Source organism: Streptomyces sp. CB02366, from assembly GCF_001905905.1.
In the GTDB taxonomy this organism is placed as follows: domain Bacteria; phylum Actinomycetota; class Actinomycetes; order Streptomycetales; family Streptomycetaceae; genus Streptomyces.
Genome location: NZ_LIVT01000009.1, coordinates 1 through 229,745, shown reverse-complemented (window position 1 = coordinate 229,745; position 229,745 = coordinate 1). Strand labels below are relative to the sequence as shown.

The following is a 229,745-nucleotide window of genomic DNA, read 5'->3' as shown; positions in this document are numbered from 1 at the left end:
GGCCAGGCCCCGTTCGCGTACGAACCGTTTGACGGCCACCGCCTTCAACGGACCGGCGCCCGGGCGCAGGATCACGTAGGCGCAGACGCGTTCGCCCAGATACGGGTCGGGCTCGGCCACCACGTTGGCGTCGTGCACGGCCGGGTGGGCGAGGATGTGGTTCTCGACCTCCTCGGCGGCGACCTTCTCGCCGCCCCGGTTGATCTGGTCCTTGGCGCGCCCCTCGACCACGATGTGCCCGGACGGGGTGGTCCGCACGATGTCGCCCGTGCGGTAGAAGCCGTCCGCGGTGAAGGAGCGGGCGTTGTGCTCCGGGGCGTTCCAGTAGCCCCGGATGGTGTACGGGCCCCGGGTCAGCAGATGGCCCGTCCCGCCCGGGGCCACCGGCCGGTCCTCGTCGTCGACGACCAGGATCTCGTCGTCGGGCGAGATGGGCCGTCCCTGCGTGGTGACGATCGTCTCCACCGGGTCGTCCAGCCGGGTGTAGTTGACCAGCCCCTCGGCCATGCCGAAGACCTGCTGGAGAGTGCAGCCGAGAGCGGGACGTACCCGGCGGGCCGCCTCCTCGCTGAACTTGGCGCCGCCCACCAGCAGGACGTCCAGGCTGCTGAGGTCGTGCGCGGCGCCGGGCGCGGCCTCGGTCCACAGCAGGGCCAGCGGCGGCACGAGACCGGTGATGGTGACGCCCTCGCGCTCGATCAGCGGGAACGCCACCTCCGGGGAGGGGGCAGGGCACAGCACCACACGGCCCCCGGCGTACAGCGCGCCGAGCGAACCGGGGGAGGAGAGGGGGAAGTTGTGGGCGGCGGGGAGTACGCACAGGTAGACGCTGTTCTCGTCGACCGCGCAGATCTCGTTGGACCCCCGCAGCGAGTAGATGTAGTCGTCGTGGGTGCGCGGGATCAGTTTCGGCACGCCGGTGCTGCCGCCGGACAGCTGGAGGAAGGCCAGATCGTCCGGGCGCGGCCCGCCGTGGCCGACCGGTTCCCCGACGACCTCCGACAGCGCCTCGAACCCGCCCGGGTCCCCCTGGGCGACGAACACATGGCGCAGCGTCCTCACGTCGGCACGGGCCTTCGACGCCAGCGTGCGGTAGTCGAAGCCGCCGTGCTCGGCCGCGATGACGTACGCCACCGCCCCGGTGAACTCGCAGAAATAGGTGATCTCGCTCTCGCGGTGCGCCGGCAGCGCGAAGACCGGCAGGGCGCCGATCCGGAACAGGGCGAAGACCACCTCGAAGAACTCGGCGATGTTGGGGAGTTGCACCACCACCCTGTCGCCCTTGACGATGCCCCGGGAGAGGAGGCCCGCCGCCAGCCGGTCGGCACGCCGGTCGAGATCGGCGTAGGTCCACCGGCTTCCCGCCACCGGATCGACGATCGCGACCCGGTCCGGGTGGGCCCCGGCGCGCTGCCGCAGCATCTCCCCGAAGGTCTCGCCGCGCCACCAGCCGGCCGCCCGGTACTTCTCCGCGAACTCGGCGGGCCAGGTCGGCGCCGCTTCCGTGCTCACAGCTCGGCTCCCACGGCGGTCAGGAAGGTGCGGAACTTGGCCGCGGTCTCGGCGGTCTCCGCCTCGGGTTCGGACGCGGCGACGACGCCCGCCCCGGCGTAGAGCCGCAGCGTGCGCTCCTCGGCGTCGGCGCAGCGGATCGTCACGACCCACTCGCCGTCGCCGTCGGCGCCGCCCCAGCCGACCATGCCGGTGAAGAACCCGCGGTCGAACGGCTCGGTCTCCGCGATCACCTGGCGGGCCGTCGGCGTCGGCGTCCCGCAGACGGCGGGCGTCGGGTGCAGTGCGCAGGCCAGCTCCAGCGCCGAGGCGTCGGGGGAGGCGAGGGTGCCGGTGACCGTGGTGGACAGGTGCCACATGGTGGCGGTGCGGATGAGCGTCGGACGGGGCGGGACGGTCAACTCCGTGCAGTACGGGGCGAGCGCCTGGTGGACGGCGTCCACGACGACGGCGTGCTCGTGGAGGTCCTTGACGGACTCCAGGAGCGTGGCCGCCCGGCGTACGTCCTCGGCGAGGTCGGCGCTGCGCGGGGTCGAGCCGGCGAGCGGATTGGCGACGACCCGCGATCCGCGGCGGGAGACGAGCAGTTCGGGGCTGGCGCCGATGAGGGTGCGCCCGGGGCCGGTCGGCAGGGCGAAGGTGTAGCCGGCGGGATCGCGGCGGGCCAGGCGCTGGAGCATCGCGGGCAGGTCGAGCGGGGAGCCGGAGGTGAGTTCGAGGGTGCGCGCCAGGACGACCTTGCTGAACTCGCCGCGCCACATGCGTTCGACGGCGGAGGCGACGCCCTTGCCGTAGACCTCCGGCTCGGGCACCTGCCGTATCCGCCATTCCCCGGCGGCGGGGGCGCTCGCGGGCAGTGCGATGAGCGGGTCGGAGGCGAGCGGCGGTGCGGTGCGCACCGAATCCGGGACGCTCAGGGCGGCCGGGGCGGCGTGGTCGAAGGGGACGGCGCCCATGACCACCGGGGACTCCTGCCCGGCGGCGACCGCCGCGGCGAGCGTGGCGTCGACCCGGGCGGACAAGGGTCTGCCGTCGTACGGGACGTCGCGTCCCGGTCCCCGTGCGAGCAGGGTGCGTCCGGGGGTGGCGAGAAAACGGTCGCCCGGGGTGTAGGCGTCCAGCAGTGACGTGGCCGCTCCTACGGCCGGGTGGGCCTGATCGGCCGGGTCGGTGTGCGTGGCGACCTGGGGTGCCGTCGACACGGGGACTCCATTCTCGATGGTCCCGTCAGCGGGTGCGGGGGCTGGATGGGAGGTGAAGGCGGGCGGGGAGGGGAGAGGTGCGGACGGGCGGTCAGCGCAGGGTGGCGCCGCCGTCGACGTACAGCTCCTGCATGGTGATGTGGCGGGCGCGGTCCGAGGCGAGGAACGCCACCGCCTCCGCGATGTCCCGGGGCCCGGCGATCCGGCCGAGCGGAATGCCGGTGCGGTACGTCGTGGGATCTCCCTCAACGACGCGCCGTGCGGCGTCCGGACCGGTCCACAGCGCGCGTTGCATCGGCGTGTCGGTGGAGCCGGGCGCGACGACGTTGCAGCGGACGCCGCTGCGGGCGAGTTCGAGCCCCAGGCATTTGGTGAACATGGCGGCGGCCGCTTTGGACGCCGCGTAGGCGGCCATGCCGGTACGGGGGATCCCGGCGGCGTTGGAACCGACGGTGACGACCGCCCCCGAGCCCCGGGCGGCCATGAGCGGCGCCACGGCCTGGGAGACGTGGTAGACGCCGGTCGTGTTCACCGCGAAGGTGTCCGCCCAGTCCTGGGCGGGGAGTTCGGCCGCCGATCCGGTGCGCAGGATGCCCGCCACGTTCACCAGGACGTCGACCGGGCCCAGTCGGCGCTCCACCCGGGCCACGGTGCTCTCCACCGAGCTGCGGTCGGTGACGTCCATCACGCAGGGGGTCAGGCCGCCGGTCGAACGCTCGCCCTCGGGCAGTTCCGCCTGGGTCAGGGCCCACTGGGAGGCCCGCGCCTCCAGGCCGGGCAGGGCCCGGTCGGTGGCGGCCACCCGCGCGCCGAGGGTGGCGAGCAGATCGGCGACCGCGGCGCCGATGCCTTGCGCGGCACCGGTGACCAGAGCAGTGCGGCCGGTGAACTCGCCGCTTCTGCCCGGTATGTGCTCAGGCATGAGCAACCTCCTCCGGTTGTTAGGTAAGGGTAACCTAAACTGAATCGACCGCCGACGGGTCATCGGGTCGTCGATCGTTACTTAGGCTAGCCTCACCTTATGCAAACGCCGCGCACGGGGACCACGGCCTCGGCTCCCGAACCCGACTCGCCGACCGTTCAGTTGGACGGGTCCGAAGCCGACCCGTCGGCAAAGGCCCTGCCCGCCGACCGCCAAGGGGCCCCCCGCGGAGACGGAAAGGGGGTGCCGCCGGGAGGCGGCCGCACCCCCGGCCGGCCCTCGGGCGGCCTCCTCGGCCCGTCGTCCGGCCACCGGCCCGCCCCCGGGGAGCCCGCCTCCCACCGCCCCCGCCCCGCGGCGGACTCGCGGCGGCGGACCGTGGCGGCCGCCGTCGTCGGACTGGCCCTGGCCGCCCTGGTGCTGACCGCCCTCTCCCTCTCGATCGGCGCGGGTGAAGTCGGTCCCGGTGGCGTCCTGGACTACCTGCTCGGCCGGGACGGGGCGCGCGACGACGCCCGGCTCTCCCTCGTCGTCGGCGATCTGCGCCTGCCGCGCACCGTCACCGCGCTCCTCGTCGGGGCCGCCCTCGGCGTCGCCGGATGCCTGCTCCAGGCGGTCACCCGCAACCCGTTGGCCGAGACCGGGCTCCTCGGGGTCAACGCGGGCGCCTCGCTCGGCGTCGTCGCGGGCATCGCACTCCTCGGATTCGATTCCGGTTACGCCTACCTCGTCTGCGCTTTCGTCGGCGCGGTGGTCGCCAGCGGCCTGGTCCTCCTCATCTCCGGCCGACGCGGGGGCGGTTCACCCATGCGCCTGGTCCTCGCCGGAGCGGCGCTCGGCGCCACCTTCGGGGGGCTCACCAGCGTCATCATCGTCAACTCCGCCGAGACCTACGACAGATTCCGCTTCTGGGTCCTCGGCTCCCTCGCCGGGGTCGAGGGCTTCGGTGAACTCGGCCGTCTGGCCCCCGTCCTCGCCCTCGGGTTCCTCATCGCCCTCCTGGTCGCCCGCCCGCTCTCCGCCCTGGCACTCGGGGACGACCTGGCCCGCGGCCTCGGCCACCGGCCCCCCGTCATCCGCACCGTCGTCGCCGTCGGCGTCACCCTCCTGACGGCCGCCGCCGTCGCGCTCGCCGGACCCGTCTCCTTCCTCGGCCTGCTCGCCGGATTCCTCGCCCGCGCCCTCGCCGGCACCCGGCTGGCCGCCCGCATCCTGCTCGCCGGGCTCATCGGAGCCTGCGTCCTCACCGTCTCCGACATCGCCGCCCGGGTGGTCTCCCGACCCTTCGAGGCGCCGGTCTCCGTCATCGTCGCCCTCATCGGCGCGCCCGTCCTCATCGCCATCGTCCGGTCCCGGCAGCTGGCCTCGATGGGCATGACCGAACCCGCCACCGAGGAACGCGCCCCCGACCGCCCTCGCCGCCTCCGGATCACCCTGCCGCGCCCCGCCCGCCGCACCCCCGAGGCCACACCCCCCCGGGCCGCCCCGGCCGCCACCCTCGTACTGCGCCGCGGCCCCCTCTCCCTCCTCGTCACCCGGCGCGCCGCCCTCGCCGCCCTCGCCCTCGTCGGCGCTCTCGTCCTCGCCGTGGTCCTCTCCGCGTACGCGGGCCAAAGCGGCATGGGCGTCGGCCGCACCTTCCGCGCGGTGTTCGGCCAGGGCGACCGCTTCGACGTCCTGCTCGTCCAGAAGTTCCGCCTCGGCCGCATCGTCGCCGGACTCACCGCCGGTGCGGCCCTCGGGCTGGCCGGATGCCTCACCCAGACCCTGGCCCGCAACCGCCTCGCCACCCCCGAACTCCTCGGCGTCAACGACGGGGCCACCGCCGCCGTCCTGCTCTCCGTCACCCTCAGCGCCACCGGCTCCTTCGGCGCCTGGTGGGCCGGACCGATCGGCGCGCTCGTCGCCGTGGTCGTGGTCACCACCGTCTCCGGCGGCCTCGGCCAACGCGGCTACCGCGTCCTCGTCGTCGGCCTCGCCATGTCCGCGCTGGCCTCCGCGATCACCCAGGTCGTCCTGTCCCGCCGCTCCCTCTCCTCCGCGGGCTCCCTGTACGTGTGGACCTCGGGCAGCCTCAACGGCCGCAGTTACTCCGTCGCGGTGCCCGTCCTCATCGGCCTCGCGGTCCTCGTCCCGGCCACTCTCGCCGTCGCCCGCCACCTGAGCGTCCTGCGCTTCGACGACGCGACCGCCTCCTCACTCGGCTCCGTGCCCGGCCGCGTCCGCACCCTCTCCCTGCTCCTGGCCGTCGCCCTCGCGGGCCTCGCCGTCGGCATCTGCGGCCCCGTCGGCTTCGTCGCACTCGCCTCCCCGGTCATCGCCTCCCGGCTCGCCGGGCCCCTGCGCGTTCCGCTCGTCGGCTCGATGCTCACCGGAGCCGTCCTCGTCGTCGTCGCCGACACCCTCGGCCGCATCGTCCTGGACGGCGCCGAACTCCCCGTCGGCATCGTCACCACCGTCCTCGGCGGCCCCTTCCTGCTCTGGGTGCTGCTCGGCCGCTCCGCCGCCACCCGGGTGTAGCGGCCCCCGCCCCCGTACAGAACAGCGAGACACCCATGACCTCCACGCCGCCCCGCCACACCCCGCCGCCCCCTCCCGCGCCCCTCGCCGCGGGAGAGGCCGGACCGGAGGCGACCGCCGTGCGAAGCCCTCTGCTGCGCACGCTCCTCGCGGACGTCCGCGAGGACGGACCCGACGCGGAGGAGGCGTTCTGGCGCCACGCCGCCGAGACCGGCACCCCGCTCGTCGAACCCGACCCCGAGGGCGACCCCGGCCACCGGCTCGTCACCTTCGTCCGCCGCGAGGACCCCGAGCAGCCCGCCACCCACGTCCTGGCCCTGGTCCACACGGTCACCGACAAGGACCGGCACGCGGGCGACCTCGCTCCGCACCTGATGGAACGCGTCGAGGGCACCGGCGTCTGGGCGATCAGCCACCGGCTGCGCGCCGACCACCGCGCCTCGTACCAGTTCCACGCCACCGACGGCAGTCGCGAGGACGCCCTGCGCGCCGACCGGGCCGCCTGGCTCCAGGTCCTCGACCGGGCCGAACCCGACCCGCTCAACACCCGGGCGCCGCTGCCCTCCCGGGACGGCCGCAACCCCGCCTCCGTACTCGAACTGCCCGACGCCCCACCGCAGTCACGCATCCGGCGGCGCGAGGGCACGGCCCGGGGGCGGACGCTCGACGCCGAGGTCGACGGGCGCCGGATCACCGTCCACCTGCCGCCCGGCCACCACCGGGGCGGCGGCCCGTACGCGCTGGCCGTGCTCCTCGACGGGGAGATGTGGGGACCGGTCCTCGGCGTCGGGGACATCCTCGACAACCTGCACGCCGACGGGGAGCTGCCGCCCACCGTCGCGGTCCTGGTCGACACCATGGGCCGGCGCATGGAGGACCTCGCGTGCAGCGCCCCGTTCGTCGACTGGCTCGCCGACACCCTGCTGCCCTGGGCCGAGCAGGAGTACGGAGCGGGGGCGGAGGCCGCCCGCACGGTGATCGCGGGGCAGAGCGCGGGGGGCCTCACCGCCGCGTTCGCCGCCTTCCGGCGCCCCGACCGCTTCGGCCGCGCCCTCTCCCAGTCGGGCTCCTTCTGGTGGCCCGACGACGAACGCGCCGGTGAATGGCTCACCGGGCAGTACGCCCGGGCCGAACGCAGGCCGGTCGCCCTCCGGTTGGAGGTCGGCCTCCAGGAGTGGATGCTCCTCGCGGAGAACCGCAGGCTCCGCAACGTGCTGCGCGCCCGCGGCTACGACGTCCGCTACCGGGAGTTCAACGGCGGCCACGACTACGCCTGCTGGCGCGGCGGTCTGGCCGACGGCCTGGCGGACCTGCTCGGCGGCGACTGAACCCCCGCCGCACCCCTCCCGCGTCTCCCGACCACGCAGGAAAAAAGGGGGGCGGGGCGGCATCCTCCCTGGACGTCGCCCCGCCCCCCTTTCCCGCTCGCCTCAGCCCTTGACGGCAGGCGCCTCGTGCGCCGCCAGACCATCGTCCGGCGGCGCCGGCGCCTCCTTCTCCTCCTCCTCGAACGGCGGTGGCTGCGGAGCCTCGCGCGGCAGCCGCAGCGCGATCAGCGCCCCGACCGCCACGAGCCCCGCCGTCACCCAGACCGCCGTACGGTACGGGCCGGGGTCGGCGGCCTCCGTCACGTGGCCGCCCCCGATCACCGTCGCACAGGCGGCGATCCCGAGCGCCCCGCCCAGGGTGCGGACGATCTGGAACAGGCCCATCGCCCGGCCCATGTCGGCCGGCCCGATCGACTCGAACCCGGCGATCTGCACGGTCAGCACCGCCGTCCCCAGCACCAGGCCGATCAGGAACATCAGCGCGCGCACGCTCCACGCGTTCTCCGCCACACCGGGCACGGCGAGCGCCCCGAAGACCGCCGCCGCGACCAGGAGCGCCGGCACGGTCAGCAGCCGGGGGCCGAGCCGAGGCAGCAACCGGTCCACCACCTGCGATGCCAGCATCAGCCCGACCGCCTCCGGGAAGACGCTCAGCCCGGCGTCCAGCGCCGACGCCCCCAGGCTCGCCTGGTAGAGCAGCGGGAAGACGAACAGCACGCCCATCAGCCCGGCCGCGGTCACCCCGGCCAGCGCGGAGGCCGACCCGTAGACCCGGTCGGCGAGCAGCCGCAGCCCCAGCAGCGGCGTCCTCGCCCGCACCTGGTGCAGGACCGCGGCCACCAGCAGGACGGACCCCAGCACCGCGCTGAGCGCGACGGCGGGCCGGGTCCAGCCCTGCGAGGGGCCGAAACCGAGCGCGTACGTCAGCAGCCCCAACGCCGGAGTGGCCAACCAGAAGCCCACCGTGTCGAACTTCCCCTCGGGGCCCTCCACGTGCTCCCGCAGGCCGAGGACGCCCAGCAGCACCGCCGCCGCGCCGATCGGCACGTTCACGAAGAACAGCCAGTGCCAGGAGAGGTGTTCGGTCAGCAGCCCGCCCAGCGGCGGACCCAGCGCCGGCATCAGCGCCGTCGGCACGATCAGCACCTTCGCCAGCTTCATCCGCTCGTGCGGCGGGAACGCCCGGAACAGCAGCGTCATCCCGACCGGTGTCAACAACCCGCCGGCCAGGCCCTGTACGGCCCGTGCGACCACGAGCGTGGTGAGGTCGGGGGCCAGGCCGCAGACCGCCGAGGCGAGCGTGAAGGCGGCCAGCGCGCCGAGGAAGACCCGCTTCGTCCCGAACCGGTCGCCCAGCCACCCCGCCACCGGCAGCCCCACCGCGAGCGCGACCAGGAAGGCCGTCTCCACGGTGTTCGCCGCCGACAGCGGACGGCCGAAGTCGCCCGCGATGGTGTACAGCGCCGGGTTCACGATCGTCGAGTCCAGGCCGTTCATGCACATCGCGGCCGTGTAGACGAGGACGACCGCGACCCGGGGGCGTACCCGCGGCCGGATCAGGAGCCCGCTCACCGCGCGGGGGCGGCGACGGGGCCGGACCAGTGCGCGGAGATCCAGTCCAGCGCCTGCTGCCGGGCGGCCGGGCCGTGCGCCGTGGACCAGCCCTCGGGCACGGCGGCGAACAGCGGCCACAGCGAATACCGGCCCTCCGCGTTGGTCAGCACCAGGAACTCCCCGTCCGCGTCGAAGGGGTTGGGGGACGCGTCGCTCATCGGTGTCACTTCTCCAGCTCGGTCAGTCGGTCGGCGACCACGCGCGCGATGTGCGCGATCGGCTCGGGCAGGGTCATGTCCTTGTGGGAGCAGGCGACGTCCGTGTTGTCGATGCGCCCGCTCACGTAGGGGGTCCAGGTCTCGGGCGTCAGGGTGGCGTCGATGGTGTCCACCGTGGCCCGGAAGAACAGCACATCGCCCCGGAACACCCGGTGGTCGTAGGCCCGTACGAGATCGTTGGTGTTGAGGTACACCTCGCCGAGCGCCTCGATCTTCGCGGCGGAGAGCGCGGCCAGCGGGGAACCCTCGCGGCGCAGCACCCCCACCACGTTCGCCGTGTTCAGCTCCTCGTCCCCGAGGCTGTCGGGGCCGTAACCGCCCATGGTGAGCAGCGATTCGAGGGCTTCGGCACGGTCGGGCACCGGCAGCCCCCGGAACCCCTCGGCGGGATAGGCGTCGAGGATCGCCAGCAACTCGACCTCCTGGCCCGCCTCCTGGAGCACGGCCGCGATCGCGTGCGCGATGATGCCGCCGGTCGACCAGCCCAGCAGCCGGTACGGCCCCTCCGGCTGGACCTCGCGGATCCGGGACGCGTAGTGCGCGGCCAGCTCCTCCAGTGTGGCGGGCAGCGGCTCGTCCGCGGTCGCCTCCCCGACGCCCTGCGCTTGGAGCCCGTAGATCGGCACATCGGCCGGCAGATGTCGGATCAGACCGGCGTAGCACCAGCTCAGGCCGCCCGCCGGGTGCACGCAGTGGACCGGGGCGCGGTCGCCGGGGCGGGCGGGCCGCAACGGCAGCAGCACGTCGAGCGGGTCCTCCTCGCGCGAGACGTCCAGCGCGGCGTCCAGGGCCGCGGGCGTCGGCGCCTGGAACACCGTGCCGATCGACACCTCGACCCCGAACGCCGACCCGATCCGCCCGGCCAGCCGCACCGCGAGCAGCGAATGGCCGCCCAGGTCGAAGAAGTTGTCCTCCACCCCGACGGACGGCAGCCCCAGCACCTCCGCGAAGACCGAACAGAGCCGCTCCTCGCGGACCGTGCGCGGCGCGCGGCCCCCGGCGGTCGCCGGAACACCCGGCACGGGCAGCGCCTTGCGGTCCAACTTGCCGTTGCCGGTCAGCGGCAGCCGGTCCAGCACCACCACCGCCGAGGGGACCATGTGCGCCGGAAGCGTGGCGGCGGCGTGCCCGCGCAGAGCGGCCGGGACCGGCTCGGCGCCGGGCGACGGGACGACGTAGCCCACCAGCCGCTTGTCGCCCGGCACGTCCTCGCGGACCACGACCGCCACATCCGCGACCTCCGGGCAGGAGGCCAGCACCGCCTCGATCTCGCCGAGTTCGATACGGAACCCGCGGACCTTCACCTGCTGGTCGCCCCGCCCGAAGTACTCCAGGACCCCGTCCGCTCGCCGCCGGGCCAGATCGCCCGAGCGGTACATCCGGCTCCCGCTCTCCCCGAAGAGGTGCGCGAACGGGTCGGCCACGAAGCGCCCCGCCGTCAGGTCCGGGCGGCCCAGATAGCCGAGGGCCACCCCTTCCCCCGCGACGTACATCTCGCCGGTCACCCCCGGCGGCGTCGGCCGCAGCCGGTCGTCGAGGACGTAGACCCGCAGGTCCGGGATGTTGACGCCGATGGTGCTGGAGGTCGCGGAGGCCGCCGTCGCCCGGTCCAGCGCCAGATACGAGACGTGGACCGTGGTCTCCGTGATGCCGTACATGTTGACCAGGGTCGGCGCGTTCTCGCGGTGACGCGTGTACCAGTCCGTGAGCCGCCCGAGCTCCAGCGCCTCCCCGCCGAACACCACGTACCGCAGAGCCAGTTCGTGCCCCGGGGCCTCCCGGTCGGCGGCGGCCAGCTGGTAGAAGGCGGAGGGCGTCTGGTTGAGGACGGTCACCTTCTCGTCCGCCAGCAGCCGCAGGAAGGCGTGCGGATCACGGCTGGTCGCATGCGGGACGACGACGACCCGGCCGCCGTACAGCAGCGCGCCCCACAGCTCCCACACCGAGAAGTCGAACGCGTAGGAGTGGAACAGCGTCCACACGTCGTCCGGCCCGAACGAGAACCAGTGCTCGGTCGCCGTCAGCAGCCGCGTCACGTTGTGCTGGGTGACCACGACGCCCTTGGGGCGCCCGGTGGATCCCGAGGTGTAGATGACGTACGCCGGGTCCTGCGGGGTCAGCGGCCGGGTGCGGTCCGCCTGGCCGAGGGGGCCGTCGGGGAAGGCGGCCGCCTCGTCCGCCGTGACCAGCGGCAGGTCGTGCGCGGGCAGCCGCCCCGCCGTCGCCGTGTCGGTGATCAGCGCCGCCGGACGGGCGTCCTCCAGCATGTACGCGAGCCGGTCCGCCGGGTAGTCCGGGTCCATGGGGAGGTACGCGGCCCCCGCCAGGGACACCGCGAGCAGCCCGGCTACCAGGTCCGTGGAGCGCGGCAGCGCGAGCGCCACGATCGAATTGGGGCCGATGCCCCTGGACGCCAGCAGCCGTGCCAACGACTGGGCCCGCGAGGACAGTTCGGCGTACGTGAGCGACTCGTCCCCGCAGCTGACCGCCGTCCGCTCCGGGTGGCGGCGCGCGGCGGCACCGTAGACCTCGGCCAGGGTGAGCGGCGCCGGACGGTCGTCGAGGACGCCGTTCGCCCCGACCAGGGCACGGTGGACCTCGTCGTCCCCGAGGACCGGGAGCAGGCCGACGGGCGTCCCGGGCCGCTCGGCCGCCGCGGTGAGCAGCCGGGCCAGCCGGTCCGCCAGGGCCTGGGCGGTCGAGCGGTCGAAGAGATCGGTGCGGAACTCCAGGAAGCCGCCGATCCCGCCGCCGGGCAGTTCACCCGCGTTGAGGGTCAGGTCGAACTTGGCGGTGCCGGACGGTACGGCGGTCAGCCGCGCGGTGGTGTCCGGGCCGAGGGCGACGGGCTCGTCCGCGATCGACTGCCAGGCCAGCATCACCTGGAACAGCGGGTGCCGGGCCAGCGAGCGCGGCGGGTTGAGCGCCTCGACGAGGTGGTCGAAAGGCAGCGCGTCGTGCTCGTACGCGGCGAGCGTGGTGGCGCGCACCCGGTCCAGCAGATCACCGAAGGCGGGGTCGCCGGAGGTGTCGGTGCGCAGCACCACGGTGTTGGTGAAGAAGCCGACGAGCCCGGCCGTGGCGTCGTCGTCGCGGCCCGCCACGGGGGTGCCGAGGGGGATGTCGGCGCCGCAGCCGTGCCGGGTCAGCAGGGCGGCGAGCCCGGCCTGCACGGTCATGAACACGGTCGCCCCGTGCGCCCGCGCGAGCCGGCGCAGCGCCTGGTGCGTCGTGGCGTCCAGGCGGAAGGGCACGGTGTCGCCCGCCGAGGCGGCGACCGGCGGTCGGGGCCGGTCGGTGGGCAGTTCCAGCTGGTCCGGCAGTCCGGCGAGCGCCTGTCGCCAGTGGGCGAGCTGGGCCTCGGCGAGCGGGGTCGGCTCGGCCGGGGTGCCCAGGAGCGACTGGAGCCGGGCGGCGTGGTCCGCGTACTGGCCGGCCAGCGGCGTGAACTCCGGTACGCGGCCCTCGGCGCGGGCGGTGTAGGCGGTGGCCAGGTCCCGGGTCAGGGGAGTGGTGGAGGCCCCGTCGCCCGCGATGTGGTGCAGCAGCAGGAGGACGGTGTGGTGGTGGGGGGACTCGCTGAACAGGACCGTGCGCAGCGGCGGCTCGGTGGCGAGGTCGAAGCAGTACCGCACGGCCTCGGTGAGGTCGTCGCCGGGCTCCGCCAGGTGCAGCACCGGGCGGGCGGCCGGGTCGTCGGCGGGGAGTACGCGCTGGCGGGGGACGTCGTCGGGCGTGCCGCCGCCGGTTTCGCCCTCGGCGCCGGAGGGGGCGTCCTCCGCCGGCGCACAGACCGTGCGCAGTGTCTCGTGACGCTCCACCAGGTCGTGCAGGGCGAGCTGGAGCGCGTCACGGTCGAGCGGGCCGGTGACGCTCAGCACGAGCGGGATGTTGTAGGTGGGGCTGGGGCCTTCGAGCCGGTGGAGGAACCACAGCCGCTGCTGGGCCGGGGAGAGGGGCAGGGGGCCGGTGCGCGGGACGGGGGAGAGCGGGACGGGGGTAAGGGCCGCGCCAGCGCGGGCGCGGACCAGCGCGGCCAGGGCGCCGGGCGTGGTGTGCCGGAAGACGTCCGCGATGCCCATCGGCACCCCGAAGTGCTCCCGGACACGGGCGGCCAGCCGGGCGGCGAGCAGCGAGTGCCCGCCGAGGTCGAGGAAGCCCGCGTCGGCGGCCGGCGGTTCGGCGGTACCGAGCACGTCGGCGAAGAGCCCGCGCACGATCTCGGTGTGCGGCCCGGCGTCCGCGTCCTTCGGGCCGGAGCCGGCGGGGGAGAGCGGTCCGGGGTCGGGCAGGGCGCGGTGGTCGAGCTTGTCGTTGACGGTACGGGGCAGGGCGTCCAGGAGCGTCACGGTCGCGGGGACCATGTGCTCGGGCAGGGCCGCGGCCAGGTGGTCGCGGAGTGCGGCGGGGGTGGGCGCGTCCGGGGCGGGGCCCGCTCCTTCGGAGCCGGTGCTCCTGGCCCCTGCCGGGACCGCGTAGGCCAGCAGCCGCTTGCCGTGACCGGTGTCGCGGGCGATGACGGCGGCCGCCGCGACCCGGGGATGGGAGGCCAGCCGGGCCCGGATCTCCCCGAGCTCGATGCGGAAGCCCCGGATCTTGACCTGGTCGTCGCCGCGCCCGAGGAATTCCAGGGTGTGGTCCTCGCGCCGGCGCACCAGGTCCCCGGTGCGGTACATCCGGCCCCCGGCGTCCCCGTGGAGTGCGCCGAAGGGGTCCGCGACGAACCGCTCGGCCGTCAGGTCGGGGCGGCCCAGGTAGCCGAGGGCCAGGCAGGCCCCCGCGACGTACAGCTCACCCGTCGCTCCGGCGGGCACGGGCCGCAGGGAGGAGTCCAGGACGTAGACGCGCGAGCCGCGCACGGGGCGGCCGTCCGGCTCGGCGGGCGAGGCGCCGGGCGTCCAGTAGTAGGCGTCGACCGTCGTCTCGGTCGGCCCGTAGAGGTTGACCGGGTGGACGGCCTCGGCCGCCGTCAGCCGCTCCCACAGGCTCGGGGGGACGGCCTCGCCGCCGACCACCAGATGGGCCGGGTGATGGCGGCCCTCGTCCAGCAGGCCCTCGGCGATGAGCGCTTCGGCGTAGGAGGGGGTGACGTCGAGGTAGTCCACCCGGTGCGCGTCGACGTACGCGGTCAGCGCGGCCGGATCCCGGTAGGCGGCGTCGTCCAGCAGATGCAGCTCGTGGCCGTGGACCATCCACAGCAGCGGATCCCAGGACGCGTCGAAGGCGAACGAGGCGCTGTGCGCGACCCGGAGGCGTTCCCGGCCGGTCCGGGCGACGGCCGGGGCGATGTGGTCCGCGCCGTGACCCGCGCAGAGGTTGGCGAGCGAGGCGTGCCCGACGAGGACGCCCTTGGGGCGGCCCGTGGAGCCGGAGGTGTGGATGAGGTAGGCGGGGTCCGCCAGGGTGGGGCCGCTCGGCAGCGGCCCGCCGGGGCAGGCGGCCAACGCGTCGATCGTGGCGGGGTCGTCGAGGCCGACGACCGGCAGCCCGTGGTCGGGCAGCGCGGCAAGCGTCGCCGCCGTGCCGATCACGCACGACGGCCGCGCGTCCTCCAGGACGGCCAGGGTGCGGGCGGCGGGGTGGCCGAGGTCGAGCGGCTGGCAGACGCGGCCCGCCTTGAGCACGGCCAGCAGGGCCACGGCCATGTCGGCGGTCCGGGGCAGCGCCAGCGCCACCGTGCCGCCGGCTTCTTCGGCCGCGCCGAGCCCGGCCAGCAGGTGGGCCAGCCGGTCGGAGGCGGCGTCCAGCTCGGCGAAGGTGAGCCGGGCCCCGGGCCGGGCGGCGCCCTCGGCGTCCGCCCCGGGCGCCGCCCCCCGGAACGTGCCCGCCACCGTGGAGCGTACGGCGACGGCGTCCGGCGTCCGGGCCGCCTGCGCGGTGAAGGAGCGGGGCAGGGTGAGCGCGGCCGCGGGCTCCGAGCGGCCGGAGGCGGCGTTCCGCATCTGCTCCTCGGTGAGGAGGTCCAGGGTGCCGATCGGCCGCTCCGGGTCGGTCAGCAGCAATTCGGCGAGGCCGTCCAGATAGCGCAGCCAGGTGGTCTCGTGGGCCGCGAGATCCGCCGGCCCGTACGCGGCGGGATCGGCGTCCAGCGTCAGCCGCAGGCCGCCGTCCGGGCCGGGGGCCGCACCGAGTGCGAGCCCTTCCACGGGGCCGGCCGCGAGGTTGCGCACGGTGCCCGCGGCCCCGGCGAAGTCCAGCGCGCCGTCGAACGGCTTGACGTTGACCAGGGGGCCGGTGAGCGGGGTCTGCGCCGACTCCAGGGCCAGGTCGCGGCGCAGGTCGGCCTGCGGATAGCGCTGGTGGCGGCGGACCTCGCGGATCTCCAGCACCACCCGGCGCAGCAGTTCGGCCGCGGTGTCCGCAGGGCGTACGGCGATCCGCAGCGGCAGCACGTTCACGGTCATGGCGGGGGTCCGCAGGGCCGCGGGCCCCCGCCGGTTGGTCAGCGGCAGGCCCAGCACCACGTCGTCGGCGCCGGTGAGCCGGTGCAGATGGCCGGCGGTCGCGGCCACCACCAGCTCGGCCCAGGTCGCCTTCGCCCTCCGCGCCGCCGAGGACAGCCGGTCCAGGGTTTCCGCGGGAAGGTCGGCGACCCGGCGGGCCGGCCCGCCCTGCGGTGCGTCGGCGGGGGCGGGGGAGCGGCGGGGCACGGCGGCGGAGGAGCCCGCCATGCGCGCGGTCCAGAACGCCCGGTCCGCCGCGTACTCCTCACCCGCCAGGTACGCGGCCTCCTGCTCGACCAGTTCGCCGAGCGGGGCGAAGCGGCCCGGGGGCGGCGGCTCCTCGGCGACCAGTGCCCGGTACACCTCCGCCACGCGCTGCCCGATGAGGGACAGGGCATAGGCGTCCACGGCTATGTGGTGCACACGCTGGTACCAGAGGTGGCGCCCCTCGCCGACCCGGATCAGCGCCTGCGTCATCAGGGCGCCGTCGGCGGCCAGGTCCACCGGCCGGGACAGGTCCTCGCGCATCCACGCCCCGGCTTCGTCCTCGGTCAACGCCAGCCGGCGCACCACGGGTTCGACGGAGGGGGCGATCCGCTGCACCGGTACGCCGTCCACCTCGCGCACGCGTACGGCGAGCGTCTCCGCCTCGGCCACCGTCCGCTCCAGCGCCGCCGCGAACAGGTCCGCGTCCAGCGGCCCGTCGATCTCGACGCAGTCCGCCGTGTTCAGCTCGGCGCCCAGCGGGGCCAGTTGGTGCGCGTAGTAGATGCCCGCCTGGGCGGTGAGGAGGGGGAGCCCCGGGGAGGGCACGCCGTCGAGGTCTGCTGCCGAAGAGCCGGCCGGGCGGTTGGGACGCTCATGCATGTGTGTGACGACTCCCCTGAAGGACAACGGACACCGGGCTGTCGAGCTCACGGCGCACACTTAGGTAAGGCTAAGTTAACCTACTTTCGACAGTGCAGGCGACCGCCCCGGAGCGGTCCCGGAGGCAAGGAGCACCCATGACCGTCCCCGCAGACCCGCGCCCCGGGAGGGGTCCTGACCAGGCGGTCGGCGACAGGTTCCGTACGCTCAGGGCCGCCGTGCGGGAGGCGGTGGACGGCCATGCCCCCGCCCTGCTGGAACTGAGCCGGCGCCTGCACGCCGAGCCCGAGACCGCCTTCGAGGAGTACCGGGCCGCCGCGCGCTGCGCCGCCCTCCTCGCCGCGCACGGCTTCGAGGTCACCGCCCCCGCCCACGGACTGGACACGGCGTTCCGCGCCACCACCGGTTCCGGGCCCGTCACCGTCGCCATCGCCTGCGAGTACGACGCCCTGCCCGGCCTCGGGCACGCCTGCGGGCACAACCTCATCGCCGCCGCCGGGGTCGGCGCGGCCCTCGGTCTCGCCCCCTTCGCGGACGAACTCGGCCTGACCGTACGGGTCATCGGCACCCCCGCCGAGGAACGGGGAGCGGGCAAGGCGCTGTTGCTGGACGCCGGGGCGTTCGACGGGGTGGACGCCGCGATGATGGTGCACCCCTGCCCCTTCGAGATGGCCGACTTCCGCTCCTTCGCGCTCGGCGCCCTGGACGTCGTCTACACCGGACGCGCCGCACACCCCAGCCTCAATCCGCACGAGGGGCGCAACGCCGCCGACGCGCTGACCGTCGCCCAGGTCGCCCTGGGTCTGCTGCGCCAGCAACTCCCGCCGCAGTGGCGGGTGCACGGCATCACCACGGCCGCCGGCACCGCGCCCAACGCGATACCCGACCGGGCCACCGCCACGTACGAGATACGGGCACTGGCCGCCGAGGACCTGCGGGAGCTGCGGCGGCGGGTCGAGGACTGCTTCCGCGCCGGGGCGCTCGCCACCGGCTGCGAAGTGGCCCTGGAGCGACCCGAGCCCGACTACCTCGACTTCCGCGGCGATCCGGAGCTGATCCGGCTCTGGACGGCCAACGCGCGGGAACTGGGCCGCGCCGAACCGGTCGAGCGCCAGCCGTTCGCCTGCACCGACATGGGCAACGTCTCGCACGTGGTGCCGTCCATCCACCCGGTGCTCGACATCAGCGCGGGGGCCTGCGGCCCGCACGAGGCCGCGTTCGCCGAGGCGGCGCTCTCCCCGGCGGCCGAACGGGCGCTGCTGGACGGGGCGGTGGGGATGGCGTGGACGGCGGCGGACTTCGCCGCCGCCAGGGGCTGAGGCGGCGCCGGGGCCCGGCCCCGTACGCGAGCGCGGCCGTGCGGCCCGGACCGGGAGCTCCCGGTCCGGGCCGCACGGCACGGGGCTTCCCCCCGAGGTCACTCGGCCGAGAGCGCCTTGACGTAGTCCTTCAGGACGACGTCCGCCGCCAGCGGTCCGCCGCGCGTGGACCACACCGAGCCGTCGACGGTCACCGCGTGGCCGTTCTTGACGGCGCCCAGCTCCTTGTAGGCGGGCTTGGACTGGACGTCCTTGAGCGCCTTCTCGCCGTCCGAGGTCAGCGTGGACATGAAGAGCCAGTCGCCGTCGATCTCGTCGATCTTCTCCAGGCTCAGCGACGGCGTGTGCGCGTTTCCGTCCTTGTTCTGGGACGCGGGCCGCTTCAGCCCCATCTCCAGGGCGACGCCGCTGGCGAACTGCTTGTTCTCCATCCAGCTCGGCCCGTCCGGGTTCCAGCGGACGATGGAGACCTCCGCGCCCTTGTTGGCCCCGAGCTTCTCACCGGCGGCCTTGGCGGCGGCCTCGTGGCCGGTGATGAACTCGTTGGCCTCGTCCAGCTTGTTGACGGCGTTGCCGACGCCCCGGAAGAACAGCTTCCAGTCGTCGGTCGGCGCCATCGTCACCAGCGTGGCCGGGGTGATCTCCCGCAGCTGCTGGAGCACCTGCTCGTCCTGCATGTCACCGGCGAGGATCAGGTCGGGCTTCGCGGCGACGACCTTGTCCATGACCGGCTGGAGCAGGTTGCCGACGACGTCGACGCCCTCGACCTTGTCGGCCAGGTAGGCCGGAGGCTTGTCCAGCCCCTGCCCGTTGGTGATGCCGACCGGCTTGATGTCCAGCGCCAGGACCGCGTCCAGGTCCTCCTGGGTCAGGGTGACGATGCGCTTCGGCTCCGCCGGGATCTCCACGGCCCTGCCGGTGGCGTCCTTGACCGTACGGGTCGCGGAGGAGGCGGATTCGGCCTTGCCGGCCCCCTTCCCGGCGGAGGCGCCCGAGTCGGAGTCCGATCCGCAGGCCGTCAGGAGCAGGGTGGCGGCCCCGAGGGCGGCGACGGCATGCGCCGCTCGCCGGGCGGCGGTGCGGGCGGGACGGCGGTGCAGGTTCATCAAGGGCTCCGGGTTCAACGGGACATGAAGCGGCGACGGCCGTACGGGCGCAGGGACGCGCCCATCGGCTCGTGAGCGAGCTAAGGTTAGCCTTACTTTAGCTGCATCGGGCGCAGTGGTGCCCGAGTCCTCCGGAAAGGCCGGTCCCCGTGGAAATCCGTGTCGAACAGCTCACCGCTGGATACGCCGGTCACACCGCCGTCGATCGGGTCGATCTGACGGTCCCCTCCGGACAGGTCGTGGCGATCGTCGGCCCCAACGGCTGCGGCAAGTCGACCCTCCTGCGCTCCATGGCCCGCCTCCACCAGCCCCGCTCCGGCACCGTCCTCGTCGGCGGCGCCGATGTCTGGCGACTGCGCCAGCGCGACGCCGCCCACCGCATCGCCCTGCTGCCCCAGGCTCCGCAGGCCCCCGAGGCGGTCACCGTCGCCGGACTCGTACGGTACGGACGCCACCCGCACCAGGGCCTGTTCCGCCAGTGGTCCCACCGGGACGAGGAGGCCGTCACCCGCGCCCTGGAGGCCACCGGCACCGCCGCGCTGGCCGGACGCCGCCTCGACCAGCTCTCCGGCGGCCAGCGCCAGCGCTGCTGGCTCGCCATGTCCCTCGCCCAGGAGACCCCCGTGGTCCTGCTCGACGAGCCCACCAGCGCCCTCGACATCGGCCACGCCGTGGAGGTCCTGGACCTGGTCCGCGAAGTGGCCGCGCAGGGCCGCACCATCGTCATGGTCGTGCACGACCTCGCCGCCGCCGCCCGGTACGCCGACACCCTGGTCGCCATGAGCGACGGCCGGATCGTCGCCTCCGGCCCGCCCCGCACGACCGTGGACGCCGCGCTGGTGCGGGAGCTGTACGGCATCGAGGCGGAGATCCTCACCGCGGCCTCCGACGGCGCCCCCGTCGTCGTGCCCAGGGTGAGCGCGCCCGCGGCCGCCCTCTGAGCCGACCGGCGCGCCCCGCACCGGCACGGACCCCGGCCGGATCACCAGGGCCTGTCGTCACACCGCCGTCGTCGCCCGGCGGGCGGCAGTTCGACGACAGGCCCTAGGGTCGAACGCATGACGACATCTCCGGCCGGCAGCGCCTTCGACTCGCTCCGCCTCGACGCCGTATCCGACCACGAGGAGCTGCGCCGGGCGTACGAGCTGCCCGGCGCTGCGGCCGTGCGCAAACAGATGACCGAACTCACCGAGCAGACCCGGCAGTTGATCCGTTGTTCCTCGCTGGTCCTGGTCTCCAGCGTGGACGCCGGGGGCAACTGCGACGTCTCACCGCGCGGCGGCCCCGCCGGTTTCGTCAGCGTCCTGGACTCGCGGACCGTGGTGATCCCGGACGCGACCGGCAACAAGCGCCTGGACACCATGCAGAACATCATCGACACCGGACGGGCCGGGCTGCTCTTCCTCATCCCCGGGCGCACCACGACCCTCAGGGTGAACGGCCGGGCCTGTGTCTCCACCCGCCCCGACCTGCTCGCGCAGCTGACCGCCGTGGGCAAGCCCCCGGCCGGAGCGCTGGTGGTCGGGATCGAGGAGGTCTATCCGCACTGCCCCAAGTCGCTCATGCGCAGCGGCGCCTGGAAGCCGGAGCAGTGGCTGCCGGCGGACGCCCAGCCGACCTCGGCAGAGGTGACGCTGGCCCAACTGAGGATGCCGGAGCTGACGATCGCCGACATCGAGCGCGTGGAGGCCGAATCGCTGAAGTACCGGTACGAGTAGCCGCGACGGCCCGCCCGGCCGGCGCGCCGGCCGTCACGTCCCGCCGGCGTGGCCCCGGCCCCGCCGGCAGGCACGAACGCCTCACGGGCGGGAGCGCGGAGGCATTCCCTAGGCTGTCCCCAGGTTCGATCAAGAAGCGGGGCAGGGTTCATGCGCATAGAACGTCATCAGGTTTCCCGGGCCGCCGTGTCGGCGGCCCGGGAGGACTTCACCGACCGGATCGGAAGCCGGGTGCGGTCCATGTCGAGGGCCGACCGGATGACCACCTACGCATGGCGGTCGATCGCGGACGAGTTCCTGGAGTATCTGGGCGCCCTCTCGGTCGAGACGCCCGACCTGGACACGCCGGAGGCCGAGGCCGTCCTCAAGGACGCCTGCGAAGCCGCGGCGGGCGCCGTCGCCTACGCGGCCTACCATCCCCACTGCGGCTTCCAGGTCTTCCTGGACTACGTCAACTTCGGCATGAGCTACGACCGGGGCGAGGACGCCCCCGCGGAGAGCGTCACGGCGGGGGAGTGGACCGACGCCCTCTGCCTGGCGGTCCTCAGGGACCGAGCCGCCCGGCACGGAGAGGCGTTCCGCTTCGCCCGGGACAAATTCGTCGAGCAGACCCGGGGCACACCGGCGGGCGAGCTCGCCACCGGCCTGATGGCCGTGGTTCTGGACGACACCGGCGACGAGGACGACTACCCGCCGAGCGCCGAGGCCAAGCTGTCCGCCCTCGACGCCGCCCTGGACCGGGTCCGCGTCCGCGCCGAGGAGACCGGCGAGCCCCTGCCGGACCGGCCGGGCGGTGCGGCACTGCACGCGTTGCGCGCCCTGGTCGCCGAGGACCGGGACGCCTTCGACGCCGCGCTGGCCGGCCTCCTGACCCGGCACGCGGCGCTGCACAGCGCCTCCGCCGCCCCCGGCAGCCTCCTCCCGCTCGTCCCCCTGGCCCTCGCCGCGCTCGCGTACCGCACCCTGGGCTGGTCCCCGGCCGTCCAGACCGACTACCTTCCGCACGCGCTGGTCACCGGCTTCGAGCCGCGGAGTCCGCGGGTGGCCGGGTTCGGCCGGAACCGGCGGCCCGACGCGGTGGCCGCGCTCGCCGCCGGCCCCCTGACGGTGGAGCGGCCGTCCTTCGGGTGGACGGTGCATCTGGAGGCCGAGGCCCTGTACGAGGAGCACGTCGCGGACCTCCTCGCCACCGGCGGCGAAGAGCCCCACGCGGTCTGGCGGCTCGGCCGGGCCATGGGCGGTCAGGAGCGCCTGTTCAAGTGGCGCTCGGGGGTGTCCGAGGGGGCGACGGACGATCAGCTCCGGAACGTTCGCCTGGCCTCGCAGATGGGGGCGGCACTGTTCCGCATCGCGCTGGCCGAGCCGGGGACCGACGTCGAGGTCGCCATCGACGGCCGCCCCCTGCGCTACCGGGCCCAGCGCGACGAGAAGGCCGGGCCGGGCCCCTGGCACACGGCCACGGCCTTCGCCCTCATCACCGGCTCACGCGAGGATCTCGCCCCTCTCGTGCTCACCGGCCCGACGTATGCCGCTCCGGACGGCTCCGCTTTCACCGCCTACCGCGAGGCCCTGCACGCCTACTTGACGGGGACGGACCCCGAAGCGGCGGCCGAGCGCGCTCTGCGCCAGGCCGAGCGGGCCAAGGAGTGGGGCTGGGCGATGCCGCCTGCCGTCCTGCTGTCCCAGCTCGTGGAAGGCGACGCCGAAAGCTTCAACCTGGCTCTGGCCGACGCGCTCGAAACCCACCGCGCCCACTACCAGGTCGCCGACCGGGCCGACGACCCGGACGCCGCCGTCAACCTCGACGCCCTCGCACTGGCCTGCCACGCCCGCCGCCGCGGCTGGGACGTCCGCGTCGACTCCGCGTACCTCCCGAAGGAGTTCCTCCGGGCCGCCGAGCCCTTCTGAGCGCGTTCCGGAGTCCTGCTGCCCCCCCGCAGGGGCGTCCGCCCCCGTACGCCGCCGAGCGGTTTCCGCCGGGTGAAGCGACCCTGCCGCCGGTCCGGAGCGGCGTGCAGACGCTCGGCGTACGCCCCACATGAGGGACACCGGATACGTACCGAGGGGCCCGTGGCGAACCACGGGCCCCTCGGCGTGCGTCCGCGTCGGCACAGCGCGCCGTCGCGTTCAGGCGGACTCGCCCCTGCCGCCCTCGGGACGCGAACCGCTCGCCGGGTCCTCGTGAGACCCGACGCCGCGGAACGCGCCCAGGATCTCCTCGGCCGCCAGCGTCGCCGTCAACGTGCCCTCCCGGACCCGCTGTTCCAGCTCCGGCGCGAGCTCGCGCACCGCCGGGTGGCTGCGCAGGCTGTCCAGCAGCTCGTCGCGGACCATGGACCAGGTCCACTCCACCTGCTGGTCACGCCGCTTGGCGGCCAGCCGCCCCGTCGAGTCCAGGAGCGCACGGTGCTGCTCCAACCGCTCCCACAGGGTGTCCAACCCGGTCGACTCGCGCGCGCTGCACGTGAGCACCGGAGGCGTCCACGCCGCGTCCGCCGGGTGCATCAGCCGGAGCGCGCCCGCCAGTTCACGCGCCGCCGAACGGGCGTCGCGCTCGTGCGGACCGTCGGCCTTGTTCACCGCGATGGCGTCCGCCAGCTCCAGGACGCCCTTCTTGATGCCCTGCAGCTGGTCACCGGTACGGGCCAGTGTCAGCAGCAGGAACGTGTCGACCATGTCGGCCACCGCCGTCTCCGACTGCCCGACGCCCACCGTCTCCACCAGCACCACGTCGTAACCCGCGGCCTCCATCACCACGATGGACTCCCGGGTCGCCTTCGCCACCCCGCCCAGCGTGCCCGCCGTGGGGGAGGGGCGCACGAAGGCGGCCGGGTCCACCGCCAGGCGTTCCATCCGGGTCTTGTCGCCCAGGATGGAACCGCCCGTACGGCTGGAGGACGGGTCGACCGCCAGCACCGCGACCCGGTGCCCGAGACCGGTGAGCATGGTGCCGAGCGCGTCGATGAACGTGGACTTGCCCACGCCCGGCACCCCGCTGATCCCGATCCGCCGGGCCGCCCCCGCGTGCGGCAGCAGCCGTTTCAGCAACTCCTGCGCCAGCACCCGGTGTTCAGCCCGCGTCGACTCGACGAGCGTGATCGCGCGCGCCACGAACGCCCGCTTCCCGTCGAGCACTCCCCGCACATAACCGTCGATATCGATCTTCGCGGCCATCCGGTCAGCGGCTCACAGCTCGTGGCCGAGCGCGGCGCCGAGCCGCGTCACCAGGTCGTGGGCCGCGTCCGGGATCACCGTCCCCGGCGGGAAGACCGAGGCGGCGCCCGCCTCGTGCAGGGCCTCGACGTCCTGCGGCGGAATCACCCCGCCCACCACGATCATGATGTCCTCGCGCCCCTCGGCGGCCAGCTCCTCGCGCAGCGCGGGAACGAGCGTGAGGTGCCCCGCCGCCAGCGAGGAGACGCCCACGATGTGCACGTCGGCCTCGACGGCCTGCCGCGCCACCTCGCCCGGCGTCTGGAACAGCGGGCCGACATCCACGTCGAAGCCCAGGTCGGCGAAGGCCGTGGCGATCACCTTCTGGCCCCGGTCGTGGCCGTCCTGGCCCATCTTGGCGACCAGGATGCGCGGCCGGCGGCCCTCCGCCTCCTCGAACGCGTCGACCAGCGCACGGGTCCGGTCCACGGAAGGGGACTCTCCTGCCTCTTTGCGGTACACACCGGAGATCGTACGGATCTGCCCGGCGTGGCGCCCGTACACCTTCTCCAGCGCGTCCGAGATCTCGCCGACCGTGGCCATCGCGCGCGCCGCCTCGACCGCCAGCGCCAGCAGGTTGCCCTCCAGGCCCGGCCCGGGGTCGCGCCCGGCGGCGGCCGTCAGCGCGCCCAGCGCCTCCTGGCACTTCGCCTCGTCGCGCTCCTCGCGCAGCCGGCGCAACTTCTCGATCTGCTGCGTGCGCACGGAGGAGTTGTCGACCTTGAGCACGTCGATCTGCTCGTCGGTCTCCACCCGGTACTTGTTCACGCCGATCACCGGCTGCCGCCCGGAGTCGATCCGCGCCTGCGTGCGCGCCGCCGCCTCCTCCACCCGGAGCTTGGGGATGCCCGCGTCGATGGCCTTCGCCATCCCGCCGGCCGCCTCGACCTCCTCGATGTGCTGCCAGGCCCGGTCCGCGAGGTCCCGCGTCAGCTTCTCCACGTACGCGCTGCCGCCCCACGGGTCGATGACCCGGCAGGTGCCCGACTCCTGCTGGAGCAGCAGCTGGGTGTTGCGGGCGATCCGGGCGGAGAAGTCGGTGGGCAGCGCCAGCGCCTCGTCCAGCGCGTTGGTGTGCAGCGACTGGGTGTGCCCCTGCGTCGCGGCCATCGCCTCCACACACGTACGCGTCACGTTGTTGAACACGTCCTGCGCGGTGAGCGACCACCCCGAAGTCTGCGAATGCGTGCGCAGGGAGAGCGACTTGGGGTTCTTCGGATCGAACTGCTTCACCAGGCGCGCCCACAGCAGCCGGGCCGCCCGCAGTTTGGCGACCTCCATGAAGAAGTTCATCCCGATCGCCCAGAAGAACGACAGACGCGGCGCGAACGCGTCGACGTCCAGGCCCGCTTCACGTCCGGCGCGCAGATACTCCACCCCGTCGGCCAGCGTGTACGCCAGCTCCAGATCGGCCGTCGCCCCGGCCTCCTGGATGTGGTAGCCGGAGATCGAGATGGAGTTGTAGCGCGGCATCTTCCGTGAGGTGAAAGCGAAGATGTCGGAGATGATCCGCATCGAGGGCGACGGCGGATAGATGTAGGTGTTGCGGACCATGAACTCCTTCAGAATGTCGTTCTGAATGGTCCCGGCCAACTTCTCGGGCGGTACGCCCTGTTCCTCGGCGGCGACGATGTACAGCGCCAGCACCGGAAGGACCGCGCCGTTCATCGTCATCGACACCGACATCCGGTCCAGCGGAATGCCGTCGAACAACTGGCGCATGTCGTAGATCGAGTCGATCGCCACCCCGGCCATGCCGACGTCGCCCGTCACCCGGGGGTGGTCGCTGTCGTAGCCCCGGTGGGTCGGCAGGTCGAAGGCGACCGACAGGCCCTTCTGCCCGGCCGCGAGGTTGCGCCGGTAGAAGGCGTTGGACTCCTCGGCCGTGGAGAAACCGGCGTACTGGCGGATCGTCCAGGGCTGGTTGACGTACATCGTCGGGTAGGGCCCGCGCAGGTACGGGGCGATGCCCGGATAGCCGTGCAGCGCGTCCAGGCCCTCCAGGTCCTCACCGGTGTAGAGCGGCTTGACCGTGATGCCCTCGGGCGTCTCCCAGAGCGGAGCCTCGGCGCCGTCGGCGGCCTTCGTCACGGCCGCCTGCCACTCCTCGGCCGAACCGGCCGGAGCGGCGGGCGCGTCGGAGGCGAGCGGAACGTCGGAGAAATCGGGAACGGAGGGCTTCCGGTCCGTGGGCGAGGTCGGCATCACGCCACTCCCATGCGGTCGAGTACGGAGGTGAGAACGGCGACCGCGTCGCAGCCCGCGAAGACGTAGGCGTCGACGTCGGCGTACTCGCCGGGCCGTCCGGCGAGGAACACCCGCGCCGCGCCCGCCGACTTCAGCGCACCGGCCGCCGCCTCCGCCTGCTCGGCGTAGAGCGCGTCGGACGAGCACAGCACGGCGATCGGCGCCCCGGAGGACTTCAGCGCCCCGGCGGCGGTGTCCGCGTCCACCGAGACCGGCTCGTGCACCGCCTCGATCCCGCCGGCCCCGAAGAGATTGACGGCGAACGAGACCCGCGCGGTGTGCGCCGCGGCCGGGCCGAGCGCGGCGACGAACACCTTCGGGCGGCTCCCGGTCGCCGCGAGGTGCGCGTCCGACCGGGCGCGCAGCGCCTCGAACGCCTCGTCCCGCCGGACCCGGGGGAGACCGCCCGGCGCCCCGGCGTACGGGTCGGGCGCGGGTTCCCGCTCCACCGCGCGCTCGCCGGGCATCGGGAACTCGCTCACCCCGGTGATCGGCTCCTTGCGACGAGCCAGCTTCGCGCTGCGCACCGCCCAGGTGGCGGCCAGCCGCTCTGCGGCCATTCCCGAGCGCAGGGCGGCGGCCAGGCCGCCAGCCCGCTCGGTCTCCTGGAAGAACTCCCAAGCCGCTGCGGCGAGTTCGGTGGTAAGCCGCTCCACGTACCAGGAACCGCCCGCCGGGTCGATGACCCGCGCCAGGTGGGACTCCTCGATGAGGATCGTCGAGGTGTTGCGGGCGATCCGCCGCGCGAACGCGTCGGGCAGGCCCAGTGCGTGGTCGAACGGCAGCACGGTCACGGACTCCGCGCCGCCCACCCCCGCGCCCAGCGTGGCCAGGGTGGTGCGCAGCATGTTCACCCACGGGTCGCGGCGCGTCATCATCACCGGCGAGGTCACCGCGTGCTGCCGCTGCGCTCCGGCGGCGGGAGCCCCGGACGCCTCGGCGACCCGCGCCCACAGTCGGCGTGCCGCGCGCAGCTTGGCGATCGTCAGGAACTGGTCGGCGGTGGCCGCGTAGCGGAACTCCAGCTGCCCGCAGGCCGCTTCCACGCTCATCCCGGCCTCGGTGAGGGCCCGCAGGTAGGCGACGCCGGCGGCCAGGGAGAGTCCCAGCTCCTCGCCGGCCGAGCCGCCCGCCTCGTGGTAGGGCAGCGCGTCCACGGCGATGGCCCGCAGCCCCGGGTACTCCGCCTCGCACCGCTGCGCCCAGCGCACGGCGGGGGCGAGGTCGGCCTCGACGCCCGTCCGGGCCTCGTGGCCGAGCGGGTCGGCGCCCAGGGTGCCGCGCACTTCGCCCTTGGCCACGCCGCGCTCGCCGTACAGCCTCAACAGCTCCGTCGCCGCGGCGTCCAGGCCGGCCGGGGCATCCAGGGCGATCGGCGCGAGATCGAGGTACACCCCCTCCAACGCCCGCGCGAGCCCGTCGACGGGGACGCCCGCCGGGCCGCCGACCGCGAGCCAGAGCGAGGTGGCCCCGTTCTCCAGGTCGCCCAGGAGCGCCTCGTTGAGCCGGACGGGGTCGGTGAGGGCGTGGCGCTGGCGCACGTCCCAGCCGCCCGCCGCGTTCCCCTCGGCTCTGCCGCCCCGGACGAAGGGGGCGAAGCCGGGGAAGCCGGTGTCCGGGGACTCGTCGTTCGCGGTGTAGAGGGGGCGGGTGGTGAGCCCGTCCTCCAAAGGGGTGGACAGGGCTTCCTCGGCGGCCGCGCCCGAGACTTCCTTACCCGACTTGCGCAGTACGCCTTCGACGAGGCTCTGCCACTGGTCGTGGGAGGGGTCGGGGAACGCGGCGGTTGGAGAGAGCCCGTCAGCAGGCTGGACCGTCATGCTCAGATGCTAGGGCAGGGCGCGGAAAGAGCAGCAGGGGCCCGGGCTGTGACCTTGCCCTCGCGGAGATGCACTTGATCCTTTACACACGGTCGCGTAACCGGTGGGACCGCCCGGTGACGGGCAACACGACGGGTCGCGACATCGGGATGAATCGGACCAGCGATGCATATTATGTGCGTAGTTTCCTGATTTGTTATGCCATCCCTGGAATGCCCGTATCCACCCCGGCGTGCCCACGGCCGCCGGGACACGGAGAGGACGCGACCGTGGCCGTCGGACCTGTGGAGTACCTCGTCATCGCCTTCCCCGGCAGCAGCTTCACCGGGTCGATCGCCCCCGCCCTCGCCCGAGCGGTGTCCTCCGGCGCCGTAGGGGCCGCCGATCTGGCTTTCGTCCACCGGCCCGGGGGCGGCGCACCGGCCCAGGTGGAACTGCGGGCGCTGGACACCGGAGGAGCGGTCCCCGTGGACGCGGACGGCGGCGACGCCGCGACGCTGAGCCCCCAGGACCTCGACCTGCTCGACGAGAGGGTGCCCGCCGGGGACGTCGCCGCGATCGTCGTCCGGGAGGACCGGTGGAGCACGGAAGCGGCCCGCGCGGTCCGCGAGGCGGGCGGCGTCCTCGTCGCGCACGAACGCCTCGGTCCCGGGACCGGTGGGGAGGGGGCCGACGGCGACGACATCATCGACCGCCTGGAGCGCCTCGCCGACCTGTGGAAGCGCGAGATCCTCAGCGACGACGAGTTCGTGGAGCAGAAGACCAGACTCCTGTCGGACTGAGCTCCTTCCGGCGCCCGGGCGGCCGGACCGCGTCTCCGGCACCGGGCCCCACCCGCGACCGACGTTGATCCTGATATGGGGAATTCCTGGATTTCCTCGGGGAAAGAGGCAGTTCATCGTGCAGACCGCCCGGACCGTTCCGGCCTCCACCGTTGTCAATCTGCGCGACCTGGGCGGCATCGCCCTGGGCCGTGACCGCCGGGTGCGCCAGAGCGTCCTCTTCCGCTCGGGCCAGTTGAGCGAACTCGACCCGGAGAACGACCGGGCGGTCTTCGCGCTCGGCGTCCGCACCGTCGTGGACCTGCGCACCGCCGACGAGCGCCGGTGGGCCCCGGACCGGCTGCCGGTCCGGTCCCGGCTCTTCGTCGCCGACGTGCTGGGCGACCACCCCGGCGTCGCGCCCGCCCGGCTGCGCTCCCTGCTCGCCGACCCGGCCGAGGCGGAACGGACGCTCGGCGGCGGCCGTGCCGAGGAGCTGTTCGCCGAGACCTACCGCAAGATGGTCCTCTCGCCCGGAGCGGCCGCCGCCTACCGGGCCTTCCTGGAGACCGCCGCCGACGCCCGCGCCCGTCCGGTGCTCTTCCACTGCACGGCGGGCAAGGACCGCACCGGCTGGGCGGCGGCCGTGCTGCTGATGGTCCTCGGAGCGCCCCGCGCCACGGTCCGGGCGGATTTCCTCGGAGTCAACCCGGCCGTACGGGCGGCGTTCGCCCCGCAGGTGGCGCAGTTCCTCGATCGCGGCGGCGACCCCGCCGTCGCCGCCGCGATCATCGAGGTCCGCCCCCGCTACCTGGACATGGCCCTCGACGCCATGGACGAGCGGTGGGGCGGCCTCGACGGCTATGTGCGCGACGGACTGGGCGTGCCCGCCCCCGTACTGGAGCGGTTGCGCGAGGACCTGGTGGTCCGCGGCTGAGACGGGCGGGCGCGCGAAGGGGCCGGTGCGGCCAGGAGTCCCCTGGCCGCACCGGCCCCTTCGTCCGCCCAGGGCCGGTCGTCACCACCGTGGTCGCCCGGCAGGCGGCAGTTCGACGACAGCGCCTCGGACCCCGGCTACAGACGTACGAGCCGTTCGGTCAGATCCCGGTAGTGCTGGAGGGCGATCCGCAGGTCCTCGGTCTCCGCCGCCGCCGGAGCGTCCTCGCCCTTCCCCGCGCGCAGCTTCCGCCCGCGTTCCCGCAGGGCGGCCTCCAGGTCCGCGACGACCTCCTCGAACGTGGCGTCGGCGTCCCGCACGGCCCGGCGCGGGTCCTCCACGAACCCGGTGACGGCCTGCTGGATGCGGGCGGCGAACGCCTCCCGCTGCTCCGGGGCGAACAGCGGGCGTCCGGCGCGCGGACCGTCCTCGACGTGGCCCCCGGGGGAGGCGGGTCCGGCTCCCGGGCCGGGAGCGGTCCGGGGGTCCGCCGCCGCGTCGTGGGCCGGGGGGACCGGTGCGGGCGCGTCCGGGGCCGGGGGGCCGGAAGCGGGCCCGGGCGCGTGGGGGGAGAGGGGGCCGGCCCCGGTCGCGGGGGCCGCGGCGGGCTTCTCCATCGGCTCCGCCGCCTTCTCCCTGCCCGTGACGGTCCTCGTGGCCGTCCCGGGCGCGGCCGGCCGCCTGACGGGCGTGCCCGTGTCGATCGGTCCGGCGCCCTCGGGGAGGCCGGAGCCGCCGGGCGGGTTCGTCCTGTCGTTCGGTGCCTGCGTCATGATGCGCGATGTCCCTTCACCAGATGTCCGTTGCCGTGTGCGCGCTGCGACCCGCCGTCCGCGAGGAGCGAGGCGAAGAGGTCGCGGGCGTCCATCAGCGCCTCGCGCATCTCCTCGGTGCCGGCCGTCCCGTTGCGCGCGGAGCGCACGCGCCGGTAGCCGTGGACGTGCGCGCCGTGGTGGACGGAGAGCGCGTCGTCCCGGTCGTCGCCCTCGGGGAAGCCGCGCTCCCGCGCCAGATCGGCCAGCAGCGTGTCGGCCTCGGCCAGCGACCGCTCCGGCGACTCGACGAACAGTTCCTGGGTGCTCGCCCAGCGGTCGGCGTAGCGTGCGCGGGCCTCCTCGGTCAGCGGTCGTTCCTCGAGGTGCCCGTGGCGCTTCACCCGGTCCTCGAGCTCCCGCTCGGCCGCCTTGGTGTCACCGCTGTGCCGGGCGACGACGCGGTCGTACTCCGGTCCGAAACGGCTGCGCAGTCCCCGGCCGCCGGCCGTGCGCCCGCGCAGCAGCAGGAACGCGGCGATGGCCGCCACGACGACCACGGCGACGATGATGATCGCTGTCGTCACGGCTACCGCCCCCAACGTTCGTCGGCCGGTACGTAGCTCTGCTGTCGCACAGTGTTCAGCCCCTCTCGGTCCGGGCCCGGCGACGGCCGCCGGGCTGCGTGCAGGAGTTCGTGTACCCCCGGATCGCTGTTCGAGGCGGCCCCGCTCCGACCCGGCCCCGTGGACGCGCTGGGTAGGGTGGAACCGACGGGGCCGGCGGTGGGTCGGAGGGATGTGCCATGACGGAGCGGAAGCCGCCCGGGGTGGGTTTCGAGTCCTGGGTCGAGCGGCAGATCAACGAGGCGGAGCAGCGCGGCGACTTCTCCCGGCTGCCGGGGTTCGGCAAGCCGATCGACGGCCTGGAGCGCCCGTACGACGAAGCCTGGTGGATCAAGCAGAAGATGCGGCGGGAGGGCGTGTCGACGCTGCCGCCCGCGCTGGCCCTGCGCAAGGAGGTGGAGGACGTCCCCGGCGCCGTCTCCGCCGCCCGCAGCGAGGCGGAGGTGCGGCGCATCCTGACCGAGGTCAACGAGAAGATCGAGCGGGCGCTGCGGATGCCTCCCCAGGGCCCGCCGCTCCGGGTGGCCCCCTTCGACGTGGAGGCGGCCGTACGCCGCTGGCGCGAGGAACGACGGCCGGCCTGAACCCGCCCGCCTCCCGGTGCCCCATACTCGCCGTATGGGATCGAGAAGGCCGGGGCGGCGAGGCGGGCGCGCTCCACGGTGCCCCGCGGTGACGGTACGCCGGGCCGCGGCGGCCGACGCCGGACGGCTGACCCGGCTGGTCCGCGCCTCACGCGCCTACGAGGGACCGTACGCGCCGATGGTCGAGGGCTACCGGGTCGGGCCGGACTACGTCGAGACGCACCGGGTCTTCGTCGCCGAGGACGACGGGACGGGCCGGGTCCTCGGCTTCTACGCGCTGGTTCTCGACCCGCCCGAGCTGGACCTGATGTTCGTCGCCGACGCGGCCCAGGGGCGCGGCATCGGCCGTCTGCTCGCCGCCCATCTGTGCCAGGAGGCCCGCGGCCAGGGGCTCACGGGCGTCCGGATCGTCTCCCACCCGCCCGCCGAGGGCTTCTACCTGAGCGTCGGCGCCGAACCCGTCGGCACGGTCCCGGCCGATCCGCCCGCGGTGCTGTGGGACCGGCCCGAACTCCTGCTCCGCGTCGGCTGAGCCCGCACCCCGCACGGCGAGGGCCCGGCCGCGATGTGCGGCCGGGCCCGTTCCGTACGGGGGGCTCCCGGCGGCGGTCAGCCGCCGTACGGGCGGGTGATCAGCTCCAGCCAGTGGCCGCCGGGGTCGGGGAAATACACGCCCCGGCCGCCGTCGTTGCGGTTGATCTCGCCGGGCAGCTTCCGCTGCGGATCGGCGTAGAACTCGATTCCCCGCGCCTTGATCCTCGCGAACGCGGCGTCGAACTCCGCTTCGGAGATGAGGAAGGCGTAGTGCTGCGGAACGATCGAATCAGCGGGGACCGTCGCGAAATCCAGGGTGACGTGGTTGGCGAGGACGACCGGGATGAACGGACCCCACGCCTCTCCGACCGTCAGATCCAGCAGATCCGCGAAGAACGCGGCGGACTCGCGGTTGTCCCGGCAATGGACGATCGTGTGGTTCAACTCGACTGACACGGTGGAATGCCTCCAAGGGCATCTCACGGGCTACCTCCACGCCTCACCCGGACGGTGACCGACGCGCGATGCCGTGCGGTGATCATAACCGCGCGGGACGGCCGGGGCGAGGGGGTGAACGGCCGCCCCACCCGGCGGGATTGGACCCCTCCCTCCGGGGCACCTGTAGTTCCGGTCGAACGGGTGTATCAATGCGCCCGGTCGTTTCGAGACGAGGAGAGCGTCGATGTCGGAGACCAGGGGCAGAGGCCGGGACGAGACCCAGGAGGAGCGGGCGGACCGGCAGTGGTCCGAACTCCTCCAGGAGCTGCGCGTCGCGCAGACCGGGGTGCAGATCCTCTTCGGCTTCCTGCTCGCGGTGGTCTTCCAGTCCCGGTTCGAGGACCTGGGCCCCGTCGACCGGGACATCTACGTGGTGACGGTGATGCTGGGCTCGGCCACCGCCGCCGCGCTCATCGGCCCCGTCTCGTACCACCGGCTCCTCACCGGCCGCCGGATGAAGCCGCAGACCGTGATCTGGGCCTCCCGGATGACCGTCCTCGGCCTGGGACTGCTCTTCTGCACGATGTGCTCGACGCTGCTGCTGATCCTGCGCGTCGCCCTGCACAACCAGCTGGCCCTCTGGCTGGTCGGCGCGATGGCCCTGTGGTTCCTGGCCTGCTGGTTCCTCTTCCCGCTCTGGGCCATCGCCAAGGGGCGGTCCGGCCCGCGCGAGAACGCCGCGGACGACGGCGCCGCCCCGTCCGCCCGCGGGCGTGGGGACGCCTGAACGGCCGTCCGCCGCTCAGGCCGGGCTGAGCACCTCGGTGACGGCGAACAGCGCGCCGTCCGGATCCCGCAGGGTGACCTCGGGGCCCGCGAAGCCGGCGCGGTCCTCGACGACGGCGCCCCCGTGCCGCTCGGCCGCGGCGACCGTCGCCGCCAGGTCCGCCACCGGGAACTGGACCTGCCAGTGCGGGCGCACCAGGGGATCGACCGCGGCCTCCACGGCCCCCGAGCTGATCCGGGCCAGCGGATGCCCCTGGCACCGCACGATGACCTCGTCGACCTCGTACGCCACGTCGCAGGCTCCCGGCCGCCCGCTCGCCCAGTCGAGGACCTCGCCGTAGAAGATCGCCGCGTCGAAGGCGTCACGGGTGCGCAGTCGCAGCCAGGCGTGCGCGTGGCCGTCCGGGGCCGGCGCCGACGCGGAGGGCGCGGTGCGCTGCCAGAGGCCGAAGGACGCCCCGTCGCGGTCCGACGCCAGCACCCCGCGCCCCTTGCCGAGCGTGAGCGGCCCCACCGCCACGGTCCCGCTGCGCTCGCGCACCCGGGAGGCGGCCACGTTGGCGTCCTCCACCGCGAAGTACGGCGTCCAGGCCACCGCGACCTGGTAGGCCGAGGAGACGGCGAAGACCCCGGCGACCGGGACCTCGTCGCGGAGGGCGACCGAGAACTCCTCCCCGAGCCGTCCCGGACGGAACGACCAGCCCAGCACCTGCCCGTAGAACAGCTGGGCGCTCTCCAGGTCCCGGGTCATCAGGGTGACCCAGCACGGTGCGGCCGGCCCGGTCAGCGGTGCCGCCGAGGAGGCCGTACGGGGGTCGCTTCCGGTCATGGTCCACTGCCTTCTTCGAGCAGCGGCGTCCTGCGCGACCGCTGCGGTCCAGCAACCAGCGTCGACCGGCGGGCCCGGTCCCGCAAACGCGGAACCCGCGCGCGGGCCGGAGCGCGGAGGGGAGAGACCCGCCGAGGCCGCCGGCCCTCATGGCTGTGGCCGCCCCGGACGGGGCGGCCACAGCCATGAGGGCCGGAACCATGAGGGGGCGCCCCGACCGGCCGAGCCGGCTCGGCCGGACCCGTCAGCCGCGCGGCTGCTCCTCGTCGGGCGGCAGCGGACCGTTGCCGTGGTCCTTCAGCTCGTACGGGGACAGCGCGTGGCCGTCCGCGGGGAACTGGTCGGAGGAGTGCGGGTCGCGCTGCTCGATGTGCGTGCGCTGCTCCGGCTTCTCCGGCTGCTCGTGGGGCTGGGGCGGCGGCGGTTCCGCGTCGTGCTTGCGCTTGGTGAGGATGAAACCGCCGATCAGCAGGGCGACGACGGCCAGCCCCACGAGGGGCAGCGCGAGCCCGAGAGCTCCTGTGCCGTCCGCGAGCGTGGCCGCCACGGGAAGCTCGGCCGCATTGACTCCATTCAGAACATCCATGTCTTGCGCATACCCCGGGAGAAGGGCATCAGTCAGCTATTCACAGCAATTCATGTTTTATGGGTATCTCAGGGGAAACGAGTTTCAGGGCCGGGGCCCGGAACAGCCCTCCTGCCCGCTCCCCTGAAGCTCCAGACCTCTTTCGGGCACTTCCCGTGTCGCAGCCGGCCGGACGCGGGATCGGCCCGGCGCGGTCCCGAAGGCCGGCAACCCAGCGGAAGGAACCACGGTGAACAGCACCCCCGAGCAGAGCGGCGAGAACCACCCGGCGGACCGGGAGGTGGTGGTATCGCTGAGCCGCTGCGAGGCGCAGGACGCGCGGACCGTGTTCGACGTGCTCACCGCGGCGTTCGCCTCCGACCACCCGATGGGCGAGACCCCCGAGCCGTCCTCGGGCCCCCGCCCGGACGTCTGGGTCACCACCGTCGACGTGTCCGAGCCCAGGTCCGACGCCGTCCCCGCCCGCCTCACCGCACCGGTCACGGTGGAGGCCCAGGGCGGCTACCGGGCCGTCGACCGGCTGCGTACCCACCTGGACGGCGCCTTCGCGGTGAGCGTCGTCGGCACGGCCGCCGGCGACCAGGAACAGGAGGTCCGGCTGCGGCTGGAGAACCGCTGACGGCTCGCACGAGGACACGACCGGTACCACGGCCGCGGGGCGGGCCCGCCCCGCGGCGAAGCGAAAGGCGCGCGTATGGACTCCCTCGCTCTCGGAGCGGACCTCGAACCCGAACCGGTCGTCGACGCACACTCCACCGTGACGTTGCGCGTCAACGGCGAGGAGACGACGCTGACCGTCGACCACCGCAGCACGCTCCTGGACACCCTGCGTGAGGACTTCGGCCTGACCGGCGCCAAGAAGGGCTGCGACCACGGCCAGTGCGGGGCCTGCACGGTCCTCGTCGACGGGCGGCGGGTCAACAGCTGCCTCCAGCTCACCGTCGCCCGGAACGGCTCCGCCGTCACCACCGTGGAAGGGCTCGCCGACGGCGAGGAGCTGCACCCCCTGCAGCGCGCCTTCGTCGAGCGGGACGCCCTCCAGTGCGGCTTCTGCACCCCGGGCCAGATCTGCTCGGCCGTGGGCATGCTCCGCGAGGCCGCCGACGGCGTGCCATCGCACGCCACCGCACCGGACACCGCCGCGAACGGGCCGGTCGCGCTGGACGCGGATGAGATCCGGGAACGGATGAGCGGCAACCTCTGCCGATGCGGGGCCTACCCCCGGATCGTCGAAGCCATCGAGGACGTGATCGCGTGAAACCGTTCGGCTATGTGCGCCCCGCCTCCACCGACGAGGCGGTCCGGCTCTGCGCCGCCGGTCCGGGCGCCCGCTTCCTGGGCGGCGGGACCAACCTGGTGGACCTGATGAAACTCGGCGTGGAGACGCCCCGGGTCCTCATCGACGTCGCCGCCCTGCCGCTGGACCGAGTGGCCCGGACGGCCGAGGGCGGCCTGCGCGTCGGCGCCACCGTCCGCAACAGCGACCTCGCCGCCCACCCCGAGGTGACCGAGCGTTATCCCGCCCTCTCCCAGGCGCTGCTCGCCGGGGCCTCCGGACAGCTCCGCAACTCCGCCACCACCGCCGGAAACCTGCTCCAGCGCACCCGCTGCCGCTATTTCCAGGACGTCTCCAAACCCTGCAACAAGCGGATCCCCGGCTCCGGCTGCCCCGCGTACGAAGGGACCAACCGGGACCTCGCGATCCTCGGGTACTCACCGGAGTGCGTGGCGACCCACCCGTCCGACATGGCCGTGGCCCTCGCCGCCCTGGACGCGACCGTGGTCCTCGTCGGGCCCGAGGGCGAACGGACCTTCCCCGTCGCCGAGTTCCACCGCCTGCCGGGGGAGAACCCGGACCAGGACACCGTGATCCGGCCCGGCGAACTGATCACCGAGGTGGTGCTCCCGCCCCCCGTGCCCGGAGCCCCGTCCCGCTACCGCAAGGCCCGCGACCGGGCCAGTTACGCCTTCGCGCTCGTCTCCGTCGCCGCCACCCTCCGGGTGGGGGCAGGACGCGTGGAGCACGCCACGCTGGCGTTCGGCGGCGTCGCCCCCCGGCCGTGGCGGGCCCGCAGGGCCGAGGCCGAGCTGCGCGGCGCCCCCGCCACCCCCGAAGCCTTCCGGCACGCCGTGATCGCGGAACTGGCCGAGGCGCGACCGCTGAGCGACAACGCCTTCAAGGTGGACCTGGCCCTCCGCCTCGCCCTCGACGTACTGGGCGAACTCACCGAGCGGCAGTCCGCGCCCACCGGCTGAACGCCCCGACCGGCCGGACGCCCCCGCCGGTCGAACGCGCCCGCCGGCTGAACGCGCCGGCCCCCGACCACCCCGAGGATCCCCCGCCATGACCACGCAAGCCCCGCAGTTCCCCGGTGCGCCCGTCGTCCGCAGAGAGGCCCGGGACAAGGTCACCGGCGCCGCCCGCTACGCGCTCGACCGCACGCCCGCCGGATGCCTGTACGGCTGGACCGTCCCGGCCACCGTCGCGGCCGGACGCGTCACCGCCGTTCGGGCCGTGGACGCCCTCGCCGTACCGGGCGTCCACTCCGTCCTCACCCACGACAACGCGCCCGCACTCCAGGAGCCCGACGACCCGATCCTCGCCGTGCTCCAGAACGACCGGGTCCCGCACCACGGGTGGCCGGTCGCCCTCGTGCTCGCCGACAGCCTCGAAGCGGCCCGGACCGGGGCCGGGGCCCTGCACATCGAGTACGAGCGCGACCCGCACGACGTCGTCCTCACCGAGGACCACCCCGGCCTCTACACACCCGACGAGGCCAACGGCGGCGAACCCGCCCTGCGGGTGCGCGGCGACGTGGAACGGGCCCTGGCGGCCTCGCGCGTCCAGGTGGACGCCACGTACCGGATGAGCCCGTTGCACAACCACCCGATGGAGCCGCACGCCGCCACCGCCGTGTGGGAGGACGGCCGCCTCACCGTCCACGACTCCAGCCAGGGAGCCACCAAGGTCCGCGAGAGCCTGGCGCAGGCGTTCGGCCTCGACCCGGACCGGATCACCGTGGTCTCCGAGCACGTCGGCGGCGGCTTCGGCTCCAAGGGCACCACCCGCCCCCAGGGGGTCCTGGCCGCGATGGCCGCCCGGCACACCGGCCGCCCCGTCAAGCTCGGCTTCCCCCGCCCCCAGCTCGCGGAGGTCGTCGGGTACCGGGCCCCCACCATCCAGCGGGTCCGGCTCGGCGCCGACCCGGACGGGACGCTCACCGCCGTCAGCCACGAGGTCGTCACCCAGACCTCCACCGTCAAGGAGTTCGTCGAACAGGCCGCCGTGCCCGCCCGCGTCATGTACGCCTCCCCGAACAGCCGCACCGGACACCGGGTGGTCGCCCTCGACGTCCCCAGCCCTTCCTGGATGCGCGCTCCGGGGGAGGCGTCGGGAATGTACGCCCTCGAATCCGCCATGGACGAACTCGCCTCCGCGCTCGGCCTGGACCCCGTGGAGCTGCGGCTGCGCAACGACCCGGAGACCGAGCCGGACAGCGGCCGCCCTTTCAGCAGCCGGGGGCTGGCCGCCTGTCTGCGCGAGGGCGCGTCACGGTTCGGCTGGCACGACCGCGACCCGCGCCCCGCCGCCCGCCGGGAAGGCCGCTGGCTCCTCGGCACGGGCGTGGCCTCCGCGACCTACCCCGTCCTCGTCTCCCCGTCCTCCGCGAGCGCCCACGCCGCGCCGGACGGCTCCCTGCGCGTCCGGGTCAACGCCACCGACATCGGCACCGGGGCGCGCACCGTGCTGGCCCAGATCGCCGCCGACGCGCTCGGCGTCGCCCCCGGCGCCGTCCGCGTCGACATCGGCTCCACCGACCTGCCCGCCGCACCCCTGGCCGGCGGCTCCTCCGGCACCGCCTCCTGGGGCTGGGCCGTCCACAAGGCCGCCGCCGACCTCGCCGCCCGCCTCGCGGAGCACACCGGCCCCCTGCCGCCCGAGGGGATCACCGTCACCGCCGACACCGAGGAGGAGGCCGGAGAGGAGTCCCCGTACGCCCGGCACGCCTTCGGCGCCCACTTCGCCGAGACGGCCGTCGACGCCGTCACCGGCGAGGTACGCGTACGCCGCCTCCTCGGCGTGTACGCCGCCGGACGCATCCTCAACGCCCGCACCGCACGCTCGCAGTTCACCGGCGGCATGGTCATGGGCATCGGCATGGCCCTCACCGAGGGCTGCGGCATCGACCCGGTCTTCGGGGACTTCACCGCCAAGGACCTCGCCGCCTACCACGTGCCCGTCTGCGCCGACACGGCCGACATCCAGGCGCACTGGATCGAGGAGGACGACCGCCACCTCAACCCGATGGGCAGCAAGGGCATCGGGGAGATCGGGATCGTCGGCACCGCCGCCGCCATCGGGAACGCGGTCCGCCACGCCACCGGCGCCCGGCTGCGGGAGCTGCCCCTCACCCCCGACACCCTACTGCCCTACCTGCTGTGACCGGAGGACCCCTCCCACCAGGCCGGACGGCCCCGCTGTTGCGCGTTCGGCGTACCGGCCCCACCCTGAGGAGTGACCCAGAAGTGACCAGTGCTCACGCTGCGCGTTCGGGGGTCGTTCGTACGACGGGGTGACGTACGACGGGGAGCACGTGGGCCTCGTGGTGAGGAGCCTCGACGATGACCGTTCCACCCGACCGGCTCTACTCGGTCGAACTGCAGGTGTCGGCAGAGCGTGTTTCCCAGGTGCGGCGGATCGTCGCCGCCCACCTGCGCCACTGGAGTCTCGACCTGCACGTCCGGCCGGTCTGCCGGGCCCTGGACGAACTCCTGACCAACGTCCACCGGCACGTCGGCGACGGCGACACCTGCGTCGTCGAACTCCGCTGGACCGGACGGCGCGTGACCGTGTCCGTGGCGGACGGCAGCGCCCGGATGCCCCGGCTGCTGCCGGCCGGCGGCGGGCTGAGCCGGGTGATGGCCCTGAGCGACAGCTGGGGCACCTGCCGGACGGCGGGCGGCAAGGTGGTCTGGTTCACCCGCTACGCCCAGGCGCCCCGGACGGCGGGACTCCTCCCGTACGCCCCGCTCCCCGGCGTCCGCACCGCCCGCCGCCTCCCCCTCGCGGCGCTCGGATAACCGGCCCGGCGGGCGGCCCGCGCACCGGCCGACGCGGAACGTGCGCCCGGGGCGCCCCGCCGGACAGGCGGGGCGCCCCTCCGCACGCATGATCCGCGTCGGCCGGGTACGCGCGGGGGAGGAACGGGCCGCGTTGCGCGCAGCCGCGCGGGGCGGCACGGTCGGAGTACCCACGCAAGGAGGCCACTGCCATGCCCATCGCGACGGTCAACCCCGCGAACGGCGAACTGATCAGGTCTTTCGACGCCCTCGGGGACGAGGAGACCGAACGCAGGATCGCCGCCGCCGCGGAGACCTTCCGCCAGTACCGCACCACCCCCTTCGAGCAGCGCGCGGCGTGGCTGAACCGGGCCGCCGACCTCCTCGACGAGGACCGCGACACCATCGCCCGCACGATGACCCTGGAGATGGGCAAGCCCGTCGCCGCGGCCCGCGCCGAGGCGGCCAAGTGCGCCAAGGCGATGCGGTGGTACGCCGCCCGGGCCGAGGGGCTGCTCGCCGACGAGCACCCGGACCCGGACGACGTGCACGACTCGGGCGCCTCCCGCGCCCTGGTCCGCTACCGGCCGCTCGGCGTCGTCCTCGCCGTGATGCCGTGGAACTTCCCGCTCTGGCAGGTGGTGCGCTTCGCCGCCCCCGCCCTGATGGCGGGCAACGTCGGACTGCTCAAGCACGCGTCGAACGTGCCGCAGACCGCGCTGTACCTGGAGGACCTCTTCCACCGGGCGGGCTTCCCCGCCGGCTGCTTCCGTACGCTGCTGATCGGCTCGGGCGCCGTCGAGGCCCTCCTGCGCGACCCCCGCGTCGCCGCCGCCACGCTCACCGGCAGCGAGCCCGCGGGCCGCTCCGTCGCCGCCACCGCGGGCGACGAGGTGAAGAAGACCGTGCTGGAACTCGGCGGCAGCGACCCGTACGTCGTGCTGCCCTCGGCCGACGTGGCGAAGGCCGCCGCCACCGCCGTCACCGCACGCGTCCAGAACAACGGGCAGTCCTGCATCGCCGCCAAGCGCTTCATCGTCCACGCCGACGTGTACGACGCGTTCGCCGAACGGTTCACCGAGGGGATGCGGGCCCTGACCGTCGGCGACCCGCTGGAGGAGGGCACCGACGTCGGGCCGCTCTCCACCGAACAGGGCCGCACCGACCTGGAGGAGCTCGTCGAGGACGCCGTCGAACGGGGCGCGCGGGTGCTGTGCGGCGGGCGCCGGCCCGACAAGCTCGGCGGCGGTCTGGAGAACGGCTGGTTCTACGAGCCCACCGTGCTCGCCGGCATCACCACCGCCATGCGCGTCCACCGCGAGGAGACCTTCGGCCCGGTCGCCACCCTCTACCGGGTCGCCGACCTCGACGAGGCGATCCACCTCGCCAACGACACCCCCTTCGGCCTCAGCTCCAACGTCTGGACCCGCGACGCGGGCGAACAGGAGCGCTGCGCCCGCGACCTGGAGGCCGGCGGGGTCTTCTTCAACGGCATGACCGCCTCCCACCCCGCCCTGCCCTTCGGCGGGATCAAGCGTTCCGGGTACGGCCGGGAGCTGGCAGGGCACGGCATCCGCGAGTTCTGCAACGTCACCACGCTCTGGTACGGGCCCGAGGCGTCCTGACGCCCGTCCCGCCGCCCGTGCCCGTCAGCCGACGAGGAGACCAGCTCCGTGAGCGACACCCCGACGCCCCCCGCCCCCTTCGCGCCCGCCCCTCTCGCCGACGACGAACTCGCCGCGCTCGACGCGCACTGGCGCGCGGCCAACTACCTCGCCGTCGGCCAGATCTACCTGATGGACAACCCCCTGCTGACCCGGCCGCTCGTCCCCGGCGACATCAAGCCGCGGCTGCTCGGCCACTGGGGCACCTCACCGGGGCTCAACCTCGTCCACACCCACCTCAACCGGGTGATCAAAGCCCGTGACCTGAGCGCCCTGTGCGTATGGGGACCGGGCCACGGAGGACCGGCCGTCCTCGCCAACTCCTGGCTGGAGGGCAGCTACACCGACACCTACCCGGACGTCGGCCGGGACGCCGAGGGCATGAAACGGCTGTTCAAGCAGTTCTCCTTCCCCGGCGGCGTGCCCAGCCACGTCGCCCCCGAGACCCCCGGCTCCATCCACGAGGGCGGCGAACTCGGCTACGCCCTCGCCCACGCCTACGGGGCCGCCTTCGACCACCCCGAGCTGGTGGTGGCCTGCGTGGTCGGCGACGGCGAGGCGGAGACCGGGCCGCTCGCCGCCTCCTGGCACGCGAACAAGTTCCTCGACCCCGTCCACGACGGCGCCGTCCTGCCCATCCTCCACCTCAACGGCTACAAGATCGCCAACCCGACGGTCCTGGCCCGCATCCCCGAGGACGAGCTGGACCGACTGCTGCGCGGCTACGGGCACGACCCGCTGTTCGTCACCGGAGACGACCCGGCCGCCGTCCACCGCGCCCTGGCCGCCGCCATGGACACCGCCCTGGACCGCATCGGGGCGTACCAGCGGGCGGCCCGTGAGGACGGCGCCGTCGAACGGCCCCGCTGGCCCATGATCGTCCTGCGCACCCCCAAGGGCTGGTCCGGGCCGAAGGAGGTCGACGGGCTCCCGGTCGAGAACACCTGGCGCTCCCACCAGGTCCCGCTCTCCGGCGTCCGCGACGACCCGGACCACCTGCGGCAGCTGGAAGCCTGGCTGCGCTCCTACCGGCCCGAAGAGCTGTTCGGCGCCGACGGGCGCCCCACGGAGCGGGTCCTCGCCTGCGTACCGGAGGGGGAGGCCCGCCTCGGCTCCACCCCGTACGCCAACGGCGGGCTGCTCCTGCGCGACCTTCCGCTGCCCGACCTCGCGGACCACGCCGTCCGCGTCGACGCCCCCGGCGCCGCCCTCCACGAGCCGACCAAGGTGCTCGGCGGCCTCCTGGAGAGCGTCATGGCCGCCACCGAGGGGCGCAGGGACTTCCGGGTGGTGGGCCCCGACGAGACCGCGTCCAACCGGCTCGACGCCCTGTACCGGGCCACCGGCAAGGCATGGCAGGCCGGCACGCTGCCGACCGACGAACACCTCGCCCACGACGGCCGGGTGATGGAGGTGCTCTCCGAACACCTCTGCCAGGGCTGGCTGGAGGGCTACCTCCTCACGGGGCGGCACGGACTCTTCTCCAGTTACGAGGCGTTCGCCCACATCGTCGACTCGATGGTCAACCAGCACATCAAATGGCTGCGCACCTCGCGCCGACTGCCCTGGCGGCGGCCCGTCGCCTCGCTCAACTACCTGCTGACCTCGCACGTCTGGCGCCAGGACCACAACGGTTTCTCGCACCAGGACCCCGGCTTCGTCGACCACATCCTCAACAAGAGCCCCGAGGTCGTCCGCGTCTACCTCCCGCCGGACGCCAACACCCTGCTCTCGGCGGCCGACCACGCGCTGCGCAGCCGGGACTACGTCAACGTGATCGTCGCAGGGAAGCAGCCCACCTTCGACTGGCTCACCCTGGACGAGGCCCGCGCCCATTGCGCACGCGGCGCCGGCGCCTGGGCGTGGGCCGGCACCGAGGACGGAAGCCGGGAGCCGGACGTGGTCCTCGCCTGCGCCGGGGACGTCCCCACCCAGGAGATCCTGGCCGCCGCCGACCTGCTGCGCCGCCGGCTGCCGGAGCTGGCCGTCCGCGTGGTCAACGTCGTCGACATCGCCCGCATGATGCCCGACACGGAGCACCCGCACGGCATGCCGGACTCCGAGTACGACGCCCTGTTCACCCGCGACCGGCCGGTCGTCTTCGCCTACCACGGCTACCCGTGGCTGATCCACCGGCTCGCCTACCGCCGCGCCGGCCACGCCCACCTCCATGTACGCGGCTACCGGGAGGAAGGCGCCACGACCACCCCGTTCGACATGGTCGTCCGCAACGACCTCGACCGCTACCGGCTGGTCATGGACGTCATCGACCGGGTGCCCGGCCTCGGCGTCCGCGCCGTCGCCCTGCGCCAGGAGATGGCGGACACCCGCACCCGCCACCACGCGTGGATCCGCGAGCACGGCACGGACCTGCCCGAGGTCGCGGAGTGGAAGTGGGGCGGCTGACGCCGGTGTTCGCCGGGCCCCCCACGGGCCGCGGGGGGCGATGCGCGATCATGGAGGGCGACCCTGCCCGGCCGGAGAGAGGCTGCCGTGAAACTGCGCTGCGCCGTCATCGAGGACTTCCAGTCCGTGGCCGCCACCGTCGTCGACTGGTCGCCCGTGACCGACGACGTCGAGGTCGTCACCTTCGCCGAGCACCTCGCCACGACGGACGAGGCGGCCGCCGCCCTCGCCGGCTTCGACATCGTGGTGACCCTCCGCGAACGAGTGCCGTTCCCGGCCGAACTGTTCGCCCGGCTGCCCCGGCTGCGGCTGCTCGTCGCCTCCGGCATGCGCAACTCCGTCATCGACTTCGACGCCGCGCGGCGGCACGGCGTCGTCGTCTGCGGCACCGCCAGCTCCTCCACCCCGCCCGTCGAACTCACCTGGGCGCTGCTGCTCGGCCTCGCCCGCGGCATCGTCCCCGAGGCCGAGGCCCTGCGCACGGGCGGGCCCTGGCAGTCCACGCTCGGGGCCGATCTGCACGGGCGCACGCTCGGCCTGCTGGGGCTCGGGAAGATCGGCGGCCGGGTGGCGCGGGTGGGCCTGGCCTTCGGCATGGAGGTGCTGGCCTGGAGCCGGAACCTGACGCGGGAGCGGGCCGACGAGGTGGGGGCGACACTCGCCTCCTCGCGGGACGAGCTGCTGGCCGCGAGCGACTTCGTCTCCGTCCACCTGGCGCTCGGCGAACGGACCCGGGGCCTGATCGGCGCGCCCGAACTCGCCCGGATGCGCCCGACCGCCTACCTGGTCAACACCTCCAGGGCGGCCATCGTCGACACGGACGCCCTCCTCGCCGCCCTGCGCGACGGAGTGATCGCCGGAGCCGCGACCGACGTGTTCGACACCGAGCCGCTCCCCGCCGACGACCCGGTGCGTACCGCGCCCGGCCTGCTGGCCACCCCGCACCTCGGCTACGTGTCGCGCGCCAACTACACGACGTACTACGGGCAGGCCGTGGAGGACATCAGGGCGTTCCTCGACGGGCAGCCGGTCCGCCGCCTGGGCTGACGCGGGGACCGGCAGGGCCTCGGCGCGCGGTCAGTAGCGCAGGGCCGCCGCGATCCGCCCGTGGGCCGCCAGCGAGTCGTCCTCGACGAAGACGACGTCGGCGCCGCCGTCCAGCGCCGTCTCGACCAGTTCGTCGACGATGTCCTCGCGGACCGCGTCCTGCGCCGTCCGCGCGGCCTCCTCGGACACCGGCTCCAGGTGCTCGTCGGTCACCCGCACGGTCGTCCGGAAGTGCTCCTCCACCGCGACCGTTCCCGCCCGGCCCTCCCGGACCGCGGCCCAGACCTCGTCGAGTCCCGCGGCGAAGGCGCGGGCGCTGCGAGCGTCGTCGAGCCGGGCCTCCACGTCGGCCGCCGCCCGTCGAGCGCCCTCGGCGAGGGCGGGCTCCAGCTCGGTGAGGACCTCGGCGGCCGAGATGTCGGGCGGCGCGCCCTTGGCCACCCGGCCCACGGCGGACGCGGAAGCCGTACCGACCTCGTCGAGCAGCGAGAGGGCGGGCGCCTGGCCCATCAGATACAGGGGACGCGGATCGTCGGCGAGGACCGTGCGCAGCTTCGCGTCCACGTCCCGGAAGAAGTTCCGGGTCTCCTCGTCGGTGAAGAGGCTCGGAGTGTCCCCGATCCGTTCCTCGCGCTGGGGGTCCGGCTGCTCCTGCGGCGCGGTCAGCGGAAAGCCCGCCCCCTCCTCGCGGTGGACGCCGTCGACCGTCCCGGTCCAGAGGGTGGCGTGGTCGGCGGCGACGGTCAGCGCCCGGAACGGCCGGGCCTGGGCCTTGGCCGCGACGAGGTTGCGGGTGAGGAAGGTGTCGCTGAGCACCACCCGTTCGGGTGCCGTGCGCGGCAACTGCCAGATCCAGTACGCGTCGGTGGTGACCAGGAGCACCAGGGAATCCAGCGCTCCACGCGGGTCCACCTCGGCCGCCGCCCGCTCCAGCCGGTCGCGGAGAGCGGCCGCGACCTCCGGGCTGACCTGCGGGTCCTCCTCGAGACGGGCTCCGGCCTCGGCCACCAGGTTCCGCAGGCGGACCGGGTCCTGGGCGTTGTCCGGGGCCGTGCGGTGCGTCGGCATGGTCAGGGACAGCACCGGGTAGGGGCGGGTCGCCCGCAGCTCCCGCAACAGGTCGGCGGTCAGGGCGTCCGTGTCCATCGTTCCCTCCCGGGACTCGAACCCGCTTCCGTGCGGAGCGGGTGGAGAGATTGCTCTGTCCCTCAATACATAGCTTTTAGTCCTAATATGGGCGAGTTGTCGCTCGGTGATGCGAGAGGAGGCACGGTGCCCGCGTTCCTGGTGAGAAAGGCGGCCGAAGCCGCGGTGGGCGCCGGGGGCGTCGAGGCGGTCCCCCGCGCCCGGCCCCGGCGGGGGGCCGTCCGATGAGCGCCGTCGACGCGGTCACCGACTCGCTCGCCGGGCTGCGCGACCGGTTCGCCGCCTTGCGGGAGGGGAAGCCGGCCGACTACATCCCCCAGCTCGCCCTCGCCGATCCGGACGCCTTCGGGCTGGCCCTGGTCAGCATGGACGGGCACCGCTACAGTGCGGGCGAGGCGGAGGCGCCCTTCACCATCCAGTCCGTGTCCAAACCGTTCGTCTACGCCCTGGCGCTCTCCGCTCTCGGCCTCGACGAGGTCGGCCGCTGGGTGGGCGCCGAGCCGAGCGGTGAGGCGTTCAACGCCATCAGCCTCGAACCCGGTACGGGGCGTCCCGCCAACGCCATGGTCAACGCCGGCGCGATCGTCACCACGGCCCTGGTCCCGGACACTCCCGGCGAACCCGCCTTCGACCGGATCCTGCGCTGCCTGGGCCGTTTCGCCGGACGCGAACTGGACGTGGACGAGGAGGTGTTCGCCTCCGAATCGGCGACCGGAGACCGCAACCGGGCGCTGGCCTACCTGATCCGCTCCACCGGTACCCTGCCCGTCGATCCGGTCCCGGCGGTCGACCGCTACTTCCGGCAGTGCGCCATCCGCGTCACCGCCCTCGACCTCGCCACGATGGCCGCGACCCTCGCCTACGGCGGGGTGAACCCCGTGACCCGTGAGCGGGTGGTCTCGGCCGAGGTCGCCGCGCGGGTCCTCGCCGTCATGGCGACCTGCGGCATGTACGACGGTTCCGGCGACTGGCTCCTGCGGGTGGGGCTGCCCGCCAAGAGCGGGGTCTCCGGCGGGCTCATCGCGGTGGGCCCGGCCCGCTTCGGGGTGGCGGCGTACAGCCCGCGGCTGGACGCCACCGGCGGTTCGGTGCGCGGCCACGCCGCACTGGAGGCGATGTCACGGCGGTACGGCCTCCACCTCATGCTCAACCCCGCGCTGCCGGGCTCCACCGTCACCCTCGTCACGACCGCCGACGACCTGCCCTCGGCCCCCTCCGGGGAGCGGGAGCGGGGCTTGCGCGAGCAGGTCGGCGTCGTGGTCGCCCAAGGGGCCATCGACTTCACGGCCGCCGAGCGCGTGCTGTACGCCCTGGACGAGTCGGGGCCGGACGGCGGCCCGGTCGTGCTCGACCTGCGCGACGTCACCTCCGTCGACTCCGTGGCGCTGGCGATGCTGCACACCGGGCTCGCCCGGCTCACCGCCGACGGGCGGTACGCGGCAGTCGTCGACCCGAAGGACCTGCTCGGTCCGATCGGCGCGGTGCGGGAGCGGACCGGCCAGGACCTGCCGCACCACGCCACCCGTGAGGACGCCGTGGAAGCCTGCGCGCGGACCCTGGCCGGGGAGGGCTGAACCCGTCACCCCCAGATGGCGCCGACCCACTCGGGGTGGTCCACGAACGGGTTCCGGTTGTGCTGGAAGCGCTCGAATATGACGTCGTTGCGGCGCTTCTCGAAGGTGTCCGGCGGGTCCTCCCGGCTCCACTGCTTCAGGACGGAGAGCCTGCCCATCTTCGGGGCGGACCCGTTGTTCACCCGGTCGTTGGGTTCGAGATCGGCGAAGGAGTCGTTCCCCTCGTACCGGACCGCCATGTAGAGGACCATGCGGGCGACGTCGCCCTTGACCTCGTCGCGCGGCTCGAAGGAGTCGCCGTCGGTGAAGTTGCCGGGCGCGTCGCCCAGTTCGCTCCCACCTTTGTCGAAGTCCTTGTTGCCGCGGGTGGAGTTGACCTGGACGTCGGTGGGCCGCAGGTGGTGCACGTCGGTGCCCGGGCCCGTGGCCGTGCCGAAGTCGCCGTGCGACTTGGCCCAGACGTGCTCCCGGTTCCACTGGCCCGGGTTGCCGCCGTTGTCGTTCTTGGACTGGGAGCGTCCGGTGTACAGCAGGATGACGTTGGAGGGGTTGGCGGGGTCCTCGTCGGTGGCCTTGAGGGCGTCCCACACCTGGCTGTAGGAGAGTTTGGTCTGGGCGCTGATGATCGTGTGCAGGGCGGTCTTGAGTTCGGCGCCGGACTTGCCGGCGGCGCCCTGGTAGTACGTGTCGTCGAGGGCTGCCGCGAGGGTGGCGGGGCGGTCGGGCGGGGTGTCCGCGGGGGCTGCGGCGGCGGTGCCCGACAGCACGGTGACGGCGGCTGCCGCGGCCATGAGTGGACGCGCGTAGAACGAGAGGCGACGGGACATGTGGGGTGTCCTCTCCGAAACGCGGACACCGCGGCGAAGCCCCTCGGGCGCGGAGGCGGACGCGCGGCGGCCGTTGCGGTAGGTGGTCAGCCGGAGCCTTCCACAGGCGCGGTGCCGCACGTGTGAACACGGTGTACCTATCATGTGCAGGTCAAGTCTGGAGGGGGAGGGGCCCGGGAAAGCGGACCGTCCCGCGCCCCTCGGAGCGGCTACGGGACGGTCGGGGCCCGGGCGACGGCTACCCGGCGGCCCACTCGCGCAGCGCCCGGACGGAGCCGAAGTCGGCCACGTTCCTGTCGAGCGGGTCGTCGGTGTACTGGTGGACGCGCCAGTCCGCCTCGATCCGGGGCTTGCCCGCGGAGACGTAGTCGGCGATCCACAGCCCGTCGCCCGCGTAGCCGGTGGTGTCGTGGCGGAGCCAGAAGGCGCGGTTGCAGTACAGCAGGACCCGGTGGCCGGGGCGCTCCTTCTTCACCGCCTTGATGAAACGGTCCTTCTCCGCGTTGCTCGCTCGCGTCCCGCCGCCGGTCTGCTCCCAGTCGACCGCGAGCAGGTCGCCCGCCTTCTCCGGGGTCTTGTCCAGGAAGTACTCGACCTGCTCCGACACGTTCCCCGGCCAGAGGAAGTGGTAGAAGCCGACGACGCACTCGGCGTCCCGGGCCCGCTTGACCTGCGCGTCCAGGCGCGGATTGACGTAGGTACGGCCTTCGGTGGACTTGATGAGGACGAAATCGATCCCGTCCGTGTCGTAGGAGGGCTGGTAGGCGCTGACGTCGACACCGTGGATCATGGGCACCGCCTCGGCGAAGGTGGGGGCTGTGGCTTCCCGGTTCTGCCCACTTCCCGCGCCTCCCATGGGCCGGTTCACTCTCCCGGGTAACGGGCGCGCCCTCCTCGGATGCGGCCGGGCCCCGGGGGAGCGAGAATTGCCGCAAGGACGAGGAGGCGGCATGAGCGAAGAGCCCGAAACCGTATCCGAGGCCCTGGCCGGACCGGACGGCGTCACGCCCGACCGGCTCCTGCACACGGGCGCGAGCGACCGGCCCAGCCCGGAGGACCTGGTACTGGCCTCCGGGCGGGACCTGACACCGGAGAACCTGGAATGGGCCCGCCGCAAACTGGCCGACGAAGGCCGCTCGGCCATCGACAAGCGACTGCCCTGACGGCCCGCGGGCCCTCGGGCCTGTCGGCGAACCGCCGACTGCCGGGCGACGGCAAGGCGACGACAGGCCCTGAGCCGCCCGGCGGGCGGGTGCGCGGAACCGTACGCCGGGGTGACGGCGGCCGAGGGGCCGGGGAGCGTGTGGGGCGCCTCCGGCCGCCTCGGCTAGCCTGAGTGCCATATGAACCGTTTGACGACTCCGCAGGGCACGTTCGACCTCGCCCGCTTCCCCGAGCACCCGCGCGACCCCTTCCGGGCGTGGGACGCCGCCGACGAATACCTGCTCCGACAGCTCACCGACCCCGATACGGGCCCGGTCGACCTCTCGGGGACCGTCGCCGTCCTGGGGGACCGGTGGGGAGCGCTCGCCACCGCCCTGGCCGCACACCGGCCCGTGCAGATCGGCGACTCCTACCTGGGCCGGCGCGCCACCCTCGCCAACCTGGCCCGCAACGGCCTCGACCAGGACGCGGTACGCCTGCTGTCCTCGCGCGACACCCCGCCCGACCGGATCGACGTCCTCCTCGTCCGGGTGCCCAAGTCCCTGGCGTTCCTGGAGGACCAGCTCCACCGCATCGCCCCCGCCGTCCACGCGGACACCGTGGTCATCGGCACCGGCATGGTCAAGGAGATCCACACCTCCACGCTCAAGCTCTTCGAGCGGATCATCGGCCCCACCCGCACCTCCCTCGCGGTGCGCAAGGCGCGGCTCGTCTTCTCCACCCCCGACCCCCGGCTGCCGCGTACGCCGAGCCCGTACCCCTACCGCTACGAACTCCCCGCCGACGTGGGCCCCGCCTCCGGGCGGACCGTCGTCAACCACGCCGGGATCTTCTGCGCCGACCGCCTCGACCTCGGCACCCGCTTCTTCCTGAAGCACCTGCCCACCCGCGGCGGGGCCGCCCGGATCGTCGACCTCGGCTGCGGCAACGGCGTCCTCGGGCTCTCCGCCGCCATCGCCGCCCCCGACGCGCACATCACGTTCGTCGACGAGTCCTACGGGGCGGTCGCCTCCGCCGAGGAGACCTTCCGGGCCGGAGCGCCCGACGGCGCGAAGGCGGACTTCCTGGTCGGCGACGGGCTCGCCGACCTGGCGCCGGGCAGCGTGGACCTGGTACTGAACAACCCGCCCTTCCACTCGCACCTCGCCACCACCGACGCGACCGCCCGCACGATGTTCACCGGCGCGCGGACCGCGCTGCGCCAGGGCGGCGAGCTGTGGGTCGTGGGCAACCGGCACCTCTCCTACCACACCCATCTGCGCCGGATCTTCGGGAACTGCACCACGGTCGCGGGCGACCCGAAGTTCGTGGTCCTGCGCGCCGTCAAGCGCTGAGTCCGTCCGGCTCTCCCGCCGACGGGCGGGGCCGCGCGCGGGCGGCGCCGAAGCGGGACCCCGGACGGGCCCACCTCGCCGGGCACCCGGGCCCCGGGGCACGCCCCCCGGCCGCCGCCGACCCCGCCCTCCCGGTCGCCCGTATGTGCGCACTGCTCGTCCACCGCCGGCACGCCGTGAGCCGGTCGGCAGCCATACTGGACGTGCCGGGGAGGGCGCGGTGCCCGTGGCGGGGGCCACGGGGAACGACGGGGGCGGGAAGCGGGAGATGGCGGAGACCAGGCTGATCCAGAGCCGCTACCGGCTGATCGAGCTGATCGGGCGTGGCGGCATGGGCGAGGTGTGGCGCGCCCTCGACGAGTCGTTGGGCCGCCAGGTCGCCGTCAAATGCCTCAAACCCGTGGGCCCCCAGCACGACCGGGCGTTCACCCGGGTACTGCGGGAGCGCTTCCGGCGCGAGGCCCGGGTCGCCGCCTCCCTCCAGCACCGGGGCGTCACCGTCGTCCATGACTTCGGCGAGGACGAGGGCATGCCCTACCTCGTCATGGAACTGCTCGACGGGCGGAACCTGAGCCAGCTCCTGGAGGAGAACGAACAGCACCCGCTGCCCGTCGAGCACGTCGTCGACATCGCGGAACAGGTCGCGGACGCCCTCGGCTACACCCACCGGCGGGGCATCGTCCACCGCGACCTCAAGCCCGCCAACATCATGCGGCTGACCGACGGCACCGTGAAGATCTGCGACTTCGGCATAGCGCGCCCGGACCACGGCATCGGCATGAGCTCCCGGCTCACCACCACCGGTCTCGCCATGGGCACCCCCCACTACATGTCGCCCGAACAGATCAGCGGCAAGGAGGTCGACCACCGCAGCGACCTCTACTCGCTGGGCTGCGTCCTGTACGAGATCGCCACCGGGGCGCCGCCGTTCGACCAGGAGGACGCCTGGGCCGTACTCGTCGGCCACCGCGACACCCCGCCGGAACCCCCGCGCACCCACCGCGCCGAACTGCCCGGCTTCTTCGACCGCGTCGTCCTCGACCTGCTCGCCAAGGCCCCCGACGAACGGCCCGCGGACGCGGGCGACCTGCGCCGCCGCATCGTCCTCGGCCGGACCGGGGGGCAGCCCGCCCTCGGGCCCGGGCCCCTCGCCCGCCCCGGCGCCGGACTGCCGCCCGTCCCGCGCGAGAAGGCCCTGCCCGCCTGGACCCGCGCCATGACCGCCGGCCGCCCGGCGACCGGCTCGACGCCCCCGCCCGCCGAGCGTCCCGACCCGGCCGCCGGGCTGACGGGGCGGTGGACCGCGGCGGCTCCCGCCGCCCCGGACACCGGCTCCTTCGTCTCCGTCTCGGCCGGACCGCCCGCCGCCGACCTCCTCGCCACGCTGGAGGGCCGGCACAGCGCGGGCATCGACCTGGGCCGCCTGGGCCGTTGGGCGGAGGCCGCCCAGGTGCACCGCGAGGTCGCCGCCCAGCGCCTCCGCCTCCTCGGCCCCGACCACCCCGACACCCTCGCCGCCCGCTACGAAGTCGCGTACACCCTGGGCAGGCTCGGCCGCTGGGCGGAGGCGCTGGAGACCTACCAGGACGTCGCCCGCATCCGCGAGACCGTCCTCGGGGCCGACCACCCCGACACCTTCGCCGCCCGCTACGAGGCGGGCATCGGCCTCGGCCGGCTCGGCCGGGACGCGGAGGCCCTGGAGGTGTACCGGTCCCTGGTCGAGGACCGCACCCGCACCGCGGGCGAGGCCGCCCCCGAGACCCTGCGCGCCCGGCACGGCCTCGGAGTCAGCCTCGGGAGACTGGGGCGCTGGGAGGAGGCGCTGGCCGAGGCGCGCGAGGTCTGCGCCCTGCGGGAGCGCACCCTGGGCCCCGACCACCCGGACACGGTGGTCAGCCGCCGGGAGGTCGCCGCCGGGCTCGGCTGGCTCGGCCGGTGGAGCGAGGCCCTGGTGACGTACCGGCAGGTGGCGGAGGCGCGCACCCGCACCCTGGGCCCCGACCACCCCCGGACGCTCGCCGCCCGCCAGGACGAGGCGCACTGCCGGGAACGGCTCGGCCAGGCGTAGGGCCTGTCGCCGATCCGCCGCCCTCCGGAGGGGCGACGGCAGTCCGACGACCGGCCCGGGGCGGCCCGCCGTCCTGACGGAGGCGAGGGGCGGGGCCCGCCCGTCCGGTACGCACATGGGCGAGCGCCGTGGAGCCGCCGCCTCTGGTCCGGAGCGCGGGCGGCGTGTTACGAAGGCGCATGCGCGCATCCCAGAGCCCCGCACCCCGGACTTCCGCCCCCCGGACCCCCGCCGGCCGGCCCGTCGCCCGAGCGGGTTCCGCACCCGGCGCGCCCTCCCGGGACCGCTACGACGCCGTGATCGTCGGCGGCGGCCACAACGGCCTGGTCGCCGCCGCCTACCTCGCCCGGGCCGGACAGTCCGTCCTGGTCCTCGAACGGCTCGGCGCCCCCGGGGGCGCGGCGGTCTCGACCCGCCCCTTCGCCGGGGTCGACGCCCGGCTCTCCCGGTACTCGTACCTGGTCTCCCTGCTGCCCGACAAGATCGTCCGGGACCTCGGCCTCGACTTCGCCGTACGCAAGCGGACCGTCTCCTCCTACACCCCCGCCGTGCGCGGCGGGCGCCCCACCGGACTCCTCGTCGCGGGCGGGGGCGCCACGCGGGAGTCCTTCGCCGCGCTGACCGGCGGCGAGCGCGAGTACGAGGCGTGGCAGCGGTTCTACGCCATGACGCGGAAGGTCGCCGAGCGGGTCTTCCCGACGCTCACCGAGCCGCTGCCCCGCCGGGAGGCGCTACGCGGGCGGATCGACGACGCCGACGCCTGGCGGGCCCTGTTCGAGGAGCCACTCGGGGTGACCGTCGAGGAGAACTTCACCGACGACCTGGTGCGCGGGGTCGTCCTCACCGACGCCCTGATCGGCACCTTCGCCGACGCCCACGACACCTCGCTGCTCCAGAACCGGTGCTTCCTCTACCACGTCATCGGCGGCGGCACCGGCGACTGGGACGTCCCCGTGGGCGGCATGGGCGCGCTCACCGGGGCGCTGGCCGACGCCGCCCGCGCGGCGGGCGCCGAGATCCGCGTACACCACGAGGCGAGGGGGATCGAGACCGACGGGAAGACCGCCGAGATCACCGTCCGCACCCCGGACGGGGAACACGCCGTCGCCGCCCGCCGCGTGCTCGTCAACGCCTCGCCGCAGGCCCTCGCCGCCCTGCTCGGCGACGCCCCGCCCGCGCCCGCCGAAGGCGCCCAGCTCAAGGCGAACATGCTGCTGACCCGGCTGCCCCGGCTCCGCGACCGGTCCGTGGACCCCCGGCAGGCGTTCGCCGGGACCTTCCACATCGCGGAAGGGTACGGGCAGTTGGCCGAGGCGTACCGGGAGGCGGCGGCCGGGCGGCTGCCCGCCGCACCGCCCTCGGAGATCTACTGCCACTCACTGACCGACCCCTCGATCCTCGGCCCCGAACTCGCCGCACGCGGCTACCAGACCCTCACCCTCTTCGGCCTGCACGCCCCCGCCCGGCTGTTCGCCGCCGACAACGACGCCGCCCGCGCCGCCCTGCTGAAGGCGACCCTCGCCCAACTGGACGCGCACCTGGAGGAGCCGATCGCCGACTGCCTGGCCCTCGACGAGCGGGGGGAGCCCTGCATCGAGGCGAAGACCCCGCTCGACCTGGAGGGGGAGCTGGGACTGCCCGGCGGCCACATCTTCCACCGCGACCTCGCCTTCCCGTACGCGGAGGAGGGCGTCGGGCGCTGGGGCGTGGAGACCGCCCACGCCAACGTGCTGCTCTGCGGGGCGGGCGCGGTGCGGGGCGGCGGCGTCAGCGGGATCCCCGGCCACAACGCCGCCATGGCGGTCCTGGAAGAGTGAGGAGCGCCCTCTGAGGCCGGTCGTCGCACTGCCGCCTGTCGGGCGGCGACGGCAGTGCGACGACCGGCCCTAACGCAGGTGCCCGCGCTCGACGGCGGCGGCGATCGCCGTGTGGCCGGAGGGGCCCGGATGCAGCCCGTCGCCGCTGTCGAACGCGGGCAGCAGCCGGGAGGGCCGGTCCGGATCGCGCAGGGCGGCGTCGACGTCGGCGACGGCGTCGAAGACCCGCCCTGTGCGCACGACCTCGTTGACCCGGCGGCGCACCGCGTCCTGCTCCGGGGTCCAGCGCCTCCACCCCTCGAACGGCGCGATCGTGGCGCCCACCACCCGCAGCCCGGCGGACCGGGCGCGCAGGGCGAGTTGGCGGTACGCGGCCACCATCCGTTCCGCGTCGCGTTCGACCGGCAGGTGGTGGAGGTCGTTGACGCCCAGGTGCACCACCACCGTGCGCAGCCCCGGCAGCGACAGCACGTCCCGGTCGAAGCGGGCCTGCGCACCCGGTCCGAAGCGGTCGTTGTCGAGCAGCAGCCGGTTGCCGCTGATCCCGAGGTTGGCGACGGCGGAGCCGGGCAGCCGGCGGGCCAACTGGTCGGGCCAGCGCAGGTCCTCGTCGTCAGGTGTGCCGGTGCCCTCGGCGATGGAGTCGCCCAGCACGGCGACCACCGGACCGCGGGCCCCGGTGGTCTCGACCCCGGTGAGAAGGAGGACGGACCGGGTCCGGACGCCGTCGACCAGGTGCCACGCGTGGGTGTTGCGGTGGAAGGAGAGCGGGCCGGTGGGGCCCGGCAGCCGTGTCTCGACGGTCAGCAGCGACCCGTCCGGAACCCGCAGCCCCGCCACCGGGTCGCTGGTGAGCGACGCGCCTGCCGCGAGCCACTCCTGCGACCGTCCGCCGAAGGTGACCGGATGCCCGTCGGCGGTCACCGGGCCCACCAGCACCGGCGCGGTTCCGAAACCGTGCGCGTACCGCAGCCGGACCTGGCCCCCCGCCGAGAGCCGCAGCCGCGCGGTGCAGAGCCCGTCGGTGAGACCGGCGGATGCCAGGGGGTCGTCCGCCGTGGGCGCGGTCTGCGCGGTGGCCCACGAGGCGGTCCAGGAAGTGCCCGGGCGCGGGGCCGCCGACGCGTCCGGGGCCGAGGCGAAGACCGCCGCGGCTCCGGCCGCCGCCGCGTACAGCAGCCCTCGCCTCGCCGGTACGGGAACGTGCCCGCCGGTCACCGGGAGGACACCCGGGCGGAGGGGGCGGTGTGCCGAACACTGCTCATGGATGTGCCTCCTGGATTCGACCACGGGACCGGCGGACCGGTCCGCCCGGGCGCGGCCCGCGCCATTCAACGGCCTCCGGATGAACCGGTGGTGACGCCGGCGCGCACCGGACGCGTCGCCATTGTGGCGGGGGCCCCGGGCGGGGCGCCGCGCCACCACGCGAGGCGCCCCGCCGCGCCGCTCAGTCGGCCGACAGGACCCAGCCCGTCGCTCCGATCCGCCCCGCGTCCCGGGGCCGTTCGGAGTCGAAGACCGTGACGGCCCCGTCGCGCACCCGGAGGGAGCCCACGTACGCGCCGCGCCCCACGTACCGCTGGTCCGTGGTGTACCGCCACCGCAGGTGGAGGCTCTCGCCGCGCCAGGCCGAGAGGTCCGCCTCCAGCCGGTGCCACACCCGCCCCGACCAGCCGCTCACCGAGCCCGTCGGGTGCGGCTGCGGATCCGGGCGGTGGCGGCCGGGGCCCCGGGCCGCGGTGGTGAACGGCACCGGCTGCCACCCCTGCCCCGTCGACACCTCCAGCACCAGGGAGTCGGATCCGGGTTCGGTGTCCCACCACAGCGCGCACTCCAGCCGGGGCCGGGAGGAGCGCGGTCGCAGGGGAGGCAGGGTGAGCGTGGCCGTGGTGGCGCTCGCCATCCCGGAGAACCAGGCCGTGCGCCCGCGTTCCGGAGCGACCGGCACGGCCCGCGCCAGCTGGTTGGCGGTCGCGACCCGCGGGGCGCTGCCGGAGCGCCAACTCCGTACAGGATGAACGGAATTGCCCAGCACGATGAGGAAGGTGTCGGTCGTCGGGTCGAGCACCAGGCTGGTGCCGGTGAACCCGGTGTGCCCCGCGCTGCGCGGGGTGGCCATCGCGCCCATGTACCAGTGCTGGTAGAGCTCGAAGCCGAGGCCGTGCTCGTCGCCCGGGAAATCGGTGTTGAAGTCGGTGAACAGCAGATCGACCGATTCCTCGGACAGGATGCGGGCGCGGCCGTAGATCCCGCCGTTGAGGAGCGTCCGGGCGAGCACCGCGAGGTCCCAGGCGCAGGAGAACACCCCGGCGTGGCCCGCGACCCCGCCCAGGCTGTAGGCGTTCTCGTCGTGCACCTCGCCCCAGACCAGTCCGCGGTCGAGCCCGGACCACGGGGGCCGGGCGTCCTCGGTCGCCGCGATCTTCGGCTTCCAGGAGGCCGGCGGGTTGTAGCGGGTGCGGCGCATCCCCAGCGGGGCGGTGATCTCGTCGCGGAGCAGGGCGTCGAGCGGGCGACCCGTGATCGTCTCCAGGATCAGCTGGAGCGAGATCAGGTTGAGGTCGGAGTAGAGGTAGGCGCTGCCCGGGGCGGTCGTGGGGACCTCTTCCCACAGCATCCGGAGCTTGCCCTCCCGGGTCGGCTCCTTGTACAGCGGGATCCAGGACCGGAACCCCGAGGTGTGGGTGAGCAGGTGACGGACGGTGATGTCCTGTTTGCCGCCGCCCGCGAAGTCCGGGAGGTACGAGGCGACCGTCGCCTCCAGCTCCAGCCTCCCGCGCTCGATCTGCTGGACCGCGAGGAGCGAGGTGAACAGTTTGGAGATCGACGCCAGATCGAAGACGGTGTCGGTGGCCATCGGGATCTGCCGGTCCGCCGGGAACTCCACCCCGGTGTCGGTCTTCTCGTCGTACGCCGCGTAGCGCACCGCCTTGCCGATGGGCCGGTGCAGCGCCACGGTGCCGCCCCGCCCGGCCAGCAGCACGGCGCCCGCGTACCAGGGGTGGGCGGGGGAGTCGGAGAGGTACGCCTCGGCATCCCTGACGAGCTGGTCCAGCGGCCCCCGGAGCAGTCCGGCGCGCGCCGCGCTGCCGTACCGGAGTGTGGGCCGGTGCGCCCCTGATGCCATGCCCGCTCCCGTGCCGGCCGGTCCCTGTGCCACCCCCGCGCCCGGCCCGCCGCGCGGGGCCGCTGCCGCCAGCGGGATCGGCGTCAGCGCGAGTGCGCCGCCCACCGCCAGTATCCCGCCGCCGAGTCTGCGGCGGGGGATGCCGCTCCCGGCGGAGGAGCCTTCGCCGTGCGTGCCCCGGCCGTCCGCCGTCCGCCCGTGGTTCCGCGTGTCCCCGGTCATCCGCAACTCCTTCCCGCGCCCGGCGTCCGACTCGCCGGGCCGCGCCCGTACGTCCGGAGCCGCGCGAAAGTAACTTCCGAGATCTGGTCGAGCAGTGAAAGTTCCTGCCGACGGAGAGATTACTGTCGGCTCCGGGTTTCCGGACGGGTCCGGAGTCGCAAAGAATCTGACGCTGCGTCAGTAGACCTTTTCCGGGCGGCACCGCTGCGGCGTCCTGCCGCCCATGAGAGGGAACCGAGCCCCCCGGCCGCGGGAGGAGCGGACCGGGGAGGGGGGGTGCGGCACGCCCCTCCCCGGAGACCGCCCCAGGGCGTGTTGCGATGAGGAGCGCCGTCCGCCCGGAGGGCGCCGAGCAGGCGGGACTTCCGGAACCCGCCCTACCGCCGCTCGTGCACCCGCACCACCCGCAGCGCGGGCGAGCGGGCGATGTCCTTCTCGCAGAACCGCGACGCCACCCAGCGCTCACCCGCGTACAACCGGGTCTGGTCGCTGTAATGCGGCGACTTCGGGTTCTCCGACTGGGAGTACGTCAGCAGCGTCCGCGCCACCGGGCAGCGGCTGTCGTCCCAGCCGACCGCCTGGATGTAGCTGGAACCCGCCGACACCTCCGTGTAACCGCCGCCCGACGGGTTCCACACCGGCTCGGTCTTGTTCCAGACGCCCAGCGACTCCGTACCGCCGCCGACCGGGAACCGCTCGCCGTCGCGTTCGACGAACTGGTGCTTCCCCAGCGGGGCGTCGAGCGCGATGCCCGCCGCCCGCAGCTCCGCCACCGCGTCCGCCAGCGCCTTGCCGAGCCTCGGCGCGGCGGTGTTCAGGCCGCGCGGGGTGCGTACCGGATCGGCCGGGTCGAACGGCGTCCGCCACAGCTCCGCGGCGGGCGCCGACGACGCCCTGCGCCAGAACCGGTCGAAGAGCAGCGCACCCCGGCTGTCGCTGTCCGTGGACCGGTCCCAGCGCCGCAGCACCCGGCAGGCGTCCGACACGTCCACCGGTGTGCCCTCCGAGCCCACGGCCGTGCCGCCGGGCAGCGCCGCACACCACGCCGCCGCGTCGGAGGCGACCAGGTCACCGGCCGGCGCCCGGTTGGCGAACTGCTGCCGTTGCAGGTCCCGCACCCCGAGGCGGCCCTCCCGCGCCATCGCCGTGACGTCCTCGATCGCGCCGCGCGTCCGCACCGACCGGGGGGTCGCGACGGTGCCGAAGACCCGCTCGTACCCCGTCAGCGGCCGGTCCGCGTTGGTCAGCCAGGCGCTGTCGTTGGAGTTCTCCACATAGGGCAGGTTCCTCAGCACGGGCATCCGGTCCGGCCCGAAGATCCCCGGCTGCACCGCGTTCCGGTCGCTGCCCGGCGCGCAGTCCTTCCGCGAACCGTCCAGCACCGCCAGGCCGGAGGCGGGATACGTCGCCCGGCCGAGCGGCGTCGAGCAGCGCTGCGCCAGCTCGTCGGTGATCCTCGGCAGCACCTGCGACTGGGCGAAGAACGAGTGTCCCGCCCGGTCCGCCGCGATCGTGTTCACCCACGGCAGCCCCTGGTTGCGGCGCAGCGAACGCTCGACGTCCGCCGTGGACCGGGCCTTCGCGAATCCCAGCCCCGTGTCGGCCATCCGCATGTTCACCGCGTTCGGGTCGTTCAGCGCGTACGCCGTGCTCGCCGTCCACGGCAACGGCAGCCCCGCGCCCAGGGAGGTGGTGACGGGGCCGTAGCGCGTCCACCACTGGGTGCGCTTCACGGGGGCGGCGTCCTTCACGGGGACGTTCACGGTCCGCCGCGTCATCCGCTCGGGCTTCCCGTCCACCAGGTAGACGGTGGGGTCGGCCGGATCGAGGGTGAGCTGATGCAGGTTCAGCGTCACACCGGTGGCCACCGTATGGCTCCACGCCACGTCCGCGTTGTGCCCGATCGAGACCGTGGTCGCGCCCAGCAGGGAGGCGCCCGCCACGTTCAGCTCGCCGGGGATCGTCTGGTGCGCCTGCCAGAAGCGCCGCCCGCCCTGCCACGGGTAGTGCGGGTTGCCGAGCAGCAGCCCGCGCCCGTTCACCGTGGTGGAGCCGTCGAAGGCGACCGCGTTGGAGCCCATGTCCGCGTTCCGCGTCGACAGCAGGCGCTTCGCCGCCGCCGCGGCTTCCTCGGGGGTGGCGCCGGCCGCCGGGGGCGCGGCGGACGGCGGCCGCGCGGCGGTGATGCCGTCGATGCCGCGCCCCTGACCGCCGAGCACGGCCAGCGCGTACCCGCGCGCCGCCACGTCCAGCGCCGTCACCGGGCGCACCCAGGACGCGCCCCGGCAGGCCGGATCGGTGATCCGGTTCTGCGCGATCCACGCGTTGTACCCGGCGGCGAACCCCCGCATCGTCTCCTTCACGTCCCGGCTCGGACCGGCGGGAGCGGGGGCCCTGAGCAGCCTCTCCACCGTGCCGCTGTCCCGGACGCCCCGGAAGTACAGGTCGCTGGAGAGGTTCGTCGCCGCCGAGGAGAGCGAGAAGTCCGTGGCGGCGTCCGGCCCGAAGTACCGCGACCGCTCGCCGCGCACGGTGAGGAAGCCGTCCGCCAGGGTGCACACCTGGTCGGCGGCCTGGGCCCAGCCGGTGCCGAAGCCGAGCTGCGCGTAGTCCTTCGCCACGATGTGCGGGATGCCGTACTCCGTGTACCGGATGACGGCGGAGAGACCGCCGCCGGACGGGCGCCGCTCCGCCCCGGTCCCGGACGCGGTGGCCGGCGGCAGCGACGCCGACACGGTGAACAGGGCGAGACCGGCTACCCCGAGCAGTCTCAGACGGTTGCGTAACGTCACGGTGTTCCTCCAGCGGTACGGGTGGCACGGCGGCCGCTCCGGACCGCCCGGACAGCCACGCGCCACTCAGCCAGGGAGCCGCGGCGGCTGTCAACCGTCTGGTCGGTATCCGGCCTCTTGACCCCGCGGGGGCCCGCCGCACAGGATCACGCCATGACAGGTGTACGCAGCAGCACCGTGGACGGCGTCCTCACCCGCAGCGCCCGGCGCACCCCCGCCCGGACCGCCGTACGGTACGCCGACCGGGCCTGGACCTACGGCTCCCTGGAGGCCGCCGTCTCCACGGCCGCAGCCGTCCTCACCGAGGAGCACGGACTGGCTTTCGGCGACCGGGTGGCCGCCTACGCGCACAACTCCGACGCCTACCTGATCGGCTTCCTCGCCTGTGCGCGGGCCGGGCTCGTCCACGTACCGGTCAACCAGAACCTCACCGGCGACGACCTCGCCTACCTCCTCGACCAGTCCGGCTCCGCCCTCGTGCTGACCGACCCGGACCTGGCCGGGCGGCTCCCCGCCGGGCTCCCGGCACGCGCGCTGCGCGACGCCCCCGGCTCACTGCTCGACGCCCTGGAGACCGAGCGGCCCTTCACCCCGAAGCGCCCGCCCGCCTCCGAGGACCTGGTGCAGCTGCTGTACACGTCCGGCACCACCGCGCTCCCCAAGGGGGCGATGATGACGCACGGGGCCCTGGTCCACGAGTACGTCAGCGCGATCACCGCGCTGTCCCTCGCCGCGACCGACCGGCCCGTGCACTCCCTGCCGCTCTACCACTCGGCCCAGATGCACGTGTTCCTGCTGCCGTACCTGGCGGTGGGAGCGGAGAACACCATCCTGGACGCCCCGGACGCCGGCCGGATCTTCGACCTCGTCGAAGCGGGCCTGGCCGACAGTCTGTTCGCCCCGCCCACCGTCTGGATCGGCCTCGCCAACCACCCGGAGTTCGCCACCCGCGACCTCGGCGGTCTGCGCAAGGCGTTCTACGGGGCCTCGATCATGCCCGTACCCGTCCTGGAAAGCCTGCGCGAGCGCCTTCCGCACCTGGCCTTCTACAACTGCTTCGGCCAGAGCGAGATCGGCCCGCTCGCCACCGTGCTCGGCCCCGACGAGCACGAGGGCCGGATGGAGTCCTGCGGCCGCCCGGTCCTCTTCGTCGAGGCGCGGGTCGTCGACGAGAAGGGGGAGGACGCTCCGGACGGAACCCCCGGCGAGGTCGTCTACCGCTCGCCCCAACTGTGCTCCGGCTACTGGGAGAAGCCCGAGGAGACGGCCGCGGCCTTCCGCGGCGGCTGGTTCCACTCCGGCGACCTCGCCGTCCGCGACGCGGAGGGCTTCCTCACCGTCGTCGACCGGGTCAAGGACGTCATCAACTCCGGCGGCGTGCTCGTCGCCTCCCGCCAGGTCGAGGACGCCCTCTACACCCACCCGGCCGTCGCGGAGGCCGCGGTCGTCGGGCTGCCCGACGACCGCTGGATCGAGGCCGTCACCGCCGTCGTCGTCCGGCGCGGCGGGACGAGCGCGGACGAGGACGAACTCATCGCCCACGCCCGCGAGAAGCTCCCCGCCTTCAAGGCGCCCAAGCGCATCGTGTTCGTGGACGCCCTCCCGCGCAACGCCAGCGGGAAGATCCTCAAGCGGCGACTGCGGGACGAGTTGGGCTGAGGCCGGGGCGGGCCGGGGGAGCCCGCCCGGCCGGGCGCCGAGGGCGACCGGGGGCGAGGACCGGCCAGGGGGCGAGGGCCGGCCGGTACGCGCCCGGCGCCGAACCCGTCCTCCTCCGGGCCCCGGGCCGACGCGGAGCGCGCCGGCCGGACCCGCGACGCCCCTATGCGCCACCGGACTCCCGCAGGTCCACGATCCGCCGGATCTTGCCCACCGAGCGCTCCAGCGACTCCGGGTCCACGATCTCGACGCTCACCGACACCCCGATGCCGTCCTTCACCGCCGCCACGATGGAGCGCGCCGCCCTCTCCCGCTCCTCGGGCGTCGCGCCGGCCCGCGCCTCCGCGAACACCGTCAGCGCGTCGAGCCGCCCGTGCCGGGTCAGCCGCAGCTGGAAGTGCGGGGCGACGGCGGGCGTACGGAGCACGATCTCCTCGATCTGGGTGGGGAAGAGGTTGACCCCGCGCAGGATCACCATGTCGTCGCTGCGACCGGTGACCTTCTCCATCCGGCGGAACGTCCGCGCCGTCCCCGGCAGCAGCCGTGTCAGGTCCCGGGTGCGGTAGCGGACCACCGGCATCGCCTCCTTGGTCAGCGAGGTGAAGACCAACTCCCCCTCCTCGCCGTCCGGCAGCACCTCGCCGGTGAACGGGTCCACCACCTCCGGGTAGAAATGGTCCTCCCAGATGTGCAGCCCGTCCTTCGTCTCCACGCACTCCTGAGCCACCCCCGGCCCCATCACCTCCGAGAGCCCGTAGATGTCCACCGCGTCGATGGCGAACCGGTCCTCGATCTCCCGGCGCATCCCCTCGGTCCACGGCTCCGCGCCGAAGATCCCGACCTCCAGGGACGTGGAGCGCGGATCGACCCCCTGCCGTTCGAACTCGTCCAGCAGCGTCAGCATGTAGGACGGCGTGACCATGATGATCTCCGGCCGGAAGTCCTGGATCAGCCGGACCTGGCGCGCGGTCATGCCCCCGGAGGCCGGGATCACCGTGCAGCCGAGCCGCTCCGCCCCGTAGTGCGCGCCCAGCCCTCCGGTGAACAGCCCGTAGCCGTACGCCACATGGACCTTGTGGCCGGGCCGCCCGCCCGCCGCCCGGATCGACCGGGCCACCACGTCGGCCCAGGTGTCCAGGTCCCGTCCGGTGTACCCCACGACCGTCGGACGTCCCGTCGTGCCGCTGGAGGCGTGGATCCTGCGCACCTCGTGCTCCGGTACGGCGAACATGCCGAAGGGGTAGTTGTCCCGCAGATCCGCCTTCACCGTGAACGGGAACCGGGCCAGGTCCGCGAGCGACCGGCAGTCCTCGGGCCGCACCCCCGCCCGGTCGAACGCCGCCCGGTAGAAGGGGACGTTGGCATAGGCGTGGTGCAGCGTGGCCCTCAGCCGGTCCAGTTGCAGGGCCTCCAGCCCGCCCCGGTCCAGCCGTTCCGCCGCGTCCAGCATGGCCGCCATCGAGACCCTTCCTTCCAGCACAGGAGACAGGTGGGGAGACAGGTCGCAGGGAGGCGACCGATCATTCGGTCGATCTTCCCGGGAGCAGTAATTCAGGCGGCCGGGGGTGCTGGCAAGAGGCGCGCGGAGTTCGCGGCCGATCAGCCCGCCGTGAACCCGGCCGCGTGGGTTCACGGGTTGCTGTTTGGATGGGAGCCATGCCGACCTTCGCCGCGTACGACACGACCCCGCTCGCCTACCGCCTGGCGGGGGAGGGGGAGCCGCTGATCTGCCTGCCCGGGGGACCGATGCGGGCGAGCGCGTACCTGGGAGACCTCGGGGGGCTCGCCGCCCGCCGGCAGCTCGTCCTGCTGGACCTGCGCGGCACTGGCGACTCCGGTGTGCCTGCGGATCCCTCGACGTACCGCTGCGACCGCCTCGTCGACGACGTGGAGGCCCTGCGCGAGCATCTCGGCCTCGACCGGATCGACGTGCTGACGCACTCCGCCGGGACGGATCTGGCCCTGCTGTACGCCGCCCGGCACCCGGAACGGCTGCGGACCCTGGCCCTCGTGGCGCCCAGCACCCGGGCGGTGGGCATCGAGGTGACAGATCAGGACCTGCGCGAGGCCGCCCGGCTGCGCAGCGGCGAACCCTGGTACCCCGAGGCCCTGGCCGCCCAGGAAGCGCTGCTCGCGGGAGGGCCCTTCGCCGAGCTGTGGCCCGCCGTCCGGCCCCTCACCTATGGCCGCTGGGACGGGGCGGCCCGCGCCCACGCCGAGGCGTCCGCCGGGCAGACCAACGCCGGGGCGCGCGAGCGCTACGCCGGGGACGGAGCCTTCGACCCCGCCGCCACCGCCGCCGCCCTGCGCGAGGTGGACGTCCCCGTCCTCGTCCTCGCCGGGGAGTACGACGGCCACCCGAACCCGGACCGGGCCGCGGAACTGGCCGCGCTCTTCCCGTGCGCCGAGGTCGCCGTCCAGCGCGGAGCCGGGCACTTCCCCTGGCTGGACGACCCCGGGGCCTTCGCCCGTACGGTGGCGGCGTTCCTCGACCCGGAGATCCGCACGGTCCAGGCGGGCGGGGTCCGGCTGGCGTACCGCGAGTGGGGCGAGGAGGGGGCCCCGCCGGTCGTCCTGCTGCACGGCCGGTCCGGCTCGTCCGCCACCTGGGCCCGGATCGCCCGGAACCTCGCCGCCGACCACCACGTGTACGCCCCCGACTTCCGCGGCCACGGGCTGAGCGACTGGCCCGGCCGCTACTCCTTCGAGACGTTCCGCGACGACCTGCACGCCTTCCTGGAGGCCCGCAGCCTGGCCGGCGCGACCGTCGTCGGACACTCCATGGGCGGAGTCGCCGCCTACCTCCTGGCCCAACGGGAGCCGGGCCTGATCGGGCGGCTGGTCATCGAGGACGCTCCGCCCCTCCTCCCGCTCGACCCGCCCCGGCCGCCCGCCGTCCGGCCCGAGGGCGACCTCGATTTCGACTGGCCCGTCGTCCCCGACACCGACGCCCAGATCAACGACCCCGACCCGGACGTCCTCGGGCGCTTCCCGGAGATCACCGTGCCCACCCTCGTCATCGGGGGCGGCCCCGCCGGCCACATCGACCAGGACCAGCTGGCGCGGATGGTCCGCGCGATCCCGGGCGCGGTTTCGGTCACCATCGACGCGGGGCACCTGGTCCACACGGACCGACCGGAGGAATTCCTCGCGGCGCTAAGGGAGTTCGGCCTCGTGGAACGGGCCGGCGGCGACATGCCCTGACCGAAGGCCGGCCCCGGCGGAGCTCGGCCCCGGTCAGCCCCGGCCCTCTGCGTCGCCACCGCCTTCGCCCACCGGTGGACGGCCTTGCCGCTGGGGTGTCGGGGGCGGTCAGGACGCTCGGCCGCGACGCCCGCGGCGGGCGAGCGCGTACCCGGGAGGCCTCGGAGGGCGGCCCGCGGGAACGGAGCCCCCGGCGGGCCCAGGAGGCGCGGCGGGCCCGCCGCCCGGCGGCCCGGGCCCGGCTCCGCGACGTGAGCCGGGACACGTACCATGGGTGGCATGTCCTTCCTCCGCCGCCGTAGTGCCGCAACACCCGCGGGCCCGGACTTCGACGTCCTGGCCATGGACCCCGGGGACTGGCCCGGCAACCTCGGCGCCGGTCTGCTCCCCGCGCCCGACGGCAGCTGCCAGGGCGTCTTCCTCCGCTACGACCTGTACGGCGGCCGGGGCCCGGCGATGATCATCGGCAACCTCCCGGAAGGCTCACCCGCCCGCGAGACCGAGGAGGGCCAGGTCCCCTTCGAGGTGGCCCAGCTGCTGCTCGCCCTGGAGAACGACGAGCCGATCGAGGTCGTCAGCTCCGAGGACGTCCCCGTCATGCAGGGCGACAACCTGCTGATCGTCCGCCGTATCAAGCTCTCCGAGAGCCGTATCTCCTGCGTGCAGTTCGATCGCAGCGACGGTGTCCTGGTGACCATCGCCAGCTGGGACCGGCCGATCACCGACGACCTGTACACCCTGCTCAAGCCGCTGCCCGCGGAGCTGTTCCAGCAGGGCTGAAACGCCCCTGCGCGAGGCCGTCCGGATCCCTCCGGGCGGCCTTCTTCCCACCCCCGGCGACCCCGCGAGGCCCGCAGCCCGCCCCCGCGGGCGGCCACGGCCCGCCGTGAGGTCGCACGGCGGGCCGTCCTCCGGCCGGCCGCGCCTCCAGGGCCCCTGCGGGGAGGCCCGGGAGGCGCGACGAAGCCCTACGGGGCGGTGCTGCCCGCCAGGGGCGCCATCAGCCGGGCCACCTGAGCCGCCGACGTGCCGAGCCCCGTGGGCCCGCCGAGATGCCACGGCGCACCGTGGACCTGGCGCAGATCCTCCTCACGGTAGCGGCGGCAGCCCCGGTGCCAGATCAAGATGCCCGCCAGCCAGTGCTCCAGCTCCCGCACATAGCCCGCCAGCGTCTCCCGCGCCTCGGCGCCCAGGCCGAAGTCGTCGTACATCACGGGCAGTTCGACCTCGGCGACGTGCCGGAACTGCCGCAGCCGCGAGTTCATCAGGTCGTGCACGATCGCCACGCCCGTCGGATAGTCCACGCCGAAGAAGTTCTGCACGACCAGGACGCCGTTGTGCACCTCGCCCTCGTACTCGATCTCCTTCTGGTACGAGAACAGGTCGTTGAGGAGGCACGCGTAGTCCGCCGCCGCGTTCTCCAGGGACCGCATGGGGCCACTGCGGTAGACCTCGTCCGGCACCCTTCTGCCGTGCCCCAGCCGGCACAGGCTCATCGTCAGGTCCGAACCGAACGTCGCCCGCCGCATCTCCACGTAGTCCACCGGGTCGGGGACGCGGTTCTGCGCCTGGTTCGCCAGCTCCCACAGCCAGCTCGCGGTCATCGTCTCGATCGCGGTGCGGAAGGTGCGCCGCGCCCCCGCGTCCATCGGGCCCGCCGTCCTGCTCCACAGATCGCCCAGACTCCGCTCCAGGGCGTTCACCGGCTCCGGCGTCCCCTCGCCGTCCAGCGGCATGAACAGCGACAGCCGCTCGTTCGCCAGCCGGGCCCCCGCCAGATCCCGGGTCCGCCCGTGCACGACCGGGAACCAGTCGTCCCCGTACGTACCCCAGGCCAGCCACCCGGAGGACAGGTCCAGCTCGTCCGGGGTCGCGTCGGGGTGGATGCCCGCCGCGCACAACGGCAGGTCGATCGCGCGGATCCGGTCCTCGTCCCAGATGTGCGAGCCCGGGACACCCGGCTGGGCCTCCAGGATGCCCATCCGCCGCGCCCAGTCGACGACCCGGACGCGCGCACCCTCCAGATGGGGGCTCAGCGTGGTGGTGAAGGGCAGGTCGAAGTCCGGGAGCAGCGAGGGGCCCACGTGCTGAAAGGGCACGTGGCTGTGGCTGCGGGCCCGCGCGGTCTCCGAGCGGAGGGTGAACCTGAGGGAGGCGGCGGACATGCCGAAGCCGGGCACGGCCTGGCCCGCGCCGCCGCCGTTCATGTAACGGCTGGAGCGCATGTGCCACTCGTGGCCGCCGGACTGCCAGTCCTGGAGCCCCTTGGCGTACGCCAGTACGGCGGCGGTCTGCGCGGCGTCCAGCCCCTTCTCGGCGCAGAGCGGGCCGAGTTCGGTCAGCGCGGTGTTCTCGAACTGCTGGAGGCGTGAGGTCAGCAGGTCGTTGACGGCCTCCGCGGCCTCCTGCGTGGAACAGCCGAGGAACTTCTCCAGCACCAGCACGCCGTTGCTGTTCTCCCCCTCGTCCTCCACCTCCCGTTGGTAGGAGAAGAGGTCGTTGCGCAGGTGCACCGCGTCGGAGAAGGCGTCCCGCAGCACCCGCAACGGCCGGGACGCGGCTACCGGCTCCGGCACCTCGGCGTTCGCCGCGTACTCCACCAGACCCGCGGACCAGGGCGCGCCGCCCACCTTGCGGCGCATCTCGATGTACTCGACGGGGTTGGCGATACGGCCCTCGTGGATGTTGGACAGCTCCCACAAGGACTCGTTGAGGAGGTTCTCCGTGGATTCCGCGAACCGGGCCCGCCAGCCGTCCGTCATCGCGGGAACCGTCCGGGCCCACAGGTCGGCGAGACCCGCCTCGACGGGGTTCTCCGGCTCGGGCGTCGCCGCCCCGCGCTCCATCGGCATGAAGGCGGGCAGCCGGTCCAGGTACCGCTTGCCGCCCTCCCGGTCGGGGGTGCGCTTGAACAGTTCCAGGAAGTGGTCGTCGAAGAAGAAGACCCACACGTACCAGTCGGTGACCAGGCTGAGCGCCTCGGCCGAGCAGTCGGGGTGGGTGTAGGCGCACAGGAGGGCGTAGTCGTGAGCCTCCAGGTCCTCCTCCTCCCAGATGCCGGACCCCTCCAGCATCCCCATGGAGCGCGCCCACTCCCGGGTGTGCGTGCGCGCCGTCTCCACATGAGGGTTGAGCCTGGCCGGATACGGGACGTAGAAGTCCGGCAGTGAGAAGGGCTGTGCCATGTGCGTCAGGCCTTTCCAGAAGCCTCCGCGCGGGGAACACGCGGACCGGTGGTGTCCGCGCAGCACTACCCCTCGGCCATACGGAGCACGCACGACGGTGATTAGTCACATCATCATGGGATCGCGTGTGCGTGCTCGGAAGGCGGTCGTGCGGGGGCCTGCCGCAGGCGGCCCCGGGGTGACTCAGTAGGCGGAGTCGACGTTGTCGATCGAGCCGTACCGGTCGGCGGCGTAGTTCGCGGCGGCCGTGATGTTGGCGACCGGGTCGGTGAGCTTCTTCGGGGTGCCCTTGACGTGGTAGGCGTCGAAGGTGGGCTGGATCACCTGGAGGAGGCCCTTGGAGGGGATGCCGTTGCGCGCGTTGATGTCCCAGTCGTTGACGGCGTTCGGGTTGCCGCTGGACTCGCGCATGATGTTGCGGTGCAACCCCTCGTAGGTGCCGGGGATGTTCTTCTTCTTCATGATGTCGAGCGACTCGCGGATCCAGCCGTCGAGGTTGTCCGCGAACTTCTTCGGCGTGATGGCCTTGCGCTCCGTGGAGCGGTTGGCGGCCTGCTTCTCGGAACGCGCCTGCTCGGCGGCGTTGCGGGCGGCGGCCTTCTTCGCGGCGGCGTCCTTCGCGGCCTTCTGCTCCGCGGCCTTCTCGGCCGCGTCCTTCGCCGTGGGGATGCCCGCCGCGGCGACCGGCTCCACGGAGACGGAGGACCGGACCGCGGAGGTCTGCGCTTCACTCGGACCGCCGGTGGCGGCTATGGCGGTGACGGAACCGGCCGCGACGAGCACGGCGGTGGCGATCTTGTGCGAGCGGGTGATGCGCAGGGTGGAGATGCGGGGCATGCGTGAGCTCTTCCTATGGGGGACGGGCTTGGCGGCCTTCGCGCCGCGTCGGCCGCAACCGGGTCGTGCGGGCCGCGTCCGCCGGTGGGCGATCGACGGCGGCTCGTACTCGGTGCCTGCCGGGATCCATGGTTAGCGGGCAGGGGCATAGGAAGCAATGACCGCCTTTACTACTCTTCATCGTGTTATGTCCAATTTATGGGCCAAAAGGGCGGTTCTTTACGCTGGTCGAGGGCCTTCGCGCCCACTACCCGCGGTCGTAGGTGACGTGGGTCTCGTGGCGGGCCTCACCCGGGGGGCGCTCCATGACGGCGCACGGTCAGCGCTCCGTCACGGAACGCACGACAGCGCGCCGCGGGATCCGGTGTGTCGGCACCGGCCCCGCAGCGCGCTGCGTCTTCACAGTGGTCTGGTCACTGCGGTCTTCGGGGGACGGGCCCCGGACCCGTCCCGTTCTTCCCGTCCCGCCCCGGCGCTCCCGCCGCCTCGTCTCAGCGGGTGCCGACGGCTGCCCGTACCGCCCGCCGTGCCATCGCGCAGTCGTCGTGGAGCCTGCGCAGCAGCAGTCGCTGCTCCTCGCCGGAGGAGAGCGCGCCGGGACGTTCGGATCCGGCGCCCGCCGAGGGGGCCTCGCGCATGGTGCGCTGGACCGCCGTCTCGTAATGACGGATCTCGCGGGTCAGCACCAGCATCAGGTTCACCAGGAACGCGTCCCGCGCCGCCGGTCCCCTGGACTGGGCGAGCTGGCTGATCTGGCGCCGGGCCGCCGGGGCGTCGCCCAGCACCGCCCACAGGGTCGCCAGGTCGTAGCCGGGGAGATACCAGCCGGCGTGCTCCCAGTCCACGAGCACGGGACCGGTCGGTGACAGCAGGATGTTGGAGAGCAGGGCGTCCCCGTGGCAGAACTGCCCCATGCCCTGCCGGCCGCTCGCGTGGGCCAGGCCGTGCAGCAGCTTCTGGAGGTCGTCGAAGTCACGGTCGGTGAACAGGCCCAGCTCGTGGTAGCGCGCGATCCGCGAGGCGTAGTCGAGCGGCGCCTCGAACACGCCGGGCGGCGGCCGCCAGGCGTTCACCCGGCTGATCGCGCCCAGCGCGGCACGGATGTCGGCCCTCGGCGGCGCCTCCGCCGGATGCCGGGTGAGGGCGGCGACCCGGCCGGGCATCCGCTCGATCACCAGCGTGCAGTTCTCCGGGTCCGCCGCGATCAGCCGGGGCGCCCGCACCGGGGGGCGGTGCCGGACGAACGCGCGGTACGCCGCTATTTCGTGCCGGAACCGCTCGGCCCACGCCGGCGAGTGGTCCAGTAAACACTTCGCCACGGCGGTGGCCCGCCCGGTCGTCCCCACGATCAGGACCGAGCGGCCGCTGCGGCGCAGCACCTGGACCGGGTTGAACTCGGGGCAGACGCGCTGCACGGAGGCGATCGCCATCCGCACCTGCGCACCCTGGGGCCCGGACAGGTCGATCCTTCCGCTGAGCGGTCCGGCGCCCGGCCCCGCGGCCCGTCGGGCCCGGCCCGGACCCTGCGCCGGTGCGCCGGCGTGAGGAGCGAGATAGGGCCCGCCGCTCCCGCCCATGGGGCGGAGCGGACGGGGCGGGGCGGACACGGAGGACGATGCTGTGTACATGGGCGATACAGATCCCTTCGCGCGCCGACAAGGTACGTGCGCCAACCCGGCCGACGGCCGGTCGGCACCCTGGGGAGTACCGAGGGCTGCCGGGCGGGGTGGCGCACTCCTACCTGACAACGGGTCACGGGTGGCAGACCATCTGGCGGACCCTGGCGAACCCTGGCGAATAGTCACGGCGCGTCTGACCAGGGGTTAGTGTCAAGTCAGCCGAGAACCTGGGGGCTTGACGTGACCGGAGAACCCAACACCCGCCTTTCTGACCTGTTCGGCCTGGCCGGCTGGTCCAAGGGCGAACTCGCGAGAATGGTGAACCGGCAGGCGGCGGCCATGGGCCACCCGCAGCTGGCCACCGACACCTCGCGCGTCAGGCGCTGGATCGACATGGGGGAGTCCCCCCGTGATCCCGTGCCCGCGGTGCTGGCGGCTCTGTTCACCGAGCGGCTCGGCCGTGTCGTGACCATCGAGGACCTCGGGTTCGGCCGACGCGGGCGTGCGGGGAAACGGCGTGACTCCGGGACGGAGAACGATCCCGATCAACTGCCGTGGGCGCCCGAGCGGACGGCAGCGGTCCTCACCGAATTCACGGGAATGGACCTCATGCTCAACCGACGCGGCTTGGTGAGTGCGGGCGCCGCGCTCACCGCCGGATCAACCATCGCCGGCCCCCTGTACGACTGGCTGCGCAACGCACCCGCTCCAGCGGCCGACGCTCCACGCGCCAACACTCCGGCGCACGCCGATCCCGCCGGTTTCGGCCGGTACGAGGCGGCGCCGGTCGGCTCCGAGGAGATCGAGGCCCTGGAGCACTCGGTCAAGGTGTTCCGCGCCTGGGACGCCTCCCGGGGCGGAGGACTCCAGCGCAAGGCGGTCGTGGGCCAGCTCAACGAGGTGGGCGGCATGCTCGCCTACCGCCACCCCGACCACCTCCAGCGCCGCCTGTGGGGCGTGGCCGCCAACCTCGCCGTCCTGGCGGGTTGGATGTCCCACGACGTGGGCCTGGAGCCCACCGCTCAGAAGTACTTCGTGATCGCCGCCCACGCGGCGCGCGAGGGCGGCGACCGGCCGCGCGCCGGAGAGGCGCTGTCCCGCGCGGCACGCCAGATGGTGCACCTGGGCCGGCCGGACGACGCGCTCGACCTGATGAAGCTCGCCACATCCGGCTCCGGCGACGAGACGCTGCCCCGGACGCAGGCGATGCTGCGCACCATCGAGGCATGGGCGCAGGCGTCGATGGGCCGCGGGCAGGCCATGCGGCGCACCCTGGGCGAGGCCGAGGAGCTGTTCACCTCGGACAAGGGCGACGTGCCCGCGCCCAGTTGGATGCAGATGTTCGACGAGGCCGATCTGCACGGCATGCAGGCGCTGGCCTTTCGCACCCTGGCCGAGCACGACCCCGGCGCCGCGGTCGTCGCCCAGCGCCACGCCAAGCAGGCGCTGGAACTGCGGGCCACCGACCGCCAGCGGTCGAAGATCTTCGACTACATCTCACTGGCCTCGGCGTGCTTCATCGCCGACGACCCCGAGCAGGCGGACCGGTACGCCCGGCTCGCGCTGGTGTCGATGGGGGAGACCTCCTCGCACCGCACCTGGGACCGGCTCCGCGAGATGTACCGCCTCACCGGCCGGTTCGCCGGACACACGGGCGTCCAGGCCCTGCGCGAGCAGATCGAGCACTCGCTGCCGCCGAGCCGGAAGAAGGCCGGGGGCGCCGAGATCTGATCCGGCGCCGCGCCGGTCCGCGTCCCCTCACACCCTGTCGCTGCCGAGCTCCTTCATGACCCCGCGCGGGCGACCAGCACGCACGCGTCGTCCAGGCGCCCGGCCCCGCCGAACACCTCGACGACGCTCCGGACGCACTCCTGTGCCGTACGGGCCCGGTCGAACCGGGAGGCGAGGGCGAGCAGCGCCTCCGGGCCCGCACCCCGGGCGCCGCGCCGTGCCAGGCCGTCGGTGTGCAGGACGAGCACGTCACCGGGGAACAACCGCACCTCGGCCTGCCCGTACGCGGCGGAGGGCGAGGCGCCGAGCAGCACACCGTCCGGCGGCGGCAGGACCCGTCCCGAACCGTGCCGGAAGAGCAGCGGCGCGGGGTCTCCGGCCTGCGCCCAGGAGAGAAGGGAGGTCCCGGCGTCGAAGCGACAGCACAGGGCGCTGCCCAGGACGGGCCGGACCGCCGTCTCCAGCACCTGGTTCAGGTGCCCCATCAGCGTGCCCGGTCCGACGCCGGCGACCGCCATACCGCGCAGAGCTCCCAGCACCATCGCCGTCGCCGAGGCGGCGGGGGCGCCGTGCCCGGTGAGGCCGCCGACGGTGAGGAGGGTGCGTCCGTCCGGGAGGTCCATCGCGTCGTACCAGTCGCCGCCGACGTGCCCGCTCGACTCGGAGGGGAGGTGGTGCGCGGCGATGTCCAGGGCGCTTCGGCCCTGCCGGGGGAGGAGCGGTGATCCGCGCCAGAGGGGAAGGACCGTTTCCCGGAGTTCCACCGCCATGCGGTGCTCGGTGCGCTCGGCGTGCTCCGCGTGCCGCACCGGGGGCCCGTCGCCGTCCACGGCCCGCCCCCTGCCCCGCAGCTCGCTGACGTCCCGCAGCACCGCCCACATCGAAGCGGTGCAGCCGTCGGCGTCGAGGACCGGCTCGCCCGTCATGTGCAGGGTGCGGGTGCGTCCGTCGGGGCGCACGATGCGGAACTCGCCGTCCATCGGCCGGCCGTCCACCAGGCAGCCGGTGACCATGGACGTCAGCAGCGGCTGGTCCTCGGGCAGCAGCACGGACGGCAGGTCGTCGAGCGAGAGGGGCGTGGACCCGGGGGGCCTGCCGAAGATCTCGTACAGCTCGTTTGACCAGGTGCACTCGTCGGTCAGGAGGTTCCACTCGGCGCTGCCCGCCCGGCTCGGCAGGGAACCGGCGCCCGGCGCGTCCGGGGCCGCCTCGGTCTCGGGCCGCGGGCCCTCGGCACCCCCCCGGGGCAGACCTGCCCTCAGCCGCTCCAGGTTCTCGTCGAGGTGGTCCAGGTGGCGCACGGCCAGCTCGCACAGGGCGCGCTGCCGGCGCCGCTGCGGATCGTCCTCGTCGAGGAGGACGGCGTCGTGCCGCACAGCGTCCACGTCCTCGCGCAGCCGGCGCGTCCGCCGGATCAGGGCGTCGACGGCGTCATGCGCGAGAAGCCGCGGGGCGGGGCGGTCCGCGAAGAGGGGGGACGGCATCTCGTACTCCGATACAGGCGCGGATGGGGGCCTGTCGTCGAACTGCCGCCTGCCGGGCGGGGACGGCAGTGTGACGACAGGCCCCAGCCGGTTCCGTCAGGTGGGCCGGTACCGACTGTGGCACAGCCCGCGACGGACCGTAAGAGATTTGGCGAGACTCGGAGCGATGTTGCTTTTGGCATATGCCAGAGGCTGGACGCGAAAGAATCCATCCGAACAGGCTTACGTTTAAAGGGAGTTGAGTGGCCGGCTGGAGGGGCGTGCGGGGCGGGAATGTGAGGCGCGATGGGCGCGTTACCTCACCAGAACGAAAACGAATCCCATTCCCATCAAGAGGGACGGGTCGTACGAGACATCGGGAGGCGCTCATGGCGCGCAGTGAGATCAGGCCCGTCGTCACTCTCCGGTCCACCGCCGGAACGGGCCGGAGCTACGCGACACGCAAGAACCGCCGCAACAACCCCGACCGGCTGGAGCTGCGCAAGTTCGACTCCGCCGCCGGGCGGCACGTCCTGTTCCGCGAGGTCCGCTGACCGCGCGGAAGATCCCTGCCCCTCGGTGTGCCACCGCCGGTCCGTCGGCCCGCGGTGAGGAAGGAACGCATCCATGAAGCCCCGCATCCACCCCGTCTCCCGCCCCGTGGTCTTCCGCGACCGCGCGGCCGGCGCCGCCTTCCTGACCCGCTCGACCGCCGACTCCGGCGAGCGTGTGATCTGGGAGGACGGCGACAGTTATCCCGTCATCGACGTGGAGACCTCTTCCGCGAGCCATCCGTTCTACACCGGTGGCCGACAGGTGCTCGACGCGGCGGGCCGCGTCGAGCGGTTCCACCGCCGCTACGGCGCGAGCGGGAAGCTCGGCGCCTGAGCGGACGAGTCCTGACCGGCGGAGAGAGCCGGAACGCGCGTGCCGTGGATCACGTCGGCCGGGTGTCCGGGAACACTCCCGGATGGTTTATCGTTCATCTATACGTGGGTGTGAGGGGGACGGTGTCCCCGGGTCTCACCTGTAGCCCAGGGGGAGGACCGCACCGCCGAAGCCCCCTGGAGCCCCCGCCGAGAGGCGGCTGGCCTTCGCACCCGTACACAAGCCGCCCCGGCTGGATTCCCCCGATCCGGCCGGGGCTTCCCCGTTCCCCTCCGGGCCGACCGCACGGCGGCGCGTCGGGAGGCCGCCGTGCGCCTGGGGGCCGGAGGCTCACACGGTCTCGTTCAGATCCTTGGCGTACAGCTCGATCGCCCGCCGGTACCGCTGGACGCCGGGGTCCTGACTGGTCGTCGCCGCCAGCTCCAGCAGCAGCCGCATCGCCTCGTGGTGCTCGCCCGTGTTGAACAGGGCCATTGCCAGGAACGTCCGCAGCGCCCCGTCGTCCGGAAACTCCTCGACGCCCCGACGCAGCGTCTCCACCGCCTGCCCGTACCGGCCGAGGACCCGGTACGTACTGCCCAGCCCCACCAGCGCCCCGCGCCGATCCTCCGCCGCGAGGCCCGGACCGCCCAGGGCCCGCTCGTAGTAGGGGACCGCCTCCGATTCCAGGCCCAGCGCGTCATGGATCCACGCCGTCCGGTAGGCCACCTCCACGTCGTCCGGGTACGTGGCGGTCAGAGCGAGCAGCCGCTCGCGCGCCTCCTCGGGCCGGCCGTCCTCGCGCAACCGGTCGGTCGCCTCCAACAGATCCCTCTTCGTGGCGGTACTCGTGTTCTCGTCCGTGCTCATGCGCATATCCTCGCAGGCGGGGGCGGACAACCGGACGAGTTTTCCGCTCCAAGGGCCGACCGGGGTGTGTTCCGGCCGGGCGGGGGCATCCGTCGGCCATGACAGCAGAGGCGAACCCCCCTGTACGCCGGGGGACATGGGTGCGGGTACTGGTACGCGGAGCCGTCCTGGTGGTGGCGCTGCTGGGAATGGTGGCGTTCTCCGTCCTGCTGGCCAAGGTGACGCTCACACCGTCGCCGGCCTCCGAGGACCTGGTCACCTCGAATCTCCGCCCCGGCCGTTCGCTGCGTCAGTACGCGGAGGACTACACCTTCCTCGCCGCGTGCAAACAGGCGGGCGGAAACCTGCTGCTGGGCGTCCCGTTCGGGCTCCTGCTGCCGTTCTTCGTGCCGCGCCGCCTGCGGATGATCCGCACCACGCTGCTGACGGCCGTCGTCATGGCCGTCGTCGAACTGATCCAGGGGGCCCTGGTCGCGGGGCGCGCCTTCGACATCGACGACGTCATCCTGAACACCGCGGGCGCGCTGCTCGGATACTTCCTCCTGGGCCGCCGGATCAGCCACCGCTACTACGTCTACACGGAGGACACGGTTGCTCCCGACACGTCGGGGGAGCCGGTGGCCGAGGCGGAGCGTCCCGCCGGCGCGGGGCCCGGGCGGGGGGCCGTCGCGAAGCCCGGCGCGGGACCGGATACCCGGCCGGCAGCCGCCCGTACCGGAACCGGACTGCGGGCACGGTTGAAGCCGGCGCCCACGGCCTCGGCGCGGGGCACGGGGATGAAGCGTCTCCTCCCCGGCCGGGGAGCCGACGGCCCGGACGGCGACGGGCGGCAGGCCCCCGCCCCGAGGAGCGCCCGCACGCTGCTCGACCGCTTCCGCCGACGCTGAGGCGGCTCCTGGGAGCGGCGGCCTTCGTCCGGCGGCCGGTCACCCCGGTCCTCGGCCGGAGGCCCCGGCCGCTGTTCGGGGCGACGGCGGCCCTCCTTTCTCCGCCGCCGCGGAGAAACGCCGGCCCAACCGGGCGAAGGCGTCCCTGAGCTCGTCCGGCCGGACGACCTCGATGGCCACGTCGAACCTGCCGAGCTCCGCGGCCAGCCCTGCCCACGACCAGGCGCCCAGAACCACCCGGCAGCGCCCCGCGCCGTACTCCTCGACGATCCCGTCGCGGACGTGGCCCGCCACCTCGCGGGCCGGGGCGTCGAGGACCACCTCGCCCTGGCAGGGCCACGCGCCGGGCTCCTCGGAGCCCTGGAAGCGGGCGGCGACGAAGGCCGCCACGTCGCCCCCGGGCGCCTCGCGCGGCGGGAAGCGGGGGCCGGTGGGGGTACGCGGATCGATCCGGTCCGCGCGAAAAGTCCGCCAGTCCTCGCGCTCCAGATCCCAGGCGACGAGATACCAGCGCCCGCCCCAGGTCACCAGATGGTGCGGCTCCACCCGCCGCACCGGGGCCGCGGCCCCGGCGGCCCCGTCGGCCGACGGGGCGTACGCGGGGGAGTAGCCGAAACGCAGCACCTCGCCCGCGTGCACCGCCGAGCTGAGGGCGAGCAGAACGCGGGGGTCGGCCTGCGGCCGGGGCGGACCGCCGGTGCGCTCCACGGCGGTGACCCGCAGGGCGTCGACCCGGTGGCGGAGCCGGGCAGGCATCACCTGCCGGACGGTGGTGAGCGCGCGGGCCGCGCCCTCCCCGATCCCCGCCCCCGTCGTGGCGGCGGTCCCCAGGGCGACCGCGAGGGCCACGGCCTGGTCGTCGTCGAACAGCAGGGGCGGCAGGCTGGCGCCCGCGTCCAGCCGGTAGCCGCCCTCGGGCCCCTTGAACGCCAAGATCGGATAGCCCAGCTCCCGCAGCCGGTCCACATCGCGCCGCACCGTGCGCGGGCTCACCTCCAGCCGTTCGGCCAGCAGCCGACCCGGCCAGTCCCGGCGCGCCTGGAGCAGGGAGAGCAGCGCCAGCAGTCGCGCGGAGGTCTTCGGCATGAGGCCAGTATGAGGCGGAGAAGAGGCCACACCCTGGCCTCTTCCCTTGCGAAGGTGGAGCCGTACCGCACGACGAGAACCACCGGAAGGACCCCGATGACCACGACCCCGCCCGCGGCCGCTCCCGCCCCCGACACCGAGCGAAGCGACCTGCTCGCCGCCCTCGCCGCCGCACGGGCCGCGCTCGTCCGCTCGGTCGAAGGGATCGACGACGGGCAGGCCGGTGAGACCCCGACGGCCAGCGCCCTGTGCCTGGGCGGCCTCCTCAAGCACGTCACGGCCGTGGAGGAGAACTGGCTGAACTTCATCACCGAGGGCCCCTCCGCGATGGACTACACCCTGCCCGAAGGCGTCACCTGGGACGACCTCATGGCCGGCACCGCCCGCGCGTTCCCGCAGTGGGCGATCGACCGGGAGAAGGAGTTCCGGATGCAGCCGGGCGAGACGGCGGCCGGGCTCCTCCAGGCGTACGAAGAGACCGCCGCCCGCACCGAGAAGGCCGTCCTCGCCGTGCCCGACCTCTCGGCGGCCCACCCGCTCCCCGAGGCGCCCTGGCACGAGCCCGGCGGCGAGTGGAGCGTACGGCGGGTACTGGCCCACGTCATCACCGAGACCGCCCAGCACGCCGGGCACGCCGACATCCTGCGCGAGACGCTCGACGGGCGGCGGGCGACCTGAGCAGGGGACAGCGGGCGAGCGGAGAGGAGACGACGCGGTGACCGTTCTCGGCGACCGGGCGCTCAACCGCGCCACCCTCGCCCGGCAACTGCTGCTCGACCGGGCCCGCCTGCCGGCCGGGGAGGCGGTGGCCCACCTGTGCGGCCTTCAGGCGCAGGAGCCGCAGGAGCCCTTCCTCGGGCTGTGGTCCCGGCTGGCCGCCTTCGAACCGGCTGCCCTCTCCGGGCTGTTGACCTCCCGGAGTGTGGTGCGCACCCATCTGATGCGCCGCACGGTCCACCTCGTCACCGCCGAGGACGCGCTCGCCTGGCGGTCCCGCCACGACGCGATGCTGCGCCAGCGCGTACTCGGGGTCTACCGGGACGAACTGAAGGGCATAGACCTCGACGGACTCGCTTCCGACGCAAGGGAGTTGACGGCGGACGGAGAGCCCCGTACGGCGGCCGAGATCGTCCGGGCGCTCGCCGGGCGATGGCCGGGTCCGGGGCCCCGCCCCCTGGGCGAGATGGTGGTCGCCGCCCTCGTCCCGATGGCACAGGCCCCGCCCCGGGGCCTGTGGCGGACGAAGGGCGGCGTGCGCAACGTCGCCCTCTCCTCCTGGCTCGGCCGTCCGGTCGACCCGCCCGCCTCCGACGGTTCCGATCCGGTCGGCCGGGCACTGGTCCGGCGCTACCTGGCCGCCTACGGGCCCGCCGCCACGGCCGACCTGCGCGCGTGGTCCGGTCTGGCCGGGCTGCCCGGTGCGGTGGCCGCGGTCCGCGACGAACTGGTCCGCTTCCGCGACGAGCGGGGCCGTGAACTGCTCGACCTGCCGGACGCGCCGCGCCCTGATCCGGACACCCCCGTCCCGGTGCGTTTTCTGCCGGCCTTCGACAACGCCATCCTCGGCTACCGGGACCGCGCGCGGATCGTCGACGACGAGCACCGCGGCCTCTCGGTCGCCGGTGAACGCGTGGTGCTGGTCGACGGCCGGGTGTCCGCCACCTGGCGGGTGTCCGAGGGTGCGGTGACGGTGGAGCCGCTGCGCCCCCTCTCCCGGGCCGACCGCGCCGCCGTCGCCGAGGAGGGGAGGGGGATGGCGTCTTTTCTCTCCGACGGCGAGAGCGACCGCGTACGGGTGGAGTCCTCGCCGCGCTGAGCACACCGGCCGCCGAAAGCCCCGTACCGGTACCGGTACGGGGCCGGGCGTCTGCCGGGCCGTACCGGAAGAGGACCATTTCGTAAGGGAGTTCGCCCGAGAGGTGGTGTGAGGCGGAGTGAAAGCGGCGGGTTCGGGTCAAACGCAGTCCATGACGTCCAGCGACGGAACCCCAGAGCCCGCGCCGCACGACGGCGAAAAACGTCACGCCCGCCCCTCCCGGAGATGGCCGAAGGTCCTCGGCGCCGGTGCGGCCGTACTGGCCCTGCTCTTCGCCGGGAGCAGGCTGAGCCTGTTCCCGGGGCTCGACGGCCTCTTCGGGGAGGAGACCCACGACCGGTCGGGCCCCGCCGTGCTCAAGTCGATCCAGGACATGAGCGCGTACGAGGCGGCCTCGGGCAACTTCCAGGTCGTCGTCGATCTGGAGAAGGACACCAGGTTCGTCCCCGACGCCCTGCGCGGCACCCGCACCCTGTTCGTGGGGGCCGGCACGGTCGACGCCTCGGTGAACCTCGGGGGGATCACCGAGGACGGCGTCGTGGTGAACGAGGACCGCACCGAAGCCGAAATCCGCCTGCCCCGCGCCGTACTGGGCAAACCGGCTCTCGACCCCGACCGTTCGTACGCGGTGTCCAAGCAGCGGGGCCTGCTGGACCGGCTGGGCGACTTCTTCTCCGACAACCCCGGCAGCGAGCAGGCGGTCAACAAGCTCGCCGCCCGCCACATAGCGGAGGCGGCGAAGGAGAGCGGGCTGACCGCCCGCGCCGAGAAGAACACCGCCGAGATGCTGAAGGGCCTGCTCGGCTCCCTCGGCTTCGACCGGGTCTCGGTCCGGTACACCGACGACCGGGGATGACCGCTCCGCACGGGCGGCCGGGCGGGGAGCGCGCGATCGCCCGTGCGGGCGCCGGGGGACGGCGGCCGACCGCACACCGCTTTTGACGCGAACGCGTCGCCGGACAGGGTCCGGGCCCCTGCTCCCGGTGGCCGGAAAACGGCACGGCGTGACACCCGTGGGTGATCGGGCGGTTACCCTACGTCAGCCGTCCTGATCGATCGTCAGTGCCCCGGGAGACCCCTGAATGAACCGCGTCAGCACCGTACTCGCCGCGCTCGGCGTCACCGCCGGACTGATCTCCGCCCCGGCGGCGAGCGCCGCACCGGCGTCCGCCCGCCCCGCGCCCGCCGCCGAACGCCACGAACCCTGCACCGGAGAGTTCCGCGACGACGCCCGCCTCGGCCCCAAGTGGCTGCCCAGCAAGCGGCTCGCGCCGGTCGGCCCGCTCCTGAAGGGCTACCAGCGCACCGGCGGCCTCACTCCGCAGGACTTCCTCAAGAAGTACTGGGAGGGCCCCGCCGACACGGGCAGCTGGAAGTACCCGCCCAACGACGGCTTCGCCGAGGTGAACGGCGAGATCGACAAGGAGCCCGTCAAGCTCCGCACCGGCCAGCGCCTGGACCGCTTCGGCTCGGAGTACGGCGGCTATCTGGCCCCGGCGGGCGACGCCTACGCCGAGCGCGCACTGCCTCCGCAGAACCTCAACACCCGGGACGCGGACACTCCGTGCGACTACCGCGTCTACAAGGTCGCCAAGCCGTTCTGGGTCTGGCAGGGCGCCATCGCCCCGTGGTTCGAGCAGCCCGGCGGCGGTCAGCAGATCAAGCTCGACGCCGTCTTCCTCGACCCGGGCGAGGGGCAGCGTCTCCATGTGAAGTGGCTGCTGGACCACGGCTACCTGACGCACGCGGGGGCGTAGCCCATGGACCGCCGGGCCCTGCACACCGCACTCGTCGAGGCGCACATCCCCGGCGGTTACTACTGGATCGAGGGCGTCCACGAGCCCGCCCCCACTCCGACGGACTTCCTCTTCGTCCGGCGGGGGCGGGGCGGGGGCTGGGAGACCGGTGCGTTCGAGCGCGGAACGTACGACGTCCTCACCCGCCATCCGGACGAGGCCGCCGCCTGCGCCCACCTGCTGAACCTCCTCGTCTGAAGCGCCCCGCTCTTTGCCGGACCGGCAAAAAACCTTGTCCGGGCGGGGCGGCGGCCGAATGATCGTGACCGGGCGGCCGGGCCTCCCGGCCCGGCCGCCCGCCGAAGCGTCACGACCGCCCGCCCCGGGGCGCCCCAGGAGGAACGATGCCCGAGCCCGTACCCGCCCCGTCCACGGACCGCGCCGGCCGGCCCTCCACCGCCCTGCCCGGCGCGACCCACCGAACGGTCGACGTCCCCGGCGGCCGCATCCACTGCGTCGAGCAGGGCGACGGCCCCCTGGTCCTGCTCGTCCACGGCTTCCCCGAGTCCTGGTACTCCTGGCGCCACCAGCTCCCCGCCCTGGCCGCCGCCGGACACCGGGCCGTCGCCATCGACGTACGCGGCTACGGGCGCTCCTCCGCCCCCGCCGCCGCCGACGCCTACCGCATGCTCGCCCACGTCGCCGACAACACCGCCGTCGTCCGCGCGCTCGGCGAGGAGACCGCCACGGTCGTCGGACACGACTGGGGCTCGCCCATCGCCGCGAACAGCGCCCTGCTCCGCCCCGACGTCTTCACCGCCGTGGGCCTCCTCGGCGTCCCCTACACGCCCCGGGGCGGCCCCCGCCCCACCGAGGGTTTCGCCGCCGTCGGCGGTGAGGAGGAGTTCTACGTCAGCTACTTCCAGACCCCCGGCCGCGCCGAGGCCGAGATCGAACCGGACGTACGCGGCTGGCTCGCCGGCTTCTACGCCGGCCTCTCCGGCGACGCCCCCGCCTCCGACGGCCACCCCGGCCTCTTCTTCGTGCCGCCGGGCGGGCGCATGGCCGACCGGTTCCCCGCCGGGAGGCTGCCGGGCTGGCTCGACGAGCGGGACCTCGACGTCTACGCGGAGGAGTTCGAGCGCACCGGCCTGAGCGGCGCGCTCAACCGCTACCGCAACGTCGACCGGGACTGGGAGGACCTCGCCGCCTGGGACGGGGCGCCCCTCACCCAGCCCTCGATCTTCATCGGCGGCGCCCTGGACGCCTCCACCGCCTGGATGTCCGAGGCCATCGCCGCCTACCCGAAGACCCTCCCCGGCCTGTCCGCCGCCCATGTCCTCGACGGCTGCGGCCACTGGATCCAGCAGGAACGCCCCGACGAGGTCAACCGCCTGCTGACCGACTGGCTGCACGGCCTGCGCCGCGGGGCGTGAGGGCGGCCTTCCGGCCTTCCCGCCGTCCCGGCGGTGTGTCGCAACCCGGCACCGCGGGCCGGCGGGGCCAAGGTGGGCGGATGAACACCGCAGCCATGCTGGCCGAAGCGTTCGACCGGATCGGGGAAGCGGTCCACGCCGCCGTCGAAGGACTCGCACCCGACGACCTCGACGCCCGCGTCGACCCGGAGGCGAACTCGATCTCCTGGCTCGTGTGGCACCTCACGCGCGTCCAGGACGACCACATCGCCGACGCCGCCGGAACCGAGCAGATCTGGCTCACCGAGGGCTGGGCCGACCGCTTCGCACTCCCGTTCGATTCGACGGCGACCGGCTACGGACAGAGCGCTGACGAGGTCGCCGCCGTCCGCGTGGAATCCGCCGGCCTCCTCCTCGGCTACTTCGACGCCGTGCAGGAGCGGACCCTGGGCTTCGTCGCGGGACTCGAGGGCCACGCGCTCGACCGCGTCGTGGACGAGAACTGGTCACCCCCGGTGACGCTGGGCGTCCGGCTGATCAGCGTCGTCGCCGAGGACCTGCAGCACGCCGGCCAGGCCGCCTACGTGCGCGGAATGCTGGAACGCGCCTGAGGGGCGGGGCTGCGGCCCGGCCCCTCGCACATCCGTGCGTAGTCCGTTCGGCGGTGCCATACTCGGAAGGAGTCAGCGGGCTGGACAGACTCGTCATCGTCCGAGAGGTGGCCGCCATGAACTGGGCATCGTGGACGACCAGCGGCGTCTATGCGGGAACCGGCGGAGTGCGCACCGAAGAGGCGGGCATCCTCAGCGGCGACCTCACGATCCATACGACCTGGTCCGACGGACAGGCGTCGGTGGCCGTGCAGTACAGCGGCTCCTCGGACTGGTTCACCCTCACCGGCAGCCCGGTGCCGTGCCCCTCCGAGGAGGAGAGCCGCTCCTTCCACCAGAGCGTGGTCGAAGCCGTCCGCTCCGGCGAGGGCGCGACGGTCCCGCCGGTCGGAGCGGAACCGGCATAGCGCCCGTCCGCTTGAACAGGTCCAGGTCGGCACAGGCCGGCCAGAGGACCGACCGCCTGCGGCACGTGTCGGCCGGCGGCAGGCCGCCGGTCCTCGACCGCGACCTCTGCAAGGCCCGCAACGTGGCCGAGCGCTGCTTCGGCCCTCTGAAGCGGTTCCGCGTGATCGCCACCCGCTTCGACGGACTGCCGCCCCCTGGGGCGGTTCGACCACGCTCCGTGGACCGGGGCTCAGCCGGTCATGAGATCCGGGCCGGTGGCGGTCGCGGCATCCGGAAGGATGGTGAAGACCTGGTCCAGACCGACGATGCTCAGGATGCGGAGGGTGTTGGCGGGGACTGCGGCCAAGGCGATGCTGCCGCCTCGCTCGACAGCCAGGTTTCTGGCTGAGATGAGGGCACTGATCCCGCTGGAGTCGCAGAAGCCCAGACCGGCCAGGTCGAGAACCAGCAGTTGCCCCGCCGCGACCGTGAGGCCGTCCAGGGAGGCGCGCAGTTCGGGCGTGGTCTCGTAGTCGAGGTCGCCGAGGATCTCCAGTACGGGACCGGTGCCGGCGTCTCGGGCAGTGATCGTGAGTGGGCTCATTTCAGGTCGTCACTCCTGGGCGCGGTGAACGGGGCGGGCACGCCGAGGGCCAGCAGCGCGGTGTCGTCGTCGAGTCCATCGCCGAAGGAGGCGAGCAGCCCTGTCAGAGCCGTGATCAGTGCTTGCGGGCCGCGCGCAGGCTGGGTGGTGGTGAAGCTGCGCAGGGCTTCGTCGCCATACAGTACGCGGTCCGGTCCGATGCGGGCCTCGGTCAGGCCGTCGGTGTACAGCAGGAGAGTATCGCCGGGGCACAGCCGGGCGCGGGCGGCGGAGAAGGCGGCCTGGGGAAGCACGCCGACGAGCATGCCGCCGGGGGTGGGGAGGTAGTCGGCACTGCCGTCGACGCGCTGGATCAGGGCGGAGGGGTGCCCTCCGGAGGCCAGGTGAACCTCGACGTGGCCGTCGGCGGGTTCGAGCACGCCGAATATGACGGTGCAGTAGCGCCCCTCGCCCCTGGAGTACCGGTCGTGCAACACCGTGTTCAGGGTGGTGAGGGCGTTGACGGGGTCGGGGTCGTGGAGGGCGGCGGCGCGCAGGGTGTAGCGGGCCAGCGAGGTGACCGCGGCGGCCTGGGGGCCCTTTCCGCAGACGTCGCCGAGGAAGAATGCCCACCGGTCGGCGTCCAGGGGGAAGAGGTCGTAGAAGTCTCCGCCCAGCAGGTCGGGGGAGGCCGTGTGGTAGTGGGAAGCTGCTTCCATACCGGGAACCGCGGGCAGTTCGGAGGGCAGCAGGCTCTGCTGGAGAACGGCGAGCGCCTCCTGAAGCCGGACGCGGTCGGCCTCGGCCTGCCGCCGCGCCTCCTCGGCCGCCCGGCGGCCACGCAGCAGTTCGGCCTCATAGGCGCGGCGGTCGCGCGCGTCGAAGACGGTGGTACGGATCAGCAGCGGCTCGCCGTCCTCGCTGGTCTTCACCTTCGAGGTGACCAGCACCGGCATCCGTCCGGCGGCTCCCTTGACGTCCAGGGCGATACCGCTGGCTTCGCCCTTCATCTGAAGCAAGGGGGCGAAGTGCGTCTCGTGGTACAGCTTGCCGCCTACGGTCAGCAGGTCGGTGAACCGCATCCGCCCCACCACCCGGGACCGTTCCATACCCAGCCACTCCAGCAGCGTGGCGTTGATCTTCGCGATGGTGCCGTCCATCAGCGTCGACAGATATCCACAGGGAGCCTGCTCGTACAGCTCCTCGGCGCTGTCCTCCAGCAACGAGGTGAACACCGCGTCGGTGGCATGGACGTCCTCTTCCTCGGCCGGATCCGGAACCTGGCCGATGCCGCACATCATCAGGCGGTTCCCACGAACTCGACGATCGCCGCGGCCGTGGCCTGCGGTGCGCTCAGCTGCGGACAGTGCCCGGTCGCTTCCAGGGTGACCAGCCGGCTGGCGGGGATGGCATCACGGACGTAGGCGCCGACTTCACGGGGGGCGATCACGTCCTGTCGGCACTCCAGGATCAGCGTCGGCGCCGTGACCGTCTTGAGGTCCCCCCGGCTGTCGGACAGGAACGTCGTGCGAGCGAAGACCCGCGCCATCTCGGGGTCGGTCGCGCAGAACGAGGCGGCCAGTTCCCGGCCGAGTTCCGGCCGGTCGTCGTTGCCCATGATGACCGGGGCCATCGCCGCCGACCAACCCAGATAGTTCGATTCCAACGACTCCAGCAGCTCGTCGATGTCCTCGGCGCTGAACCCGCCCCGGTAGCCCTCGTCGTCGATGTAGCAGGGCGAAGGAGCGACCATTACCAGCCGGGACAGCCGCTGCGGGGCCTTCGCCGTCGCGAGCGCCCCCACCATCGCGCTGACCGAGTGCCCCACGAACGTCGCGTCCCGCAGGTCCAGTTCTTCGACCACCTCCAGCACGTCCTGGACATATCCATCCAGCGAGCTGTAACGCCGCTCGTCCCAGGCCGAAGGGTCCGCCCGGCCCGAACCCACGTAGTCGAAGAGCACCACCCGGTATTTCTCCGCCAACGCGGGCACCACCAGGCGCCACATGTTCTGGTCGCAGCCGAACCCGTGAGCCAGCAGAAGTACCGGCCCGTCCATGCGACCGGTGACGGTGACGTTGTTCCTGCGACGGATGTCCATACCTGCCAGTCTCCCATTCCCCACCCCGCCCCCAGGCAGGAGCCCGGCTCCCGGCGCCCCCGCGGGTTCCTCACGGTCGGTCCGGGACCACGGGCCGGGGAGGCGTCTCACGGAGCGGCAAGGCCGGGGAACGCGAGGACGTGGTGGTACACCCCGGCCCTCGACCCCGCACGGCCATGGTGCCGGCGGGACCGGTTCATCCCGCTATGCACGGCGCACTGCAGGTGAGGGTCAGCGCCCCGGACAACCCCGCGCGCCCTACCGGTGGCCCCGGATGAGGGAAATGATGAGCGCACCGCATATGAACCAGGCGATCCGCACCCCTGTCCCTCGGCCAGGTGGGCATGCGGCAGAAGGAGTTCAGTGGTGTTGCTTCTCATCTCCCCGGACAGCGTCGAAGAAGCCCGCGATTGTGCGAAAGCCGCGGAGCACCTCGACATCGTCGACGTGAAGAAGCCCGACGAGGGCTCGCTCGGCGCCAACTTCCCGTGGGTCATCAGGGAGATCCGCGCCGCGGTACCGGCGGACAAGCCGGTGTCCGCCACCGTGGGCGACGTCCCGTACAAGCCCGGCACGGTGGCGCAGGCCGCGCTCGGCGCGGTCGTCTCCGGCGCCACGTACATCAAGGTCGGCCTCTACGGATGCACGACGCCCGAACAGGGCATCGAGGTCATGCGCGCGGTGGTCCGGGCGGTGAAGGACCATCGGCCCGACGCGCTCGTCGTCGCTTCCGGCTATGCCGACGCCCACCGCATCGGCTGCGTCAATCCGCTCGCCGTGCCCGACATCGCCGCCCGCTCAGGCGCCGACGCGGCCATGCTCGACACCGCCATCAAGGATGGAAGCCGGCTGTTCGACCACGTTCCCCCGGATGTCTGCGCCGAGTTCGTCCGGCGGGCCCACGCCTCCGGCGTGCTCGCGGCCCTCGCGGGCAGCGTCACGCAAGCCGACCTGGGTCCGCTGAACCGCATGGGCACGGATATCGTGGGGGTGCGGGGAGCGGTCTGCGAGGGCGGTGACCGCAACACCGGACGGATTCAGCCACATCTGGTGGCCGCCTTCCGGGCGGAGATGGACCGGCAGGCTCGGGAGCACGTTGCCGGCGTCCCCGCCGTGAACTGACCGCCCGTATGCCGACGCCTGAGGCCGGCAGCCTCCCCGGGGGCCGGACCGTACATTTCCCCGTCGTCGACCCGGCCACCGGGGAGACCTTCGGTGAGGCCCCCGACCAGCAGCCAGGCGAGTTGGACGGCGTGGTCGCCCGCGCCGAGTCAGCCTGGTACGGCTGGCGCGCCGACCCCGCGGCCCGCACCGCGGCGTTGCACGGCGCGGCCGACGCCGTCGAAACGGCCGGCGACGGCCTCGCCCGGTTGCTCACCCGGGAACAGGGCAAGCCCCTGGCCGAGTCGTACGCGGAGGTCGCCCGTACCGCGGCCCGCCTGCGCTACTTCGCCGACCTGGCCCCCCGGACCCGCCGGATCGACGACGGCCGGCCTGTGCACAGCGAGATCCGCTGGCGCCCCATCGGACCCGTCGCCGCGATCGTGCCGTGGAACTTCCCCCTCCAGCTCGCGGCGGCGAAATTCGCACCCGCGCTCGCGGCGGGCAACACCGTGGTCCTCAAACCGTCGCCGCTCACTCCGCTCGCCACCCGGCTGCTCGGCTCCGTCCTCGCCACCGCCCTGCCCGAGAACGTACTGACCGTAGTCACCGGCCGCGAGCCCCTCGGCGCCCGCCTCGCGTCCCACCCGGGCATCCGCCACGTCACCTTCACCGGTTCGGCGCCCACCGGCCGGGCCGTCAACGCGGCGGCGGCGGCCTCGCTCGCCCGGGTCACCCTGGAGCTGGGCGGCAACGACGCCGCCGTCCTGCTGGACGACGTCGACGTGGACCGGATCGCGGACCGGCTGTTCTGGTCGGCGTTCCGGAACTGCGGGCAGGTCTGCATGGCGGTCAAACGCGTCTACGTCCCCGCCCGGCTCCACGCCCAGGTCGTCGAAGCTCTCGCCCAGCGCGCGAAGGCCGCCGCCGTCGGGCCCGGCCTCGACCCCGAAACCCGGCTGGGACCGGTCAACAACGCCCCGCAGCTGGCCCGGGTCGAACAGCTCACGAAACAGGCCCTGGCAGGCGGCGCCCGGGCGGCGTCCGGCGGCCGCCGACTGAACGGCCCGGGATACTTCTTCGCCCCCACCATCCTCACCGACGTCCCGTCCGGCAGTCCGGTGGTGACCGAGGAACAGTTCGGACCGGTGCTGCCGGTGCTGCCCTACCGGAGCCTCGACGAAGCCGTGGACGCGGCCAACGGCACCGGCTTCGGACTGGGCGGCTCCGTATGGGGCACCGATCTCGACCGGGCCGAGGCGGTGGCCGACCGGCTCGAATGCGGCACGGCCTGGATCAACCACCATGCCGAACTGTCCCTCGCCCAGCCCTTCGCAGGCGTCAAGGACAGCGGCGTCGGCGTCGCGGGCGGACCGTGGGGGCTCTACGGCAACCTCCGGCCGTTCGTCGTCCACCGTCCCAAGGAGGCGTGACGATGAGGTTCCAGGCGGCCGTACTGCGCTCGTACGAGGACCCGTTCACCGTCGAGGAGGTGACCCTGCGGACGGAACCCGCCGCCGGCGAGATCCTGGTCGAGATCGCGGGCGCGGGGATGTGCCGGACCGATCTCGCGGTCCGGCGATCCGCCGGCCGCAGCCCGCTGCCGGCCGTCCTCGGCCACGAGGGCGCCGGGGTCGTGGTCCGGACGGGCAGCGGCCCTGACACCGCCGTCAACGTGGGTGACCACGTCGTGTTGAGCTTCGATTCCTGCGGACACTGCCGGAACTGCCGCGGCGCGGCCCCCGCCTACTGCGACTCCTTCGCCTCCCTCAACCTCTTCGGAGGACGCGAGGAGGTACCGCCGCGGCTCACCGATGCGACCGGGAAGGCTCTGGCCCCCCGTTGGTTCGGCCAGTCCTCGTTCGCCGAGTACGCGCTCGTCCCGGCCCGCAACGCCGTCCGGGTCGACCCCGCACTGCCGCTCGAACTGCTCGGGCCCCTCGGCTGCGGCTTCCTCACCGGCGCCGGAGCCGTACTGAACACCTTTGGCGCGGGCCCCGGCGACACCCTGACGGTCCTCGGCGCCGGAGCCGTGGGCCTGGCCGCGGTGATGGCGGCCACCGCCGCCGGCGTACTGACCGTGGCCGTCGACCGGCACCCCCGGCGGCTCGCCCTGGCCGAACGTTTCGGCGCGATCCCCCTGCCCGCCGCAACGGCCGCCCTGCCCGAACGGATCCGGCGGCTGACCGACGGCGGCGCGCAGTACGCCCTGGACACCACGGCCTCGGTCCCGCTCATCAACAACGCGCTCCAGGCACTGCGCCCCACGGGCAGCCTCGGCCTGGTGGCGCGCCTCCACACCGCGCTGTCGCTCGAACCGGGCACGCTCGACCGAGGCCGCGGCATCCGCCACATCTGCGAAGGGGACGCCGTCCCCGGGTTGCTGATCCCCCGGCTGACCGGGCTGTGGCAGGCCGGCCGCTTCCCCTTCGACCAACTGATTCGTACCTACCCGCTGGCCGACATCAACGAGGCCGAACGCGACTGCGACGCGGGCCGCGTGGTCAAACCCGTCCTGCTCCCCGAGCGAACAAGCCGATGAGCGCGGCATCCCCCACCTCGGACGCGTCCCGTCCGACGAGCAGACACCCCGCACTCCCCACTCTCGCCAACGGAGGACACATGACCGGCCCGGCGCCGCAGCAGACAGACCTGGACGGCGTGGACGGAGGTGTGGGCCTGACCGCCCTCCTGGTCGCCGCGGCACGGGCGATCGAGACGCACCGCCACGACAGCCTGGCCCAGGACGTCTACGCGGAACACTTCGTACGCGCCGCCCCGGCATGCGACGACTGGCCGGTACGCATGGAGCAGGTCCCGGACGGGGACGACAACCCGCTGTGGGGGCGGTTCGCCCGCTACTTCGGCCTGCGTACCAGGGTTCTCGACGACTTCCTCCTCCAGTCGGCTCGGACGCACGCCCGCCAAGTGGTCCTGCTGGGAGCCGGGTTGGACACACGCGCCTTCCGGCTGGACTGGCCGTCCGACCTGGTGGTCTTCGAGATCGACCGGGCTGGCGTGCTGGCCTTCAAGCAGCAGGTGCTCACCGGCCTGTCAGCCGCCCCGAAGGTGAAGCGCGTCCCCGTACCGGTCGACCTGCGCGAGGACTGGGGCACAGCGCTGACCGCCGCCGGTTTCGACCCGGCCGTGGCGAGCGTCTGGCTGGCCGAGGGACTGCTCTTCTACCTGCCGGGCCCCGTCGAGACGTACCTCATCGACACGGTGGACAGACTGACCACCGGCGGCAGCGCCCTGGCCTTCGAAGCCAAGCTGGAGACGGACCTGCTGGCGTACCGCGACAGCCCGATCTACACGGCGACGCGAGAGCAGATCGGCATCGATCTGCTCCACCTCTTCGAGACGGGACCACGACCCGACTCCGCGGGCGCCCTGTCGGCCAAGGGCTGGTCCACCTCGATGCATACGCCCTTCGACTTCACTCACCGCCACGGACGAGGCCCCGTCCCGCAGGCGAACGACGCGCTTGAGGGAAACCGGTGGGTGTTCGCGCACAAGCCCCGGCCATGACGTACGAACCGCTCGCGACGAGGTCCGGACAAGGCCGGGCATCCCGTACCCGGCCGGGGCTCCCCGGGATCAGGAACGACCACGTGAGCGCAGGGGGTGAGGGCGGGGCCCCGCGGCAGGCCCCGCCCGGCGGGACGCACCCGGGCCGAGGCACGAGCGGGGGCGCGTCGTAGAGGCCGCCGCCCGCGTCCGGGACGGCGGGCGGGTTCCATGATCACGAGCGACGGCGCCCCGGGACAGCCGCTCACGAGCGGTCTCAGACCCGGGCAGCCACCAGCTCGTCGCCCGGGATCCCGGCCATGTCCGGAGCGTAGTAGTCCTCGATGCCGGCGGCCCATGTAGCCACAGTGATGCGGTCCTCGGCGTCCGGACCGAAGGCGTCGAAGAGCGCGTGGATGTTCGCCTTCTCGAAGCCGATCGCCGTCATCAGCGATGCGAAGAGCGGACGCTCGATCAGACCGTCCTCGTCGGGGTCGCCGAGTGCGGCGAGCGCCTGGGCGAACTCGGCGATGGTGGGGCCGAAGCGCTGGGGATCCAGCACGAACGGACGGAACTCCTCGATGGTGATCACACCGTCGCCGTCGGCGTCCAGTTCCGTGGCCAGCACCGTCCAGTAGCGGCGGAACGCGGCCCGGATAGCGGCCTTGGCGTCGTCGTCCGATGCGGCCGCCGCCCCCAGAACGCGGTCCGTCATGAGGTCGAAGTCGTGGGAGTCGATGACTCCGTTGTCGTTGGCGTCGAAGAGGGTGAAGACCAGTTCGACTCGCTTGGCGGCCTCGGTTCGCATGTCTGCCACCTGTCTTCTGTGGCCCGGTGATCCCGGGCCGGGCTCAATGAGTGCTCCTACGTAACCCTGTCGCGGGACAGGTGTGACGGTGAGACGGTCTCCGTTACCGGAAGGAGTGAGTCCGTCGTTGATCAGTTCGGGCGATCAGCCCGCGGAGTCGACGGCCAGGCGGGGAAAGGCCCGGTATCGGGCGCCGTTCCCGCAGCGGATGAGGAAACCTGTTGGCCGGCCGCAGACGAGCTGCGAAGATGCGCCTGTTCCCTCAGGACTGCCCCGCAATTCCCGGCGGGCGCGCGACGACGGCTACGGCACCTCGCCGCGTTGTCGGAACATCCCCGTACATCCGGTATGCGGATGCCCCTCCGCCTTGCGATGCACCGCATCCGACGCCGCGCGCCGATCCACCGGGAATCGCGGGACAGCCCTTAGCCGGAGGAAATTTGTTCGTTTTCGTGTGTGCGGGGTGCGGCGCCGACTTGACCGTCCCGCTGTCCCAGGTCGCCCTCCCGGTCCACGCACGTCAGCAGTACGGGAACGGCGCCCAGCTTCCGGTGCTCATGGAGCCGGGGACGTTTGCCGTGGACCCGGACCCCTGGGGCGGGCCGTGGCGGATGTGGGCGGAGACCGATCCGGGCGAGGCCGAGGCGCGCGGCGTCTACGCACCGGTCCACGCCCTGTCCGGCGGCACGCCCGGGGCGAGTGTCATCGCGCCCGGTGATATCCGTGGAACCCGGCTGATTCCTGAGAAGCGTGGCGATGCCTGTTGTGGCCTCGACGGGGCCGATGGGCCCAACATCGCCTGTGAGGCATGCGACCTCCCCGTGGGGGCCAGAGTCGACGACTGCTCGCTCTGGCAGATGGTGCGCCTCGGCTCCGACGTCGTGCACCGCCTCCCCGTCGACGGTATCCCTCCTGCGCCCCTCTCCTGGGCGGAGCTGACGGAGCAGGGGGAGAAAACGCCCCCGTTCGAGCCGATCGCCACGTGGGGAGGACGGCTGGGGACCCATCACCACTGGTCATGGAGTCCGCAGTGGGAGGCAGCAGCCGGCCATGCGCTCGCCCACCTGTTGGTCGCCTCTCAGGGGCAGCCGGTGAAGGTCCCGGACGGCCTGGCCGCGGACGTGTTCCAACGCGCGCTCGACGCCTTGCTGCCGGCAGGCGCCCTGAAGCGGCGCGCCGTCCTGGCCGGACCGGGACGGCCCTCCCCGGACGCGGGCGTCGACATCCTCCTCGTCCCCGTCCATCCCCGGACGGGCCGGACCTGGTGCCCCGCTGACCTGGACGCAGGGGTATACCTGGTGCCCCTGCCGCGGGGGGTGTGGCTGTGGCTGGTCTCTCCCGAACCGGACTTGCCGGTTCCCGCCTCGGGCCGCATGGCCCGGGACGTCCTCCGCGACGACCCGCTCCCGCTGCTCCCCAACCGCTTGTTCCGGGTTGACCGGAAAATCTTCCACCACACCTTGGTCCGGCTGCCGGCCGTGCGCAGCCCGTGGCTGAGCACCATCCTCGAAAACCTCACGCGGAGCACCTCGGCTGGCCTCTTCTAAGGGCTGTCCCGCCATTCCCGGCGGATCGGCGCTGAACAGTCCTGATGGATGAAATCAGGGCGCCGGGGACGGGTTGCTCGTGTGATCGCGGGCGGGACGGGGCTCGTAGCACACGAGAACGGGTAGCACCGATGCACCGGTTCGGGAGGCGGCCGGTGTCCGTCAGTGAGTCGGAAAGTTCACGAGTTGCGACAGCACCGACAGTCGGCGGCAGTTGGCCGTCTTCGGGCGGACCCAGACGTGCGTACATGCACGCTGCGGTCAACCCATGAGCTGATCAGCTTGTCATTCGGTTCGGCGGGAGCGGGCCAGCCAACCGAGGGCGATGGCGATCAGGCCCACCAGCAGGGCGACGTAGGCGCCGCCCAGCCCGTTGCCGGTACCGAGACCGCCGTCGGCGGTGGCCGCGACCGAGCCGCCGACGACCACGGCGATCAGACCTGTCATGAGGGCCGTGGCGGCCCCGTTCCGCCGGACCCAGGTGGTGATGTGGCCCTGACGGGCGGGGCGGGCCAGGGCCAGGCCGCCGTTGATTGCGCCGAGGAGGCCGACCAGTGCGGCCAAGGAGGCCCCGACCCGGCCGACGCTCACGGTGTAGACGCTCGCGGCGACCGGCTGGACCGAGGGATCCGCGGCCGCCGGTCCGGCGAGCGCGAGGCCGCCGATCAAGGTGGCTCCGGCCACGGCAAGCACAGTACGGACCGACATGAGGTGCTCCTTCTTCTCACGGGAACTGGATCACCCGAGCATGTCCGCCCCGCCCGTCTCCGGTCGTCCGGCGTACGCAGACACTTCGCGCTGCCGCGGACGCGGCAGGCGCCGAGCGTGTACTGCGTACGTGGTAGTCGATCACTCGTCCCGGGGCTGGATTCGCCCACGGGCGCCTCTGGCTAGGGTGCGCACATGGGTACAGGATGGTCCGGCGTCCCGGCCGGCGTGAGGGACTGGGCGATCGCCGTCGGCGTGGCGGCGACGCTGCTCCTCACCGGCTTGTCGGAGCGCCCCTCCGGCACGGGCCTTGCCCTGCTCGGCTGCACGTTGCTGGCGGCCGGCGGCCTGGCACTCGTCCGGCGCCGTCGGACTCCCGTTCTTGTCCTGGCCGTCACCGGGCTGTGCGCGGTGGGGTACCAGGCGACCGGTTTCGATGTGCCGGCCGTGGGGTTCCTGTTCGCGGTGTACGCGGCCGTACGGGAGGGACACCGCACTGTCACCGCCGTGGCGAGCGTAGCCGTGCTGGCCACGCTCCCCTTGGCGGCCCTGGCTTCGGGCCTGCACGACACGGGCGACGCGTTCGCGCAGGCCCGGGGCGCCTTGGAGATCGCCTGGCTGGTCGCAGCCGGCGCGGCGGGCGAGGCGCTGCGGCAAGCCGAGCGGCGGGCGGACGAGGCCGAGCGCACCCGGGAGGAGGCTGCGCGACGCCGCGCCGACGAGGAGCGTCTGCGCATCGCGCGGGAGCTGCACGATTCGCTCACCCACCAGATCTCGGTCATCAAAATACAGGCCGAAGCCGCCGTCCACGTGGCCCGCAGGCGTGGCGAGCAGGTGCCGCAGGCCCTGCTCGCCATCCAGGAGGCCGGACGCGAGGCGACCCGGGAGCTGAGGGCGACCCTTCAGGCGCTGCGCGACGACGATACGACCCCGCCGCACGGCCTCGGCCACGTGACGGTATTGGTGGAACGGGCCCGCGCCCTGGGCCTGGAGGCGACGCTGACGGTCGAAGGGCAGCGGCACGATGTCCCGGCCGCCGTGGGACGGACCGCTTACCGGATCATTCAGGAGTCGCTCACCAACATCGCCCGTCACGCGGACGCCGCCACGGCGTCCGTCCGGATCGACTGCCGTCCGGACGCTCTGGTGATCCGCATCGACGACGACGGCAAGGCCACGCCGGAAACCGCCCCGACGCCCGGCGTCGGACTGCTCGGCATGGGCGAACGAGTCACCGCCCTCGGCGGCCGGCTGCGCGCCGAACCGCGGCGCGGGGGCGGCTTCACCGTTCAGGCCGAGCTTCCCGTGGACCAGACGGCATGATCCGTGTCCTGCTGGTCGACGACCAGCCACTCATCCGCAGCGGATTCCGCGCGCTTCTCGACCTCGAAGACGACATCGAGGTGGTGGCCGAGGCCGCCGACGGGCAGGAGGGCCTGGCGCTGGCCAGGGAACATCTGCCCGACGTCGCTCTTGTCGACATCCAGATGCCGGTCCTCGACGGCATCGAGACGACCCGGCGCATCGCCGCAGCCCCGAACCTGGCCGCCCTGCACGTGGTCATCCTGACCAACTACGGCCTGGACGAATACGTCTTCGCCGCGCTGTGCGCCGGCGCTGCCGGATTCCTCGTCAAGGACATCCTGCCGGAAGACTTCCTGTACGCCGTCCGCGTCGCCGCACGCGGCGACGCCCTCCTCTCACCCTCGATCACCCGCAAGCTCATCACCACGTACGTCACCCAGCCGCGGGGCACCGGCATCGGCATCGGGCTGGAAGGGCTCACCAACCGCGAACGCGAAGCCGTCGCCCTGGTCGCGCACGGCCTGTCCAACGACCAGATCGCGGACCGCATGGTGATCAGCCCGACGACCGCGAAAACCCATATCAACCGGGCCATGGCCAAGCTCCACGCCCGTGACCGCGCCCAGCTCGTCATCCTCGCCTACGAATCCGGCCTGGTAGCCCCACGCGGTTCCTGCCGAACGCCCTCGTAGGCTTCACGATCTGTGCTCGACCCTGCCTTCGAGGAGGCCGGTGAGCCACCTCGGGAGCCTGCCCGACCGATCCCGAACACCCCGCCGCGGGAACCCCGGTGCATTCCGGACGAGCGCGGTGAACCGGCGGGCGGGCCCCCAGGCCCGGCCGGGGGCCCGTGCCGCGGGCAGAGCGCGTAACGTGGCCCCACGACTTCCGATGCCCTCGTGGACGCCCTGGTCCGCAGCACCTTTCAGGTGGTGGGCGTGCTCTCCCGCGTCGGAGCCGAGCGCGACCTCATCTCTCACCCAGCTCCGGCTTCTGGGCGTACTCCGCGACCGGCGCCCGCGCATGACCGAGCTGGCGGCGTTCCTGGGCCTCGACAAGTCGACCCTGTCCGGCCTCGTCGACCGTGCCGAACGCCGTGGACTGGTGGCCAGGGACAAGAACCCGCAGGACCGCCGGGTCGTCGATGTGTTCCTCACCCCGCCGGTCTGGAGCCGGCGGAGCAGGTGTACGGCGAGGTCCACCGTGCACTGGCCCCCGCGGGGGAACGGCTCGAACCTCATGACCGCGACGGACTGGTCCGGACGCTGCACGTCGCCCTGCACCCGGACGACCAGGGCCGTCGCGGACAGCGGGCCCACCCCCGGGCCGGTCTCCTCCCGGGGTGAGCCCGCGTCTACGGTGTGCGGTGAGTCGCGGGCCCCTCGGGCCGGATCGGTCCGGCGGTGATCAGTTCCACTCGCCGGTCATCTCAGGCGGTGTGCTGGTACGGCGGGTAGGTGATGTACCCGTCGTCGCCGCCCTGGTAGAAGGTGTTCTCGTCGACGGGCGCGAGGGGCAGGCCGGTGCGCAGGCGTTCGACGAGGTCGGGGTTGGCGAGGAAGGCGCGGCCGAAGGCGATCAGGTCGGCGCCGAGTCCCAGCCAGTGGTCGGCTTCGGACTTGCCGGTCTGCTCGGCTCCGCCGGGCATGGTGGGGCTGACGATCAGGGTGCCGGGCCAGGCGTGCCTGAGCCGGAGGAGGGCGCCCTCGTCGGCGGTGCCCTCCAGGTGCACGTAGGCGAGGTCGAGGCGGGCCAGTTCGGTCAGCAGGGCGGTGTTCAGCTCGACGGCGTCGTCCTCGAACGCGTCCCAGATGCCGCCTCCGGGCGACAGGCGGATGCCGGTGCGGGTGGCGCCCACGGCCTCGACGGTGGCCGCGGCCGCCTCGACGGCGAAGCGTATGCGGTTGGCGATCGAGCCGCCGTAGCGGTCGTCGCGCAGGTTGGCGTTGGAGGAGAGGAACTGGGAGATCAGGTAGCCGTTGGCGCCGTGCAGTTCGACGCCGTCGAAGCCCGCGCCGACGGCCCGGCGGGCGGCGTGCGCATAGGAGCGGACGTGATCGGCGACCTCGTCCGTCGGCAGGGCGCGCGGTACGGGCATCGGCCGGGGGCCGCTCGGTGTGAAGACGCTGCCCGCGCCGGCCACGGCCGAGGGGCCGACCGGCTGGAGCCCCGTGGTCTCCGGATGCGAGACCCGGCCGCCGTGCATGATCTGGGCGAAGACGCGTCCGCCGTTGACGTGGACGGCCTCGGTCACCTGCCGCCAGGAGTCCCTCTGTTCGTCGGTGTGCAGACCGGGCGTCCCCGGATTGGACTGGCCGACGAGGCTGGGATGGAGGCCCTCGGTGACGATCAGGCCGGCCGTGGCGCGCTGCGCGTAGTAGGTGGCCATCGAGGGGGTCGCCAGACCGCCGACGGCGGCCCGGACACGGCTCATGGGGGCCATGACGGTCCGGTTGGGCAGCGAGAGGCCGCCGAGACGATAGCCGCTGAACAGGGACGGCATGGGGGTTCTCCTCAGGTGCATGGGTGCTCCGATTGCCGGGGCGCACACGTACGCTAGGACCTGACACCGATGTCAGATTCAAGCGAAAAGCGCCGCAGGCTCCCGTGAGGCGTGTCACAGGGGGTGTGGTGGTGCGGCGGGGGAACGGAGTCGTCCATGCGGATCGGGGAGTTGGCGGACCTCGCCGGGGTGAGCGTGCGGTCATTGCGCTATTACGAGCAGCAGGGACTGCTCACCAGTACCCGCACACCGGGCGGGCAGCGCCGTTACACCGAGCACGACGTGGACCGCGTCCACTTCATCCAGGGGCTGTACGCGGCGAACCTCTCCAGCCGCACCATCGCCGGACTCATGCCCTGCGCCGACTCGCCGAGCGTGCACAACTCCGACGCCGCGCTCGAACGGCTGGCCCACGAGCGCGAGCGGATCACCGCACAGATCGAAGAACTCCTGCGAGCCCGGTCCACCCTCGACGACATGGCCGCCGTGGCGCGGGCCCACCGCGCGTCCCTGCTGCCCGGAGCCGATCGCACCGCGGCCGCTGCTTCCCGGTGACATCGGTGCGGCAGAGGTCCTTGTCCGGCAGCCGACCGGTGCTCAGGAAGCCGACGGCCGCCCGGTCGGCGCAGGCGGAACCCCTGCCGTAGAGGTAGTGCCCGCCGTTGTCGACGCCGACGTAGGCGGAACCCCTGCCGAGCGCCTTGTGCAGCCCGACGCCGCTTTCCCAAGGAGTGGCGTGGTCCCGGCGGTTCTGCAGGATCAGGGTGTCGCGCGATCCGCCCTTCACGACCTCGACCGCCGGCTCGGCCGGCCTGTCCCAAAAGGCGCACGCCCAGATGTTCGCGGGCGTGCCCGCGGTGAGCGGCCACCTCTCGCGGTCGGCGGAGGTGCGGGCGGCGTAGCCGTCGGGGCCCTCCGGCCACGCGGCGTCGCCGCAGGTAAGGGCCATGAACATGGTGGCCTGGTTGTCCGCCGGAATCTCCGCGGACGGGGCCGGAGCGGCGAACACCTGCTGGAGGACCTGGGTGTCGGCGGCCGTGGCACTGCCGTGGGACAGGTTCTCTGCGGCCTTCCAGAAGTTGACGAGCACGGGAAGGGCGTCGTTCTCCAGAAGCAGGGCGTAGGTCATGTTGCGCAGCATCGCCCCGTCCAGCGGCGGCGATACGCCGGGAAGCCGCGCCGGGCCGCGGTCGAGCCGGTCCGCGAGGGCGAGATAGGTGCGGGTCACCTCCGCCACGTCCGTGCCCGGTTCAAGGGCGTCCGCCTGTGCCGCGGCGGCGCGGGCGGTGTCGGGGAACCGGTAGGCCATGCCCCTGCCCCAGGTGTCCGCGACCTGGCCGGCCCACACCTTGGCGGGGGCGACATTGCTCTCCAGGGCCATCCGGTCGGTGCGGTCCTGGAAGAGGGAGCGGTACACCGCGCCGAGGCAGATGCCGTAGGACCGACCCCAGGAGGAGATCTTCTTCTCGCCGAGCGCCTGGCGGATGCGGTCCATGTCGCGGGCGGTATGGGCGGTGTTGTAGTACCGCAGGTTCTCGCCCGTCTTCGCGGCGCACCGCTCGGCCACGGCCTCGGCGTGCGCCGCGTTCTTCGCGATCGAGCCGTCCGCGGCGGAACAGGGGAAGAGCCCGGGCACGCCGGGGTTCCGCTCTCGCGCTCGGCCACGCGGGAAGGACGGGGGCGCGCTCCCCGCGCACTCCGCGGCATCCCCCGTGAGAGCTACCCCGGCTGTCCATGCGCGGGTGATTCGCGAGCGCCTGCGGCCTCCTAGCGTGGTTGCCAGGTCACCGCAGGGGTGACCCACCGCAGGGGAGGCCACCATGGGCACGAAGTCCGCCGTACGACACCGCGCAGGGCCCGGCTTGGACGAGAGCGAAGAGGGGGACGGCGGCCGTTTCGGCCGGATCCTGCGCTCCCCGCTGGGCTGGATGCTGACGGGAATGGCCGGCGTCGGAGTGGTCTCGGGGCTGACGGCCACCGGGCCCGGGCCCGTACCGGTGGTGGGCGCGGCCGCCGCGGTGGCCGTGTACTGCTATGTCATGCGCCGCGTGGCCCGACGCGCGACGCCGGAGATCGCCCGCTCCGGGGCAGGCCGGGAGGTGCTGCTCGGCGGTGCGATCGGGCTGGGCTTCATCCTTGCCTCCGCCCTGCTGATCACGGCGTTCGGAGGCTATGCGTTCGTCTGGGCGGGCGACGGCCTCATGTCGGTCCTGTGGACGACGATCGCGCTCCAGATCGGCGCCGCGGTCACTGAGGAGCTGTTGTTCCGCGGTCTCGCCCTGCAGGCCCTCGAACAGCTGTGGGGCAGCCGGGCCGCCCTCGTGATCACCTCGCTGTTCTTCGGCGTCGCCCACCTGGGCGCCGAGGGCGCGAACGTGTGGAGCGGACTGGCGATCGCTCTGGAGGCGGGCGCCCTGCTCGGAGCCGCGTTCCTGTGGCGGCGTAGCATCTGGTTCGTCATCGGGCTGCACTTCGCCTGGAACACGACGGAGCAGCTGCTCGGCATCCCCGTCTCCGGGCACGCCCCCGAGGGCCTGTTCACCGTCGACGTCCACGGCTCCGCACTTCTGACCGGCGGCGACTTCGGCCTGGAGGCGTCGATCTTGCCCGTCCTCATCGGAGTGGCCCTCGCCGCCACGATGCTCGTTCGCGCCCACCGCGACGGTGACGTCAGGCCTCGTCGGCGCGCGGGTCGCTGAGACAGGCCGACTGGAGGAAACCGCGGTGATGTCCCTTCAGGAACTCCGGAGGAGCGGGAGCGTCTTGCTGCTCCGGGCGTCGCTCGGCCGGTGGCGGGAGCGGGACGCTCTCGTCAAGGACGGCGTCCTCGCCCTGACACTGACCCTGCTGGCCTTCGTACCGCCCCTCTCCCCGGTCGGGGCGCAGATCGGCGACCTGCCCGAGCGGGCGCCGAGTGTGCTGAGCGGCGGGCTGGCTCTCGCCCAGACCGCACCCCTGACCGTCCGCCGCAGGTGGCCCGCGGCTTGCCTGGCCGTCATCGCGGCCGCGTTCGCCGTGCACCAGGCTCTGGGCTTCGCCACGACGTTCGCGAGCGTCGGGTTGTACCTGGCCCTGTACTCCGTCGGCGCCCACCAGGACCGGCACCGAACCGGACTGGTCGTCGCGGCGGGTGCGGGGTACGCGGTGCTGGCCGTCGTCCTGCACCGTTCCGGCTCACCGAACGGCGTTCCGGACTACCTCGCCTTCTCCTCGGCTCTGGCAGCGGCGTGGCTCGTGGGGAGCATGGTGCGTACGCGGCGGACGGAAGAGACGAAGCGCCGGCAACTGGCCGCCGAGGTGGCCACGACCGCCGAGCGGGCGCGCATCGCCCGGGAGCTGCACGACGTGGTCACCCACCACGTGACGGCCATGGTGGTCCAGGCCGACGCGGCCCAGTACCTGCTCACGTCCGCGCCGGAACGCGCCGGCGAAGGGCTGACCGCGGTGAGCGACACCGGCCGCAGGGCGCTGCGGGAACTGAGGTACCTGCTCGGTGTCCTGGAGGCGACCGGCGAGGCGGCGCCCACGGAGCCGGCCGGCGCGGGCCGGGCCCCCGCCCTGGGCCAGGTGGGGGACCTGGTCGAGCAGGCCCGCAGGTCGGGCCAGCCGGTCGAGTTCGGCGAGCGGGGCGAGCGGCGGCCACAGGGCGTGGACGTGGAACTGGCCGCCTACCGGGTCGCGCAGGAGGCGCTCACCAATGCCACGAAGTACGCCCATGGGAAGCCGACCCGGGTCCTCCTCGGGTTCGGCGACGACCACATCGAGATCGTGGTGACCACCGACGGGCCGACTGTCGCTCCGGTTGAGCGGAAGCCGGGCGCCGACGGCGGACGGGGACTGGCCGGGCTGCGCGCACGTGTGCGGATGCTCGATGGTGAACTGACGTCCGGACCGCGGCCCGAAGGCGGGTTCGAGGTCCGTGCCACGATCCCGTCCAAGCCCTTTCAGGAGTGAACCCCTTGAGCGACACGCCGCCTGCGATCCGTGTACTCGTCTGCGACGACCAGGCGCTGGTGCGGACCGGCTATGTCACCATCTTCTCCGCCCAGCCCGACATGGAGGTCGTCGCGGAGGCCGCGAACGGCCACGAAGCGGTCGCGGCCGCGCGCCGGCTGCGGCCCGACGTGGTGGTGATGGACATCCGGATGCCGTTGCTCGACGGCATCCAGGCGACACGGCAGCTCGCCGGCCCCGACAGCGAGAACGCGCCGAAGGTGCTGGTGGTGACCACGTTCAACGTCGACGCCTACGTCTACGACGCGCTGCGCGCCGGAGCGAGCGGCTTTCTCCTCAAGGACGCGCCTCCGGCGGAGCTGGTCAACGGCATCCGTACCGTCGCACGGGGGGAGGCCCTGCTCGCGCCCGCCGTCACCCGCCACCTCATCGGCGCTTTCGCCCAGCACGTGAGGCCGGCCGACACCTCCCGGCCGGCCAGGCAGGACATCGTGCACGCGCTGACCCCCCGCGAACTGGAAGTGCTCCAGCTGATCGCCGAGGGGCTGTCCAACGCGGAGATCGCCGCCGCCATGTTCATCACGCCCGAAACCGTCAAAACCTACGTGTCGCGCATCCTGGCGAAACTCGGCCTGCGCGACCGCGTCCAGGCCGTCGTCCTCGCCTACCGGGCCGGCCTGGTCTCCGGCACACCATGACCGGCACGGCGCCGTCCACCACCGGCTCCGCCGGACAGCCGCCCGTGGTACGTACCCGACCCGGGGGCTGCGCGATACTCCATGAGTGACTACACCGATAGGCCCCGTGATCCTCTTCGATGACGACTACTACATGTACGTCCTCAAGGACCGCGCATCCGCCGAGGCGTGGTGGGAGATGCCCGACGAGTACGCCTGTGGGTTCGACGCCCTCGCCAGGCCGTTGCGCATGACGGGCGAGCCGCATCGGGTCACCCTGGAGCTCAGTGGTGAGGAACCGGCCGAGGCAGACCTGCGTCGTCTCGTCGCCGACCACTGCCGGCGGTTCCTGCGAGGGCGGACGCCGCCCGGAGGTTCCGCCCTCTCGGAGTTCATCGCCGGGCTGCCTGTCGAGGACGCGTAACGCGAATCGGTTCGTCCCGACGCCAGCGGATCAGGAAGTGAGCCTGCGGTGGCAGAGGGTGCGAAGAGGCCGAGGGAGGCCCGGGGGTTTCTCTTGTCCAGTTCAGCTCCTGCCGGAGGCAGGGCGGGGCGGGTGATCGGTGAGCCACTGCTGGAGTTCCCGGTGGCGGAACTGGTAGGCGGTACCTGACATTCGCATCAGCCCCGCGGAACAGCACCAGTTGAGGAACGCGCCCAGCCGCCATGGCAGGGCTCCTCGGGTGCAGATCAGGAAGACCGCATAGCGGCGAAGGGGAGCGGCCTTGACCAGCGTGACAGCTGATCCGACGACCAATCCCATGGCCGCACCGCAGAAGGGGGCCGGATCGATGGAGGACGGCAGGAACGCTTCTATTCCTACGATCCGCATAGAGGGGGTGAGCAGGGGCTCAACGCTGCTCAACAGGAAGATCCCGAGCAGAGCGGCTGTGAAGCCGCTCGCGATCCCGGCCATGACGGCATGAGGCATCCCCTCCGCATGACGGTGTGAGGCAAGGCCGTCCCGGTGGGCTCACCGGAGGCTCCGTCCACCAGCCCGCCCAGGACGCCGCTCACGATTCCGCCCAGACAGCCGAGCACGAGGCCGAACTGCGCCAGAGCCAACGGGTTCTGGAACGTTTCTGTGGAGAGATCGCCCGGCTCCCCCCGCACCACCGCATCCCTGGGTACCTCGAGAAGGAAAAACAGGGAGTCGATGTCTGCCCGAGCCAGAGAAACCATGTACACCGGATACAGATAAGCCAGGGCGAGCGCGCCGCCGATTCCCCACTGGAGCCCCATCAGCAGCCTCCGCCCCAGCCCGGACCGGAATCGGCGCAGGCCACCGCGGGTCTTCAGCAGCCCCCATTCAAGGTGTTTCGGCACGGGCTGCCGAGCACGTGCTGCTGCCAGACCTGCGAAGACACCGAAAACCAACGCTGTCCCCACAACCGTGAGAACAGCGACCAGCAGGTACGTGAAAAACTCCCCGCGCGCGAGAGCCACTTGGTGACGTACGGCGAAAGATACTCCGGCATCGGCAGCGGCGAGGGGCGGGACGAGGCTGGTGGGCAGAAAACGGAGCAGGGGCAGGAGGGCGATCCACGGCAGGAGGGCCGCGCTTGCGCTGAGCAGGGCGTCGACCGCCCGCACGCGGAACCGTCCGGCCAGCGGCCAGAGTTCATGGAGCACCAGGTCGGTGCCGGGGCGGGCGCCGGGCGGCCCGGACGAGCCCGACGGGACGTCGAGATGGGCCGCGAGACGGGCGAGCCAGTGGTGGACGCGGGCGGCGTCGTAGCGGCGGTGGGGGTACAGGGCGGCGGCCGCGGGGATGAAGCGGGCCAGCAGATGGGCGTCGAGGTCTTCGGGTGTGGCGTGGTGCAGAAGTTCGGCGGGGTCGCCGTCGCGGGCGTACACGGTGGCCGCGAGGCACAGCCGCCACGGGGTCGACAGCGTGGTCGCCAGCGGGCCGGCCGGATCGTCGTGCAGGGCTGTCAGGACGGGTTCCCAGCGTGCGGGCGTGCCGGTCCGGGCCCGCAGATAGGTGCGTGCGTCCAGGGTGGGGACGGCGTCGATGCCGACGCGCGCGGCGTCCATCAGCCGGGTGTGCGGTGCCAGGGCGTCGTAGTGGGCGGTACGGCAGGTCAGGACGAGAGGGCCGGCGTCACGGCCTTCCTGGTAGGCGTTGAGGGCGTCCAGCGCGGCCAGCGCACGGGGGCCATCGGGGGGAGGCGTGCCGTCCGGCCGGGTGGCGTCCATCTCGTCGAGGCCGTCGAGCACGGGAAGCACCCGGCGGTGGCGGACGAGTGCGTCGGCTCTCGCCGGATCCCAGTCGTACACGTCGACGAGCCGGCCGGCGAGCAGTTCGGCCAGGGGGACGCGGGTGTCCCACTCGGCCAACGGCACCCGCACCGGCACTGGTTCGTCCTCGCCGCGCCCTTCGAGCAGGGCCAGCATCAACTCCAGGGCCAGGACGGTCTTTCCCGCGCCCGGGGCGCCGGTGACGACCAGGCGGCGCGGGCGGGTCCGCCGGTAGTAGGCCGCCACGTCCGGGACGGTCGGCGTGCCCTCGAACAGGCGCCCCGCCTCCGCGGGCGCCGTCGCGGTGCGGGTCGGGGCCGCCTGGAGGGTGAAGGCGAGATTGATGCGCTGCGTGTCATCACCGAGCAGCTGCCGCCACTGCTTCTTCTCGGAACTCTCGACCTGTGCCGCCAGAGTGGCCGCCCAGCCGCGTGAGAGGTTCGCCAGATCGCCCTCCGGCGCCCGGCGCAGAGCCAGAACTCCGGCCAGCAGCGCCGCGATCGCCACCGGTAGCCCGAGCAGCGCGGCCGTGTCCGCGGGGTCCGGCTTCGGGGCCCCTGACACCTGCCGGACCGCGTAGGCGAGACTCGCCACCAGGAGCGCCCCGGCGCAGCCGCCCAGCCACAACCACCGACGCCGGTGTCTGCGGCCCCCGATCCCCTCCTGTGCCACGGTTCACCCGCTCCCAACGGTGAGCACCGCACCGCGCCCGGGGCTCGTCGTCCAGCAACCGGGTTCCGGAAATACATACATGACGGGACCTTACAGGGGCTCAGACCGTGGCCCAGGGGCGAGGCGGCCGCCGGATTCGGTCCGGGAGGGGGTACGTGGAGCCGGATCGTTCCGCACGGATCGTGAAAGATCGCGGAGCCGCTGGTCCCGCCGCCGAAACAGCGGCGTCCGCATCGCCCGCACGGGAGCCGAATCCGGCGAACGGGGAGCGCCGGCGGCGGGGCGTCGGACGCCCCCGGCCACGGCTGACCGGCTACCGCCGCCTCCAGCACCGCTGCGAACCCCGCGCCCCGCGCCTGCCCGGCCTCGCCGCGACCCCGGCCGCTGTGAACGACTCCTCGGGCCCACCGCACGGGGCACGGTCTCAGCGGGGCGCGAAGTTCCGTACATAGCGGCGCTGCCAGGGAGTCTCCACCGCCCGCGGGTGGTAGCCGGAGCGGACGAACGCCACCGCCTCGTCGGCCGGCACCCCGTCCAGGACGGCCAGGCAGGCCAGCGCCGTTCCGGTGCGGCCCATCCCGCCGCCGCAGGCCACCTCGACCCGTTCCCCGGCGGCCCGGCTCCACACCTCCTGGAAGGCGTCCCGGGCCGTCGCCCGGTCCGCCGGGAGCCGGAAGTCCGGCCACCGCAGCCACCGGGACTCCCAGGGGACCGGGGGCGGGGTGCGGCCCAGCAGATGGACCGCGAAGTCCGGCCCGGGGCCCGGGGGCAGCGGATGGCGCAGGCCCCTGCCCCGTACCAGCCGTCCGGAGGGGAGGGCCAGGACACCGGGGCCGGAGGCGTTCCAGAGTTCGGTCACGGGGCTCAACCTAACGGCCCCGGGCAGCGGCTGTTATGCCGTTGCCCGGGGAAGGGGGAGACCTCAGGCGGCGACGGCGACCGGGGCGTCGTCGGCAGCGGCGGCTTCCGTGCCCGACGCCGTCCGGCGCGCGCCCTTGAGCAGGACGACGAGAGCGGCCGCCACCAGCGTCCCGGCGGCGACGGCGAGCAGGTAGAGGAACGGCTCACCGATCAGCGGGACGACGAACACCCCGCCGTGCGGGGCGCGCAGGGTGGCGCCGAACGCCATCGACAGCGCCCCGGTGACCGCGCCGCCCGCCATCACCGACGGGATGACCCGCAGCGGATCGGCGGCGGCGAACGGGATCGCGCCCTCGGTGATGAACGAAGCGCCCAGCACCCAGGCCGCCCGGCCGTTCTCCCGCTCGGTCTTCGTGAACAGCCCGGCGCGCACGGTGGTGGCGAGTGCCATGGCCAGCGGCGGCACCATCCCGGCCGCCATGACCGCGGCCATCACCTTCAAACCGCCCGGCGTCGGGTCGGCGAGACCGCCGACCGCGAAGGCGTACGCCACCTTGTTCAGCGGGCCGCCCATGTCGAAGCACATCATCAGCCCGAGCACGACGCCGAGGATCACCGCGTTGGAGCCCGAGAGCCCGTTCAGCCAGTCCGTGAGGGCGTTCTGCAGCGACGCGATCGGCTTGCCGACCACGATGAACATCAGAAAGCCCACGACCGCCGACGCGATCAGCGGGATCACCAGCACCGGCATGATGCCGCGCAGCGTCGCGTGGACCGGGAGCCGCTGGATCGCCATCACCACCGCCCCGGCCAGCAGACCGGCGACCAGGCCCCCGAGGAAACCGGCGTTCACCGTGAGCGCGATGGCCCCGCCGACGAAACCGGGCACCAGGGCCGGCCGGTCCGCCATCCCGTACGCGATGTACCCGGCCAGCACCGGCACCAGGAAGCCGAAGGCCGCGGAGCCGATCTGGTTCAGCAGCGCGGCCCAGCTGTCCGCCTCGCCCCACACGAAGTGGTCGGCCACCGACGCGGCGTTCGCTGTCCCGTAGCCGCCGATGGCGAACGACAGGGCGATCAGCAGGCCGCCCGCCGCGACGAACGGCACCATGTAGCTCACGCCGGACATCAGATACGTACGGAGCCGGACGCCGAAGTGCGCGTGGTCCGCGCCGGAGCCGTCCGCGCCCCCGAAGCCCTCCCCGCCGACGGCCTCGGGGCCGGCGGCGACCTCTCCGCGCTCCGCCTTGCGGCGTGCTTCGGCGATCAGTTCGGCGGGCCGGTTGACGCCCGCCTTCACCCCGACGTCCACCAGCGGTTTGCCGCGGAAGCGGGCCTTCTCCCGGACCTCCACGTCATGAGCCCAGATCACCGCGTCCGCGCCCGCGATCACGGAGGGGTCCAACTTCTCGAACCCGGCCGACCCCTGGGTCTCCACCCTCACCTCGACCCCCTCGGCGCGGCCTGCCGCGACCAGGGACTCGGCCGCCATGTAGGTGTGCGCGATGCCGGTGGGACAGGAAGTGACGGCGACGATCCGGAAGGGCGCGCCCTCGGCCGTCCCGGCGGCTTCCGGGTCCTCGGCAGGCTCCGCTTGGTCCCGCTCGCGCCCCGGTTCCTCTTCGGCCGAGGGCGCCGGGGCCGGCTCGTCGCCGCGGATCAGCGCGGCCACCGCCGCCGGGTCCGTTCCGGCGCGCAGGGCGGCGGTGAACTCCGGGTCCATCAGCCTGCGGGCCAGTCCCGACAGGATGGTGAGGTGGTCCTCGTCGGCCCCGGCCGGGGCCGCGATCAGGAAGATCAGGTCCGCCGGACCGTCGGCCGCGCCGAAGTCGATGCCCGCCCCGCTGCGTCCGAAGGCCAGCGTCGGGGCGTTCACGTGCTCACTGCGGCAGTGCGGGATGCCGATGCCCCCGTCCAGACCGGTCGGCATCTGCGCCTCGCGGGCGGCCACGTCGGCCAGGAAGCCGTCGAGGTCGGTGACGCGGTGCGCGGCCGCCATCCGCTCGGCGAGCGACCTCGCGGCGTCGTCCTTCGTTGCTGCGGACAGATCGAGGTCGACCAGGTCCGCGGTGATCAGCTCACTCATCGCGGTACTCCTTGCTCGGGGACCGCCGTGCGGCGGTTCGGAGGGACGGGGGCGGCGACCGCGAACGGGCGGGGCCCGTACGGACGTCGCGGCGTTGCGGGAGAGGGGGACGGTGCGGTGGAGGCGGAAGGCAGGGGGGTCATGGGGCGCGTTCCGTCAACGGCCGGTCCAGCGGGACGTCGGAGGTCGTCACGACCGAGGAGAGGTCGAGATCGGCCGGGGCGGGCATGAGGCTTCCGGCGAGCTGTACCGCCGCGGCCCCATGGGCGACGGCGGAGGCCAACGCCTCCGGACCCCGCCCGCCCGCGGCGAGGAAACCGGCCAGGGAGGCGTCCCCGGCTCCGACGTTGCTGCGGACGGCGGCCACCGGCGCGGTGGCGAAACAGGCGCCCCCCGCCTCCACCAGCAGTTGTCCGTCCGCGCCCAGACTCGCCAGTACGGACCGGGCACCGCGCTCGCGCAGCTCTTCGGCGGCCTTGAGCGCGTCGCCCACGGTCGCGAGCGGCCGGCCCACCGCCTCGGCCAACTCCTGGGCGTTGGGCTTGATCACGTCCGGCCCCTGCGCCAGCGCGGCGGTGAGCGCCGCGCCGGAGGTGTCCAGCGCGATCCGCGTACCGGCCCGGTGGCTCCGCTCGACCAGTTCCGCGTACCACCGCGGCGGCAGCCCGCGCGGCAGGCTCCCGCAGCAGGCGATCCAGTCCGCGGCCGGAGCGTGGACCCGTACCGCGTCGAGGACGCCCTCCGCCTCGGCCGGACTCAGCTCGGGGCCCGCCGCGTTCACCTTGGTGAGCGTGCCGTCGGGTTCGACGAGCGTGACGTTGACCCGGGTGTTCCCCGCGATCGGCACCCCGGTGGCCTCGATGCCGAGTTCACCGAGCAGCCGGATGAGCAGCGCGCCCTCCGGACCGCCCGTCGGGGCGACCGCGACGGTACGGCGCCCGGCGGCGGCGACCGCACGGGAGACGTTGACGCCCTTGCCGCCCGGATCGACGCGGTCCGCCGTGGCGCGCAGCACGGCGCCGCGGCTCAGGCCGGGCAGTTCGTAGGTGCGGTCCAGGCTGGGGTTGGGGGTGACGGTGAGGATCATGCGCGCACCACTTCCGTGCCCCGGCTCTCGATGGAGCGGGCGTCGTCGGGGCTGAGGCCCGTGTCGGTGATGAGCAGGTCCACATCGGCGAGGTCCCCGAAGCGGGCGAAGTGCTCCTGCTCGAACTTCCCGGAGTCGGCGAGCAGCACGACCCGGCGGGCGGCCTTGATCAGGGCCCGCTTCACCGCGGCCTCGGCCAGGTCGGGGGTGGTCAGGCCGCTGCCGGGGGAGAAGCCGTTGGTGGCGAGGAAGACCACGTCGGCGTTGACCTCGGCGTACGCGCCCAGCGCCCACGCGTCGACCGCCGCGCGGGTACGGGGGCGGACCCGGCCGCCCACCAGATGCAGCGCCACGCCGGGGTGGTCGGCGAGCCGGGCGGCCACCGGCAGTGCGTGCGTCACCACGGTCAGCGCCGTCTCGACGGGGAGCGCGGCGGCGAGCCGTACGGTGGTGGTCCCGGCGTCGACGATCACATTGCCCTCGACGGGCAGCTCGGCGAGGGCGGCCCGGGCGATGCGGTCCTTCTCGTCGGCGGCGACGGCGTCGCGCTCGGCGAGGTCGGGTTCGAAGCCGAGCCGGCCGGCCGGGATCGCCCCGCCGTGGACACGGCGCAGCAGCCCCGCCCGGTCCAGGGCTTTGAGGTCGCGCCGGACGGTTTCGGCCGTCACCTGGAACTCCTCGGCGAGCGACGGTACGTCGACCCGGCCGCTCTCCTGGGCGAGGCGGAGGATCTCCTGCTGACGCTCCGGTGCGTACATGTGGGTTTGCTTCCGTTCGATGCCCGACTGTGTGGTTTCGCGCTCACGTTACGTCTGCGGCGCAGGGATGTAAACATAATCGGGCAGGAATGGGCATGAACGGAGCGAAGGGTGATGCAGGGGTGGGAAGTGGGGGGCGCGGCTGGGTGGGTGCGCACGGCTGCGAGGGGCGCACCGGTGCACGGGTGCCCCCCCCGGGGTGAGCGAGGCCCTGGCGCGTACGGCGGTGGGCCCGGTCCGGTCAGGGCGTTTCGGGGGCGTCCTCGCTCAGGGGACGGGCGAGGAGCGGCGCCCCCGGCGCCTGGTGACCGCCGCTGGCGAGCATGCGGACCTCGCCCCGGTCGCTGATCTCGGCGCGGACGATCCCCGTCTCGTCCTCGTACACCGGGAAACCGCCCGCCCCCAGTCGGTCGGTCAACCGGACGCGGACCACGTCGTCCGCGGCGCCGGACATCTGGAAGATGAGCTCGTAGCGCTCGGTGTGCACCGTGTTTCCCATGACGGCCTCCCGGCCGGACGCAAGACGATACGGCCCTGCCGCCATTGTTCCGCACCTCGGGGCTCGCCGCCCGGGGAGCGACGCCCATCGGGCGGACCGGCCCGGTCGATCGGGTGACTCCGCCCGGTAGGGCAATATGACCGGAGGCTTGGGCGGTAGTCATGCGTGCATGAGACTTGAGCCTCGACGAACGAACAGTGCCTCCTCCCGTTCCCGCACCCTCAAGGCGGTCGGCGCCCTCTCCCTGGCCGCCGCCGCGGCCGTCCTGATGACCGGATGCGGCCAGAGCTCGGACAGCTCCACGAGCGCGAGCACCTCCGAGGCCGCGAAGGTCGTCCCGCAGAAGCAGACGACGTCGCCCTCGGCCACCGCCGAGCTGACCGAGGACCAGCAGGAGCGCAAGAAGGTACTCGACGAAACGAAGGTCAGCTTCGAGGACGCCGCCGGGACAGCCGTCGGCGAGGTCGCCGGCGGCAAGCTGGTCGAGCTGGACCTGGAAGGCGTGGACGACGACGACAACGGCCAGAGCCCCAGCCCGTCCGGCTCCGGCAGCCCCACGGGCTCGGCGAGTCCCACGGGCTCGGCCGACCCCAGCGGCTCCCCGAGCCCGAACGGGAGCGGTTCGCCCAGCGCGAGCCCCGGGACCGAGGGCCCGGTCTGGGTCGCGGACGTCGCGGAGAAGGACGGCACGATCCACACCGTCCGGATCAACGCGGTCGACGGCAAGGTGATCGAAGCCCGCGTCGACACGGACCAGGACGCCGACGACAAGAAGCAGACGGCCGGCCGGCTGGCGCAGGCCACCCAGACCCCGCAGCAGGCGGCCAAGGTCGCCACCGAGAAGAAGAAGGGGACGGTCACCTCCGTCGCCCTCGACGACAACGACGGCAAGGGCGTCGTCTGGCAGGTCGACGTGGTCGGCTCCGACTGGAAGAAGACGACCTTCGACGTGGACGCCAAGAACGACACCATCGTCCGCGAGGAGACCGACAAGGACTGACCACCGCCCTGCCCGGACGAGAAGGGGCACGCCGGAAGCCCGGCGTGCCCCTTCCCCGCGCTCCCGGCACTGTGCGTGCTCGCGGGGCGGCGGACGGCCGGTCTCCCCGGGGCCCGGGCCGCCCGTGGCGGGCACCGCGCGGACCACGGCCGGCGGACAGCCGGCGGACGCAGCCCTGGGGGCACTCGGGGAGCCGAGCGCTCAGAGCGCCCGGGGGCGGTCACCGCTCAGGTCCAGGACGTACCGTCGGCCGGGGCGGTCGCCGAACATGACGTCCTCCAGCGGCTCGAACCCCGTACGCTCCAGCACCGCGCGCGAGCCCGCGTTGTCCAGTGTCGTCTCGGCGCGCAGGGACGTGAGCCCGTACTCCCGGACCGCCAGGACGCAGATCTGCCGGACCGCCCAGGTGGCCAGCCCCCGCCCCGCCGCCTTCTCCGCCATCCGGTAGCCCAACTCGGCCGAACCGTCCCGCACCTCGACGAGGTTGACGCGGCCGAGGACGCCGCCGTCCCCGTCCTCGACGACGTGGAGGTGGTGCAGTCCGGCGTCCTGTTCGGCGAGCAGGGCGCGGTGGCGTTCGGCGAACTCGGCGAAGTAGCCGTCACCCCGGTCGGGAATGGACGCGGCGAAGTAGGCGCGGTTCTCCCGTTCGAAAACGAGCAGAGCCTCGGCGTGATCGGCACGCAGGCGGTTGATGGACGTCATACCGGGATCCTAGGGCGTGTTTCGAAGGTCCCCGCCTGCTCGGCGGCGTCCGGCAGGCGGCAGTGTGACGACAGGCCCGAGGGCCGCTCCGGGCGCCCGGAGCGGCGCCGGAGCCCCTACCGCCCGCCGCGCGAGCGGACCCGCGGGCGGCGGGGACCGGAACTACCCGGGGAGCCCCCGCTCCAGCGCGTGGGCCAGGCCGCGTTCGGCGTCGTCCGCCGACGCGCGCCGGTAGGCCAGCTCGTACGCGGAGTCGCCGGCGGCCTGCCGCGCCCTCAGCTCCCACTGCTCGCGGATCGCCCCGAGCTCCGGGGTTCCCCGGTGGGGGTGGCCGATCATGCGCCAGAACGTGTGCCCCGTACCGGAGGCGCGGGCGGCGGCCACCCCGTTCCCCTGAGCGGCGATGGCCCCGGCCAGCAGATCGAGACCGAGCGCTATGCCGAGGCTGTCGTGCAACTCGTGCTTGCTCGCGAGCATCGCGCGCGCGTGGCTTTCGGCATGGCGGGGGCGGCCCTGGAGCAGGTGGATGAGGGCGAGCTGGTGATCGGCGTAGGCGCGCGCCCAGTGCTCGCCGAAGCGCAGGCTGATCCGCTGGAGCCGCATGGCCTCCTCGTACGCCTCGTCGAGCCGGCCGAGCGCGGACAGGGCGAAGAGGCGTATCACCCGGCAGCGCAACTGCGAGGGCGCGGCGGCGGGGTCGCCCGGGTGGTCGCGCAGAGCGCGGTCGCTGACGGAGTAAGCGGTGAGCGGCCGGCCCATCATGAGATAGGTGAAGCTCACGGAGTGGGTCGCCAGGAGCACCGCCTCGGGATCCCCGTCGCCCTCGGCCGAGACCCGGCACTCCTCGCCGACGCGGCCTGCCGACTCGTGGTCGCCCTGAAGGGTCAGCGTGATGCCCAGGGCCCACAGCGCCCGGGTGCGGTGCGGTCCGGTGGACAGCGGCAGGGCGAGCACCCGCTCCAGATACGAACGGGCCTGGTGCAGGTGGCCGCAGCAGCTCCAGAAGAGACCGGCGCAGCCGGCCATCTCCATCGCCATCTCCGGGTCCTCGGCCAGCAGATGGTCCAGCGCCGCGCACAGATCCGCGTGGGTGTCGGCGATCCGGTGGTACCAGGTCACCTGCGACGGCCCGAGCCAGCCCGCGTACGCCTGGACGGCGACGTGGGCGAAGTGCCGGGCGTGCCGGTCCGCGATGAGCACGTCCTCGGCCAGCTCGGTCAGCCACATCGCGCCGTACTCGCGCAGCGTGTCCAGCATCCGGTAGCCGTCCCCGGTCCGCCGCAGGACCGACTGGTCGGCCAGGCGTTCCAGCGCCGGGGCGACGGCCGCGGCGTCCAACGGCCCGCCCGCGCACACGGCCTCCGCGTCCGAGGGCGTGATGGCCCCGCGGAAGACGGAGAGACGCGCCCACAGCAGCCGCTCCAGCGGCGCGCACAGCTCGTGGCTCCAGCCGATCGTGGTGCGCAGGGCACGGTGGCGGCGGGGCCAGACGGTGTCGTCGGTGAGGTTCTCCATCCGGGAGGCCAGCCGCCCGGTGATCTCCTGAGGGCTGCTGCCGCGCAGTTGGACGCAGGCCAGCTCGACGGCGAGCGGTATGCCCTCGAGCCGCCGGCAGATCTCGGCGACGGCGGCCGCGTTCTCGGGTTCGTCGAGGGAGAGGTCCGGGACCACGGCGGCCGCACGATCCTGGAAGAGGCGGACGGCGTCGTCGCCCTCGTCCCCCGCGGAGAGCGGGGGTACCTCGACGCACAGCTCGTCGGCCGTGCCCAGCGGCTCCCGGCTGGTGGCCAGCACCGTCAATCCCGGGGCCGCTTCGAGCAGTTCGGCCACGAGCTGCGCGCAGGGCCCCACGAGCCGCTCACAGCAGTCGAGAACGAGGAGCAGGCGCCGGTCGGACAGCCATTCGGCCAGCGCGGCCACCGGTCGGCGGTGGCTGTGGTCCAGGAGGCCGACGCCGTCGCAGACCGTGGTCGCCAGCAGTTCCTCGTCGTGCAGAGGGGAGAGATCGGCCCACCAGACGCCGTCCGCGTAGCGCTCCCGGGCACGCTCGGCGATGCGCAGGGCCAACCGGCTCTTGCCGACCCCGCCGCTGCCGGTCAGCGTGACCAGCCGATGATCTCGAAGTGCCCGTTCGACGCTGACCAGTTCACTGCCGCGGCCGACGAAACTGGTTGTCACGACAGGGAGGTTGCCCATCACGGGGCCATCCTGCCTCGCCGTGGCCCACCGCCTCCGTTCATAGCGAAAAACAGTCAGAAACGGCCGACAATGAACCCTGGCCTGTCATCAACTTGCGTAAGACGACAGGTGAGGAAGAGGAACAGCGAAGCCTCGGGGGAGGGCGGTTCCGCTGGTGCGTATGGTGCCGGCCCTGTTCGTGTTCTTGGCGGCGCCCGCGGGTTCTCCGGGGCCTCAGGCGCCCCCGGCGCCGAGAACCGCGGCCAGCGACTCCAGCGACCCCACCGGATCGGGGCCGACCGGCGTGAGGACGGTGTCGGTGACGCCCGCCTCCCCCAGACCGGCGAGGCGGGCGCGGGCCTCCTCGGGGGTCCCGGCCACCGCGAGCCGCGCCACCCAGTCGTCGGGAAGGCGCCGCCCGAACTCCTCGCGGCTCGTGCTTCCGGCCCGCAGCGCCGCCAGCTCGTCGGCGAACGGGAGCGGGGCGATGTGCGGGCTCCAGTCGGGCTCGCCGATCCACTCCAGCCCCGCCCGGGCGGCGGCCAGGGCGCCGGCCCGGTCGGGGGCGACGGAGGCGATGTTGTAGGCGACCAGACGGTGGCGGCCGGCGGGGGCGATGTGCCCGAGCGCCGCCCGCGCGTACTCGGGGGAGACCGGCTCCGCGAGGACCGTCCCGTCGGCCACCTCGCCGGAGACGGCGAGGGACTTGGGGCCCCGGACGCCCGTCAGGATGTCGGGCACCACGTCGGGCAGCGCGCTCGGGTCGAGCTGTACGCCGTCGAGGCGCACGTACCGGCCGTGCCGCCGGGTGAGTTCGCCGCGCAGCAGCGCCCGCAGGGCGTCGACGTACTCGCGGAGGAGGGTGAGCGGGCTTCGGGGCCACTGGCCGACGCTGCGCATCCAGTGGGGCATGCCGTGACCCACCGCCACGTCGACCCGGCCGGGGAAGAGCTGGGCCAGGGACGCGATCTCCAGCGCCGCGAACGCCACGTTGCGGGCCCCGGCGGGCAGCAGCCCGATGCCGACCCGGATCCGGTCGGTGGAGGCCAGGACGGCGGCCGCCTGCGCGACCCCTCCACGGAAACCGAGGTCCTCGACCACCCACACCGCGTCGAACCCCAGCGCCTCGGCCCGGCGCGCGTACGGGAGGATCCGCTCGACGGGCAGGTCCCGCGGCAGCAGAACGCCCACGGTCGGTCCGGTCACGCGGGCGGCGTCGGCAGCGGGGGAACGCACAGGTGCTCTCCTTCGGTCGGCGGGCCGGGCGGCGGGTGCGATCACACCCGCCCGCCGACGCCCGTCCCACGACGATAGCGAAGCGGCGACGGCCGCCGGGAGGCGGGACACCCGCCGGACACCAGGCGCCGGGCCCTGCCCGAAAGAGGTCGTCGCGGCGGTCGGAGGGCGTGGTGCCGCCCCTGCGGCGCGGCGGCCGGAGAGGTGTTGTCGTACCCCTGCGCTACGTTGCTGGCATGACGCAATTCGTACTCGTGGCGGGGGCCTGGCTCGGCGCGTGGGCCTGGCGCGATGTGGTGCCCGACCTGCGCGCGGCCGGGCACGGAGTCCACCCGCTGACCCTGTCCGGCCTCGCGGAGAAACGGGGAGCGGCGGCGGGACAGCGGACGCACGTCCAGGACATCCTCGACGAGGTCGAACGCCTCGGCCTGCGCGAGGTGGTCCTGGTCGGGCACAGCTACTCCGGCATCCCGGTCGGCCAGGCGGCCGAACGGCTCGGCGACCGCCTCGCCCACGTCGTCTTCGTCGACTCCGACGTCCCGGTGGACGGCGAGTCCTTCGTCTCCGGCTGGCCGGCCGGCGGGGCGGGCGTGGAGGCGTCCATCGCCGCCAACGGCGGTCTCTGGCCGCCGCCCGCCCCCGCCGACTGCGCGGGCCAGGGTCTCGACGACGAACAGATCGCCCGGATGCTCGACGGGGCGACACCGCACCCCGGCGCCACCCTCACCGAACCCGCCGCGCTGACCCGCCCGCTGAGCCTGCTGCCGGCGACGTACGTCAGGTGCCTGCTCGACCAGCCCGAGCCGAGCCCCGCCGTCGCCGCGCTGCTGACGAGCGAGCGATGGGAGTCGGCCACCCTGGACACCGGGCACTGGCCGATGTTCTCGCAGCCGCGCGAACTCGCCCGGATCCTGCTCGACGCCGCGGGAAAGGGGGCCTGACGATGCCGACCTCACCCGGCCCCGAGCGGCACACGTCGCACGAAGCGGCCACGGAACACCCGGAGATCACCTACATCGGCTGCGCCCGGTGCGGGACTCTGATCGCCGGCCTCGACGGGCGTTACGCCTGTTCGGGCTGCGGATGGGTCAACGAGTGGACCGAGGGCCACCGGCCGCTGCCGGGCTCCCGGCGCCGCCGCACCTGAGCCTCCCCCCGCCTCGCGGGGCCCGCCCGTCCCCCTCTGCGGCCAGCGCACCGCACGCGCCCTCCACCGCTCCCGGACCTCCGGGGCCCGTTCCCCTTCGCCGCTCCCGCCGCCCCGGCCCGCGCCGGGGCGGCGCCGACCCATGTCCGACCACCCGGCGGCCGCCAGGCCGTAGAGGAGAGCACGCCATGTCCGACCCGCGCGACGCCGGGACCGTCCGCACCTCCCTGGCCGAGATCGCCTCGCTGCTCGCCCCCGCGCACCCCGGGGTGGCCGATGAGGTGCTCCGCGCACACGACGACCCGAACGGCTATGTGAGCGCCTTCGAGGACCGCCTGGAGGAACGGGGCATCGACGAGCCGGTGGACAACCTCCCCTGGATCGCGCTCATCGACGCGCTCGCCGCCCGCGGGCTGCTCGCGGAGTTCGACTGGAAGGAGGGCGCGGAGGAGGTCCGCGCCCAGCTGAGGGCGCTCGAATCGCGGCCTTCCCCGGACCCGTGGACGCTCTCCGAGCCCGCGGGGACGTCCCTGCCGACCTACGACTTCCTGCACGCCTGCGGCCGCCGCTACCGCGAGATCGGCGCGGCCCTGGCCGTCCTCGACATCGACTCCGACTGCTACCCGGTGGTGGGCCTGAGAGCGGCCCGTGCCGACGAGCTGACCGCGCTCGCCGGCCGGGCCGGCTTCCCCGTGGAGCACCTGGGCGCCGCCGGCCCCGGGCAGTGACGGGGTACGCCCCGCACTCCCGCCGCAGGCGGGACGGGCCGCCGTTCCACCAGGTGCGGCGGGGGTCCGCGCGCCGGAACCGAATCGCGACCGCCGCCGCCCACCACGTACACTCGCCCCCGCCTCCGCCGACCGGCGTAGGCTTCCGCACCCGACCGACGGAGAAACGAACTGTATGAGCTCCGCAGACAGCACCGAAGCACCGATCTACGCCGGACTCGTGGAGGAACAGGGCGACGTGCCCGCCGAAGTGCGCCGGGTGGCCGAGGAGGTCCTGCGCGAGGCCGGCCGCGCCATCGACTTCGGCGCCCCCAGAACGACGGCCGCGGCCCGTTAGGAGCCGTCGCGGGGATCACGGCCGGTCCTTCCCCGGCCCCGACCGGCAGGGCGCCCCTGGGGCGAGCCGGAACCCCGGTCCGCAGCCGCCCGAGGGCGGAACCGACCAGCACCGGACGATGAGCGTCCTGCGATCATCGCCACATTCTTGCGTTCGTGGCGCTCCGGTCGGCTGAGCGACCGGCGCAAGCGGAAGCGGGTGAGGCCGCGGCAGGCCGGGCGTCCGACGACGCCCGCGGCCACCGCGGCCCCCGCCCGGAACCGCCGTCGCGACCGCCCGCGGCGGCCGTGCTCCGGTGAGCGGTCCACGCAGTCGCGTGGAGAGCGCTCCCAGCCGGCCGCCGCGGGGCGCGTGCCCCCGCACGTGACCGGCCCCTCCCGCACCGGCGGACCGCCGGCCGTCGCGACCACCGCCCCCCGGTCCGTCCACCGCGTCAGCGGTCAACGGGCAGGGGCGGCCGCACGCCGGTCGGGCTCGCGCGTCGCCCCGCCGGAGCCCGGTCCGCACCCGGCGTCCCACCGCCCGGGCGTCACTGGAGGATCGCCCCCTGGCGACTGAGTATCCGCACTCAGGTCCCGCGCCCCGGCCGCCGCGACGATGAGGACACGACGGGGACGAGCCGAAAGCGGCGGCCCCGCCGCCGCCCCGCCGCCCGCGGGCGGCCCCCGCCCGCCGGACCCCCGGGAGAGCCGTGCTCAGCCGTATCGCAGCCGCCGTCGTCCCCTCGCTCGGACACCTCACGGTCACGTCCGACCACGCCACGGCCCCGGCCGCGGGCAGCATCATCGTGGCCAACCACACCTCCCTGGCCGACCCGGGCATCGTGCTCGCCGCCCTGCGCCGCCTGGGCGTCGAGCCCGTGGTCATGGCCGCCGCCGGCCTCTGGCGCGTCCCGGTCCTCGGCCGTCTCCTGGAACGCGGCGGCCATGTACCCGTGCACCGCGGCACCGACCGGGCGGCGAGCGCGCTCGACACGGCGGCGCTCGCGCTCGGGAACGGCCGCCATCTGCTGATCTACGGCGAAGGCCGGCTGCCCTGCCGCACCGACGCGGCGGAGGCTCCGCCCGAGGTCTTCCGCAGTGGACTCGCCCGCCTCGCACACGTCTCCGGAGCGCCTGTCGTACCGCTCGGCCAGGCGGGGGCCCGCCGGGTCAGCTCGGGCCCGTGCGTCAAGCAGATCTCCGGCTTCCTCACCGCCCCGGCCCGCCGCCCCCGGCTCCACGTCCACATCGGGGCCCCGCTGCGCCTGCCTGCGGAGGTCGGTGCGGCGACCGCCGCGGCCCGCGCCGCCGTCACCGCCGCCTGGCGCACCGCCGCGCACCGGATCGGCGAACCCGTGCCGCTCGCGGGCAGCGCGGAACAGCCGTGAGCCAGGGCCTCTGGCCGGGGGCTGGCGGCGGGTCCGGCCCGACCCGGGCGGGGCGGCCTTCACCCCGCAGCCTGCGCCTCCCGTGCCGCCTGCTCCAGACGCTGCCGGTACCCCTCCCACCAGGCGGCGTCCTCCGGCGGCATGTTGTCGTTGCCGGCCTGCAGCCCGACGGCCCCGTCGATGAGTTCCCGTACGACGTCGGCGTGGCCCGCGTGCCGTTGGAGGTCCGCGATCACATGGACCAGGACCTGATGCAGCGTCACCCGCGCCCGGTCTTCGGGCCACCACCGGACCCGGCCGACCGTTTCGAGCGGCAGCGCGGCGATCGTGGCGTCCGCGTGCTCGGCGACCCGGCGGTACAGGTCGAGGACGTCCTCGCGCGACTCGTCGGCCCTCGCCCACATGTCCTCGTTGGCCTCGGCATCGTCCGAGAATGCGTGCGGGGTCCCGGGGAACGGGCGGCCGAACGTCTCGCCGAAATACCCGAGCTCCACCCCCGCGGCGTGTTTGACCAGCCCGAGGAGGTTGGTCCCGGTGGGGGTGAGAGGGCGGCGGACGTCGTACTCGCCGAGCCCTTCGAGTTTCCACAGCAAGGTCTCACGGGCGGACCGCAGGTAGCGCTGGAGATCGGCCTTCGACTGCACAGAGATCATGCGGGCAGTCTGCCACCGGCCACCGGCCACTGACACGGCCCCGGGGCGCGCGACCGCCCCGTTCCGGAGCCCCGCCCGGGTGGCGGCGGCGACCTCGGCGGCGTAGGTATGGAGGCGTGCCGCCCCGGAGAGGCCGGTGACGTTCCGGAGCGCACCGGCCCCCGAACGGCCGGTGATCAACCCGCCCCGCCCGCCGGGCCGTCGCCGGGTACCGGCGGCCCACCGGAGGGGACGAGGAGACCGATCCCGATGACCGCGACAGAGCAGACCACTCCTGTGCACGGCACACCGTGCTGGGTCAGTCTCATGACCCGGGACCTGCGGGCCGCCCAGGAGTTCTACGGGGCCGTCCTCGGGTGGGCCTTCCGCTCCGGCGCCCTCGGCGAGGGGTTCTCGGTCGCCCACCTCGACGCCCTGCCCGTCGCCGGGATCGGCCAAAGCGCCCCCGGCCTGCCCACCGCCGCCTCCTGGACCCCGTACTTCGCCGTCGCGGACGCCGACGACGCCGCCGCCCGGGTCCGGGAACGGGGCGGCACCATCGCCGTCGGCCCGATCCGGCTGGGCCCCGGCCGGGGAGCGGTGGCCGCCGACCGGGAAGGGGCCGGATTCGGCTTCTGGGAGGGGCGGACCCCGCCCTGGTCGCTCGGACGCGACAACGCCCCGGCCTCCCTCGAACTGCGGACGAGCCACGCCTTCGACTCCGCGATCTTCTACGCCGAGGTGTTCGGCTGGGCGTCCCAGGAGCCCGGGGGCTGCGACGTCGGCTACGCCTGCAGGCAGGACGCCGTCGTCGTCCGCCAGGGCGGCCGCACCGTGGCCACCCTCCGCGGCGGCGGGGACGCGTCGTGCGCCGACCCCCGGCTGCACCCGCGCTGGCACGTCCGCTTCCATGTCGCGGACCTGGAAGCGGCCACCGCGGCGGCCCGCGCGGCCGGCGGATCGGCAGGCCCTCCGGAGGACGCGCCCGACGGCAGGACCGAAGTGGTGGTCACCGATCCCGAGGGCGGCATCTTCACGGTCTGCGCCCCCCCGGCGTAGCCCCGTGCCCCTCGGGCGCGCTCAGCAGGCGCGGTGCACGTACCCCGGCCGCCCGGCGGGGACGACGTCGAGATCCCGGCGCACGACGGAGACCTTCGCCCCCACGGACGCACACGCCTTCACGAAATCGCGGTCGGTGTACTCGACCACGAACACCCGGTCGTCGTACGCGGTGGCGAAGTCGCCGCACTCGTCGTACCGGCCGCACTCCTCGACGACGGCGAAGTCGAACCCGATCCCCTCCCGTCGCTCCAGCAGATCGGTGGTGTTCTTCTGGCCGATCGCCAGTCCGGCGGCGTGCGCGCGGTCGGCCAGCAGCTTCGCGAACGCCGCGTTGTGCGCCGGGGCCAGCAGCCCGCCGGACCGCTCGTAGGAGTCGAGGTTGTCCGGTTCCACCGCCTGGAAACCGGAGGCGGCGCAGCCCTCGATCCAGGCGCCCACGATCTCCGCCAGCCGGGCGCGCTTGGCCGCGGTGGAGGTGTCGAGCAGCGCCTCGCCCCACGCGTCGTCCTCGACCAGCTCGCCTTCGCCGTCGCGCAGCAGCAGGCCGGGGTGGTGCTCCGCCCACCAGTCCAGCGCGTCGGGCTGGGTCTGGAAAGCGTTGACGTAGCAGACGTTGTAGAGGCCCTCGGCCGGCTCGGCCCCGCGGTCACGGGAGACGGCTCCGACTCCGGCGGGCGGGGTGTACGCGCCGCCGAGCTGGTAGTCGAAGGGCACGTGCGCCGTGGGCGGCACGACCTCGGGCGCCGCCCCGGCCGGGGAACCCGCTGCGGAGGCGTGCGACAGGAGCAACCCCGCCCCCGCCGCGATCGCGACCGCGCACGCCAGGGCGGCGAGGGCGCCTTTGCGGCGGAACGGAGGGCGGACGGCGGGGTGGGGCATGCGTACTCCCGGACGTGGGTTTCGAACCTTTCCCCACATCATGGACGGTCGATCATGAGCGAATCGTGAGGACCGCTCCGCGGCGGCGCTCACGTCGGGAGCGAGCGGGGGCGAGGCGCAGGACGAACTCCGCTCCGCCTCCGGGACGGGCCCGGACGGTGAGCGTTCCGCGGTGCGCCTCCGCCACCCGCCGCACCAGCGAGAGGCCGATACCCGTTCCTCCGCCCGGCGAACTGAACCGCTCCGTCAGTTCCGGCAACCGTGCCGGATCCACCCCCGGGCCCCGGTCGGCCACCACCACCTCGGGCCCGCACACGGTCACCAGCAGTCCGCCCCCGTCCCGCGCATCGGAGGCGCGCCCGTGCCGCACGGCGTTGTCCAGCAGGTTCCGTACGGCGACCCGCACCAGGGCCGCGTCGGCCCCCACCACCGACTCCACCGTCCGCAGACGCGGCCGGGGCACGCTCTGCGGCAGCTCCGCGCACATCTCCTCCACGAGCTTGTCCAGCCGCAGCGGCTCCGCCCGTACGGCGTCCACGGCCGCCTCCAGCCGCCCCCGGATCAGCAGGTTCTCCACGACGTCGGCCATCCGGTCCGCCGCCCGCCGGATCCGGGGCAGATGCGCGTCGAGGACCCCCGGGGCGCCGGCCGCCATCTCCACCGAACCGCGCATTACCGCGACCGGGGTCCGCAGCTCGTGCGCCGCGTCGGCCAGCAGCCTCTCCTGCTGCTCCAACGCCTCCCAGGCCGGCCGCATGCTGCGCCCCGAGAGGACGTGGCCGCTCAGCGCGGCCAGCGCCGTCAGCGCCCCGGCCCCGGCGACCAGGGAAAGGACCAGGCTGCGGTGCTCGGCCGCCCCGTGTTCCGGGTCGCCGACCGCGACGGCCGCGCCCGCCACCTCGTCGGTGGCGTCGTGGTAGAAGGGCACGCCCAGCAGGCGCACCGGTTCCCCCGAGCGGTCGCGGGCCCCGGCTTCCACCGGCCCCTCCTCGGCCATCGCCGCCCGGGCGACCGCCGCGACCGGCGCGCCCGGGACGTCGAACTGTGCGGCACGGCCCCGGAACACGGCGCCCGGTCCCCGGCCCGGCCGCTCCTCCAGCACCAGGACCTGCGGGGTCCCCGCCGTCGCCTCGTCGTCCTGGAGGCCGTCCAGCCGGATCCGGCCGTCCTCGTAGTAGACGAGCGAGGCGGCCACGGAGGCCCGGCGGCGCATCTCCTCGTACTCGGCGTCCTGCCGCGCCCGGTCGTCGGTACGGATCACCAGCCAGGACAGGCAGGCCAGTCCGACGACGGTGATCAGGGCGTACGCGGCGGTCAGCCGCAGCTGGAGCCGGCGCAGCCGCCGCCTGGCCGGGGAGCGGGGCCGTACGGACTTCGCCATCAGGAGGCCCCCGGCCGCGCTGACAGCGAAAAGCCCTGCCCGCGCACGGTGTGCACCAGAGGGGGCGGGCCGAGCTTGCGCCGCAGGCCCGCGACGACGGCGTCCACCACATTGGACACCGGGTCGGCCATCTCGTCCCAGCAGTGCTCCAGCAGTCCGGTGCGGGTGACGACGGCCTCCCGGTGGACGAGGAGCTGCCGGAGCACGGCGTACTCCTTCGGGCTCAGGGACAGCAGCACCCCGGCGCGCCGCACCTCGTGGCGTGCCACGTCCATGACCAGGTCCGCGCAGCTCAGGAAGGAAGGCAGCCGGGCCGGCGCCCGGCGGCTCAGGGCCCGGACGCGCAGCACCAGCTCGCGCATCGCGAACGGCTTGGCCAGATAGTCGTCCGCCCCGCTCTCCAGCCCCCGAAGCCGCTCGTCCAGGGAGTCCAGGGCGGTGAGGCACAGCACGGGCACCGACCAGCCCGCCCGGCGCCCGGCCTCCAGCGGGACGAGGGTGTCGCCGTAGGGCACCATCCGGTCCAGCACCACGCAGTCGTACGCGGTGACGTGCAGCAGTACGTCGGCCTCCGGCCAGTCCGACGCGCAGTCCACGGCGAAGCCCCCGTCCCGCAGCCCGGCCGCGATCACCTCCCGCAGATCCTCGTCGTCCTCCACCAGCAGCACACGCACGGGGAGGACGCCTCCGATCCTTTGTCCGGGACAGGCCCGCGCCGGGGGGGCGGGGGAGACCCGCCATCCTAAGCGGTCCGGCTCGGCCGGCGGGGTGGAGGATGGGGTAAGGGCTCGGCCCGCTCCGGCAGGGAGAGGGGCCGGTCGGCGGAGGGGCGCCGCAGTATCCCCCACCGGTCGGTTCCGGGGTTCGGGCGACTGCTCCGGCTCGGCGCCGGGCGGTTCCCGGGACGCAGTCCATGCCGAGCGCGAGGAATTCCTCGGACGGGAAAGGAGATAAGGCAAGCGCATTTCGTGATGCCCGCGCTTTTCGGAATTTCGGTATGAGTCGCGGCTCGGCAGCCGTATTTCTCGAATGCTCATGCCGCTGCCGCCGGGATTTTCTTGCGGGCATGGGTCGCCCGCTCCTGTTCGGCCGGCTCGTCTCCTTTGCTGGACAGAGGCCTGGAGGCGGTCGTGAGGGGTGGAGGCGGGCCCCTCGAGGATAGAAAAAAAACCGCTTAGTCTGTATCTTATCAACGCACGTGCATCGCAGGAACGGCTCGCCATTCACATGACCCCTGGGGGGAGTTATGCCCGAAGCAGCAGTCTTGATCGATCCGGTGCCGGCCATGGAAGCGGAGGCCGCCGTGGCGCACCCCGTGGGGATCGACATGGTGCACCGGACCCGGCCCGAGGACGCCTTTCCGCGCGACTGGGTGCGCCTGGCGCACGACCGGTTCTCGGTGACGGCGGTCCTTCCGCACGATCACGCGTTCTTCGCCCCGGTGGACGGCGACCGGCACGACCCGCTGCTGGTCGCGGAAGTGATGCGGCAGGCGGCGATGCTCGCCTTCCACGCGGGGTACGGCGTGCCGCTGGGCCACCACTTTCTGCTGTCGGGCCTGGACTTCGCGTGCCACCAGGAGCACCTGAGGGTCGGCGGCGCCCCCGCCGAGGTCGACGTGGAGGTGTACTGCTCCGGCCTGAAGTGGCGCGGCGGGCTGCCGGTGGCGGGGCGCGTGGCGTGGACGATGCACCGTGACGGGGAGCCGGCGGCGACGGGGGTGGGGGTCACCCGCTTCACGAGCCCCGAGGTCTACCGGCGGATGCGCGGCGACGCCGCCGCCGAGAGCATATCGATACCGGCCGCGGCACCGGTCCGTGCCGCCCTGGCGGGCCGGAGCAGGACCGAGGACGTGGTGCTGTCGGGGACCGGCCGGGACGGGCTGTGGGACCTGCGGGTGGACACCCGGCACCCGACGCTGTTCCAGCGCCCCAACGACCACGTTCCCGGCATGCTGCTGCTGGAGGCGGCCCGCCAGGCGGCCTGGCTGGCGGTGGGAGACGGCGGGATCGTTCCGACGGAGGTCGTCAGCCGGTTCCACCGGTATGCCGAGTTCGGCAGCCCGTGCCGGATCGGGGCGGTGGTTCTGCCGGGAACGGCCGAGGGTACGGTGACGGTCCAGGTGACCGGGCGTCAGAACGGCGAAACGGTGTTCACCGCGGTCCTGTCCGGCTTCCGGGTCCGCGGCTGAGGGAGGGGCGCACACGTGATTCTCGTGACGGGCGCCACCGGAGCGGTGGGCCGCGAGGTCGCCGCGCGGTTGGCGGCGGCCGGGCCCGTGCGGATCCTCGCGCGCCGCCCCGAGCGGCTCGGGGCGGCCGGGGACGGGGTCGAGGTCGTCGAGGGGGCGTACGCGGACCGGGCCGCCCTCGACCGGGCGCTGCGGGGCGTCGCCTCGCTCTTCCTGGTGACGAACAGCCCCACCGAGCCCGACGACGAGCGGGTCGCCGCGGCGGCCGCCGCGGCGGGCGTGCGCCACCTGGTCAAGCTGTCCATGCTGGCGGTGGAGGAGCCCGGCGCCGCCGACTTCATCACCCGGCGCCAGCGGGAGAACGAGCGGGCGATCCGGGAATCGGGCGTCCCCTGGACCTTCGTCCGTCCCAGGACATTCATGTCCAACACCCTGTCCTGGGCGCCCGGCATCCGGTCGCGGGGCGTGGTGCGTGCCCTGCACGGCGACGCGCCGGTCGCCTGCGTCGACCCGCGCGACGTCGCCGCGGTCGCCGTCGCCGCCCTCACCGGCACGGGGCACGAGGGCAAGGCGTACGCCGTGTCGGGGCCGGAGGCGATCACCGCACGGGAGCAGACGGCCCAGCTCTCCCGGGCTCTGGGACGACCGCTGCGCTTCGAGGAGCTGGGCGTGGACGCCGCGCGGTCCGCCCTGCTGGCGAAGTACCCGCGACCCGTCGCCGAGGCGTTCCTGGAGAGCGCCGAGCGGCAGCGGGCGGGCGCCAAGGCGGCGGTCGTGCCCACGGTCCAGGAACTGACGGGCCGCCCGGCCCGGCCCTACCGCCTCTGGGCGGCCGACCACGCCGAGGCGTTCGCCGCGCGATAGGGCCGATTCGCGGGGGAGCGGGAGACGGAAGTCGCCGATGAACCGCCGGGGACCGGGGATAAGTCGGATGATGCGCGTTTTGCTTTTCTGTTCCGCTGACATCGCGCAGGACCGGTGTGGCCGGAAAGCGGCCTGGCCCCTTCGTCGCATTCCTCCGTTCCCTGGAAAACCTACCGACTAGTTGGTTGGATAACTCCATGACACCGTCCTACCGCTCCGGGGTGGAGCCCTCGACCGGTTCCGGTCCCCTTTCCGGTCCCGTATCCGACCGCTTCTCCCTGGCGGGGAGGGCCCGGTGACCAAACAGGAGCGCGCCGCCCGTACACGCCAGGCGCTGATCCGCTCCGCCGCCGCCGTCTTCGAGCGGCACGGTTACGCACAGGCGCGGCTGGTGCTGATCAGCTCGGGAGCGGGCGTCAGCACGGGAGCGCTGCACTTCCACTTCGAGAACAAGGCCGCCGTGGCGCAGGCCGTGGTGGCGGAGGCGTCCCGAGGGCTGCACGACCTGTCGGCCGCGATCCGGCACAGGACGGACAACGCCGTGCAAGCACTGGTCGACACCTCGCACGCGCTGGTGGAACGGCTGCGGGACGATCCGGTGAGCCGGGCCGGATTCCGGCTGAGCTGTGACGGGGAGAACGCCGGAGTCCCGGACCTGCGGCTGGAGTGGCACCACCGGGTACGGCGGCTGCTGGACGAGGCGGCCGCCGCCGGCACGCTCGCCGACGGCGTCTCGCGCGCGGACGCGGCGGCCGCCACCGTCGCCGTGACGACCGGATTCGAGGCGCTCGGCCGGGACGACTCCGCCTGGCTGTCCCCGCACATGCTCACCGGGTTCTGGCGGTTACTGCTGCCCCGGCTCGTCGCCGCGGAGACTCTGACGCTCATGGACCCGGCCGGCACCGGCGCGGCGGCCTCGGGGCGGGGCCCCGCCCTCGCGGTGCTCACCGGGGGCACGGCGGAGGCGGCGGGGCAGCGGACCGGGGCCGACTGACCGGCCGGCGGAGGCCCGCGACCACCCGGTGAAGACCCCCTCCCGTACCGCGCCCGGGCCCGAGAGCCGGTCCCATACCCGGGCGGCGGGCGGTTCCGCCCGGTGCTCCGAAGCCGTCCCCCGGCGCCTTTCGAGCAGGGCCGGCGCGAGGCGCGCGAACCCCCGGCCGGCGCGGCGGGAACCCGTCTTCACCGCCCGGCGTCCGGGCCCCGGCCCGTCGCGCCGAACAGATCCGCCCGGCCCGCGTCCGCTCCCCAGCTCGCCAGCAGGCGCAGGCCCTCGGCCGACTCCGAGCCCGGCTCCGCGTGGTAGGTCACCAGATGCTGCTCCTCGTCGTCGGGGAGGTTCAGCGTCTCGTACGCCAGGGTCAGATCCCCGGCGAGCGGATGCCGGACGACCTTGGTGCCGTGGCCCTTCTCCTTGACGTTGTGGGTGGCCCACAGCCGCCGGAACTCCTCGCTCTTCACCGAGAGTTCGCCCACCAGGGCCGAGAGCTCCGGATCGTCGGGGTGACAGCCCGCGTACAGCCGCAGATAGCTGACCATGTCCGACGCCTTGGAGTCCCAGTTCACGAACAGGTCCCGGTAGGCGGGGGAGAGGAACACCAGACGCGCCCAGTTGCGCTCGGCGGGCGGCAGCGCGCCCCAGTCGCCGAACACCGCCGCCGCCATCGGGTTCCAGGCGAGGATGTCCGAGCGCGCCCCGGTCACGTACGCGGGAATGCCCTCCATGCTGCCGAGGAGGTACAGCAAGCCGGTCCGCACCCGCTGCGCCCTCGCGGGACGGCGCTTCCTCCCGTGCCGCGCCGGCCGCGCCAGATGCGTCAGGTGCGCCTGCTCGGCATCCGTGAGCCGCAGCGCACGCGCGATCGCGTGCAGCACCTCCGCCGACACGTTCCGCCCGTTGCCCTGCTCCAGACGCGTGTAGTACGCCACGGAGACCCCGGCCAGCTGCGCCAGCTCCTCCCGGCGCAGCCCGGGCACCCGGCGACGGCGGCCGAACTCCGGCAGCCCCACGTCCTGCGGCCGGAGCTTGGCCCTCCGGGTCCGCAGGAACTCGCTGAGCTCGGCCCGCCGGTCCAGCGGCTCGGGGGAGGCGGCCTCCGGCTGATCGTCCATGCCTCCATTATTCCGTCGATCCGCGGTCGTACGCCGCCGAGCCTGTCCCCGTCGGTGGTAGGACCGCCGGACGTAGGCACAGCGGTGGGCTGGGCGGACGCCGTCCCGGGTGTGAGGCTCGAAGGCGTACCCACCGCACCACCCAGAGGAGAACCTCCGGCATGACCACCGTTGCCGCCTACGCCGCTCCCCGTGCCAAGGCCCCGCTGGAGCGCACCACGATCGAGCGCCGTCCGGTGGGCGAGTTCGACGTCCTGATCGACATCGAGTTCGCCGGTATCTGCCATTCCGACATCCACCAGGCCCGCGACGGCTGGGGCGAGGGCATCTTCCCGATGGTGCCTGGCCACGAGATCGCCGGGATCGTCGCCGAGACCGGGCCCGGCGTGACCAGGTTCAAGGTCGGCGACCGCGTCGGCGTCGGGTGCATGGTCGACTCCTGCGGGCGGTGCGCCGCCTGCCGGACGGGCCGCGAGCAGCACTGCGCCGAGGGGAACACCCAGACGTACAACGCGCTCGACCGCGGAGGCGAACCCACCTACGGCGGCTACTCGACGCACATCGTCGTGCGCGACGCGTTCGTCGTCTCCATCCCGGAGGGCATCGCCCTCGACGAGGCCGCGCCTCTGCTGTGCGCGGGCATCACCACGTACTCCCCGCTCAAGCGCTGGGGCGTGGGCCCGGGCAAGAAGGTCGCCGTCGTCGGTCTGGGCGGCCTCGGCCACATGGCGGTCAAGATCGCCCACACCCTCGGCGCGGAGGTCACCGTCCTCTCCCGGACGCTGCGGAAGAAGGACGACGGGCTGAAGCTGGGCGCCGACCACTACTACGCGACCGGCGATCCCGCGACCTTCGAGGAGCTGGCCGGAGCCTTCGACGTCATCCTCTCCACGGTCTCGGCCCCGCTGGACTTCGACGCCTACCTCGGTCTGCTGCGGACCGACGGAACCCTGGTCAACGTCGGCGCCCCCGAGGAGCCGGTCTCGCTCAACCTGTTCTCGCTGATCGGCGGTGACAAGGCGATCGCGGGTTCCATGATCGGCGGCATCGAGGAGACCCAGGAGATGCTGGACTTCTGTGCCGCGCACGGGCTGGGCGCGGAGATCGAGTTGATCGAGGCGAGCCAGGTCAACGAGGCGTACGAGCGGGTGCTCGCCGGCGACGTCCGCTACCGCTTCGTGATCGACGCCGCGACCATCTGAGAGGCGTCACGACCGCCCGACGGGAGCCGCGTCCGGCTGAGCCGCCCCGTACGCCGTGCCCGCGTCCGCCCCGAGCCCTCGAACCGCTCGGGGCGGAGGCGTGCTCAGGCCGGCTCCGGCGTCCCGGCCGACCGCCGCGCCCCTTCCAGGACGGCGGCCAGCAGCCCGGGGAAGAGTGTTTCCAGTTCGTCCTCGCGCAGCCGGCTCAGGCGGGAGGTCCCGTCGTAGTGCTGGCGGATGACCCCCGCCTCGCGCAGCACCTTGAAGTGGTGGGTGGTGGTGGACTTGCTCACCGGCAGGTCGAACGCGATACAGGCCATGTCCTCGTGCCCGTCCGCCAGTTCCCGCGCGATGCGCAGCCGGACCGGGTCGGCCAGCGCGTGCAGGACCGCTTCCAGGCGGATCTCCTCCAGCCGCGGATGGGCGATGTGCCGTCCGGACGCGGCGGCGCGCTCGGTGGTGGGCATGGGTGGCCTCCTCGGGTCGGCCTCCAAAGTACGAATATCAACGTAGTTTGACAACTGACGTACTACGATGCCTATCGTTGTTTCCTCGGTGCCGCCCTCCGGCGGCCACCCCCCGATCCGAGGAGACATACCGGTGAGTGCCCTGTTCACACCCCTGACCCTGCGGTCCCTGGAGATTCCCAACCGTGTCTGGATGTCTCCGATGTGCATGTACTCCGCCGCCCACGAAGGGCCGGAGACGGGGGTTCCGACGGACTTCCACCTCACCCATCTCGCGGGCCGGGCCGCCGGCGGCGCCGGGCTCGTGATGGCGGAGGCCACCGGGGTCCGCCCGGACGGCCGGATCAGCCCCTGGGACCTGGGCCTGTGGAACGACCGCCAGCAGGAGGCGTTCACCCGCATCGCGGCGGCGATCGCCTCCCACGGCTCGGTCCCCGCGATCCAGCTCGCCCATGCCGGACGCAAGGCGTCCACCGACCGGCCCTGGGTCGCCGACCGCTCCGTACCGCAGGACGAGGGCGGCTGGAGCGCCGTCGCCCCCAGCGCCGTCGCGTTCGAGGGCCTGCCCGTACCGCACGAACTGACCGAGGACGAGATCCAGCAGCTGGTGCGCGACTTCGCCGCGGCCGCGGAACGCGCCCTCGCCGCAGGCTTCCGCGTCGTCGAGATCCACGGCGCGCACGGCTACCTGATCAACTCCTTCCTCTCCCCGGCCGCCAACCACCGCACCGACGCCTACGGCGGCAGCTGGGAGAACCGGCTGCGCTTCCCGCTCCAGGTGGTGGACGCCGTCCGGGCGGTGTGGCCCGACGAGCTGCCGGTCCTCTTCCGCACCTCGGCGACCGACTGGCTGACCGAGAACCCCGAGGACCCGCGCGAGGGGTGGACCGGCGACGACACCGTACGCCTCGCCGGGGAACTGGCCGCCCACGGCGTCGATCTGCTGGACGTCTCCTCCGGCGGCCTCGTGCGCGACGCGGCGATCTCCGCGCACCCGGGCTACCAGGTGCCCTTCGCCGACCGGGTCAGGCGCACCGCCGGCCTCCCCACCTCCGCCGTGGGACTGATCCTGGACGCCGCGCAGGCCGAGGAGATCGTCGCCGCGGGACAGGCCGACGCGGTCATGATCGGCCGCGAGATGCTGCGCGACCCGCACTGGGCCCACCACGCCGCCGACGCCCTCGCGACCGGGCCGCGCTGGCCCCGGCAGTACGGCTACGCCCTGGCCCGCCGGTCGGCCAGCGCCTGACCGGCCCGGCCCCACGGCGCTGATCCCCCGGCCGGGGCCCGGCCCCTTCCCCGCCCAGGCGCCGGGCGGGGAAGGGGCCGGGCCGGCGACGGCCCCCGGGCTACGACGGGACGGGCGAACCGCCCGTCCCGTCGTCGGCCGGGGCCGGGGCCTCCGGCACTTCTTCGGCGAGCTGCTCGCGGAGGTACCTCCAGACCACCCCGATCAGCGCCGCCGCCGGCACCGCGAGCAGGCTGCCCACCACGCCGGCCAGGCTGCCGCCCAGCGTCACCGCGAGCAGGACGACCGCGGCGTGCAGGCCGAGGCCCCGGCTCTGGATCATGGGCTGGAAGACGTTGCCCTCCAACTGCTGCACCACGATGATGATCGCGAGCACGAGCAGGGCGTCCATCAGCCCGTTCGAGACCAGCGCGATGACCACCGCCACGAACCCGGCGAACAGCGCCCCGATGATCGGCACGAACGCCGAGACGAAGGTCAGCACCGCCAGCGGAAGCACCAGCGGAACCCCCAGGATCCACAGCCCGAGTCCGATGAAGACGGCGTCCAGCAGACCGACGGCCGCCTGCGACCGGACGAACGATCCCAGCGTGTCCCAACCGCGCGAGGCCACCTCGGGGACGTCCACGGCGAGCCGGCCGGGCAGCTGACGGGTCAGCCACGGCAGGAAGCGCGGGCCGTCCTTGAGGAAGAAGAACATCAGGAAGACCGCGAGGACCGCGGTGACCAGCCCGTTGACTACGGTGCTCACCCCGGTGACGGCGGTGGTGACCACACTGCCGACGCTGTCCTGCAGCTTGGCGGTCGCGCTGTCGAGCGCACCGGTGATCTGATCGTCACCGATGTTCAGCGGCGGCCCGGCCGCCCACTCGCGGAGCTTTTCGATGCCCGCGACCACCCGGTCGGCCAGCTCACCGGACTGGTCGGCCACCGGTACGGCGATCAGGGCCACGATGCCCGCTCCCACGAGCAGGGCGAACACCGTCACCGCCGACGCCGCGAGGGCGGGGCGCCAACCGTGCGCGCGCAGGAAACGGGCCAGCGGCCAGGTCAGCGTGGCGAGGAACAGAGCGACTATCAGCGGCCATACGACCGACCACATCCGGCCCAGCACCCACAGCGCGACCCATGCCGCCACCAGGACCAGCAGCACCTCCGCGGAGGCCCGTGCCGATGTGCGGAGGGCGGCCGCGGTCTTTGTCGAACTCAATGGCGAAGACATGGCGTCACCCTATGGGTTCGGTCACCGCGCTCCGGACACCCGCAGGCCGGCCGGCGCCCACCGCGCGCGAGAAGCGCGCGCACGGGGCCGCGGGGCCGGTCAGCGCAGGGCGGCGGGCAGTTCTCCCCGGTGGACGATACCCAGCCGCTGGGTGGCCCGGGTGAGCGCCACGTACAGATCGCTCGTGCCGAACCGGCCCGGCTCCACCACCAGCACATGGTCGAACTCGAGCCCCTTGGCCTGCCGCGGATCGAGCAGCACCACCGTGCGCGTGAGATCGGGTTCCCCGCCCGCCGTGATCCCCTCCAGCGGGGCGGCGATCATCTCGTGCAGGCACCGCGGCGCGATCACCGCGAGGCGCCCCTCCCGGGGTGTCAGCTCCGCCACGGCGTCGGCCACCGCGGCCGCCAGGTCCGCCCCGGACTCCCGTGTCCACGGCTTCTCACCCGTCGACCGCACCGAGACCGGCGCGGTGAAGGAGGGGTCCTTCTCCCTCAGCACCCCGGCGGCCAGCTCCATGATCTCGGCGGGCGTACGGTAGTTGACCCCCAGCGTGACGTGCTCGAAGCGGTCGCCGACGTAGGGGGAGAGAATCTTCTCCCAGGATCCGACCCCGGCCTCCTCGGAGGTCTGCGCCGGATCGCCCACCAGGGTCATCGAGCGGGTCGGGGACCGCCGCATCAGCAGCCGCCACGCCATCGGCGACAGCTCCTGGGCCTCGTCCACGACGATGTGCCCGAACGCCCAGGTCCGGTCGGCGGCGGCCCGCTCGGCGGCGGTGCGGTGGTCGGCCTCCTCGTGCCGCTCCGCCATCCGCTCGGCGTCGATGATGTCGTGCGCGGCGAGAACCTCGGACTCCTCGTCCTCGAACTCGTAGCTCTCCGACCCCCGCGACAGCTCCAGCACCCCCTGCGCGTAACCGACCCGCTCCTGGCGGGCGGCCTCGGCGGCGGCCCGCTCCGCACTGTCGTCCACCCCGAGCAGTTCGGCCGCCTCGTCGAGCAGCGGTACGTCGGCGGGGGTCCACGCCCCGTCGCCGGGCGAGCGGCGGATCGCGTCGGCGTCCGCCTCCGGCACGTACACCGGGTCGGCCAGATAGTCCGCGAGGAAGCCCTCGGGGGTCAGGGGCGGCCACAGCTCCTGGACGGCGGCGCGCACCTCCTTGCTCAGCGCGACGTCCCGGCCGAGCTGGGCCACGTCGTCGGGTCCGAGGAAGTTGGGCCCCCCGTAGGGGTCCGCGCCGATCCGTTCGACGAGCTGCGCGGTGAGCGCGTCGATGACCCGGAAGGCGAAGTACGGGCGGGCGAGGTTGTGCGGCAGGCGCGTGTCGCGGGCCGCCTGCCGGGCCTCGTAGGCGATCTCCCAGTCCAGGATCAGCTCCCCGCCGTCCTCGTGCGGGATCACCATCGGTGCACCGGGCTCCGGAAGCAGCTGCCGGTCGCGTACGGCCAGGGCGAGGGCCTCGGCCATCGCCTCACCGCCCTTGACGGCCGCGGCGCCCGGGGTGTCCGTTCCGGTGGCGTGCACACCGGGGAACAGCTCCGCCTGCGTCGCGAGGAGCACCCCGGTCTCCCCCAGGGAAGGCAGCACCTCCGCGATGTAGCGCAGGAACGCCGGGTTGGGGCCCACGATGAGCACGGCGCGCTTGGCCAGCAGTTCACGGTGCTCGTACAGCAGGAAGGCGGCCCGGTGGAGCGCCACGGCCGTCTTGCCGGTGCCGGGGCCGCCCTCCACGACGAGGACGCCGCGGTGCGGGGCCCGGATGATGCCGTCCTGCTCGGCCTGGATGGTTCGCACGATGTCGCCCATGCGCCCGGTGCGCGCGGAGTTCAGCGCCGCGAGCAGTACCGCGTCGCCGTTCGGGTCCTCGAAACCGGTGCGGGCCTCGTCCCCGAGATCGAGGATCTCGTCATGGAGCTCGGTGACCGTACGGCCCTCGGTGGTGATGTGGCGGCGCCGGCGCAGTCCCATCGGCGTGTGCCCCGTGGCGAGGTAGAAAGGACGCGCCACCGGAGCACGCCAGTCGATCAGAACGGGAGTGTGCTCGGTGTCGTCCTCCCGGATTCCGATACGGCCGATATGGTGCGCGATTCCGTCCGAGCGGTCGATGCGGCCGAAACACAGGGATCCGTCCACCGCGTTGAGCGCGGCCAGCAGACCCGAGCGCTCCGCGACCCGGATGTCGCGTTCCAGGCGTGCCTGCTGGTTGGCGCCCACCGGCGTCAGCGCCCGCTCCACGCCCTCGGCGGCCACGCCGCGCAGGGCGTCGACCCGGGCATGGAGCCGGTCGATGAATTCCTGCTCTTCCCGCAATTCGTCGCTTTCCCGGTTTGACAAAACGGCTCCCCGCCAGATATATTCGTATCCATAAGGCCCCCGAGCGGGGCCTTTCTGCGTGAGCGCAGAAGATTCCAATATACGCGCGACAAACCCCGGACCGCAATTGCGGTCCGGGGTTTGTCATGCGGCGAAGGCACCCGGCGCGTCTGCCGCGGTGGCGACCGGGCCGGCCCCTACTCCAGGCCGTTGCGCGCGGCGAGCTTCACCAGGACCTCGACCAGTGCGGGTTCGAGACCCAAGGCGATGAAGGTGAGAGGCGGACCGCCCCGCCGTTCCAGCTCCACGCGGTGGAACGCCATGAGGAGGGACGCGGTGCTCATTCTGCGCAGACCGGTGACCTCCCGCCACGCCACCGCGCCCCGTATCCCGCCGAACGGGCCGGTGACGGCCACGCCCCCCTGGTGCAATCGGCACTGGTTGCCGCCGCGTCGCGCCGTGACGAGGCGCCATGCCAGCCGCAGCCCGAACAGGACGACCACCACGGCCGCGGCCACGGAGCACTTGAGGAGTGTGGAGTTCGGCCTGACCCACACCAGCGCGGCGATCATGACGAGAACCAGCAGCGTGATGGTCCGCAGCGCCGCCTGGCCGAGCGCGCCCGCCACCCCCACGGCGTGGTACGTGCCGATCCGCCGCCCCAACTCCGGCCCGTTTCCGGTCTGTCGCACGATGAACCGCCTTCTCGGGGTCGTAGCCGCCAGGACCTCCACGAACTCGGGTGAGCGGCGGGGCCCGGCGGCGGCGCATCCGACCTGCGCCGCCGCCGGGCCCGACGCTATGGCCGCCCGGAGCAGGGCACCAGCGACCGCATCGCATGGAACCCATGCGCGGGCGGAATGCGATCGGCGATGATGCCGGTGTCCGGGCGACGAGCGCTGCGGCAGGGGGAAGACATGTGGGAGAACGAGTCGCTCCGGCTGCTCGTCACCGTGGCCGAGACCGGGTCGTTCACCCGGGCGGCGGCCCGGCTCAACTACACGCAGTCCGCGGTGTCCCGGCGGATCGCGGCGCTGGAGGCCCGAGCCGGCGGGCCGTTGCTCGAGCGCCTGCCGCGAGGCGTACGGCTCACTCCCGCCGGACGGGTGCTGCACCGGCACGCCGTGGAGGTGCTCGACCGGCTCGCCCGTGCCGAGCGGGACCTGGCCGTCCTGCACACCGGAGACGGCGGGCCGCTGCACGTGGGCGCGTTCGCCACCGCCAACATCGCACTCCTGCCGGCCGCCCTGCGAGCCGTCGAGGACGCCCGGCCGGGGATCGAGGTGGCGGTCGTCGAGGGCCCGACCGGCACACTGATGCGGCATCTCGCGGACGGGACGCTGGACCTCGCCGTCGTCAGCGACTACCCGTACGGCCTGCCCTCCGCCGAGGGGACCACGACGACCGCGCTGTGCGAGGACGAACTGCTCGTCGCCCTCCCGCGCCGCCACCCCTTGGCCGGGGCCGACGCCGTCGACCTGTACGAACTCCGCGACGAGACCTGGATCCAGAACGCGTACGGCGACCGTCCCACCATGCTCGCCGACGCCTGCGCCCGAGCGGGCTTCACCCCGGGACGGATCATGCGGATCGCCGGCTGGGCGGGCAAGTTCGGCTACGCCGCCGCCGGCCTCGGCGTGGCCCTGGTCCCCTCACTCGCGGCTCGCGCGGTCCCCGCCGAACTCGTCCTGCGCCCCCTCACCGACTCCGCCCTGTGCCGGACCGTCCACGTGGCACTGCCCGACAGACCGCTCCCGGCGGCCCTCATCCTGCGGGAGGTCCTGCTCGGCGCGGTCGCGGAGCACGTACGGCCCCGCTCACCGGGCTGAGACGCCCCCCGCCCCGTCCGACAGGGGAGAGGGGGCGGCGGTCCGTCCCTCACCCGCCCGGATACCGTCAGGGCCACCGCTCGCCGCCTCCACCTCCGCGTCCAGGGCGGCCAGCAGCCAGTCGTGCGCGGTTCCCGGCGTCGGCTCGGGGTGGAGACCGGGAACGCCGATCACCTCGGCCGTCAGCTCCCAGTACCGGTCGAGGCGCGGATCGGCCGCCAGCCGCCCGGCCAGCACACGGCGGAAGGCGGGCGTGTCGTCGGCGCCGTACGTCCGCGCGTACGCGTCCACGAAACCGTCCAAAGCCTCCCCGGGGGCGGGGTCGGCCCGACGGCGCATCTCCCCGCCCGCCAGTTCGTACGCCTCGGCGAGCCCCGCGTACAGCACGGCCGGGGCGCGGGCTCCCCCGACGGCGTGCGCCCGGGGCTGGGTGGCGTCGCGCGCCCCGTCGCCGCACGGGCGGGTCACGAAGGCGTGCAGCCGGGCGAAGGCGAGTACCTGGTCCGGCCGGGGGTCCCCGGGCGGGCGCGGCACCGCCGCCTCCAGGAACGCGGCGACCGACCGGGCGGGCATGCGCGGCGGCAGCCAGCCACGCCAGAAACGGGCCAGCGAGTCGGTGCTCGGCGGGGCGGCGAGGGCCCCCACCAGCCGGAGCCGGCCGGCCCGTTCGTCCGGCGGGCACTCCTGCACCAGCCGGAGCGCCGCCTCCCGCCAGCGCAGCGCGGCGAGTTCGGACCCCAGGGCGCGCAACCGGCCGGCCACCGCCTCCTCCAACGCGCCGCCCGCCGCGGCCCCGTCGTCCCGCTCGTCCAACTCGTCGAGAATCCGGCGCACTTCGGAAACCGGCAGATCGAGGCCGCGCAGGGAACGGATCATGTCCAGCCGTTCCACGGCCTCCGGCGCGTACCTGCGGTGTCCGCCGGCGCTGCGGGACGTCTCCGGCAGCAGTCCCCGGTCCGAGTAGAAACGGACGGTCTTGACGCTGAGACCGGTGCGTTCGGCCAACTCGCCGATGGTGCACAGCCCGTCGTACGACGAGAACACTTGAACCTCCACCAGGGGGAGTTCCTACCGTACCGGCGGGCGCTGCCGGGGGACCGGGCCGGTGCGCCGGAGAGAGCGTGACGAGGAGGGACCATGACCGTATTCATCCTGGTGGCGGGCGCGTTCACCGGACCGTACGTGTGGCGGGACACCGCGGCCCGGTTGACCGCGGAGGGGGCCGAGGTACGGACGGTGGCGCTCACCGGACTCGGCGGGGGCCCGGGCGGACCCGCCGGGACCGTCGACCTGGAGACGCACATCGCGGACGTCCTCGCGGTGGTCGACTCGGTGGCGGCGGGGCCCGGCCGGGAGATCGTGCTCGTCGGCCACGACTACGGCATCCACCCGGTGTACGGCGCGGCCGACCGGCGGGCGGGAGCGATCGCGCGGATCGTGCACCTGGACGCCGGGATGGTCCAGGACGGCGTCCCCGCTCTGGCCGCCGTGCCCGACCGGCGACTGCGCGAGGAGGCGGCGGAGCTGGCCGGGGTGAGCGGGGGAGGGGGGACCGGCGGCGCTCTGCCGCCCCCCACCCGGGAAGCGTGGTCCCGCTGGGGGAGCACCGCGGGTCTCACCGAGGCGGCGCTGGAGGGACTCACCGCCCTCGCGGCGCCGCAGCCGCTGGGCACCCTGCTCCAGCCGCTGCGCCTCACCGGCGCGGTGGCCGCCGTACCCGTGACCGGGGTGCTGTGCACCGGCAACGGGCCCGGCGTCGAGATGCTCCAGATCATGGTGGACGTCGGCGACCCCGCGCTCCGGGCTCTGGCCGACGCCGAGGTGCCCTTCCTCGAACTGTCCACGGGTCACTGGCCGATGCTTTCCCGCCCCGCCGAACTGGCGGAGGCCCTGGCCGAGGCCGCGTCGGGCGGGGGGCGCCGACTGACTCCGCCCGGCGCCGCCCACCGGCCCGCCCATCTGCGACCGTTCCTCCTCGACGTACCCGAACGGCCGCGCGAGCGGACCGGGAACACCGACCTGTACCTGCCGGACGGCCCTGGACCGCACCCGGCCGTGGTGTTCGTGCACGGCGGCCCGGTACCGGCCGGGGCGCGGCCCACCCCCCGGGACTGGCCGACCCTGACGGGATACGCGCGCCTGGTCGCCGGGCAGGGGGCGGTGGGTGTGACCCTCGACCACCGGCTGCACGCCGTGACGGACTACGAGCAGGCCGCCGCGGACGTGGCCCGAGCGGTGGAACGGGTGCGTGCCGACCCCCGGGTGGACGCGGACCGGGTCGCCCTGTGGTTCTTCTCGGGCGGGGGCCCGATCATGGCGGACTGGCTGGCGCGGCCTCCGCGGTGGCTGCGGTGCGCGGCGGCGAACTATCCGATCCTCGCGCCGCTGCCGAGCTGGGGGGCGGCCGGCTCCCGCTTCCACCCGGTCCGAGCCCTCTCCGGCGCCGGGGAGCTGCCCCTCGTGCTGGTCCGGGCGGGACGAGAGGTCGCCGAGATCGCCGCGACGGTCGACGCCTTCGTGGCCGAGGCCGCCCGCTGCGCGGCGGACGTCGAGATCGTCGACGTACCGGAGGGGCGCCACGGCTTCGAGACGCTCGACCCGACCGACGCGGCCCGCGAGGCCGTGCGCCGGGCGGTGGGCGCGGTACTGGCCCGCCTGAGGGGGTGATCGCCCGGCCCCACGACGAACGGGGCCGAACGGGGCCGGCCGGAGACGTTCCCCGGCCGGCCCCGCCGGGGCAGCTACTCGATGACCAGCTCGACGTCGATGTTGCCCCGGGTCGCCTTGGAGTACGGGCAGTAGGCGTGGGTGGCCTCGACCAGCTTCCGCCCGGTCTCGCCCGCGAGGGAGTCCGGCAGCTCCACCCGCATGACCACCGCGAGCCCGAAGCCGCCGTCGTCCTTGCCGATGGAGACCTCGGCGGTCACGGAGGCGTCCTTGGTGTCGACCTTCATCTCGCGCCCGACCGCGGCCATCGCACTGGCGAAACAGGCCGCGTACCCGGCCGCGAAGAGCTGCTCGGGGTTGGTGCCCTTGCCGTCGCCGCCGAGGGCGGGAGGCATGGCCAGGGGCAGATCGAGCTGACCGTCCGAGCTCACGGCACGGCCCTCGCGGCCGTTGGCGGTGGCGGCGGCGGTGTACAACGCGTCCATGGGTGACCCTCCTCTTCGGCCCGCCCGGGTTGGCCGGCGCCGTGGAGATAAAGGTTGCACACAATTGAGTTGTGTACAACTCACAGGCGGGGCGGCAGTACGCTGGTGCCATGACCACCGCCCCGGACGCCACGCCCGATCTGCCCGCCGTCCCCGACGCGGAACTGCTGCGGCTGGACCACCAGGTCTGCTTCTCGCTGCACGCCGCCTCGCGGGCGTTCGGCGGCTACTACCGGCAGGCGCTGAAGGAGCTCGGGCTCACCTACCCGCAGTACCTGGTCATGCTGGTGCTGTGGGAGCAGGGGCCCCAGTCGGTCAAGGCGCTCGGGGGGCGGCTGCGTCTGGACTCCGGCACCCTCTCGCCGCTGCTGAAGCGCCTGGAGGCGGCCGGGCTGGTCCGGCGCGAGCGCAGCCGCCAGGACGAGCGTTCCGTTCTGATCGAGCTGACCGGCGAGGGTGCGGACCTGCGCGAGCGGGCGCTGACGGTGCCCCGCGGCGTGCTGGCCGCCACGGGCCTGTCGGTCGAGGAGGTTCTCGGCCTGCAGGCGGTGCTGCAGCGTCTCACCGCGGCTTTGGGGGAGGCGGCCGAGGGGGAGTGAACCGCCGGGGTCCGACGGATGACCGCCCCTCCGCGGCGACCGATCGATGCGACAGGAAGAGTTGTCAGATCCTTGATGTGACAGAATTACTTGTCATAATGGCGGGTGGTGGCTAGGTTGACCGCATGGACGCCACGAAGCCTGTTCCGACACCTCTCCCGGACGACGAGAACTTCTGGACCGCGGTCCTGACTCCGGTGGAACCCGCCTGGCGCGAGCCCGCGGACGACGACACGTTCGCCATGGACGAGCAGGTGCTCGACGCGGCCCGGGCCCTGGCCGAACGGATCTCGACGCGCGCCCTGGCCTACCGCACCGCCGGCAGGCCCTTCGACGCCGCGGTCAGGGCCGCGCCCGATGTGCAACTGGCGCTCCTGCGGTCCCTCCACGAGGCGAAGCTGTCCGTCGACCGGCTGGCCGAGAGCGCGGCCGCCGTCGCCGGACGCGGCGGCGCCAGCTACGCGCAGCTCGGTGCCGCCTGGGGCGGCATCAAGCGTCAGTCGGCCCGCCTCAAGTGGCCCCACGCGGTGCCCAAGAAGTCCGCCGGCGAGTCCATCCCGCTGCATTACGCGGGCGGCGACGCGGTCATCCACCACGACCCGGGTGCGGACGCCTGGTGGTACACCGCCACCGGGGCGGACCTGCGGCAGGACGAGTCGGATGCCGAGCACCGCACGTCCGCCGAAGCCATCGCGCGGGCGACCGAGTTTCTGCTGGCACACGCCCGGCCCGCACCGCCCGCCCCCCTGTGAGCACGCCTCACGAAGCGCGTCGGGCCGTGAGGGAAACCGGCCCGACGCGCCGGGAACCGCACGGCCGTCGCCGCTCGTGAGCCCCTCCTCGGCGGAAGGGGCGGCGCCGCGCACGGCGGTCGCCGGGTCCGGGCCGAGGACTGCGAGCGCTCCTGGGGCGGTGCGGGCCCACTCCTGCGCGGCTCGGTGCGGCTCCTCCGCGTACGTGCGGCCCCGGGTGCGGCCGACGTCGGGGGCTTCGTGCACGTGGGCGGCCCCGGCCGCTGTGCGGTGCCGGGACGCCGCTCAGCCATCGTCCGAACGGCGACCGAGCTCCCAGGCCACGAGGGTGCGGTAGTGGATCGGTCCCGGGCCCCGGCCGACGTTGCTGCCGACCAGGTACAGGCGCCCGGCCTCCCAGCTCCGGCCGACGAACGGTGCGAGCCCCGCGGCGGCCCGCACCGTGGCCGCGTGGTCGCCCCGGCGGGAGCGGGCCAGGGTCAGATGGGGCCGGAACGGCCGTTCCGGAAAGAGGACGCCGCACTCCCGGACTCGAGCGCGTACGTCGGCGGCGAGGCGGTGCAACTCGTCGAGGTCGCCCGTGACCCCGCTCCACAGCACCCGCTCGTCGAAGTGGCCGCCTCCGCACAGCGCCAGCCGCAGAGGCGCCCGTCCTGTCGCGAGCCCGGCGAGCGGAGGCATCAGGGGCGGGACGGCGGCGACCGGCAGCTCGCCGAGGAACGCCAGGGTGATGTGCCAGTCCTCGATCCGGTTCCACCGCATGCGGGGGTAGGCGTCGTAGGCCGGGCGCAGGGCGCGGGCCAGTTCTTCCTTCGCGTCGTCGGGCGGGGCGAGCGCCAGGAACACACGGGTCGTCGCGGCTCGGACGGGCTCCTCGGCGGAGGGTCCGGTCACGGCTTCGAGCGGTTCGTTCACCTGCCGTACCGTACGGGCCGCCCGGCCGCCGCCGCGACGCGGGGCCGGTGCCGAACCCGGCGCCGGGATCCGGGCGTGGACCGGTGCCCGTACGGCGCGGGACGACGGAGCCGTACGCGGCCCGAGCGACGCCCGACCGCGGGGCCCGGGGCGGTTCTCAGCCCAGGTAGTCCGTACGTCCCTCCTCGTCGAGTGGGAAGGGGCCCTCGGGAATGATGCAGAACTCGTTGCCCTCCGGGTCGCCCATCACCAGGAAGCCGCCGTCGTCGTACCCCTCCAGCCTGCGCCCGCCGAGCGCCTCGACCCGCTGCTGCTCGCCGGCCGGATCGGGGGACGACAGATCGATGTGCAACCGGTTCTTGCCCTGCCCCGGGGCGCCCCCGGTCCGCTGGAACCCGAGGCCCAGACCGTTCTCCCGGCGCAGCCACACATAAGGGCCCGTGCGGCCCACGACCGGCCTGCCGAGCAGCTCGGACCAGAACGCGGCCAGCCGCTCCGGATCCCGGGCATCCACGATGAGGGCGTTGATCGACAGGGGGGAATCCGTCATGGTTCCCACCCTCCCCGATGCGCCCGCGCCGCGCCAGGCGCTGCCGCCGCGCGGGGCCGCCGCGCGGCGGCCCGGGCGCGCCGTTTGCCACCGTCGCATACAGTCATGCCCATGACGCAAGAGGACGGTGAGCTGGACAGCCTGGTGCGCAAACGCATCCGCGCCCTGCGCGTGGCCCAGGGGTGGTCCCTGGAGGAACTGGCCACCCGCGCGAAGATCAGCCAGTCCACGCTGAGCCGGATCGAGAACGGCCGCCGCCGACTGGCTCTGGACCAGCTCGTCATCCTGGCCCGCGCCCTGGACACCTCCCTCGACCAGCTGGTCGAGACCGCCGCCGACGACATCGTCTCCCACCCGATGATCGACGGAGCCCACGGCCAGATGCGGTGGCCCATCAAGGCGGAACCGGGCATGACCGTCATCCGCCAGCGCCTGACCGAGCCGCCGCCCGACAATCCGGCGCGCCTGCGGGCGCATCCGGGCCGTGAATGGCTCGTCGTCCTCTCCGGCACCGCCATCCTGCTCCTGGGCAACCGGCGCCTGCGGATCGAGACGAACCAGGCGGCGGAGTTCCCCACGATGCTCCCGCACGCGATCGGCGCCGAGGGCGGTCCGTGCGAGCTGCTGGGCGTCTTCGACCGGGACGCCCGCCGTGGCCACCAGCGCGGTGAGGGCACGGAGAGGGCGCCCCGGGCCGACCCGCCCGGGTGAGCCCTTTCCGGCGCCGGGAGGGCGCCGCCGCCCAGGGGCGCGGCGCCTTCGTACCGCGCACCGCCGCGTACTCGGCCGCGAGCCGGGCCGGGGGGACACCCGTCGACCGCGGCCCTTGCGGGGGCCGGCTTTCCGGAAGGGGGGCGAAGCCGACGATCATCTATGAGGCGGGCTCACCCCGTTGCCGTCCCGGGGGCCTTCGGCCCGGTTCGCGTCGGCGGTGTTGAGCCGGGCGGCCTGCCGCGTCAGGTGGTCGCGCTCGGCGAGCGTGGACGCCCGGCCGGCGGCCTCCACGTACAGCCTCGCCGCTGCGGCCACGTCGCCGTCGCGCTCGTGGAGGTACGCCGACACCGCCGCGTACCGGGGCAACGACCGGCTCAGCGTGGCCAGTTCGGCGAGACCGGCCTGCGGTCCGTCGGCCTCGCCGATCGCCACCGCCCGGTTGAGCCGCACGACCGGGCTGTCCGTCAGGCCGGCCAACTCGTCGTACCACTCGACGATCTGCGCCCAGTCGGTCTCCTCGGCCGTGGGCGCGTCGCAGTGCAGCGCGGCGACGGCCGCCTGGGCCTGGAACTCGCCCAACCGGTCCCGGGCGAGGGCCGCCTGCAGGATCCCGACGCCCTCGGAGATCATCCCGGTGTCCCACCGGCCCCGGTCCTGCTCGGCGAGCGGCACCAGACTCCCGTCCGGCGCGGTCCGCGACGCGCGCCGGGCGTGGTGGAGCAGCATCAGCGCGAGCAGGCCCGCCGCCTCCGGGTGGTCGATCGCCGCCGCCAGCTGCCGGGTGAGCCGGATCGCCTCGGCGGCGAGGTCCACATCCCCCGAATAGCCCTCGTTGAAGACCAGGTAGAGCACGCGCAGCACGGTGGCGACATCCCCGGGCCGGTCGAACCGCACCCGGGAGACGGTGCGCTTCGCCCGGCTGATGCGCTGCGCCATGGTCGCCTCGGGCACCAGGTACGCCTGGGCGATCTGGCGCGTGGTGAGCCCGCCGACGGCCCGGAGGGTGAGCGCGACGGCGGACGAGGGGGTCAGCGAAGGGTGGGCGCACAGGAAGTACAGCTGGAGCGTGTCGTCCACCGAGGGCGCGGGACCGGGCGCGGGCTCGTCGTCGACGCGTTCCTCCCGCCGCCGCCGGGCGGTCTCCGCCCGGGCCGCGTCCAGGAACCGCCGCCACGCCACGGTGACGAGCCAGCCCTTCGGGTCGCGCGGCGGGTCCTGCGGCCAGACGCGGACCGCCTCGACCAGGGCGTCCTGCACGGCGTCCTCGGCCGCCGCGAAGTCTGCTCCGCGGCGGACGAGGATCCCGAGCACGCTCGGTGTGAGGCTTCGCGGAAGGAGCTCGTCCATCGGGCCCTCACTCCGTGACGGTGGGCGGCGCGCTCAGGAACGGCCGAACCTCCAGCCACTCGTGGATCGGCTTCCCGCCCGCCCCCGGAGCGGCCGACAGCTCCCCGGCCAGCTCGACCGCACGGTCGTGGCCGTCCACGTCGATGATCATCCAGCCGGCGATGAGGTCCTTGGTCTCGGCGAACGGACCGTCGGTGACCGGCGGCCGCCCCTCGCCGTCGTACCGGACCCATGAGCCCTCGGGGGCCAGGGCCTGGCCGTCGACGAACTCCCCGGACTTCTCCAGCCGGTCGGCGAAGTCCCGCATGTACTGCATGTGCGCCGAGATCTCCTCGGGCGTCCACCGGTCCATGGGGACGTCGTTGACCGGAGCCGGGGCGCCGCGGTAGTGCTTGAGCAGCAGGTACTTGGCCATGGTTCTCTCCTCGGTGCCGTGCGGCCCCTTCCGGCCGCTTCCACCACGGGGACGGAGCCGGACGGGGGTTCTCGACATCCTCGCGCGAGGATTCCGTGATTTCTTTCCGACACCCCGCAGCCGCCCCGCCGCGCGGACCCCACCGGGCCTTTACGCCTGGCGGGCGGCGGAGCCACCGCTCAGACTGGCGGAAAGGCGCGGACCGGCCGCCGAGGGACCCGGTACGGACGTGCGACAGCCCGGAGAGGCGGGGAACGATGGGTGAGTACGCGGATCTGCCCGGCGTCCGGACCTGGTACGAGAGCGAAGGCGCCGGCGACCCGCTGGTCCTGCTGCACGGCGGCTTCTGCACCAACGACACCTGGGGCGCCCAGCGCGCCGATCTCGCCGCCGCCCACCGGGTCTTCCTGCCGGAGCGACGCGCGCACGGACACACGGCCGACGTCCCGGGGCCGCTGACGTACCAGGCCATGGCCGACGACACGGTGGCCTTCCTGGAGGAGGTCGTCGGGGGCTCCGCACACCTGGTGGGGTGGAGCGACGGGGGAGTGGTCGCACTGCTCGTCGCCCGGGCCCGGCCCGACCTCGTCCGCAGGGTCGTGGCGATCGGCGCCAACTTCCGCCCCGGACCCGAGTGCTTCGTCGAGGCGTCGATGCTCGACGCGATGACCCCCGAAGGGCCCGACCTCGCGTTCTTCCGCGAGATGTACGAGCCGGTCACGCCGGACGGCGCGGACCACTGGCCGGTCGTGGCCGCGAAGGTGATCGATATGTGGCGCACCCAGCCGACGCTGACGACCGAGGACCTGGCCGGCGTCCGGGCGTCCACCCTCGTCATGGCCGGTGACGACGATCTGATGACGTTGGAGCACACGATCGCCCTGTACCGGGCGATCCCCGACGCCGAACTGGCGATCGTCCCCGGAGCGTCCCACCTGGTCCCGCTGGAGAAACCGGAACTCGTCAACCGGTTGATCCTCGACCACCTCGCCCAGGAGGAGGTGGAGACGATGATGCCCGTCCGCCGGGCGGAGACGGGCCCCACCGCCCCCTGACGGCCCCGTCGCTGCCGGAGGGCCCCCGCCGTGGGGGAAGCGCCCCCCCTCACGGGCGTGCCCGCACGGTCGCCGCTCCTGCGGACGCCTGCGACCGCACCGCCACGCCGTCCGGGACCGCAGGCCACCCGCCGGGGACCATGGATCAGCGATGGGTCGTATGCCCGCATTTATGCTGGCTCAATGCGATCTGCGCGAGCTGCTCCTCGGTGGGCCCTGCTCTCCTCCGGATGCGCCCCCGTCCTGCTGGTCGGCTCCTGGATGATCGCGCAGGCGCGCCAGGGGCCGCGGTACGACCCCGCGGCGGACACCCTGAGCGTGCTGGCCTCCTACGGCGCCGCCGGCTATTGGCTGATGACGGGCATGCTGCTGGTACTGGGGACGTGTTACGTGATGACGGCGTACGCGCTCCGACAGGCGGCGACCGCGGGGCGGCTGGCCCTGGCCGGCGGCGGACTGTCCGCACTGGCCCTGACCCTGGTGCCCGCCCCGAGCAGCGGCGGGGCGCTGGAACACGGGGCGGTGGCCACCGTCGGAGTCGTGCTGCTCGGGGCATGGCCGCCTCTGGCCGCCGTCCGGACCGGGGCGCCGACGCCGTGGGGGCTGCGTCGGGACGTGTCGCTCGTCGCGAGCGGGGTGATGTTCGCGAGCGCCCTGTGGTTCTGGGCCGAGTTGCAGAGCGGGCGGGCCCCGGGCGCCGCCGAACGCGTCCTGACGTTCCTCCACGCGCTGTGGCCGTTCCTGGTCGTCCTCTCCTGCCGCAGAAGCGCGACGGCCTGAACGGGCGCGGCCCCCCGGACGGCCGGAGCGGGCCGGGGGCGGCGCCTGGAGCGGCGCTCCTGCACCGGCCCGACGCCCCGGTCCACCGGAAAGGGGCGGGAGCACCGGCGCGCAGGGGTTTCGGGACGGAAGCCGGCCGCTGCCGCTCCGGACCCCGTACGCGGTGCGCCGCCTACGTCAGCGGCTCGACGGACACGTTCCGGTAGCGGGTCTCGCTGCCGCGGTCCTGGATCCTGAGCACTCCGGCCGTGGGGTCCGCGCCGCGCCGTCGCTCGCCGTGCCGCTCCCGGGTCGAAGGCGACCACAGCCCCCCGGCCGGAAGCGCAGACGAAGCCGCCGTCTGATGCGAAGGGACCAAGCACCTTGTGAAGCAAGGGTCGTGGCGCACCGTCAAGGGCGGCGAACACCCCGGAGCGCGGGCTCCGGGGCGCTGGGAAGAAGTCGGATCATGCCGGACGGGGCGGGGGTCACTGGGGTCTGTCCTCACACTGCCGTCGTCGCCCCGCAGGCGGCAGTGTGACGACCGCCCTAGATCTCGCGGCCCGTGGTGGAGGCGAATCCGAGCCAGGTGTGGCGGTTGCCCCACCAGCACCAGCCGACCTTGGGGGCGTTGCGCCGCTCCCGGCCGTCGCGCCCGGTGCCGTTGCTGATCCAGATCGCCGGAGTGCGCGTGTCCAGCGCGCCGTTCGCCTTGCGCAGCCGGGAGCCGATGGTCATGAAGCAGCGGTTCCGCTCCAGCACCGCCGGCTGTTGCAGCACCCAGTGGATGCCTTCGGTGAGCGCCAAGGGCGTACGGTCCGCCTTGGTGAGGGCGGGCAGGGCCTCCTCGGGGCTCCAGTTCGCCAGGTGGTCGCCCCGGTCGACCCCGGTGACGAAGTAGAGCGGCGCGTCGGGGAGGACGATCCCGTTGGGGAGGAAGTCATCGGCGTCCTGCATGTCGGTGACGACGAAGCCGGGTTTGCCGTCGCGCCGGAGCAGAGGCGCCAGAGCGGAGGCGGGGGCACGGTCCGGATGAACGGCGAGCAGGACGTCGTCACGGGGGCCGGCCTTCCCGGCGAAGGCGCGGACCTCCTCGGCGGCAAGGCCCGCGATCTCGTGCACTCCGAGCTCGATCAGTCGCTCAGCCTGGGCGGCGGGAGGCGGGAGCCGGTACTCGGCGCCGGCCGCGGCGGAATCGGTGGCGGCGATGCCGGGGTCGGAATCGGCGGTGGAGAAGGTGTCGGTCAAGGTGGTCCCCCGGGTTCACGGTTCACAGGTACGGCACTGGGCCTGAGGTGGAACGAGGGGAGCCGCCCGGGTGTTCCCGGCGCGCCCGCGGGCCCGATCCGGCCGAGGGGGCGACGCGCCGCGGCGGCGCCGAGGGCTCGCGAGCGGGAAAAGTCCCTGACACAAACAAAGGCAAGGAGAGAACTCTCCTTGCCGCTCTCAACTTATAGCGCACCCGGGGGCTTGCGGCAAGGCCCCGGTGGCACCGCACAATCGTCGCTCCACACGGGAAAGACGGCGAGGAATGAGCGCATGCCCGAGCAGGGGTTCGACGAAGGGCGGGGCGCCGGTGATCCGGGCGGCCGCCGCAGGGCGAGCGGACACGGTGGTGCCGGAGGTTCCACGATGACGCGGCAGTACGTGCTGGACCTGCGGGAGGTGGACGAGACACGGGCGGAGACCGTGGGCGGGAAGGGCGCCCACCTGGGCGGGCTGTCACGGATCGAGGGCATCCGCGTACCGGACGGCTTCTGTGTGACGACGGAGGCTTTCCGGCGGCTCGCGGCCGAGGAGCCATCGCTCGGCGAACGGCTCGACGAACTGTCCCGCCTGGACCCGGACGACGGGGAGGCGATCCGCGTGCTCAGCGCACGGATCCGCCGCACCATCGAGGAGATCCCCGTCCCGGGCGACATCGAGGCCGCGATCACCGGCGCGCTGACCCGGTTCGGCGAGCGGTCCGCGTACGCGGTGCGGTCCAGCGCGACGGCTGAGGACCTGCCGACCGCCTCCTTCGCCGGCCAGCAGGACACCTACCTGAACGTGGTGGGGCCGGAGGCGGTCCTCCGGCACGTCAGCCGGTGCTGGGCCTCGCTGTTCACCGAGCGGGCCGTGGTCTACCGCCGCCGGAACGGCATCGACCACCGCACGGTGCACATGGCCGTGGTCGTCCAGCGGATGGTCTTCCCCCAGGCGTCCGGCATCCTGTTCACGGCCGACCCGGTCACGGGCGACCGCAGGACCGCCACGGTGGACGCCGGGTTCGGTCTCGGCGAGGCCCTGGTCTCGGGTTTGGTGAACCCGGACGTCTTCACGGTGCGGGACGGCCGGGTCGTCGCCAGGACGATCGCCGTCAAGGAGCGCGCCGTCCACCCGCTCCCGGCCGGGGGCACACGTGAGGCGGCGGTCGACGCCCGGCAGCGGGACCGGCCGGCGCTGACGGACGAGCAGGCGGTGCGGCTCGTGGAGATCGGACGGCGGATCGAGGCGCACTTCGGGTCCCCGCAGGACATCGAATGGTGCCTGGTCGACGACGATGTCCGGATCGTGCAGAGCCGGCCGATCACCACCCTCTTCCCCGTTCCGGTCCGGGAGCCCGGCGACGAGGAGAACCGCGTCTACGTCTCCGTGGGCCACGGCCAGATGATGACGGACGCCATGAAGCCCCTCGGGTACTCCATGTGGCAGCTGACGGCGATGGTGCCCATGCACGAGGCCGGCGGCAGACTGTTCGTCGACGTCACCGGGCGGCTGGCCTCGCCCACGACCCGCGAGGGCCTCCTGGACGCCCTCGGCAAGGGCGATCCGCTGGTCAGGGACGCCCTGGAGACGGTCCTGAACCGCGGTGACTTCGTCCCGACGCTCCCGGCCCCGGCGCCCGCCGTTCCGTCACCGGCCCCGCGGGCCGCCCCCGCCGCGCCGCCCGCCCCGATCCCGACCGACCCGGCGGTCGTCACCGGTTTGATCGAGCGCAGTCGGGCGTCGGTCGCCGCACTGGAACGCGACATCCGGACGAAGAGCGGACCGGCCCTGTTCGACTTTCTGCTGGAGGCGTTCGAGGAGCACAAGCGGGTCCTCGGCGATCCCCTGAGCATGCGGGCGATCATGGCGGGCATGGAGGCCACCTGGTGGCTCAACGAGAAGCTGCTGGAGTGGCTGGGCGAGAAGAACGCGGCGGACACCCTGACGCTCTCCGCCCCCGACAACATCACCTCCGAGATGGGGCTGGCGCTGCTCGACGTGGCGGACGCGGTCCGGCCGTGGCCGGCGGTGGTGGACTTCCTGCGGGAGGCCCGGCACACCGAGAGCGCGGACTTCTGGGACGGCCTGGCGAAGGTCGAGGGGGGAACCGGGGCGCGCGCGGCCATCGAGACGTACCTCGACCGGTACGGCATGCGGTGCGTCGGCGAGATCGACATCACCCGCCCGCGCTGGAGCGAGCGCCCGGCCACGCTCGTGCCCGCGATCCTCGACAACGTGCGCAACTTCGGTCCCGGGGCGGCCGAGCGGCGGTTCGAGGAGGGCCGCCGGAAGGCGCGCGAGAAGGAACAGGAGGTGCTGACACGGCTGCGAGCCCTGCCCGACGGGGAGCGGAAGGCCGAGGAGACCCGGCGGATGATCGAGCGCGTCAGGACGTTCATCGGATACCGCGAGTACCCGAAGTACGGCATCGTCTGCCGCTACTTCGCCTACAAGCGGGCCCTGTTGGCGGAGGCCGACCGGCTGGTGCGGGCCGGCGTGCTGACGCGGAGGGAGGACGCCTTCTACCTGACGTTCCAGGAGTTCCGGGAGGCCGCGTGTTCGAACCGGGTGGACGAGCGGCTCCTGCGGCGACGTGAGGAAGCGTTCCTTTCGTACCGGGCGCTCACCCCGCCCCGGGTGCTCACCTCGGACGGCGAGGCCCTGAGCGGCGCGTACCGGCGTGACGACGTGCCGGAGGGCGCGCTGACCGGCCTGCCGGTCTCCGCCGGGACCGTGGAGGGGAGGGCCCGGGTCGTCCTGGACCTGGCGGACGCCGACCTGGAGGCGGGCGACATCCTGGTCACCCCGTTCACCGACCCCAGCTGGTCGCCGCTGTTCGTCGGGATCGCGGGGCTGGTCGCGGAGGTCGGCGGCCTGATGACCCACGGGGCGGTCATCGCCCGGGAGTACGGTCTGCCCGCCGTGGTGGGCGTGGCAGGAGCCACCCGGTCGATCAGGGACGGACAGCGCGTCCGCCTGCACGGAACGGACGGGTACGTGGAGCTCCTGGACTGACCCGGCGCCCCCGGCCGCCCCGCTCACCGGCCGCCCGGGGGAGCGCGACCGCCGTCCCTCGCCCCCGCTGCGGCGGCGTGCCGGCGTGCCGACGCAGCGGGGGCGCGCCGGCGTGCCGACGCAGCGGGGGCGCGCCCCCCGGGCCCCCGGCGGATCGCGTTCCGTTGAGAGGCCGCGGACCGGGTAGGAGAGGGCGACGTTGTCCTCGCACAAGGAAAGGGCGTTCGCTCATGTCCTCCTCTCTGGTCGAAACCATCGATGTCAGGGCCCCGCTCACCATCACGTGGGCGCTGTGGAGCGACGTCACGCAGTGGCCGAGGTTCCTCAGCCATGTCCAGCGGGTGGACCCGCTGGACGGGCGGAGGTTCGCCTGGCAGCTTTCGCTGCCGGGGGCGGACAAGAACTTCGTCGCGGAACTCACCGAGGTCGTGGCGGAGAACCGCATCGCGTGGAAGACGATCGAGGGCGTCCACCACGCCGGGGTGGTCACGTTCCACCGGATCGACGCGTCCACGACCCGCGTCGCCCTGCAGATCGAGTACGACCCCCAGGGGTTCGTCGAGCGCCTCGGGGCCCTGACCCATCTCGATTCGGTGCTGGCCAACTACGACCTGGGGGAGTTCCAGAAGCTGGCGGAACTCACCGCCGAGTCGGGAGGCGTGCGGAACGGCTGAGCGCAGGCGGCCCCGGTCGCGGCGGTGCGTACGGCCGGTCGGAGGCGGGTTTCGCGCAGAGGGCTCGGACCCCGTCCCCGACCCCGCCGGTCAGGCGGTGGGGACGCCCGCGACACGGCGTTCGCCGCCGTTGCGCTCCTGCCAGAGGCGGTACACGTCCACGGCGCCTTCGTGCTCCTCGTAGCGCATCGGCATCCGCCGGTCCTGCCAGGGCTTGGCGATCTCCTCGTAGAAGGTGCCCAGTTCGAAGTACTTGCGGTCGTCCACGTAGTGCGGCTCGTAGGCGTCGCGGGTGGTGAGGAAGACGACCGCGTCCGGCGAGCAGTAGTACAGCGCGCCCAGGCACATCGGGCAGGGGTGGGCGAGGACGTAGATGGTGGCGCCGGTCAGGTGCTCGGTGCCCAGCTCGGTGCAGGCGTCGCGGATGGCGAGGATTTCGGCGTGGGCGGTGGGGTCCCCGGTCTGGGCGACCTTGTTGGGGCTCTCGGCGACGATCTCGCCGTCCTTGACGATGACGGTCGCGAACGGACGGCCGCCTTCGGCGACGTTCTGACGGGCGATGTCGATGGTGCGCTGGGCGAAGTCCATGAAAGATCCTCCGAGGACGGGAAGAGGGTGCGCTGCCGCCGGCCGGCGGCTCGGCGGGAAGCGGGGCGGGGCGGGCCGGGAATTGTTCCTCCGGCCCGCCCCGTCGCCGCCCGGGGGTGACGCCGTACCGGCGGCGGTCAGAAGGGCTTGGTCGGCAGGTACTTGCCGTCCAGGGTGATGACGGCGCGCTCGCCGCCCTCGGGGTCGGCGACCTTCTTCACGTCGAGCCGGAAGTTGATCGCGGAGATGATCCCGTCGCCGAACTGCTCGTGGACGAGGGCCTTGAGGGTCGTGCCGTAGACCTGGAGCATCTCGTAGAAGCGGTACATGGTCGGGTCGGTCGGGATCCGGTTGGGCATCGAACCGCGCACCGGGATGGTCTGCAGCAGCACCGCCGCGTCGTCGTCCAGGCCGAGCAGATCGGCCACGGCCTTCGCGGACTCCTCCGGCAGCGGGTGCTGTCCGAGGACGGCGGCGGTGGTGAAGGCCACCGAGAGGCCCGAGGCGTCGGCGATCTGCTGCCAGGAGAGGTCCTTGAGGGTCTTGGCCTCCACGGCCTTGGCGGCCAGGGCCTCACGGGCGGTCGGGTCGAGCTGTGCGTGCACCATGATCAGTACGTCCTTTTCTCCCCCGGGCCACTCACGGAAGGGGGGGTGGAGTGGCGAGCGGGGACGGGGGTTTCGGTGGGGTGGGGGTTTTCGGAGTGGGGGAGGCCCGGGAGGATCAGGCCGCGAGCGGGGCGCTCACGTCCTGGACGCGGCCGGTGGGGATGTCGAAGACCCAGCCGTGCAGGGCGGCCCTCCCCTGGGCCAGCGCGTTGGCGACCGAGGGGTGGGTGGCCAGGTTCGCCAGCTGGGCCAGCACGTTCTGCCGTACCAGGGCGGAAACATCGCCGTCGACGGGCGTGCGGGCCACCGAGGCGTCCGCGTGCCGCAGCCAGGTGGCGACCGCCGGGGAACCGCTGAGGTCGTGGCTCTCGGCGAGCGCGGTCATCGCCCCGCACGCGGAGTGGCCGCAGACGACGATGTCCTCGACGCCCAGCGTGGCGACGGCGTACTCGATGCTCGCCGCGATCCCGTCGGCCTCGGGGGCGTAGGCGGGCACCAGATTGCCCGCGGTGCGGATGACGAACAGGTCACCCGGCTCCGTGCCGGTGATCAGCTCGGGGACGACGCGGGCGTCGGAACAGCCGATGAACAGCGTGTGCGGTGTGTGATGCGTGGCCAGGCGGGCGAAGAGATCCGCCTTGGCCGGGAAGACGTCCCGTTGGAAACGGGCGACGCCTTCGGTCAGGTCTTGCATGGTCACTCCCTTCGGAAGGGGCCGGCCCTGGCGGGCTGGTGAAATCAACCATGCATGACCTGTGCCTATAGTGTCCAAGAGGGAAAAGGCATAGGATCTATCGACCGCATCTATAGTTGCTTTCATGGCTGCTCTCGAACTGCGTCACCTGCGTTATCTGCTCGCCGTGGCCGAACACGGCAGCTTCACCCGTGCCGCCGAGGAGCTGCACATCTCCCAGCCCACCCTCTCCCAGCAGATCAAGCAACTGGAGCGGACCCTGGGCGTGCAGCTGCTGGACCGCACCGGCCGCACGGTGCGGCTCACCGACGCAGGCGCCGTCTACACCGATCACGCCCGGCGTGCGCTGCGCGACCTCGCCGCCGCCGAACGCGCCGTCCACGACGTCCAGGACCTCTTCCGCGGCCACCTCCGCCTGGGGGTCACTCCCACCTTCACCGCCTACCTCGTCGGCCCGCTCACCGCCCAATTCCACACCCGCCACCCCGGCGTCCGCCTCACCCTGGTGGAAATGGCCCAGGACCGCATCGAAGGGGCCCTGCTCGCCGACGACCTCGACCTCGGCATCGCCTTCGCCGGCCCCCACCTACCCGGCATCACCGACACCGCTCTGTTCACGGAGACGCTCACTGTGGTCACCGGCCCCCGCGGAGCTGACACCGGCGGTGTCCCCCCGCTCTCCGTCAGTGAACTCGCCGGCCGGGAACTCGCGCTGCTCAGCGGCGACTTCGCCACCCGTGGCCACATCGACGCCTACTTCACCCGCCACCGGGCCGCTCCCCGCATCGCGGTCGAGGCGAACTCCATCCAGGCGCTCACCGAGATCGTCCAGCGCACCGGCCTGGCCACCGTCCTGCCCGACGCCATCACCCACGACCACCCCCGCCTCGTCCCCGTCCCCCTCGACCCGCCGCTGCCCGCCCGTACTGTCACCCTCCTCCACCGGGAGGGCGCCTACCGCGGTGCGGCCACCCGCGCCTTCACCCGGCTCACCCACGACCTCGTCCACACCCGCGGGTACGCGCCCGCCCCGGCGCTACCCGGCGCGGAGTCTGTGCGGGTCAGTGCGGGGTCGGCCGGTAGGTGAGCTCCTGGGTGCGGCCATCGAGCGTCCGGCTCTCGATCAGTTCGAGATCGAAGTCGGCCCCGCCCCAAAGGACCGGTTCCGTACCGGTCCGCCCGGTGATGACGGGGAAGATCGTCACTTGGACGCGGTCGACCAGGCCGGCGGCCATCAGCGCCCCGTTCATCGACAGGCTGCCGTGCGAGCGCAACGGCACGTCGGACTCCTCCTTGAGACGGGCGACGACGTCGACGGCGTCGCCGTTCGCGACGGTCGCGTCCGGCCAGTCGAGAGGCTCTTCGAGCGTGGTGGACACCACCGTCGCGGGCAGACTCCTCATGCGGGTCACCCATGCGTCACCCACGCCGGACTCCTTGGCGCTGGAGGTTGACAACCGTACGAAAGTCCGGTACGTGCCGGCCCCGAAGACCATTCGCTGATCCTGGCCGTACAGGGACGACCGGCGGTCGAGGAGCTCGGGGCCCTGCTTGCCCCAGTAGCCGCCCCAGTCGCCGTCACCGCTGTAGGAGCCGAAACCGTCGAGGCTGGAGAATACGTCGAACGTGTAGTCGGCGGTCATGATGCTCTCCCGGGCGAATCCGGTTGATGGGCATAGGTACAGACTGCGTCCGGTGGGAGAACTCATCGCCGGCCGACCGGCCCGGGGGCAAACGGAACGGGACGATCGGGGGAGGCCACCCCGCGGCGACCCGCCGTACAGCACCACGGTGCGACCGCGCGGACCACCCCTCGACCCCCTGGGCCGACGTGATGGCGTCTCTCGGCCCCAGGCGTCGCCCGCCCGTTCCGTCCGGCTGCCCCCGCCGGGTGCGGGCGGGGGCAGCCGGAGGGTTCGCCTTCGGTGCCCGCTCGGCCGACAGCCCCTGATCAGCCTCCCTTCATGACCGGGGAGGGCGACGAAGCGTCACGCAGGAGGAGGCTCGGCTCCGCGTCCGAGCCGTCGAGGGGGACGGACCAGATGTCCGACGTTCCCTTCGCCCGGCCCGGGAGGGCGTACGCGAGGGTCGAGTCGTCCAGCCAGGCCGCTTGGTCGTCGACGCTGCGGGTCTCGGCGACGGGAGTCTCACGCATCGTCCTCAGGTCCAGTACGTGCAGTCGCCACGGATTCCGGGCGCCTTCGCGGACCCTCTTCTTGAAGGCGATCCGGGTGCCGTCGGGCGACAGGGACGGGCATTCGACGTTGCGGCGGAGCGTGCGGGCCTTCCACGTCTTGACGTCGCCCTCGACGAGGTACGTCTTCCCCTTGGTGGCCACCGTCGCGTAGAAGCGGTTGTCGTCGTCCGCGAAGGTGATGCCCCAGTAGTTCACGTCCGGCGCGTGGTACCGCCGCCCCTCCAGATAGAGCTGGAGGGTCTCCACGTTCTTGACCAGGTAGCCGGTCCGCGTGTCGAGGATGCCGCTCCTCGTCGAGAAGGAGGAAGAGGCGTACGAATCGCCGCTGACGAACAGCGTCCAGGCGACCATCCGGCCCGAGGGGGAGACCCGCGCCCGGTTGGGGATGCCGCCGACCACGACGGTCTTGCGGGTGTTCAGCTTTCGGTCGAGGACGCTCACCTTCGTCTTCTGCGAGAGGCCGGGGTGGCCGGCGATACAGACGGCCGACCGCCCGCTCGCGTAGAAGCGGTCGCACGACAGCCCGGTGCTCCTGCTCCGCGCCCCGTCGGCCGCTCCCGTGCCGGAGGAGCTGTACGGCGCCGAGCGCACGTCGCCCTTCCGCGCCGCGTGGTACAGGCCGGGCGCGTCGTCGAGGGTGAGGCCCGGCGCGGCGACGGAGTCCGGCGCTCCGCCGTCGCCGTCGGCCGCCGCGACCGTGTAGCCGACGGCGACGGCCGCCAGTACGGCGCCGGCCGCCGTGAGCGCGACGATCCGGGCGCGCAGGGAGAGGGGAGGCAGGGTCATGAGGACTCCGGTGCGGTGACGGGTGCGGGTGCGGCGGGCGTGGGTGCGGCCGGCAGGAGGACGCAGGCGAGGACGAGTACGGCGCCGAGCGCGGCGGCGGCCAGGACGAGGGCGTTGTCCATGCCCCACAGGGTCCAGACGGCTCCGAACCCGACGGACGCGAACAGGCGGCCCAGGCTCTGGCCGGTCTGCAGCAGTGCCATTCCGCCCGCGCGCCGGTCCGCCGGTACGACCGGCCCGCCGAGCGCCATGAGGACCCCGTCGGTCGCCGCGTAGAACGTGCCGTGCAGGACGAGCACCAGGATCGTGAGCGGCCAGCCGGCCACCGGTGAGAACAGCGCGATGTACACCCCGAGCAGGGCCACATGCCCCAGCAGGTAGGGGACGCGGCGGCCGATCCGGTCGGCGGCCCGGCCGAGGGGAACGGCGAGCAGGAGGTAGACCGCCGCGCTGCCGAGCGGCAGCAGGGGGAAGTACTCCACGTCGAGGGCGAGCCGCTTCTGCAGGACGAGGTAGAGGAACCCGTCGCCCACGCCGACGAGGCCGAGCGCCGTGGCCGCGAGGAGGATCCGGCGGAAGGCGGGGACGTGGAAGAGCCGCAGGGTCTCCCGCAGTGTGGCGGCCGCCCTGCCCGGCGGGCGTGTCGGCCCGGCCCCGCGGCCGGGGACGAAGGCGAAGAGGATCAGCACCCCCAGCAGGCCGAAACAGAAGCTGACGACGAAGACCGCGTCGTAGGCGTCGACGGTCGCCCACAGGACGGCGAAGGCGACGAGCGGTCCGAGCATGGCGCCCGTGGTGTCCATGGCCCGGTGCACACCGAAGGCCCGGCCGAGGTCCCGCTCGTCGCAGTTCAGCGAGATCAGCGCGTCGCGCGGCGCTGTCCGCACGCCTTTGCCGACCCGGTCGGCCGCGAGCGCGGCGGAGAGGGCGGAGGTGGAGCCCCCCGCGAGGAGCAGGCCGAGTTTGCAGAGGGTGGACAGCGCGTATCCGCTTCCGGCGACGAGCTTGTGCCGCTGCCAACGGTCGGCGGCGTGCCCGCCGGCGAGTCTGACGAAGGCGGTGACACCGTTGTAGAGGCCGTCGAGAAAGCCGAACTGGAGCGGGCTGAGTCCCAGGCCCAGGACGAGGTAGAGCGGCAGTACGGCGGTGACCATCTCGGACGAGATGTCGGTGACGAGGCTGACGGCGCCGAGCGCGACGACGGTGCCGGTGAGGCGCCTTCGGGAGGCGGGACGTACGGCTGAGGGGGTTCGGTCGGGGGCGGGTGTGTCCGGTGGACGGGTTCGGCCGACGGCAAGGTACATACAGACGCTCCTGGTAAGCGGTGCCCGGAGCCCCGGCTGTACGACCGGGGCTCCGGGCGGGTTCGCCGGCCGTGCGTGGTCCGGCCGCCGGAGCACGCACGGCCGGACCACGGCGGACGGCGCGGAGATCAGCGGCAGTTGTACGTCGGGCCGGTGTCCAGGACCGTTCCGTCGGTACCGACGAACTTCGAGGTGAAGGTCGTGTCGGTGAAGTCGAGCTGCATCACGCCGAACTTGTCCCAGATGCGCTTCTGGCTGTTCTTCTGCACGGTGTCGCCCTGGCCGTACAGGTCCTTGCCGCCCATGCCGCCCAGGATCTGGACGATGCCGTTCGGGTCTGCCTGTCCGTCCGGGCTCTGCGGGGCGAAGCGCTCGTAGTGGTGGTCGTGGCCGCTCAGCACCAGCTCGGTGCCGGCTGCCTGCAGCATGGACCAGACCGGCTTGCTCACGGGGTCGTTGCCGTGGCTTCCGGAGCTGAACAGCGGGTGGTGGAAGTACGCGGCGACGCACTTCTTGCTGTTCTTGGCGAGGTCGGCCTTCAGCCAGTCGAGCTGTTCGCGCTCGTCGAACCGGTTGGAGTTGAGGGCGACGAAGTGCCAGTTGCCGTAGTCGTAGCTGTACCACATCTTGCCCTGGGGGGTGGCACGGTCACCGAAGTACTGCCGGTAGGCGACCTCGTCCTGGTTGTCCCAGTCGTCGTACGCCTCGTGGTTGCCGGGCACGGGGTGGGTCTTGTCCTTGAACCGGCCCCAGGACTTGTCGTAGTAGTTGCGGAAGTCCTCGATGTGGGCGTCGTCGTACTGGTTGTCGCCCATGGTGATGTAGAACGCCGGGTTGATCGCCATGGCGCGTGCGGCGGTCTTGAAGTGCTGGCATCCCGGATCGCTCTGGTTGCACTGGTCGGCGATGTCACCGGCGCCCACCACGGTGAACGCGCCCTTGGGTGGCGGGTCGGTGGGCGTGGTGCCCCCGGCGCTGCCGTACACGTCGGCCTCCCACAGGGAGTAGCCGTACGCGGTGCCGCGTGCGGTGCCGTACACGCGCAGGTAGCGGCCTTTGCCGGTCAGACCGGACCAGGTGTCGGTCCCGCCGTTGCCCGCCGTCTCCGTCGCCAGGCGGGTCCAGTCGGTGCCGTTGGCCGAGATCTCCAGTCGGTACTGCTTCGCGTACGCGGCTTCCCACTTCAGCTCGACGCGGGAGACGGACGCCCCTTCGCCGAGGTCGATGCGGAGCCACTGCGGGTCCGATCCTTCGGCACTGGCCCAGCGGGTGGTCGCGTCGCCGTCGACGGCCTTGCCGGGGGTCAGGGAGGAGGTCTCGGACGACGAGGCGGTGGCGGGTTTGCCGCGCGATATCAGTGCCTCGGCGCCGGGGGGCTCCGTCGATCCCGGGCCGGGCCGGGGGTCGGTGTCGATCCGGAAGTCGTCGCCGTAGACGGACCAGGCCAGCGGCGTGGCGAGGTCCAGGTTGCCGTTCCTCAGGAACACGCGCTGGGCGGTGTCGATCCGGCTGGTGTCCTCGTGCGCCTCCTCCTTCTTCATCTCCACGACACGGGCGTCCAGGAAGGCGTCGAGGTACCGGGTCTCGTCGCCGCCCTCGGCCGGCGTACGGGCGTTGCTCCTGGCCTCGGCGCGGATGCTGTCGAAGCCCGACTGCCCGTGCATGACGATGGCGTCGTAGTAGGCGAACTGCCCGAGCACCCGCAGTCCGTCGCTCTTCGCCCGGGATACGGAGGGGGCGAAATAGACGCGGTCACGCTCGTGCTCCTGGGCCGCCCGGAACTCGGGGGTGGCCGCGGCCTGTTCCCAGGCGGTCGTGAAGCCGGGGTCGAGGCCCTCGTGGGAGTCGCTCCCGTCGACCGCGCGGAGCGCCGGGAGGTACTTGGCCAGCGGGTTCCCCGGCACCTTGCCCGTGTAGTACTCGACGAGTTCGAGCATGTCATGCGTACCGGAGCAGAAGCCGACGATGCCGGCCGTGTAGCCGCGCCCGTCGCCGATGTCCTCGATGTAGCCGAACTGCTCGCGCCACTGGAGCGAGGAGTTCTCGGCCGTCGAGACGATCTGCAGGGCGATCTCCTTCTTCACCGGATCGTCGAGGCCGGAGGCCGCGGCCGCCTGTCCGGTGTTGAGGGCGACCGCGGCGGGGATCGCGGCCAGTGCCATGGCCAGAGCGACCCGCACGCCGGTGCGCCGTCGGCGGTGTGCGGGGCGGGGTGGTCGTTCCGAACGGGAGACGCGTCGGAAAATGCGGTGGGGGATGCGCATGCGCACGTGGTTCTCCGATCTCTTGCACCATGCCGGACGCCGGACGTGGGACATCGGGCGTACCGGGGAGTCGTGAAGGGGTGTACGGACACAGCCCAGCGGGGAGACCTGCTCTATTAGGAAAGTTTCCTTTCCATTGAGTCGCGTCCATTGGAGCGCGCCGCTCCCCTTCTTGCAAGGGGCATGACAACAACAATCCGGAAAGGAGCGGTGTTCGTCGGCCGGGTTCGCACGCTGTGCGGGGACTGCCGATCGTTCGGTGCGACCCCCGCAACGGCGCCCGCGCGAAGACCGTGCTGACGGCCGTCGGCCCGGTGGAGCTATCCGTGCCCGGGCCCGCGACGGATCGTTCGGGCCGAAGAGCGCCAGAGGCGCCAGAAGCGCCAGAAGCGCCAGAAGCGCCAGAAGCGCCAGAAGCGCCAGAAGCGCCAGAAGCGCCAGAGGCGCCAGAGGCGTCAGAGGCGTCAGAGGCGGCTGACCGGCGTGGCCGAAAGGGGCATCTCGCTGTCTCACCTTCGCCGGCCGGCTCTCCGCAACCCGTCGGCAGCCCCGACCACCCTCGTTGCACCGTTCGGTTGCCAGACCCCCGGAGCGAGGCCGGCTTGGCCCACGAGAACGGACAGCGCGAGAGGGCGTGCCGGAACGAGGTACCTGTGGAGCCGGGCAATTCATGTGCTTTCCCCGTGGGCCGTGGGTAGCTTTCCGTGGATGGCGAGCGAAGACGTCGTGCAGGACCACCCCCATCGGCGGATCGTGCGGGTGGGCGACACCGTCCGCAGGCCGGTCCAGCCATGGACGGAGACGGTCCATGCGCTGCTGCGCCACCTGGAAGAGGTGGGCTTCCCCCACGCACCCCGTGTGTTGGGTTTTGACGAGGTGGGCCGCGAGGTCTTGGGCTACGTGGAAGGAGAGTCCGGGCCGGCGGGCTGGGCCAAGGTCGCGGATGACCGGGGGCTGACGGCGTTCGCCCGGCTACTGCGGGATTATCACGACGCCACGGCGGACTTCTCGCCTCCGGACGGGGCGGTGTGGGCCGTCCCCGCGGACGAGGGGCGAGCCGCCGACCAGACCGAGGTGGTCTGTCACGGAGACTTCGGCCCGTGGAACGTCGTGTGGCAGGGCCACCTGCCTGTCGGCCTCATCGACTTCGACTTCGCGTGCCCGGCCGCGCGCCTCGACGACGTGGCCTACGCACTCGAATACGTCGCGCCGTTCCGTGACGACGCCGAATGCCTACGGTGGCTGAGCTACCGCACCGCGCCGGACCGCCGCCGGCGCCTGGAACTGTTCTGCGACGCCTACGGGCTCTCCTCGGCGTCCGGAATGGTCGATGCCGTCATCGCCAGGCAGCAGCAGAACATCGACCTCGTCCGTCGCCTGGCCGGTCAAGGCCACGAGCCCCAGGCGACCTGGGTCGCCAAGGGCCTCCTGGGAGAACTCGACGCCAGGGTGGCCTGGAGCCGGTCGCACCGGCATCTCTTCGCGGAGGCGCCCGGCTCAGCGGAGGGCCGGCCTGCCGGTCGGCGCAGATACTGATCAACCTTTCCACGATGGCGGTCGCCCCTCGACGGCCGCCGATGCCGCCGCCCGCTCCGGCCCCAGCGGGGACTCCCACGGGTTCGCCCTGCCGTCCTCTCCGGCCCTTGGAGTTCGAGCTGCCGGATCGTCCGGCCTTCGGCGTCGACCTCGAAAGAGAACCAGGTCGGGCCTGCCCCGCGAGCCGGACGCCCCCCGCCAACCGTGCCCGAGCTCGTCAGCCGGAGCTCACGACGGGCGTCTTCGAGGGAACGTTAGTGGCCGCTGTCCCTGAGGGTGATCAAGGGTTTTCAGCCTGCGGAGGGCCTTCTCCCGCCTCCCGCAGTCCCGAAGAAACACGATCGACGCGCACGCCGGCGGTTCGGCGCGCGCTGCGGTCGTCGTGCCCCCGGCCGACGACTTTCGCAGGTTTCCTGGTTGTGGGCGCCCGGGCCTTCCTGTGGCGTAGGCGCAAGCCTTGTCAGGCACCAGGAGGTGGACTCGGCGATCATCCGGCTCTGTCGCGGCCCGGGCAGGGAAGAAGCGTCCGTCGCCCACCAGGGGATTTCGCCGGCGACCGCCGCACCGAGATCACGGTTCGCGATACCGCAAGGCAGCTGGTGGACAGCTCCAGCCTGTCCGGAACAGGGGGAGGCTTCTGGCGGGCGCTCACTTGTCGTGCCAGTGTCGCCGCATCAGTCGGGCGCGACGAACCGCACTCATCGAGGAGAACGCATGATCCTGTGGTCTTCTGCACGCTTCCGGGGTGCGTTCATCGGAGCAGACGTCTGTGCCGCTTTCGCTGGGGGAGCGGTGGCGGCCGGCCCCGGCACGGCAGTCGCCTCAAGGGTGACGCGGCAAGACTCATCGTCCTTCCCGGTGGCTGCCAGCTCCGCTGTCCGGCGGGTGTCGACGAACGGCGACGACCGGGTCGCGGCCCGCGGCCGGGCGTGGAACGTCGTGAGCCCTCGGGGAATCACCGGCGACCCGGCCGATGAAGTCCAGCACCTCTTCTCCTGGCCCCGGGCCGCGTGGGCTCGTCAGGGGTGGAGGGGCGCTCGGAAGCAATACCCAGAACGCTGTTGCGGCGTTTCGGAGCGCCGGGGGCATCACCGCCGACGGGGCTGTCGGGAGGGAGCACAGGGCGCAAGCCACGGGCCAGGTGAGCATGTTCCCCGGCCCTTCAGTCGGCAACATGCGACCGGGAACCGTGAAACCTCCGGTCGGCCCGTGGGAGCGTACAGCCGCCGTTGAAGAAGCCCCGTTGCCGGCGCCGGTTTCCGGGAGCCCCCCACCGTCCAGGTCGAACGGCCACGCGACTCCGCGCGGCCGAATCGCATCCCGACTCCGGACGCAGCCCCTCCTTCTCCAGGGGTCCCAGAGGGCTTGCTGCCCCCCGGGACCTCCCACGATCGCGATTCAGGCGCGGACTTCGGCCGGGCGGCGGAGGCAGGTCCTATCGCGCGGACGCAGGCCCTCTCGCCACGCAGCGCACCGGAACGAACCGGATTCGCCCTTCCCGCACCAGGTGCGGCGCGGGTGTGAACCGGCCTTCCGTGGATATGCGGAGAGTCGGTCGGCGAAGCTCCTGGTGAGCGATGGGCCTCAATCGCGAAACGGTCTACCAGGAGTTCGCCGTGCCGTATGGCTGGGATTCCGTCAACCGGTCAGAGCGTGGACGGATGGAAAGAGGCCGGTCAATAGTTGATCGCGCCATGGAGAAGTCGTCCGAAAAGAGGCCCAGTAAGGCGCACCGGCTGTTCTTCGGTGTCAGTGGATGCGAATCGATATGATCTGGTGGACGTGGCCCGGGTTCCAGGAACTCCACCGCTGCAGGTTGACGGTCTCGAGTCGCGGGTCGCTCCCGTTGCGCTGGAACTGAAGGGTCACGACGTTGTTTCCCGACTCGACCCAGTTCACGCCGTAGATGGCGACGGGCATGAACCCGGCGTTGGCGAAGCAGAGCGTGTCACGGCCGCTGTTGTTGTGGATCTCCAGGTAGCCGTTCTCGTTGCAGTTCGTACGGTTGATCAACGCTCCGTGGCTGGACGTCGTAGCGGCCGCGGCGGGCATGGCCGTGGCTGCCAGGGCGGCTACGGTGACTGCTGCGACACCGAGGGAGCGGCGCATGGGAAGCTTCATTCTTTTTTCTTCCTCTCGTGGTCGGACCGGCGTCACGACCGTTGAATGAAATGTCCATGCCAAATTTCTGGCACACATGGCGGGTGTGGCTCGAATTGGTCTCTGGCTTGTCTTTTTCTTGTGCCGTGTCTGGACAGCCATGAGCTTGCACCGTTCGGCGTCCCGTCGGCAATTCCAGCTGAACTTTTGGAACACTGGGATGTCCGCACTGGGTTGACCTGGAAGAATGTAGCGACCGTGGGATGCCGAATGGGACGGGGACCGGGGAGACAGTGAAAGAGTTAGCTGATTTCGCCGAGCTGCTGCGCGAGTTGAAGGAACGGTCCGGACTGAGTTACGAGGCCCTGGCGAAGCAGGCGCACATGAGTACCTCGACATTGCACCGGTACTGCAAGGGGGAGGGGGTGCCGGCCGACAACGCTGCTGTCGCCCGGTTCGCCCGGGTGTGCAAGGCGACCTCCGAGGAACTGAACGAGCTCCACCGGCGATGGGCCCTGGCGGACGCGGTGCGGAACGGTGCGCGGCGGACGGCGGACGCGGAGCCGACCGGGCTGGAACCGCATTCGACGCAGACCGGCACGGGCGAAGCCCCGCCGGAGGCGGCCGGCCGGCAACGCGGCCCGGCCTCGGCTCCGGGACTGATGGCGATGCCTCGCGCGGTGCCTGACTTCACCGGCCGGAGCCAGGAGTTGAACCGGTTGGCCTCGCTCGCGGGCGGCCCGCCGGACGGCCCGGCGCCCGTCGTCGTGATCTCGGGCCAGCCGGGGGTCGGCAAGACCAGCTTGGCGGTACACGCCGTCACCGAGCTGTCGCACCATTTCCCGGACGGGTGCTTCTTCGTCGACCTGCGTGGCCTGGACGCACGTCCACTGGATCCCGGCATCGTGCTGGAGCGGCTGATCCGTGCCCTGGACCCCGCCCACGGCTGGCTGCCGTTGGACCTGGGCGACCGGGCGGCTCAGTACAGGTCCGTAGCGGCCGGGCGCCGAATCGCCGTGATCCTGGACAACGCGGCGGACGAGGCCCAGATACGCCCCCTGCTCCCGGCGACCGGCGCGACCATGACCATGGTCACCAGCCGCCGGATGCTCACCGGGCTGGAAGGGGTGGCCCGGCTCCCCCTGCCGTCCATGCCGGACGCGGAAGCCCGCGATCTGCTGGAACGCCTGATCGCCGGTCTGCCCGACGCCGGCCGTACCGCCGACGCGGTGTCGCGACTGGCCCACTCCTGCGGCAACCTCCCGCTGGCCCTACGGATCGTCGGCAACCGCCTCGCCAGCCGTCCGGACTGGTCACCCGACCGCCTCGCCGCCCGCCTCGAGGACGAAGAACGCCGTCTGGACGTACTGACCGCGGGGGACCTGGAGGTCACCGTGGCCTTCGAACTGTCCTACACACGGCTGTCCAGCGCCGCACAGCGGCTCTTCCGGCGGCTGTCCCTGATACCAGGGCCCCACTGCGGCCCTGAACTGGCCGCAGTACTGGCAGGACTGCCGGACGCCGAAACGGAGGACGCCCTGGACGAGCTGGTCGAGTTCGGCCTGGTCCAATCGGCTTTCACCGCCCGCTACCGGCTGCACGACCTCATGCGGATCTTCGCCCGGCGCCGACTGGAGCAGGAGGAACCCGAAGACGAGCGCACCGCCGCCGAAACACGGGCGGTGGACTGGCTGCTGGACACCGCGACCGCGGCCGGCTGCCGGTTCGACCCGGCCTTCACGGCTCTGCCCGGGCAAGGAGACGACCGCGTACGGCCGGCCGCCATCGAGGCGGCCAAGCAATGGCTGACGACCGAAGCCGACAACTGGCTCGCCGCGCTGGAACTGGCTGCCGCCACAGGCCAGTGGCGGCGGGTGATCGACGTGGCCGAAGCCATGCACTGGTTCTCCGACCGTTGGATTCACTGGGGGTACTGGCCCCGGGTGTTCACCCTGTCCAGCAACGCCGCCGCCGAACTGGCCGACCACGCCGCCGCCGCGACCCACCTGAACTACCTCTCCTGGGCGCACAACACCTGCCTCGGCGACCCCGCCGGGGCGAGCGACTGCGCCCGCAGGGCCCAAGCGGAAGCGGCCCTGGCCGGGGACCCCCGGCTTCAGGCATGGGCGGACTCGTACCTGGCGGTGGCCCTGTTGAAGGCCGGGAACCCCCATGGCGCCCTGCCGCTCGCCGCCCGGGCGATGCGGGGGTTCCGCAGGGTGAACGACCGCGAAGGCATGGTGATGCACGCGTTGTCCACCCTGGGCAGGGCACTGGAACGAACCGGTAAGCCCGGCCAGGCCCTGCGGGCTTACCGGCAAAGGCTCGCACTGGCCTCCGATCCCGCCACCGCCCCGTCACCGTTGATCGCCGGAATGACACGGGTGTCGGCGGCACGCGACATCGGCCTCCTGCACCTCGCCCAGGGACGGTGGCAAGAGGTGGTCGACACACTTGAGCCGGCCGTCGCCTGGGAGCCGGCATCGAACATCCCGCAATGGCAGGCCCAGATGTACACCGCCCTCGGCCAGGCCCGCCACAAGCTGGGCCAGACGCGCAACGCGTTGGCCGACATGGACCGCGCCCTGTCGATCTACCGACAGATCGGTGACGACAACACCGCACAGACCGTCCAAGCCATGCGCCATGGTCTGACCTCGGACCTGGCGACGTCCCCTCCGTCCTGACCGGCAGCGGCAACGACTGGCGGGGCTGGGAGGACTCGGGAACCGGGGCAGCCGCCGGTACCACCCCTACGGTGATCACCGACGGCTGCTACCGCGGCACCGGTCGGACCCATCCGCAATGCCCCCGACACGAGGAGCCGTTTCCCGCCCGGCGGCGGTGGCCACGTGATGCGACGGAGCGCTTCAGGCGGCCGGCGAGCGGTTGGTCTGGCCGATGACGTTCCCCTCCGGACGCTCGTCACCGACCCGTGGCGTCGTGCGTAGTCCTCGTCCGCGGTCTTCGGCACCGCTGCGGCCTCGGGCGCGTCCACGTCGGGGAAACCCCGCTCGCGGCGGCTTTCCTCAACCGGCATGACCCGCGCTCTCGGTTGCGTCCTCAGCGCGTGGCCCGGTCGGCTGCTTCCCGGGTGATGTCGGCGTAGAGGCGGAAGAGGGCCGGCCGGGCCTCGCCGCGGTCGCGTTCGTGCAGGGCCGCCCAGCACCGGGCGACGAGCTCCCGGACCTGGGCGCCGGGCCAGGGCTGGGGCAGGAGCTGAGGCGGCAGCAGCGGGTCGGGCTCCATGGCGCGGGTGAGTTCGGCGGCCAACTCGACAGCGATGGTGAGAAGTGCGGCCGGGGAGAGTTCGACCGGGCCGGTGAGCCGGGCGAGGCGGGGCTGGGTGATGCGGCCGAGGCGGTGGTAGCGGTCGGCGATCTCCTGGAGAGGCCACAGACGGCGGGTGAGTTCGGCAGGCTCCCCGATGTCGCCCCTGCGCAGGTCGGTCGTGGTGAGAAGAGTGAGCGCACCGTGGGCGCCGAGGCGGTGGGCCGCTTCTTCGACGTACGGTTCCCATGCGTTGGCGCAGACGTACAGTCCACCCTGGAGCGGGGCGCCACCGAGGCGGACGAGTGTCTCGCGCAGGGCGTCCCGGGTGGTGCGCGCCGATTCGGGCACCGCGAAGGCGGCCAGGTGCCAGACTCCGTCCCAGGGTGCGAGCCCGGCGTCCTGTCGGAATGCGTGCCGCAGGAAGTCCGCGTTGGGGGCGAGGTCACGCACGGTGTCCGTGGTCGCGTGCAGTTCCGCCTTGCGGCCTCGGCCTTCGTGGGTGAATCGGCCTTCGGCCACGAGGCGTTTGACGCACAGCCGTACCTGCTGGTCGCTCATGCCCAGGGTGTTGGCGACGGTGTACAGCTCGTCCGCGCCGACGGTGCCGTCCTCGCGGATCAGCGCGTGGACGAGCATGCGGGTGGGGACCTCGACGTGGTCGGTGTCGGTGCTCACAGTTCTCTCGCCCCTCCTGTTCCGACCGGGCGGTGCATGGTGGTCACCGCGCCGAATCCGAGCAGCCCGCGCAGGTAGGGCGTGCGCTCGGTCCGTACGGCCCTGAAGCCGCGCCGCTCGTACAGGGCCCTGGCGCGCGGATTGGTGTCGATCACGTCCAGTCTGATCTCCCGGCAGCCCTGCTCCGTCGCGACGGCGGCCACTTCCTCGATGAGCAGGCCTCCGACGCCGCGGCCGCGCACGGCCGGGTCCACGGCGATGCCGTCCATGACGAGCTGTCCGGGGGCCGGGCGACGTTCGAACAGGGCGAGGAGCAGGAGTCGGTGCAGTCCACGCAGGCGCCCGTAAGCGCGCAGCACGGCGCGGGCCGATCCTCCGGTGAGGGAGCGCCCGCCGTGGTGGTAGCCGGCGAGGCCGACGAGCTGCCCGTCGAGGAGTGCACAGACCGCTCGATCGGTGTTCAGGTGGGCGGCGATAAAAGGCACCGCCTTGCTCGCCGGGCTCAGGGCGGGACCGAGTTTGCGGCCGAAGGCGTCCCAGTACAGCTCGGCCACCCGCCGCTCGGTTCCAGCCGGAACACCCCGCCGCACCGTCACCTGTCCGGCCCCGGGCCCTGCCGCGTCCAGTCCCATGCCGTGCCTCCTCTCTCCCGCAACCGAGACCAAAACTATCAGATTCACAACGAACGTTTTCCTGATGATAGTTTCGGTGTCTGCTTCACACCCGAACAGAGGCGGCCCTCCCGTGTGTCCGAAGACCCAGCCCCGACGACGCGGGCTCCGCATCACCGTGTGGTCACTCGTCACGGTCCTGACCGTGGCCGTCGGCCTCGTCGGTGTGGTGCTGTGGCAGAACTCCTACGACATGGACGAGCAGCGGGTCACGATCCGCCACGGCGGCCACACCCTCAACGGCGTACTGACCGTCCCCAAGGACGGCCGCAAACACCACGGTCTGGTCGTGTACGTCCATGGCGACGGCCCCGTCGACGCCACCCACGACGACGGTTACAAGCCCATGTGGGAGGCGAACGCCAAGGCCGGGTACGCCTCGCTGTCCTGGGACAAGCCCGGCGTCGCGGGCGCGCCCGGCGACTGGCTCGACCAGTCCATGGACGACCGGGCCGACGAGGCGGCCGCCGCCATCGCCTGGGCCCGCGCCCGCCCGGACATCGACGGCGACCGGATCGGACTCTGGGGCGCCAGCCAGGCGGGCTGGGTCCTGCCGAAGATCGCCGCCAAGACGCCCGTGAGCTTCGTCATCGCCGTCTCGCCCGCCGTCAACTGGCTCCAGCAGGGCCGCTACAACCTCCTCGCCGAGCTGCGCGCCGACGGCGCATCAGCAGCCCGCACCAAGGCGGAGGTCGCCAAGAGCGACACCACACGCCGGCTGCTGGGACGCCACGCGAGCTTCGAGGAGTACGTCGGGGCGATGGGCGGCGACGCGGACGGCATGACCGCCGCCCGCTGGGGCTTCGTCTCCAAGAACTACACGGCGGACGCCACGCAGGACCTCCGCGCCCTGCGCGGCGTACCGGTGCTGCTGACCCTCGCGGGCCATGACGTCAACGTGGACACCGCCGACACGGAGCGCACCTACCGCAAGGTGCTGGACGCAGACGGTGCGTTGACGGTCAGGCGTTACCCGGACGCGACCCATTCCCTGCTCAAGCAGTCCATCGAGCAGTCGGACCTCGGAATCACTCTCACCGCGGTCTTCTCCCCCCGCTCGCTCTTCGCGGACGGATTCCTGAACGACCAAAGACGGTTCCTCAAGAAGCTCGGCCGAGGCGGTCACGCCACTTCATGACACTCCCTGAGGGCTGTCCCGCCTGCCCCGAAAGCGCCGTGCCCGCCCGCCCCTGTTCTCGGGGCGGGCGGGCACGGGGGCGTACCGGGGATTACTTCAGGCCGCTGCTGATGGCCGTCACCAGTTCGCCGTTCGCCGTGTCACCGTTGAACTCCCAGAAGAACGCGCCGCCCAGGCCCTGGCTCTTGGCCCACGCCATCTTGGTGCCGACGGTCGCCGGGGTGTCGTAGCTCCACCAGTTGTTCCCGCAGTGCGCGTACGCCGTGCCTCCGACCGTGCCGGTGGCCGGGCATGCCGTCTTGAGAACCTTGTAGTACTGGTTGCCGGGCTCGATTCCGGCCGCCGGGCCCGTGGCCGTACCGCCCGGAGCCGACTGGGTGACACCCGTCCAGCCGCGGCCGTAGAAGCCGATGCCCAGGAGCAGCTTGGAGGCCGGGACCCCCTTGGCCTTCAACTTGGCGATGGCATCGGCCGAGTTGAAGCCCTGCGCCGGGATGCCCGGGTAGGAGGTCAGCGGGGAGTGCGGGGCCGTCGGGCCCTGCGCCGCCCAGGAACCGAAGTAGTCGTACGTCATCACGTCGTACCAGTTGATGTACTGCGCGGCGCCTCCGTAGTCGGCGGCGTCGAGCTTGCCCCCGTTGGAGCCGTCCGCGGTGATGGCCGCGGTGAGGAGGTTGGCCGGGCCGAACTTGGCCCGCATGGCCTGCATCATGTTCTTGAACGCGGCCGGGCCGCTGGTGTCACAGGTCAGACCGCAGGCGTTGGGGTACTCCCAGTCGAGGTCGATGCCGTCGAAGACGTCGGCCCAGCGGGGGTCCTCCACCAGGTCGTAGCAGGACTGGGCGAAGGCGGCGGGGTTCTGGACGGCCTGCCCGAAGCCACCGGACCACGTCCAGCCGCCGAAGGACCAGAGGACCTTGATGTGCGGGTACTGCGCCTTCAGCTTGCGCAACTGGTTGAAGTGGCCCCGCAGCGGCTGATCCGCGGCATCGGCCTTGCCGTCGACCGACTGGGCGGCGCTGTAGGGCTTCTGGTAGTCCTCGTACGCGTCGCCGATGGTGCACTTGCCGTTCTGCACGTTGCCGAAGGCGTAGTTGATGTGCGTGATCTTCTCGGCGGAACCGGAGGCCACGAGGTCCTTCACCGTGTAGGAGCCCCAGTTGGTGAAGTAGCCCAGGTTGATCTTCCCGTCACCGCCGGGGTTCTCGCCACCACCGCCGCCGGCGGTACGGACCGTCGTGGCGGCCGAGGCCGGGCCCGTCTGGTCGGCGGTGTCGCGGGCCACCACGGAGTAGCTGTAGTCCGTGCCCGCGGTCAGGCCGGTACTGGTGTACGTGGTGCCGGTGACGGTCGCGACCGTGGCGCCGTCGCGTTTGACGTCGTAGTTCTTGACGCCCTTGTCGTCCGTGGCGGGCGCCCACGACAGTTTCACCGAGGAACTGGTGATGTCGCTCGCGGTGGGCTTGCCAGGAGCGGAGGGGGCGTTGTCGCCGGGGTTGGTGGAGCCGCCGTCGCACGGGTTGCCGTTGAGCTTGCAGCCGGAGGGCGCGCCGGAGCCGGAGCCGTTGAAGCCGAAGGAGACGGACGCGCCGGGGGCCAGGGTGCCGTTCCAGCCGAGGTTCTTGGCGGTCCAGTGGTTCGCGGAGTTGGTGACGGTGGCGTCCCAGGCGGAGGTGACCTTGGTGTTCGCCGGGAAGTCCCATTCGACGGTCCAGGTGGAGAGCGTGGTGGCGCCGGTGTTCTTCACCGTCCACTTGCCCTCGAACCCGCTGCCCCAGTCGGATGCCTTGGCGTATACCGCGGTGGCCGAGGTCGCGGCCTCCGCGGGGGTCGCGAGGCCCACCATGGCGGCCAGCGGCACGAGAAGCGCCGTGGCCCCCGCCATGGTCTTGGCCCGCTTGCCGGGGGAAGCGCTCCGTGAGGATCCCGTTCGGCGCCATCGTGTTTCTGTACTCAAGGCTGCTCCATGAGTGGGGGGTTTCAAGGGCAGGGGAATCCCTGGCCCGTCAACCCTGCGCGGACACGAGCACCTGGCCTTCTCCTCGGCATCCTCGCAGTGTTGCCGCGACCCTAAGAAGGCCTAGACCAATCGTCAAGAGGTCTGGACCAAGGGAATTGAGGGAGGGTGAGTCGAGGGAGGGTGCTTCCGGCGGCGATCTGCCGGCCAGGACATCGTTCTGTCGACGACTCATCGGTGCCGGCCGAGTCGCTGCGCGGACTGGACGCCCTTGGGGGCGATGTGGTGGCGGATGCCGCGGCTGCTGATCCATCGCCACAGGTGGTCGTAGGCGTACCCCTTGCCGGCGTGCGGTTTCGCCGGGGCCGACGGCGCGGTTTCTGCCGGGAGTTGGTGGGCGGATGCCTCGCACGAGCGGCTTCAGGCCCAGCCTGTCGTGCATGCTCGCGGCTGAGATGCCCGGTGACAGCGGTAGTTCGCCTTTGCTGACTCCCGTCGTCCGGGCCGTGCCGTTCAGGCCCGGGCTCTGCCTGCGTGTCTGTGGTGGTGCAATCAGAACGCTTGTTGCTTCGCTGTCCTGGTCACCCCGGGCCGTGTATGCGTATGTGCCCGCGGTGAACGGGGTCTCTATCCGCCCTCGTCGTGCGCCCGCGGTCCCAGGGCAAGTCACTGCGCGTCCTCACCTCTCCGCTCAACCTCACCGAAGACCGGTTGCGCCCGACCTGCAAGTCCGAGGCCGCCGTTGGGGAGCGGGGCGCCCGCAGCCGGCCGGGTCGACGTCCGTTGGCTCGACCGCATCCGCGGGTCACGGCGCCGGGGCGGCCGGCCGGGAATCCACGCCATCCCGCTCGCGGAGGCGTCGGCGGGCGGCGGAAGCCGTATGTATGCGGTTTTCCACAATGCCCGTGCGTAGCAACGGCATGCCAGTCTGTGACCGTCACCGCACTTCGAGGTCCGGTGGTCCGGCGGCACACAAGCCGCGGGCGACCGACCACGACCATGGAGCGCCCAGAAGGGATTGTCATGCGAAGAGGAATTCGGCAGGCCGCGGTCAGCGCCGTGCTTGCGTCCGCTGTTCTGATCGGCGGAACCGCTCAGGCGCATGCCGCCACGGCATCGATCGGCAGCACCGACCGGGCGAGCGACTCCGCCGCACCCGCCGGCCGGGAAGGCCCGGCGGCGGCAAACATCTGGATCTATGGCGGCAATTACCCCTCATACTTCGCGGCGATGGCCGCGTACGCCACTCTGGTGGGCTTTGGAATGGCCAGTCAATACATGATCGAGGCCACCCCGTACGACACATACGACCTCTACTACCAGTGATCCCCTTCGCGTCGGGCCATGAGCCTGTGCGTAGGGAACCGGACCAGCGCGGCGCACTCCGCGCCGCTCGAACGGAATGGGTGAAACCATGAAGAGAATGACTCGCATCACTGGTGTGCGCCGCGCTGCGGCGGGCGCTTTCACCGCCGTCCTGATGGCGGCCGGGGCGATCGCCCTGGCCCCTGCGGCGCAGGCCGTGGACGAGCGGCCCGGGACTCGGGCGGCGGCTCCCGAACAGCGTTCCACGAAGGCCGAGAACAAGACCAAGGACCAGGTGGGTGTCGCCGCGGCCCGCTCCACCCAGGTCAAACTGATCAACTATTCCGGGACCAATCTGGTCAAGACATGGGATGAACTGCCCCACGGCTGCTGGACGACAGACATGCTGCCGCCCGATACCGTCGCCAATGGCGCGCAGCCCATATGGCAGAGCGAATCCTGTGGTTTCATGACCGGAACCGAGGGGAAGGTGACGTACGCGATCCCCGGGGGCGGAGAGGTCCGCATTCACTGGAAGAACCCCTTCTCGGGATCCAACAGCTACAGTTGCGTCGTTCCGGCGGGCTACCAGTGCGACAAGTACGACGGCAGTGGGAACAACGCCTCGGTGACATTCGACCTCTGGAAGAAGGCATCGGCAGCGAAGAGGGCGCCCGGCGCGACCAAGGCCCGGGGCGCGGCGGCCAATCCGCCCACAGCCAACGCCGCGCGCAGCACCAATGTCACCCTGACCAATGTCTCGGGGCGGCTGCTCACTCGCTCCACCTCGCAGCTGCACTGGGGCATCTGGTCCACCAACATGCTGCCGCCCTCCATCATCCAGTCCGGTGTCTCCGGCAATTGGCAGAGTGAGTCCGACGGCTTCATGACCGGCACGGAGGGCGAGGTGAGTTTCAATGTGTCCGGGGAGACCAACAAGGTCAAGGTGTACTGGAACAACCCCTACTCGGGCAGCAACGGGTACTCCTGCACCGCTCCGTCCGGATTCGATTGCACCCGTCAGGGCGGTAGTGGGAACAACGCCACGGTCGCCTTCACTCTGACGAAGTTCTGACCGTGCCGGTCCGGGTGGCCCCGTCGAGGGGATGAGTGCGGCGCTCCCGCCCCGCCGCCACCGCCCGGACCACTCACGGATGCGATCGGCCGTTCATGAGACCTCCGAGCCCCGCCGGATCGCCGGCGGGGCTCGGTGTGGTGTGCGGCGGGGGCCCGCACGCAACGGGGTGTCACTCGCTCACGGGGCCCGCCTCCCGCGCCAGCACCGCCACGAGCTGGGTCCGCCGGGCGATCCGCAGCTTCCTGTAGGCGTTGGTGAGATGCATCTCCACGGTGCGGCGGGTGAGACACAGCGAGGAGGAGATCCGTGCGTTGGTGTGTCCCGCGGCGGCCAGGTCGGCGACCCGCCGTTCGGCCGCGGTCAGCGCCTGTCCGTCGTTGGTCTTCCGGGCGCCGCCCCGGCGCAGGGCCTCCTCGGTCAGGTCCAGGAGACGGCGGGCCCCCGACTTCTGCGCGGCGAGCCGCAGCGCCACGGCGTGCGCCTCGCGCAGGGTGTCGCGGCCCTTGCGGCCGTTGCCGGCGTCGAGGCGGGCACGACCGAGATCGACGAGGGTCTCCACGAGTTCCACCGGCGCGGGGGCCGAGCCGAGCAGTTCCGCAGCCTCGGTGAGGGATTCCAGGGCCAGTCTGCCGCCGAGAGCGGCTGCGTGAACGCGCAGCGCCCGGCCGATGGTGCGCCCGGTTCCCCAGCTACGGGCGTGGCGGAGTTCCTCCTCGGCGAGCTCGCGCGCCTCCTCCCGGCGTCCGAGCCGCACCAGGGCGAGCGCCGCCCCCGAACGCCATGGTGTGGCGATCGGGCTGACGAAGTCACGGGCGCTCTGGCCGGCTCCACAGGCCAGGTAACCTTCGAGGGCGGACCGCCAGTCGCCGTCCGCCTCATGGAGCCGGGCGCGCGCGTAGCCGAGTTCGTTCCACTCCCAGGAGGTGTCGGCGCCGGACGGCCCGGCGACGGCCACCGCCTCCCATGCCTCGGCGCGCGCCCCGATCTCGGACCGGGCGAGCGCCACCATGGCCGCCAGATGGGGCAGCCGGACGCCCTGACCGGCGGACAGCTCCACCCAGGCGACGTTCTCGTCGATGACGCGGCCGAACTCGCCAGCCCAGAGCGCGGCCTCGGCCCGTACGCTGAGCAGGCACTGGAGGCCCATGTCCGTCAAGTCCGGGGGGACCGGCGAGGAGGGCAGACACCGGGCGGCGAGTGCGCGCGCCTCCTCCAGACGGTCCGCCCACTGCAGAAGCGTGGCCGCGCTGCCAAGCCAGGCGGTCCGCAGGCGCTGGTCCACCGGCGCCCCCAGGCGCCGCTCGACCCTGGCCACCGCCTCGGCTGCCGAGCAGAGTCCGGCCCCGGCCTCGTACTCGGTGATCAGCCCGCACACCAGGGGCTCGACGGTGGGGGGAGCCACCGGGGCGAGCGCGCGCAGCGCGGAGACGGCGTCGCGCCAGGCTTCGGCCTCGTGCGAGGAGACGAGGGCGCCGAGCGCTTGCAGCACATGGACGAGCTCGTCGTCGGCGGCCCGGCCGACCTGGCGCAGGATCCGTAACGCGGCGTCGGGATCCCGCCCTGCGACCAGACCGGCGCTGAGCGCGCTCGCGGCGCTCGCGCGTTCCCGGAGATCGGTGTGGAGCTCCAGTCCGGTGTGCAGCCACCGGATTCCGGCGGTCACGTTGCCGGGAAGCTCCAGCGCGCCGAGGCGCATCGCGAGACCGGCGCGGCGGTCCGGGGCGAGCGGCCCCCTCAGGGCATGGCGCAGGTACCCGGCGGACTCGGCGGGCCGGCCCGCGCGCAGCGCCTCGTCCGCCGCCTCCTCCAGGGAGCGGACCATCCATGCCTCCCCGGGCCGGTCCACATACAGGAGCCGGGCGGCGACGGCGGTGGCGGGCGCGCCCTCCTCGGCCAGTACCTGGGCCACGCGGGTGTGCAGCGCGGCCAGCTCCTCGGGTTCGGCGGCGGCGAGAACGGCCTCCCTCGCGAGAGGGTGGCGCAGCAGGGCGCCGAGGCGGCGGCCCATCGACGGGGGGCCGGGTGCGGGCCGGGTCGGGCAGAGGCCGGTGACCCGGTCGGTGAGGCCCGGGGCTGTCCCTCCCTCGGCCGCCACGGCCAGTGCTAAGCAGGCGTGACGCGAGCGCGGATCGGGGAGACCCCGGATCCAGCCGTTGATCGTCTCCCGGTAGCGGCTGCGCACCGGGGCCAGGGACGAGCGGGGAAACGGTCCGTCGCGGAGATCGGCGACCAAGGCGCGCACCAACGCCGGATTGCCCGCACCCGCCTCGACACAGGTCGTGGTCTCCTGGGCGCTCAGACCCGCCGCCCGCGCGATACGGACGACCGCGGGGGCGCTGAGCGGGCGCAGCTCGGCGGATGTGCCCGTGTCCGCGGGAAACACCGGGAGATCGGTGTAGCCCGCGCAGGTGGTGGTCACCAGGAGGACGGGAAGTTCGGCGATGCGGCGGGCCAGATAGCCGATCCAGTGCCGGGACGGTTCGTCGGCGTGGTGCAGATCATCCACCGCGAGCAGTACCGGGCGCTCGGTGGCGAGGCGGGCCAGCCGGGTCACCAGCCGGTGGTACAGCCACTGCTCGCCGTGTCCGGTGGGCGTGGCGAAGGGGACGCCGCCGATGTCCTCGGTGAAGAGCCGGCGGACGAGTCCGTACGGGAACGCGGCCTCCTCGGGCGCGCCGCGCGCGTGCTCGACACGCATGCCGTCGGCGGTCTGCCGTCGTACGACCTCGTCGAGCAGGGCGGTCCTGCCCATGCCGGGCACCGCCCCGGTGACCCGCATCCAGCGTCCGTTGCCCGCCCGCGCGGCTTCCCCCGCCGCGGCGGCCGTGCCCAGTACCTCGTCCCGCTCCCACAGCACTGATCCCCACTCTCCTCGTTCTCGGCGACAGGATCTCTGTTCGGTTCCGGTTGTGTCGTTCCGGTGTGCAGGAGGTGTTATGGGGCGGATCGGTTGACGGGACGGCCGTCCGGGCGCGGAAATGGCCGTAAGGCGTCGTACGGGATCACTTCGTTCCTCCCTCGCTGTTCGGCGTTGCTGTGGGCGCCGGGGCGCGCGCTCCCCCTTCCTGCCCGTCCCCGCATGCCGCCAGACCGGCGGATGATCTTTCGGCTGGTATGCCACCCCCGCCCGCACGGAGTGTCGGGGTGATCACGAGGCGGGGGAGGGAGCGCGGTGGCGGAGCCGTCGTGGCGGGCGGGCGCGGCGGGCGGCCGGACCGCGGGGACACGGCCTGGGGGCCTAGACCGTGTCCTGAATGGTCGGTTTGAGCAGTCGTTTGTAGCAGCAGAGGGCTGTGGCGAGGCCGAGACAGGCCAGGTGGTTGCGGAGGCGGCGTTCATAGCGGTGGTTGAGCCGGCGGTAGCCGGTCAGCCATGACATGGTCCGTTCGATCACCCACCTGCGGTGCCCGAGCCGTTCTCTGGAGACGACGCCTTTGCGGGCGGTGCGGACGCCGATGTGCTTACCACAGAGCCATTTCCGCAGTTCAGGGATGTCGTAGGCCTTGTCGGCATGCAGACGCTGGGGCTTGAAATCGGCTGCGTGGGATTCGTGTCCCATGGCGAAAGGGGACAGCATCGGCTTCAGGTCGAGGCTGTCGTGTCCTGGGATGAGACATCGGATGAAATCGGCCTCTGGGGGATCCATGATCCTGGAAGTCGTTCTCGTTGCCGTCCGGGCATCTTGCGCCCGGCCTGTCCCCGCGAACCGGGCGTCACGCGACTTCGTCGAAGCTTTTGTCCGGGGAGTGAGATCGTCACACTCCAGGGATGGTTACACGTGGAGAACGGGGAACCCGGCGCCCTGGAATTGTCCTGAAAGCGACGACGCCCGGAACATGAACGAAGCTCCTCGTACGTCATTCGTTGCAAACCAACCCCTGTGGGCGCCGGAGGGGGGAAAGCGGTTCGGCGAGGGACGGAAGTTGCCCATGTGAAATCTGCGCAGAATGAAATTTGGGCGCCTGTAGATTTTTTCTCCTCTTTGTTCTGCGAAGGCGCGGGCGGGGATGATGGAGTTTATGCAGCTCAGATGCCCTGCTTCGCCGTTTCGATGCGGGATTCGAGCGATCGGGCGAGAAGGGGATCGGCGACGGAGCGATCCGATCCGCTTGCCAGACTCGTCTTGGAGGGCAATTCTTGTTCGTGCGAGCAGAGCGTGCCGAGAGCTACGTCGAGAATGTGGCCCTTGCCAGCCGTATTCGCCTGCGGATTTCGGCGTTCCGTTCCCGTCGTCGACCGCGATCTTTCCTCCGAGGGGGCCTTCCTCTTGCCTGCTGCCGAGTTCATCGACCGCGTGGGAACAAACATTCCCGATCACCTCAGTGCCAATGAATTTCTGGCGTTGGCTCGGGAGGGGATGATCGAGAAAGAACACCTGCGGAGTTTCGCGCTGGCTGAGTTTCAGTCACAGGAAGCGGAGTTCACCGCCTACGGCCTGCTGGTCTCTCGCTTCCCGCACGAGGTTCCCGGCGGGTTCTTCTCCTTCGTCACGGGCGAGCTGATGAAGGCGCGCCGGCGCATGGTGACCGGGCTGGCGCCCGCGTTGGACATGTCGGTCGACCGGATGCGCCTGGAGCCCCGGCGGGAGGCCGTAGGGCGGTTCACCGAATTCATCTCGTGGGTCGCCCTGCACGCCGGAGCGGGGGAGGCGGCCCTTCTGGCCCGTACCGACTTCACGCTGTGGTGCAACTCCTGCGCGGCCCTCGCCGACGTCCTCGCCGAGACGGAACAGGCGCCGGAGGCCATGGTGTCGTACGTCGACGCCTACCGGGACAACCCGCCTGAGGTGGCGGACGGCGTCCTGGAGGTCATCGAGTACGGCAGGGAACATCACGAACCCGACGACTGGGTCACCCGCAGCGCGGTGCGGATGGAGCCGGCGCTGCGGAACTGGTGGCGAGCGGTTGCTGCGCTCGACTGAGCACCGCTGTACCACGACCGGACCGGAAGAGGACACCAGGCCGTACAGGGGAGTGACATGGGCCGCGAAGTCGGTCGGGTGACGTTCACGGAGCAGGACTACGCACGGTTCCGGGCCCGCCTGACGGAGTGCCTTTCCTCGCTGGGGGAAGCGGTGACGGACCCCGGTTTCGGGACGGCTCCGCCCACGCTGGGGGCGGAGCTCGAGTTCTCCCTCATCGAGCCGGACGGCCGTCCGGCCCCGGTGAACGCGACTGTCCGCGAAGCCACCCGGGACGACTCGCTCACCTTGGAGGTGGCCCATTTCAATCTCGAGGCGAACCTGACGCCGGTTCCGGCGCGAGGGAGCCCCTTCACCGCCCTGGCCGCACAGGCGACACGGACACTGACGGGGATCACCGCCGCGGCACCGCGGCACCGGGAGGTCGCGGCGGTCCCGATCGGAACCCTGCCCACCCTCACACCGGCCGACCTGACCGCGAGGGCACTGACCGACCTCCCGCGCTACCACGCGCTGGAGCGGGCCTGGAGCCGCCGCCGCTCCGTGCCCTTCGACCTGCCCGTGGGGGCACGGGGTCTGCTCAGGGCGGAGTCCGTGGCGGTCCAGGGCGCGGCCTGCTCCTGGCAGGTGCACCTTACGGTCGCACCGCACCTCTTCCACCGCGCCTTCAACGCGGCCCAGCTCGCCACCGGCCCGGCCCTGGCGGCCGCGGGGAACTCCCCCTTCCCGCTGGGCCGGGCCGGATGGCAGGAGGCCCGCATCCCGGTGTACGAACACGGCTTCGGCGACCGCGGCTCCCCCGGCTCCGGCATCCGGCGCCCCCGGGTGGGGTTCGGTCCCGGATGGATGAGGGGCGGTCCTCTCGTGGCGTTCGAGGTGGCCGTACGCCATTACGACGTCCTGCTGCCGGAGGTGCCTCCCGCCGACGGCCACGACGCGACCGGCGACTGGCCGGCGCTGGAGGAACTCCGCCTGCACCTGAGCACGGTGTGGTGGTGGAACCGGCCGGTGTACGACCCTCTCGGCCACCTGCGGATCGAGTTCCGGGCGCTCCCGTCCGGACCGACGCCGCTGGACATGGCCGCGAACGCCGCCTTCCTGGTCGGCCTCACGGTCTTCCTGACGGCCGGTGGGCGCGACGTGGCGCAGGAACTCCCGTTCGCCCTCGCCAGGACCAATTTCTACCGCGCCGCGCGCGACGGCCTGCACGCCTCCCTGTGGTGGCCCTCGCCCGGAACGGCGCCGCGCGAGTACGAGGCCGGAACCCTGGTCGAGGAGTTGCTGCCACGGGCCCGTGAGGGACTGGCACTCCTCTCGGTGGACGCCGACGAGGCCGAGGCCATGCTGGACCTGCTGCACCACCGGGTCGTGACGGGTCGTACGGGCGCGTGGTGGCAGCAGCGCACGCGCGAAGCGCTGCGGAGGCGTGGGGCGGCGGGCGGGGAGACCGCGGAACGGGAGCCGGGGAGAACCGCACGGCCCGGCCCACCGGACACCCCGCGGTCCGAACGCGAACGGGACTCCGCCGAACTGGCGGAACTGACGGTCCGCTACGCACGGCTGGCCGCGGAAGCCGCGCCGGTGCACACCTGGAAACCACCCGCCCTTCCACTCCGGAGCCACCGATGAGCCCGAGCACGCCCCCGCCCGCCACCGATCTCCAGGTCGACTTCCCCTTCGACTACACCGCGCACGTCGGCGGCGGCCGACGCATGGGACGACTGCCTGAGGAGACCCGCGGGGCGCGCGTCGCCGTCGTCGGATCCGGTGGCAGCGGGCTGGCCGCCGCCTACGAACTGCTGCGGGCCGGCTGTCACCCCGTCCTGTACGAGGCGGAGCGGAGCGCGGACGGGCCGGGCGGCCGACGTCTGGGAGGACGCATGTACAGCCGGCGCCTCCGGGAGGAGGACAGCGCCGTCGTGGAGCTGGGCTGCATGCGCTTCCCCGACTCCGCCTCCCTGCTGCGCCAGTACGCCCGGACGTTCGGCGTCCGCCTGGAGCCGTTCCGCGACAACTACGCCGCCCCCGTCACTCCGCTGACCGTGCTGGACGTGGACGGCGTCCAGTACGCCGTCCGGGAGATCCAGGACCTGTACGACCGGCACGACGGCTTCCGCGAGTCACACACGCGCTGGCAGCGCGCCCTCACCCGGGTCGGCCTCCCCCAGATCCGGCGTGACCTCGCCGCGCGTGACCTCACCGCAGTGCGCCGTCGTTGGAACCAGGTGCTGGACCGGTTCGAACCCTGGTCCTTCTACCGCTTCCTGCGCGAGCCCGGCGGTGCGGGCCTGAGCCACGACCAGGCGCGGCTCCTGGGCACCGCGGGAGTGGGGCCCGCCGTGTGGGACTCCTTCTTCGAGATAAGCGTGATCGAGATCTTCCGGCTGCTGCTGTGCACCGAGGGAAGCGGCACGCTGTACGCGCCCGACGGCATCAGCCGGCTCGCCGAAGGATTCTGGACCTGCCCCGTCACCGACCCCCGCGGACGGACGCGCAGCCTGGAAGCGGTCAACGAAGGGTCGCCGGGGCCCGCCGTACACCTCCTGGAGGTCGAACCGGACGCGGCGCGCGGTGTGGTGGTGCACGACGCCGACGGACATGCCGAGCGGTTCGCGGCCGTGGTGTTCACCCCGCAACTGCGCCTGTTGGAGACCGGTATCGAGGTGCGTTCCACCAGCCCTCGCGCCCCCGTGTTCGGCCCCCGGCTGTGGAGAGCCGTCCGCCGCCTGTCCTACTGGCAGTCCGCCAAGACCGCCCTCGTGGTCGAGCGGCCGTTCTGGGAGGCGACGACCATGGACGGGGTCACCCTCACCGACCGGCTGCCACGGGCCGCCTACACCATGGACTACGGGCCGGCGCGCGGCCCCCGGGGCCGCCGGGGCGTGCTCGACCTCAGCTTCAGCTGGGCCCAGGACGCGGTAAAGGTCGCCCCTTCCTGCCTGGAGGAGAGGGTCGCACTCTTCATCCGCGACCTCGCGGCCATCCACCCCGGCATGGCGGACGAACTGCGTGCTCAGGCCCGGGCGGGAGAGGCGGTGACGGTGTCGTGGGAGAACGAGAAGAACTTCCGCGGCCTGTGCCGCTGGTCCTGCCCGGGCGACTACCCCTACCAGCGGGACCTCTTCGCCCACTTCCTCAAGGACTTCACCGGGGCCCCGGCCGTACCGGGCGAACCACCGAACGCCCTCTACCTGGCCGGTGACGACACCTCTTGGTCGCCGGGCTGGCTCGATCACGCCCTCGCCTCGGGCCTCAACGCGGCCTGGGGGGTCCTGCGCCAGCTCGGCGCCCGCCCCGAGCCCGGCAACCCGGGGCCGGGCGACGTCTGGGGCGATCCCTGTTACACGCCGCCCGCCGCCCCCTGAGCGGCCCCGGCGGCATCACCCGGCCCACGCCGCCCGCGGACCGCCCCCGTATCCGTCCCGCCGTGTCCGCCGCTCCGGAGGTATTCGTGCGCACACCCCCCGACCGAGAGATCCTGCTGCGTCCCGACCGCGTGTGGGACGCAGTCGCGGACGCCCCCGTTGAAGGACTCTCCGTCCTCGTACGGGACGGCCGTGTCGCGGCCGTCGCACACGGTCTCGCCCCGGGCCCGGACACGGACGTTCTCGACATGCCCGGCTGCACGCTGCTGCCCGGATTCATCGACTGCCACGTCCACCTGCTCGACGAAAGCGCGGAGACCCGACCTGTCGCGTACCAGACCCTCACCGCCGTACCCGTCCTGCGCACCCTGCTGCACAACGGTTTCACCACCGTCCGGGACCTGGGCAGCGCCCACCTGCCCCTCAACGTGTCGCTGCGCGACGCGGTCGAGGACGGTCTGCTCGAAGGGCCGCGCATCCTCGCGGCCCCCAACATCCTGTCCCCGCCCGGCGGCCACGGCGACAAGAAGCCCGACCTCGCCCAGCGCTACGGGCACCGGATCGGAACCCTGGCCCAGGGCGTCGAGGGACTGCGCAGCGCGGTACGCGAGCAGTCCCGCGCCGGAGCCGACTGGATCAAGTTCGCCGGCGGCGGCGGATTCTCCTCACCGGTGGACAGCCCCACCAGCACCTCCTACTCACCCGTCGAGATGCACACCATCGTCGCCACCGCCGGCGACCTCGGCCTGCCCTGCGCGGCACACGTCTTCACCGACCGCGCCGTCCTGCGTGCCGTCGCCGCGGGGGTGCGCAGCGTGGAACACGGCTGCTTCGCCACCCCGCCCACCTACCGGGCCATGGAGAAGGCGGGCACGTTCCTGGTGCCCACCCAGTACGTTCAGACCTACTTCCTCGACCGGCTCGACGACGACGCCTTCTGGGACGACTCCACGGCCCTCGTCCGCGAGAACTACCGAGAACACGCTGGGACGCTGCGTGAAGGACTCCTGCGGCCCGCCCGAACAGACGTGAAGACGGCGTTCGGGACCGACGCCGGGATGTTCCCGCACGCCGAGAACTGGCGGGAGTTCCCCACTCTGATGGATCACGGCTACACCGCCCTGCGCGCTCTGCGGGCGGCCACGAGCGTCGCGGCGGACCTCCTTGGCCGACCTGACCTGGGCACCCTCACCCCCGGGGCCGTGGCCGACCTCGTCGCCCTCGAAGGCGATCCGTTCCGGGACATCACCGCCGTGGGCCGCGTACGGCACGTGATCCAGCGGGGGCGCCCGGTCGTCCGGGAGCCGGCCACGATCACGCCGGGCGCGCGTCCCGCCCCGGTCCTTTCCTCCCCCTCCACACCGACAAAGGAGAAGCCCGTGGGACCCGAGCAACTCGTCGAAGCGACGAAACCGGACATCGAACGGTTCGTCAGCGGCAACCGGCTCGTCGAACTGGCGCGGTCCGGTCAGATCCGTCCCGAGCACTTCAGGAGGATCCTGCTGGCCGAGTACCAGTGTCAGGAGGCCGAACTGTCGACCTACGCCCTGCTGGTGGCCCGGCACCGCCACGAGATACCGGCCACCATGTTCTCGTTCGTCCAGCACACCATCGCCACCGCGCGCGGCCTGCTGCGCGAGGCGGCGCCGTCCGTCGGCGTCTCCGGTCCCGACATCCCGCCGGTGCCGGTCGACCAGGGGCTCTTCCGGGTGGTGCGCGACCTGACCTGGATGGGCACCCAGGCCGGACCCGCCGAAGCCGCCCTCTACCTCCACACGGACCTCTCGACCTGGTGCACGCTCTTCTCCCGCATCGTCGACGCCTCCCGGCAGTTGCCGGACGCCCCGCGCCCCGTCCTCACCTACATGGAGTCGTGGGGCGACCGGCCGCCTCCGGAAGTCGCCGAAGGAACCCTGGAGGTCCTCGAGTACGGGTTGGCCCGGGGGGAGGAACCCGCCCGCATCCTCCACACCGCCCGGCAGCTCGGGGCGCTCATCGACCCGTACTGGGACTATGTCGAAGCCGGTTGAAGAGGGGGCACGTCCCCCGGAGAAACCCCACCGGCCCGCGTGCCGCCCCCCGCACGGCGGTGGCCGCCCTCCACCGGCGCGGTCCTCCGCCACGACCCCGAGCGGCGCGGCTTCACGAGCGACAACTGCTCGGGCGCCCACCCGGAGGTCTTCTCCGCACTGCTCCTCGCGAACGGGGGGCACCAGGGGGCTTACGGGCAGGACGGCTACACCGCCCGTCTGAAGGACACCTTTCGCCGTCATTTCGGACCCGCCGCCGAAGTCTTCCCGGTCTTCAACGGCACCGGAGCGAACGTCGTCGCGCTGCAGGCCGTCACGAGCCGGTGGGGCGCGGTCGTCTGCGCCGAGCGGGCCCACGTGAACCAGGAGGAGGGAGGAGGGCCGGAACACGTAGCGGGACTGAAGCTGCTGGGGATCCCCTCCACGGACGGGAAGATCGGCCCCCGGGCGGTGGAAGCCGTGCTGGAGGCGTCGGCGGACGAGCACAGTGCCCGGCCGCAGGTTCTTTCCCTGACCCAGTCCACGGAACTGGGAACCTGCTACACCCCGAAGGAGGTCGGCGATCTCGCCGTGTGCGCCCACGCGCACGGCCTCGCCGTTCACATGGACGGGGCACGCCTCGCGAACGCGGCCGCGTCCCTGGGCGTCCCCCTGTCGGCCTGCACGGCGGCGGCGGGGGTGGACATCCTGTCTTTCGGCGGCACCAAGAACGGTCTCCTCTTCGGCGAGTGCGTGGTGGTCCTCGACCCGTCCCGGGTCTCGGGCACGGCCCGTCTGCGCAAGCGCACCACGCAGCTCGCCTCCAAGATGCGCTTCCTCTCCGTCCAGTTCGAGGCGCTTCTCGGCGGAGACCTGTGGCACCGCAGCGCTGCTCGCGCGAACGCCATGGCGAGACGGCTGGGATCCCTCCTCGCACAGGTGGAGGGGGTGACGGTCGTCCGGCCGGTCGAGGTCAATTCCGTGTTCGTCATTTTTCCCGGCACCGTTCCGGCCGCGCTCTCCGGACGGTACGACCTGCGCCCCCAGGAGAAGAACGGGAACGAAGTGCGCCTGATGTGTTCGTTCGACACCACGGAAGAGGACGTCCGGGCCTTCGCCGCGGCGGTGGCGCGGGCGGTCGACGCGCGTGAGAAGGGTTTCCGCCGGCCGTAGGGCCGGGAACGGGTGCCGGGCGGGGAATCGCCCGGCACCCGGCGCGGGAGGCGTTCGCAGGCCGGCGGGGACCGGGCGTTATCCGGTCGGCTCCCTCCCGTCGCCCTCGTCCGGTGTCGTGGGGGCGGGAAGAAGACCGGCTCCCCTCAGGAACCGGAGGTTGGCGTCGATCAGCCGCGCGTCGACGGGCGGGCAGACGATACCGCTTCCGGAGAGCGCTTCCTCGGTGTTGTCCCGGCCGAAACGCGGGAACGTGCCGGCGAAGTACATCTCCGCGATCGAGGCGGTGGAGCGGCGGACCGGTTCGGTGAACATCGGAACGTACGGGGCCAGGGGGTGCTCGGGATCGCGGGCCGTCAGCTCGGCCACGTGCCGGGTCCAGGTGGCGTAGGACTGCTCCCGGACGCCGTAACCCATGGCACGCAGGCGTTCCACCAGCAGGTGCAGCAGCGCGGGGCGGGGATTGGCGAGGTGGTGGACGCGGCCCTCGCAGGGCTGGTGAGTGAGGATGTGGACGACGGCGGCCGCGGTGTAGTCCACCGGGACGAAGTCCAGGAGCAGGGGAACGTCCGGGGCCGTTCCGGTTTCCGCCAGGGTACGGAAGAGCGCGCACATCATGGTGTCGGTGTTCCACGCGCCGCTGTCCATGGCGCCAGTGATCTCGTGGGGCCGGTGAATGGTGACCGGAAGTCCGCGCCGCCCCGCCAGGGAGACGAGGCGCTCGGCGACCCACTTGGTCTCGGCATAGCCCTGGGAGAGCAGTTCCGGATGGGACGGGGGGGTCTCCTCGTCCACCCGCCGTACGCCGGCGAGTCCGGAACCGGCGATGACGCTCATGCTGGAGACGTAGTGCACGGCCTTGAGCCGTCGTTCCGTCCCCAGGGCCAGGACAGTCCGGGTCCCCCCGACGTTCGCGGCGGACAGGGCCTCGTAAGGGTAGGCGAAGTTGACTCGGGCGCCATTGTGGAGGACGACCTCCACCTCCTGGGCGAGGTCGTCCCAGGTTCCGTCGTCCAGCCCGAAACGCGGCAGGCCCAGATCACCGGGCACCACCGCGACGCGGTCCGCCCAGCGGTCGGGGTCGAGGCCGTAGTGCCGCAGCCGGCCCCGCAGGCGGGCGAGGGCCTCGGCGTCGTCACGCGCGCGCACGAGACAGTGGACGCGCCGGACCCCGGACGCGGCGAGGCGGTCGAGGAGGTGGACTCCGAGGAAGCCGGTCGCTCCCGTCAGCAGCACGGAATGCGGGACCTTCGCCTCGTGACGTTCCGTCGGAACTCCACCGGCGGCGGGCGCGTCGAACCGCAGGGCCGGGTCCGGAACGGCCTCGGCGGCGAAGTCGACCGGGGCGTCATGGGCGGCGTCGCCGGGCTCATGACGCAGCTCGGAGGCTCGCTCCGTGAACGCCGCCAGGGTGGGGTTGTCGAGGAGGGCCCGGACGAGGGTCCGGGTGAAGGCCGACCGGATGCCGAGACGTTCACGGACGACCGCGGCGACCCGGGTCGCCTGGAGCGAGGTACCGCCCAGAGCGAGGAAGTCGTCCCGGCGCCCGACGCCGTCGACGCGGAGGAAGCGGCGCCATACTTCGGCGACCACCTCCTCGTCCTCTCCCCGGGGGCCTTCGGTAATTTCCACCGGTTCCCGGGCCGCGTCGTCCGTGAGTTCCCGCAGCCGGCCCCGGTCGACCTTGCCGCTGCTGTTGAGGGGCAGTTCGGGTACGGGGACGACGCGCGCGGGCCGCATGGGCGGCGGCAACCGCTCGCGCAGGTACTCGTCGAGTTCCCCAGGCAGGCCGTCGTCCTGTTCCGGTGCGGGCACGACGGCGGCGGCCAGGCGCTGTGAGGCGCCCTCTCCCAGGACGCCGACGGCGGACTCGTTGACCTGGGGGTGGTCGGTGAGGGTGGTCTCGATCTCGTCGAGTTCGACCCGGAAGCCGCGGATCTTGACCTGCCTGTCCCGGCGCCCGTGGAACTCGATGACCCCGTCCGTCCGCCATTCGGCCAGGTCACCGGTGCGGTACAGGCGCCGTCCCGGACCGGGAGCGAACCGGTCGGAGACGAAAGCCGCCGCCGTCCTGGCGCGGTCGCCGAGGTACCCGAGCGCCACGCCGTCGCCACCGACCCACAATTCGCCGACCTCCCCAGGCCCGGCCGGGGTGCCGTCGTCCCGTACGACATAGGCGGTGGAGGCGGCCACCGGCCGGCCTATGGGGACGCTGCGGGCTTCCGGTGGGAGTGAGTCGATGACGTGCGTGGTGGAGAACACGGAGTTCTCGGTGGGGCCGTAGCCGTTCAGGAGGAGGGCAGGGGATCCGTGCTCCAGTACGGCCCTCACGGCGGAAGGGTTGAGGACGTCCCCGCCCGCGATCAAGCACCGAAGTCCCGAGAACATCCCGGGACGCTGTTCGGCGTGCAGGTGGAAGAGCCCGGCACTGAGCCACATCACGGTGATCCCGCAGTCGTCGAGCAGTTGTTCGAGGGCGGCCGGGTCGAGGAGGGTCTCGGGGTCGGGCAGGACCAGGGCGGCGCCGTTCAGCAGGGGGGCGAACAGTTCGAAGCAGGAGACGTCGAAGGTCGGGTTGGTGGTGGCGAGGAGGCGGTCGGCCGGCGTCAGCCGGAGGACCTCGGTTCCGCGCACCAGCCGGACGGGGCCCCGATGCGCGCAGACCACGCCTTTGGGCGCGCCGGTGGAGCCGGAGGTGTAGATGATGTAGGCCGCGTCGCCGGCGTACCGGCGCGCCGTCCGGTTTCCGGTCGGACCCGGCCCTTCCCGTGACGTGAGTTCGGTGACGGTCATCCGGTCGAATTCTCCGGCCGGCCCGGTGCGCGGTTCCGTGCCGGCGGTGACGACTGTGCGGACGCCCGCGTCGCGCAGGATCGAGGAGAGACGGTCGGCGGGGTGCGAGGGGTCCAACGGCAGGTAGACCGCGCCGGCCTCGAGAACGGCGAACACGGCCGCGACGGCTTCCGGGGAGCGGGGCAGAAGGAGCGCGACGCGGTCCCCGCCCTCCACTCCCCGTGCCCGCAGGCGTGCCGCGCCGCGCCGCACGCGATCCAGCAGTTCGCCGTAGCTCCAGGCTCCCCGGTCCCACAGCACCGCGGGAGCGCGAGGGCGGAGCCGTGCCTGTTCCGCGAACAGTTCGGGAAGCAGCGCGTCCCGGGGGTAATCGGTGGTGGTGTCGTTCCACCGTCGGACGGAGTCCGGCAGGTGGACAGGGGGCTGGACCATACGGCGCCTCGATGACTGGGGGTGGAGGGGCGGTCGCCGGCGGATGTGTCCGACCTGGGACGGAGCACAACAGAAATGCGTGATCCCCCGGGTGCAGGATTCATGCACGGCGATTCTGTTTGGGCCTACCCGGGCATCGCTGCCCGATTCACTCCGCCGGAACAATTTCCAAACCATTTTGCCTCTCCTGGCGCATGGAGAACATGCGCAACAATGGTTCACTCGCGATCCGTCCGACGGGGTTCCGGAAGGGATTCACCCTCCTTATCGGGACGGCTCTACTGGTGGTGCGGGCGATGGAGCCGATCTCCCTCTCCAAAAGATCCCGAAATCGTTACGGCGGGGCAATGGAATCTTGATGGCCCCCTTGCCCATCCCTGTGGTTCATGTAGTAATGGAAGCGACCCAGTAGGGTCACGTCTGGGGCGTGGCGGAGATCGCCAAATCTTTATCCGGCCCTTATTTCGGCCGTGGCGCGCCCTCTATCCCTATGCGCTCGCGCGAGCCTTGCGGGCACCCCGCAACCGGTCCGGGGAAAATAAGAAACGAGAAAAAGGACAAGGTCACATGCCCGACATCATTCCTTCGGACGCCAGGGAGCTCGCGCGACGCCTCGAGGAGCGGCGCGAGCACGCCCCGGTGGGCAACGCGCTCCTCGACAGGCTCGACGGCGACCGGGCGCCGGAGCTTTTCCGGCGCTTGGTCGGCACCGAGGCCCAGTGCCACCGGGCCGAGATGACCGCCTACGGAACCATGCTGGCACGCTTCCCACGCCGTCCGGCCGCCGATCTGTTCATCCGTCTCTCCCGGCTCGTCTACGACGCCCAGCCGAAACTGCGGAAGTGCGCCGAAGCCCTCGACCTGCCCGACCCCTTCGGGAGGTTCTGGCCGCCGGGCCGTGAGGCGTACGCGTTCAACGGAACGCTCAGCTGGGTGGCGAACCAGGGGAGCCAGGCGTCTTTCGCGCTTTCCTCGTACACGGACATGGTGGTGTATTTCTCTGGCTGCGCCTCCCTTGTGCAGCGGGTGCGCGAGCTGAAGATCGACGCCCCTGCGGAATTCATCGAATACTACGAGGGGGGTGCATCGGACGAGCTGACCGAGCTGGCGCTCGAAGTGGTCCAGGACGGCTTGGACCGGGGCGACGACCCACAGGAAGCGCTGTTTCAGGCCCGGCTTCTGGAGGAGTCGATAGCCGACTTCTGGAAATCGGCCGCAAATATTTCCTGAACAGCCTCCCCCACCCCGGAGCCGAGGAAAAGAGATGCGTGTCGCAATCGCCGGCGCGGGCATGGCAGGACTGGCCGCCGCATGGCTTCTGGAGGAGTCGCACGATGTCCTCCTCCTGGAGGAGCAGAAAGCACCGGGAGGGAATCTCCGCACGTTCTTCCCGCCCGACCCGGTGCACATGCCCGAAGCAGTGGAATTGGGGGTGCGGGCGGTCCCCTCGAGCTCTGACTCCCTGGTCGGGCGGCTCTCCGGAGCGCTCGGCCTGGACCGCGGGCAGTGGCTGCCCCTTCCTTCCGGACACCTCCTCCTGAGCGACCGCGGGGAAGCGGACGGCTCCCGCCGTACCACTTCCCCGCTCGCCCCGGTGCGCCGCGAGGAGGCGGTGCGGGCGACGGCCCTCCTGGCGGAGCAGGCGCACCACTGGAAGAGCGAACGACTCGACTGGGAGGTACCGCTGCGCGAGATGGTCGAGGACTTCGACCTGCCCGAGCAGCTGAAGGAGGTGGCGGTGTACTCCCTGCCGGCCGCGACCTTCGGCTGCACCCTGGAGGAGGCCGGCCTCCTGTCGGCCCGTGCCGTGGGAGAACTGTGGGCCGAGGACCCCGCCACGCCGGCCCCGGTGAGCTGCCGACTGCGCGGCGGCATGCAGTCGCTCGCCCGGCACCTGGTCTCGCGGTCGCCCCATGCCGAACTGGCGATCGGCACTGCCCTGCGGACGGTCCACCGGCGCGGAGGGAAACCGGAGCTGACCGACACGAACGGGCACCGGTACCGGGTGGACGCCCTTGTCCTCGCCGTGCCTGCCGACGAGGCCGCCCGAATCCTGTCACCGCCCTTCGGCCCCCTGCGGGCGCGACTGGCGTCCTACGCCTACCGGCCCCTCCTCTACCAGGTACACCAGGACCCCTGCCACATGCCCGTGGACCGCGGCACCTGGGCCCCCTCGACCGTCACCGTCCACGGCCCCTGGGCGGAGACCACGGACTGGCACCCCACGAAGAACGGCGACCTGTTCGTCAGCCAGGTGACCCACAGGAAACCCCGCCCTCACACACCCCTGGCCTCGGCAGGCTTCCGGACGGTGCAACCGACCCCCGGCATGCTGAAAGCACAGAGGGAACTTCTGCGCTTCCAGGGGGATGACGGCGTCTTCCTCGCCGGTCACGTCACCACACCCGTCAACACCCTCGAGAACGCCCTCGGCAGCGCCGTCGCGGTCACCCGCCAGTTGGCCCCCCGGAGCCGGCGCCTCGCCCAGCTCCTCGACGACACGTGAAAGGCCTCCCATGTCCCGCCCCGTCTTCCACGACCAGCACTCCCACATAGGCGATCTGGTCATCCCCTGCATCGACGTCTCCCGTGGCCGCGCCACGGAACCGAGCGGCATTCCCCACCTGACCGATCCCAGCGACGTCCTGGCCATCGCCGAGACATACGCCTCCGGCAGCGCGCAGAAGCTCTTCCTCGACGTGTTCGACCCCTGGGACGCCGTCGACTACCTCCCCGGTCTGCTGCGCGACCTCAGCACCACCGGGATGAGTCTGCTCGTGTCCGTGGGCCACGGGGACATTCCGTCCACGGTGCACGCCGGCGGACTCCTGGAGGCCGGGGCCGACGTCATATCCGTCAGCACCGCCCTGATCGAGAAGCCGGACACCGTGACGCAGGTCGCCGAAGCGTACGGCGCCCACCGCCTCATGGGCGTAGTCAACTGCCGGTCCGCCGGGCCCGGACAGTGGCGGGTGTACGTCCACGACGGCGAGCAGAGCACCGGACGCGATGCCGCGGACGTCGCCCGACAGCTCGCCGAACTCGACGTGGCCGCCATCCTCGCCAACAACATCGACCGGGAGGGCACAGGAGCCGGCTTCGACCTGGAGCTCGTCGGGGCCGTCGCCACCGCCTCGGGCCTCCCCGTCATAGCGTCGGGCGGCTGCGGCAGTCTCGACCACCTCCAGGAGGCCCTCGGCGCGGGGGACTCCACCTACGTCCTGGTCAACGCCATGGTCCACCGGGGCGCCCACAGCATCCGGGAGATCCGCGACCACCTCCTCGCCCACTCCTCCTTCCGCAACGGTCTCGGCTAGGAGCCCGGCCGTGCGACAGATCGTCTTTGCCCGGTACGGCGATCCCGCCGACGTGCTGGTCCTCGCCCACCGCCCGGTCCCGGAACCCGGCCCCCGCCAGGTGCGCGTGCGCATGCGCGCCCGGCCCGTCAACCCTTCGGATCTCCTCCTGGTGCAGGGCCGTTACGGGAGGCCCGCCTCCTTCGCGCCGGGACTCCACCCCGACGGCGTCCATGCGGCGGCCCCCGTCGGGTTCGAGGGGGTCGGCGTGATCGACCGGGCCGGACCGGACGCCTGTCACCCGGTGGGCACGCGCGTGGCCGTCTCGGCCCCGGGTACCTGGGCCGAGTACGTCGTCGCGGACCACCGGGACGTCCACCCCGTGCCCCCGGACCTGAGCGACGGCGCGGCCTGCCGGCTGACCGTCAACCCCGTCACCGCCAACCTCCTGCTCGAAAGCCTCGACGTGGAGCCGGAGGACCTCGTCCTGTTCACCGCAGCCGCCTCCTCGGTCGCACGGATGATGATCCGTCTCGCCCATCTGAGAGGCGTGTGCTGCGTGGCCCTGGTGCGCGACCGGCGCCATCGGCGGCTCCTCATGGAGACCGGCGCTTTCGCCGTCCTGCGCGAGGACGAACCCGCCCTGGAACGGCAGCTCTCGGAGATCGCCGCCACCCGGGGCATCCGCGCCGTGGTGGACGCCGTCGGCGGCCCGGTCGCCGACCTGTCGCTCCGGGTCCTGCGTCCGCACGGCCGGTTCGTCAGTTACGGCCTCCTGTCCGGTCTGCCCGTCACCGTCCGCCCGGAGGACCTCCTGTTCCGCGGAATCACCATGACGGGCTTCTGGCTTCCCGAGCGCCTGTCACGGCTCACCCCCGGAGAGGTCGGCGACGTGATGGCGCGGGCCGCCGCCCAACTGGCCGACGGTACGATCGAGGTCCCCGAGGCCCAGACGTTCGACCTCTCGGACGTCCGGGCCGCCGTACGCCACAGTCGGGAGGCGGGACACCTCTCCAAGGCGGTCCTGGTCGGCTGAGGCTCCGGCGGACCGGAGACCCGGCCGTGTCACGGGTCGTCCCCGCGCCCGCGGGGGCAGCTCTTACGAGTCGGTGCGTGATGGCGGGTGAGGCCTCGTGCCAGGCAGGTGGCATGGTCCTGGCGTGGCGCTCATGGTCAGTCGGACGATGCTGGCGCATCGGCTGTTCACGGGGATCTCTCGACAGTATCTCGCCTGTCCGGTCGAGAAGTCGGCGGCGCCGTTGCCTGCCGGGGCCGAGGGCCGACGCCATGCTGCACGAGGAGGAGTCCGGAAGCGGGCCGTTGGTGCCGGAGCCCGCCACCAGCTGGTGTTCGTCGACCGGCTGGTGGCCCCGGTGACCCATCTGCGGGGCCTACTTCCAGGACGGCGGCTGTCGCGCCGGCTCCCTGCGGAAGGGGGCCCCGCACAATCGCGGTATGACCCACATCGTCGACGCGGCCTGGCACAAGGTCCTGACCACTTAGAGGTCATCTCATTTGGCGAGTCTGCGGTAGCAGATCAGGGTGCAGGCGATGCCGGTGAAGGCGAGGAAGTGGTCGGCTTTGCGTTCGTAGCGTCGGTGGAGGCGGCGGCAGCCGGTGAGCCAGGCCCTGGTGCGTTCGACGGTCCAGCGGTGCCGACCCAGCCGTTGCGAGGACTCGACTCCCTTGCGGGCGATGCGGTGGGTGATACCGCGTTCGCGTAACCATTGCCGCAGGTGGGCGTAGTCGCATCCCTTGTCGGCGTGGAGCTTTCCGGGCTTGCGCCGTCGTCGGCCGCGGCGCGAGCGGATCGGCGGGATGCCCTTCACGAGCGGGATCAGGGCCTGACTGTCGTGCAGGTTCGCGGCCGAGATCCCGACGGAGATGGGCAGACCCGACCGTTCCGTGATCAGGTGGATCTTCGAGCCGTACTTGCCCCGGTCGACAGGATCCGGACCTGTCAGGTCCCCCTTTTCAGGGCCCGCATGTTCACCGAGTCGATCGCGCACCGCGACCAGTCCAGCTCGCCTCGGGCGCCGAGTTCGTCGAGGACCAGGCGGTGGAGCTTGGCCCACACCCTGGCCTTCGACCACTCCGAGAACCGCCGGTGAGCAGTCGCTCCGGACGGGCCGAACGACGCCGAAGGCAGCTGCCGCCAGGTACAACCCGACGTAGCCACGAAGACGATCGCGGCCAGCACTTCCCGGTCACCGTGCCGACGCCGACCACCGCCCTGCGGCCGCGACGGCACCTCCGGCACCACCCGCTGGAACAACTCCCACAATTCGTCCGGCACCAGCCGTTCAACGATCCCCACCATGACTTACAGAATACCGAGTCACCCAAATGAGATGGACTCTTACGGCGAACCGTTCCGGCCGGAAGCGTCACCGCTTCTGGAACCGTTCGCGAAGCTCGTGCGGGTAGCGCATGCCGAACCGCTGCTTCGCCAGCTCTCCCCGTGGACCGGTATGTGGGAGCTGCACTTCAGCAGGTGCGCGGAGAGGGATTACACCTGGGCCATCCCGTACATCGGCACGCTGCGAGACAGCCGGTACGACGTCGAAGGACCGCATCGGAGCAGCCCTCGGATCGCCGAGACGGACAGCGCGCAGGCCGCAGTAGCGATGGTCATCGATCGCCTGCCGCCACGTTGCGGCCCGGCCTTCATCGGCAGTGCGTGGGAACTGGCCGCTCACGAGAAGGCACGAGACAGCAAGTAGGGCGGCCTCACCGGCTCGGCGGAAGCAGAAATCGGGGTTCTCAACGGCTTTGAAGACAGGCCCTGGTGGTCCCGGGTGACTCACGATCTTCGGATGCCGTCCGCGTACGGGTCAACGCCAGCCGTCCTCGCGGACCCGGGTGGCCAGGTCGATCTTGGTGTAGGTGGGCCGGCCCGCCTCCTGGTACTTGGCCTTCACGCGGTCCAGGTAGTACTTCGCCGTGTTCACCGTGACCCCGGCCCTGCGGGCGGTCGCCTTCAGCGTGAGCCCGGAGGCATACCCCACCAGCACCTCGCGTTCCTGGGGAGAGAGCCGGGGGCGGGCCGGGCCCCGGTCGTAGGCCAGGGCGAAGGCCAGCTCCGGGGAGTGGGCGGTGCGTCCGGCCGCGATCTCGCCGACGGCTTCGACGAGTACGGACAGCTCGTGGTCCTTCGTGAGGAAGCCGTCGGCGCCGTCCGTGATGGCCGAGACGATCCGGTCGCGGTCGGCCACCACGCTGATCATCAGCACCCGGCTGCCGGCTGCCCGCAGGCGGCGGATGTTGTCGGCGGGCAGCCGGTCGTCCCGGAGCATGAGGTCCAGCAGAACGACGTCCGGCTGCTCCCGGGGACCTGCGAGCAGCTCGTCGACGGTGGAGGCGCATGCGACGAGGTCCAGCTCCTCGACCCCCGCGAACCACGACCGGATGCCGTCGCGCAGCATTCGGTCGTCGTCCACCACGGCGACGGTGATCACCCCGGCCATCTCAGCTCCACACGCACGCCTTCGCCCACGGCGCTGTCCACGAAGGCCCGGCCGCCCACGCCGCGCATCCGGGCGTACACGGAACGGTCGAGTCCGATCCCTCCGGTGGCCGGCCGGGCGGGGCCGGCCAGCCCCTCAGCTCGGCCCGATGCCTCTGACCCGACGGCTACGCCCGTCCCTCCCGGCCCGCCGGCGCCTTCCGGTCCGGCGGCTCCGGTGTCGAAACCCCGGCCCCGGTCGACCACGGTGACGATCAGCCGGCCGGAGTCGCCGGCGGCGGTCAGGAAGGCGTGCCCCGTACCGGCGTGGCACCGGACGTTGTTGAGCGCCTCGGTCACGGCCCGTGCCATGGCCAGCGCTATCTCGCCGGGCACGGCGGGCGGTTCGTGGTAGCGGACGGTCACCCGCAGCCCCAGGGCTTCGGCGGCGCGTACGGACTCGTCCAGCGCGGCCCGCACCTCGGAGGCCTGCTCACGGTCGTCAGCCTGCTCGACCAGCCGCCTGAGGTAGGCGGCCTCCCGTGCGCACCGCTCGCGCATCATCGACGTGTTGGCGTCGACGTCGCCGCGGGCGATGGCCGTCAGCGTGGCGAGGACGGTGTCGTGCAGGGCGTTGTGATGGGCGACGCGCTCCGCGAACCTGGCCCGCTGGGTCTCCGCGGTCAGCGCCCGCCGGTTGGCGGAGTCGATCTGCTCGCCCTGTCGGCAGAGGTACCAGGTGAGCACCCAGGAGACGATGGCGGAGAAGACCAGGGCGTTCAGATGGGCGCCGGTCACGGCTGCGTCCGCCTCGACCAGGAGATACCCGGCGAGGTGCGTGGCCGACAGGAGCGCCACGGTGAGGACGAGGAGGCGTACTCCGAAGGCGACGGCGGCCATGGCCGAAGCCGATCCACCCAGGAGCATGACCCAGGCGATCGACTCCTGGGTGCGGGCCCCGCCCCACGCGTACGCGCCGAAGGGCAGCAGGCAGCCGGTCACCAGGACGTCTAGTCCCACGGCCCAGGGAACGAGCCGCCGGCGCCGGACCGCCATGAGCCAGATGAGAGCGGTGAGGGTGATCGCCGTGCCCAGGGCCAGCCATGCGAACAGTCGGTCGCGCTGATGCTGGGCGAGTACGGAGCTCCCCGCGACCAGGTGGCTGCCGCGATACAGCGCGGTGGCGATGACCATCGTCTTCCGGGCCCGGTGCAGCCCGGTTTCGGTTCTGTCGATCCGACGGCCCCCCTTGATCGCAACCCACCAGAACGGGTGGTACACCGGCCCCTCGGCACACCGCTAACGTCGCTCGTGTCGATCAGGGGGTCGCTCGCGGCCACGATAGGCAGAACTGGCCGAGGGCGGTCCGCGATTCCCGGACAACTCGGCAGGTCTTTCGCTGCTCCCTGGCCGAAAGGCGTATGACGCCTCGTCGTGTGCCGTCGTCACCGCCCTCGCACCTGGGAACCGCTCCGTCCGGGCAGCCACGGTCCACACCGGCCCGACCCTGTACCGCTCTGCACCGCCCCCCGCACCGCACCGGCCAGGAAGGATCGCCCGTGAGCACTGACCGCGACGAACAGGACGGCGGCAGCTTCTTCGCGCTGGACACCGGTCTTCTGCCCGGCATCGTCGAAGGGGTGCTGCACCGGCGCGGCGCGAGGCGATGGGCGGTCGAGCAGGGAGAGTTCTGGTGCTCGGTCCGGCCGCGTGGTCACCGGAGCGGCGAGCAGGGCTGGAAGCTGCACCTGTCGGCCACACCGCTGTCCGCGGCCCTGGTCCTGGCGGTGGCGGCCGACGTCCTGGTCGAGGAAAGGGCCTCGTTCAAGTTCGCCGGAGCCCTGGACCGGGTCGCCCTGCTGACGGGCGGGCGCGCCGACCGCGGGGGCGGCGGCAAGTTCATCACGGTCTACCCCGACTCCCCGGAGCTGTTCCGCCGGCTGGCCCGGCGGTTGCACGCGGCGACGCTGGGGCTCCGCGGACCACGCATCCTGTCGGACCGGCCCTACGCCCCGGGAAGCCTCGTCCATTACCGCTACGGGGTGTTCGGCGGGGTGCGGGCCACGACGAACGACGGGGACACGGACGTACGGCTGCGCAACCCCAGCGGCGGGCTGGAGAAGGACCGGCGTCAGGCATGGGTCACCACCCCCTCGTGGGCACCGCCGCCGTTCCCGGAGCCGACGGCCTCCCCGAAGACCGCGCCGGGCCCGTCGCGGGAGCTGACCAGGCCGGAGAAGCCGAAGCGGGAGCCGGGGAGGAAGTCCGTCCGACTCAACGGCCGTTACGTGGTCGCCAAGGCGATCCGGCACGCCTTCAAAGGCGGGGTGTACCTCGCGACGGACGAGACCACCGGCCGGCAGGTCGTGGTGAAGGAGGCGCGGGCGCACGTGGGCGTCCGCCTGGACGGCACCGACCTCCAGGACACCCTTCGCCACGAGGCCGAGATGCTGCGGGCGTTGGCGCCCCTGGGCTTCACCCCGGCCGGGATCGAGCTGTTCGCCCAGGGCGGCAACCTGTTCCTGGCCCAGGAGTTCGTGCCGGGGCGGACGCTGCGTGACCGCCTGGTGGAACGCCCGGTGCGAGACCTCGCCGAGTTCCTGGCCCTCGGCCGGCAGATCGTGGGCATCGTGGCGGCCGTCCACGGCACCGGCCATGTACTGCGCGACCTCTCGCCGAACAACCTCATGGTCACCCCGGACGGCCAGGTCCGGCTCATCGACGTCGAGTACCTGGCCCCCGAGGGCGTCCCGATCCGCCGCGGCTACACCCCCGGCTATGTCGGCCCCGAGGTGTCCTCGCTGCGGGACTACGACTTCACGGCCCCCACGTACGCGGGTGATCTCTACAGCCTCGGCGCGGTCCTGCTGCATCTGGCGACGGGCATCGACATGCTCCTGGTCCCCGACGACCTCCCCATGGGCGACCGTACGGACGCCCTGATCACTCTGGCGGTCGCCGATCACTCCTGGGCCGCACCGCTCCTGCCCCTGCTCCTTGCCCTCTGCGCCCCTCTCCCCGAGCAACGCTGGGAGCCTCCCCGGGTACAGAAAGCTCTCGCGGAGTTGTCCGGGGCTGGCCGCGGGCCCGCCGGAGCAGAGACGGCAGGGCCCAGGGACACGGTCGCGGGCGCCGGCGGTGCGAGCGGCGTTCCGGCCCTGGCCGACGAGGAGCGCGAGCGGCTGATCGCCGATGGCATCGCCTACCTGCTCCGCACCCGTCCCGGCAACGGAGGACACCTCTGGGACGTCAGCGCGTTCGGCGCGACCACCGACCCGTTGAACGTCCAGTACGGCTCGGCCGGCGTCCTCGCCGTGCTCACCCGGGCCGCGGCGGCGGGCGCGGGGCCCGACGCCCGGCGCGGGGTGGCGGAGCTGACGGAGTGGACAGGGCGGCGTCTCGCCGATCTTCCCACCGGCCGGACGGCTGACGGAACGCTCCTGCCCGGGCTGCACTTCGGCCGCTCGGGCACCGCCTGGGCCCTGCTCGACGCGGCGCTGCTGCTGGGCGACGACGGCGTCGTCGCCCAGGCGTGCGCCCTGGCCCGCGCGGTCCCCGTCGACTGGCCCAACCGGGACATCTGCCACGGGGCGGCCGGGGCCGGGATGACCCAACTTCACTTCTGGCGCACGACCGGCGACCCGGCCTTCCGCGACCGGGCGGTCGACTGCGCCACGGCGATCCTCACGGCGGCCGAGGATCATCCCGCCGGGGTGATCTGGCCCGTCCCGGCCGCCTTCGACTCGAACCTCGCCGGAGCCCGCCACTACGGGTTCGCCCACGGCATCGCGGGAATCGGCGCGTTCCTGCTGGCCGCCGGGGTGGCAGCGGAACGCGCCGACCTCCTGCGGGCAGCCCGGGCGGCGGGGGACACCCTGGTGAAGCTGGCCCGGGTCGAGAACGACCGGGCGCTCTGGCCGGCCGGGGACCGGGAGGCAGACGGGCCGGTGGGACAGACGCACTGGTGCAGCGGCTCCTCGGGCATCGGCACATTCCTGGTCCGGCTCTGGGCGGAAACCGGCGACGAACGCCACCGGGAGGCGGCCGTGCTCGCGGCGGCCGCGGTACGGGAGGCCATGTGGCTTTCCTCTCCCGCCGCCTGCCACGGGCTCGCCGGGAACGCGGAGTTCCTGCTCGACATGTCCGCCGTGCTCGGCGACCTTCGCTACCGCGACCAGGCCGGGGAGTTGGCCGCGTGCATCCGCACCCGTGCCGTGCGGCGCGACGGTCTCCTGGTGGTGCCCGACGAGTCGCTGGAGGCGGTCACCGGCGGATACCAGACTGGTGTCGCCGGAACGGTCGGCATGCTGCTGCGCCTGCGGGAGGGGGGCCCGCGGCTCTGGATGCCGGATCACCCGGAACTCTTCGCGCCCGCCGGAGAGCGCCTTCGTACGGCGGTCGGGGCGCGATGAACCGGCGGAGGGAACGCATCAGCTTCCGTTTCTCGGCGCGGTCCCGCTTCGCCGCCTGCCTGGTGGCCACGGCCGACGGCGCGCTGGCCCCGGGGTGGTGGGACCTGGACGGCACACCGCACTACCGGGAGGGCCTCCCGGAGGAGACCACCGCCACCCAGGTGCTGCCGGCCGAGGACGGCGGGCTGCTGCGGCTGCGCGGTGCGGCGGGCTCCGGCCGGCACCTGCTCCTGCTGTCCCGCCCCGCGCCCGCCGGGACCACGGCCGCCGGGACTCCGCCGGCCGGGCTCCGGCACCCGTTCCAGGAGGAGTCTCTGGCCGTCGAAGCGCGGGGCCTGCGCCTGGTGCCCGGCGGCCCGCGCGGCACGCTCGCACTGGCGGTGGAGACCGCTCACGACGGCCGTACCCGCATCTGGCGGGTCCGGTCCGCACCACTGAGGCTGAGCGACCCCCTGCCCCTGCCGGGCCGGGTCACCGCCCTCCTGCCGCTGGACGGGACCGGCTGCCGCTACGCCACGGACCTCGAAGGGCCGGACGGATACCGCCCCGTCTCCCTCGACCTGTGCGAGGGGAGGTGGCACGCACTCCCGTCGCCGGCGCAGGGCCGTGTCCACCGGCTGCTGCTCTCGGCACCGGCCTCGGGGCTGCTGCTGACGGCGAGCGACCCCGGCGACGGGCGGCTGCGGATCGCCCGCGCCACCCTCGGCGACCGGCCCCGGCTCGACTTCCCGGAGCGGCTCAACTCCCTGGACGGCGCGGTCCTTCCCCTGGCCGCCGACCCGGCGGGTGAGCAGGTGGCGCTGCGGGTCTCCCGGGGCGCGCGGGCCCGCCTCTTTCTGTACGACGTGGCGGCGGACCGCACCTGGCCCGCGGCGCTGCCGCCGGGCGCCTTCCACCCCGTCGCCGGCTGGAGCGCGGGCGGGCTGCGCGTCGTGTACGCAACCCCGGCCCGTCCCGCCGGCCTCGTCACCGTCGCGGACACCGCCGCGCACGAGAACCCGTCCGGCATCTCCCAAGCCGCGTCCAACACCCCTGACGCCCCCGGTACTCCGCACGCCCCCACCGAGTGGTTCGCCACCCCGTCCGGCCGGTTCGAAGCCGTCCGCACGGGCGACTGGCGCACCGCACCCACCGTCGTCGTCGCACTGCACGGCGGTCCGGAGGACCACTGGACGCTCGGCCACGACCCGGTGCTCGCGCGCCTGTCGGAAGCCGGGGCGGCGGTGGTGGCCCCCAACCAGCGCGGCAGCACCGGCTACGGCCGAGCCCACGCGGAGGCGATCCACGGCGCGTGGGGGGTGCCCGACCTCGCGGACATCCGCTTCCTGGTCCGCACACTCACCGAGCAGCGCCCCCCGGGCGCCGAAGCGCCCGTTCTCCTGGGCACCAGTTACGGGGGCTTCCTCGCCCTGCTGGCCGTGTGCGCCGACCCGTACGCCTGGGCGCGCTGCGCGGTGATCGCCCCGTTCCTGTCCGCGCGCGGACTGCACGAGAGGTCGTCGCCCGCCGTGCGCGCGCTCATAGACCGGCACGGCCTGGGCGAACCGCCGGACGACGACCTCGGCCCCCGGGACGTCGAACGTCTCGCCCACCGCGTCCGCGTACCGCTGCTGGCCCTGCACGGCTGTGACGACCCCGTCGTGCCGGTGGAGGAGACGCGTCGGCTGCACCGGGCACTGGCCGCAGCGGACGGCCAGGAGCGCGCACCCCACGACTGCCTCCCCATCGCGGGAGCGGGTCACCACCCGCTCCAGGAGCGGGGCGGCGCCGGACTCACCGACCGGCTGGTGAGCTTCCTGACGGCCGGACCCCTCGACCGCCGCCGCACCATCGCTCCCCCTGAACTCACGGTCGCCGACGCGGCCGTGCGGCACCGCCGGTCCTCGGCGGTGTTCGGGCACATCACGCACGACGAAAGGACACCACCATGATCGACACCACGATGACCGTCGACGTCGAGGAGCTGCAGACCCTGGAGGGCGAGGAGTCCGTCGCGCTGGCCGGCTGCACCCGGACGTGTACCTGGACCTGCTCCATCACCAGCATCGAGCAGCAGTAGCAGCCGGGCGCCGGGCGGGCTCTTCCGAGCCCGTCCGGCGCACGCCGTGTACGTCGTACGCACAGCCGTATGCGCGTACGCGCCCTCTCGTCTCCCGTACGCACGACTCACCGCCGTCCGTGCCCGCCGGCCCTGCGGAAGCCACGGACGGCCGGAAGGAACGCGATGACCTCTCCTCGGCAACTGGTGTGGGAGGCGACCGCCCGGACGCGTGGCTGGTTCGTCCTCGCCTCTGTCACCGCCGTCCTGGGGTCGGCCGGAACGCTGGCGTTCCCCTGGGCCATGGCGCGGGCCCTGGACGCGGTCGTCACCCGACAGTCCGCCACCGGGCCCGTCCTCATGTGCGCCGCACTCCTGGCCCTCGTCGTCATCACCGGGGCCCTCCAGACCCTGGCCAACGGGGCGTACGGCTCCGGCACGGTGGCCGCCCTCCGCCGGTCCCTGGCCCGGCGCGCCCTGGACGCGGGGGTGCCGGGGACGACCGGCTTTCCCGCCGGGGACCTCGCGGGGCGTCTCTCCGCGGGGTGCGCGCAGGCCGGCTCGGCCGGGGTCACGCTGGTCGCGGCTTCGTCGGCGGTGCTGACCTCGCTCGGCGGGGTGGTCGCGCTGTGGCTGCTCGACTGGCGGATCGGCCTGTGCTTCTCACTGGGCGTACCGCCGTTGGTGCTGATCGCCCGGATGTTCATGAACCGCGGTTCGGGGCTCTTCCTCCGGTATCAGGAGACCCAGGGCAGGATCTCCGCCCTGTTGCTGGAAGCGCTCGGCGGCGCCCGGACCATCGGCGCGAGCGGCACCGCGGCGGCCGAGACGCGCCGGGTCCTGGAGCCCCTTCCTGAACTGTCCCGCACCGGACACCGCGTCTGGGCGCTCCAGCGGGACACCGGATGGCAGGTGGGCCTGCTGATCCCGGCCGTGGAGGTGCTGGTGCTCTGTGCCGGGGGCCTGGCCCTGCTCCGCGGTGACATCAGCGCGGGCGAACTCGCCGCGGTCGTCGGTTACACGGCGCTCGCGATGGCCGCGCTGGACCAGCTCGACGCCCTCTTCGCGCTCGGCATGTCGGCCGCCGGTGCGCGTCGGGTCGCCGAGGTCCTCGACCAGCCGGTCCCGGCCCCCGGCACCCGGACGCGCCCCGGGGGCCGCTCCGGCGCGGTGACCCTGACGGGGGTGACGGTGCGTTCAGGCGCCCGGACCGTCCTGGACGCCGTGGACCTCGTCGTCCCGGCGGGCACGGCGCTCGCGGTGGTCGGACGGTCCGGGGCGGGCAAGAGCACCCTGGCGGCGCTGATCGGGCGGTTGCGGGAGCCCGACGCGGGCCTGGTCGCCATCGACGGTGTACCGCTGGGGGAGCTGACTGCCCAAGCCCTGCGCGCCACCGTCGGCTACGCCTTCGAGCGGCCCGCGCTGCTGGGAACGACGGTGGCCGGGATGATCGCGTTCGCCCGCCCTGACGCCTCGCACGAGGAGGTGACGGCGGCTGCCGGGGCCGCCAGGGCGGACGACTTCATCACCCGCCTCCCGCATGGCTACGACACCCCGCTGCCGGACGCCCCGCTCTCCGGCGGGGAGGTCCAGCGCTTGGGGATCGCACGGGCGCTGGTCCACGATCCGGCGGTGATCGTGCTGGACGACGCGCTGTCGAGCCTGGACACCGCCACGGAGGCACGGGTCGGCTCCGCGCTCGCCTCGGCCTGGTCGGGCCGCACCCGGGTGCTGATCGCCCACCGGGTGTCGACCGCAGCGCGGGCCGACCTGGTGGCCTGGCTGGAGGACGGCAGGATCCGCGCCCTGGGCCGGCACGCGGAGCTGTGGCGCCTCGACGACTACAGGGCCCTGTTCGCGGCGGACACCGGCCGGGAGGCAGCCCCGGGCGCCGTCCCGGACCGCAAGAGAGGGCCCGGCCGCGAAGCCGGGGCGGACCGGCACGCGCGGGCCGGGGGCGAGGCGGTCCAGAACCCGCGGCACGGCGCCGGGCCCGGGACAGCCCCGGACGCGCGGGCCGGGACCGACCCGAGTACGACCCCGCAGGTGAACCCGCACGCCCAGGAGTCGGTATGAGCGAGGCAGACCCGCGTCCCATCGACCGGCGCCTGTTCGCCGGATTCCTGCGCCGTCACCGCGTGGCGGCGGTCGCGGTGACGGGATGGTCGCTGCTGGAGGCGGTTCCGGCACTCGCCTCCGGGCTGCTGGTGGCCGCCGCCCTGGACCGGGGCTTCCTCGCGGGACGACCCGCCGAAGGCTTCTTCTGGATCGGCCTGCTCGGTACCGCGATGGTCTTCCGCGCCCTGATGACACGGACCTTGACACCGTGGCTGGGGCGGCTCGTGGAGCCACTGCGCGACGACCTGGTGACGGCCGTGGCCGCCGGGGCCGTGCACCGCGCGGCGGCCGGAGCCCGGGGCGCCGCGGGCGCGGACGTGGCCCGGCTGACGGTTCAGGTCGAGACCGTGCGGGCGCTGGTGTCGGCCCTGCTGCGCTCGGCCCGGCAGATGGGTGTCTCCCTGCTGATGGCGTTCGTGGGCCTGGCAGCCCTGTCCGCGCCGGTGGCGGCGGTCACCCTGCCCCCGGTCCTGCTCACCCTGCTCCTCTGCGCGCCCCGTCTCAGCGTACTCGCCCGCCACCAGCGCCGCCAGCTCAGTTCGGAGGAACGGCTCACGGCGGCTGCGGGCGAGACCTTCGACGGCATCCGGGACGTCGTCGCGTGCGGCGCCCGCGACCGGGCGGCCGAGGAGCTGTCCGCCCGGATCACCGCCCACAGGGACGCGGTCCGGGCGGTCGCCCGGACCGCGTCGGCCAACACCTTGCTGGTGTCGCTGGGCAGCCATCTCCCGCTGCTGGTACTGCTGTCGGCGGCACCGCGACTCCTGGACCGCGGTGCGCTGTCGGTGGGCGAACTGCTGGGCGCGACCAGCTACCTGGTCAGCGGTGTGGCTCCGGCCCTGCGCTCACTCGTCGCCGTGCTCGGCTCGTGGGGCGTGCAGTTGGCGACCGTACTGCGCCGGCTGAGCCGCTCGACGCCCGCGCGGCAGGACACCCCCGGGGAAGCACGGGGTCCGGGCGGCCTCACGCGGACCCCACGCTCCTTCGACATCTCTCTGACGGACGTCAGCTATGCGTACGGTCCGGAAGCGGCGCCCGTCATCGACAAGCTCTCCCTCGACATCCCCGCCGGCTCCCATCTGACGGTCGTCGGTCCGAGCGGTGCGGGGAAGTCGACCCTGACCACGCTGCTGGCCGGGCTGGCCGGGCCGGCCGGCGGACGGCTGACCCTGGGCGGCGTACCGGCGGCGGAGGTCGACCGGGCCTGGCTCCGCCGGGCGGTGACGCTCATCCCCCAGGAGGCGTACGTGTTCACCGGCACCGTGCGGGACAACCTGCGCTACCTGTGCCCGCAGGCGCGGGACGCCGACCTTCTCGCGTCGGCGACAGCCGTGGGCGCGCGGGCCCTCGTGGACCGGCTCGGCGGCCTGGACGCGCCCCTCGGACTGGACGGACCGCCGCTCTCCTGCGGTGAACGCCAGCTCGTGGCGCTGGCCCGGGCACATGTGTCCCCCGCATCGATCGTGCTCCTGGACGAGGCGTGCTGCCATCTCGACCCGGCGGCCGAAGAGCGGGCCGAGCGGGCGTTCATGGAACGGGGCACCACACTCGTCGTGGTGGCACACCGCATCAGCTCCGCGCTACGCGCACCACGCGTCCTGGTACTCGACGGCGATCGCACGGCTGTCGGCACCCACGCCCGACTCCTGGAGAAGAGCCCCCTCTACGCAGACCTGGCGGGCCACTGGGTGTCCGCCGGAATCCCGTAGCCGTGGAGGCGGACGGCGTCGGCCGAAGCGCGCATGCAACCGCCCCGGCCCGGGCCGCGATCCGCGCGGACGGCCACTCACGGCCTTTCGCCCTATGGCCGGTGGGGATCGCGACGTCGGCCTCGTCCTCGGAGGTCAGCTGCCGCCCGGCCTGCAAAACCTTGGACCATGCAGGACACGGTCCAAGAGGCCGCCACCGTACAGAAGGACCTGCCCGGTCGGTTCAGCGACGGGTGATCCCATGTTCCAGATCCTGCGACATCACAAGCCTCCCGGCAGAGCCGAAAAACTTGGTCGTCGACACGTGAACTCAGAGCATCTGCGGGCAAACGGGTTCGTCACCGGAATCGGGCGCGTAATTTCGCCGTTCGGCAGCGGTCAGGTTGCGGGCCACCGCCCGGCAGATGGAATCGATCGCTTTCTCGGGCGCGGAGAGGACGACGTCCCAGAGGCGTACGATCCGGTCCTCCGTCCCTGCTGCCAGAGTCCGCCCGTCCGGGCTGAGGGCCACAGCGGTGACGATGCCACCGGGCAAGGTGAACGTGGTGCGGGACCGTTGGGTCGACAGGTCCCACAGCCGCACACTGCCGTCGTAGCTGCTACTCGCGAGCGTCATACCGTCGGTGGAGAACGCAGTGGTGGTGATGTAGTCGGTATGACCGGTGAGAGTCGCCCGGAGACTGCCGTCAGTGGTGTCCCAGACGCGGATCTCGCCCCCGGCATGCCCGATCGCCAGGTTTCGCCCATCGGGCGAGAGCACCAGGTTTCCGGCATCTGGGAAGGTGCGCAGCGTTTTGCCCTCGGCCACGTCCCACAACCTGGTCCTCTGTCCTTTGCTGATGGCCAGAACGCTTCCGTCGGACGACAGGGCCAGCTCGGCTGATCCCTTGTCCTGGTCCGCTGTCGGAACGCGGGGCAACTTCTCGCCGGTACGGGTGTTCATCAACCGGACCTCCGCGCCCTCGCCGTACTCGGCGAAGGCGAACACCTCACCGTCCGCGCTGAGCGACACCGCCTCGACGTAGCCGCTGTCATGGCTCCCTGGCGTTGCGACGGTCAGGCCCGTGGCCACGTCCCATAGTTCGACCGCGCCCTGTTCGCTCCACCCCACTGCCAGCGCACGCTCATGACTGTCGAACGCCGTGGCCCACACCACGCGGCCGGAGAGCTCGCCCTGCAGTCGGCCCTTGGCTGTGGCCCAGAGCTGTACGGTGCTGCCTCGAGCCAGCAGCGTGCGGGAATCGGGACTGAACACCAGGGAGGGCGGGGCCCCGGCGTGCTCCATCGTGCTGGCGTTCAGGGCCAGCCGCGGGAGAACGGTGCTGAGGTCCCAGACCCGTGCGCCCTCAGTTCCCCCGGTGAGGAGGGAGCGGCCGTCGGGCGTGAAGAACGCAGGCTGCGTCACACGGTGGTAGACGCCCAGGGGTTTTCGGGCTGGGACGTCCCAGAGGCTCGCAGTGCCGTTGGCGTAGATCGCCGCGAGCGTGTGTCCGTCCGGTCCGAAGGTGACGTCGTCGACGATGGTCCTGTCGCGTCCCTCGAGGGTGGTAACCGCCCGCTCGCCTCCCGCGACCTCCCACAGAGCTGTCGAGCCGTCGTGATGTCCGACCGCGAGAAGTGAGCCGTCGGCGCTGAAGTCCAGTGGACCGATGGCTTTTGTGCCGCGCGAGGCCAGGATTTCCTTGCGTTCCCCGCTCATGACGTCCCACAGTTCGAGGGTGCCGTTACCGCTGCCTATGGCCACGGTGCGCCCGTCCGGTGAGAACGCGTGGGACGACTCCGCTCTTACGGCGGTGTAACCGGTGAACCGGTGCATAGGGCGGTGTGCCGACAGGTTCCACACCGTGATCCCGGAATCAGTGTTGCTGCTCAGCAACTTACGGCCGTCCGGAGTGAAACGCAGTGCTGCGACAGGCCGCTCACCGGAGTCCAGGGTCTCACCGCGTTGCCGGTCGGACCTCACGTCCCACATGCGGATGCCACCGTCGTCGGTACCCGCCGCAAGCGTCTTTCCCGTCGGGTCGAAGACGATCTCCCGCAGATCAGCGGCGGGAAGTCGCAGCTTGCGCGCCTTCCCGTCGGACAGTGACCAGATCCGTACATGCTGCTGGTCGTCGACGGCCGCGAGATACTTCCCGTCGGGACTGAGGGCCATGGTCGCTGCTGTCACGTCCGGGAGCCGGCGTTTCAGGGGCAGCCCGGCCGCAGCGTACACGGCAGCTGTTGCCTCCTCAGTGGGTTTCGTCCGGTAAGCCTGGACGGCGAGCAGCGACGCCAGGTCGGGCGAGGAATCGATCAGGCTCGCGGACTGGGCGGCGAGTTGCCTCGACCGGGCCATCTCCTCGGCCTCGACGGCGGTCTGCCGCTGCCACACTGCGATTCCTGCCGCCAGGAGCGCCGTGGCCAGGGCGACAGCCAGGAAACTGTTCAGGCGGCGCAGTCTCCTGTGCCTGGCCTGCTGATGGTCCCGGCTCGCCCGGAGGAAGGCGGCCGTCCCACGAGGCAGCGTGCGTGCGGCCGCATGCTCCAGTCCCTCACTCAGTACCGATCCGCCGAGGAGTTCCTCTGCCGAGCGTTCGTGCGCCGTCCAACGCGCGTGCTGTTCCTCGGCCCGGTGCAACCAGTCCTGGAAGCGATGGTCCTCGCGGACCCATTCCCGCAGCTCACCCCAGTCACGGATCAGCGCCTCGTGAATGAGTTCAGCGACCGGAGTGCGCGGGCCGTCAGGGAGGTTTCGGGTGATGATCATGCGAGTGTGGATGAGTACGTCGAGGACCTCGTCCACCTCCGTACCGCCTCCGGCGATGTCCCGCAACGTGCTCAGCGGCAGTTGCTGGCGGACGGCGGGAATGCGGCGGGCCTCGTCAGCAGGACGCACCAATGCGGTGAGCAGTCGCCGCGCGATCAGCTGTTGAGCCGGGGCCAGACGGTGCAGCGCCGTGTTGCACCAGATGGCGAGGGAGCCGCTGACGCTGCCCAGGCGCTGGTAGGCGTCGTGAGTGAGGTGACCGTCCGCCCGCCTGCGCCAGAGCTCGCTGAGGGCGAGTTCGAGCGCCGGCAGCATCGTGGAGCGTGCACGCTGAGCACCGGCACCGGCCCACGCGGGTTCGGCGCTCAAGATGTCGGTCACGATGCGCTGCGGCAGACCGTCGGCGAAGTGCAGCCCTACCGCTTCCGCGGGCCGGGTCACGATCTCGTGCAGTTCCTGCGCGCCGAGCGTCGCCGGCACATCCACCAGACCGGATTTCACCGCTGCCCGGAGGCCGGGAGCGACAGCGAGTCCGGGGTAGAAGTCGTCCCGCATGACGAGAATCAGCCGAGCGGGGACGTCCGAGGCGGCCAAGGCTTCCAACTGGTCAAGTGCGGTGCGGCAGGCGTGCGGGGGCTGCCCGCCCGCCTCGCCGGACCCCTCCCGCAGCAACTCCTCGAAGGGATCGACGACCAGGAGGAGTTGATCGTACGAGGGATCAGCATCAAGCCGGGCGGTCACAGCTGCTCCGAGCCCCTCAGCGGCCCCCGGCAGGCCGGACCGCTCCAGCTCGGCGAGCAGGTCCTCCCCGGGGCGGGCCACCACAGGCAGCCAGCGGTCGCTGCCCGGCAGACGGCCTTCCGCGAGTGCGGGCAGCACACCCGCCTGTATCAGTGAGGACTTGCCCGACCCCGAGGGGCCCAGCAGCAGTACTGCCTGCTGCGGACCAGTCAGCGCTTCCAGCACCTGATCGACGGCGGCAGTGCGCCCGTGGAACCATGGGGCCTGGTCGGCGGTGAAGGTATCGAGCCCGAGGTAGGGGCACACCTCTCGCTCGACCAGACCGGGCCAGGCCTCTCGGATCGCCTGGACGGGAGTGGCGTAGGCAATGCCAAGCCCCTTCAAATGCTCGTCCGGCGGCCCGATGGCGGTGATCATCCCGATGACTAGGCCGGTACTCTCGTCGACCACCGGGCTCCCGCTGAAGCCGGTAGCCAAGTCGTTGCTGTCGGAGAGCTGTAGTAGCCCACCGGACATGCCGTCGACCGGGAGGAGATGACCCGCCTGCCCATAGCCGAAATGCCCCTCGGACGGAGCCTGCGCCGGAAAGCCGTAGCTCCAGACCCGGTGACCTCGGCCGTCCGCCGACGAGCCCAACCGCATTGTTCCGGTTCCCGGCGGGGGATCGTCGAGCCGGATGAATGCGAGGTCCTGTTCCTCGGGGTCGCGCCAGCCCTCGGTAAGCAGGGTCCCTGTGCTGCGCGCCACGTGGCCGGCGTGCGGGAAGTGGAGCGTGACCTTTTCACCTGCGGACGCCCCAGCGTTCCGTGCGACATGCGCGCAGGTGACCAACAAAGTCTCCTGCACCAGGAACCCCGCGCCCGCCGTCCTGCCGTCTGCCGCGAAGACGCGGGCGACTGACGCCTCCGGTGCTGGTCCTGCCACGTCGCCGCCGTCCTCAGCCCGCGGACGGCGGTTGCTCGGCCTTGTTCCACTGCAAGCGCACCTTGAGGTGGCAAGAAGCCTCGGTGCTGGTGATGACGGCTCCGGCCCGGCCGGCAAGATTGACCCCGAACTCAACCTCCAGCTCGTCCGGCTGGGCGTGTGTCAGTTGTTCGAGGATGGTCCGGGAGGCGACGGTCACCGGCTGCAGCACCGCACGCAGGCCCGCCGGGAGTTCGTCGACCAGGTCCCCGAGCCGACCGGCTTTGACGGGCCCGTCCACCGTGTCCACTCCGTCGCCGAGCACCTCCAGGAGCACTGCACCACCGTCCTCCAGCGGTATGCGCACAACGCTGCCCACCGGTCCTCCTGCCTTCGTGTGAGCGGTCTGATCCTGTCCGGGGCCGAGCGAACCGCCGACCTTGTCATGGGCACAGATGTACCACCCCACACACCATGGGCGCAGCCAGAGCACGGGGAATGGCCAGATCATGCGTGTGGTGGTCAGCTGGACGGCGACCAAGGGAGCAGCCGGCAGCGAGCCCCGTCGAGGCCGACCAAGACATGGACCCGGTCCTCGAACCGGATCCGGTCACCGGCCTTGACGACGTCCGCCCCCCCCCGCTTCATCGTTCCCCTCCCGGTGTCGTCCGGTAGGGCTGGTAGTCACGAGGGCCTCCTCGTTCAAGGGACGGCCCCGGGCCATGGTCAGCAGGGCGTGCCACAACTGGTGGTAGACGGCAGGGAGCGTCGCGATCGGGTCCCCGAGCCGGAGCACGCCCGTGCCCAGCGCGGTGGGCACGGGGAATGCGCGCCGCAGCCGGACGGCGAAGATCCCACCGGAGCACCGGGGATGCCGGTAGCCCGACAGCCATCGTGTGTCGGCCGTGACCACCGGATCCGCAGCAACCGCGAACCGGTGCTCCCAGCCTGCTTCCCGAGCACACGCTTCGACTCCCCTCCCCCTCTGTCGATCCAAGGCGAGGCCCCCGGTAGGCCGCCTTCTCTTTCAGTGGACCTGGACCACGACTCCCCGCACGTCCTGATCTCCGCAGGCGCCGGCGGCGGCAAGTCGACCATCCTGCGCTGCATCACCTGCCAGTTCGTCCACAACGGCGCGCTCGCCGAAATCCTCTTCATGGGCCGCCAACGCGCATGCACGTCCTCCTGGTCGCCCAGTCCGCCACCGCCCGCGCCCCTGGGGCCCGGAGGCCGCGAACAGTTCTCCACTCCCACCACGCCACCTTCGTGGTCGACGACCGCCACGGATGGCTGGCACCGCGACTACGCGAAGAAGCCGGTACGCCTGAGCATCACAGCCAGGTCCAGGGGCAGCGAGTGGACCGTGCCGCTGAAGGAGTCCCCCGGGGGTCTGGTACTCGTTGGGCGATGGCGGTTCACTCGTTAGGTATTGAGCGTTGCTCCGGTGGCTCAGTCAGCCGACGCTCGATGAGTCCGACAGCAGCTCCCTGAGCCTTTCGGCAACGAAGGACCGTCCTGGGTCGATGCCGTCGCGAAGTTGTTCCTGGACCGCGAGAGCGGTGCGAGGGTCAGTGCACACGGCCTCCAGGAACGTATCGAGCACGGTCTCGTCTGAGCACGTCTCCCAGAGCCAGCGGTGCAACCAGGGAAGGACGTTAGCCATCTCGTGCACGCCGAGTACCTGGCAGGCCACCTGCATGATCGACGATTGGGCCGCCGGGGAGTGGTACGAGCGGCAGAGATATCGCCAGAACTCGGGTGCCACCGACGCCGGGTGTGTGAAGGGATCCGAGTAGGGGTCGAAGTAGAACTGTGCAACAGCCTCCGCATACGGGTGCTCGTCGTGAGCGAGCGCCAGGAGCATCGCTGCAGCGTCGGCCGGGCGGGCATCAGTGTGCAGTGCTTCGGCAGCCATACGGACGACACCGGGCGCCGTCTCCTCTACGGCCGGTTCAAAGATCGCCAGACGCTCCCGGAGGGGCCGGTCGCCGCTCATCCACCCGGCCAGCCAGTAGGAGTCGTAGGAGTCCATCCACCGTATCGACCTGTCGGCGATCCAGTCGTGCCGCTGGGCGAGCAGTTCAGGCAGCGGCCGTCGGCGTCCCAGCGCGGTCAGCATGTGCTCGGCCCACTGGCGGGGGTGGCCAGGAACCGCGTCGACGAGCAGGACCGTGCCGATTTCGCTGACGTCCGTCGCGCTCCGGCATCGCATGAAGTCATCCAGGAATGCCTGGCCGACGGCCGCATATGTTTCGGGGCTGGTATGCGGTGGGGTGCAGAGCCAGACCAGGAGGTGCAGAGCCGCCAGAGGGCGGAGGGTGATTGCCGACGACGTCAGAAGGTCGCCGCACCGGTCGGACGCGTCCGCCTCCCAGCGGCGGCGCACCGCGTCCTCGATCTCCTGACGGGAGCGCGGAAAGGTGAGCACAGCGTCCAGCTGCTGGTTCAGCTTGCGGACCGTCGTGCGGCTGACGTCGAGCTTCTGCTGGAGCCGAGTGCGGTCCGCACGTAACTGCCGTCTTTCCGTCCTCAATTGCTCCACCTGCTTTCTGGCCACGGCGAGGTCCGTGGCGCAGGCATCCAGCTGACTCTGGAGTTCTTCGCTCCGGCGTTGGATCTCGGCGTGGTCGCGACGCCGTGTCTCCTCCTCATAGCGGCGTTCCGGATGCCGCTGGGCCACGAGGGCCAGCAGGAGCTGGTCGGCCCGTTTCCGGATCCCCTGCTCCACAGGCCCCCCGGGGCCGCGATCTGCGGCGTCGATCAGCTGGTACAGAAAGGCTGTCTGCGGAACCTGGTGAAGGTTCATGAGCCGGGAAAGCTGGGTGGGGTTGAGCCCACAGCGTCGCGCGTAGCTCTGCTGCGTCAGCCCGGTGTCTCTCAGGAGAGCCTTGAGCAGAGCCTTCAGCTCGGGTACCGGGTCAGTGTCAGCGGTCATGCGGGCATTGTGCATGGCGAGTTGCCGGCAGGTGGCAACTATTGCGTACTGGCGACAGCCGTGGACCCGGCCCGAGCATGGGTCAAGAGAGCTCCGCCGTGCCAGGAACCTGGCGAAGCCCTGACCAGTTGGGACGCACCGCACTGCGGCGGCGCCCCGGCCTGCCAGCGAAGTGAGGATCCATGAACTCCAGAAACACGAAGCGTGAAGAAGCTGTCCCCTACCTTGAGTTGCGGGTCGGAGACCTTTACCTGGTGCTGCGCCGTCGCCCGGTCCGCGTACTGGCACTACTGTCCCTGGTGCTGCTCACCGGGGGCGGCTGGGTGCTGAGCCGCAGCTTCGTCCTGCCTCTGTGAGCGGGGCTCATGTCACCGCACCATAGGCGGCCGGGGTCGTCTAGGCCGAGGCCGGTGCCCGCGTCGGGCGGCTGCTCGGGCGGGGTGAAGCCCCACGCGGCTCCGATCGTGACGACCTCGGCCGTCCGTCCGGCCGGAAGGCCGGCACGTTTGTTGCCGGCGAAAACCGGATCGCCCGGACCGGTACACAGGGAAACCCACCGCGGCAACATCGCAGGCATCCAAGACGCCCTGGTCCACCTCGCCATCGAGCTGGATCCCCGCTTCGACCTCGACGGCAATCCGGACACCGTGCCCCGCCTGATCGTCGCGGTCGACGAAGGCCAGGCAGTGCTTCGCACCGGTACCCACAGCACGCTTCCCGGCCGGGGCGCCAGCAGGGCCGGATGCCGCTCACGCCACAACGGACCCAACCCCGCGACGAGTTCAGCGCTCACAGATGCCGTCGCAGGGCCGTAGCGCGCCCAGTAGCGGGTGAGAGACGGGCTGTTGGCAAGGTCGGAAACCTCAGCCGCGGCGGTGCCGATTCGCCGATACGGCGTCGCCAAGAGATGAAATGCGAACAGCGACTTTTACAGTCCCGTCGACGTTCTGTTAAAACCTCACACCGCCAAGAACCTTGATGGCGCCGGGCCGTTGGGCCACAGTTCATCTCGCGGCGGGCATCGATCCTGCCGCCGGGCGAAAACTCACTCCCGGCGACACGCGCTGACGTATCGCCGAATCAACCCCCCTCGCGGGTTTTTGCCTGCCATCCGGAAGGAATCAGCGTGCGTAATTCCCGTATTTCCCGCACCTCCAGCAAGTACAGATTCGCCTTCGTGGCGGCCGCGCTCTCGGCTTCCGTGGTCATGGGAACCCAGGCCACCGCTCAGGCCCAGGACACCGCCCCCGCCGGGAACTCGTCCACCCCGCGCTACCAGCCCGAGATGGTACGGGCCCTCGCCGCGTCGCTCGGCGTGGACGAGAAGGCGGCGACCGACCGGCTGGACCGACAGGACGCCCAGCAGAAGCGGCTCGCCGAGCTGAACAAGGGCGGACTTGCCGACGACGGCGCGTTCTTCGACGCCTCCGGCGACCTGACCGTCAACGCCGAGGACCGTGCCGATGTCGCCCGGTTCGAACAGGCCGGACTCGACGCCCGGCTGCCTGCCCGCGGCGAGAGCACCCTCGACCGGATCAAGGGCCGGCTCGACGCTTCCGCCGCGAAGAAAGCCCCCGCCGGAGTAGTGGCCTGGTCCGTGGACCTCGCCGCCGACCAGGTCGTCGTCAAGGTGAACAGCGACCGCTCGGCCCCCGCCAAGGCGTTTCTCGCCGCAGCGGCCAAGCACGGGTCCGCCGTCAAGATCGTGCGGGGCGAGGAGAAGCTCGCGCCCCAGGCCGCGATATACCCCGGCAGCAAGATGACGATCAACAACACCACCGGCTGGTGTTCCGTCGGCTACGGCGCCCGCGACCGCTCCGGCAACCAGTACCTGGTCACCGCTGGCCACTGCGTCGCCAACCTCCCGACCCTGCGCTACGACGGCACTGCCTTCGCCAAGGGCGTCAAGACCCGCTACGCCCTCGGCACCCGCAGCGTCGACATGGGTATCGCCTCCATCAACTCCGGCCACTCCATCACCACCAGCGTCGGTACCTGGGGCAACACCAGCCCCATCGCCGTCCGCGGCAGCAACCGGGCCTACTCCGGCGCATCGATCTGCAAGTCCGGGGCCACCACCGGCTGGACCTGCGGCTCGGTCGGCTCCTACAACGTCTCGGTCACCTACGTCGACCTCAACGGCGGCCCCGACACCGTCGTCACCGGCCTCGCCACCTCCAGCGTCTGCACGGAGGGCGGTGACAGCGGCGGAGCGTACATCTCCGGCGACCAGGCCCAGGGCATGACCTCCGGCGGTCCCACCAACCAGCGCTGCACCGGCGGAGTCAACTCCCGCGGCTCCTCCTACTTCCAGCCGCTCGACGACACCCTCGCCTACTACGGGCTGACCCTCAACACCAACTGACCTGCGACAGAAGGGCTGACCAGGGGCCGTCCACCGGGCTAAGGTGGGCGGCCCCCGCGCCGCCGGTACCCGCAGACCGTTGAGAGACGCCATGCCCCATCCCCTCCCTGTCGCCCACGATCTGGAAAACTTCTCAGGGGCCGACACGACCTTCGCGGCTGTGTTCCGCAAGGCCCTGCGCCGACGCGGACTCCCGTTGGAACGCATCCGTGAACACCTGCGTGCCCAACAGATATCCGTCAGCCTCGCCACCCTGAGCCACTGGCAACGTGGCCGCAGCCAGCCCGAGAAGGCCCAGTCGCTGCGCGCCGTGGACGCCTTGGAACCGCTGCTCGATCTCCCCACCGGGGCCCTGCGCTCGCTGCTCGGCCCGCATCGTCCCCGTGGTGGGGCCCGACCGCCCGACCCGGCCGCCGCCCGGGGCGTTTTCGGCGAGGACTCCGACGTGGAGCAGGCCCTCGGTGACGCCTTCGCCCACTTCAACGCCGGTCTGCGCGCTCTGACCGTCCAGGAGACGGTCTGCCTGGATGAGCACCGCGCCATCCGCGAGACCTCGGTCACCACGGTGGTGCAGGCCGTCCACGACGGCGTGGACCACCTCAGCATCGTCCACTTCCTCGACTCACCGAAGGCCGGAACGGCCGTCCTCGATGTCCCCGGCCGTCCCGCACCGCGCATCCGGTTCCTGGAAGAGCTGGGCTGCGTGACGGCCGAGATCCCGCTCGGCCGCCGGCTCGTTCGTACGGAGACGGCGGTCATCGCCTACACGCTGCGCGCGGAGGGAGAGGCCTCCTGGCAGCACGAGCGCCGCGTCACAGTTCCCCTGCGCTCGTACCTGCTGCACGTGTGCTTCCACCCCCGGGCGGTGCCCACCCACTGCTGGGGATACCGCCGGGAGCGGATCGGCGCTGATCCGTGCCACCGCCACCGCACGGCCTTGGACGACTTCCACACGACCCACCTCATGCCGACACGGTGCGTACCGGGCGTGTACGGGATCGAGTGGACCTGGCCGGACTGAGCGACGCGAGGCCCCACCGCGTGTGTGCGCGGTGGGGCCTCCCTGTACGGCTCCGATGACTCAGATGACGCCGAAGCCCTCGGCCCGGAAACCCGCGATGATGGTGCTGAACGCTGTGGCGGGGACGGTCAGGGCCCGGCCGCTCACGTGTTTGAAGCCACGGACGGGGACGATGCCGGGCGGGGCAGCCTGCTCCATGGACGATGCCGCGTCCCCGCACCTTCAGTGCAGGACGACTTACCTCGACCAGGGCCGTTTCTGTCGGGGGCCGGAGCCAAAAAGCTTCGCTGCCGCAGTAGTTGAGATCAAATACAGGTATGCCTCCTACGCCCGCCCGTCGCCCCCGGTTACGCCTCGCCGCCCGGCCCCCGGCCGCCCGCCGGCCCCTCCTGCTCGGGGTGAACGCAGGGAAGGCATGGACTGGGCCCGCCGGATCGAGCTGGTCACCGTCGTGGTAGCCGCGCTCGTGGCGGTGGCGGGTCTTTGGTACTCGAACGTTCAGACCCGGCAGGCCAACGAGCAGGCGCGGGAGGACCGGGTACCGGCCAAGAAAGGGCAGAATCACCGACCGGTACACGGCGGCGGTGGGAAACCTCGGCGAGGACAAGACGGAGGTACGGCTGGTCGGTATCTACGCCTTGCAGCGGGTCATGCAGGACTCCCGTCGCGACCATCCCACCATCGCCAACGTCCTCGCGACCTACATCCGCACCCACGCCGCCAAGCCCCGGCGAAGGGCAAGGACGTCTCGGCCGACGTCCAGGCCGCTCTCACGGTCCTGGTCACCCGCAACATCTCCAGGGACGGGGCCTTTCCCCCCGGACTTCCGAGGCGTCAAACTCCCCGGCATCCCCCTCGACTTCTTCATCTGAGATGAATCTGAGCCACGCGGGCCTGAGCGGCGCGGGCCTGGGATTCGCGGACCTGCGCTGCGCCAACATCTTGCGCACGGACCTGAACGGGGCCGGCCTGACAGAAGCGACCCTGAATTTCGCGCGGCTACTGTCCGCAGATCTGCGCAACGCGAACATGAACGGAGCGAACCTGACTTCGGCGTTCCTGCAAAAACGGAGCTGCGCAACGTGGATCCGAGAGGCGCGGACCTGAGGGACGCAAACATGACGGAACAGCCGTTCGACTCAGCGAGAACTGACGACCGTACACAGTTGCTCGGCCTGTTCCTCCTGTAGAACCTCACACCCTCCCTGCCGCCAGGGGCTGGGAGCCACGGCAGACACACCCGAGGGACGCATCGTCGACGTTTCCCGGCCGGTGAGGCTGATCCGGTCAACCCCCGCCGATGCGGGGACGACGCGGTGGTGGATGCGTTCACGCATGCGGTCAGGGAGCTGCCCCCGCTTCGGCGGGGAAGACGATTTCGCGCCGTCCCCCATGGGGCAGGCCACCGAAACTGGTGCTCACGTGCCGTGCCCCCTGCGCGTTCTTCGGGCTCACCGCGGTTCGGTCCGTCCGGTGAGCCCGCCGGGTGTGACGGAAGGCGCTTGTGAGGGGCAGGTGGCGGCGATGACGTGGTCGACGACGTCGGGCAACTTGGAGCGGTAGCGGTAGGCGGCACGTTGCCGGTCGGCTCCGCTCCCTTGGGTACGCAGGCGTTTCCACTGGGTGCGTACGAGGTCGAGGTCACCGTGGTGTTCCAGAGCAGGGGACAGGGCGCGCAGCATGCGCTCGACCTGCGCTGTCGCAGGTACCAGTTGGCGGGTGAGGGGATCGAGGGCATGTCCGGCAAGGCCGTCGCGTGCGGCCCGCCAGGAGGCCGCGCGCAGGATCTCGGTGGCCGGGCGGGGCGCCGCTTCGCCGGCGCGGATGGCCTTCAGCGCGGTGGCAACCAGGGCGCGAATGACGGCGGCGAGCAGGACGGTGTCCTCAGGGGTGAGACTTACGTCGGCGACGCGCACCTCGACGGTGGGCAGGTGGTGGGAGGGGCGTACGTCCCAGTACAGGCCGCCGCGGTCCAGAACGGTCCGCGTGGTGATGAGTTCTTCGACGAGGTCTTCGAAGTGGGCGGGGGAGTCGAAGTAGGGCGGCGAGCCGGCCACTGGCCATCGCCCCCACGTGGTGGTGCGCCAGCTGGCGTAGCCGGTGTCGCGGCCGCCCCAGTACGGCGAGTTCGCCGCCAGCGCGGTCAGCGTCGCCAGCCAGGGCCGCAGATGGTTGCTCACCTCGATCGCCTCGTGCGGGTCGCCCACGCCGACGTGCACGTGGCATGCGCATGCGCTCTGCTCGTCGTCCAGTGCACGGAAGAGGGACAGGCTCTCCGCGTACCGTGAGCCCGGAGTGAGGGGCACGGGCGCTACCTGGCCGATAATCGGGGAACCGCTGGCGGCGATGCGCAGCCCCCGCTCGGTAGCCGATCGCGCCAACCCTGCCCGGACGGATCGCAGCTCCGAGAACAGTTCGCCCATCTGCGTATGGGGGTCGGTACGGCTCTCGAGCTGGTAGCGGGTCAGCTCGGTATCGACGCGGTGGCCAAGCTCACCGGCGGCCGCCGCGGCCACCTGGTGACCCTCGGGCCGCACACATCTGCTGACGGGATCGACGAGGAGGAACTCCTCCTCCACCCCCACGGACAATGGAGCCGACGGCTCGTCGAGGGGAGCGGGGGAGGCGGCGAGGGTGTCGTTCGGAGGTAACTGCTGCTGCGGTTGCGTGGTCACGATGCTCCACTCTGGCAGAAGACGCTGCCACCAAGACCGCGGAACCCTTCACGTCCGAGTCTGGGGCCGGTCGTCACGGCAGCCGGCCGTCGCGCGACTTGTCGATAGGACACGGTCTTAGCAGGGGACCAGCGATCGCGAGAGGCGGGCCTGCCGGCAGAGAAGTACCAACAGGCTCACCCCGAAACACCCGGCACGCCCACCCAGGAACACCGGTGGGCCACCGGCACGAGGCCTATCAACCGACCTCGCACCTGCCCACCTCATGGAAGTGCGCCGAGCACATCGAGCTGCGGGTCCACACCTTCCAGTTCCACCCCGACACTCTCGCCGCCGTCGTGCCGACGCGCTTGGCTACCTGGCGAAAGAAGTATGCGTCCCGTCCGCGCAGGCCCCGGCAGACGGACGAGAGCCCGGCGAAGCGCCGGTCCCCACCCCGGTCCCCGGAGTACGGCCGAGGCCGAACCGGTCCGGTGCCCTTTCGGCCGGCACCGGACCAGACCCTTGCCCGGAGCGGCTTGGTATCCGAATACGTCTTCGTACATCCGGTGAGCCGTTCGGCTCCCCGGGCACATCTGCCACAACACCGCACGGAATAAGGTGACTTACTGCCATCCCTTGCTGTCCAGCGACCATCGCTGGCTACCCTTTTGTGCGCGAAGGTGCCCCAGACGGGGACACCCCAACATCAGGGGGAAAAATGCGTAAACTGGCGGCGACCGCGGCGGGTATGGCTCTGGCGCTGGGAACCTTGGGCCTCACCACCGCTCCCAGTGCCTCAGCGGTGACGCCCTGTCCGTCCGGAGCGGTCTGCATCCGCGAGACGAACGGCAGCATCCTCAACAGGAACATCTTCTACAGCTACGGCGCCCACAACCTCTCCAACGTCACCGGAAACCGGGTACTGGTCAACAACCAGACGGGCGGCGCCGGCTTCCGGGTCTGCTACGACTACAACGGCGGCAGGTGCTCCGACGTGATGCGCGGCGTGGGGGAGTCCGCCCCTTACAACATGACGCCGATCAACTCGATCGTCCTCGTGCCCTGAGCACATCCCCCAGGCGTCACTCGACGGCCGGTCGCAGCGCCCTCGCATCCGGCCGCTGAAACCACCGTGGTCCGGCTGCCTTCCCAGAGGCAGCCGGGCCACACGCCACTGCGCCGGGAAAATGCCCTCAGCGCGGCCCCCGGGAAGTCCGGGCGCCAACGATGTCGGGGCCCTCGCATCGGTACCGCGTCGCCTTGCTCGTTCCCTGCACACCAGTACTCCTGGGGGCAGGGAACTACGTCGCCTCCGGCCGGGCGGTCAGTGAGCTATGACGGTTCCTCCCCGGGCCGCCACGCATGGCATACGGATCGTGACCATGCTGCAGAGAGCGTAGCCGCAGCGGATGCCCCGGGAGTCGATGCCTTCTTCAGGCGCCATCAAGGGCCGGTCGACCTGCGTGCAGGAGGGAGGGCAGGCCGCTGGTCTGCCGCTTGGATGCGGTGGTGCAGGGTGGCGGCGTCGGCGTCCAGTCCCCGGTCGGCGTAAATAGAAGCGGCTTCCTGCCAGCAATCGATTGCCTCGTTCACGCGTCCGAGGGCGTGCAGCGAGGTGGCGAGGACGGGTGAGAGGCCTGGCGAGGGTTCCTTCATGGCTGCCCAGGGACGCGCGGCCGGGTGCGATGGCGCGTCGGCAGTCAACGATCGCCGTGTCGTGGTCGCCGATGCCCTGCCATCCCACGGCGATGGCCGCGAGAGCGCATGCTTCGCCGTCCGTGTCGCCGAGCTGGTGGCGCAGTGCCTCGCTGCGTGTGCCGCAGTCGATGGCCTGCTGGTGGTTGCCGAGATCGGAATGGAGTGTGGCGAGGCGCCCTTCCGCCACCGCTTCCCACCGGCCGGTGTCGAATCCTCTGCTGAGCTGGCGGGCTTCCTCAAAGTAGTGCTGCGCTTCGATGAAACGGGTCTGCTGACGCAGCAGCTGGCCGAGTTCGAGGCGGGCCGCCGGGGGCCGTCGCTCCTCCTGGGCGGGGGCGGCCCGGCCGGGTCTGCTGGGCCGCGCCTGCCGCTCGCTCACGGCCGGCCACGCTTGCCGCCGGATGCGCGCGCCGGCCTGCAGGCCGAGGGCTGCACCGTCGCCATGACCCGGGGCCGGGAGCTGCCCCGCCCCACCTTCCCGCCTCGGCCCCGCCCGCCTACCGCGCCCCGCCCGCGAACGGGATTTCCGCCGCGCCGCCCCCGCGCACCGGGCCGTCCGGGTGCGTCCAGAATCCCGCCTCGGCCAGCCGGGGCAGCACACCCTCGCCGAACCAGTACGCCTCCTCCAGGTGCGGGTAGCCGGAGAGCACGAACTCGTCGATGCCCAGGGCGTGGTACTCCCCGATCCGCTCGGCCACCTCCGCGTGGCTGCCGACCAGCGCGGTGCCCGCGCCGCCCCGGACGAGCCCGATGCCGGCCCACAGGTTGGGGTGGATCTCCAGACCGTCCCGGCCGCCCCCGTGCAGCTCCAGCATCCGCCGCTGCCCCTCGGACTCGCTGCGGGCCAGGCCCTCCTGGACCGCCCGCACGGTGGCCGGGTCGAACCCCGCGAGCAGCCGGTCCGCCTCCGCCCAGGCCGCCTCGGAGGTGTCGCGGGTGATCACATGGAGCCGGATGCCGAACCGGACGGTACGGCCCTGCCCGGTGGCGAGGGACCGGATCCGGGCGATCTTCTCGGCGACCTGGGCGGGCGGCTCGCCCCAGGTGAGGTAGACGTCCGCGTGGCGGGCAGCGACGTGTGCGGCGGCCGGGGAGGAGCCGCCGAAGTAGACCTCCGGCACCGGGTCGGGGAGCCGGGCGAGCCGGGCCTCCTCGACGCGCAGGTGCTCGCCCGCCAGGTCGACGGTTTTGCCGTCCCACAACTGCCGGACGATCTGCAGGAATTCACCGGTGCGGGCGTAGCGGGCGTCCTTGTCGAGGAAGTCGCCGTACGCCCGTTGCTCGTGGCTCTCGCCGCCGGTGACGACGTTCAGCAGCAGCCGCCCGCCGCTCTGCCGCTGGAAGGTGGAGGCCATCTGGGCGGCGAGGGTCGGCGAGACGAAGCCGGGGCGGAAGGCGACGAGGAACTTCAGCCGCTCGGTGTGCTGGCTGACCATCGCGGTGGTCAGCCAGGCGTCCTCGCACCAGGCCCCGGTCGGGGTGAGCGCCCCGGTGAAGCCCAGGTCCTCGGCGGCACGGGCGATCTGGGCGAGGTAGCGGACCGTCGGCGGCCGGTCGCCGCCCGCCGCCGTGACCGGGGTGCCGTGGCCGCCGCCGACGACATGGCGGCTGTCGCCGTTGGTGGGCAGGAACCAGTGGAAGGTCAGGGACATCGTCTCTCCGAAGGATTTCCGTACGGTACGGGCGGTCAGAGCAGGCCGTGGCGGGGCGGGCGGGTGCCGTTGAGGACGTACCGTCCGAGGTGCTGGATCTTCCAGCGCGCCGGGTCGTGGAGGGTGTGGGTCCGGGCGTCGCGCCAGTGCCGGTGCAGGTTGAGGCTGTCGAGGGCGGCGCGGGTGCCGGAGACCTCGAAGAGCGCGTCCGCGATCTCCAGCGCCGCGCTCCCGGCGTACGCCTTCGCCGCCGCCACCGCGATCGACGCCTCGGCCGCGCTGTCGTCGTCCAGGTCCGCGCGTGCCGCGTCCACCGTCCGCGCGGCGGTGGCGAGCAGAGCCTCGGCGGCGCGGTGGCGGAGTTCCAGTTCGCCGAAGCGCTGGATGAGGAGGGGGTCCTCGGCGGCGGTGTCGTACCCGCTCTCGAACCAGGGCCGGCTCCGGGTCCTCACGAAGCTGACCGCCTCGGCCAGCGCGCCCGCCGCGATCCCGACGTCGATGGCGGCGTGCAGCAACTGGGCCAGCGCGCCGTGGAGCTGGGGGCCGGTGAAGGTGAGGTGGTGCGGGACGACATGGGCCGCGGGGACCTCGACGTCCGCCAGTTCGACCGTGCCGCTCGCGGTCGTCCGCTGGCCCATGCCGTCCCAGTCGTCGGTGATGGTGAGGCCCGGCGCGTCGGCGGGGACGTACGCGACATGGAGCAGGTCGTCGTCGGCGCGGGCGAGGACGGGGATCCAGTGGGCGAAGAGGGCGCCGGTGGAGTAGTTCTTCACCCCGGTCAGACGGTACGAACCGGCTCCGGCGGCCACCAGCCGGGTCCGGATGTCCTGAAGGTGCTTGGTCCCCGCCTCGGACTGGGCGTTGCCGAAGCGCCGGCCGGCCAGCACCTCCGCGAAGAAGAAGGCCCGCTGCTGCGGGCTTCCCTGCTGCCGCAGGACGTTGACGTACGCGAAGTGGCTCTGCGGGATCTGCGCCAGGCTGGCGTCTGCGGAGGCGAGCAGGCGGAAGACCTCGGCGAGGGTGACGGCGGAGACGTCGGCGCCGCCGTGCTCGGCCGGGACGGTGACGGCGAGGAGGCCGGTGGCGGTGAGCCGGTCCAGTTCGGCGCGGGGCAGTTCGCGGCGGGCATCGCGCCCGGAGGCGCCCGGGCGGAACTTTTCGGCGAGTTCGGCGGCGGTGCGCAGCGCCTCGGCGTCGTCGCGGATCACCCGCGCGGTGTGAGGTGGTCGTCGTCGGGTCGGCGCGGTCACGGGCCTGCCTCCAGGGAGGGTCCGGAAAAGGGGTGGGGATCGGGGTCAGCGGGCGGCCGGGACGGGGGCGGTCCGGTCCAGGGCGGCGGCGAACTGGGCGACCACCTGGTCGAGCGGGGCGGCCGAGGCCGGGTCCAGGGCCACTCCTCCGTCGTCGCCCGTGGTGATGTGCTGGTCGAGGACGAACCAGCCCGGGACGATGTGGGCGGCGCCCATGGAGGAGAGCACCGGGCGCAGCGCGTAATCGAGGGCGAGGACATGGGCGGTGGTGCCGCCGGTCGCCAGCGGGAGGACGGTCTTGCCGGTCAGGGCGTACTGGGGCAGCAGGTCCAGCAGGGTCTTCAGCAGTCCGGAGTAGGCGGCCTTGTAGACGGGGGTGCCGACGACGATGCCGTCGGCGCGGGCGAACAGCTCGGTGGCACGGACGATCTCCGGGTGCGCGAAGTCCGCGCCGAGCAGGGCGTGGGCGGGCAGGGTGCGGACGTCGAGCGGTATCACCTCGTGGCCCTGGGCGGCCAGGCCGGCGTCGAGGTGGCGGAGCAGCCGGACGGTGCGGGAGGTGGCGGAGGGGCTGCCGGAGACGGACAGGACGGTGGCCATGGGGACCTCTTTCAGACGGGGGCGCCGGGCCCGGGGCGTCGGGATTCCGCCCCGGGCCCGGCGGCGGGTCAGGAGTACCAGGTGGGTTCGGGAAGTTCGCCGGTCAGGACGTGCCGGCCGACCTCGCGCCGCTTGTAGGCGACCGGGTCGTGCAGGGTGTGGGTGCGGACGTTGCGCCAGAAGCGGTCGAGGCCCTCGGCGGAGGCGGTGGCGCGGGCCCCGGTGACCTCGAAGATCCGGCTGGTGACCTCCAGGGCCACGTCGGTGGCGCGCGCCTTGGCCGCCGCGACCCGGACCTCGAACTCGCCGCGCGCCTGCTCGGTCACCTCGTCCGGGGCGTCGTGCAGCTTCTGCCCCTCGGCGGCGACCGCGTCGGCCAGGGCTTCGACGGCCCAGAGCTTGGCGGTGAGGTCGCCGTACGTGTCGATGACGTACGGCTCGTCGACCGCCTGGTCGTACCCGCCGTGCAGCCAGGAACGGGCCTTGGTGCGGGTGTAGGCGGCGGCGGTCTCCAGGGCGCCGGCGGCGATGCCGAGGTAGAAGGAGATGAAGACCAGCTGGATCGTCGGCACGTTGAGCGTGTTGTAGACGCGGGGCCGGAACTCCTTGTCCACGTAACCGGCGGCGGATGCCCACGGGGCGCGGACGCCGTCGATGGTGACGCCGCCGCTCTCGGTGAGGCGCTGGCCGATGTTGTCCCAGTCGTCGTGGAAGACGAGCCCCTCGCTGTCGGAGGGGACGATGGCGAAGATGTGCTGGTCGGTGCCTTCCAGGACGCCTTCGAGGACGGTGACGTCGGAGACCTTGCTGCCGGTGGAGAAGGTCTTGGCGCCGGTGAAGACGAGGTCGTCGCCGTCCTCGGTGACCACCACGTCGCTGTCGCGCGGGTTGACGGCGCCGCCGAAGAACCAGGTCTGCCGGACGGCCTCGGCCTCGACGTGTTCCCACTGCTCGCGGGTGCCGACGAGGCGGGCGGCCCAGTTCCAGAGGTAGTGGTAGCCGAGGAGCTGCCCGATGGAGCCGTCGGCCTTGGCGACCTCGCGGATCACCCGGTAGGCGGTCGTCCAGTCCTGGCCCCCGCCGCCGTGGGCGGCCGGGCCGAGCAGCGTGACGAGTCCGGAGTCCTTGAGGAGCTGGATCTCGGTGTACGGGGTGGCGCCCGCCCTGTCGCGGGCGGCGGCGTCGGTGGCGAGGATCGCGGCGACCTCCGCCGCGCGCTCGATCCAGGCGGCGGGGCTGTCGGGGGAGGGGAGGGTCTTCCACTGGGTGGGTGCTGCGGTGCTCATGACGAACCTTTCGGGGAGAGATCCGGGGGGAGGGAGGCGCGGTGGTCCTCCGGCTGGTGTTCCTCCAGCTCGCGGACGAGCGGCAGCACCTTCTTGCCGAAGTACTCGACTTCCTCGTGGTAGTGGAGGAAGCCGAGGAGCAGCAGATCCACGCCGAGGCGCTTGTAGGCGACGATGCGCTCGGCGATCTGTTCCGGGGTGCCGATCAGCCCCGTACGGAAACCGTCGTTGTACTGGACGAGGTCCTCGAAGGAGGAGTCCTGCCACATCCCCTTGCCGTCGGCGGTGGAGCTTCCCGCCTGCTTGACGGCCGAGCCGAAGCCGTGGACGGCCTCCGTGTCGGCCTTGGCGACGATCTCGCGGAGGGTGTCGCGGGCCTCGGCCTCGGTGTCGCGGGCGATGAGGAAGCCGTTGAGGCCGAAGCGCGGCGGGGTGCGTCCGGCGCTCTCGGCGGAGGCCTGGACGTCTCTGATCTGCTCGGTGACGCCGTCGAAGTCCTTGCCGTTGGAGAAGTACCAGTCGGAGACGCGTCCGGCCATCTGCCGGGCGGCGGTGGAGTTGCCGCCCTGGAAGATCTCCGGGTGCGGGCGGTCCGGCGAGGCGATCGGCTTGGGCTTCAGCGAGAAGTCCCGGATGCGGTAGAAGTCTCCGGCGAGTTCGGCGTGGTCCTCGGTCCAGACGGCACGCAGGGCCCGGATGAACTCCTCGGAGCGGCGGTAGCGCTCGTCGTGTTCCAGCCAGGGTTCGCCGAGCGCGGTGAACTCGTCCTTGAACCAGCCGCTGACCACGTTGACGGCGAAGCGTCCGTTGCTCAGGTGGTCGGTGGTGGCGCCGAGTTTGGCGAGGACGCCGGGGTGCCAGAGGCCGGGGTGGACGGCGGCGATGACCTTCAGCCGCTGGGTGGCGAGCAACAGGGCGAGGCTGAAGGAGGTCGACTCGTGCTGGTACTCGGCGCCGTAGCCGGCCATGTAGCGGACCTGGCTGAGCGCGTAGTCGAACCCGTTGTTCTCCGCGAGGACGGCGAGTTCGCGGTTGTAGTCGTAACCCCAGTCGGTGCGTTGCTCGATCGTGCTGGTGACGAGACCACCGCTGACGTTGGGAACCCAGTACGCGAAGCGCACCGGGTCGGCGGAGGGCGGAGCGGGCATGCGGTTCTCCCATGGACAGGAAGCAGAAGGGCGGGGGGCGCGCAGGAGGTCCGGGCACGGCGAACCAGACCCGGTGATCGAGAAACCCGATCAGGGACGATGGGTACGACAGGAAAGCCCGCGAGGGCGTGCAGGGCTCACCCGACCGGACATCGGCGTACGCCGGGGGGCGCAGGAGCGCGAAGGAGGGGCCGACCCCTCAAACCTCGCGTCAGCGGGAACAACAAAAGGCGCTGGAAACGCGGCCGAGGTCGATGTGGCGGCGACGGGTCAAGCGGCGCACATCCCTCTCCTTTCGCGTTCCGCGGCGGGCACCCGGTGGATCACGGGGCGCCTTCGGGTTCCAGAGTAGGACGCGGGAACGCTCCGGGTCGAGAAGGCATCGACGAAGGAGCGATAGGGTTCCCCTTTCACCGCCTCCGGAGGTAAGGAAAGGCGATGCGGATCGAACAACTGGAGTACATCGAGGCCGTCACCCGGCTGGGATCCCTGCGCCGGGCGGCGGAGGAACTGCACCTGTCCCAGCCCGCGTTGAGCGAGACCGTACGGAACCTGGAGCGCGAGCTCGGGGTGACGGTGCTGGACCGCAAACGGTCGGGGGCGACGATCAGCGACGCCGGGCGCGAGCTGCTGCCGCACATCATCGGGGTGCTGGACGCGGTCGACCGGCTGCGCCGGGCGGCCGACGAGCAGCACCGCACGAGCCGCACGGTCCGGCTCGGCACGGTCTTCGCGGCGACGGTCCCCCTGCTCGTCCCGGCGATCCGGGAGTTCCACGCGCTGCACTCGGCCACCGAGGTGGAGGTGATCGCGGCCCAGCAGTCGGTGATCCACCGCTCCCTGCTGGAGGGCGGCGTGGACCTCGGGCTGGTCAACTACCTGGAGGGCGACGACCTGGCACCCGACCTCCACACCACGGAACTGCTCCGGGGCCGTCCAGTCGTCTGTCTGCGCCCGGACAGCCCGCTGGCGGCGCTGGAGTCGGTCGGGGTGGACGACCTGTTGAGCGAGCCGCTGATCGTGATGCGTTCCGGCTATCTGATGCACCGGTTCACCCACCGGCTGCTGAAGGGCCGGGCCCCCTCGTTCTCGTACTCCGCCGACGGCGCGGAGATGGGCAAGCTGATGGTGGCGGAGGGGCTTGGTGCCACCGTGCTGCCGGACTACAGCGTCATCGGGGACCCGCTGGAGCGCACCGGCGCGATCACCTGCCGCCCGCTGAGGGACGACACGACCACGGTGCTCCTGGTGGTGCAGCGCAGCCGCTCGGGCTCGGTCACCCGGGCCGCGCGTGATCTGCACCGGATCTTCGTGGAGCGGGCGGAGGCGCACCGCACGGAGGGCGCCTGACGACTCCTAGGAAGATCTGACCGAGCAGGTGACAGCCTTGTCGTCAGCGAAGTTCGGCGAGATCGAGGATGTCCTCGGTGCCGGCGGAGTCGAGTAGGCGGCACATCAGGCTGCTTGGCCAGGCAACGAGCGGGCCCTGCACAGCGTGCTGCGGATGCGGGCGTGTTCGCAGGGCTCGGCGGCCAAGGCGTCGTGGGGGCCCCTATGTGTTTGGTCAAGGTCCAAGGCCAGTAGGTTCGTGCGGTCAAGGCGGGCCGAGCCGTAGGGGCGTGCATGAGTGATAGTCAGGTGACGATCAAGCTCACGAGTGACGAGGCACTGGTGCTGTCGCACTGGCTGGAGAAGCTCCAGATGACGGACCTCAGCCGCGTTGTCGACGATCCTGCGGTCTGGGCGCCGATCCATCGGATTGCCGGAACGCTCGACAAGGCGCTTCCTGAGCTGTTCGCGCCTTAGTACTCCAGCAGCGGATCGTGTCTTGAGCTGGTGATTGTCGTTGTCCCGGCATGGAGGGCATGACTGAAGTCGGTTGCTGGGCTGCGGAGTTGGAGTCGGCGTTCGCTCGGGTGGCGGGCCGGTTCGCTCGGGCGGATCTGCGGTGGCGGATGCGGGACTATGTCCGCGGTCTGCTGGGTCAAGCGGCACGGAAGAACGGCTGGCAGCTCGCGGAATGGGCAGGTCACCGCACGCCGGACGGCTTCC

At 72.7% G+C, this 229,745-nt stretch carries 191 protein-coding genes and 5 pseudogenes (1 of these 196 running past the window's edge); 105 read left to right on the top strand and 91 right to left on the bottom strand.

The features are described 5' to 3' along the window. The 3 genes from AMK24_RS24265 to AMK24_RS24255 form a co-directional block, all read right to left on the bottom strand. Positions 1-1,512, bottom strand: partial view of a (2,3-dihydroxybenzoyl)adenylate synthase gene (locus AMK24_RS24265; RefSeq protein ID WP_073770970.1) — the 5' portion only. It extends 171 nt beyond the left edge of the window; the window shows 1,512 of its 1,683 coding nt (coding positions 1-1,512); the start codon lies at positions 1,510-1,512; its stop codon lies off the left edge, out of view. Beyond that, complete coding sequence (gene dhbC / locus AMK24_RS24260; RefSeq protein WP_073770969.1) at positions 1,509-2,714, bottom strand: isochorismate synthase DhbC; 1,206 nt, start codon at positions 2,712-2,714, stop codon at positions 1,509-1,511. Before dhbC ends, AMK24_RS24265 begins: the two co-directional genes overlap by 4 nt. Positions 2,715-2,805: 91 nt before the next feature. Beyond that, complete coding sequence (locus tag AMK24_RS24255) at positions 2,806-3,636, bottom strand: 2,3-dihydro-2,3-dihydroxybenzoate dehydrogenase (protein ID WP_073770968.1); 831 nt, start codon at positions 3,634-3,636, stop codon at positions 2,806-2,808. 99 nt (positions 3,637-3,735) lie between these two features. Between AMK24_RS24255 and fhuB the strand changes: the two genes are divergently transcribed. Both fhuB and fes read left to right on the top strand, forming a co-directional pair. Then, positions 3,736-6,156, top strand: a complete 2,421-nt coding sequence (gene fhuB, locus AMK24_RS24250; protein WP_073770967.1) for a Fe(3+)-hydroxamate ABC transporter permease FhuB — start codon at positions 3,736-3,738, stop codon at positions 6,154-6,156. Between the two features lie 35 nt (positions 6,157-6,191). Next, positions 6,192-7,484: an enterochelin esterase gene (gene fes / locus AMK24_RS24245; RefSeq protein ID WP_073770966.1), complete on the top strand. Its 1,293-nt coding sequence runs from the start codon at positions 6,192-6,194 to the stop codon at positions 7,482-7,484. Positions 7,485-7,586: 102 nt separating this feature from the next. On the opposite strand, the gene AMK24_RS24240 is transcribed toward fes, so the two are convergent. The 3 genes from AMK24_RS24240 to AMK24_RS24230 are packed head-to-tail and all read right to left on the bottom strand — an operon-like array spanning position 7,587 to position 16,626. After that, a complete protein-coding gene (locus AMK24_RS24240; RefSeq protein ID WP_073770965.1) occupies positions 7,587-9,056 on the bottom strand; it encodes a DHA2 family efflux MFS transporter permease subunit in 1,470 nt (489 codons plus the stop codon). Further along, positions 9,053-9,256, bottom strand: a complete 204-nt coding sequence (locus tag AMK24_RS24235) for an MbtH family protein (protein WP_073770964.1) — start codon at positions 9,254-9,256, stop codon at positions 9,053-9,055. Before AMK24_RS24235 ends, AMK24_RS24240 begins: the two co-directional genes overlap by 4 nt. A gap of 5 nt (positions 9,257-9,261) precedes the next feature. Beyond that, a complete protein-coding gene (locus AMK24_RS24230; protein WP_079190617.1) occupies positions 9,262-16,626 on the bottom strand; it encodes an amino acid adenylation domain-containing protein in 7,365 nt (2,454 codons plus the stop codon). Positions 16,627-16,763: 137 nt separating this feature from the next. Here AMK24_RS24230 and AMK24_RS24225 point away from each other — a divergent pair, with 137 nt between their 5' ends. Beyond that, the gene (locus AMK24_RS24225) at positions 16,764-17,945 is read left to right on the top strand and encodes a M20 family metallopeptidase (protein WP_073770963.1); all 1,182 of its coding nucleotides are present in this window, start codon (positions 16,764-16,766) and stop codon (positions 17,943-17,945) included. A 98-nt stretch (positions 17,946-18,043) separates the two neighbouring features. On the opposite strand, the gene AMK24_RS24220 is transcribed toward AMK24_RS24225, so the two are convergent. Further along, a complete protein-coding gene (locus tag AMK24_RS24220; protein WP_073770962.1) occupies positions 18,044-19,051 on the bottom strand; it encodes an ABC transporter substrate-binding protein in 1,008 nt (335 codons plus the stop codon). Positions 19,052-19,200: 149 nt separating this feature from the next. Here AMK24_RS24220 and AMK24_RS24215 point away from each other — a divergent pair, with 149 nt between their 5' ends. The 3 genes from AMK24_RS24215 to AMK24_RS24205 all read left to right on the top strand — a co-directional run bounded on the left by AMK24_RS24215 (position 19,201) and on the right by AMK24_RS24205 (position 22,677). After that, entirely contained in the window at positions 19,201-19,992 is a 792-nt protein-coding gene (locus AMK24_RS24215) for an ABC transporter ATP-binding protein (RefSeq protein WP_073770961.1), read from the top strand. 117 nt (positions 19,993-20,109) lie between these two features. Next, positions 20,110-20,769 (top strand): MSMEG_1061 family FMN-dependent PPOX-type flavoprotein, encoded by a 660-nt coding sequence (locus tag AMK24_RS24210; RefSeq protein ID WP_073770960.1) that lies wholly within the window; start codon positions 20,110-20,112, stop codon positions 20,767-20,769. A 150-nt stretch (positions 20,770-20,919) separates the two neighbouring features. Further along, the gene (locus AMK24_RS24205; RefSeq protein ID WP_073770959.1) at positions 20,920-22,677 is read left to right on the top strand and encodes an immunity 49 family protein; all 1,758 of its coding nucleotides are present in this window, start codon (positions 20,920-20,922) and stop codon (positions 22,675-22,677) included. Between the two features lie 219 nt (positions 22,678-22,896). Here AMK24_RS24205 and meaB read toward each other — a convergent pair whose 3' ends face one another. Genes meaB through AMK24_RS24190 form a run of 3 tightly spaced genes read right to left on the bottom strand, consistent with a single transcriptional unit; the run spans position 22,897 to position 28,049 of the window. After that, the gene (gene meaB / locus AMK24_RS24200; RefSeq protein WP_073770958.1) at positions 22,897-23,943 is read right to left on the bottom strand and encodes a methylmalonyl Co-A mutase-associated GTPase MeaB; all 1,047 of its coding nucleotides are present in this window, start codon (positions 23,941-23,943) and stop codon (positions 22,897-22,899) included. Positions 23,944-23,955: 12 nt separating this feature from the next. Continuing rightward, positions 23,956-26,187, bottom strand: coding sequence for a methylmalonyl-CoA mutase (gene scpA, locus AMK24_RS24195; protein WP_073770957.1), 2,232 nt, complete (start codon positions 26,185-26,187; stop codon positions 23,956-23,958). After that, the gene (locus AMK24_RS24190) at positions 26,187-28,049 is read right to left on the bottom strand and encodes a methylmalonyl-CoA mutase family protein (RefSeq protein WP_073770956.1); all 1,863 of its coding nucleotides are present in this window, start codon (positions 28,047-28,049) and stop codon (positions 26,187-26,189) included. Before AMK24_RS24190 ends, scpA begins: the two co-directional genes overlap by 1 nt. A 269-nt stretch (positions 28,050-28,318) precedes the next feature. Between AMK24_RS24190 and AMK24_RS24185 the strand changes: the two genes are divergently transcribed. Together AMK24_RS24185 and AMK24_RS24180 are read left to right on the top strand one after the other, a co-directional pair. Then, on the top strand, positions 28,319-28,831 hold the full coding sequence (locus AMK24_RS24185) for an SHOCT domain-containing protein (protein ID WP_073770955.1): 513 nt from the start codon (positions 28,319-28,321) through the stop codon (positions 28,829-28,831). Between the two features lie 118 nt (positions 28,832-28,949). Further along, the gene (locus AMK24_RS24180) at positions 28,950-29,747 is read left to right on the top strand and encodes a tyrosine-protein phosphatase (RefSeq protein WP_073770954.1); all 798 of its coding nucleotides are present in this window, start codon (positions 28,950-28,952) and stop codon (positions 29,745-29,747) included. A gap of 137 nt (positions 29,748-29,884) precedes the next feature. Here AMK24_RS24180 and AMK24_RS24175 read toward each other — a convergent pair whose 3' ends face one another. Beyond that, entirely contained in the window at positions 29,885-30,520 is a 636-nt protein-coding gene (locus AMK24_RS24175) for a hypothetical protein (protein ID WP_073770953.1), read from the bottom strand. After that, the gene (locus tag AMK24_RS24170; RefSeq protein WP_073770952.1) at positions 30,517-31,086 is read right to left on the bottom strand and encodes a hypothetical protein; all 570 of its coding nucleotides are present in this window, start codon (positions 31,084-31,086) and stop codon (positions 30,517-30,519) included. The genes AMK24_RS24175 and AMK24_RS24170 overlap by 4 nt, the downstream gene beginning before the upstream one ends. Positions 31,087-31,304: 218 nt before the next feature. On the opposite strand from AMK24_RS24170, the gene AMK24_RS24165 reads away from it, so the two are divergent. Continuing rightward, positions 31,305-31,709, top strand: coding sequence for a J-domain-containing protein (locus tag AMK24_RS24165; RefSeq protein WP_073770951.1), 405 nt, complete (start codon positions 31,305-31,307; stop codon positions 31,707-31,709). 34 nt (positions 31,710-31,743) lie between these two features. Next, positions 31,744-32,241, top strand: coding sequence for a GNAT family N-acetyltransferase (locus AMK24_RS24160; RefSeq protein WP_073770950.1), 498 nt, complete (start codon positions 31,744-31,746; stop codon positions 32,239-32,241). Positions 32,242-32,318: 77 nt separating this feature from the next. Here AMK24_RS24160 and AMK24_RS24155 read toward each other — a convergent pair whose 3' ends face one another. Further along, positions 32,319-32,699 (bottom strand): VOC family protein, encoded by a 381-nt coding sequence (locus AMK24_RS24155; protein ID WP_073770949.1) that lies wholly within the window; start codon positions 32,697-32,699, stop codon positions 32,319-32,321. Positions 32,700-32,925: 226 nt separating this feature from the next. On the opposite strand from AMK24_RS24155, the gene AMK24_RS24150 reads away from it, so the two are divergent. Next, positions 32,926-33,468, top strand: coding sequence for a DUF6328 family protein (locus AMK24_RS24150; RefSeq protein ID WP_073770948.1), 543 nt, complete (start codon positions 32,926-32,928; stop codon positions 33,466-33,468). Positions 33,469-33,483: 15 nt separating this feature from the next. Here the strand turns inward: AMK24_RS24150 and AMK24_RS24145 are convergent, their stop codons facing one another. Together AMK24_RS24145 and AMK24_RS24140 are read right to left on the bottom strand one after the other, a co-directional pair. Further along, positions 33,484-34,296: a VOC family protein gene (locus AMK24_RS24145; protein WP_073770947.1), complete on the bottom strand. Its 813-nt coding sequence runs from the start codon at positions 34,294-34,296 to the stop codon at positions 33,484-33,486. 244 nt (positions 34,297-34,540) lie between these two features. Then, a complete protein-coding gene (locus AMK24_RS24140) occupies positions 34,541-34,882 on the bottom strand; it encodes a DUF6479 family protein (protein ID WP_073770946.1) in 342 nt (113 codons plus the stop codon). Positions 34,883-35,111: 229 nt separating this feature from the next. Between AMK24_RS24140 and AMK24_RS24135 the strand changes: the two genes are divergently transcribed. The 8 genes from AMK24_RS24135 (at position 35,112) to AMK24_RS24100 (ending at position 45,060) form a co-directional block, all read left to right on the top strand. Then, positions 35,112-35,501: a hypothetical protein gene (locus tag AMK24_RS24135; RefSeq protein WP_073770945.1), complete on the top strand. Its 390-nt coding sequence runs from the start codon at positions 35,112-35,114 to the stop codon at positions 35,499-35,501. 75 nt (positions 35,502-35,576) lie between these two features. Further along, entirely contained in the window at positions 35,577-36,140 is a 564-nt protein-coding gene (locus tag AMK24_RS24130; protein WP_073770944.1) for a 2Fe-2S iron-sulfur cluster-binding protein, read from the top strand. Beyond that, positions 36,137-37,138, top strand: a complete 1,002-nt coding sequence (locus AMK24_RS24125; protein ID WP_073770943.1) for an FAD binding domain-containing protein — start codon at positions 36,137-36,139, stop codon at positions 37,136-37,138. Before AMK24_RS24130 ends, AMK24_RS24125 begins: the two co-directional genes overlap by 4 nt. Before the next feature lie 88 nt (positions 37,139-37,226). Continuing rightward, positions 37,227-39,326, top strand: coding sequence for a xanthine dehydrogenase family protein molybdopterin-binding subunit (locus AMK24_RS24120; protein WP_073770942.1), 2,100 nt, complete (start codon positions 37,227-37,229; stop codon positions 39,324-39,326). A gap of 179 nt (positions 39,327-39,505) precedes the next feature. Next, entirely contained in the window at positions 39,506-39,964 is a 459-nt protein-coding gene (locus AMK24_RS24115; RefSeq protein WP_073770941.1) for an ATP-binding protein, read from the top strand. A 191-nt stretch (positions 39,965-40,155) separates the two neighbouring features. Continuing rightward, complete coding sequence (locus tag AMK24_RS24110) at positions 40,156-41,568, top strand: NADP-dependent succinic semialdehyde dehydrogenase (RefSeq protein ID WP_073770940.1); 1,413 nt, start codon at positions 40,156-40,158, stop codon at positions 41,566-41,568. A gap of 48 nt (positions 41,569-41,616) precedes the next feature. After that, positions 41,617-44,013: a phosphoketolase family protein gene (locus AMK24_RS24105; RefSeq protein ID WP_073770939.1), complete on the top strand. Its 2,397-nt coding sequence runs from the start codon at positions 41,617-41,619 to the stop codon at positions 44,011-44,013. A gap of 87 nt (positions 44,014-44,100) precedes the next feature. Next, on the top strand, positions 44,101-45,060 hold the full coding sequence (locus AMK24_RS24100) for a D-2-hydroxyacid dehydrogenase family protein (protein WP_073770938.1): 960 nt from the start codon (positions 44,101-44,103) through the stop codon (positions 45,058-45,060). 30 nt (positions 45,061-45,090) lie between these two features. Here AMK24_RS24100 and AMK24_RS24095 read toward each other — a convergent pair whose 3' ends face one another. Next, positions 45,091-46,206, bottom strand: coding sequence for a baeRF3 domain-containing protein (locus tag AMK24_RS24095; RefSeq protein ID WP_073770937.1), 1,116 nt, complete (start codon positions 46,204-46,206; stop codon positions 45,091-45,093). Between the two features lie 224 nt (positions 46,207-46,430). Here AMK24_RS24095 and glsA point away from each other — a divergent pair, with 224 nt between their 5' ends. Beyond that, positions 46,431-47,780 carry a glutaminase A gene (gene glsA, locus AMK24_RS24090; RefSeq protein WP_073770936.1) on the top strand — a complete coding sequence of 450 codons (1,350 nt, stop codon included), beginning with the start codon at positions 46,431-46,433 and terminating at the stop codon, positions 47,778-47,780. A 5-nt stretch (positions 47,781-47,785) separates the two neighbouring features. Here the strand turns inward: glsA and AMK24_RS24085 are convergent, their stop codons facing one another. Together AMK24_RS24085 and AMK24_RS24080 are read right to left on the bottom strand one after the other, a co-directional pair. Next, a complete protein-coding gene (locus AMK24_RS24085; protein ID WP_073770935.1) occupies positions 47,786-48,607 on the bottom strand; it encodes an endonuclease I family protein in 822 nt (273 codons plus the stop codon). Between the two features lie 238 nt (positions 48,608-48,845). Further along, positions 48,846-49,397 carry a GH25 family lysozyme gene (locus AMK24_RS24080; protein WP_073771003.1) on the bottom strand — a complete coding sequence of 184 codons (552 nt, stop codon included), beginning with the start codon at positions 49,395-49,397 and terminating at the stop codon, positions 48,846-48,848. A gap of 160 nt (positions 49,398-49,557) precedes the next feature. Here AMK24_RS24080 and AMK24_RS24075 point away from each other — a divergent pair, with 160 nt between their 5' ends. From AMK24_RS24075 to AMK24_RS24060, 4 genes are all read left to right on the top strand, one after another. Further along, positions 49,558-49,770 carry a hypothetical protein gene (locus AMK24_RS24075; RefSeq protein ID WP_073770934.1) on the top strand — a complete coding sequence of 71 codons (213 nt, stop codon included), beginning with the start codon at positions 49,558-49,560 and terminating at the stop codon, positions 49,768-49,770. Between the two features lie 180 nt (positions 49,771-49,950). Next, positions 49,951-51,105, top strand: a complete 1,155-nt coding sequence (locus tag AMK24_RS24070; RefSeq protein WP_073770933.1) for a methyltransferase — start codon at positions 49,951-49,953, stop codon at positions 51,103-51,105. Between the two features lie 268 nt (positions 51,106-51,373). Continuing rightward, positions 51,374-53,173, top strand: coding sequence for a serine/threonine-protein kinase (locus tag AMK24_RS24065; protein ID WP_073771002.1), 1,800 nt, complete (start codon positions 51,374-51,376; stop codon positions 53,171-53,173). 179 nt (positions 53,174-53,352) lie between these two features. Beyond that, complete coding sequence (locus AMK24_RS24060; RefSeq protein ID WP_242435235.1) at positions 53,353-54,990, top strand: phytoene desaturase family protein; 1,638 nt, start codon at positions 53,353-53,355, stop codon at positions 54,988-54,990. A gap of 69 nt (positions 54,991-55,059) precedes the next feature. Here the strand turns inward: AMK24_RS24060 and AMK24_RS24055 are convergent, their stop codons facing one another. From AMK24_RS24055 to AMK24_RS24045, 3 genes are all read right to left on the bottom strand, one after another. Further along, a complete protein-coding gene (locus AMK24_RS24055) occupies positions 55,060-56,208 on the bottom strand; it encodes a GDSL-type esterase/lipase family protein (RefSeq protein WP_073770932.1) in 1,149 nt (382 codons plus the stop codon). Positions 56,209-56,437: 229 nt separating this feature from the next. Further along, a complete protein-coding gene (locus AMK24_RS24050) occupies positions 56,438-58,339 on the bottom strand; it encodes a serine hydrolase domain-containing protein (RefSeq protein ID WP_079190616.1) in 1,902 nt (633 codons plus the stop codon). A gap of 377 nt (positions 58,340-58,716) precedes the next feature. Continuing rightward, on the bottom strand, positions 58,717-61,131 hold the full coding sequence (locus AMK24_RS24045; protein WP_073770931.1) for an acylase: 2,415 nt from the start codon (positions 61,129-61,131) through the stop codon (positions 58,717-58,719). A 153-nt stretch (positions 61,132-61,284) separates the two neighbouring features. On the opposite strand from AMK24_RS24045, the gene AMK24_RS24040 reads away from it, so the two are divergent. Next, on the top strand, positions 61,285-62,790 hold the full coding sequence (locus tag AMK24_RS24040) for an acyl-CoA synthetase (protein ID WP_073770930.1): 1,506 nt from the start codon (positions 61,285-61,287) through the stop codon (positions 62,788-62,790). 163 nt (positions 62,791-62,953) lie between these two features. Here AMK24_RS24040 and paaK read toward each other — a convergent pair whose 3' ends face one another. Continuing rightward, positions 62,954-64,249, bottom strand: coding sequence for a phenylacetate--CoA ligase PaaK (gene paaK / locus AMK24_RS24035; protein ID WP_073770929.1), 1,296 nt, complete (start codon positions 64,247-64,249; stop codon positions 62,954-62,956). Positions 64,250-64,446: 197 nt separating this feature from the next. Between paaK and AMK24_RS24030 the strand changes: the two genes are divergently transcribed. Both AMK24_RS24030 and AMK24_RS24025 read left to right on the top strand, forming a co-directional pair. Beyond that, positions 64,447-65,994 carry an alpha/beta fold hydrolase gene (locus tag AMK24_RS24030; protein WP_073770928.1) on the top strand — a complete coding sequence of 516 codons (1,548 nt, stop codon included), beginning with the start codon at positions 64,447-64,449 and terminating at the stop codon, positions 65,992-65,994. A gap of 279 nt (positions 65,995-66,273) precedes the next feature. Continuing rightward, positions 66,274-66,774, top strand: a complete 501-nt coding sequence (locus tag AMK24_RS24025; RefSeq protein WP_073770927.1) for a hypothetical protein — start codon at positions 66,274-66,276, stop codon at positions 66,772-66,774. A 188-nt stretch (positions 66,775-66,962) separates the two neighbouring features. On the opposite strand, the gene AMK24_RS24020 is transcribed toward AMK24_RS24025, so the two are convergent. The 3 genes from AMK24_RS24020 to AMK24_RS24010 all read right to left on the bottom strand — a co-directional run bounded on the left by AMK24_RS24020 (position 66,963) and on the right by AMK24_RS24010 (position 71,644). After that, entirely contained in the window at positions 66,963-69,179 is a 2,217-nt protein-coding gene (locus AMK24_RS24020) for a terpene synthase family protein (protein ID WP_073770926.1), read from the bottom strand. A 183-nt stretch (positions 69,180-69,362) separates the two neighbouring features. Then, complete coding sequence (locus AMK24_RS24015; protein WP_073770925.1) at positions 69,363-70,016, bottom strand: transglycosylase SLT domain-containing protein; 654 nt, start codon at positions 70,014-70,016, stop codon at positions 69,363-69,365. A gap of 491 nt (positions 70,017-70,507) precedes the next feature. Beyond that, the gene (locus AMK24_RS24010; protein ID WP_073770924.1) at positions 70,508-71,644 is read right to left on the bottom strand and encodes an aminoglycoside phosphotransferase family protein; all 1,137 of its coding nucleotides are present in this window, start codon (positions 71,642-71,644) and stop codon (positions 70,508-70,510) included. Between the two features lie 231 nt (positions 71,645-71,875). Here AMK24_RS24010 and AMK24_RS24005 point away from each other — a divergent pair, with 231 nt between their 5' ends. Beyond that, complete coding sequence (locus AMK24_RS24005; RefSeq protein WP_073770923.1) at positions 71,876-73,366, top strand: DNA-binding protein NsdB; 1,491 nt, start codon at positions 71,876-71,878, stop codon at positions 73,364-73,366. Positions 73,367-73,419: 53 nt separating this feature from the next. Here the strand turns inward: AMK24_RS24005 and AMK24_RS24000 are convergent, their stop codons facing one another. After that, positions 73,420-74,850, bottom strand: coding sequence for a PP2C family protein-serine/threonine phosphatase (locus tag AMK24_RS24000; protein WP_073770922.1), 1,431 nt, complete (start codon positions 74,848-74,850; stop codon positions 73,420-73,422). Between the two features lie 368 nt (positions 74,851-75,218). Between AMK24_RS24000 and rpmG the strand changes: the two genes are divergently transcribed. Further along, entirely contained in the window at positions 75,219-75,383 is a 165-nt protein-coding gene (gene rpmG / locus AMK24_RS23995) for a 50S ribosomal protein L33 (protein ID WP_073770921.1), read from the top strand. Positions 75,384-75,456: 73 nt separating this feature from the next. Further along, a complete protein-coding gene (locus AMK24_RS23990) occupies positions 75,457-75,717 on the top strand; it encodes a type B 50S ribosomal protein L31 (protein ID WP_073770920.1) in 261 nt (86 codons plus the stop codon). A gap of 330 nt (positions 75,718-76,047) precedes the next feature. On the opposite strand, the gene AMK24_RS23985 is transcribed toward AMK24_RS23990, so the two are convergent. Then, on the bottom strand, positions 76,048-76,566 hold the full coding sequence (locus AMK24_RS23985; RefSeq protein WP_073770919.1) for a tetratricopeptide repeat protein: 519 nt from the start codon (positions 76,564-76,566) through the stop codon (positions 76,048-76,050). A gap of 98 nt (positions 76,567-76,664) precedes the next feature. On the opposite strand from AMK24_RS23985, the gene AMK24_RS23980 reads away from it, so the two are divergent. Beyond that, positions 76,665-77,453, top strand: coding sequence for a VanZ family protein (locus tag AMK24_RS23980; RefSeq protein ID WP_073770918.1), 789 nt, complete (start codon positions 76,665-76,667; stop codon positions 77,451-77,453). Between the two features lie 39 nt (positions 77,454-77,492). Here the strand turns inward: AMK24_RS23980 and AMK24_RS23975 are convergent, their stop codons facing one another. Continuing rightward, a complete protein-coding gene (locus AMK24_RS23975; RefSeq protein WP_073770917.1) occupies positions 77,493-78,539 on the bottom strand; it encodes a helix-turn-helix transcriptional regulator in 1,047 nt (348 codons plus the stop codon). A 96-nt stretch (positions 78,540-78,635) separates the two neighbouring features. On the opposite strand from AMK24_RS23975, the gene AMK24_RS23970 reads away from it, so the two are divergent. The 8 genes from AMK24_RS23970 (at position 78,636) to AMK24_RS23935 (ending at position 84,524) form a co-directional block, all read left to right on the top strand. Further along, a complete protein-coding gene (locus AMK24_RS23970; RefSeq protein ID WP_073770916.1) occupies positions 78,636-79,217 on the top strand; it encodes a DinB family protein in 582 nt (193 codons plus the stop codon). A gap of 37 nt (positions 79,218-79,254) precedes the next feature. Continuing rightward, positions 79,255-80,355: a winged helix DNA-binding domain-containing protein gene (locus AMK24_RS23965; protein ID WP_073770915.1), complete on the top strand. Its 1,101-nt coding sequence runs from the start codon at positions 79,255-79,257 to the stop codon at positions 80,353-80,355. 151 nt (positions 80,356-80,506) lie between these two features. Beyond that, entirely contained in the window at positions 80,507-81,211 is a 705-nt protein-coding gene (locus tag AMK24_RS23960) for a DUF4230 domain-containing protein (protein ID WP_073770914.1), read from the top strand. A 226-nt stretch (positions 81,212-81,437) separates the two neighbouring features. Next, on the top strand, positions 81,438-82,112 hold the full coding sequence (locus tag AMK24_RS23955) for a TNT domain-containing protein (protein WP_073770913.1): 675 nt from the start codon (positions 81,438-81,440) through the stop codon (positions 82,110-82,112). A gap of 3 nt (positions 82,113-82,115) precedes the next feature. Then, positions 82,116-82,349, top strand: coding sequence for a hypothetical protein (locus AMK24_RS23950; protein ID WP_073770912.1), 234 nt, complete (start codon positions 82,116-82,118; stop codon positions 82,347-82,349). Between the two features lie 146 nt (positions 82,350-82,495). After that, the gene (locus AMK24_RS23945) at positions 82,496-83,527 is read left to right on the top strand and encodes an alpha/beta fold hydrolase (protein ID WP_073770911.1); all 1,032 of its coding nucleotides are present in this window, start codon (positions 82,496-82,498) and stop codon (positions 83,525-83,527) included. A gap of 80 nt (positions 83,528-83,607) precedes the next feature. Further along, the gene (locus AMK24_RS23940; protein ID WP_073770910.1) at positions 83,608-84,117 is read left to right on the top strand and encodes a mycothiol transferase; all 510 of its coding nucleotides are present in this window, start codon (positions 83,608-83,610) and stop codon (positions 84,115-84,117) included. A gap of 116 nt (positions 84,118-84,233) precedes the next feature. Next, complete coding sequence (locus tag AMK24_RS23935; protein WP_073770909.1) at positions 84,234-84,524, top strand: hypothetical protein; 291 nt, start codon at positions 84,234-84,236, stop codon at positions 84,522-84,524. A gap of 230 nt (positions 84,525-84,754) precedes the next feature. Here AMK24_RS23935 and AMK24_RS23930 read toward each other — a convergent pair whose 3' ends face one another. The 3 genes from AMK24_RS23930 to AMK24_RS23920 are packed head-to-tail and all read right to left on the bottom strand — an operon-like array spanning position 84,755 to position 87,188. Beyond that, positions 84,755-85,108: an STAS domain-containing protein gene (locus tag AMK24_RS23930; protein ID WP_073770908.1), complete on the bottom strand. Its 354-nt coding sequence runs from the start codon at positions 85,106-85,108 to the stop codon at positions 84,755-84,757. Then, entirely contained in the window at positions 85,105-86,385 is a 1,281-nt protein-coding gene (locus AMK24_RS23925; RefSeq protein ID WP_073770907.1) for a PP2C family protein-serine/threonine phosphatase, read from the bottom strand. Before AMK24_RS23925 ends, AMK24_RS23930 begins: the two co-directional genes overlap by 4 nt. A 2-nt stretch (positions 86,386-86,387) precedes the next feature. After that, a complete protein-coding gene (locus AMK24_RS23920) occupies positions 86,388-87,188 on the bottom strand; it encodes an alpha/beta fold hydrolase (RefSeq protein WP_073770906.1) in 801 nt (266 codons plus the stop codon). A 366-nt stretch (positions 87,189-87,554) separates the two neighbouring features. On the opposite strand from AMK24_RS23920, the gene AMK24_RS23915 reads away from it, so the two are divergent. The 4 genes from AMK24_RS23915 to AMK24_RS23900 all read left to right on the top strand — a co-directional run bounded on the left by AMK24_RS23915 (position 87,555) and on the right by AMK24_RS23900 (position 91,817). Further along, positions 87,555-88,310: a (5-formylfuran-3-yl)methyl phosphate synthase gene (locus AMK24_RS23915; RefSeq protein WP_073770999.1), complete on the top strand. Its 756-nt coding sequence runs from the start codon at positions 87,555-87,557 to the stop codon at positions 88,308-88,310. An 8-nt stretch (positions 88,311-88,318) separates the two neighbouring features. Beyond that, positions 88,319-89,722: an aldehyde dehydrogenase family protein gene (locus tag AMK24_RS23910; protein ID WP_073770905.1), complete on the top strand. Its 1,404-nt coding sequence runs from the start codon at positions 88,319-88,321 to the stop codon at positions 89,720-89,722. A gap of 2 nt (positions 89,723-89,724) precedes the next feature. Beyond that, the gene (locus AMK24_RS23905) at positions 89,725-90,831 is read left to right on the top strand and encodes an NAD(P)-dependent alcohol dehydrogenase (RefSeq protein ID WP_073770904.1); all 1,107 of its coding nucleotides are present in this window, start codon (positions 89,725-89,727) and stop codon (positions 90,829-90,831) included. Between the two features lie 80 nt (positions 90,832-90,911). Beyond that, the gene (locus AMK24_RS23900; protein ID WP_073770903.1) at positions 90,912-91,817 is read left to right on the top strand and encodes a class I SAM-dependent methyltransferase; all 906 of its coding nucleotides are present in this window, start codon (positions 90,912-90,914) and stop codon (positions 91,815-91,817) included. 256 nt (positions 91,818-92,073) lie between these two features. Here the strand turns inward: AMK24_RS23900 and AMK24_RS23895 are convergent, their stop codons facing one another. After that, positions 92,074-92,604, bottom strand: coding sequence for an EF-hand domain-containing protein (locus tag AMK24_RS23895; RefSeq protein WP_073770902.1), 531 nt, complete (start codon positions 92,602-92,604; stop codon positions 92,074-92,076). A gap of 440 nt (positions 92,605-93,044) precedes the next feature. Between AMK24_RS23895 and AMK24_RS23890 the strand changes: the two genes are divergently transcribed. Further along, positions 93,045-94,151 carry a hypothetical protein gene (locus AMK24_RS23890; protein ID WP_073770901.1) on the top strand — a complete coding sequence of 369 codons (1,107 nt, stop codon included), beginning with the start codon at positions 93,045-93,047 and terminating at the stop codon, positions 94,149-94,151. 285 nt (positions 94,152-94,436) lie between these two features. On the opposite strand, the gene AMK24_RS23885 is transcribed toward AMK24_RS23890, so the two are convergent. Then, positions 94,437-94,859 carry a DUF6223 family protein gene (locus tag AMK24_RS23885; protein WP_073770900.1) on the bottom strand — a complete coding sequence of 141 codons (423 nt, stop codon included), beginning with the start codon at positions 94,857-94,859 and terminating at the stop codon, positions 94,437-94,439. Between the two features lie 195 nt (positions 94,860-95,054). Between AMK24_RS23885 and AMK24_RS23880 the strand changes: the two genes are divergently transcribed. The 3 genes from AMK24_RS23880 to AMK24_RS23870 all read left to right on the top strand — a co-directional run bounded on the left by AMK24_RS23880 (position 95,055) and on the right by AMK24_RS23870 (position 97,571). Beyond that, positions 95,055-96,182 carry a sensor histidine kinase gene (locus AMK24_RS23880; RefSeq protein ID WP_073770899.1) on the top strand — a complete coding sequence of 376 codons (1,128 nt, stop codon included), beginning with the start codon at positions 95,055-95,057 and terminating at the stop codon, positions 96,180-96,182. Next, positions 96,179-96,856: a response regulator gene (locus AMK24_RS23875; RefSeq protein ID WP_073770898.1), complete on the top strand. Its 678-nt coding sequence runs from the start codon at positions 96,179-96,181 to the stop codon at positions 96,854-96,856. Before AMK24_RS23880 ends, AMK24_RS23875 begins: the two co-directional genes overlap by 4 nt. A gap of 331 nt (positions 96,857-97,187) precedes the next feature. Beyond that, on the top strand, positions 97,188-97,571 hold the full coding sequence (locus AMK24_RS23870) for a MarR family winged helix-turn-helix transcriptional regulator (RefSeq protein WP_242435234.1): 384 nt from the start codon (positions 97,188-97,190) through the stop codon (positions 97,569-97,571). A 22-nt stretch (positions 97,572-97,593) separates the two neighbouring features. Here AMK24_RS23870 and AMK24_RS23865 read toward each other — a convergent pair whose 3' ends face one another. Then, entirely contained in the window at positions 97,594-98,667 is a 1,074-nt protein-coding gene (locus AMK24_RS23865) for an alkene reductase (protein ID WP_073770897.1), read from the bottom strand. Between the two features lie 156 nt (positions 98,668-98,823). Between AMK24_RS23865 and AMK24_RS23860 the strand changes: the two genes are divergently transcribed. After that, positions 98,824-99,222, top strand: coding sequence for a MerR family transcriptional regulator (locus AMK24_RS23860; RefSeq protein ID WP_073770896.1), 399 nt, complete (start codon positions 98,824-98,826; stop codon positions 99,220-99,222). 76 nt (positions 99,223-99,298) lie between these two features. Here AMK24_RS23860 and AMK24_RS23855 read toward each other — a convergent pair. After that, positions 99,299-100,489: pseudogene (locus AMK24_RS23855) on the bottom strand (alpha/beta fold hydrolase); the annotation flags it as partial. On the opposite strand from AMK24_RS23855, the gene AMK24_RS23850 reads away from it, so the two are divergent. The 4 genes from AMK24_RS23850 (at position 100,488) to AMK24_RS23835 (ending at position 103,722) form a co-directional block, all read left to right on the top strand. Further along, entirely contained in the window at positions 100,488-101,366 is an 879-nt protein-coding gene (locus AMK24_RS23850; protein ID WP_079190614.1) for a CPBP family intramembrane glutamic endopeptidase, read from the top strand. The pseudogene AMK24_RS23855 and the gene AMK24_RS23850 overlap by 2 nt on opposite strands. A 64-nt stretch (positions 101,367-101,430) precedes the next feature. Beyond that, entirely contained in the window at positions 101,431-102,621 is a 1,191-nt protein-coding gene (locus AMK24_RS23845) for a sensor histidine kinase (protein ID WP_384578803.1), read from the top strand. A 5-nt stretch (positions 102,622-102,626) separates the two neighbouring features. Next, positions 102,627-103,319, top strand: a complete 693-nt coding sequence (locus AMK24_RS23840) for a response regulator (RefSeq protein ID WP_073770894.1) — start codon at positions 102,627-102,629, stop codon at positions 103,317-103,319. 85 nt (positions 103,320-103,404) lie between these two features. Continuing rightward, positions 103,405-103,722 carry a hypothetical protein gene (locus AMK24_RS23835; protein WP_073770893.1) on the top strand — a complete coding sequence of 106 codons (318 nt, stop codon included), beginning with the start codon at positions 103,405-103,407 and terminating at the stop codon, positions 103,720-103,722. 102 nt (positions 103,723-103,824) lie between these two features. Here the strand turns inward: AMK24_RS23835 and AMK24_RS23830 are convergent, their stop codons facing one another. The 7 genes from AMK24_RS23830 to AMK24_RS23800 form a co-directional block, all read right to left on the bottom strand. Beyond that, complete coding sequence (locus AMK24_RS23830; protein ID WP_158072171.1) at positions 103,825-104,061, bottom strand: hypothetical protein; 237 nt, start codon at positions 104,059-104,061, stop codon at positions 103,825-103,827. A 98-nt stretch (positions 104,062-104,159) separates the two neighbouring features. Continuing rightward, positions 104,160-106,211, bottom strand: coding sequence for an NACHT domain-containing protein (locus tag AMK24_RS23825; protein ID WP_079190613.1), 2,052 nt, complete (start codon positions 106,209-106,211; stop codon positions 104,160-104,162). 424 nt (positions 106,212-106,635) lie between these two features. After that, entirely contained in the window at positions 106,636-107,070 is a 435-nt protein-coding gene (locus AMK24_RS23820) for a protein-tyrosine phosphatase family protein (RefSeq protein WP_073770890.1), read from the bottom strand. A gap of 63 nt (positions 107,071-107,133) precedes the next feature. Then, positions 107,134-109,158: a PTS fructose transporter subunit IIABC gene (locus AMK24_RS23815; protein WP_073770889.1), complete on the bottom strand. Its 2,025-nt coding sequence runs from the start codon at positions 109,156-109,158 to the stop codon at positions 107,134-107,136. A gap of 139 nt (positions 109,159-109,297) precedes the next feature. Then, positions 109,298-110,245, bottom strand: a complete 948-nt coding sequence (gene pfkB, locus AMK24_RS23810; protein ID WP_073770888.1) for a 1-phosphofructokinase — start codon at positions 110,243-110,245, stop codon at positions 109,298-109,300. Continuing rightward, complete coding sequence (locus tag AMK24_RS23805; protein ID WP_073770887.1) at positions 110,242-111,003, bottom strand: DeoR/GlpR family DNA-binding transcription regulator; 762 nt, start codon at positions 111,001-111,003, stop codon at positions 110,242-110,244. The genes pfkB and AMK24_RS23805 overlap by 4 nt, the downstream gene beginning before the upstream one ends. A 241-nt stretch (positions 111,004-111,244) precedes the next feature. Beyond that, positions 111,245-111,502, bottom strand: coding sequence for a DUF6296 family protein (locus tag AMK24_RS23800; protein WP_073770886.1), 258 nt, complete (start codon positions 111,500-111,502; stop codon positions 111,245-111,247). 169 nt (positions 111,503-111,671) lie between these two features. On the opposite strand from AMK24_RS23800, the gene AMK24_RS23795 reads away from it, so the two are divergent. After that, complete coding sequence (locus AMK24_RS23795; protein WP_073770885.1) at positions 111,672-112,502, top strand: PepSY domain-containing protein; 831 nt, start codon at positions 111,672-111,674, stop codon at positions 112,500-112,502. A 201-nt stretch (positions 112,503-112,703) separates the two neighbouring features. Here the strand turns inward: AMK24_RS23795 and AMK24_RS23790 are convergent, their stop codons facing one another. From AMK24_RS23790 to AMK24_RS23780, 3 genes are all read right to left on the bottom strand, one after another. Continuing rightward, the gene (locus AMK24_RS23790; protein WP_073770884.1) at positions 112,704-113,207 is read right to left on the bottom strand and encodes a GNAT family N-acetyltransferase; all 504 of its coding nucleotides are present in this window, start codon (positions 113,205-113,207) and stop codon (positions 112,704-112,706) included. Between the two features lie 162 nt (positions 113,208-113,369). After that, positions 113,370-115,403: an ATP-binding protein gene (locus tag AMK24_RS23785; protein WP_073770883.1), complete on the bottom strand. Its 2,034-nt coding sequence runs from the start codon at positions 115,401-115,403 to the stop codon at positions 113,370-113,372. Positions 115,404-115,619: 216 nt separating this feature from the next. Further along, positions 115,620-116,621: an LLM class flavin-dependent oxidoreductase gene (locus AMK24_RS23780; RefSeq protein WP_242435233.1), complete on the bottom strand. Its 1,002-nt coding sequence runs from the start codon at positions 116,619-116,621 to the stop codon at positions 115,620-115,622. 236 nt (positions 116,622-116,857) lie between these two features. On the opposite strand from AMK24_RS23780, the gene AMK24_RS23775 reads away from it, so the two are divergent. From AMK24_RS23775 to AMK24_RS23760, 5 genes are all read left to right on the top strand, one after another. Beyond that, on the top strand, positions 116,858-117,562 hold the full coding sequence (locus AMK24_RS23775) for an alpha/beta fold hydrolase (protein WP_073770882.1): 705 nt from the start codon (positions 116,858-116,860) through the stop codon (positions 117,560-117,562). Between the two features lie 2 nt (positions 117,563-117,564). Beyond that, the gene (locus AMK24_RS23770; protein ID WP_073770881.1) at positions 117,565-117,768 is read left to right on the top strand and encodes a hypothetical protein; all 204 of its coding nucleotides are present in this window, start codon (positions 117,565-117,567) and stop codon (positions 117,766-117,768) included. 188 nt (positions 117,769-117,956) lie between these two features. Beyond that, complete coding sequence (locus AMK24_RS23765) at positions 117,957-118,496, top strand: DUF6630 family protein (protein WP_073770880.1); 540 nt, start codon at positions 117,957-117,959, stop codon at positions 118,494-118,496. 175 nt (positions 118,497-118,671) lie between these two features. After that, complete coding sequence (locus tag AMK24_RS34310) at positions 118,672-118,833, top strand: hypothetical protein (RefSeq protein ID WP_199876491.1); 162 nt, start codon at positions 118,672-118,674, stop codon at positions 118,831-118,833. 691 nt (positions 118,834-119,524) lie between these two features. Next, complete coding sequence (locus AMK24_RS23760; RefSeq protein ID WP_073770879.1) at positions 119,525-120,202, top strand: lysophospholipid acyltransferase family protein; 678 nt, start codon at positions 119,525-119,527, stop codon at positions 120,200-120,202. A gap of 59 nt (positions 120,203-120,261) precedes the next feature. Here AMK24_RS23760 and AMK24_RS23755 read toward each other — a convergent pair whose 3' ends face one another. Then, the gene (locus AMK24_RS23755; protein ID WP_073770996.1) at positions 120,262-120,855 is read right to left on the bottom strand and encodes a DinB family protein; all 594 of its coding nucleotides are present in this window, start codon (positions 120,853-120,855) and stop codon (positions 120,262-120,264) included. Between the two features lie 249 nt (positions 120,856-121,104). On the opposite strand from AMK24_RS23755, the gene AMK24_RS23750 reads away from it, so the two are divergent. Continuing rightward, positions 121,105-121,893 carry a VOC family protein gene (locus AMK24_RS23750; protein WP_073770878.1) on the top strand — a complete coding sequence of 263 codons (789 nt, stop codon included), beginning with the start codon at positions 121,105-121,107 and terminating at the stop codon, positions 121,891-121,893. Between the two features lie 21 nt (positions 121,894-121,914). On the opposite strand, the gene AMK24_RS23745 is transcribed toward AMK24_RS23750, so the two are convergent. The 3 genes from AMK24_RS23745 to AMK24_RS23735 are packed head-to-tail and all read right to left on the bottom strand — an operon-like array spanning position 121,915 to position 124,830. After that, positions 121,915-122,775: an endo alpha-1,4 polygalactosaminidase gene (locus AMK24_RS23745; protein ID WP_073770877.1), complete on the bottom strand. Its 861-nt coding sequence runs from the start codon at positions 122,773-122,775 to the stop codon at positions 121,915-121,917. Between the two features lie 52 nt (positions 122,776-122,827). Then, entirely contained in the window at positions 122,828-124,156 is a 1,329-nt protein-coding gene (locus AMK24_RS23740; protein WP_073770876.1) for a sensor histidine kinase, read from the bottom strand. Beyond that, the gene (locus AMK24_RS23735) at positions 124,156-124,830 is read right to left on the bottom strand and encodes a response regulator transcription factor (protein WP_073770875.1); all 675 of its coding nucleotides are present in this window, start codon (positions 124,828-124,830) and stop codon (positions 124,156-124,158) included. The genes AMK24_RS23740 and AMK24_RS23735 overlap by 1 nt, the downstream gene beginning before the upstream one ends. Positions 124,831-125,402: 572 nt before the next feature. Between AMK24_RS23735 and afsA the strand changes: the two genes are divergently transcribed. From afsA to AMK24_RS23720, 3 genes are all read left to right on the top strand, one after another. Further along, positions 125,403-126,347, top strand: a complete 945-nt coding sequence (gene afsA / locus AMK24_RS23730) for a 2-oxo-3-(phosphooxy)propyl 3-oxoalkanoate synthase (protein WP_073770874.1) — start codon at positions 125,403-125,405, stop codon at positions 126,345-126,347. Between the two features lie 15 nt (positions 126,348-126,362). Continuing rightward, entirely contained in the window at positions 126,363-127,211 is an 849-nt protein-coding gene (locus AMK24_RS23725; RefSeq protein WP_073770873.1) for an NmrA family NAD(P)-binding protein, read from the top strand. Between the two features lie 295 nt (positions 127,212-127,506). Beyond that, positions 127,507-128,205, top strand: a complete 699-nt coding sequence (locus tag AMK24_RS23720; RefSeq protein ID WP_073770872.1) for a ScbR family autoregulator-binding transcription factor — start codon at positions 127,507-127,509, stop codon at positions 128,203-128,205. 188 nt (positions 128,206-128,393) lie between these two features. Here the strand turns inward: AMK24_RS23720 and AMK24_RS23715 are convergent, their stop codons facing one another. Continuing rightward, positions 128,394-129,323, bottom strand: a complete 930-nt coding sequence (locus tag AMK24_RS23715) for a helix-turn-helix domain-containing protein (protein ID WP_073770871.1) — start codon at positions 129,321-129,323, stop codon at positions 128,394-128,396. A gap of 161 nt (positions 129,324-129,484) precedes the next feature. On the opposite strand from AMK24_RS23715, the gene AMK24_RS23710 reads away from it, so the two are divergent. Beyond that, entirely contained in the window at positions 129,485-130,525 is a 1,041-nt protein-coding gene (locus AMK24_RS23710; RefSeq protein ID WP_073770870.1) for an NAD(P)-dependent alcohol dehydrogenase, read from the top strand. Positions 130,526-130,629: 104 nt separating this feature from the next. On the opposite strand, the gene AMK24_RS23705 is transcribed toward AMK24_RS23710, so the two are convergent. Continuing rightward, entirely contained in the window at positions 130,630-130,992 is a 363-nt protein-coding gene (locus tag AMK24_RS23705; RefSeq protein ID WP_073770869.1) for an ArsR/SmtB family transcription factor, read from the bottom strand. Between the two features lie 133 nt (positions 130,993-131,125). Between AMK24_RS23705 and AMK24_RS23700 the strand changes: the two genes are divergently transcribed. After that, the gene (locus AMK24_RS23700) at positions 131,126-132,241 is read left to right on the top strand and encodes an NADH:flavin oxidoreductase/NADH oxidase (protein WP_073770868.1); all 1,116 of its coding nucleotides are present in this window, start codon (positions 131,126-131,128) and stop codon (positions 132,239-132,241) included. 100 nt (positions 132,242-132,341) lie between these two features. Here AMK24_RS23700 and AMK24_RS23695 read toward each other — a convergent pair whose 3' ends face one another. The 3 genes from AMK24_RS23695 to AMK24_RS23685 all read right to left on the bottom strand — a co-directional run bounded on the left by AMK24_RS23695 (position 132,342) and on the right by AMK24_RS23685 (position 136,471). Beyond that, complete coding sequence (locus AMK24_RS23695) at positions 132,342-133,463, bottom strand: AI-2E family transporter (protein WP_073770867.1); 1,122 nt, start codon at positions 133,461-133,463, stop codon at positions 132,342-132,344. Between the two features lie 99 nt (positions 133,464-133,562). Then, positions 133,563-135,776: a HelD family protein gene (locus AMK24_RS23690; RefSeq protein WP_073770866.1), complete on the bottom strand. Its 2,214-nt coding sequence runs from the start codon at positions 135,774-135,776 to the stop codon at positions 133,563-133,565. Between the two features lie 200 nt (positions 135,777-135,976). Continuing rightward, positions 135,977-136,471, bottom strand: coding sequence for a hypothetical protein (locus AMK24_RS23685; RefSeq protein WP_242435232.1), 495 nt, complete (start codon positions 136,469-136,471; stop codon positions 135,977-135,979). 225 nt (positions 136,472-136,696) lie between these two features. On the opposite strand from AMK24_RS23685, the gene AMK24_RS23680 reads away from it, so the two are divergent. Beyond that, positions 136,697-137,608: a LysR family transcriptional regulator gene (locus AMK24_RS23680; protein WP_073770864.1), complete on the top strand. Its 912-nt coding sequence runs from the start codon at positions 136,697-136,699 to the stop codon at positions 137,606-137,608. On the opposite strand, the gene AMK24_RS23675 is transcribed toward AMK24_RS23680, so the two are convergent. Continuing rightward, positions 137,597-138,652: a MerR family transcriptional regulator gene (locus AMK24_RS23675; protein WP_073770863.1), complete on the bottom strand. Its 1,056-nt coding sequence runs from the start codon at positions 138,650-138,652 to the stop codon at positions 137,597-137,599. The genes AMK24_RS23680 and AMK24_RS23675 overlap by 12 nt on opposite strands. A 93-nt stretch (positions 138,653-138,745) precedes the next feature. Here AMK24_RS23675 and AMK24_RS23670 point away from each other — a divergent pair, with 93 nt between their 5' ends. After that, positions 138,746-140,275 carry an alpha/beta fold hydrolase gene (locus tag AMK24_RS23670; RefSeq protein WP_073770862.1) on the top strand — a complete coding sequence of 510 codons (1,530 nt, stop codon included), beginning with the start codon at positions 138,746-138,748 and terminating at the stop codon, positions 140,273-140,275. 74 nt (positions 140,276-140,349) lie between these two features. Here the strand turns inward: AMK24_RS23670 and AMK24_RS23665 are convergent, their stop codons facing one another. Then, complete coding sequence (locus AMK24_RS23665) at positions 140,350-140,760, bottom strand: Ohr family peroxiredoxin (protein ID WP_073770861.1); 411 nt, start codon at positions 140,758-140,760, stop codon at positions 140,350-140,352. Positions 140,761-140,870: 110 nt separating this feature from the next. Here AMK24_RS23665 and AMK24_RS23660 point away from each other — a divergent pair, with 110 nt between their 5' ends. Both AMK24_RS23660 and AMK24_RS23655 read left to right on the top strand, forming a co-directional pair. After that, positions 140,871-141,359: a MarR family winged helix-turn-helix transcriptional regulator gene (locus AMK24_RS23660; RefSeq protein WP_073770860.1), complete on the top strand. Its 489-nt coding sequence runs from the start codon at positions 140,871-140,873 to the stop codon at positions 141,357-141,359. Positions 141,360-141,484: 125 nt separating this feature from the next. After that, positions 141,485-142,111 (top strand): hypothetical protein, encoded by a 627-nt coding sequence (locus AMK24_RS23655; protein WP_073770859.1) that lies wholly within the window; start codon positions 141,485-141,487, stop codon positions 142,109-142,111. Positions 142,112-142,396: 285 nt separating this feature from the next. Here AMK24_RS23655 and thpR read toward each other — a convergent pair whose 3' ends face one another. Together thpR and AMK24_RS23645 are read right to left on the bottom strand one after the other, a co-directional pair. Then, positions 142,397-143,026, bottom strand: coding sequence for an RNA 2',3'-cyclic phosphodiesterase (gene thpR, locus AMK24_RS23650; RefSeq protein WP_073770858.1), 630 nt, complete (start codon positions 143,024-143,026; stop codon positions 142,397-142,399). Between the two features lie 157 nt (positions 143,027-143,183). Beyond that, the gene (locus AMK24_RS23645; RefSeq protein WP_073770857.1) at positions 143,184-143,576 is read right to left on the bottom strand and encodes a VOC family protein; all 393 of its coding nucleotides are present in this window, start codon (positions 143,574-143,576) and stop codon (positions 143,184-143,186) included. Positions 143,577-143,687: 111 nt separating this feature from the next. Between AMK24_RS23645 and AMK24_RS23640 the strand changes: the two genes are divergently transcribed. Next, positions 143,688-144,287 (top strand): helix-turn-helix domain-containing protein, encoded by a 600-nt coding sequence (locus tag AMK24_RS23640; protein WP_073770995.1) that lies wholly within the window; start codon positions 143,688-143,690, stop codon positions 144,285-144,287. A gap of 156 nt (positions 144,288-144,443) precedes the next feature. Here AMK24_RS23640 and AMK24_RS23635 read toward each other — a convergent pair whose 3' ends face one another. Both AMK24_RS23635 and AMK24_RS23630 read right to left on the bottom strand, forming a co-directional pair. Continuing rightward, a complete protein-coding gene (locus tag AMK24_RS23635; RefSeq protein ID WP_073770856.1) occupies positions 144,444-145,637 on the bottom strand; it encodes an RNA polymerase sigma factor in 1,194 nt (397 codons plus the stop codon). Positions 145,638-145,644: 7 nt separating this feature from the next. Then, on the bottom strand, positions 145,645-146,052 hold the full coding sequence (locus tag AMK24_RS23630) for a YciI family protein (RefSeq protein ID WP_073770855.1): 408 nt from the start codon (positions 146,050-146,052) through the stop codon (positions 145,645-145,647). Between the two features lie 257 nt (positions 146,053-146,309). On the opposite strand from AMK24_RS23630, the gene AMK24_RS23625 reads away from it, so the two are divergent. After that, a complete protein-coding gene (locus tag AMK24_RS23625; RefSeq protein ID WP_073770854.1) occupies positions 146,310-147,107 on the top strand; it encodes an alpha/beta fold hydrolase in 798 nt (265 codons plus the stop codon). 183 nt (positions 147,108-147,290) lie between these two features. Next, the gene (locus AMK24_RS23620) at positions 147,291-147,887 is read left to right on the top strand and encodes a DUF998 domain-containing protein (protein ID WP_073770853.1); all 597 of its coding nucleotides are present in this window, start codon (positions 147,291-147,293) and stop codon (positions 147,885-147,887) included. 528 nt (positions 147,888-148,415) lie between these two features. Here AMK24_RS23620 and AMK24_RS23615 read toward each other — a convergent pair. Next, positions 148,416-149,075, bottom strand: coding sequence for a DUF5701 family protein (locus AMK24_RS23615; protein ID WP_073770994.1), 660 nt, complete (start codon positions 149,073-149,075; stop codon positions 148,416-148,418). Positions 149,076-149,498: 423 nt separating this feature from the next. Here AMK24_RS23615 and rph point away from each other — a divergent pair, with 423 nt between their 5' ends. Continuing rightward, a complete protein-coding gene (rph, locus tag AMK24_RS23610) occupies positions 149,499-152,129 on the top strand; it encodes a rifamycin-inactivating phosphotransferase (protein ID WP_073770852.1) in 2,631 nt (876 codons plus the stop codon). 230 nt (positions 152,130-152,359) lie between these two features. Next, positions 152,360-152,803: an SRPBCC family protein gene (locus tag AMK24_RS23605; RefSeq protein WP_073770851.1), complete on the top strand. Its 444-nt coding sequence runs from the start codon at positions 152,360-152,362 to the stop codon at positions 152,801-152,803. Between the two features lie 90 nt (positions 152,804-152,893). Here the strand turns inward: AMK24_RS23605 and AMK24_RS23600 are convergent, their stop codons facing one another. The 3 genes from AMK24_RS23600 to AMK24_RS23590 form a co-directional block, all read right to left on the bottom strand. Further along, positions 152,894-153,391: a nucleoside deaminase gene (locus AMK24_RS23600; RefSeq protein ID WP_073770850.1), complete on the bottom strand. Its 498-nt coding sequence runs from the start codon at positions 153,389-153,391 to the stop codon at positions 152,894-152,896. Between the two features lie 137 nt (positions 153,392-153,528). Beyond that, entirely contained in the window at positions 153,529-153,999 is a 471-nt protein-coding gene (cynS, locus tag AMK24_RS23595; RefSeq protein WP_073770849.1) for a cyanase, read from the bottom strand. A 115-nt stretch (positions 154,000-154,114) separates the two neighbouring features. Continuing rightward, a complete protein-coding gene (locus tag AMK24_RS23590; protein ID WP_073770848.1) occupies positions 154,115-154,693 on the bottom strand; it encodes a carbonic anhydrase in 579 nt (192 codons plus the stop codon). A 124-nt stretch (positions 154,694-154,817) separates the two neighbouring features. On the opposite strand from AMK24_RS23590, the gene cynR reads away from it, so the two are divergent. Next, positions 154,818-155,780, top strand: coding sequence for a transcriptional regulator CynR (gene cynR / locus AMK24_RS23585; RefSeq protein WP_073770847.1), 963 nt, complete (start codon positions 154,818-154,820; stop codon positions 155,778-155,780). On the opposite strand, the gene AMK24_RS23580 is transcribed toward cynR, so the two are convergent. From AMK24_RS23580 to AMK24_RS34875, 5 genes and pseudogenes are all read right to left on the bottom strand, one after another. After that, on the bottom strand, positions 155,755-156,336 hold the full coding sequence (locus AMK24_RS23580) for a dihydrofolate reductase family protein (RefSeq protein WP_073770846.1): 582 nt from the start codon (positions 156,334-156,336) through the stop codon (positions 155,755-155,757). The genes cynR and AMK24_RS23580 overlap by 26 nt on opposite strands. 308 nt (positions 156,337-156,644) lie before the next feature. Further along, positions 156,645-157,676, bottom strand: coding sequence for a TolB family protein (locus AMK24_RS23575; RefSeq protein WP_073770845.1), 1,032 nt, complete (start codon positions 157,674-157,676; stop codon positions 156,645-156,647). Then, complete coding sequence (locus AMK24_RS23570; RefSeq protein ID WP_073770844.1) at positions 157,673-158,980, bottom strand: MFS transporter; 1,308 nt, start codon at positions 158,978-158,980, stop codon at positions 157,673-157,675. The genes AMK24_RS23575 and AMK24_RS23570 overlap by 4 nt, the downstream gene beginning before the upstream one ends. Positions 158,981-159,108: 128 nt before the next feature. After that, complete coding sequence (locus AMK24_RS34880) at positions 159,109-160,335, bottom strand: discoidin domain-containing protein (protein ID WP_274535080.1); 1,227 nt, start codon at positions 160,333-160,335, stop codon at positions 159,109-159,111. A 57-nt stretch (positions 160,336-160,392) separates the two neighbouring features. Continuing rightward, positions 160,393-161,244, bottom strand: a pseudogene (locus tag AMK24_RS34875) (chitosanase); the annotation flags it as partial. A gap of 708 nt (positions 161,245-161,952) precedes the next feature. Between AMK24_RS34875 and AMK24_RS23555 the strand changes: the two are divergent. Continuing rightward, on the top strand, positions 161,953-162,780 hold the full coding sequence (locus tag AMK24_RS23555; RefSeq protein WP_073770992.1) for an aminoglycoside phosphotransferase family protein: 828 nt from the start codon (positions 161,953-161,955) through the stop codon (positions 162,778-162,780). A gap of 1,749 nt (positions 162,781-164,529) precedes the next feature. Here AMK24_RS23555 and AMK24_RS23550 read toward each other — a convergent pair. Beyond that, on the bottom strand, positions 164,530-164,901 hold the full coding sequence (locus tag AMK24_RS23550; RefSeq protein ID WP_242435231.1) for a beta/gamma crystallin domain-containing protein: 372 nt from the start codon (positions 164,899-164,901) through the stop codon (positions 164,530-164,532). 272 nt (positions 164,902-165,173) lie between these two features. On the opposite strand from AMK24_RS23550, the gene AMK24_RS23540 reads away from it, so the two are divergent. After that, positions 165,174-167,567, top strand: coding sequence for a helix-turn-helix domain-containing protein (locus AMK24_RS23540; protein ID WP_158072170.1), 2,394 nt, complete (start codon positions 165,174-165,176; stop codon positions 167,565-167,567). A gap of 376 nt (positions 167,568-167,943) precedes the next feature. On the opposite strand, the gene AMK24_RS23535 is transcribed toward AMK24_RS23540, so the two are convergent. Next, positions 167,944-168,789 carry a PaaX family transcriptional regulator C-terminal domain-containing protein gene (locus AMK24_RS23535; protein WP_073770990.1) on the bottom strand — a complete coding sequence of 282 codons (846 nt, stop codon included), beginning with the start codon at positions 168,787-168,789 and terminating at the stop codon, positions 167,944-167,946. 35 nt (positions 168,790-168,824) lie between these two features. After that, the gene (locus tag AMK24_RS23530; RefSeq protein WP_073770842.1) at positions 168,825-169,460 is read right to left on the bottom strand and encodes a GNAT family N-acetyltransferase; all 636 of its coding nucleotides are present in this window, start codon (positions 169,458-169,460) and stop codon (positions 168,825-168,827) included. A 112-nt stretch (positions 169,461-169,572) separates the two neighbouring features. On the opposite strand from AMK24_RS23530, the gene AMK24_RS23525 reads away from it, so the two are divergent. Then, positions 169,573-170,637, top strand: a complete 1,065-nt coding sequence (locus AMK24_RS23525; protein ID WP_242435230.1) for an alpha/beta hydrolase family protein — start codon at positions 169,573-169,575, stop codon at positions 170,635-170,637. 91 nt (positions 170,638-170,728) lie between these two features. On the opposite strand, the gene AMK24_RS23520 is transcribed toward AMK24_RS23525, so the two are convergent. Then, positions 170,729-172,594: a glycoside hydrolase family 18 chitinase gene (locus AMK24_RS23520; protein WP_073770840.1), complete on the bottom strand. Its 1,866-nt coding sequence runs from the start codon at positions 172,592-172,594 to the stop codon at positions 170,729-170,731. Between the two features lie 999 nt (positions 172,595-173,593). Between AMK24_RS23520 and AMK24_RS23515 the strand changes: the two genes are divergently transcribed. Then, a complete protein-coding gene (locus AMK24_RS23515) occupies positions 173,594-173,920 on the top strand; it encodes a hypothetical protein (RefSeq protein WP_143203728.1) in 327 nt (108 codons plus the stop codon). Between the two features lie 97 nt (positions 173,921-174,017). Beyond that, complete coding sequence (locus AMK24_RS32735) at positions 174,018-174,974, top strand: aegerolysin family protein (RefSeq protein WP_158072169.1); 957 nt, start codon at positions 174,018-174,020, stop codon at positions 174,972-174,974. A 172-nt stretch (positions 174,975-175,146) separates the two neighbouring features. Here the strand turns inward: AMK24_RS32735 and AMK24_RS23505 are convergent, their stop codons facing one another. Together AMK24_RS23505 and AMK24_RS23500 are read right to left on the bottom strand one after the other, a co-directional pair. Further along, on the bottom strand, positions 175,147-177,834 hold the full coding sequence (locus AMK24_RS23505) for a LuxR C-terminal-related transcriptional regulator (protein ID WP_073770838.1): 2,688 nt from the start codon (positions 177,832-177,834) through the stop codon (positions 175,147-175,149). 381 nt (positions 177,835-178,215) lie between these two features. Beyond that, positions 178,216-178,578, bottom strand: a pseudogene (locus tag AMK24_RS23500) (transposase); the annotation flags it as partial. A gap of 585 nt (positions 178,579-179,163) precedes the next feature. Between AMK24_RS23500 and AMK24_RS23495 the strand changes: the two are divergent. The 5 genes from AMK24_RS23495 (at position 179,164) to AMK24_RS23475 (ending at position 186,445) form a co-directional block, all read left to right on the top strand. Then, a complete protein-coding gene (locus AMK24_RS23495; RefSeq protein ID WP_143203727.1) occupies positions 179,164-179,898 on the top strand; it encodes a hypothetical protein in 735 nt (244 codons plus the stop codon). 57 nt (positions 179,899-179,955) lie between these two features. Further along, positions 179,956-181,527 (top strand): hypothetical protein, encoded by a 1,572-nt coding sequence (locus tag AMK24_RS23490; protein WP_073770835.1) that lies wholly within the window; start codon positions 179,956-179,958, stop codon positions 181,525-181,527. After that, positions 181,524-183,263 (top strand): flavin monoamine oxidase family protein, encoded by a 1,740-nt coding sequence (locus tag AMK24_RS23485; protein ID WP_073770834.1) that lies wholly within the window; start codon positions 181,524-181,526, stop codon positions 183,261-183,263. Before AMK24_RS23490 ends, AMK24_RS23485 begins: the two co-directional genes overlap by 4 nt. Before the next feature lie 86 nt (positions 183,264-183,349). Continuing rightward, positions 183,350-185,293, top strand: a complete 1,944-nt coding sequence (locus AMK24_RS34865; protein WP_073770833.1) for a metal-dependent hydrolase family protein — start codon at positions 183,350-183,352, stop codon at positions 185,291-185,293. A 39-nt stretch (positions 185,294-185,332) separates the two neighbouring features. Beyond that, positions 185,333-186,445 carry a threonine aldolase family protein gene (locus AMK24_RS23475; protein WP_073770832.1) on the top strand — a complete coding sequence of 371 codons (1,113 nt, stop codon included), beginning with the start codon at positions 185,333-185,335 and terminating at the stop codon, positions 186,443-186,445. Between the two features lie 78 nt (positions 186,446-186,523). Here the strand turns inward: AMK24_RS23475 and AMK24_RS23470 are convergent, their stop codons facing one another. Further along, entirely contained in the window at positions 186,524-189,670 is a 3,147-nt protein-coding gene (locus AMK24_RS23470) for an amino acid adenylation domain-containing protein (protein WP_158072168.1), read from the bottom strand. A gap of 567 nt (positions 189,671-190,237) precedes the next feature. Here AMK24_RS23470 and AMK24_RS23465 point away from each other — a divergent pair. The 5 genes and pseudogenes from AMK24_RS23465 to AMK24_RS34860 all read left to right on the top strand — a co-directional run. Continuing rightward, positions 190,238-190,900: a hypothetical protein gene (locus AMK24_RS23465; RefSeq protein ID WP_073770831.1), complete on the top strand. Its 663-nt coding sequence runs from the start codon at positions 190,238-190,240 to the stop codon at positions 190,898-190,900. 34 nt (positions 190,901-190,934) lie between these two features. Beyond that, positions 190,935-192,176, top strand: a complete 1,242-nt coding sequence (locus tag AMK24_RS23460; protein WP_073770830.1) for an FAD-dependent oxidoreductase — start codon at positions 190,935-190,937, stop codon at positions 192,174-192,176. A 10-nt stretch (positions 192,177-192,186) separates the two neighbouring features. Then, complete coding sequence (locus AMK24_RS23455; protein ID WP_073770829.1) at positions 192,187-192,987, top strand: HisA/HisF-related TIM barrel protein; 801 nt, start codon at positions 192,187-192,189, stop codon at positions 192,985-192,987. 10 nt (positions 192,988-192,997) lie between these two features. Then, the gene (locus tag AMK24_RS23450; protein WP_073770828.1) at positions 192,998-194,002 is read left to right on the top strand and encodes a zinc-dependent alcohol dehydrogenase family protein; all 1,005 of its coding nucleotides are present in this window, start codon (positions 192,998-193,000) and stop codon (positions 194,000-194,002) included. Between the two features lie 133 nt (positions 194,003-194,135). Beyond that, positions 194,136-194,366 (top strand): annotated as a pseudogene (locus AMK24_RS34860) (transposase family protein); the annotation flags it as partial. 111 nt (positions 194,367-194,477) lie between these two features. Here AMK24_RS34860 and AMK24_RS33300 read toward each other — a convergent pair. Continuing rightward, a protein-coding gene (locus AMK24_RS33300; protein ID WP_385515545.1) for an IS5 family transposase occupies positions 194,478-195,286 on the bottom strand; the annotation gives its coding sequence in 2 pieces (ribosomal slippage) (positions 194,478-194,938 and positions 194,938-195,286; 810 coding nt in all). Between the two features lie 31 nt (positions 195,287-195,317). Between AMK24_RS33300 and AMK24_RS23430 the strand changes: the two genes are divergently transcribed. Beyond that, positions 195,318-195,689, top strand: a complete 372-nt coding sequence (locus AMK24_RS23430; protein ID WP_242435228.1) for a DUF6193 family natural product biosynthesis protein — start codon at positions 195,318-195,320, stop codon at positions 195,687-195,689. Positions 195,690-195,800: 111 nt separating this feature from the next. Here AMK24_RS23430 and AMK24_RS23425 read toward each other — a convergent pair whose 3' ends face one another. Together AMK24_RS23425 and AMK24_RS23420 are read right to left on the bottom strand one after the other, a co-directional pair. Further along, the gene (locus AMK24_RS23425) at positions 195,801-196,433 is read right to left on the bottom strand and encodes a response regulator (protein WP_073770826.1); all 633 of its coding nucleotides are present in this window, start codon (positions 196,431-196,433) and stop codon (positions 195,801-195,803) included. Further along, on the bottom strand, positions 196,421-197,605 hold the full coding sequence (locus tag AMK24_RS23420) for a sensor histidine kinase (RefSeq protein WP_143203726.1): 1,185 nt from the start codon (positions 197,603-197,605) through the stop codon (positions 196,421-196,423). Before AMK24_RS23420 ends, AMK24_RS23425 begins: the two co-directional genes overlap by 13 nt. Positions 197,606-197,970: 365 nt before the next feature. On the opposite strand from AMK24_RS23420, the gene lanL reads away from it, so the two are divergent. From lanL to AMK24_RS23400, 5 genes are all read left to right on the top strand, one after another. Next, positions 197,971-200,823: a class IV lanthionine synthetase LanL gene (gene lanL, locus AMK24_RS23415; protein WP_073770824.1), complete on the top strand. Its 2,853-nt coding sequence runs from the start codon at positions 197,971-197,973 to the stop codon at positions 200,821-200,823. Next, a complete protein-coding gene (locus AMK24_RS23410) occupies positions 200,820-202,754 on the top strand; it encodes an alpha/beta hydrolase family protein (protein WP_073770823.1) in 1,935 nt (644 codons plus the stop codon). The genes lanL and AMK24_RS23410 overlap by 4 nt, the downstream gene beginning before the upstream one ends. Continuing rightward, positions 202,751-202,882, top strand: coding sequence for an ALQxL family class IV lanthipeptide (locus AMK24_RS34305; protein ID WP_199876489.1), 132 nt, complete (start codon positions 202,751-202,753; stop codon positions 202,880-202,882). The genes AMK24_RS23410 and AMK24_RS34305 overlap by 4 nt, the downstream gene beginning before the upstream one ends. A gap of 165 nt (positions 202,883-203,047) precedes the next feature. Next, on the top strand, positions 203,048-204,937 hold the full coding sequence (locus AMK24_RS23405) for an ABC transporter ATP-binding protein (RefSeq protein WP_158072167.1): 1,890 nt from the start codon (positions 203,048-203,050) through the stop codon (positions 204,935-204,937). Then, positions 204,934-206,688 (top strand): ABC transporter ATP-binding protein, encoded by a 1,755-nt coding sequence (locus tag AMK24_RS23400; RefSeq protein WP_073770821.1) that lies wholly within the window; start codon positions 204,934-204,936, stop codon positions 206,686-206,688. The genes AMK24_RS23405 and AMK24_RS23400 overlap by 4 nt, the downstream gene beginning before the upstream one ends. A 310-nt stretch (positions 206,689-206,998) precedes the next feature. Here AMK24_RS23400 and AMK24_RS23395 read toward each other — a convergent pair whose 3' ends face one another. Together AMK24_RS23395 and AMK24_RS23390 are read right to left on the bottom strand one after the other, a co-directional pair. Further along, positions 206,999-211,102, bottom strand: a complete 4,104-nt coding sequence (locus tag AMK24_RS23395) for an nSTAND1 domain-containing NTPase (RefSeq protein ID WP_073770820.1) — start codon at positions 211,100-211,102, stop codon at positions 206,999-207,001. Between the two features lie 13 nt (positions 211,103-211,115). Continuing rightward, positions 211,116-211,460 carry a CU044_2847 family protein gene (locus AMK24_RS23390; protein ID WP_073770819.1) on the bottom strand — a complete coding sequence of 115 codons (345 nt, stop codon included), beginning with the start codon at positions 211,458-211,460 and terminating at the stop codon, positions 211,116-211,118. Between the two features lie 651 nt (positions 211,461-212,111). Between AMK24_RS23390 and AMK24_RS33295 the strand changes: the two genes are divergently transcribed. Beyond that, entirely contained in the window at positions 212,112-212,507 is a 396-nt protein-coding gene (locus AMK24_RS33295; protein WP_199876488.1) for a hypothetical protein, read from the top strand. Between the two features lie 27 nt (positions 212,508-212,534). On the opposite strand, the gene AMK24_RS23385 is transcribed toward AMK24_RS33295, so the two are convergent. Beyond that, positions 212,535-214,016 (bottom strand): hypothetical protein, encoded by a 1,482-nt coding sequence (locus tag AMK24_RS23385; protein ID WP_073770818.1) that lies wholly within the window; start codon positions 214,014-214,016, stop codon positions 212,535-212,537. 182 nt (positions 214,017-214,198) lie between these two features. Here AMK24_RS23385 and AMK24_RS33985 point away from each other — a divergent pair, with 182 nt between their 5' ends. From AMK24_RS33985 to AMK24_RS23375, 4 genes are all read left to right on the top strand, one after another. Next, entirely contained in the window at positions 214,199-214,372 is a 174-nt protein-coding gene (locus AMK24_RS33985; RefSeq protein ID WP_158072166.1) for a hypothetical protein, read from the top strand. A 108-nt stretch (positions 214,373-214,480) separates the two neighbouring features. Beyond that, positions 214,481-214,831 carry a hypothetical protein gene (locus AMK24_RS34445; protein WP_206780346.1) on the top strand — a complete coding sequence of 117 codons (351 nt, stop codon included), beginning with the start codon at positions 214,481-214,483 and terminating at the stop codon, positions 214,829-214,831. A 311-nt stretch (positions 214,832-215,142) separates the two neighbouring features. After that, positions 215,143-216,381 carry a S1 family peptidase gene (locus AMK24_RS23380; RefSeq protein ID WP_079190604.1) on the top strand — a complete coding sequence of 413 codons (1,239 nt, stop codon included), beginning with the start codon at positions 215,143-215,145 and terminating at the stop codon, positions 216,379-216,381. 91 nt (positions 216,382-216,472) lie between these two features. Continuing rightward, positions 216,473-217,402 (top strand): hypothetical protein, encoded by a 930-nt coding sequence (locus AMK24_RS23375; RefSeq protein ID WP_073770817.1) that lies wholly within the window; start codon positions 216,473-216,475, stop codon positions 217,400-217,402. Positions 217,403-217,462: 60 nt separating this feature from the next. Here the strand turns inward: AMK24_RS23375 and AMK24_RS33290 are convergent, their stop codons facing one another. After that, complete coding sequence (locus AMK24_RS33290; RefSeq protein ID WP_338012704.1) at positions 217,463-217,600, bottom strand: hypothetical protein; 138 nt, start codon at positions 217,598-217,600, stop codon at positions 217,463-217,465. 675 nt (positions 217,601-218,275) lie between these two features. On the opposite strand from AMK24_RS33290, the gene AMK24_RS23370 reads away from it, so the two are divergent. Continuing rightward, entirely contained in the window at positions 218,276-218,509 is a 234-nt protein-coding gene (locus AMK24_RS23370; protein ID WP_073770816.1) for a pentapeptide repeat-containing protein, read from the top strand. A 344-nt stretch (positions 218,510-218,853) separates the two neighbouring features. On the opposite strand, the gene AMK24_RS23365 is transcribed toward AMK24_RS23370, so the two are convergent. Beyond that, the gene (locus AMK24_RS23365; protein WP_242435227.1) at positions 218,854-220,077 is read right to left on the bottom strand and encodes a carboxylate-amine ligase; all 1,224 of its coding nucleotides are present in this window, start codon (positions 220,075-220,077) and stop codon (positions 218,854-218,856) included. A gap of 700 nt (positions 220,078-220,777) precedes the next feature. Here AMK24_RS23365 and AMK24_RS23360 point away from each other — a divergent pair. Then, entirely contained in the window at positions 220,778-221,125 is a 348-nt protein-coding gene (locus tag AMK24_RS23360) for a hypothetical protein (RefSeq protein WP_073770814.1), read from the top strand. A 258-nt stretch (positions 221,126-221,383) separates the two neighbouring features. Here the strand turns inward: AMK24_RS23360 and AMK24_RS35470 are convergent, their stop codons facing one another. The 7 genes from AMK24_RS35470 to AMK24_RS35465 form a co-directional block, all read right to left on the bottom strand. Continuing rightward, a complete protein-coding gene (locus AMK24_RS35470) occupies positions 221,384-222,136 on the bottom strand; it encodes a tetratricopeptide repeat protein (RefSeq protein WP_073770813.1) in 753 nt (250 codons plus the stop codon). 118 nt (positions 222,137-222,254) lie between these two features. After that, complete coding sequence (locus AMK24_RS23350; protein ID WP_073770812.1) at positions 222,255-223,409, bottom strand: LLM class flavin-dependent oxidoreductase; 1,155 nt, start codon at positions 223,407-223,409, stop codon at positions 222,255-222,257. 35 nt (positions 223,410-223,444) lie between these two features. Then, positions 223,445-224,617: an SfnB family sulfur acquisition oxidoreductase gene (locus AMK24_RS23345; protein WP_073770811.1), complete on the bottom strand. Its 1,173-nt coding sequence runs from the start codon at positions 224,615-224,617 to the stop codon at positions 223,445-223,447. Positions 224,618-224,704: 87 nt separating this feature from the next. After that, positions 224,705-225,259, bottom strand: coding sequence for an NADPH-dependent FMN reductase (ssuE, locus tag AMK24_RS23340; RefSeq protein WP_073770810.1), 555 nt, complete (start codon positions 225,257-225,259; stop codon positions 224,705-224,707). Between the two features lie 68 nt (positions 225,260-225,327). Then, positions 225,328-226,545: an acyl-CoA dehydrogenase family protein gene (locus AMK24_RS23335; protein WP_073770809.1), complete on the bottom strand. Its 1,218-nt coding sequence runs from the start codon at positions 226,543-226,545 to the stop codon at positions 225,328-225,330. Next, positions 226,542-227,693, bottom strand: coding sequence for a dimethylsulfone monooxygenase SfnG (sfnG, locus tag AMK24_RS23330; RefSeq protein ID WP_073770808.1), 1,152 nt, complete (start codon positions 227,691-227,693; stop codon positions 226,542-226,544). Before sfnG ends, AMK24_RS23335 begins: the two co-directional genes overlap by 4 nt. Positions 227,694-227,904: 211 nt before the next feature. Further along, a complete protein-coding gene (locus AMK24_RS35465; protein WP_350310323.1) occupies positions 227,905-227,976 on the bottom strand; it encodes a putative leader peptide in 72 nt (23 codons plus the stop codon). Positions 227,977-228,131: 155 nt separating this feature from the next. On the opposite strand from AMK24_RS35465, the gene AMK24_RS23325 reads away from it, so the two are divergent. The 3 genes and pseudogenes from AMK24_RS23325 to AMK24_RS34440 all read left to right on the top strand — a co-directional run. Next, positions 228,132-229,043 carry a LysR family transcriptional regulator gene (locus tag AMK24_RS23325; protein WP_073770807.1) on the top strand — a complete coding sequence of 304 codons (912 nt, stop codon included), beginning with the start codon at positions 228,132-228,134 and terminating at the stop codon, positions 229,041-229,043. Positions 229,044-229,331: 288 nt separating this feature from the next. Continuing rightward, positions 229,332-229,499, top strand: a complete 168-nt coding sequence (locus AMK24_RS23320; protein WP_242435226.1) for a hypothetical protein — start codon at positions 229,332-229,334, stop codon at positions 229,497-229,499. Between the two features lie 59 nt (positions 229,500-229,558). Further along, a pseudogene (locus tag AMK24_RS34440) lies at positions 229,559-229,745 on the top strand (IS701 family transposase); the annotation flags it as partial.

Excerpts from the sequence above, each read along its gene's own strand:
- AMK24_RS23455 (WP_073770829.1), top strand. The coding sequence starts at position 192,187 with ATGTCCCGCCCCGTCTTCCACGACCAGCACTCCCACATAGGCGATCTG.
- AMK24_RS23830 (WP_158072171.1), bottom strand. The coding sequence starts at position 104,061 with ATGGGATTGGTCGTCGGATCAGCTGTCACGCTGGTCAAGGCCGCTCCC.
- AMK24_RS23775 (WP_073770882.1), top strand. The coding sequence starts at position 116,858 with ATGACGCAATTCGTACTCGTGGCGGGGGCCTGGCTCGGCGCGTGGGCC.
- AMK24_RS24080 (WP_073771003.1), bottom strand. The coding sequence starts at position 49,397 with ATGATCCACGGTGTCGACGTCAGCGCCTACCAGCCCTCCTACGACACG.
- AMK24_RS24230 (WP_079190617.1), bottom strand. The coding sequence starts at position 16,626 with ATGCATGAGCGTCCCAACCGCCCGGCCGGCTCTTCGGCAGCAGACCTC.
- AMK24_RS23950 (WP_073770912.1), top strand. The coding sequence starts at position 82,116 with ATGGACCGCCGGGCCCTGCACACCGCACTCGTCGAGGCGCACATCCCC.
- AMK24_RS23630 (WP_073770855.1), bottom strand. The coding sequence starts at position 146,052 with ATGGCCAAGTACCTGCTGCTCAAGCACTACCGCGGCGCCCCGGCTCCG.
- AMK24_RS33985 (WP_158072166.1), top strand. The coding sequence starts at position 214,199 with ATGAACTCCAGAAACACGAAGCGTGAAGAAGCTGTCCCCTACCTTGAG.
- AMK24_RS23665 (WP_073770861.1), bottom strand. The coding sequence starts at position 140,760 with ATGGACGCGTTGTACACCGCCGCCGCCACCGCCAACGGCCGCGAGGGC.
- AMK24_RS23335 (WP_073770809.1), bottom strand. The coding sequence starts at position 226,545 with ATGAGCACCGCAGCACCCACCCAGTGGAAGACCCTCCCCTCCCCCGAC.
- AMK24_RS23970 (WP_073770916.1), top strand. The coding sequence starts at position 78,636 with ATGACCACGACCCCGCCCGCGGCCGCTCCCGCCCCCGACACCGAGCGA.
- AMK24_RS24110 (WP_073770940.1), top strand. The coding sequence starts at position 40,156 with ATGCCCATCGCGACGGTCAACCCCGCGAACGGCGAACTGATCAGGTCT.
- AMK24_RS23530 (WP_073770842.1), bottom strand. The coding sequence starts at position 169,460 with ATGGGACTGGACGCGGCAGGGCCCGGGGCCGGACAGGTGACGGTGCGG.
- AMK24_RS23985 (WP_073770919.1), bottom strand. The coding sequence starts at position 76,566 with ATGAGCACGGACGAGAACACGAGTACCGCCACGAAGAGGGATCTGTTG.
- glsA (WP_073770936.1), top strand. The coding sequence starts at position 46,431 with ATGAGCGCCGTCGACGCGGTCACCGACTCGCTCGCCGGGCTGCGCGAC.
- rph (WP_073770852.1), top strand. The coding sequence starts at position 149,499 with ATGACGCGGCAGTACGTGCTGGACCTGCGGGAGGTGGACGAGACACGG.
- AMK24_RS24075 (WP_073770934.1), top strand. The coding sequence starts at position 49,558 with ATGAGCGAAGAGCCCGAAACCGTATCCGAGGCCCTGGCCGGACCGGAC.
- AMK24_RS23870 (WP_242435234.1), top strand. The coding sequence starts at position 97,188 with ATGACCGAGCTGGCGGCGTTCCTGGGCCTCGACAAGTCGACCCTGTCC.
- AMK24_RS23980 (WP_073770918.1), top strand. The coding sequence starts at position 76,665 with ATGACAGCAGAGGCGAACCCCCCTGTACGCCGGGGGACATGGGTGCGG.
- AMK24_RS23490 (WP_073770835.1), top strand. The coding sequence starts at position 179,956 with ATGGGCCGCGAAGTCGGTCGGGTGACGTTCACGGAGCAGGACTACGCA.
- cynR (WP_073770847.1), top strand. The coding sequence starts at position 154,818 with ATGGCTGCTCTCGAACTGCGTCACCTGCGTTATCTGCTCGCCGTGGCC.
- AMK24_RS23405 (WP_158072167.1), top strand. The coding sequence starts at position 203,048 with ATGACCTCTCCTCGGCAACTGGTGTGGGAGGCGACCGCCCGGACGCGT.
- AMK24_RS23625 (WP_073770854.1), top strand. The coding sequence starts at position 146,310 with ATGGGTGAGTACGCGGATCTGCCCGGCGTCCGGACCTGGTACGAGAGC.
- AMK24_RS23905 (WP_073770904.1), top strand. The coding sequence starts at position 89,725 with ATGAGGTTCCAGGCGGCCGTACTGCGCTCGTACGAGGACCCGTTCACC.
- AMK24_RS23920 (WP_073770906.1), bottom strand. The coding sequence starts at position 87,188 with ATGGACATCCGTCGCAGGAACAACGTCACCGTCACCGGTCGCATGGAC.
- AMK24_RS23590 (WP_073770848.1), bottom strand. The coding sequence starts at position 154,693 with ATGCAAGACCTGACCGAAGGCGTCGCCCGTTTCCAACGGGACGTCTTC.
- AMK24_RS24140 (WP_073770946.1), bottom strand. The coding sequence starts at position 34,882 with ATGGATGTTCTGAATGGAGTCAATGCGGCCGAGCTTCCCGTGGCGGCC.
- AMK24_RS23695 (WP_073770867.1), bottom strand. The coding sequence starts at position 133,463 with ATGTCTTCGCCATTGAGTTCGACAAAGACCGCGGCCGCCCTCCGCACA.
- AMK24_RS24150 (WP_073770948.1), top strand. The coding sequence starts at position 32,926 with ATGTCGGAGACCAGGGGCAGAGGCCGGGACGAGACCCAGGAGGAGCGG.
- AMK24_RS23785 (WP_073770883.1), bottom strand. The coding sequence starts at position 115,403 with ATGGGCAACCTCCCTGTCGTGACAACCAGTTTCGTCGGCCGCGGCAGT.
- AMK24_RS23880 (WP_073770899.1), top strand. The coding sequence starts at position 95,055 with ATGGGTACAGGATGGTCCGGCGTCCCGGCCGGCGTGAGGGACTGGGCG.
- sfnG (WP_073770808.1), bottom strand. The coding sequence starts at position 227,693 with ATGCCCGCTCCGCCCTCCGCCGACCCGGTGCGCTTCGCGTACTGGGTT.
- AMK24_RS23410 (WP_073770823.1), top strand. The coding sequence starts at position 200,820 with ATGAACCGGCGGAGGGAACGCATCAGCTTCCGTTTCTCGGCGCGGTCC.
- AMK24_RS23550 (WP_242435231.1), bottom strand. The coding sequence starts at position 164,901 with ATGAAGCTTCCCATGCGCCGCTCCCTCGGTGTCGCAGCAGTCACCGTA.
- AMK24_RS24130 (WP_073770944.1), top strand. The coding sequence starts at position 35,577 with ATGGACTCCCTCGCTCTCGGAGCGGACCTCGAACCCGAACCGGTCGTC.
- AMK24_RS24095 (WP_073770937.1), bottom strand. The coding sequence starts at position 46,206 with ATGGACACGGACGCCCTGACCGCCGACCTGTTGCGGGAGCTGCGGGCG.
- AMK24_RS24040 (WP_073770930.1), top strand. The coding sequence starts at position 61,285 with ATGACAGGTGTACGCAGCAGCACCGTGGACGGCGTCCTCACCCGCAGC.
- AMK24_RS23460 (WP_073770830.1), top strand. The coding sequence starts at position 190,935 with ATGCGTGTCGCAATCGCCGGCGCGGGCATGGCAGGACTGGCCGCCGCA.
- AMK24_RS23470 (WP_158072168.1), bottom strand. The coding sequence starts at position 189,670 with ATGGTCCAGCCCCCTGTCCACCTGCCGGACTCCGTCCGACGGTGGAAC.
- AMK24_RS24000 (WP_073770922.1), bottom strand. The coding sequence starts at position 74,850 with ATGCCGTCCCCCCTCTTCGCGGACCGCCCCGCCCCGCGGCTTCTCGCG.
- AMK24_RS23570 (WP_073770844.1), bottom strand. The coding sequence starts at position 158,980 with ATGTACCTTGCCGTCGGCCGAACCCGTCCACCGGACACACCCGCCCCC.
- AMK24_RS23790 (WP_073770884.1), bottom strand. The coding sequence starts at position 113,207 with ATGACGTCCATCAACCGCCTGCGTGCCGATCACGCCGAGGCTCTGCTC.
- AMK24_RS24015 (WP_073770925.1), bottom strand. The coding sequence starts at position 70,016 with ATGCCCCGCATCTCCACCCTGCGCATCACCCGCTCGCACAAGATCGCC.
- AMK24_RS23660 (WP_073770860.1), top strand. The coding sequence starts at position 140,871 with ATGACCACCGCCCCGGACGCCACGCCCGATCTGCCCGCCGTCCCCGAC.
- AMK24_RS23710 (WP_073770870.1), top strand. The coding sequence starts at position 129,485 with ATGACCACCGTTGCCGCCTACGCCGCTCCCCGTGCCAAGGCCCCGCTG.
- AMK24_RS23765 (WP_073770880.1), top strand. The coding sequence starts at position 117,957 with ATGTCCGACCCGCGCGACGCCGGGACCGTCCGCACCTCCCTGGCCGAG.
- AMK24_RS24210 (WP_073770960.1), top strand. The coding sequence starts at position 20,110 with ATGACGACATCTCCGGCCGGCAGCGCCTTCGACTCGCTCCGCCTCGAC.
- AMK24_RS24025 (WP_073770927.1), top strand. The coding sequence starts at position 66,274 with ATGTCCTTCCTCCGCCGCCGTAGTGCCGCAACACCCGCGGGCCCGGAC.
- AMK24_RS23420 (WP_143203726.1), bottom strand. The coding sequence starts at position 197,605 with ATGGTCATCGCCACCGCGCTGTATCGCGGCAGCCACCTGGTCGCGGGG.
- AMK24_RS34310 (WP_199876491.1), top strand. The coding sequence starts at position 118,672 with ATGAGCTCCGCAGACAGCACCGAAGCACCGATCTACGCCGGACTCGTG.
- AMK24_RS24070 (WP_073770933.1), top strand. The coding sequence starts at position 49,951 with ATGAACCGTTTGACGACTCCGCAGGGCACGTTCGACCTCGCCCGCTTC.
- paaK (WP_073770929.1), bottom strand. The coding sequence starts at position 64,249 with ATGGCGGCCATGCTGGACGCGGCGGAACGGCTGGACCGGGGCGGGCTG.
- AMK24_RS34305 (WP_199876489.1), top strand. The coding sequence starts at position 202,751 with ATGATCGACACCACGATGACCGTCGACGTCGAGGAGCTGCAGACCCTG.
- AMK24_RS33290 (WP_338012704.1), bottom strand. The coding sequence starts at position 217,600 with ATGGAGCAGGCTGCCCCGCCCGGCATCGTCCCCGTCCGTGGCTTCAAA.
- AMK24_RS23575 (WP_073770845.1), bottom strand. The coding sequence starts at position 157,676 with ATGACCCTGCCTCCCCTCTCCCTGCGCGCCCGGATCGTCGCGCTCACG.
- AMK24_RS23385 (WP_073770818.1), bottom strand. The coding sequence starts at position 214,016 with ATGACCGCTGACACTGACCCGGTACCCGAGCTGAAGGCTCTGCTCAAG.
- AMK24_RS23900 (WP_073770903.1), top strand. The coding sequence starts at position 90,912 with ATGACCGGCCCGGCGCCGCAGCAGACAGACCTGGACGGCGTGGACGGA.
- ssuE (WP_073770810.1), bottom strand. The coding sequence starts at position 225,259 with ATGGCCACCGTCCTGTCCGTCTCCGGCAGCCCCTCCGCCACCTCCCGC.
- AMK24_RS23945 (WP_073770911.1), top strand. The coding sequence starts at position 82,496 with ATGCCCGAGCCCGTACCCGCCCCGTCCACGGACCGCGCCGGCCGGCCC.
- rpmG (WP_073770921.1), top strand. The coding sequence starts at position 75,219 with ATGGCGCGCAGTGAGATCAGGCCCGTCGTCACTCTCCGGTCCACCGCC.
- AMK24_RS23635 (WP_073770856.1), bottom strand. The coding sequence starts at position 145,637 with ATGGACGAGCTCCTTCCGCGAAGCCTCACACCGAGCGTGCTCGGGATC.
- AMK24_RS24060 (WP_242435235.1), top strand. The coding sequence starts at position 53,353 with ATGCGCGCATCCCAGAGCCCCGCACCCCGGACTTCCGCCCCCCGGACC.
- AMK24_RS23430 (WP_242435228.1), top strand. The coding sequence starts at position 195,318 with ATGGACTCTTACGGCGAACCGTTCCGGCCGGAAGCGTCACCGCTTCTG.
- meaB (WP_073770958.1), bottom strand. The coding sequence starts at position 23,943 with ATGGCCGCGAAGATCGATATCGACGGTTATGTGCGGGGAGTGCTCGAC.
- scpA (WP_073770957.1), bottom strand. The coding sequence starts at position 26,187 with ATGCCGACCTCGCCCACGGACCGGAAGCCCTCCGTTCCCGATTTCTCC.
- fhuB (WP_073770967.1), top strand. The coding sequence starts at position 3,736 with ATGCAAACGCCGCGCACGGGGACCACGGCCTCGGCTCCCGAACCCGAC.
- AMK24_RS23935 (WP_073770909.1), top strand. The coding sequence starts at position 84,234 with ATGAACTGGGCATCGTGGACGACCAGCGGCGTCTATGCGGGAACCGGC.
- AMK24_RS24205 (WP_073770959.1), top strand. The coding sequence starts at position 20,920 with ATGCGCATAGAACGTCATCAGGTTTCCCGGGCCGCCGTGTCGGCGGCC.
- AMK24_RS24010 (WP_073770924.1), bottom strand. The coding sequence starts at position 71,644 with ATGTACACAGCATCGTCCTCCGTGTCCGCCCCGCCCCGTCCGCTCCGC.
- AMK24_RS24190 (WP_073770956.1), bottom strand. The coding sequence starts at position 28,049 with ATGACGGTCCAGCCTGCTGACGGGCTCTCTCCAACCGCCGCGTTCCCC.
- AMK24_RS24175 (WP_073770953.1), bottom strand. The coding sequence starts at position 30,520 with ATGACGCAGGCACCGAACGACAGGACGAACCCGCCCGGCGGCTCCGGC.
- AMK24_RS23400 (WP_073770821.1), top strand. The coding sequence starts at position 204,934 with ATGAGCGAGGCAGACCCGCGTCCCATCGACCGGCGCCTGTTCGCCGGA.
- AMK24_RS32735 (WP_158072169.1), top strand. The coding sequence starts at position 174,018 with ATGACTCGCATCACTGGTGTGCGCCGCGCTGCGGCGGGCGCTTTCACC.
- AMK24_RS23485 (WP_073770834.1), top strand. The coding sequence starts at position 181,524 with ATGAGCCCGAGCACGCCCCCGCCCGCCACCGATCTCCAGGTCGACTTC.
- AMK24_RS23975 (WP_073770917.1), bottom strand. The coding sequence starts at position 78,539 with ATGCCGAAGACCTCCGCGCGACTGCTGGCGCTGCTCTCCCTGCTCCAG.
- pfkB (WP_073770888.1), bottom strand. The coding sequence starts at position 110,245 with ATGATCCTCACCGTCACCCCCAACCCCAGCCTGGACCGCACCTACGAA.
- afsA (WP_073770874.1), top strand. The coding sequence starts at position 125,403 with ATGCCCGAAGCAGCAGTCTTGATCGATCCGGTGCCGGCCATGGAAGCG.
- AMK24_RS24225 (WP_073770963.1), top strand. The coding sequence starts at position 16,764 with ATGACCGTCCCCGCAGACCCGCGCCCCGGGAGGGGTCCTGACCAGGCG.
- AMK24_RS24145 (WP_073770947.1), bottom strand. The coding sequence starts at position 34,296 with ATGACCGGAAGCGACCCCCGTACGGCCTCCTCGGCGGCACCGCTGACC.
- AMK24_RS23605 (WP_073770851.1), top strand. The coding sequence starts at position 152,360 with ATGTCCTCCTCTCTGGTCGAAACCATCGATGTCAGGGCCCCGCTCACC.
- AMK24_RS24065 (WP_073771002.1), top strand. The coding sequence starts at position 51,374 with ATGGCGGAGACCAGGCTGATCCAGAGCCGCTACCGGCTGATCGAGCTG.
- AMK24_RS23895 (WP_073770902.1), bottom strand. The coding sequence starts at position 92,604 with ATGCGAACCGAGGCCGCCAAGCGAGTCGAACTGGTCTTCACCCTCTTC.
- AMK24_RS23515 (WP_143203728.1), top strand. The coding sequence starts at position 173,594 with ATGGAGCGCCCAGAAGGGATTGTCATGCGAAGAGGAATTCGGCAGGCC.
- AMK24_RS23860 (WP_073770896.1), top strand. The coding sequence starts at position 98,824 with ATGCGGATCGGGGAGTTGGCGGACCTCGCCGGGGTGAGCGTGCGGTCA.
- fes (WP_073770966.1), top strand. The coding sequence starts at position 6,192 with ATGACCTCCACGCCGCCCCGCCACACCCCGCCGCCCCCTCCCGCGCCC.
- AMK24_RS23555 (WP_073770992.1), top strand. The coding sequence starts at position 161,953 with ATGGCGAGCGAAGACGTCGTGCAGGACCACCCCCATCGGCGGATCGTG.
- AMK24_RS23930 (WP_073770908.1), bottom strand. The coding sequence starts at position 85,108 with ATGAGCCCACTCACGATCACTGCCCGAGACGCCGGCACCGGTCCCGTA.
- AMK24_RS23360 (WP_073770814.1), top strand. The coding sequence starts at position 220,778 with ATGCGTAAACTGGCGGCGACCGCGGCGGGTATGGCTCTGGCGCTGGGA.
- AMK24_RS24120 (WP_073770942.1), top strand. The coding sequence starts at position 37,227 with ATGACCACGCAAGCCCCGCAGTTCCCCGGTGCGCCCGTCGTCCGCAGA.
- AMK24_RS23955 (WP_073770913.1), top strand. The coding sequence starts at position 81,438 with ATGAACCGCGTCAGCACCGTACTCGCCGCGCTCGGCGTCACCGCCGGA.
- AMK24_RS23640 (WP_073770995.1), top strand. The coding sequence starts at position 143,688 with ATGACGCAAGAGGACGGTGAGCTGGACAGCCTGGTGCGCAAACGCATC.
- AMK24_RS23850 (WP_079190614.1), top strand. The coding sequence starts at position 100,488 with ATGGGCACGAAGTCCGCCGTACGACACCGCGCAGGGCCCGGCTTGGAC.
- AMK24_RS23370 (WP_073770816.1), top strand. The coding sequence starts at position 218,276 with ATGAATCTGAGCCACGCGGGCCTGAGCGGCGCGGGCCTGGGATTCGCG.
- AMK24_RS23815 (WP_073770889.1), bottom strand. The coding sequence starts at position 109,158 with ATGAGTGAGCTGATCACCGCGGACCTGGTCGACCTCGATCTGTCCGCA.
- AMK24_RS23600 (WP_073770850.1), bottom strand. The coding sequence starts at position 153,391 with ATGGACTTCGCCCAGCGCACCATCGACATCGCCCGTCAGAACGTCGCC.
- AMK24_RS24255 (WP_073770968.1), bottom strand. The coding sequence starts at position 3,636 with ATGCCTGAGCACATACCGGGCAGAAGCGGCGAGTTCACCGGCCGCACT.
- AMK24_RS23990 (WP_073770920.1), top strand. The coding sequence starts at position 75,457 with ATGAAGCCCCGCATCCACCCCGTCTCCCGCCCCGTGGTCTTCCGCGAC.
- AMK24_RS24085 (WP_073770935.1), bottom strand. The coding sequence starts at position 48,607 with ATGTCCCGTCGCCTCTCGTTCTACGCGCGTCCACTCATGGCCGCGGCA.
- AMK24_RS23705 (WP_073770869.1), bottom strand. The coding sequence starts at position 130,992 with ATGCCCACCACCGAGCGCGCCGCCGCGTCCGGACGGCACATCGCCCAT.
- AMK24_RS23865 (WP_073770897.1), bottom strand. The coding sequence starts at position 98,667 with ATGCCGTCCCTGTTCAGCGGCTATCGTCTCGGCGGCCTCTCGCTGCCC.
- AMK24_RS23875 (WP_073770898.1), top strand. The coding sequence starts at position 96,179 with ATGATCCGTGTCCTGCTGGTCGACGACCAGCCACTCATCCGCAGCGGA.
- AMK24_RS23465 (WP_073770831.1), top strand. The coding sequence starts at position 190,238 with ATGCCCGACATCATTCCTTCGGACGCCAGGGAGCTCGCGCGACGCCTC.
- AMK24_RS24115 (WP_073770941.1), top strand. The coding sequence starts at position 39,506 with ATGACCGTTCCACCCGACCGGCTCTACTCGGTCGAACTGCAGGTGTCG.
- AMK24_RS23535 (WP_073770990.1), bottom strand. The coding sequence starts at position 168,789 with ATGCTCGTCCACGCGCTGATCCGCGAGGACGGCACCGTCGGCGCGGAC.
- AMK24_RS24220 (WP_073770962.1), bottom strand. The coding sequence starts at position 19,051 with ATGAACCTGCACCGCCGTCCCGCCCGCACCGCCGCCCGGCGAGCGGCG.
- AMK24_RS23800 (WP_073770886.1), bottom strand. The coding sequence starts at position 111,502 with ATGGGAAACACGGTGCACACCGAGCGCTACGAGCTCATCTTCCAGATG.
- AMK24_RS23750 (WP_073770878.1), top strand. The coding sequence starts at position 121,105 with ATGACCGCGACAGAGCAGACCACTCCTGTGCACGGCACACCGTGCTGG.
- AMK24_RS24165 (WP_073770951.1), top strand. The coding sequence starts at position 31,305 with ATGACGGAGCGGAAGCCGCCCGGGGTGGGTTTCGAGTCCTGGGTCGAG.
- AMK24_RS23350 (WP_073770812.1), bottom strand. The coding sequence starts at position 223,409 with ATGTCCCTGACCTTCCACTGGTTCCTGCCCACCAACGGCGACAGCCGC.
- AMK24_RS23325 (WP_073770807.1), top strand. The coding sequence starts at position 228,132 with ATGCGGATCGAACAACTGGAGTACATCGAGGCCGTCACCCGGCTGGGA.
- AMK24_RS24030 (WP_073770928.1), top strand. The coding sequence starts at position 64,447 with ATGCCGACCTTCGCCGCGTACGACACGACCCCGCTCGCCTACCGCCTG.
- AMK24_RS23375 (WP_073770817.1), top strand. The coding sequence starts at position 216,473 with ATGCCCCATCCCCTCCCTGTCGCCCACGATCTGGAAAACTTCTCAGGG.
- AMK24_RS23670 (WP_073770862.1), top strand. The coding sequence starts at position 138,746 with ATGACCGTATTCATCCTGGTGGCGGGCGCGTTCACCGGACCGTACGTG.
- AMK24_RS24050 (WP_079190616.1), bottom strand. The coding sequence starts at position 58,339 with ATGACCGGGGACACGCGGAACCACGGGCGGACGGCGGACGGCCGGGGC.
- AMK24_RS23580 (WP_073770846.1), bottom strand. The coding sequence starts at position 156,336 with ATGACCGCCGACTACACGTTCGACGTATTCTCCAGCCTCGACGGTTTC.
- AMK24_RS23740 (WP_073770876.1), bottom strand. The coding sequence starts at position 124,156 with ATGGCGAAGTCCGTACGGCCCCGCTCCCCGGCCAGGCGGCGGCTGCGC.
- AMK24_RS23645 (WP_073770857.1), bottom strand. The coding sequence starts at position 143,576 with ATGACGGATTCCCCCCTGTCGATCAACGCCCTCATCGTGGATGCCCGG.
- AMK24_RS23805 (WP_073770887.1), bottom strand. The coding sequence starts at position 111,003 with ATGTACGCACCGGAGCGTCAGCAGGAGATCCTCCGCCTCGCCCAGGAG.
- AMK24_RS23960 (WP_073770914.1), top strand. The coding sequence starts at position 80,507 with ATGACGTCCAGCGACGGAACCCCAGAGCCCGCGCCGCACGACGGCGAA.
- AMK24_RS24020 (WP_073770926.1), bottom strand. The coding sequence starts at position 69,179 with ATGGCACAGCCCTTCTCACTGCCGGACTTCTACGTCCCGTATCCGGCC.
- AMK24_RS23940 (WP_073770910.1), top strand. The coding sequence starts at position 83,608 with ATGAACACCGCAGCCATGCTGGCCGAAGCGTTCGACCGGATCGGGGAA.
- AMK24_RS23770 (WP_073770881.1), top strand. The coding sequence starts at position 117,565 with ATGCCGACCTCACCCGGCCCCGAGCGGCACACGTCGCACGAAGCGGCC.
- AMK24_RS23425 (WP_073770826.1), bottom strand. The coding sequence starts at position 196,433 with ATGGCCGGGGTGATCACCGTCGCCGTGGTGGACGACGACCGAATGCTG.
- AMK24_RS23795 (WP_073770885.1), top strand. The coding sequence starts at position 111,672 with ATGAGACTTGAGCCTCGACGAACGAACAGTGCCTCCTCCCGTTCCCGC.
- AMK24_RS24160 (WP_073770950.1), top strand. The coding sequence starts at position 31,744 with ATGGGATCGAGAAGGCCGGGGCGGCGAGGCGGGCGCGCTCCACGGTGC.
- AMK24_RS24235 (WP_073770964.1), bottom strand. The coding sequence starts at position 9,256 with ATGAGCGACGCGTCCCCCAACCCCTTCGACGCGGACGGGGAGTTCCTG.
- AMK24_RS23655 (WP_073770859.1), top strand. The coding sequence starts at position 141,485 with ATGGACGCCACGAAGCCTGTTCCGACACCTCTCCCGGACGACGAGAAC.
- AMK24_RS23925 (WP_073770907.1), bottom strand. The coding sequence starts at position 86,385 with ATGTGCGGCATCGGCCAGGTTCCGGATCCGGCCGAGGAAGAGGACGTC.
- AMK24_RS23755 (WP_073770996.1), bottom strand. The coding sequence starts at position 120,855 with ATGATCTCTGTGCAGTCGAAGGCCGATCTCCAGCGCTACCTGCGGTCC.
- AMK24_RS23885 (WP_073770900.1), bottom strand. The coding sequence starts at position 94,859 with ATGTCGGTCCGTACTGTGCTTGCCGTGGCCGGAGCCACCTTGATCGGC.
- AMK24_RS23715 (WP_073770871.1), bottom strand. The coding sequence starts at position 129,323 with ATGGACGATCAGCCGGAGGCCGCCTCCCCCGAGCCGCTGGACCGGCGG.
- AMK24_RS23680 (WP_073770864.1), top strand. The coding sequence starts at position 136,697 with ATGTGGGAGAACGAGTCGCTCCGGCTGCTCGTCACCGTGGCCGAGACC.
- AMK24_RS23745 (WP_073770877.1), bottom strand. The coding sequence starts at position 122,775 with ATGCCCCACCCCGCCGTCCGCCCTCCGTTCCGCCGCAAAGGCGCCCTC.
- cynS (WP_073770849.1), bottom strand. The coding sequence starts at position 153,999 with ATGGTGCACGCACAGCTCGACCCGACCGCCCGTGAGGCCCTGGCCGCC.
- AMK24_RS23620 (WP_073770853.1), top strand. The coding sequence starts at position 147,291 with ATGCGATCTGCGCGAGCTGCTCCTCGGTGGGCCCTGCTCTCCTCCGGA.
- AMK24_RS23910 (WP_073770905.1), top strand. The coding sequence starts at position 88,319 with ATGCCGACGCCTGAGGCCGGCAGCCTCCCCGGGGGCCGGACCGTACAT.